We start from the raw sequence: 227,748 nt of genomic DNA on the forward strand, positions 1-227,748 counted from the left end.
GAACTAGTAGAGCTTGGGTGGGTTGCTTGCATGTCGTGGCTTTCGGACCGCTCTGTCAAGATGCGGACCGATCGGAGCGTGAGATGGTTGCCCATCAATTTGCAAGCAAATGAGCAAAAGTGGCGACGGTTCGACTTCTGCCGAGTCCGCAGCCACGACGGCGGTAGGACGGCTGCCAAGAAGCTTCGGGCCGTCGAGGAGACTGCGCTGGCGGCGAGCATCGTCGAGGTTGCGCAGCACATGAATGTTTCCCCAATCTGCTCACCGTTTGGCGGCGGCAGGTTCTGAGAGGCTTTTTTGGCCTAGGCCAGTATCCGGCAGGACGACAAGGTCCATTTGTCCAGTTTCTGTGGGCCGACCAGCTACCACAGGCGGAACTCTCCGGGACGGGCGGCACGTTCGCCGTCTGGGCTCGGATGCGGATCAAGGGGACGGTTGGCGCGGCGACGTTGATGACCGCGGTGGCGGCACCGGCCGATGGGCCGCCGCGCGAACCCGTTGCCGGCCAGCGTGCCGCTCCACAAACGCGGTTCCTGAAGTCTGCTCTCCAGTTCGTCCGATGACAAACTACGACTGGGCCGAAGTGCACGTACATCGCTGGACCGCGTGACATCAACCGGATCGCTACTTCCTCATTGCACCAGACCTGCACGGTCTACTCGTTGCCGCTCTCCCGAGGTATCTCGCCCGCTGTTGTCGCGTTTGTCGCTTTCGAGACTGAGCGATGTTTGGCCGTGCAGTGCTGTGCCTCGCTCGCAGTTAAGTCATTGAATAGAACGTGGAACGAGCTCTTTGGGGCTTCCTAGCGCAGTTGGCACGGCTCTTGAGTTCTTTCTTTGCGCGGCGGCAAGAGCGGGCGAGCGGTCCTAGTGATTGGTGCCACGAGATCATGACCGTCAGGTCATGCACGACAACCGAGGAGGTAAGTCATGGATCGTCTGGAATTTCTTCGGACGAAGATAGAGAAAAAGGAGCTTCCGACCTATGTCTATGGTTATCCTTCGAAGCGAGCCTATAGAGCTTTCCCGCAACCACTCCGCATAACTGATGTTGTTGAGCAGGCTAATCGCTCAAAACAAATCAACATCTACATCCATATTCCGTTCTGTCGCTACCGCTGCACCTATTGCACTCTCTTTCTTACAACGCGCAATAGAGCGGCGACTCAGGAGGCTTACGTCGGTCGATTGGTGGAGCACATCGCTCGGTATGGAGAATACCTTGGAGATCGAGAGGTTGTCAGTATCTATTTCGGCGGCGGCACTCCGACGCTGCTAACGCAGCATCAATTCGGCGCGCTCTTCGCCGTCCTCGACGTTGCATTTCCAAAACGAAACCGACGATGCGAGATTACGGTCGAGGCCGCGCCGGACTGTTTCGACAACAGCCTTCTGGATTGCCTGAAGACACTTGGCGTCAACAGAATGAGCATGGGCATCCAAAGCATGGTACCCGGCGAGCTTGCACACTCTGGTAGGCCATATTCGATCGAGATTGCAAATGCGGCAATTGAAGCCCTCATCGAGCGCTTTTCTCACGTCAATCTTGATCTGATCTACGGCCTGCGTGGTCAAACCCGTAACTCTTGGATCTTTTCGCTTGGCCGCGCGCTCGACTATGAGCCGCAGACAATTTCTCTCTATCCCGTTGTTGTTCGTCCGATGACGAACGTCGCTACCTCGAAAAGACTCAATCCTGAACTATTTTTCTCTGAAGCGGAAAAGTATGAAGTCTACGATCAGAATGTTGCTTTGATGGCGTCCAAGGGCTATCGCCAGGAATCCTTCATACGTTTCACCAGGATTACTGGCGACCATGCTTACCGGCAGGAGGTTTCGGACTTCGAAGGGACACCCCTACTAGGATTGGGAGCTGGTGCCAGAAGCTATCTCGGCCAATATCACTATAGCACGGATTATGCCGTAGACTGGAAGGTGGCTTCGCGCATCATCAACGCATTCTCGGATCGTCCTTTCGATCCTAAGGCAATAGCATCACACGGAATCAAGTTAATGCCGGACGATCTTGCGCGTCGTTACGTCCTGCTTGGCCTCACATTGTCAGTTTTAAGCAGAAAGAATTACGCTGCAATATTCGGACGAACACTGACAGACGATTTTGGTGAAGAACTCAAGGCGCTCGAATCTCTGCAACTCATCAATTTGGCGGATGGTGATGTTTGTCAGCTTACGCAAGAGGGGTTCAAATATTCGAGCATTTTAGCTCGGATGTTTTACTCTAACACGATGGTTACTCTTGAGGAGCAATGTCAGGTGGCGTGAGGTGCAGTATGGAAGAGTTGGCGAAGCATTCACCGCGTTGGTGGGATTCGGGCTACGCTGATCACAACGTTTCGTGTATGGGTGGTCCTAGCCCTGAAATCTTCGAGATCGCGCCAGCGCTCCGCGCGGAGAGCGTGATTGTCGAGCTTGGCTGCGGCGAAGGCCGCAACGCCCTCTACTTGGCCCAGTTTGGTCATCAGATCTTCGCGACCGACATATCTGAGGCCGCTATCTCCAAACTGAAGCGGCTCGCAAGCCATCTTGGCGTGAACATAACGAGCGGTGTGGCCGCTGTTGAAGATTTCCAGCCGCCTGCTTACCTCGATGTCTTTATAGCGCATTCAGTCTTGCATTTCACGGAACGAACCGTCTGGAAACCGCTCGTCACGGCCTTAATCGATCGGACGCAGCCTGGAGGATTTCATTGCTTCACCAACACGCTCGAGCGACCAGACCACCCTATCCCGAAGGAGGGTTTGGCAGCTGGTCACAAGAAGTCGTTCGCGCGTGGAGAGCTGGAGGCCATCTATGCAGAAGCCGGTTGGGAGATCTTACGGTCCGATTATTATATCAAATGGGATTCGCATCCTGGCATTCCAATCCATTCGCACTGCCTCGAGAAGGTTGTGGTTCGTAGGCCAATTGGAGCTGAAGATCTCCCGCCAATGAGAGCTGAGCCGATCAAGGCAGCCGGAATGATTCCTCCCAAACAGTTTGATACCTTGAAGCTAGGCACACCACGCGATGCCATAATTGAAATGTTCGGCTCGCCGCCAGCCAGCCATGGGGTGGCGACTACTCGGAAGACAGTCGGCGGTAACAATCAAGAGGCCATAGCCGACGGCTACATGCGCGAGGATATGATCTATGGCGATCACGGCCTTCAGTTCGTTGACGGAATGCTGACCGGAAAGTATCGATATTTCACGCCCCCGAAGCGCCTGAGCATTCGAGAGGCGTAGGACGAAAGTTATTATTAGGTCTCTTGGCAGCCAAGGTACGTCTTAGGTCTGCTCTTAGACAAGTTCCTCGCGGAGAGTATCGAATTGCCATCATTGCACCCCGCCGCCCACGCACAAGACTATCTAGGCCGCGACTAAAAATGTTCTCCGTCTTCGTGGCGAAGTGCCGGGGGCAGGGCAGACGCTCGCAGGAACTGCCTGGTGGCTCCAGCCCCGGTTAGGCGCGCTGCTTGCTTCGCTCAAGGGAGCGTTGCCGAATCTCCCCGGTAATGTAGGGGCGGACCCGGCGCGTCACATCGAGGCGTCGGAGCGTCGGAGCCGCCTCGCTCTACTTTCTGACGCCCATCAGTAGGAGACATATGAAAGTGCACGTCCGGGCAGCCGCGGCTGCGGTTGCGTTGGCCCACACGCTGGGCCGCGTTATCGGCCGCGTGCACGAATACGATCTCTAGGATCAGCGTGTCTGTACGAGGGGGTATAGTTAGCGGTTATGACTACGGCAGGCATTGCTACGTCACCGGTGCTTTACCGAACCTGTACCACCCCGGTGAACGTTCCGCATTTGATGCTCAAACCAAAGAGTCACGGAGTCTACGGCGGCTTCGATCACGATAGGTCATCCTACTTCTCAGAAAGTTACAGGCAGTGAAGCCCACGTCTAGTACTACACTGAAGACTTGTACTTCGCATACAGCGTCTGATCACGCATCCTGGGCGGGCGCGCCCTTACTCGACGCCGCAATCGCGGTGTGGCCCGGCGATTTGACAGAAACCCAAACGCGTATGTCGCGTCCGCCACAATATCGAACCACATTTTGGAACGCGCGGCTCCGCCGTCGTCAGCAGGATGAACCAACTTGTTTGAACATTTGAACCCGAATTCGCGATTGGCGCGGGGGTATGCTAGGGATCCCCTGTAACGCATCGGTTGCGGAAGCGCACCTATCGCCTTTGCAGAGAACACGGAACTGCGATTTCAATGCTCACAATCTTTTTCGCTGTCGTTTCCCTTCTTTATGCGACGGTTGGGCAGGCGGGTGGTACCGCATTTCTTGCCCTGATGACCTTTGCATCGTTTCCATCGACTCAGATGCGTCCGACAGCCTTGTTACTTAACATTGTTGCCGCCACGTATTCGACATGGCTGTTCAATCGCGGGGGTTGTATTGATTGGAAGAGGTTGAAGCCTTTTCTAACCGCCTCGGTGCCAACTACCCTGATTGGAGCATTCACAATCCTACCTCCGCATCTCTATGATGCTATCACCGCTGTTGTCCTTCTCTTCGCCGCTGCGATCTTGTTGATCGGGCGAGCGAAGGAATCTATCCCTCACGGTGCCACGCCGTTGTGGGGCGCAATCACAACAGGAGCCGGCATCGGCCTCGTCTCGGGGCTTACTGGCGTCGGGGGCGGCGTTTTCCTCGCCCCTATCCTCATCGCGATGCGGTGGGCTTCGCCCAAAGAGACGGCAGCTTTGTCTGCCCCTTTCATATGGGTAAACTCCGCAGTTGGCCTTATCGGCGCGATTTACGCCGGACAGTTGCCTTCACCGCAGACATGGCTATACGCCTTGGGGGCTGTCGCAGGGGCGATGATAGGAACCACGCTTGGTCTTCGTTGGCTGTCGGAGACGACAACGCGCTACGTACTTGCTGCTGTACTCGGCGCCGCGGGGATCCAGCTTATGGTGTTTGCAACAAGATAATACCATAAGTTGAAAAAGATGGCAGTATTTTGCTGTAATGGTTTCGTCGCGACGTGTCCGAACTGCCCCGCCTGTCCCTATGCGAGCTTCGGGTTTGCATTGGGATCAACTTGGCCATCTTGCGAAGGATTTGGCCGCGGGTGCGAGAATGAACTCGTCGCGCACGCCGCTCGTAAACGTAAACGGTCTAGCTTGAGAATGCGCTTGAGGTGCGCAGCATCTCGATCTTCTTGCGGAGCCGGCGCCGAGTGTGTCCTTCCCGCGACCTTGCGATCTGGCGGGCCATGTCGGATTACTTCAGCTCAGCGCGGAGGGACGCGCGAGCTGCTCTCCACATCGGTCGCCTTGTTCGGTTCGACGAGCTGCCTGAGGGTATGATACCTAGGGCCAATTGCCGCGCCAAATCGAAAGACGAAATCGAACATCGGCCAAGTGTCCTCGTTCTTCAGCTGTCGTGGGGAAGCAGAAACTGCCGTGTTTTGGATTGGCCAGCGGGACGAGCTTTGCAGCCGGTCTTCTCAGCCGCCATCTGTGCTTTGTCCATCAGGCGATTGGCATACGGGCTCTCTAGCTTTCATCATCAACAGCGTCGAACTCGATGTTCCTCCTTTCATTCGGGCATACATAGACAACAATTTCGACCGCGAGCGCACCCAGCCTTGTTCCGATTGAAAAACACTTCGGTCCGCTGCTGACGAAAATATCCGCCCGCGAAAGGCAGGATGCCTGGGACATGCTTGTTGGAAACGCTGCAAACGTTTCCATTCTCTACAGTACCCGGCAGCGTCAGAGCCTTTTTGATCCATGCCAGCACCCCCGTTGAAGGGCTTTCCCGCGAAACAAGTCGGCGAGGGCTTCATATCGGTGGCTAAGATCAGGAATATGCTGCTTCAGCTGCACTGCTGCGACATTGTCGAGGTACTCGGCGAAGGAATCCCTATATGGTTGCCGCGAAAATGGCGAGGGGTTTGCAGACGAACTCACGGAGCGCCGCTACGTCGTGATCGATGGGGTTGTTGTCTAATCGCTGCTGAGACGTCAAGTATATAATCTTGTTGAGGAGGCCGCCGGGTGCATGGTTGTCTTCGCGGTCGACATGAGCCGCCGCATGATAGAGCTTCGCGGGACGAGCCTTCAATGTGGACGACGCACTTTGCTGGGTCAGCGGTGCAACCCCATCAGCGGAATGGCTCGGCTCACGTCCCGGCAGGGACACCTAAGTGTTCAGGCTCTGAGCGCTATCGGGATTTATGCGGGGGCTCCGGCCTTCGGATTGAAGAGCTCGCCAGTCTTAAGCATCGTATGCATTATAACCGCCAGTTTGCGCGCCACAGCCACGGCAGCTCTTTTGAAGCCGGGTCTCTCCCGGAGCTGCAGACCCCACGTGCGGCAGAGTGCTGTCGGTTGAGCTGCGCGTCAAAATGACCGTCGCCGCTTCGTAGAGAAGCCCTCGCAAATGGCGATTGGCACGCCGGGATATATGACCGTCATAATCGACCTCTCCGGATTGGTAGCGGCGCGTCGTCAGGCCGATCCATGCGCCGACAGATCGGGATTTCTTAAAGTTGTCCGGCTCCTCAATGGCCGTGGCAAAGGCAGTTGCGGTGATCACACCGATGCCGGGAATGGACATAAGGATGCGGCAAGCCTGGCTCTGTCGCGCGTCGCGGACCAACCGGCGTCCGAGTTCGGCCGCGCGGATACGAATGCCACGCCAGGCTTCCAATAGCGGAAGCACAATCGATGCAAGTCCGTCTTGATCGGCAAGAAGGCTCCGGACGTTCTTCTCGAAGCTGCTTCCCTTTCCGGCTGGAACGACGAGACCGAAGGTTTTCATGACACCGCGGATCTGATTGGAAAGCTCGGTGGCGATTCGGACAAGCCGCGTGCGCGCCGCCACAAGCATGCGGGTCAGCATGCTGTCGAATCCCTTCACGCGGACCTCGCGAAAGAAACCGACTTCCGCCAGCTGCGCCAGACCATCGGCATGGTTCGCGTCCGTCTTGTTGGCCGCCATATCGAGCGCCGCTTTAGCATGGCGCGCATCGATGCAGATCGCCGGCAATCCTTCAGTGCCCAGAGAATGATAGAACCATACCGACAGCGGTCCGGTCTCGAACACCACTCGTTTCACGGCCGGCGCCCGCTTGCGGATGAGTTCGGCGCGGAAAAAAGGTGACGTCCCTCGTCAAGCACTTGATCGATAAGAAGATCGCGAAATAGAACGAGCCAGAGCGTGCGGCGAAACTGCATGATGGTGTGACGGGGGAGGCGGTCATGAAGGCCCTTGCCAAGACATGGACCTGGATCGGCCAGGCCTTCGTGCCCCTTGCGATCGGGTGGGCCGTATACGTCCGGGACGGCCTTGATCTCACCTTGAGGAAGGCGTTCTGATCTCGCGGGGATATTGGGGATTGCTCGTTACCCTGGCCGTTAGCACGGCTCTTTCGACTGTGGCCGCGCTCTACATACGGGCTGCGCGCCGTGCGCATGCGCCGACGGTCGTGCCGCCGAATACGACGTTGGAAGACACCGAACGCAACGCTTTCGTCTCCTGGATTACGGTAGCGGTGTTCGTGCTGTAAGTGGTCGCGAGCTTCGTGCTGTTCCTTGTTCGGTATCTGGACAGCAAGCTCCATACGGGGCGTCGCCGCTCGGACCGGGGTTCTGGCCGAGCCGTATCAAGCCGCACGAGCTGGGCTGCAACAGCGCGCCTTGCTACGCGCTGGCCCAGCGGCTTTATGGGACGAATCCCATTTCCGGCGTAAATGGCTACAAGCTCTATTTGACGGATGGTGTGCTTGTGGTCCTTGCAGCCGCGTTTTGCGTTGCCTTCATCTTTTTGATAGTGCAACTCGTGAAGGCGCCGCCGGCTCCGCCGCGATACGACCTGTAGACACAATCGAGCGAGGCAGATTAAGCAGATGGACTGCCGTGCCCGCAATTGTCGTTCCAAATGCAAAGGAGGATTGCAGCCCACGCAAACGCCATTCTGACAAAAGCAAATTCTGCAGCGATCTCAACGAGCAAAAAGCTGTGAATTGTCAGAATACGCGTTGAGTACGCAAAGGAAATTCGAAGACTTCGCGGCTGATGCAGCCGGGCCGGCTTAGGATCCGTGATCCGCTTGCTATGGTACTTTCAATGAACGCAGGCGCTGCATGGCGGCAGCTTTCACGGAAGTATGAATGGCCTCGGGAAAGCCCTTTGGCAATGCGCCCTCGATTTTGTCGAGAGCAGTTTCAGCAGTAGCAGCTACCAGTTCGATTGACTCCTGCACCAGCTTTTTCGGTACGCCCGCCGCTTCGCCTGTCTGCACGAAATGCCAGCCCTGCACGTCGGCAATTCTGTAATGGTTGTTTGTTCCTACCGACATTGCGAGCTTCATCTGCTTGCGCTGGATTTGACCCGTGTCGAGGCTGGGCTGTGCCGTGAGCACGTCGTAGAGCGGCGTCAGGCGATAGCGGCCGCCGGGCGCAAGGAAGATGCTGAAATTCTTCGCATGGCCGTCAGTTGCGCCAATCAGCCAGAAGAAAATTTGGGCCCTGAGCAGCGTCGCCTGATCGTCGGCGGGCGTGTCACTGCCTTTGAGCAGATCAAGAAGTTTCACCATTCCCGGGCCGCCGTCGCTTTGGTATTTGCGCGTCGGCGGGACCGACAGGGCCTGACAGCAATCTTCCTGCGGCAAGCGGAGCAGACGGCCATCCCTTGTCCATCTCCGGTCAAAGCGCTCGATTACCAGCGCTGTCGTCTTGCCGAAGATTGCGATGTCCGCCCTATTCACGGGCAGACCGAAAGCGTCGGCTAGCTTGAGGCAGTAATATTCATTCTCGATGCTGTTCGAAAGGTCGATGCCGTTCGGCAGCTCGCCGATCTGCGTCTTGAAAATATGGGTTGTCGGCGTGGTGCCATGCGGCTTGAACCAGTTGCCGTCATATTGCAGCAGCGCCGTCTTCTCCTGCGCTCCTGCCACCGAAATCCGGAAATCATCATCACGCGTGAGCCCGAGCGGAGCCTGGGCAAGCCCTTTGAGAAGCTTTTCGATCGCTTCGTCGTCGACGACGTCGCCGACTATAGTGTGACCATCGCCATCGCGATCATCATCATCGTCGTCGCCGACGAACTGCAAAGCGCCGACGCAATCCCTGCCGATGGCCGCGAGCAGGCTGTATGCGTCGGTCCCGGCGGCGCCGACCTTTTGCGCCACCCTTCGACGTAGCGCATCAGAGTCGGGGAGGAGGTTGTCAAAGACAGCCGTGACGGTTTCTCCGCGGAATGCGTCCTCGCGCAGCGGTAGCGAGAGCGAGACGGGCAGGGCATGCTCCCAGCCGAGCCAATCTACCTCGTAGCGGAATTCAATAGCGCCGCTTGCCGCCTTGCTGAGGCGGCCGGCAAGGCGGTTGTTGAGAAGCACACGCAGCGGCGCGTGGCGAGCGCGGCGCGCCATCAGAAGATATCCTCAATGTCTGCTGGGCTGGTCTTGCCGCGGGTCACAATCCTGAATTCAAGGTCGAGCGCGGCTAATACGGCGAGGATTGTCTCCAGCCTTGCCGCCGGATTGCCGGTCTCGATCAGGGAAATGGTCTCCTGCCGCACGCCCGTCCGTTCCGCGAGTTGCGTTTGGCTAAAATCATGCTTCTTACGGGCGCGGCGGATCAAATTGCCGATCTGCTGCGGTGTTCTTGCGAGATCGGTCATGGTTATTCTCCGGCTTTTATTATGTGCCAAGTCCGATAAAACCGCAATATCGGATTTAGCGCATACGAGCGTATTATGCGCCAGATCGCATAAAATGAAATTATCGGATCTGGCGCATAGCGCCACCTCCTCCTGGTGACGCGGCGCCCAACAGACGTCGAAGCCGCGGATCTCTAGCCCGATGATCGCGATGACCTTGTGCAGGGCTGCTAGTTCGCCGATCTGGGCTCGGCTGGTCAGCGTGTCCCGAAACTTGAACACCGCGTCGCCGACGATATCGCAGTCGCGGACGCTGGATCGAAGCCGTACGCGTTCATCGCCGGCCCGCCGAGAGGTTTAGGTAGTGCTCGATCTTGGAAGAGTCGCGAAAGCTCACCGACGACGGCTTGTTCCAAAAGCTTCGCTCGACGCCGATATCGCGGGTCTGCCACCGAGCTGGTGGGAGACCGATCCGGTGAAAAGATTTGATGATCCTGCCGCTAGATGTGGACTCTATCCTGCGCTACCGGAAAGACCTCGCGACCTCGACGGAATCGAACCGGCCGACATCGGCGATCTGGATGCCGCCGAAGAGAAAGCATCCTGGCGACGAGTGGAATCTTGGGGCGATCCGATTCCAAGTATGATCGCGCTGTTTGAGGAGCGCAACGTGCGCGTGATCGAGATCGACGGTCAAGACGGCTTCGCCCAAGAATAGAATGACCGGTTCGTTCCCGCCAACCTAAGAGCGCTACGCTCGTCGCTCCCCCATCGTCACCAGCCAGTTGCCGGCACCTCCTCGTCGGGATTGAGAATAATTGTGCCCGCTCGATCATAGGCGGCCCGATCACATTGCGATCGCACTCGCGGCGGTCCTCGACCGTCTCGTCCACAAAGCCTAGCGCGTCGAGCTTGCCGGCGAGTCCTTGCGCCGCAAGCACCCCGAAAGATCAGCCGCGTCCAAGGCCGAACCGTAAGGGGCTGTGGGTATGACGCTTGTCCTGGAGGACAAGCTTGGACACCGCTGTGCGTTCCCCACATAACCACAGCGCAGCAGCAATCAAACAGATCAGATCAATAGGACGATTGACGAAAGCCGGGCCAGCGCCAGGCTTAGGGGCGACATCATGTCGGAATCCCGGGGGCGCGATCATCTCGGTACGCAGGGGCGACTTCATCGGAATCCGCAACGCACCGAAATTTCCGTATCCGGAAGGCCGGAAATGCTTGGACAAAGGTGAGTCTGGCCCTTGCGTAGCACCTGCTCAGATCGTGGTTTATGGCCGGGCGCATCACGCTACGATCAATTATGACAACATAGTTAGCGGCAGTCCGGCTCAATAAGATTTCACTATAATCCATAGGGAAGACCAGAAATCGATGATGGACCATCCGTTGTCGACTTTGGCTACATGAGGTGTATGGATGAGAAAGGAGGCAGTGTTCAAATCTGTAGCGTGTGGTCCTCGATAGTTCGGCGAACGCCTCCCGACCAAATGTGTTCGGTCCTGCCGTTGTTCGGCCACGGTAGACGCATCACGGATGCTTGCCGTTCTAATGCGAGGCCGCGTCCAGATTGCTCTGAAGGGCATGCTTTACTCAACATTACCCAGATCGCATTGCGCGCCCCCTTGGTGATCCTCTAGCGCTGCATACCATGCATGACGCGTCGATAAGCGCCATCGAAGAAGCGCATCGGCCGCTTCCCAGTGCCGGGATGAAACTTCAGGAGCGCCCTCGTGTCAGTTGCCCTTCCCTCACCAACCCCGGCTCGCGCGTTCGAGAAGTCTGGCGACCGGAGGAAGATCTGCTCGCAAGTCCGAGGGATGTGACCTAGCGACATGGATACGCTGTTTATCGCCGTGTTCGAAATCCTGAGTTTCGGCGCTATCGTGGTGCTAGTCGTGCTAGGTCTCGGAATCATCGCCAGCATGATGGGCATCTTCAACTTCGCGCAGGGCGAGTTCGTTCTGCTCGGTGCCTACATCACCTATCTCGTGCACAGCATCGGCCTGCCGGTCGCGCTCGGCATGTTGGCCGCGCCCATTGCGGTGGGCGCGCTCGGGCTCGTGCTGGAAAGGATCGTGGTGCGACGGTTCTATACGACGCCGATCGTCGCCATGCTCAGCACCTACGCGCTCGGGCTGATCATTCGCGAGGTCGTGCGCGGCCTGACCGGCGGCCTCTATCTTTCGGTGCCGGAGCCGATCGGCGGCTCCATCACCATCGGCGCGCTGCATTTCGCGGCCTGGCGCTGCGTCATCGTCGTCATCACCGTGCTGGTGATGGCCACCAGCTACGCGCTGCTTGCCTTCACCTCGTTCGGTCTGCGAATCCGTGCCTCGCTGGAGAACCCGGCGCTAGCGCGCGCCTCGGGCATTTCCACCGGCCTGATCTACTGCGTCACCTTTGCGTTTGGAGCGGCGCTCGCGGGGCTTGCCGGTGCGTTGATCGTCCCGGTGTTCTCGCTGTTCGCCGATCTCGGTATCCGCTTTCTCATCCAGGGTTTCGTCGCCGTCATGGTCGGTGGCGTGGGATCCTTCGCCGGCCCGGTCGCTGGCGCCAGCGTCATCGGCACGCTCAGCGCCGCGCTGCCCTGGGTGATGGCGCCGGTGATCGCCGACGTTCTGGTTTTCGTGATCGCCATCATTTTCATCAAGTTCCGGCCGCAAGGCCTTGTTTCGGCGAGAGGAGTTTAAACGATGATCAGCGATAGAGAACAACTCAGCCGCCGCCGTTTTCTTGGCAAGTTCGCCTTTGCCTCCGCCGCCATTGCGGTGGGGCCGAGCAGCTGGGTGATCCGCCCCGACTGGGCCAACGCGGCGGAAGGCCCGATCAGGCTTGGTATTGCCACCGATCTTACGGGTTCACTCGGGTTTGCCGGCAATACCGATGCCAATGTCGCTCGCATGATCGTCAAGGAGATCAACGACACAGGCGGACTATTGGGGCGCCCGATCGAGCTTCTGATTGAGGATACTGCCTCCGATGAGTCCGTCGCCGTCGGCAATGTCCGCAAGCTGATCCAGCGAGACAAGGTCGACCTTGTGCTTGGGGGAATTTCAAGCTCGATGCGCAATGCCATCAAGGACGTCATCATCTCTCGTGGCAAGACGCTCTACATCTATCCGGAAGGCTACGAGGGCAAAGAGTGCACGAAATATCTGTTCTGTACCGGGCCTGTTCCGGCACAGAACTGCGACGCGTTCATTCCCTGGTTGATCAAAAACGGCGGCAAACGGTTCGCGCTGCCGGGCTCCAACTATGTCTGGCCGCAAACGATCAACGCCTATGCGCGCAAAGTGATCGAGAGCAACGGCGGCGAGGTGGTCTTCGAGGAGTACTACCCCCTCGATCAGATCGATTTCTCCTCCACGGTGAGCCGCATCATCTCCAACAAGGTGGACGTGGTGTTCAACACCATTGTTCCTCCGGGCGTCAGCCCATTCTTCAAGCAGCTCTATCAAGCGGGCTTCTCCAAGAACGGCGGACGGCTCGGCTGCGTCTACTATGATGAGAACAATCTCGAGATGAATCAGGCTCATGAGATCGAAGGTCTAGCGAGCAGCCTTGACTACTATAAGGCGGCTGACAGCCGAGGATCCGGGAAGCGCCAACATTCAGGCCGCTTACGACAAGCAATTCCCTGCCAAGTTCCGGTTCTCGGCCGGCAGCGCCGCCACCGGCACCTATCGAGGACTGAAGCTGTGGGAAGCCGCAGTCAAGGAGGCCGGCTCGACTGACCGCGACGCGGTAGCCGCCGCCCTCGATCATGCCAAGATCGAACAAGGTCCGGGCGGGCCAGCCGAGATGGTGCCCGGCAAGCGCCACTGCAAGATGAACATGTACATTGGCGTGGCCAAGGGCGGCCAATACGAGATCGTCGCGCGTAGCGCCGGCATGGTCGCCCCGAAGGAGTGCTGAATGTCGAATGTATCGTCGGCCAGCACCACAACATCTGTAGCGCCCTGCGTAATCGGAGCCTCGCAAGCTGTGTCTATCCAGGCGTCTGGAGCCGCCGGGCGGCTCCGGGTGTTGCCGCTTGTCGAAATAGTGGTGCTTATCATCGCCGCAGTCGCGCCACTGATGCTGAAGGACTACATCACAGTTTATGCGACCCGGGTACTTATTCTGTGCCTCTTCGCGTTGTCCTTCGACTTGGTGTGGGGCTATGCCGGGATCTTAAGCCTGGGTCAGTCGTTGTTCTTCGGCATGGCCGGCTATGGCGTGGCACTGCTTTCGAGGGATCTCAACGTTGCGTCGATCTTTGCAGTAATTCCACTCGGTACTCTGATCGGCTTCGTCGCTGCGTTGTTGCTGGCAGGCTTCCTTCTACTCGGCCGTAACGCCTCCAGCGTCGTTTTCGTGTCGCTTGGTACCATGACGGGAGCCTACGTGGCCGACCGGCTGGCGCGAGGTTCTTATTACCTTGGTGGCCAGAACGGAATCCCCTCGATCCAATCGATGAGCATCGGGTCGTATGAGCTGAACGAGGGACCGGGGTTTTACTACTTGGCGCTGGTCATTCTGGTTCTCGTTTACCTGTTGTCGCGCTTTCTATTACGCTCGCAGTTCGGTCTCGCGCTGGCCGGGTTGCGGGAGAACGAACAGCGTATCGCATTCTTCGGCTACAAAGTGCAGCACCTGAAGGCGATCATTTTCGCAATAAGCGGCGCGATCGCAGGCCTTGCCGGGAGCCTGTATGCGTTCCATGAGGGCTTCGTCTGGACCACCATGCTGGGTGTCGTGATGTCAACCCAAGTGGTGCTCTACGTCCTGTTCGGCGGCTCCGGGACATTGATTGGTGCCGTGATCGGAACCGCGATCGTCGAGGGCCTGAGCTTCTGGCTCTCCGACAACTATCGCGACATCTGGCCGATCATTCTGGGCGTCCTGCTGCTGCTCGTGATTCTATTTCGGCCGCTCGGCCTGATCAGCCTGGTGCTCGGCGAGCGGGAGCGTGTCGGTAGCTTCGGCCCGAGCCCGAAGGAAATACGTAATGCCGCTTCTTGAAGCCACCGGCATCTCCAAGGTCTTCGGCAAGTTCACCGCGCTAGACGAGGCTGCGCTCACCGTTGAAGAGAACGAGTTTCACGGCCTGATCGGGCCGAACGGCTCGGGCAAGAGCACCTTGATGAAGTGTCTGGCGGGTGCGGAAGTGCCGACGCAAGGCAAGGTCAGTTTCGCCAACACTGACATCACAGGGGTCACGCCGACAGAGCGCGCACGGGCGGGCATGAGCCTAAAATTCCAGATCACCTCGGTGCTGCCGACGCTCACCCTGTACGATAACATCCTGCTCGCGCTCCAGGCCCACTCCTCGCTGCTTGATCTGGTGTTCTCCCGCAGCCGGGGACGACTGCACGACCGGGTCATGGCCATGCTCGTCCAGTTCCGCCTCGCCGATCGCGCCTTTGATGCCGCAGCAGCGCTGTCGCACGGCCAGCAGCAATGGCTTGAGATTGCGATGGCGCTCGCTGGCCGGCCGCGCCTTCTGCTCCTGGACGAGCCGACCGGCGGCATGAGCCTTGAAGAGCGCCGTGTCACCGGCGAATTGCTGCAGCCGATCAAACAGCATTGCTCGCTCGTCATTGTCGAACATGACCTGGATTTCATCCGCGACATCTGCGACCGCCTCACAGTGCTCGATCAGGGTAAGGTCCTGGCCTCAGGTACGGTTGCGCAAATCCAGGCCAACAAGAACGTCCAGGAGATTTATCTGCGCCGTGCCTGAATTCCTCGACATCAAGCATCTCGACGCCGGTTATGGACGCAGTCAGGTCCTGTTTGGCCTCAACATGGCCATCCCTTCGCGCGGTGGTGTGGCCGTCCTCGGTCGCAACGGCGCGGGAAAGAGTACGCTCATGAAGGTCATCGTTGGCGAACTGCCGATCTGGAAGGGCGGGGTGCACTTCGCCGGCCGCGACATCGATAGCCGCCGGACTGAAGAGCGGGTTCGCGCCGGCATTGGGTACGTGCCGCAGGAGCATTCGGTGTTCGCGCGCCTTTCGGTGCGCGACAATCTGGCGGTCGGATTGCTTTCCAACCGCGAGGCCTCGGCCATGGATCGCGTCATGGAGATGTTTCCGAAACTCGGAGAGCGTCTGGATCAGCCGGCCGGAACGCTGTCCGGTGGCGAACGCAAGATGCTGGCGATCGGGCGCGCGATGCTGGGAAATCCAAAGCTCCTGCTGCTGGATGAACCGACCGAGGGCGTCTGGATCGGCGTTATCGAGGAGATCACCGAGCGTTTGAGCGAGCTTGCCAGGGAGATCGCCGTCATCATCGTCGAGCAACACCTCGATCTCGCAATGCGCGTAGCAGGCCACGCTTATGTACTCGATCGCGGCCGTATCGCACTGTCGGGCCCGTCGCGGGAGTTGCGCAACGACCCGCGGCTTTTGACGTATCTGGCGCCTTAGCGGCGGTACCCCCGTCTGTCGTTTCGTGGGCGGAAAACTGGCTTCATCGATTTCCTTACAATGACTGAGGGGAAGGACCATGTCTGAAGCGATTAGCCAATTTACCAATGCGTGCGAAGTCGTCGATGTGCATGAACATCACATGCCAGAAGTCGCACTTAGCCGCGACGTAAATCTGCTGAAACTGTTTCAACAGAGCTATGCGGCTTGGACAAGCTATGTCCTTCCATCCGCCCCCAAGGCGACCAGCAGTTTAACATCCGCCGCAACTGAGCCAACCACCTGGGAGGCCGTTGCGCCATTCCTGGAGAAGAGCGGCTCAAACGCATTCGTCCGCAATCTCGTTCGCGGAGTCTGTGACCTTTACGGCGTTGCTGAGACTGGAATCACGCGCGAAAACTGGGAGGCGGTAGACGCTTCGGTACGCTTACGCCACAAGAATGTGAATTGGCCCGGCGAAGTCATCGGGCGCGCCGGCATCAAGAGGATCGTAACTGATCCCTTTCTCGACCCATTGCTCGATCCGCGCCCGGTCCTCGGCGAGAGCTACGACGCGGTCCTGCGTATCAACGCATTCGCTCTGGGCTGGCACCCCGAAGCCCGCGACCACAATGGCAATTCCGGTCATGCGTTGCTCCGACGGCTCGGCATGGAGGTGAAGACTTTCGATGATTATTGTGCCGCGATCCGCGAGCTCGTAGCCGGATGCGGCCGGCGCAATCACATTGCGCTCAAGAACGCGCTCGCCTATGACCGGGATGTAAGCTTTGACGAACCGAACGAGGAGTTGGCCCGGCAGGCGTGGGGGCAAATCTCGCCGCCCCCGGCGGCGCGCAAGGCTTTCAGCGACTTTATGGTCGACCTGTTTTGCCAGCTGGCAGGCGAGGCGGACCTGCCGGTTCAGACTCACCTCGGAACCGCCATCTTAAGCGGCTCCCATCCCCTGCGGATTACCCCATTGATTGAGCGCCATCCTCGGACCCGCTTTCTGCTGATGCATTTGGCGTATCCCTGGAGCCGAGACCTGTTGGGAATGGCATTTGTGCATCGAAATGTTTGGCTCGATTTGTGCTGGTCTTTTCTGTTGAGCCCGTCCCATTTCAAGCTTGCACTGCACGAAGCTATTGAAGTCTTGCCCGATGAATCGCGAATGATGATCGGAGGAGATTGCCTGCACGTCGAGGAGACGTTCGCCGCGATTGAAAGCGCGCGCCGATTGGTTGGCGAGGTTCTAAACGAAAAAGTTGCGAGCGGTTATTCTCGAGCCCAAGACGCCGAACGCTTGGCGGCCAGGGTACTTGGCCAGAACGCGAGAGAGTTTTTTAGAATGTCTTGATGCGGGCAAGGACTGAAAGGTTTCGACCCTCTGAGTCTTTCCTCGAATTGCGGCCGCGTACGAGCAAGCGCCTGGTATTTGGCCTGGAGCAGCGGCGCCAGTACATCCCGCGCGATAGAAAGTTAGTCAGCCCCGCGCTGCGTCGTGTGGCAGAGCTCGGCCCTTCTGGGTGCTCCACGCCACCGCAGCGCTGGTCGAGCGTGATCAATTTGGTCCTCAATTGCGCAGGGCGCTGCATCACTAGGTGTTCGCTACAATCGGGCTGCCGTCGGTCGGTCGCCAACCACTGTACGAGGTCTGACTGACGATGCCGCCGCGGTGACGGCGCTCAGCTTGAGCCATGACGTCATGTCCGCCGCGCTTGCCGCAAGGCTTCCGAGCTGCGTGCTCTCGGAGAACCAGGCTCCGCCGCGGCAACATCCCGACCCCGATCTTACGACGTTACGCGAATTTACCCAGCCTTTGGTCGAAAATCCGCTCAGACGGAAAGGTGACGGATAGCTTCCTCTTACTGCGGCCCTGAAAGAGAAGGGCACGCGTTTTACAGGCCAACGAGCCCGAGGGAGGTTTAGTCGATGTTGAATGACAGCCGGCGCCGTTTTCTCGGCAATTTCGCCTTTGCCGCCGCAGCCATTGCTATCGGCCCGGGCAGCTGGGTGATCCGCTCGGACTGGGCCAACGCCGCGGAAGGTCCGATCAGGCTTGGCATCGCCACCGCTTACGGGCTCGCTCGGGTTTGCCGGCAACACCGATGCGAATGTCGCTCGTATGGTCGTCAAGGAGATCAATGATTCGGGCGGTCTATTGGGACGCCCGATCGAGCTCCTGATCGAGGACACTGCCTCCAACGAGTCCGTCGCAGTCGGCAACGTCCGCAAGTTGATTCAGCGAGACAAGGCCGACCTGGTGCTCGGCGGCATTGCAAGCTCGATGCGCAATGCCATCAAGGATGTCATTATATCTCGTGGCAAGACGCTCTACATCTATCCGCAGGCCTACGAGGGGAAGGAATGCGCGCCCTATCTATTCTGCACAGGGCCGGTGCCGGCACAGAATTGTGACGCGTTCATTCCCTGGTTGATCAAAAATGGCGGCAAACGGTTCGCGCTGCCGAGCTCTAACTATGTCTGGCCACAAACGATCAACGCCTATGCCCGCAAGGTGATCGAGAGCAACGGTGGCGAGGTGGTCTTCGAGGAGTACTATCCGCTCGACCAGATCGATTTCTCGTCCACGGTCAGCCGCATCATCTCCAACAAAGTGGACGTGGTATTCAACACCAATATCCCTCCAGGCGTCGGCTCGTTTTTCAAGCAGCTCTATGAAGCAGGCTTTTCCAAGAAAGGCAGACGGCTGGGCTGCGTCTACTACGACGAGAATATGCTCGAAATGAACCAAGCCTCCGAGATTGAAGGCCTCGCGAGCAGCCTTGATTACTATAAAGCGCTGACAGCCGAGGATCCGGTGAGTGCCAAGATCCAGGCGGCTTACGAGAAACAATTCCCTGGTAAGTTCCGGTTCTCGGCCGGCAGCGCCGCCACAGGCACTTATCGAGGACTGAAGCTGTGGGAAGTCGCAGTCAAGGAGGCCGGCTCGATTGACCGCGACCCGGTAGCCGCCGCCCTTGATCAGGCCAAGATCGAGCAAGGTCCGGGCGGGCCGGCCGAGATGGTCCCCGGCAAGCGCCACTGCAAGATCAATATGTACATTGGTGTGGCCAAAGGCGGTCAATACGAGATCGCAGAGCGCAGTGCCGGTCTGGTCGACCCGAAGGAGTGCTGAAGTCGTCCCGAAACCTGTGCAGGTCTCGGTAACACCGACGGCTGGAGATCGCAGGCACAGGCGGCGCGGCCGCGTGTCCTGCTCTTGGACGCCGCCACTTCTTGATGCTCTAGCGTCCGCGATACCTCGGTGAGCGCTTCTCGAAGAAGGCGTTCATGCCTTCCTGCTGGTCAGCCGTGTTGAACGCGCACCGAATTGCCTGCCGTTCGAATTCGAGGCCGGCGTCCAGGGTGGTCTGAAAGGCGGCGAGAACGGCTGCCTTGGCGAGTTCAGCCGAACGGGGCGGCTTCTGCGCGATAACATCGCTGATTTCGAGCGCGCGCGTTTGTGCCCGGCCGTTTTCGACAACTTCCGCGACGAGGCCGGCCTGCATCGCCATGCGGGCCGAAATCGATTGGCCGCTCAGGATCATCAGCATGGCGAGAGATTTGCCAGCCACGCGGGTCAGACGTTGCGTTGCGCCGTCGCCCGGCAATATCCCGATGTTGATCTCAGGCTGTGCAAACAGTGCCCCTTCGCCCGCAATCACGATATCGGCGAGCAGAGCCAACTCATGGCCACCACCGAAGCAGATCCCCTCAACTGCGGCAACAAGAGGCTTGGGGAAATTCGCGATGTCTCGCCAGGCAGAACGTCGCGCCGAATTGTCGATTGCCTCAAACCCACGCTCATGCATCTCCTTGATGTCCGCCCCGGCAGAGAAGAACGCATCGCTCCCGCAAAGGACGACGCAGCAGACATCCTCATCGACCGCCGCACCGCGCAAGGTCGCGCCAAGCTCCACGATCAGATCGTTACTCAAGGCGTTTCGTTTCGACGTCCTGTTCAACATCACAAGGCGCACATGGGGCCTCGGAGATGTCGAGAAAATGAGATCGGACTTCTCGGTCATTGCACGTGTCTCCTGACAGAATACAAGAAAATACGCCCTTACTATGAAATCGATTTCAAGGCAACAACACTCATCACGTGGGCAACCCGGCGATTTTCGGCCTGCAGCTCGTAGCTGCTCGTTCGAGTCGCAGTAGGTTGTCAGCGTTGATGGTTGATCTGACTCGATGTTTTGCATGCTTGACTCGGCAATTTAAAGCGCTTATTCGATTGAAATCGATTTCAGTTAGAGGGTGCATTCAATACCGTTTCGCCTTGAATAACCGAAAGCGGTGCTGACACAACCGCCGACGAGAGTGCGGGACGTGAGGAGTTTTTCGACGAAGCGACGGCGTTGTAACGGCGCGACGTCCAACAAGAACACAAGCGTCTTCAGGCGCGCAATTTGGCAACAGGAGGGAAGCGCCATGGAAATGGAGCGCTGGCTTGCGCGCGTTTTATGCGCGCCGCGTTTGGCTGCGTCTGAGGTGACGTCTGCTCTAGGGGGGACGCACAAGTCCGAAGTGCCGCCCGGCTGCTCTCATGTGACTAAGGCTGTGCAAGAGCCGGTCGTGCGGCTGCGCGACTTGCGAAATCGCGAACCGGGGCGGCCGATCGGCGGCATGCCGGGCATTCCTTCGCGCCTGCGCCTTCACCGTTACGAGGCAGGCTGCTCAAGGTCGCCGGTATCTTCGACCCTGCCGCACGCGACGCAGTAGAGCCAACAAGCGACCGCTCGTCCGCGCTCGACCTGCAACGTCAGTAACACCATCACCAGAGCCCGAGGACCCATGAACATTATTGCTCAACCAGCTGCCGTAGCCGTTCAGCGTGCCAACCAGGTTGCGAACAAACGGATGACCGCGGGCCTCGGAGGAGGCGTAGCGCTAGAGTGGTATGACTGGAACGTCTACGGCGTGATGGCGGCGTTTCTCTCGCCGCACTTCTTCCCTTCCGATGATCCCACGACCTCGCTGCTCGCAGGACTTGCCGTATACGGGGCGGGCTTTTGCGCGCGGCCAGTAGGAGCGGCTTTGCTCGGTCCAGTCGCAGATCGCGTCAGCCACAAGCGAGTGATGCTGATCTCGGTGACGGCGATGGCCGTTTGCTCGCTCCTGATCTCGGTATTGCCGACCTACAAGGACATCGGCGTCACGGCGGCTGTCGCGCTGCTTATCATGCGCCTCATTCAGGGGCTTGCCACCGGAGCTGAAGCGGGTGTTGCCAACGCCATCGCGATTGAACTGGCGCCGCCCGGAAAGGAGGGGCGTTTTCTGGGGCTGATCGGGGGTACGTTCATCCAGCTGGGCAACCTCGGATCCAGCCTGGTCGCTTTCCTGGTGAGTGCCTCGGTCGCTCCCGAAGCGATGCGCGAGTGGGCCTGGCGCCTGCCCTTTGCGGTCGGTGGGGTGCTGGGCCTGCTGGTCATCTATCTGCGCACGACAGTGCCGGAAACCTTGATCCATCGGGCTATGCATCGCCAGGATCAGTCCTCGCGCATTCAGGAAACCACGGGCGGTGTATGGAAGACGCTCTGGAGTGTGCGGCTATCCCTGCTTGCCGTCATCCTGGTAATCGGGTCGGTGCAGATCGCCAACTACGCGTGGAACACAGGCCTGCCTAACATGGCAAACACTGTGTTCAAGGAGAACAGCACCTCCGTGTACGGAATCATGACGCTCATGGTGTTGATCTGGATGCTGGCTGCTCCCCTTGTCGGCGCCTTCGCCGACAAGGTGCGACCCTCGCGCGCGTTCACGCTGCTGCGCCTCCTGCTTATCCCCTGCTTCTTCCTGACACTGCTTTATTCGGAGAAGAACATCTCCACCTTCTTCCTTGTCACGGTGTTCGGGGGCGCCATCGTGGGATTCAACATGGCCCTCTACAACTTCATCGCCACCACCTTGATGCCCCGTGCCGTGCGTACCACGGGGGTAGCTCTCGGCTACGCGCTCGGCGTTTCGCTGTTTGGCGGGACCTCACCGTATCTGCTGGTGTGGTTGCAACGCGAGCAAATGGCATGGATGTTTCCTGTCTACGGCTCGTTGATAGCGCTCTTGAGCGTGGTGGTCTACCACATCGCCAAAGGGCGCGGCCGCGTCTACATCGGTAATTGAACGCCTTCCGCTGCTTCTGTGCCGCCAGCGGATGCAGAGCAACAGACGCAATGCGTGGTTATTGGACGCAAGACGTTCCGACCGGCGAGTGGCGCCTGATGCCGCGCAGGAGCTAAGGGATTGGAGCGAGCGTCCTCGCGAGCCGTAGTTACGTGAGCAATAGTTCTCATCGCAGCCGAGGCCGCGTATGGGCCGACCACGGCCCCGACCTGGAGGCCATCAAATGAAAACGCCTGCATCGCCGCACTTCACGCCGGTGGATTTGAAGCGATATTTCAACGCCAGGCGCCGGAAGCTCGATGAGGGGTTCGGTTGGCGCGCGGGCGACACCGGCTGGATCGATTCGCTGCGAGGGCCACAGACCTATCGCGGCATGCCGTTTCTGTTCGGCTGCGAAGCCGGTCCGGATGTGCTGGCATTGCGGCCCGACGAGCCTCCTGCCGTGATCGCGCTGTCGCCCCTATTGGCGCGCTACGTGCTGTTCGTGCAGGTGGTCGCGGACCGTTCACCGGCAAGCCCCCCGGGGTTCGGCGAGATCGGGCCTGCGACACTGCCTGTGGAAGGCAATCCGCTGGGCGATCGGGTGTCGACATATGCGCTGCGATACGCCGACGGAAGCGAAGCCGACGTGCCGGTGCTGCGGCGGTTCGCGATCCAGCAGAACCACATCTCCTGGAGTGCAAGTGCCTTCGCGGCGCTGCAGCTACGGGGGCCGATCGTGCACGCAAGCACCAGCGAAGATTTCGCGTTCACTAGAGTGCCGGGCAAGAGTTTCTTCCTCGGCGAGGCCCGCACGGAATCGGGACGCATGGATCGACAAGGCGAAAATTTGTGGCTCTATGCGCTCCCAAATCCACATCCTGAGAAGGAGCTCACGGCGCTAAGCCTACGCGCGGAGCAAGAGGTTTCGCTCATATTTGCGGTGACCACGACAAGGCTAACCCAACATCCGCTGCGCCTCCAGGGCCGTCACAAGCTGAAGCTGCGGCTACCGCCCGGCGTGCTTCTGAACTAGCTTGGCGAACTGGACGTCGACGATCGGGGCGAACAGATCGGCATGGACCTTGGCACGATCATCTCCGCCCGCGCAGTGCTTAACTACGCGAGAGCGGACTGGCTCGGTGACGAGCCAGACGTGCAGCCTGTGCGCTCCCAGGATGAGGTTATCATCGAATACTCCGCGCATCCCGACGCAAAACTTTACCTGCGCTCCGACGACGGCCGCTTGCATGTCTCCGACCTTCGATCGCTGGAAGCTGCCGGGAACCTAGGAGGCACGTCGCTGGAGATGGCGCTCATTGCGCCCGCGGCGAGGCCCGTCAAGATCCGCATCGTCGAGAAGGGCAGCGGTGTGCGTGTCGCTGCGCGCCTGCATATCCATGGGTCCCACGGGGAGTATCTGCCGCCCAAGGGGCACCACCGCAAAGTCAATACCGGAAGGTTCGAGGACTTCGCTGGCGAGTTCGCGAACGGGCTCAACCAGTACGCCTATGTGGATGGCATTTGTGAGGCCGATCTGCCGATTGGGCCCGTCTACGTGGAGATCAGCAGGGGCCTCGAGGTGCGTCCCCTGCGCTGCATCGTCGAAGTCACTGCGAGCACGGAACACCTCACCTTCGAGCTAGACAAAGTGCTGCGCTGGCGCGAGCAAGGCTGGGTCAGCTCCGATACCCACGTCCATTTCCTGAGCCCGCAGACGGCCCTCCTGGAGGGTAAGGCAGAGGGTGTCAACGTCGTCAACCTGCTCGCGGCGCAATGGGGCGAGCTATTCACCAACGTTGGGGATTTCGACGGACGCACAACGATCGGAGCAAAGGACTTCGGCGGGGACGGAGAGTTCCTCGTTCGCGTCGGCACTGAGAACCGGATGCAGGTTCTGGGGCACATATCGCTGCTCGGCTACGAGGGCGAGATGATCAAACCGCTGTCGTGCGGCGGATCAAACGAAGCTGCGATCGGCGATCCTCTGGAAGCCACCATGGCCGATTGGGCGGCGCGCTGCCGAAAGCAAGAGGGACTGGTCGTCATGCCGCACGCGCCCAACCCGCAGGCCGAGCGGGCGGCCGACATCGTGCTTGGCCTCGTCGACGCCATCGAAATGATGTCGTTCAACCCGCGAACGGCGCAGATCAGCGCATTTGGTCTCGCCGACTGGTACCGCTACCTCAACATCGGTTACCATCTGCCACTGGTGGCAGGTTCCGACAAGATGGATGCCGCCTCCCTCCTTGGTGGCTTGCGCACCTATGTGCAGCTGGCCGCGCAGGATTTCACTTATCGCAACTGGATGGATGCCGTGCGCAGCGGCGACACGTTCATCACAGTCGGGCCCCTCGTTGACATGACGGTGGAAGGACAGCGCCCGGGGAACAAGATCGCGCTTCCTGCTTCTGGCGGCACCGTCAGTATCAATTGGCGGATCGAATCGGTCTGCGTCCCGCCGACACGGGTGGAGTTGATCCGCAATGGTATCGTCGTCGATGAAGTCCGATGTGGCGACTTATCGTGCAACGGACAGTACTCGCTGCGCATCGCGGAGTCCTGTTGGATCGCGATCCGTATTCGTGGCAGTATCGCCAAGCGTGAGGCCGACATTGCGGCCCACACCAGTGCCGTGTATGTCGAAGTCGGTGACAAACCTATCTTTGCCACCGCGGACGCAGTGTCGGTCCTGGCGCAAATCGAGGGATCGATTGCCTATATGGATACGCTCGCTCCCAAGAGCGACGAAGCGCGGCATTTAAGGCTGCGAGCTGCGCTGGAACTTGCACATCATCGCCTGCATCACAAGCTGCATGAACTTGGCGCCAGCCACGGGCATGCGCCGGTTCATTCCGTTCACGTTGAACGCGAGCATTGATGAAGGATAACTTGGGATGAAGAAGATCCTGCAGTCCATTTATGTTGCCCCGACGCTGCCAGCGCCGCTTGCGCGCACCAGGGCAATGGCATGTCCAGCCACGTCCACTAGCATGCGAGCGACCTCGCCGGCTTATTGCTGGTCGCGCCCCTCTCTCGGTTCAAGGAGCAGATCCTGACGCGGTGCGCTACGCGAAATTAGGCAATATGGGCTGGCGCTTCGCGGCTCGCTTTCGGATGGTGCATGCATGGCCGGCGCCATCACCAAGATCGCCGGCGGGATGGCGAGCGACTTGGTCGCAAGAGCGCAGACGATGCATCCTTCCCTGAACGCGCCGCACGACATACCACTCGCGTGCTCGGCATTCACATGCGTCCCGACGGCTCAATCGTCCAATCAAGCGAACTCAATCGGCAGACTGGCCAGGTCGTCCGCCCTTTCACTGACAAGGGATTTGGAGCCATGAGCTTATGGGGCAGGACCGGGGTGCTTGTCTACACGGCAATTGCGTTCAGCCAGCGTCCGCAAGAGAGCAGCGGGATGGAGCGACTGATTTGCGGAGCGGTGGCTTTCGCATATAATGCCGAATGCAAAAAGTCGCGTCTTCCCCGTCGCGCCGACGCATTTCACCGAATCCGGAGTTCTCAATCTTGAGGGGCTGCGGCGCGCGCTCGATTGCATAATCAATAGGGGACGACGGAATCTCAATTCTGACCAATTATTCCGAGGTAAGGACGTTCGCTAGCGCGCAGTGAGCGCGCGCGGATCGGCCTCGCTTCCAAGGCGGACGAGTTCGAGCAGCGACGGCGTGACCTTCGATCTCATGCTGAAGTATCGCCCAAACACCAGCAGGTCTTCGCGCACTGACCTCGAGGTCAGATCGTCGAACTCCGGGACTACGCCGATGCACATGCGTTCCAAGCGAGCAGGTGCCAGCACTGGCTTGCCGCCATGCGGAGAACCATGCACGAATCGTGCTCTTGCCCTTACCATGCGCAGGCCGAACCACTCTCCCGGCGCAATCGCGAGCAACATCCGGTCGAGAACGACCTTGTTGTCATGTGACTTCTTTACGCCGGCGAGGTGGATTGTTACGGATGGACATGCGCTCATCTTACTGAGACTTAGCGGCAATGACGCCGTCGGCCGGGCGATTGCTCAGGACGGTGTTTTCGTCCACAGCATGCCATCGCACCATACGTGCTCAACGCGTCCCCACTGGCAAGCCGCTGCCACATGCGGAAAGAATCCCCTGCCATGGTGATTGGCACTCGTATTGCAGAGCACCGGAATGCCCGTGAGCTTTTCGTATTCAACGAGAAGCTCCGCGACCTTGTGCTGAGAGGTCCTGCAAATGGTCTGCAATCGCGCAGATCCGTCGAGATGTAGAACAGCGGGGATCTTGTCGCGCCATTCTGCTCGTGTCTGGTGATCGAAAAGCATGTAAGGGTCCGGCGTCCCAGGGCTGAAAATCTCCGGCGCACGATCCTCGAGGCATATCGGTGCTACTGGCCGGAAGTGTTCGCGACGCTTGATGTCGTTGAGATGATCTTTCATTTGCTGCGATGTCGCGGCTGCGAGAATGCTTCTGCTACCTAATGCTCTAGGTCCGAGCTCCGCTCGGCCGGCAAGGAAAATCACAGGCTTGTTGCTGGCGAGAATGGCCGCAAGTTCACACATACTACACGGCGCGGCCTTCCAGTCGGGCGGCGATTCGCGACCCGGCATGGCTGGACCACTATAGACCGACCACTCCAGCGGTACGAATCCTTTGGATGCCGCCAGGGCGGAGCAAGCAGCGCCGATTGCGGAGCCACTGTCATTCGGAAAGGGCGGCACCCAGACAGCATCGAACAGGCCCGAAGCACGCAGTGCACTGTTCCATTTGATATTAAGACCGCAGCCTCCGACTACACACAAATTGCGCGTCGGAAAGCACGAATGTCGCTGCAAAGCGCTCGCGATTTCGCGGACGAGCAGACGCTCCAGGAAACTATGAAACGATGCAAGCACATCCTCCGGTGACTCGGAGTTCAACCGGAGTTCACTGGCATCGAAGAAGTCGTGCACGGGGCCAAGCGCGGCCTCCTCGGTGCAGCGACCGACCGGCTCCGTGAGGGCCGTAAAGCGTTCGTCGTAGAGCTCCTGAAAGGCCGCCATGATATTTTCATCAACGGACCCGAGCGCGATATAGGCCATCAACTTGCCGGCAACGCCGAGGTCCCAGTTAGTGCGGTTCGCCTGCTTATACGGTCCGAAGTGATGGCCTGCGGCGGCATAGGTATGCCCAATCATAGGGAATAGGCATTCGAGAAACCGAGCTGCGCGGCCTTCTACATAATAGAGGCGCGGGAATGTGGCGCCGTCCCATAGCAGGCAGAACGCAGGCTGTCCGGCTTGCGCGAACGGGCTGGTACAGTATGCAGAGGCCACGTGGCCTGTGACGTGCGGATAGCTTCTATAGGAGAAGTCCCTGCCGTTGAGCATCAGGCCAAAGCCGTCGCGCGAGCTCAAGAGACCTTTGGGATGGCGTTCAACATACGGCGCCCCTCTGAGAGTGATAGGCTCACCTCCACTGAGAACCTGGAGCCGCGACTCATCCTGGCCCCACCAGCCGTCGATGACGAACTGGTCAACATCCCCCACATCGAGACCGTGCTCCGCCAAGGCGACGACAATTGCATCGAGATTGTCGAGGGTTTGATATCGCGGATTGTTGTCTCGCTTCTCTTGCTCGACACAAAAGACAAGCCGTCCGTCCTCGACAAGAGCGATCGCTGCGTCGTGCGTCAGTTTGATACCGCAGATGCGCATAGTTCCTCTATTGTTCCTCTATTGATTTTAAGACAGAAACGGACCCCGAAAGCAGGTGAGCAAGCAGTCTTCGTTGACCGGCTCAACGTGGCACGGCCGGCGCTCGACCTCGATCAACGTTTCGCTCCGAATGTCTATGGCCGTGCCCAGGTCGAGATCGGATTACCAGATGCCGCACATCGCGCAGAGCATGATTTGGGCCACTGCGAATCAAAGAAATCTCTCGCGGCTTCCTGGCCGAATGTCGCGCTCGCAATCAGCTTGGCGGGTTCCTGACATCGGATACGTGTGGTTTCCGACGGAAGCATGCGTTACGTTCATCAACTGAGAAGTGCTCTCGAAGCTACCGCCGCGAAAAACAAGGATTCGCATCTGGACTGGTCATCCCGCTCGATGCGGAGCACTCGCAGTTCCGCGGGCGCACGCGCGACGGCGATGTCCGGGCCTATGTCAGCTTCCTGATGCAAGAGACCGACCTCAGGCTCGGGCTCTGTGACTGGGGCTATTGTGTCTACCGTGTCGAAACCGCTGCCTGCTTCGGCGACGAGAAAGGTCCGAACCCAGTGCTGAAGGACCGAAAGGACCTGTCTGTCCTGCGCCAACTTTGCCGGCACGGCTAAACATCGGCCGGTGTGGCAGGCGCGCCGCGACCGCAATGCTGATCTTCTCAAGCAGTTCGGCTTGGACCACGTCAGCCGGAAGCTCGCTGAGACGCGGATCACCGAATGCGACCGTATCCTGACAGAACTCAATAGCGACAAGGACACTCGAGATGGCGCGTAAAACCAGCGGGATACCGGCACTCGCGCCTCACGAAAAGCGTCTGCGCAACACGAAACGCAAGCTGCGGGAGGCATTGGAGCGACTGGTTAACGGGCTTCCCGCCCAACCGGATCTGCAAAAGCAGCCCTACCGCCTGACTGTTGCAACGCTCGCACGCGAAGCCCGCGTCGGACGCAACGCATCTACACCAACCATCGGCCGATGCTCGATGAGTTGCGCCGCGCCAACGATCACAAGATCGTCCCTGACAAGCTGGCAGCATGGGAAGACAAGCTCGCCCAGCAGCGATCGCTCATCCAGATTCTGCAGCTTGAAGAGCGGCGCCTCGTGACTGAAAACGCCGTCCTGCTGAAGCGCATCCTCGAAGCCGAGACGGAGGTCGAGCGGCAGAAGCGTCACAATGCACGCCTCATCGCCGAACGCGATCAAGTGGTGAGGCCCCTGCCTCTTACTCCAAAGCCAAAACGCTGAGTGCCAAAGAGGAGCCGGCGACCGAACCTGCGAAAATGGCCAACTATCGACCTTGCATCTGCCACGCAGGTTCAATGGCTCGAGTCCCTCGCAGAAACTGTGCCACGCTAGTCTGAGTTTTGCGTTCGACTTTGCGACAGGTATCGACTTCAGCCGATCGTCACACTGGCCCAAACGCGGGATTAACGCGACGTGTTGCTTTTGGGCGAGCCCATACAGACACTCAGAACATCCGACGAAGTCGAGGGCCGACCTCCTCGAACCCGTTCCGCAGATAGAAATCGAGAGTGCGCTTCCATTTTGGTTGCCCAGGCGCGCCAACCTCAAGTCGCTTCCATCCACGAGCATGGCTTTCCCGCGAGGCGACCTCAAGCAGATGAGGGGCAATCCCTTTGGAGCGCATGTCCGGTCGAACATACAGCTCCGAAATCACTCCGAACTTGCCTCCTGCATAGATCGCCGTGCATTCGTTCAGCACCATGATGCCGACCGGCTCGTCATCTGCACTTGCGATCACGGCGACCACGCCAGCGTCGGCAAGCACTGTCTCCGCACTTTTTCTGATGACGTCGGGCGTGGGTGCCTTCCCGCCAGAGAGTTCATCGAGAAGCGCGTGAATGAAACGGGCGACCGTCTCGGCATCCGTTGCGTTGGCGCGGCGAGTAGATATGGAGGGCATATTCTTTCTTAGTGGTCAAAATCCCGATTCATGCGGCCATCAGCGCAAGCACGACGCTCACTTTAGAAGTAATGTGGGCTGATGAACAGCGTTGTATATCGAGTATTGGCAGAAGAGCCGCAAAAATATTATGAGCACGCATGATTCCGGATGGCTTTGAGGTGCATTGCGTAGACACAGACAGAAAGCAAGCGGGTCGCTTCATAACGCACGCTGAAGCCGCCTTGCCGAAGTGAGATGAACATCGCAAGTCTGGAAAGAAACACGGGGACCAAAAAATACAGCTTGAAATGCCCGTGCGGCCAAAACGCTCAGGTTATCAATGCAGTCGAGCAAAAAGAGGACACTTGATGCCCTAACCCAACCGCTGTATCCTCTCGACAAATCAATGGCGTGAACAAGAACTCGATGCGCTGGCCCGACGGTAGCTTCTCGATTCAGGGCAGCCGCGGCTGAGCTCGGAGTAGCTCCGCGACAGGTGTTCGACTATCACGCGCGCGGAATGCTGACTGGCCATCAGTTAGCCAAGGGTCGGCGATGGCAGATCGAGCTCTCAGACGAACCCGCAATCTGGTACGACGTATCAATCTTCGAAGCACGATGCATCATGAAGTCACCGGCTCCATTCATCGAAGGACTGATTGGTGGTGTCGCTCGGAGCGTGCGCTGGAGAGATTGGTCAGCACACTGGTCTCCGCCCCGTCATGGGGTGGACGTTGGCATGATCATCGAGAATAGGATCGATAGATCGAGCGATTGAGGAGTTCTTGACGGCTCGCGTGAAATCGATTTCAGTTCACGCACGCCGCCGCTGCTGGGATCAATGGCGCGGGGCGCGCCTGCGACCCGCTGGGCGTGACCTCGGCGGCGCGGTCGATGACCGCATGACCAGCCGATACGGCAACAGGACACTTCTGGGGACTGGGCTTCCCGCGATCGCATTGATCAGATAATCGGCGGCTCCTCGGCCGATTTCAGCTGCCGGAACACTGACCGTCGTGAGCGGGGGGTCCATCTGTGCCGCCAGCTCCACATCGTCAAATCCTGTGATGGAAAGTGTCGCTGGCACGACTAACCCCATCTTGCGAGCCTCTGCCATTGCTCCGATGGCAAGCGTGTCGGTGGTGCAGATCACGGCCGTCGTATCGGGGTGATCGGTGAGGAGCTGACGCAGTGCGCTGCGACCTTGGGCAAGCGAGTAATCGGCCTTGATGATTTGGGTTGGCTTGAGCGGGAGGCCAGCATCGGAAAGCGCGCGCTGAATGCCCTCGAGCCTGGCCCGGGATCGGTCGTTGGACGCAGCAACAACGTTGGCGATCGTGCCGAAACGGAGGTGTCCAAGCCGCAGAAGATACTCAGTCATCTCGCGCGTGGCACTTTCATTATCGATTCCGATGGCGGGGATGCCGCCAGCTGCCTTGGAGACATAGGTCGTGATCACGGGTACGCTGGTCTGTTCGAGGAGGGACCTCAGTTCACGTCCATGTGAGCCTCCGACCAGTACAATTCCATCGATGCCGCGCTCAATGAGGCTCTGCAGTTCTTGCAATTCGCGGCGCTGGTCATACTGGGAATTGGCAATGAAGAGCGTGTAGCCGCTTTCGCTGAGGCGGTTCTGTAGCGCCTCAACCCCTTCAGCAAAGATGCCTAGTGCCAGCGTCGGAACAATGACTCCAACGGTGCGCATGCTTCCCGACTTCAGGGCCCTGGCCGCGCTGTCTCGCCTGTACGACAGGTCGGCGATGTAGCGCATCACCTTGTCTCGAAGCTCCGGCCGAACGATCTGGGGATGATTGAGGACGCGCGATACAGTGGCAGGGGACACATTTGCCTTTCGCGCGACATCCTCGATCTTGACGCGCGGTTGCTGGCGTCCTCTGGGCTCGATTGTCGGTTTTTTATCCATTGGGTCTGGTCGGTCAGTCAAAGGAGAGCACGTGTCCGATCTACCTTAAACCATTGAACAGCCGGCATTTTCAAGCTCCGTATGCGCTCGATCCGCTTTATCCAGTGGAACGCTGCTGCATTCGGTCACGCCCTGATTTGGCTGGCGCGTCCCATTTAACTTGACTGCGCAGGTTGCAACCCATAGTTATGAAATCGATTTCAAACGTGAAGTAGATCCGTTGCCGGAAAAACCGAAAGGCGAGGCCATGGCAGATCTTTTAAGCGGTGTCCGCGTCCTGAGCTTCAACCACTTCCTGATGGGTCCCGTGGCTGCGCAATTTCTCGCCGATCTCGGTGCGGACGTCATTGCCGTCGAGCCACCCGATGGCGCCTTTCAGAGAAAATGGGGTGGGGCCGACAAGTGGGTCGATGGGCAGTCCATGCTGCTGCTCACGGGGAATAGAAATAAACGCAGTCTCACGCTCGACCTCAAGAAACCCGAAGCCATTGAGATTGCCAGGAAGTTGATTGCGACCTCGGATGTCATGGCGGAAAACTTCCGCCCCGGCGTGCTCGACAAGCTTGGGCTCGGCTACGAGGAAGCCAAGAAGATCAATCCGCAAATCATCTATGCCGCGGCCTCGGGCTATGGTCCCGATGGACCCTACGTCTACCGTCCCGGTCAAGATCTGTTGGTGCAGGCAATGTCGGGACTTGCCACGATCACCGGGAGCCGCGAGCAGGGGCCCAGGGCCGTCGGTGTTTCGGCAGTCGATCATCATGGTGCTGCGCTCTTCGCGGCCGGTATTCTCGCGGCGCTTGTAAGGAAAACGCGAACGGGACAGGGGTGTCGCGTTGACGTTAGCCTATTATCGGCCGCGCTCGACCTGCAGATGGAATCCTTCACCTGTTACCTCAACGGTCAACGGCCAGACGATGTGCGTCAGCCGGGGCCAATCTCTGGTTGGTACTACGGGGCGCCCTACGGAATTTATCCGACGCGCGACGCTCATATTGCGATCTCGCTTGGATCTCTCAGCGCATTGTCGAAAACACTCGATCTTCCGGTCGATCAGCGCATTCCAGACAAGGAGGCCTATCGCCGGCGCGACGAGGCCTCGGCTGCGATCGCGGCCAATGTCGCAGAGCGCACGACGGCCGAATGCATCGCGCTGTTCGAGGCGGGAGGAATTTGGCACGCTGCAGTCAATGACTATGCTGATGTCGTGAGCGATCCGCAGGTCGTTCACAACAAAAATTTCCAGGTCGTCAACGGGGCGACAGGCGCGCCGATCACACTCGTGAGCCATCCCGTGCGCTATGACGGCAAGCTGCCGGAAGTCCGATTGCCGCCTCAGAAACTTGGGGCCCAGACCGAGGAAATCCTCAAAGAGCTTGGCTATGACGACAGGCAGCTGAAGGAGCTTTCCAAGACCGGAGCCGTCGGCGCCTTGAAGTCCGCTCGAGCCGCTTAATCATGTCATGTGCGGGGTTGCGGTGGGACAACTCAAGCGGCTCCGACAGTCCGGAATTGAGAAAAACAGCTGCGCGCAAAATGGATTCAACATCAAGGTGCTGGACAGACTGTTCCAACGTCGTGGGATTAGGCACGGCACGAACGCGCCGAGGCGATATCCCTCTGCATTCTCGTGCTCATGGGGCGGCCGGATTCATCAAACTGGTCCTAACGCGCTGAAGTCATCGGCCTGACCGAAGTGAAATCAATTGCACGTTGAATGGCTAACACTCGGAGTGAAGCCCCCGGATTTGGTCAAATGCGACAGAGGAGTATCGGATATGAGCAAGTCGCGATGGGTTCAAGCGATCGGCCAGATGCAGGCACGAATCGATCAGACGCTTTCCACGTTGAAAATGGAGTTTCCACATTGGGCGGACAGCTCGAGCGGCAAATGGACGACAACCCCGGACGGCGACTGGACCGGTGGCGCATGGCCTGGGATGTTGTGGCTGCTCGCGCGGCGATCTGGGGAGGCGAAGTACCTCGATGCAGCTCGGTTGTGGAGCCGCCGCTTGAAGCCGCGAGCACATCTGCAAACCGCGTTCAAGGGCTTTGGGTTCTACTATGGGGCCGCGCTTGGCGATCTCCTATGCAAAGACAAGGACGCAGCTCTCCTGGCGCTCGATGCCGCAACCTCACTCAAGGCGCAATTCGATTGTCGGCTCGGCCTCATTCCGCTCGGCAGCGATGCTGAAGAATCGGAAGACGTCGGTAATTCGTTCAGTAGCATTGATTCATTGCAGGCGGTGCCGCTTCTGTATTGGGCCGCCGTAAAGACCGGCGATTCCTCGTACGCCGGCATCGCCGCACGCCATACCACGCGCGTGCTCGACATTCATATGCGCTCCGATGGCTCGATCGTTCAGTCAAGTGAGCTCAATCCGGCGACCGGCAAGATCGTCCGCCGTTTCACGCATAAGGGGTTCAGCGACAGTAGCGTGTGGGGTAGGGCACAGGCTTGGGGTCTTGTCTATACGGCGATCGCGCTTGCTCATTGTCCGCATGAGAAGCGCTGGATGGAGCAACTGATGGCGGGAGCCGACTGGTGGCTTTCGCATGTGCCAGCCAGCATGGTTGCGTTCTGGGACTTCAATGATCCTGCCATACCAAGGACGGAGACCGACACGGCCGCAACCGCAATCGTATGCTCTGCACTGCTCAAGCTGGGGCAGCTCGCGCCGACGCCGGCACTGCGCACCAAGTATCGTGAGGCAGGCGAACGTACGGCAAAGGCACTGATCGAAAGCTATCTGACGCCCGCAGGTCCAAACGATGCGCGTCCGCCCGGGATGCTGGTCGGCGCCTGTTTCAATAAGCGTCCCGATGCGCGGCTTCAAGACTCGGCCAACAGGGCAGAGACGATCTTCGGATCCTACTATCTGTTCGAGTCATTGAGCATTCTTGATGGACTCATCGAGGCCGACAAGATCTGATCTGTCTCCATTTAGCTTAATGGATTCGTCTGATAGGCCAGACAAGAAGGGATTGCTCTGTCCGGGTCTCTTCCCCGTGCCGTTTCTCCTGCGACTTCCGCAAGAAGTGCCGCACGTCAGCTCTTTCAAGATCGAGGTGCCGTTCGCCGCGGCAAAGCTGCGCAGCCTAATCGAGCTTGGCAGCGAGGCGATCATGGGTTCATTTGATGGCGAGGAGCCCACTACCATGACGGGGGGACCTCGATGCCGGCGCGACTGGAACGATGTTGAGCGCACTGCTTCCGGATCTGATCCGCCCCGTGATTGATCGTCCCAAGCCCGGACGCAGGTGCGAAGTTGCCGACGCGTACGCCAAGAAATTGCCGCTGATCAACCTCGAAAACCTCCGATGTGGCCCTGGGGCACCACTGTTGCACTCCTCGGCGATTTTGGCTCTCTGCTGTATCCGTCAAGACTTGCTCCGAACTCTTGCCGTCACGTCCTCGGGGCGAACGCCCACCAGCCTCTCATAGAGCATTGGATCAGTCGCGCCCTCGGTATTGATTAGGAAGACGGACGCATCTGCGCCGAGCCCGATCTCCGCACGCAGCGCTGGGTCACCCGCTACCTTTGCCAATCCAGCGAGACCGACCGCGCCACTTTCGCCGGCGACGATCGCCGGATCACCATCAACGGGATACGCGAGGTTCTTCATCATTATAATTGCCTCATCGTCCTCAACGGTCATGAAGGCATCGGCAACGCGGGAGAGAATGCGCCAGGCGACCAGTGAAGGCTCGTAGCATTCGAGCATTGCCATGACAGTTGGTCTCTCGTGCGGCACCTTCACGACTTGGCCGGCCTTGGCACTCTCGAGAAGGCAGGCGGCTTTCGCCGGGTCCACCACAGTGAAGAACGGCCTGTCGCTACCGAACACGTGCGAAAAATGAGCGGCAACCGCCGCCGCGATCCCGCCGACGCCAGCCTGAACAAACACATGGGTTGGAGGCTTCGGTAGTGCGACAAGCGCTTCGCGAAGTAGTGCTGTGTAGCCCTGCATGACGAGGTGCGGGATGCGTTCGTAACCAGGCCAGGATGTGTCGGAGACCACGATCCAGCCCCGCTGGCTGGCGACGCTCGAAGCCGTCGCAACGGAATCATCGTAGTTGCCCTGAACACGCTCGATGCGCGCACCATAGCGGGCGATCGCTCGGCATCGCTCGTCACTGACACCTGCATGGACAAAGATGACGCAGTTTGCACCTATGAGTTCGGCCCCTTGTGCGACCGATCGGCCGTGGTTGCCGTCGGTAGCACAGGTCACCGTTATACCCCCGGCGACTGCGGCCACCTGCGGCGAGCGCCACTCAGAAACGTCGACTGGACGGCCCAATTGTTGCGACGCCAACTCCAGGACGAGCTGCACAACGGCATAGGCTCCCCCAAGTGCTTTGAAGCTACCAAGACCGAGTCGTTGTCCCTCGTCCTTGAGGTAAATGGATTGGACGCCCAGACGACGCGCAAGGGCAGGAAGCGAAACTAGCGGGGTCGGAGCCGCCCCCTCTCTATGCTGGAGGAAGCGCTCCACCGCTTGAGCGCCATTGGTGCCGAGAGCGTCGGCATCGGAAGGATCGAGCGGCAATCGATAGCTACTGAGAGTATTGCGGAGCAACATGACGTCATCTTCTGTTGACCAAGTTCATCCGACATAGATACCGCCCTCAATATGATCGCAGCGCTACAATTTCACCCGGATATCGCAGATTCCGCTCTCGCTCACCCTAGTAAATGAGGGTTTCGCGTCAGGAAACCTGCTACTAGGATCAGTCGGTGAAAGTGTTTCCGAGTTGCCAGATCGTTTTCCTTGAATGTGCCAGGTGCAGAAAAAGCTAATACTATGAGCGCGCTTACTAATCACGTATTTGCCAAGATGAATGGCATCGGCAACGAGATCGTCGTCGTCGACATACGTGATTCCCCGCTTATCATCACAGCAGATGATGCCCGAGCGGTGGCCTCTCCTGCGGGCGTTCCCTACGACCAACTCATGGTACTTCAGAAGCCGCGGCTCGAGGGCACCGAAGCCTTCATCCGCATCTACAATAATAATGGCTCCGAAGCCCGCGCCTGCGGCAACGGCATGCGCTGCGTGGTGCGCCGGATTTCTGAGAAGACCGGGCAGGCGGCGGCGACCTTCGAGACCGCTGCGGGGCTGCTCAATTGCTGGCAGGGCCCGGCGCCCGATCTCTACACCGTCGACATGGGCGCGCCCAAGTTCGGCTGGCAGGACATTCCGCTGGCGGAAGGATTTCGTGACACCCGCTAGATCGAATTGCAGATCGGGCCGATCGACAATCCGATCCTGCATTCACCATCAGTGGTGAGCATGGGCAACCCGCACGCAATCTTCTGGGTCGACGACGTCAACGCCTATGACCTCGAGCGTTTTGGTCCTCTGCTGGAAAATCACCCTATCTTCCCCGAGCGCGCCAACATCACGCTCGCCCATATCGTCGATCGCGAGCACATCACGATCCGCACCTGGGAACGCGGCGCGGGCCTGACCAGGCCTGCGGTTCGGCGGCCTGTGCCACGGCGGTCGCAGCGGGGCGGTGAAGCGCGCCGACCGCAAGGTCGAGATCACGCTGCCCGGCGGCAAGCTCGGTATCGAATGGCGCGAGCGCGACGACCACGTGCTGATGACGGGCACCGCGACCTTCGAATATGAGGGCACATTCGATCTCGCACTGTTCGCGCCCGCCGCGTAACGCTGGCGACAAGATCTCCCGTTTGAGTCCGCGTCTGCGCCAATAGATCAAATTGCAAAGTGTCTGTGGTTTCGATCAACCGCTTGTTACATCAAGGGGATCCGAAACCCAGCAGCTTCCGCGGGCCGGCCAGTCATCGCCGTATACGAGACCCGAAGTAGCATCAGTGTGCTCGGAGAATCTGGCCGAGGAATGACCTCAAACGATCGGTTTTCGGTTGGCTAAAGATTGTCTGCGGGCTGCCAGATTCGACGATTTGCCCTTGGTCCATGAAGACGACACGATCTGCCACATCCCGAGCGAAGCCCATTTCATGGGTGACACAGATCATTGTCATGCCGTCCTTTGCCAGCGACACCATGGTGTCGAGAACTTCCTTGACCATCTCGGGATCAAGTGCAGAGGTTGGCTCGTCGAACAGCATGATCTTTGGCTTCATACATAGGGCGCGAGCAATGGCCACGCGCTGCTGTTGTCCACCGGACAGTTGACCGGGAAATTTGTTGGCCTGATCTGGAATTCGGACGCGTTCCAGGTAAGCTCTCGCCTGAGCTTCGGCGTTTGCACGAGCGACACCGCGCACAAGCATAGGCGCGAGCGTGCAGTTTTCGAGGACGGTCAGATGCGGGAACAAATTGAAGCTTTGGAACACCATCCCGACTTCCCGACGAATGGCATCCAAATGAGCGACATCGTAGTCGACCTGTATGCCGTCCACGAAGATCTTGCCCTGTTGGTGTTCCTCGAGATTATTGATACAGCGGATGAGCGTGGACTTCCCCGAGCCTGAAGGCCCGCAGATCACGACGCGTTCGCCGGCTGCCACATCGAGGTCGACGTCGCGAAGCACGTGTAAGCTACCGTACCATTTGTTGATCTTCTGTATCGAAACGGCGATAGCCTTCGTTGCGGGATCGGTGTCGGCGATCACTGGCTGGATCACTTGAATTCCCTTTCGAGTCATCTGCTGTCTCTCGCAGGTGGAAGACGATGGAGGCGCCCCCGGATGATCAACGACTAGCGGATTCTATTCACGTTCAGGCCGATTTCCAGCCATTGGCTGTATCTCGACATCGCGAAGCAGAAGACAAAATAGATCAGGCCGGCAAAAATGTAGATTTCCACTCCAAACCCTTGCCAGGCTGGCTCGGCGACGGAGATCTGCGCCGAGTGCAGAAGGTCGTACAGGCCGATGATCAGGACCAGAGAGGTGTCCTTGAAGAAGCCGATAAAGTTGTTCACGAGCGGCGGAATGACGGTTCGCAAAGCCTGTGGAAGGACGATCCGTCTTGATGTCTGCCAATAGGAAAGGCCGAGCGCGTGTGCGGCCTCGTACTGTCCTTTTGGGAGCGCCTGCAATCCGCCGCGCACCACTTCCGCGAGATACGCGGCGAAGAACAGGATGATGGCGATCTGGGCGCGAAGAAGTTTATCGAGATTGACGCCCTCGGGCATCAACAGCGGAAATAATACGCTTGCCATGAACAGGAGGGTGATCAGGGGAACGCCGCGAATGACCTCGACATAGGCCACGCAGAGCCATTTGATGAACGGGAGGTCGGAGCGTCGGCCGAGCGCTACGAAGACCGACAACGGAAACGCGATCGCGACCCCGATAGTCGCAATGATGAGAGTGAGCGCTAGGCCGCCCCAGTTTACCTGAGACACGAATGTGAGCCCGAAAACGCCGCCCCACATGAGTAGTCCAATCAGGCAGAGCGTAGTCACCCACAGCGCTGCGAGTTCGATCCGCCAGAACCGTTTCATCGCAGACGCGACGAACAATCCAACGAAGAGGGCGATAACGATCGCGGGTCGCCATTGCTGCTCGAAGGGATATGTGCCGAACAGGATGAATCGGTATCTCTCTCCGACGACCGCCCAGCAAGCCCCACTTCCTGGCGCTCTACAGCTATCGGTTATGGGACCCTGTGGACCGGCTGGAACGCTCCAGACGGCGTTCACAAATGCCCATTGGAACAGCGAGATTCCGGTCTTCGCCATGATCGCCAGCAGTATCAATGTCGTGAGCGAGGAAAGCCAGGATTCGAAGAAGTTCTCCCGCACCCAGGTGAAGAATCCGCCGCCGATCAATTCAGGCCGTTCCCGCGCTTCGATCAGCGTCGGATTGACGATGTGTTCAACGGAGGCGACCATACTCAGCGCTCCACCAGTGCCACGCGGGCGTTGTAGACGTTCATCAAGAAACTGATCGAGAGGCTGATCGTCAGATAGACGGCCATGATGATGCCGACGAGCTCGATGGACTGACCTGTCTGGTTCATCGAGGTCGTCGCGACGGACACAATGTCCTGGTAGCCGATCGCAACGGCGAGGGAAGAGCCTTTGGTCACATTTAGATATTGGCTCGTCAGTGGAGGCACAATGACACGCAAGGCTTGCGGAAATACGATCCACGTCAAAATTGTCTTCGGATGGAGGCCGAGCGCGCGAGCCGCTTCGTGCTGCCCCCGACCGACGGATTCCAGGCCCGATCGGACGATTTCGGCAATGAATGCGGCGTTGTAAACGACGAGACCCACGAGAAGCGAGAAGAATTCGGGGGACACAGTGACGCCGCCGCGAATGTTGAAGCCCTTCGGCTGAGGCATGTCGATGTTTATCGATGCGCCTAGCGCGAATCCGACGACAAGCGGGATGAGGACCAGAAAGGTGGCGACGACTGGCCAAATCGGCCTTGCGCGTCCGTCCTCCAGTTGCTTGCGCGAGGCTCTCTTCGCGTACAATGTGGTGGCAACGATACCGAGGACAAAGGCGAGCAGTGTCCAACTATGCGCGGTTTGCCAATCGACGACAGGAAAGTTCAATCCACGATTCGACAGAAAAACGCCGGCGATGGGATTTAGAGCTTGTCGCACCGGCGGCAGCTTCTGAAGGATGGCGTACCAAAGGAAGAGCTGCAGCAGGAGTGGGACGTCCCGGAATAGATCGACGTAAATGGAAGCGAGCTTGGCGAGCAGCCAGTTCTTCGAAATACGCGCGACGCCGATTGCGCTGCCAAGAAGGGTCGCAAGAATGATGCTCCAGAACGCAACCCATAGCGTATTCAGCGTCCCGACGAGAAGCGCGCGGAAATAGCTGTCTGCTGGAGTGTAAGCGATCAAGTGCTCCGCAATAGGCAGGCCCGCTTCGCGAGTAAGGAAGCCGAAACCCGAAGAAATGTTGCGCGCTGAGAGGTTGTGGTGGAGATTGCCGGCGAACCAGAAGATGCCTCCGAGCAAGACAAGGGCTGTGAGCGCTTGCCATACGAACCGACGAACGCCGACGTTCGAAACGAGCGCACCCAATGTTGTCGCCCGACGATTGTGCGTTTGTGTGCCGTCGTTGAGTGCCGTCATTTTCGCTCTTGCCACGAACTTCGAGAAGTGGGTGGGGGAGGCGTCTCCGTGGAGACGTCGAGAGGCTGCCGGAAGGCGTCCCTCTCGTCGTCGCTCACGAGCCATCTATCAACGCATCGGAGGAGCGTATTGAATGCCACCATCCTTCACGAGGCGATTCACGCCACGCTGAATGCCTAAGACGGCAATGGTGCGGTCCCACAATTCTGCGGTATTGCCGACTGTCTTAACCACATTGACGGCCCATTGCGCATCCAGCCCGAGCGCCGCGCCGAGATCGCCGGTCTCGCCCATGAAGCGCTGAATTTGCGGATCGCGCGTCTTCCGGAAGGTGTCGATATTGGCTTTGGTGATGCCGTACTCCTCGGCCGTCAGCATGGCGATGTAGGTCCAGCGTACGGTGTCGAAGAAACGTTGGTCGCCTTTGCGAACGAAGGTTCCAAGCGGTTCCTTTGAAATGATGTCGGGAAGAAGAATGTATTCGTCGCCGGCAGGTCCCATCGAAAGCTTTAGAGAGCCGAGTTGCGAGGCATCGTTGGTATAGGCGTCGCATCGATTGCTCGCCAAAGCATCGCGGATCTGCTCAATTTTCTCGATCACGACCGGCTTAAGTCCAAGGTTGTGCGCGCGGAAGAAGTCGACCATGTTGGCCTCGCCGGTCGAGCCTTGGTTCACGCAAACGGTGGCGCCGTCGAGCTCCAGCGCGCTCTTTACGCCCAGGCTCTTCTTCACCATGAAGCCTTGGCCGTCATAGAAATAGACCGAGGCGACGTCGAGACCCAGGCTGGCTTCGCGCGTGAGCGTCCACGTGGTGAAGCGCGCCACCATGTCGACTTCGCCGGATTGGAGTGCAGGAAAGCGCGTCAAGCTGGTGAGGGAGGTGAAGCGAATCTTCTCCGGATCGCCAAAAATCGCGGCCGCGACGGAACGGCAGATGTCCGCATCCAGTCCTTGCATCACGCCTTTGCTATCCGGGAAGCTGAAGCCCGGTCGATCGCCTGCCACTCCGCAGACGAAATATCCGCGGACCTTAATGGCTCTGAGGGTGTCGGCCTTGTCTGAAGGAGAAGCGCTCTGACTGCTTTGGGCCCGGGCGTCAAACGCGGCGATTGTCACTGCTGCGGCCAGGGCCGCAGCGCCCAGCGCGACCGCCAGTCTGGAATGTGGCCGGCCTGAGCGAGCGTGAGCGTAACCTAAAGTCACCATGATGGATCCTTCCTGTTGAATTCGTTGTGTTCTTGTCTTGGGCAACGACTGAAGGCATCGCCGTTTCTTCCACGAGAGCTGGACGAGGAGCGGCTGGCGTCAGGCAGCCTCTGACCCGACCGGTTGCCCGTTTCGGATTGCGGCCTCTCCGAGATCCCAGAACAGGCCGGTCATGATCTGCATTCCTTCCTCGGCCACGCTGACGAGCATGTGCTCGTCCGGTGCGTGTTGGGAGCAGGAAGGGTAGGAGTGAGGAATCCAGAGGGTCGGCATGCCTATGATCTCGGCAAAGACCTCGTTCGGCAGCGATCCACCAAAGTTGGGCAACAGGGATGCCTCCCGCCCAAGCGTCGTTTCCATCGACGAGAGGGCGAATCGAACCCAGCCGTTGTCGAGGTTGGTCCGGGTTGCAAGGTAGAAGTCTTCTTTGATTTCCTCGATCTTCACGTCGGAAAACTCTCGCGCATCCAAATGGGCGCGCAGCGCGGGAAGAACCTTCTCCGGATCGACGCCAACGACATAGCGTAGCTGACAGGTTGCGTTAGCGGTCCCCGGCACGGCGTTGACGGGCGCGTCAGGACGGCCGCAGATAAAGGCCAGGACTTCGAAATTGCACCAGCCATAGACCTGTTCCGCGCCCGCCAACCCCGGCTCACCCCAGTTGTTATCGATCTCCGGGTCATCGGGGCCTGTTTCGGGGACAATCTTCTTCAGAGCCGCGTGAACCTCGGGCGGCATGCGGTCCGGAGTCCATTCCGGGATCGCGATGCGGCCGGCCGGATCGGTAATGGTGGCGATTGCATGGGCGAGCCTAATGCCGGGATTGACGAGCAGGCCACCCCAGTTTCCGGAGTGATATGCTCCTTCGCGGATCTCGCAGGTGAGCCGAAAGCCGATGCTGCCGCGACCGCCGAGAAACAGGGTTGGAGCACCTGCCGCCAAGCGGGGGCCGTCGGAAGCAATGAGACAGTCCGACCTGAGCAGATCGCGATGCTTTCGCGCGAGTTCGGCCAGCCCGAGCGAACCGGTCTCTTCGCCCATCTCGATGAGCACCTTGGTGTTGAACCCAAGCTGGCCACGTCTTTCCAGCACGATGCGCAAGGCGGCCAGGTTGATTGAATGCTGTCCCTTGTTATCCGCGGTGCCCCGGCCGTAGATGCGGCCACCGGCTTCATGCAGTTTCCAGGGATCGCGGCCATCCTTCCAATCGCCGCTCATGCCCCACAGAACGTCGCCGTGGCCGTAGATCAGGATGGTAGGGCGGCTTGGATCTTCGATTCGCTCGGCGAACATCGCGGGCAGCCGCTGCTCGACCGGGTTCTCGAGGAGTTGGCACGAAAAGCCTATCCGCTCTAGAAGCGGTCGCATCTCCGTGTTCAGGTAGCGAAGGTGATCGTCGCGGCTGTCCTCTCGAGGGCTTTCGCTGCGGATGGCAATGCGAGACGCCATCTCGGCCGTGAATCCACCATCGAGGACGTAGCTTCGCGCGGCGGCGATCGCATCTTTCCTCATGAGCAAACTCAGGCGGGCAGCGTCAGACATCAAAGCTCCGGAAAGTACAAATTGCCAACTGCGCGATCGCTCTTCTTGCGAAGCGGTGCGGTGCCTTAAGAATGGGCAAATTCGCCAATGATCAATATTGCGGCGTGGCCGAGTTGTGCGCTCGGATTCAAGCTGCCGAATGCAATCTTCCCTCGTTTTCTCGGCACCAGCCGAACGAATTGTGGTGGATCACTCGAAATAGCCCTGAGCGACATTTCGAGAGAGCGCCAGAAGCCGCGCGTCGCTCTGATCGGCCGAAGGGAAGCGGCGAGGGGGCCGACATGCGTGGGAGTTTCGCCGAAAAGATATTGCGCAAAAACTCAAAAAAGCTTTTAGCTTGAGCGGCTTACTGGATGATGGAGGCGTTGATGCCGAAGAAGCTCGGGGTGCACGACCTCGATCAATATGATCTAGCGATCCTCGAAATTCTTCAGCGTGACAACACGACGCCCCAACGCACTGTTGGAGACATGGTCAACCTCTCCGCTGCGGCTGTCCAACGCCGGATCAGTAGGCTTCAGAAGGGCGGCGTCATTGAAAGCAACGTCGCCATCCTTGATCCAGAAACTGTTGGACTACCGATCACGCTCCTCGTGGAAGTCCACATCGAAAACGAGCGTCTTGATCTGCTCGAGGCTGCTAAGAAGGCATTCATTGCAACGCCGGAAGTCCAACAATGCTACTACATTACTGGCGACACCGACTTTTTGTTGGTGATCACCATTGCTTCGATGCGAGATTACGAAGAGCTTACGAAGCGGTTGTTTTTCGAAAATCACAACGTTAAGCATTTCAAGACGATGGTGGTCATGGACCGCGTGAAGGTGTCGATGGGCCTGAAGTTGCCCACTGAGAAGACGACAAAGTAGGTTTCCGCTTCGATCAATCGTACAGCGCCATTGCGAGCACGCGCGCGACGTGAACGGCTTCCCGGGCGGTCCCGTCCGAGATCTGATGACGACAACTCGTGCCGTCCGCGACGATGAGATCCTCAGGATCTGCGTGGCGGATGGCGGGAGAAAGGGACAATTCGCCCATGGCCTTCGAGATGTCGATCGTGGCCGCTGCGTAACCGAATGCTCCAGACATGCCGCAACAACTGGACTCGATGGGCTTGACGTCGAGTCCCGGGACGGCTCGCAACGTCTTCTCCACCGCTCCCACCGCGTCGAACGCCTTCTGATGACAATGACCATGCAAATGTACGGTCCGCCTCTGCTGGTCACGGAAACGCAGGGTGGTCGCACCTGTGGCGAGGTCGTCGGCCAGCAATTCCTCGATCAGCCTTGCCGCCTTGGTCAATGGTGCAACTTCCTCCTTCGGCAGGAGCGCGGCAAACTCGTCGCGGAACGTCATCAGACATGAGGGTTCGAGCCCGACGATCCCCGCTCCCCTGGATACGAATGGCGCAAGTGCTGCTACCGTTCGCCTCGCTTCGACGCGGGCTTCCTCCACCAGTCCTGCCGCCAGGAAAGTGCGCCCGCAGCATAGCGGCCGATTGCTGTCCTGTGCGGTGACCTTGTGAAGCCGGTAGCCCCCGGCTTCTCGCGCTCGAAGTAGCGATTGAACGTGTCGCCAAACAGCACGACGTCGCGACCATCTCCCACGACATCGGTCGGATGGGCATTGGGGCGTATATCGCGCCAGGGAGCGCGCCAGACATGCAGCGTACGTCGCGCCGAAAAGCCCAGACAGCCGCGGCCGCAACCGCCTTCGCTACTGGACCGTATAGCTTCTACCTCATTCGCTTTCTGCTCGGAGTGTTCGAAGCGGAGTTCTTCCCCGGTGTGATCTGGTACATCTCGATTTGGTTTCCTGCCAGATATCGTACCAGCGTCCTCGCCATGTTCATGGCCGCGACGCCGCTGTCGTCACTTGTGGGTAGCCCCATATCCGCGGCGCTCCCGGGGATGGACGGTCTGTGGGGCCTCGGCGGCTGGCAGTGGAGGTTCCTGATCGAAGGGCTTCCGGCCTGCGTGCTTGGCATCTTCTGCCTCATAGTTCTCGCCGACACGCCGGACAAGGCGACCTGGCTCACGCCCCAGGAGCGTGAAGCGCTCGTCAATGAACTCGCCAACGAAAAATACGAGAAGCCCAAGAAAGATCTCTGGGCAGCGATGAAGGATATCCGCGTACTGATGCTGACGGCTATCACCTTCGCCTTCACGATCGGCTCGTACGGAATCGACATTTGGCTACCACTCATCCTGAAGAACTACGGCCTGACGAATATCGGGCGCTGCATATGCGTTCTAGGCGCGATGCCGATGGTCTTGATTGCCGGGCCAAAAGGGGGCATGAAAAGCTGCCAAGCCGGTCTTCAGGTCGTCGATGTTGTACGTGCGTTCAAGCCGCTGACCAAAATGTCGCGCCAAATCGTCAGTACTGCGACCATTCCTACGGTGAACCGGTAGTCTGTACATGACGAACGAAGCACGATCGATTCCTGCCGCAGAGATGCCGTCGGCACAACGCGAGAACCGCGGAAGGGCAAATTCTTCGTTTCTCGGCAACCGAAGCGATGCACTTGGTGATGGCGTTTCGTTCGGGCCAACCCTTCATGTTTGAGTCGTCTTTTCTGCCGGAGTGTCATCGAACGCAGCAAAGAATGTGCTGATGAGAAAATTCGAGATGATCAAAAATTCGAGATGATCAATACGAGTTCGACGATTCTGACGTCATGCGCGATGAAGCGCTAGTCCCATTTGAGATAGTGATGAAGATTGTTCGGATACTGTCTTTCCACCATACTGCCTACGCAGGACCTCAATTGTCTCACTTCGCAGAGCAACTGCGGATAGAGCCAGCGTTCTTTAACGGCCTTACCCGGCGAGCCTCCGTATCATCTTGGCGTCGCTCAGATATGCCAGAGCAGACGGTCTATGTGACGAAATCCGTCGAAAGAGAGCGCGCAAGCGCGGCATTCAAGCGTCAACACGGCAGCCGCCGCATTAATTGATCTCGCGATATCGCTACTGTGCGTGCCTCGCGAGCCGACAGCGCCGCTTCGAACATTCGCTCGTTAGGCAGTCATACTACTTTTCCTTGCACGTCAAAATATCCGAACATTTCGCCTCTCGATAGGGTTGGCAGCCAAAGTCTCTCATGATGATCGACTCCATATCTATAAAGAACGTCCGATCGTTCGCCGATGAGACGCTCTATTTAAACGCTTACACTTCCTTCGTAGGTCCAATGGGTGAGGTAAGTCAGCTTCTCATGCCTCGGCCGAAGCGATCCGTAGATCGCGCTGATGACCGCCTTCCCCCTGCGCTGAACAGCTTTACGCTGGGACGTTACTTACCGTTCGAAGTCAACAGAGAAATGGGTCCTCAGGAGTGCACCGATGCTCGATGACAATTTGGCTCGACTTCGTGCACACCGCAACAACGTACACCGCTGTCGACGACTGCTACGCAGAATGCTGTCAAACGTAGACCGCAATTTAATCGAGAGACGCCTCGCGGAGGAGCAGGCCGCTGTCCACTCTCTTGCTGCCAAAACCTTCCCGCTCGCATTTGCGTTCCCGAAAGATCCGACCGACTCTGGGAGTCCTCAAGGCAGCCAAGGTTGAGATCGAGCGTAGTTATGGCCCCCACGTTGAAGTCAGACCGCTTTGGTCAATGAGGCCATCGGTCAAGAAAACGGGTCTGTACGCAATTGGAGTGGCCGGACGCAGTTCCGGCTTCCTTCACCTCGAACGTGAGCTGTCATCAGTCGTCACCATTGGCACAGCATCGAGCGTTGGGAGAGTGAGTTCAGGGAGTCCGCTTCACATCACGTTGGACAGGCCGATCCTACCTTGATCTCAACACGACGCGTCAAATTGATGGGAAGGATTGAGCAGCGACAGAGTGAAGTGCGGCTTCAAGCGACACGTCGGGTGAAGCTATGCCATACCACTTGCCCGTTTGAGGTCTGGCGTTCAAGCCTGCTCGAAGGGCGCCGAGGCGAAGCCGCAACGGGGCTTGAGCAATAGTGCGTGGACAGGATCTTGCTTGAGGGAAGCCCCAGGCGGCGGCACGGCCATGCTCGGTCAAATAGCGCGGCCGCTTTTTGCCAGTTCGAGCCAGCGTCTCGAAAGGCGAACTAATACATTCCCCAACGCTCAGCCGAGCGGAGTGAGTTCGTCTGATCCGCCCGTGTTACCCGCGAACTGACTGCTCGGCTTCAAGGGAATCGCGCGTGAACAGACCAATGCCGGTTAATCGACTGATCGGAGTCCATGTAATTGACCTGCGGTGAGGGTTCCTCCGACAGTACAGTGGCGCAACTTTGTGTTTTTGCTCACGGTGTTCTCCAACGATAGCGTGCCGCGGCGCTAGTGTCGCAGGCGCAACACGCGATTCGGTCAAATCGCGATTCAGATCATCAAGCGAAGTGCTTCTGCATGCAGCCCGCGGGACCTGACATCAGGCCTGCCAAGCAATTTAAGAGGCGCTCGCCACGGACTGCTTCTGCGATCGATGGGCTGATATGTGTCAGCCTGCGCTCCGCAAGCGCGTCGAGGGGGCTTATTAGCGCAATCACTCGTGATGCCGGAGTTGCCGGCGGAGGGCGCAGATGATGGCGCGATGTTCGTGAAATGTGATCGCAATCCTTACTCCGACTTATACCTGCGTATAAGTGAGTATACTCGCGTATACGCGCGCGCTACTCGCAAAGGATGCTTCCTGCTTACCGTTGATGTTCGCCTGCGTCACCGCCCGCGCGCCAGATAGGATTTGTCTAGATTGATCAACGCATTGATTGCGGACAGCGCGGTGTTGGTATTTAGCCGCACGTCTTTTTGCTTACCTTCCAAACGCATGCGTCACCATCCCCGACGGGGCGACTGCCACTGAAAGAGAGTTTTAATCGAGAGTCTATACCACCTTTGCGTTGGGTTTCATCCGCAGTTGGGGGCTTCGATGTGGCGCAATCTAATATCAAGTCTCGCGTTGGCGTTGTCGATCCCGGCAGCAACCGTGGCTGCCAATGCGGACGCGTTGTCGATTCACTTCTGGGGTGCGCTGCTTGTCGGTGGACTAATGTTGGCACTTTCTTTCGCGACATCGACGCGGAAGAAAACCTTAGAGCCGACTTTTGATGATCTGATGGCTATCAATGCATTTGAGTCGATCAAGGATGGTATTGCAGTTTTCGACTCCGACAGGTGCGTCCTGAGCAACGATGCCGCAGCTCACATACTTGGGTTTTCCAATAGACAAGAAATGCGAGGGCTGGCACTTGCCTCGCTTTCGGTTGATCCGCAACCTAACGGCAAAAGTGTTGCGCAAATGTTCGCAGAGACCAATAAGGTCGTGATGCAATCAGGCCATGCCGCCATCGAGTGGTGGCTTCGCCGCAAGGATCAGACTCCCATTCCGGTCAGAGCAAGCCTTGTGGTTTCTAAGTTCGAAGGCCGTCCGATAGTCGTGTGTGGTTGGCAGGACATAACTGACCTGGTGCGTATGCGCGAGGAGCGATTGAGCTTAGCGAAGAACTTTGAAAACGACGTCTCGCGGGTTGTCGATGTTGTGGCGAGCTCCATGCGGCATATGAAAGCAGTCTCATTGGCAATTACGACTTCCACAGATGATGTCTGTCTTCGCGCTGAAGGCATGACCGGAATAGTGAAAAAGACGGACGAAAATTCGGCCGCCGTCTCGTCAGCTGCCCAAACATTCTCTGCATCAATCTCGGAAATCAGTAGGCAAGTGTCGACCGCGGCGAGCATTTCGCAAGCCGCACGAAATAAGACGGTGCACGCTGAAGCAACACTAAACGAGCTCGTTGCGTCGGTTACGAAGATCAGCAGTGTCGTCCAACTCATCGAGGGAATAGCATCACAAACCAATCTACTGGCGCTCAACGCGACGATTGAGGCGGCGAGAGCGGGCGAAGCGGGCAGAGGCTTTGCAGTAGTGGCTAGCGAAGTGAAGAACCTCGCTACTCAGGCAGCAAAGGCAACGAGTGAGGTTGACGCTCAGATTCTTGCTATTCAGGAAAGGACGGGGCTGGCCGCTGCGGCGATGGCTGATGCCGCTGAGATAATAGACAAGATGCGCGAGATCTCGAACAGCATATCGGCGGCGATAGAAGAGCAATCGATTGTTACGAATAACATTTCAAAAAGTATCACACACATCAGTTCTGATATGAGTGAGGCATCCCGAGATATTGACCGACTGAACGACGCATCGCGCGCCTCTGGCTCGTCAGCTGGTCAGGTCGTCGACAAGGTCCAAGAGTTGAGCGACAATATCGGTTCGTTGCAGGGGCAAGTCAGCAACTTTCTGATCAGGATGCGAGCGTAGTGCCGTCGCGCGAGCCAAGCGTTGAGTGCGGGCGCTCATCGCTTCTGCCGGCGCCGCGCTTGCGAAGGACTCTATCGCCGTAATCTTGTCGCATGCGTACGACCATCGTCGATCGCATCCGGAAGATCGCGCAGAGCCAGCGCGGCAATACCAACCCCATGGGAGTGGCTTCCGGATCACTGGAGATCATTCTCGCCGTTTCCAGGCGACTTTCGTTTGTTAGCGCCGACGACCTGATTAAGCAGGCGGGTGTCGCGTGGCAGGGAGTAGAGCCCGTGACCCAAAGTTCTCGTGTCGGTCAGGTCTATTAAAAATGCTTGCCGCGTGGTATCCGGCCTCTGTCGGATCTGTGAGGGCGCCGAACACAATGGCGCGAAGCAGTTTGATGCCATTGCGAGTTGAAGCTTGGCCTCACCTCACAATCTAGTCGCCCGTGAACAAGGCTTTAAGCGATTGAGAAAGAGTCTGTTTTCGGGGTTTGGAGGCGTTTAAGCTTGCAGGGATTTGGGGCTTGAGGCGTCCAAACCTTGCAAATTGGTTTTTGGATTTCCTTTTGCGACGGGCCATGATTCTGTTGCGCATCGGAGGGGACGATGCGGCCGAAGAAGCACAAGACGACGGGATCGAATGACCTGTTCCGGGCGCGACTGGACCAGATCATCAACATGAAGCACGAGCTGGTTCTGCTCGCCGGCAAGATCGATTGGGATTGGATCGACGGCGAGATCGCTCCGCTTTACAGCGAGAACGGCCGGCCCGGGATCGAGACCCGCTTCATGATCGGGCTCTTGCTGCTCAAGCACATTTACGGGCTGTCCGATGAGGGGGTGTGCGAGCGCTGGGTCCACGATCCGTATTTCCAGTTCTTCACCGGCGAAGAGTTCTTCCAGCACAGCTTCCCGCACGAGCGCTCGGACCTCAGCCGTTGGCGCAAGCGGCTCGGCGACAAGCTGGAGCTGCTGCTGGCCGAGAGCCTGCGGGTGGCGCACGCGGCCGGCGCGTTACGCGGCCAGGACCTCAAACGGGTCACGGTCGACACCACGGTGCAGCCGAAGGCCATCACCTTTCCGACCGATGCCAAGCTCTTGCATGCGGCCATCAGGGGGCTCAACCGCCTGGCGAGACAGCACGGCGTCAGGCTGCGGCAATCCTATTCTCGCGTGGCCAAGGCAGCCGCGATGATGGCGGGTCGCTACGCTCATGCCAAACAATTCGGGCGGCATCAGCGGCAGTTGCGTATCCTGCGCAGCCGGCTGGGCCGGATCATCCGCGACATCCGTCGCAAGATCGAGGACCAACCAACACTGGAAGAGGCGTTCGCACTCCCCCTTGGTCGAGCCAGCCAGATCCGCTCACAGCAGCAGCGCCAGCGCGGCTGGAAGCTCTATTCCTTTCATGCCCCGGAGGTGGAGTGCATCGGCAAGGGCAAGGCCGCCGCGCCCTATGAATTCGGTGTGAAGGCCTCCATCGTCACGAACAACCGCCGAGCCCCCGGTGGCCTGTTCGTGCTGCACGCCAGCGCGATGCCTGACAACCCCTACGACGGTCACACCTTGCGAGGCGTCATCGACCGCACCGAGACACTCACCGGCTGTCCGATCGAGCGGGCCTATGTCGACAAGGGGTACCGCGGCCACGACGCTCAAAATCCACGTCGCGTCTTCATCTCCGGCCAGAAGCGCGGCGTCTTCGGCGTCATCAAGCGCGAGCTGCGCCGCCGTTCCGCCATCGAGCCCATCATCGGACACATGAAGACCGAAGGTCATCTCAGCCGCTGCTACCTCAAAGGCCGCGCCGGCGACGCCGCCAACGTCATCCTCTCAGCCGTCGGCCACAACTTGCGCCGCATCCTCGCCTGGCTCAGAGAATTATTGCGCCTGTTCCTGGGATTGCTATGGCGAACGCTCACTTGCCAGGCCCAGCTCAATCCGGCTTGTTAACGGACGACAATCTATGGAGAGCCTCTGCGACAGCGGTGACGGTTTATGACGCGTTACGAAGCACATCCATTGGAGAGTCGCAGCTCGAAATTCAATACGCCAAGGTAACCTCTCGGCGTCCGGGCGTCACTTGCCATAAGTGTGCTGATCGGTGGCCAGGTTGAATTCTCTATCAAGAGGCCTCACGACGCTCTTTGCGGCGGTAAGACAATCTGCGGAAATCTTCATGAGAGCCAAGGCGTCGACCGGCAGGTCAGCCGACATCTATCATGTTCGGCATCGGGACTAACGTCGAGCATTACCCGGCGATCGACGTTCTGTATCCCACGACCAGCTTGAAGAATATGGGGACGGGATCGGGCGTGATGCGGTGATCACCGAGTGATCGCAGATTTACATCGACGTTCCATCGTTCTGGCGGTGTGGCTCAAGCCATCATTCTCAACAACTCGTCGCGATAATTCAAATAACACGCCACAAACTTCTCGACGCACAACGTCACCTCAATGAAATGCTGTTTCAGAACCTAAAGCAAATTTGTCGTTTGGCGAACGCACTACAGTACAGAAGGACGGCCAGAAACCAACCGGCCGTCGTACGATCGCGGCAACGGTGTCATGGCGTTGATACATGTCCAATCCGCTTTTGAGATCGGAGGTAGCAAAACCGCACCGCCGTCGTGCGAGTCTTCTTCAAATTTACCAGACGAACTTCGCGCCGTCCGGCAGTTCGCAGACGAAATCACCCTGGTTCACGACTTCGGTCGCCCCGGGCGCCAGCCTTGAGGCCCGCACCGTGAGCTTGCCTTCGCGGCTCAGGCTGTGGCGAATGTATTCCGTAACCGGGTGTCCCGAGCTGTCAACGGTTTGATGCGCATTGGCGAAGCTGATGCCGTGCTGAGGGCTCACCCTGAAGGCGTTGATAACCAACCCGCCCTGCACGGCCGGCCCGGGCTTGTCGCCATCAATTGTGGTACAGCGGCTGAGGTCGAGTATGAGCTTTACATTCTTGCCGGCCTGCAGGGCGCCGAGCACCTCGGCGTATTTCGGCGAGGGCTCATCGGCCTTGACGAACGTGCTCGCACTTGCAGCCAAAAGCAGGGACAACAGGAACGACAGTTGGCTGCCACTGAACTGCATATGCTCTTCTCCTTTAAAGGAATCACGCGCCGACAAGAAGCAATTTGCCTGATGTCGTAATTCGCAAGCAGCTTACGAAGACATCAGGCAAGATCGCTTTTGGACAACAACATGTGCCGCAACCGCACGCAATTGGTTGCGAGTGATAACCTTACGTCACAACCTCGTATGTGAGGTTTTCCGAAGTGGTGTCAGGATCGTATCAGTTTCGCAAGGACGAGCCGCAATAGCGCGTCGGTTAGCAGGGGGAGATGCCACCCCTCGGCATCGCCGGACAGGTGCGGAACTACGAGCGCATCAATCGGCCAAAAGCATAATCACCGGGGATCGGCAACGAGCGTTGTCGTCGACCAGAGTATGGGGCTGCCTGATCATGCGCCTCAACACGTCCATCGCGTCGCCACCATCATGCGGTCGCCGAGGAGGTCGGCGGAGAAGAACTGGCTCGACGTCGCGAGTGCAGTGGACCGAGGATGCCCGCTTCTGGTTCTACATAGGACACGAAGGCGTCCTGCGTTAACAGGTCGTGGGATTGGGATCCTGATCAACCTCTTCCGGATGCACAATGAAAATCCGGCAAGGGCACAAGCGGTAGCAGTCAGAATAATGAAATGAAGCTGCGGCCGACACAGGATGCACAACAATCCGCGCCCGCAAGCTAGATGCAACGGTTCGTCTCGGTTGTGCATCGGCCAGCGCCGCGAGCCGCTAGCCGTGCCGTGATCCGCTGACCGCAAGTTTGATCACAATAACTCCTCTGTTGGCGGCTCGAAGGACCAGGCGCTCCCCGAGGCCAGGATAACCCTCGCTGGTACGACGCCCAGTTCTTGCACGGTGGCATTCTTCGGCTTGGGTTGAAATAAATGCCGGCATCGGAGTAGCAACGACCGATGCCGTATTGTCGCGTCGTCGCCGCAAACTGGCGTGCGGCCTGTAAGCTCCCAAGTAGGATCTTGATCTTCTCATCCTCGGAGCAGCGTCGCGCCGGCCGGCGTGCACCACTTCAAGCTGTTGGACTTGGGCAGTCCGCTCATCACGTTCCATAGGGAAAACGCTCAAGACCGTGCCTCACTCGGCAAGGTGACCGACGCCGAACATCGCTTCCAATTCAGCCGCGCCGTCCGAGTGGTGCTTTCTGATCGGTGGGAGGAACTCGGATAAGCACTTGTCGATGCGTTCAGCGGCGAGCATGGCCGCAAACGGACGCCGCCGCCGGAGGTCGCGTGTTGTGCAACTCCCCACCAAGTCTAGGGGCTCGCGAGGTTGTGTGAAGAGCCTATATACCCGATTGCGATTTTAGCCGAAAGCTGGTGCGCACCGCAATTCGGACGATCGCCATGCAAGGGTTGGAACAGTTGCGCCGCTTTGAGCGCGCCAGGTGAAGAGGCGATCGAAGGAAAGCGCGATGGACTGCGTGCAAGGACTCTTCATTGGAATGGTTATCACGGGCGGCATACTCATATTCGCTGCGCTCGCGCTGTGAATGCTCGGCTGGCGAAATAGCAACGCCGCCTGCTTGAAATGATCGCAGGCGGCGTTACGCAGGCCTCGGGAGGGGCGTGGAAAATGCTGAGCCACCCGCACAGGGGAATTGGATAAGAAACCCAGCACGTGGCAAAAGCTCCATCTAACTTTATCCATTCACTCCCCCGGTACGGAGATGCTGATCTTCGTACGCGCATAAGTTTTGCGGGCGTACACTCAAAATGTGCCACTGGGGTCTCGATGCTGCGGCCGCCCGGCTTCACATCGCCTCCTGCCGATCGGGCGCTGAGAGTAGAGCGGGGCGGCACCGACGTCCGGATCGGGGGATGCGGCGCCGAGTCCGCCCCTACATCACCTGAGAGGGATAGGTGACGCGCCTTTGAGTATAGCAAACGAGCCGACGCTGCAGCTACTGCAACTATCTCATGTCAGGACGGCTCCCATGAGGCTTGAATCGTACGCAGGGTGAAGTTGTAGGCTGTGAGCCCTTGTGTGTTCTGTCTGAGTAGAGATGAAGGTTGTGCCCAGATGACGGCAACGATCGCAAGCAACGGATGAGATAGGGCAGACGCGGTGAGACATATCGCCTGGAATCGAACATCGATCAGCCATTTCAAAATCGATCCTGCCGCTGGTCCCACCCGCTCCACTCGAACAGCCCGCGGTCGCCGCAAAGGTCTATGGTACATCAGCCGACCTCCTTCTAGCTCGACAGGTGCTTCGGTCTCCTAGGATTGGATTGGTCCATGATCGTCGGTCAAAAAGGGGACACGGGCAGAAGTTCAGGCGATCTGCCTCCAACTCTTCAAAAATGAGATTGTGGCTCATCCCCGAACCGTTGTTTCGGGTCTGAGCGAAGTCTTGGGGCGAGCAAAGCCTTGGACCGAAGCGAAATTCAGCCTGGATTTGAGTCTGTACAAAGATCCGGCTGCGCCAGCTTCTCGCTCCTTGTACGGAGTCTGACAGCAGCGCACAAAGTGTGAGAACCAAACACGGCGCGCGATTGCGTTTGGCGAGCTATTGCGAAGCCAAATCACGCGCTTATGCTCGCGAGGTGCGCTGGCACGGCCGTTGCTCGTTCACACAGTAGGCCAATAGAGGCCAGTAGAAGGATCTGAACATGAGCAGCACGACAGGATCTTGGGCTTACGGAGAGAAAGCGCCGATGCCAAGCCAAGAACAGACCAAGTCAAAAGAAGCTCGTAGCTCTTCGACCAGCGGTGGTTTTGGGACCACGCCGCAGGATACGAAAGTCGCGACTAGAGCGGCCTAAACGTCTTTGAAGAAATCAGGCGCACTACTGCGGTCTAAGCAGGCCGAAACTGCAGTGCCACTGACCTCGCCTTGCCCCTTGACGGCAGGGCGAGGAAGCGCCTCTGTGTTGCATCTCGGGGGCCTGGTAACAGCATGCGGTTGCTCATTGCCTTCCTGGGAATGAATCGGGTGAGTAGCATTGACGGTCCTTTACGACAAATTTGAGCTCCCCAAAATTCAGGACCGAGTGGACTTTGCTGCCTTTATGTTGGGAGTAAACCACACCGATCTTTACAGGTACGAAAATGGCGGTCGACAAATCTTCGTTTTCAACTCTCTCGATTTGGTTCGGCGCTTTTTTGAAGACACCGATTGTTACGGCGCGAGCGAGCATCACTACAGAAACATTGTCGATGCATATGCGCCATCGGCGTCCCCGCTATTGAAGCTGAAAACAACCTCCTCTGGTCAAGCCAAACCATACGGCGCCATTTCAGCCGCGCTAACTCAAACCGCGGCGGGCTTTCAAGAACGTGTTACGCCCTACGTCGCAGGTCAACGCTCCGTCGAGATCTCACACGAGATTAAACGCTGGATGCTGATCCTAATGGCCAAACTGCTTTACGATTTCGATATCTCCCGCCATGCCGATGAATTCATCACGAGCGGAAAGTTTTTAGAAGAGTGGCTGGCGAATGTAGACCATGCCGATTCCTGGCCTGAGAAGACGAAAATGGACGGCGCACTTAAAGAGAGCAAGCAATTCTTTCAGCACATTGCGCGCGAAATCTCCAAAGTCAAATTGGATCGTTGCGACGATAAGCCCAAGATGCCTGAGGATCTGATCGCCTACACGATCATCCGTGCGCTGATAAACGCCTTTCATGCATCCGCAACGTCAATAGCCTGGACCTTAATGCTTGTTGCGGACAGAACTGTCCAAGAGGCGCTGTTCGACGAAGTGACGGCGGTCTCCCTGAGTTTGATTTCCGCAGTGTGAAATCCACTCCCAAGGTCCGAAGAGCCGTGATGGAAAGTTTGCGGCTTTATCCTCCCGCGTGGATGCAGGGCAGGCACGTACGGAAGGATCATCTCATCCGCGAGATAAATATTCCTCAAGGGAGTGCGGTGATGGTTTGTGCATATTCATTGCACCGCAATGGTAAATACTGGGATCGTCCGGACGCGTTCTTGCCGGACAGGTTAAGGAACGTTCAACCTATGACACAAGATGCTACGTGCCGTTCGGTGGAGGGCCCCACATCTGCCCGCGTCTGGATTGTCAACTCCTATTTTGCAATTGATGCTTGCTTACATGATCAGACGGTTCCGGTTCTCAGTGCAAGGGACGCGATGTAAATCTCGTGGGTTAGTCGGGCTGAGGTTACATCCAGGCCTCTGGCTTAAATTGGAATCCCGATAAGCACATCGGCTGAGAGATGTGTGGGGCGAGCGCGCCATGGGCCCTTGTTCGGCCCTCGGTCGCAAACACGCTCAACATCTTTTGTCGATCTCACTAATTGCAAGTGGCTGCGTGACCGGACGGCCATCGCAAAATGTGGCGATCGCCAAGATAGACTTGGACTTGGTATGAGCGGACTGCGGCTGAGGCGTTATGCGCTCGTACCGTCCGATTCCTCCAGCGCAATCTTCAAGTATTTGATCAACGCTGGCGTGGTAAACGGTTTGGCAAGAAGGCTGATCGCGCCCGCCTTGGTCGCGCGAGCGCGCACTGCATCATCAGGGAAGGCCGTGATGAATATGAAAGGTGTGTGATGGCCGAGGCCGCGCGTATATTCGAGAAGGTCAAGTCCGTTCATGCCCGGCATCTGGACGTCCGCGATCACGCAGGACGTATCGCGCAATTCTGCCGAGTTGAGGAATTCATCAGCGGAGACAAAGGTGTGGACGATGTATCCGTACGATGTCAGAAGGTTGTTTGTTGCGGTGCGAACGGATGGATCGTCGTCGATGATCGAGATGACGGAAGGCATTGACAAGTTGATGGCTCGCGATCGTGGAACTGCTTGCCGCGGTTGCGGCCGCAAGTTGTAAAGTGGGGGCGGGGCGCACGATTGAAAATTATACTTAGGTTTGTACGTCCCCTTTTGGACGGGAAATTCCGAGCGCTTCACTCATTTTTATGAGATCGGCCAGCGATTTCGCGCCCATTTTGCGCATGACCTGCCCGCGATAGATCTTGACGGTAATCTCGGCGAGGCCAAGCTCGCCCGCCACTTGCTTGTTCAACAGGCCGGATGTGACCAGTGCCAGAATATCGCGTTCGCGTTTCGTCAGACTTTGGAAGCGGGATCGCAACTCAGAAACCGTTTTCTCGAGGTCGCGCCGCTTGCGATCTCGTTCGATCGCAGCCTGGACCGCGTCGAGCAAGTCCTGCTCGCGTACCGGCTTGGTCAGGAAGTCGACCGCACCACTCTTCATGGCCTGGACGGTCATGGGAATATCGCCGTGACCTGTGATAAAGATGATGGGTGTGTGGATGTTAGCCTTGGCAAGATCGGACTGGAGCTCGAGGCCGCTCAATCCCGGCAGACGGATGTCGAGCACGAGGCAACTCGGCGCCTCGGGCGGGCCGGCTTGCAGAATCTCCACCGCTGAGCCGAAAGCCTCGACCTGAAGCCCTACCGATTCAAACAGATTTGTGAGAGCCTGCCGCATCGAAGCGTCGTCGTCGACGACCAAGACGATCGCTTCGTCAGAACCTGTGCGCGACCGCATCTCTTGCGAGAGCTCGCTCATGATGCATCCTCTGGATGCGGGCGCATGATGATCTGAAATGTCACGCCACATCTCCGGTTAGAAAGCGCAAGGAATCGCCTTGATGCTGTCCACAACTTGCCTGTGCGGCCGAATTCCCCAATGTTGTAATCTGATCGCAGAACTTCTCATTTTTCAACTATATGGGCGATTCGTTTGCGGCAAAAGGACGATGCAGGCCCCGACTGGCCCTCTGTTGTCGGCAGTCGCAGGTCTCGCTGCTCTGGCGTAAAACTGCACGAAGATGCGACCCACCAGCGGCTTGCAGGGCGCGAATTCCGCGGAACTCCGACCGGCACTCTGAAGCCAGCCGAGTTCCCGCTGCATCGTTGCTATTACAACATGCCGCTCATCGGCCCGCTGGCGAGGGCCGGGCGACTCAGGTTAAGCGGCCGTCATCGATCAGACCAACGCGCTGAAGGAATGAAATGGTCGCAGCCATTCCAAAACTTCCCTCTTCCGGTCTGCCTTCCTTCAAGGGCGCCAATCCATACAAGCAGGCCTTTGAGAGGGGCGTGAAGCTCATTGGGGCGACGTCCCACTATGTCACGGCGGACCTGGACGAGGGACCGATCATCGAACAAGACACGATTCGAGTTACGCATGCGCAAAGCCCAGAGGACTACGTTAGCCTGGGAAGGGACGTCGAAAGCCAGGTTCTCGCCCGCGCCGTCCACGCGCACATCCATCGCCGGGTGCTCGTCAATGACGATAAAACGGTCGTCTTTCCGGCCTCGCCGGGATCGTATGCAGCGGAGCGAATGGGCTAAAGGTCGGGTGTTGGGTACAGGATAACTTCGGGCGTGCCGCAGCGGGATCATCAAGGGGCCGGCACCGCGCGTCGTTCCATCGACACGATGCCGGCCTGCTCGCGGTTTCGGACCGGATCAGGCGGCGACCTGCTCGCGGGTCCTTGGTCCGAAAATGCCGATCACCAGCATAACGATCACCATCGCCGTCGTGATCGTCGCAAAGACGCCTGAAACGCCGGAATTGCGCAACACGAAGGCGACGATGAAGCCGGAGAACGCGCCGACCCGGCTTGCCGAATAGACGATGCCAGCGGTCTGTGAAGCCACCGCGGCGATCGCCCAACTCGAGCAGCGACAATGGTTTCGCCATTGCCCGCCAGGAAATTTAGATCTTCCGACCGGTGGACTCTTCCGCTTGCGCGCGTGCGGCGTACGCCCCAAGCCAGCGAGGCGGCAAATTGGATTCTCGCGTTCTTGCCGGATGCCTCCCGACAGAGGCGCGCAAGGTGCGGACCCGCTATCTTGCGTGAAATTTTCCTTCGTGGTTCGAGGGCAGAGGATAACAATGGTCGATTTTTCGCGATTGTTTGAAGGCCGGGCGAAAGCAAGGCTCCTACCGTGACTCGAAGAATCGAATGAACATGCTGTCGATCTCCTATTCGCCCTCAGACGACACTGTCCTCAACGCGCTGGTACTGAGCAGTACTGGGCTCTGACGTAAGAAGGCAGGAGCTTCAAGCCATTTGCGAGAAGAGTGTCGTGCCGCATACTTGCAGCCCAAAGTCCTGACGGTCGATGCCGGCTGTCGGCTTTGCGACATGCTGTCACGATTGCTTCAGCAAATCGCCTTCCAATTCAAGGCTTTCGCATTGGCATGAGTTTTGAACAAAAGGACTTGTTCAGGATAGAAGCTCAAGGATTCACAGTGGTGACCGACGATATCGGCAATCCGTATGCGTGGGACTTTGCTTCGGGATCTTCAACGCCGGTAACCGCAGGTGACGGAGCTAAATGCCAGATGCATCGCGTTGACACGGATCGTCCCCCCAATTGGCTTGGGCAAGTCCTGAAGTGAGGTCGCTTCGGCAACCAACGCGAATTCAGAGCAGGGAGGCTGCCCCTCCTCTCCGTGAAACACCGATTGTTGGGCCGGCAGAGCAAACCGGACAGCGTTATTTCTATGGACAAACGAGTCGAAAAAGCACCGCTAGCCTTCCAGCACAAACTGACGACACGGGGGGATTACCATCAGTTCGCGGTCGAACTCGCAGAAGTTGCGAAGCTCGCATGGCCGATGGTGCTGACGCAGCTTGGGCAGGTCGCGATGATGACGACCGACCTTGCCTTGATCGGTCGCATCGGACCTGATGCCCTCGCTGCGGCAGCGCTGGGTGCCGCGATCTATCTTATTGGCTTCACTCTCGGCGTTGGTTTGCTGGCGCCGATCGCGCCCCTGGCAGCCCAGGCGTTCGGGGCGCAGAACCTTGCCGCGGTAAGACGCACGCTGCGCATGGGACTGTGGGCGGCGCTGCTGCTATCGTTCCCCATCGTGGCGTTTGCGCTGCACGGAGAGCAAATCCTGCTCGCTTTCGGCCAGGCACCCGACGTGGCGCGGCTCGCGCAGCAATACCTGTTCGGACTAGCTTCGGGCGCGCTGCCGGCACTTTGGTTTCAGGGTTTCCGCAACTTCATGGCCGCGGTCCACCAACCGCAGCCGGTGTTGTGGATTACGCTTGGGGCCATTCCCGTCAACGCCCTTATGGCTTATCTCTTGATCTATGGGAAGATGGGCCTGCCACCTCTTGGATTATTCGGTGCCGGTCTCGCCAGCACCTTCGTGAACTTTACGATGTTCCTTGCCGTTTTGTGGTTCGCCACAATGCGCCGCCCATTCCGTGACTATCACGTGCTTGCGCATCTGTGTCATTTCGATCGCCCCTTTATGCGACGGTTGATCGTGACCGGGCTTCCGATCTCGCTTATTGTTTTGCTGGAATATGGATTGTTTTCGGCTGCGGGGCTATTGGCAGGCCTGGTCAGCATCAGCGCACTCACTGCCCATCAGATCGCATTTCAGATCGACTTGATGCTGTTTGTAGTTCCCTTAGGCATCAGCACGGCGGCGGCCGTGCGCGTTGGTCATGCAGTCGGCCGCGGTGACGGTCCCGGCGTCAAAAGGGCTGGGCTGATTGCTATACTGCTCGGCATTCTGGCGGCTGCGACGCTGACGGTCGCGGTCGTCGCGATGCGCTTTGAAATCGCCGGCCTGTTTCTGGACCAGACGACTGACGATGCGGGCGCGACCACGGAGCTAGTGGCAAATCTACTTTTGATCGGCGCGAGCTTCTTTATCAGTGATGCCGCGCAGCACATTGCGGCTGGCGGTCTGCGCGGACTGAAGGATACCCGCGTCCCGCTTCTGTTCGCCTGCATAGCCAATTGGCCGATCGGCTTCACCCTTAGCTACGTGCTTGGTTTGAAGATCGGGCTTGGTGCCATTGGTATCTGGATTGGCTTGTCAATTGGGACCACTGTCTACGCGGGCTTTCTCATTCTGCGTTTTCTGCTGCTGGCGAGCAGGTTTGCCCTTCAGAGGTGTCCGTCAATCTCGTAAGTTCCGTCAATCTCGTAAGTCAGGCTTATTGGCCAGCCAGAATTCCTGGGACCGTCAACGAGGTTAGCTCACGCTTTTACCAAGCGAGCCCGCTGGTTCGAAAGATGATGCTGGTGTTGGGTAGTCTCATCCATTTGGTCTAACGTCTTTCACGCGCATCGATCCTGTTCATTATCAAATTCGGCCGACCAATCAGGCAACGGCACATCGAAACAGCTTACGCCGCCCTTCCGCTAAGATCGTTTTGCTTCGATGGAGCGGGTTCTCGCTAACCGAGGGCTGTCGCCTCTCGGCTACCGGGCATTTGATCTCTCGCGGTCAATCCTCGCTTGAAGCGCTTTATTCCGGATCCGGTCGTCGGCCGCGCCCGAAGCTCAGCTGGCACTCCTGCGGGTGCTCTTATAATCCGTCTTGGGGCAGCAGTCGGTGACGCGTCCCGCCGAAAGGGCGCCATGCCGACGCCAGCGGCTACTCCTTTGGCACGCCCGCCCAGCATCGAGCGCCTTCACTTGCAAGACGCCTAAAGCTCTTGTTGCAGCTGCACCACTCACATGCGCCAGCTGCGGGCTGCCGCCGCAGCCCAATCAGATCTGCGTCTTGCTTGGCTGCGCTTCCTAGAGTGAGAGGGGAGATCCCTCCGCCGTGACGGGTTCATAGCCGCGAGAGAGGCTCGCCGGCGCCCGTTTCGCGGAGAAATGCGATGTCCACACGGCATCCTCGCATCGGGACCAGCCAGGAGCGGGCAGGCCTATATGATGAAATCACCGACAAGATCATCGCCGAGCTCGAAGCCGGCCGTGTGCCCTGGGTGCAGCCCTGGGGGACCGCGGCGGCAAAGGCGCCGCTGGTCATGCCGAACAACGCCGCGACCAAACGGCAATACAGCGGCATCAACGTCCTGATCCTTTGGGGCGCAGTCATCGAGCGTGGCTTCGTTGGTCAGAGCTGGCTCACATTCCGCCAGGCGCTATCGCTCGGCGGACATGTGCGCAAGGGCGAGCGCGGCACGACTGTCGTCTATGCGGACCGCTTCGTACCGAATGATGAGAAGCAACGAGCGGCAACGACCGGTGAGGAAGCGCTGGCAATCCCGTTCCTGAAGCGGTTCACGGTCTTCAATGCCGATCAGTGCGACGGCTTGTCTATGGAAATCGGGGCCGCTGCGCCTCCTCGGCCGCAAGGACTGATCGAGCCAACTGTCGAAGCCCTGATTAAGGCGACCGGCATTGACTTCCGCATTGGGGGCGAGCGCGCCTTCTATGTACCGGCAGAGGATTATGTGCAGGTGCCGCCGCCACAAGCTTACTTCGAACCGATCAATTGGCATCGAACAGCCTTGCACGAGTTAGCGCATGCCAGCGGCCATCCGTCGCGTCTCAACCGTGACTTGTCAGGAGGCTACGGTACCAAGAAGTACGCCTTCGAGGAACTCATCGCAGAGATATCCTCTGCGTTCAGTTGCGCTTCGCTTGGAATCGTGCCGACGGTGCGGCACACCGACTACATTGGTTCCTGGCTCGAAGTGCTGCGAGAGGACCATCGCGCGATTGTGCGAGCTGCATCGCAGGCGAGCAAGGTTGCGGACTATCTCCTTGGATTTTTGCCGGAAATGGTTCTCAACATGACGACCGGGAGAGCCGAGCAGGAGGAGGCGTGAAGTCTCCCAGTCGCCTCGAACAAGCTGGCATTCAAGTTGTCGCCGATCCTTGCGACCCCACCGTTCCTTCCGGCGATATGCTGCGCTCCGCGGTCTTGGAAGGAACCGCGGACGGGCAACGGGCCGCGGCGATCATGCGCGTCACGAGTTCGTGCTGGACCAACTGGTGGTCGATTGATCGCTGAGCGCGTTGCGCAACCTGATGCCGCGAGAGGCTTCATCCTGGGCGGCTTTCCACGCGGCCCAAGCGGAGAGGCTTGATGACGTGCTCGGTGAGCATGTGCTGAGCTGCGTGCTCGAGTTCAAAATCGATGAGAGGCGATTGCTGGACTTCTGGCGACGACTATGCCGCCAAGAGGCTGCTGTGAGCAATCGACGCCTAGCTGCAATTGAAGAACGCGATGACATCGCTTCGGCCTAGGCGGAATCGCGGAAGGATGAGATCGTCGGAGTGTCGCCGTAGCCGCTCCGGGAGCTTCCGCCAGTTAAAATTGAAAGCATGTGAATTGCGGCGCTCATGAACCCGATTGCTTCTTTGAGTGTGGAGCGAGCCTTCTGGAACTCAATCTTCTGCGGCACGTCGGACATCGCGTAGGAGACGAGTTGCTAGCCGGGCGAGTTTTAAGCGCGAGAGGGAGTTCGGGAGCTTGACGAGAAATATCGCCAAGCCGAGGTCAAGCGACAAATGAGAATCCTCCGCATGCCGGCCTTCCCAAATGCGGCTCATAATCGTCTCTCTGCAGGCCGGTATGAATCCGGGGGACGGGCCCAATTGGCTCTGGATCGCGGCACCATCGTGGAGCGATCTTTCGTCAATCGAAGTGCCCCTGTTGTGCCCCGGCTTTTCTGGGGCACACCTTTAGGGAATGAATGCGATAAGTCGTTGATAATAAAGATGGAATGGTGGGCGCACAAGGGATCGAACCTTGGACCTCTCCCGTGTGAAGGGAACGCTCTCCCGCTGAGCTATGCGCCCGGGACCATCATGCCGACGGCCGGACTTTCGGCCGGCCGGCACATCGGAGCCCGCGATTTAGAAGTGCGGGCCGAAGGTGTCAAGTTTGGAGGGGCCTTGGGGCCCGAAAACCTTCCGCGGATCGGCAATTCGCTGGCCAGACCGTGGTTTGGGCCGCTTATGCGCCCTGCTGGCGGGCGCGGGAGGCGTGGGCCTGGAGCGCGCGGATGCGCTCGGCCAGCGTTCCGCCGCCTTCGGGCAGGGTGACAGCGGCCGCGCCATTGCCGGCGGCGTCATTGGCCGGGCGGGGTGCCGGTTTCGGGGGCTGGCCGGCCTCGGCCGCGAGCAGGGCCTCGATCGGCGAGTTCGGGCCTTCGAGCTGCATCGCGAGCTTCGCCACCTCGGCGGCGATGTCGTTGATGCGTTCGCGCAGCAGCGCATTCTCCATGCGTTCGGTCGCCCAGGAGCTCTCCGCCTGCTGCTGGATCGCGTTGATGTCGCGCTGGAGCTTGGCGCGCTCGTCGCGCGCGGTGCGCAGCTGCTCCTCCAGCGCGGTCTTTTCCGCGCGGAGCGATTCGAACGCCGCCGACGATTTGCCGCCGCTTAAGCCGGCGATCTCGACGCGCAGCTCCTTGATGATGCGATCATTGCCCTCATTGGCCTGGCGGAGCTGGTTGTTCTCGTAGTCGCGCTCGGCGAGCAGCTTGCCCTGCGTGGCGAGGCGGCCTTCGAGATCGGCGACGCGGCCCGACAGCATCTCGGCCTCCTTGACCTGCACGATCAGCTGGCGATCGAGCTCGGTGACGCGCTGGCTCAGATTCTCGACACGGCCACGCGTGTCGCCGAGCTCGCGTGAGGCGGTCTCGGATTCGGTCCGCTCCTGCGTCAGCCGCGCCTGCGTGGCGGCAAATTCCTTCTCGGCGTCGCCGACGCGATTTTTCAGTTCCTCGATCTGCGCACGCACCACGACCAGTTCGACCTGACGGCTCTCCGCCATCATCGAGCGGTCGGACAGCTCGGAATTGATTTTTGCGAGCTCGCCCTGCTTGTCGGTCAGCGCGTTCTCGGCGGCGCGCAGGGCCTCGGTCTTGGCGTTGAATTCCTCTTCGGTGGCGCGGAGCTGCTCCTTCACCGCCTTCTCGCGTGCCTCCAACGCGAAAATCGTGGCGTTCTTCTCGCCGAGCTCGATCTTCATGCGGTTGATGGCGTCGCTCTTCTTGCCGAGTTCGGCGAGCTGGCTCGTGGTCTTGTTCTTGAGCTGGTCGACGCTCATCTCGAGCCGGCGCGCGGACATGGCGAATTCGGCGCGGAGCTGGTCCTTGTCGGCTTGGATCTCGGCCATCGAGAGGGGGGTGGCGGCCTCGAGTCGGCGCGTGGTCAGGCGGACCGCGCGGTTATGCACCAGCGGCACGATGGCAAGCCCGCACAGCATCGAGAGCAGGAAACCGATCGCAAGGTACATGATCGGTTCGACCATGGGCCAGAACTCCCAGAGCTAAGGAAAAATTTACCAAAGACAATGCATGGCGGGCCGGCAAAAAGCCAGCCCCGCCCTGTTGTTAACGTGAATCCGGAAATGGACTGGGGAAGACCGACCTAGAACGGGTTCCAGGTCGCGCGCGGGGTGAATTTCAAATAGCCGATATTGGCTCCCAGCCGTAGCCCGAGGCCCGAGCGGATCGGCACCAGCACGATGTTGTTGGCGGTGAGCGCCGTCATGCCGAAGCCGCCGATGATATAGGCCGAGCCGTCGATGCCGGCGAAGCGCTGATAGATCGCGTTGGTGGCGGGCAGGTTATAGACCAGCGTCATGGTGCGCGCGCCGTCGCCGCCCCAGTCGAAGCCGAGCGAGGGGCCCTGCCAATAGACGCGCAGGTCGCCGGCGTTCTTGGTGTAGAGCGTGCCTTCGCCGTAGCGCAGGCCGGCAACGAAGGCGCCGGACCCTTCCTCACCCAGGATATAGCCGTTGGGCAGGCCCCACTGGCTGACGGCCTTCTCGATGATCGAGGCGAGCCCGCGCGAGACGTTGCCGAAGAAGCGGTGGCCGGCGGTCACGAGTTCGTCCGGCCCATAGGTGCTGGGCGACGGGGTCCGCTGCGGCGGCGGCAAATTGGGCGGCGGCGCCTGCTGGGCGGAGGCCGGGACGATCCAGCCGACCAGCGCGGCAAGCGCGACCGCAGCAAGGCGTGATGCGAAAGTCATAAAAGAACCCCTGGTATCGAATCCCGCCGCTTCCTTAACCTGGCGCCAACAGGCACGGCTCTAGGTTGCGCCGGATGTCCCCTCGACTCGGATGTTATCCGCAGCAACTATGACGGCACAACGGCAGGAAGATAGCCCTTTGCGCCCCGGAATCGCCTTGATCCGCTTTCTGGTCTGCCTGCTGGCAGGCATTTGGATCGCCTGCGCAGGTTTGCCGGCCGAGGCTGCCACCACCGAGCGGATCGTCGTCAACCGCTTCAGCGGCGTGGCGATCGAGGGTTTCGACCCCGTCGCCTATTTCGTCGATGGCGCGGCCGCGCAGGGGACGGCCGAGTTCGAGGCGAACCTCTGGGGCGCGGTCTGGCGCTTCCGCAACGAGGGCAACCGGGCGTCGTTCCTGGCCCATCCCGAGATCTATGGACCGCAGTTCGGCGGGTACGATCCGGCCGACATCGCCCGCGGCGTGGCCGTCGCCGCCAACCCCCGCTTCTACGTGATTTCGGCGCAGCGGCTCTATCTGTTCAGCCGGGAGGCTAATCGCGATGCCTTCGCCGCCGACCCGGAGCGCTTCCTCTACGAGGTGCGCAAGCGCTGGCCGGCGCTCCAGGAACAGCTTAGTCAATAACAGCTTAGTCAATAACAGCTCAGTCAGTAGCAGCCTGCCGCCCGCGGATCGCCCCAGGCGATGAATTCCGGGATAATGAAGCCGGTGTCGCCGCGCTGGCCGAATCGGAGCTCGCCACCCTTGCCGTCGGTGACCTTGCCGCCGGCCGCCGTCACGACCGCGCAGCCCGCCCCGACATCCCATTCGCAAGTGGGTCCGAAGCGGGGATAGATGTCGGCGCTGCCCTCCGCGATCCGGCCGAATTTCACCGCTGAGCCGACCGTCTTCCTGACCGCATTGGGCCGGCCGTCGATGAACGCCTCGCTTCTGAGGTCGCCATGGGAACGGCTCACTGCCGCGATCCAAGGCTCGCCCTGCGTCGGCAGCGTGCGGGTGCGGACCGGTTCGGCAGCACCGATGCTCGTGCCGTCGAACCTGACGCGCTCGGCGCCGCGGCCGACGATGCCGCGCCAGAGCAGGCCGAGCGCGGGCGCGGCTACGATGCCCAGCAGCGGCACACCTTCGGTCACGAGGGCGAGGTTGACGGTGAACTCGTCGCGGCCGGCGACGAACTCCTTGGTGCCGTCCAGGGGGTCGATCAGGAAGAAGCTGTCGCGGAATGGCGGCGAGGCGAGCTGGGTCCGCTCTTCCGACAGCGTCGGCACGTCGCCCGCAAGCTGCGCCAGGCCGTCAGCGATGATGCGGTCGGCGGCGAGATCGGCCTCGGTGACCGGCGAGCCGTCCTGCTTGCCGTCGACCCGCATCGCTGCGCGATTGACCGCGAGGATCGCTTCGCCCGCCTTCACCACCAGCGCGGTGAGCGGCTCCATCAGGTGGGAGGCGGCCGGGCCGTCGATGATCCGCTTCACCTGCATGCCTCATTCATCGGCAATTCCATCCCTACTCGACTGATTCGCCGCGGCTTTATGGCCGCTTCGAACCGATCGCAAGCTAGCTGCCACGGGCTTGCGAATGTTAGAACCTGCGGCATTCGTCAAGCATGCGTGATTCGCCGCGTCCGCGCCGTGCAATTCCAGGAACCCTTTATGTCTGACGCTTCGTCACCCGGTACCGCTACCGCTCCAGACGCGCTCGAACTCGCCGCGCTCCTGTGTTCGCGGGTCTGCCACGATCTCATCAGCCCTGTCGGCGCCATCGTCAATGGGCTCGAAGTGCTCGACGACGATCCCAAGCCCGAGGATCGCGAGTTCGCGCTCGATTTGATCCGCAAGAGCGCGAAAACCGCCTCCGCCCGCCTCCAATTCTGTCGCCTGGCCTTCGGCGCGGCCGGCTCGTCCGGCGCGCAGATCGACCTCGGCGATGCCCAGACCATGGCGCGCGGTCACATCGAGGACGGCAAGTGCTCGATCACGTGGAATCTGCCGCGGCTCTTGCTGCCGAAGAATCGCGTCAAGCTGTTGCTCAATATGCTGGTTGTTTCCCAGCACACGATCCCGCGCGGCGGCATGCTGACGATCGACCCGATCGGCGAGGGCGAGACCATGAGCTTTCGCGTCACCGCGACCGGTCATAATGCGCGCCTGCCGCAGAACATCTCCGAGCTCCTGAGCGGGGAGCGCGGCCCGGCCGCGGATGCGCACGCGATCCAGCCTTATTATACGCGGCTGTTGGCAGAGGCTTGCGGGCTCACCGTGAGGCTCGCGCACGAAGGCGAAGCCATCACCGTTACCGCATCGTAAGCGCGTCGCCGCCCGCAAACGTTAATCTATCCTTTACGAGGCGCTTCGGCTTGTCCGGAGCGCCTTATCTCTTTGTTGGTTCCGTTCTTTTGCACATACTCAACCATTATTAAACGCTTTGCGGTGAAGCTGGCCCCATTCCGAAATGGCGCATCACAAGTCGTGCGCGCCCTCCCTGTATGAAGGCCTGTTTTCATGGATGATCTGTTGCGGGAGTTTTTGACGGAGACCAGCGAGAGCCTGGACACCGTCGACAATCAGCTGGTGAAGTTCGAGCAGGAGCCGAACAACGCCAAGATCCTGGATAACATCTTCCGCCTGGTCCACACCATCAAGGGCACTTGCGGCTTCCTCGGCCTGCCGCGGCTTGAAGCGCTGGCGCATGCCGGCGAGACGCTGATGGGCAAATTCCGCGACGGCATGCCGGTGACGGGGCAGGCCGTGACGGTGATCCTGTCCTCGATCGACCGCATCAAGGAGATCCTCGCCGGGCTGGAGGCGACCGAAGCCGAGCCCGAGGGCACTGACCGCGATCTCATCGACAAGCTGGAGGCGATGGTCGAGCAGGGCATGGCGGCAATGGCGGCTGGCAGCGCTGCTCCCGTTGCTGAAGCGCCGCCGCTGGTGCCGGAAGCCCCTGTTGCTGCTGCGCCTGCACCCGCCAAAGAGATGACGCAGGGCTCGCTGATCGACCAGACCCTGGAGCGGCCGTTGCGTCCGGGCGAAGTCTCGCTCGACGAGCTCGAGCGCGCCTTCCGCGAGACCGCGATCGAAGCGCCGGCCCCTGTCGTCAAGGCCGAGCCTGCGCCGGCTGCTGAAGCTCCGGCACCCGCCGCCAAGGAAGCTGCAAAGCCCGCCAAGGAGAAGGCCGCGCCGAAGAAGTCGATGGCTGACGAGGGTGCCGCCGAAGGCGACCGCATCGCCAACCAGTCGATCCGCGTCAACGTGGATACGCTGGAGCATCTGATGACCATGGTCTCCGAGCTGGTCCTGACCCGCAACCAGCTGCTGGAGATCTCCCGCCGCAACGAGGACACCGAGTTCAAGGTGCCGTTGCAGCGCCTGTCCAACGTCACCGCCGAGCTGCAGGAAGGCGTCATGAAGACGCGCATGCAGCCGATCGGCAATGCCTGGCAGAAGCTGCCCCGCATCGTCCGCGATCTGTCGAGCGAACTCGGCAAGCAGATCGAGCTGGAGATGCACGGCGCCGACACCGAGCTCGACCGCCAGGTGCTCGATTTGATCAAGGACCCGCTCACCCACATGGTGCGCAACTCCGCCGACCATGGCCTGGAGACCCCCGCCGAGCGGCTCGCGTCCGGCAAGGGCGAGCAGGGCACCATTCGCCTGTCCGCCTATCACGAGGGCGGCCACATCATCATCTGCATCGCCGACAACGGAAGAGGCCTCAACACCGAGAGGATCAAGGCCAAGGCGATCTCCTCCGGTCTCGTCACCGAGGCCGAGCTCGAGAAGATGAGCGAAGCCCAGATCCACAAGTTCATCTTCGCGCCCGGCTTCTCCACGGCAGCGGCCATCACCTCGGTCTCCGGCCGCGGCGTCGGCATGGACGTGGTGCGTACCAATATCGACCAGATCGGCGGCACCATCGACATCAAGAGCGTTGCCGGTGAAGGCTCCTCCGTCACCATCAAGATCCCGCTGACACTGGCCATCGTCTCGGCGCTGATCGTCGAGGCCGCCGGCGACCGCTTCGCGATCCCGCAGCTCTCGGTGGTCGAGCTGGTCCGAGCCCGCGCCAACTCAGAGCACCGCATCGAACGCATCAAGGACACCGCTGTCCTGCGCCTGCGCAACAAGCTGCTGCCGCTGATCCACCTCAAGAAGCTCTTGAAGATCGACGACGGCGCCGCCTCCGATCCCGAGAACGGCTTTATCGTGGTGACCCAGGTCGGCAGCCAGACCTTCGGCATCGTGGTCGACGGCGTGTTCCACACCGAAGAGATCGTCGTCAAGCCGATGTCGACAAAACTGCGTCACATCGACATGTTCTCCGGCAACACCATTCTGGGCGATGGCGCGGTCATCATGATCATCGATCCCAACGGCATTGCCAAGGCGCTCGGCGCCGCCGGCTCCTCGGCCCATGACATGGGCGACGAGAACGGCGCGCATCACATCGGAAGTGGCGAGCAGACCACCTCGCTCCTCGTCTTCCGCGCCGGCTCCAGCCAGCCCAAGGCGGTCCCGCTCGGGCTCGTCACCCGCCTGGAGGAGCTGCCGGCCGACAAGATCGAGTTCTCCAACGGCCGCTACATGGTGCAGTACCGCGAGCAGCTGATGCCGCTCGTCGCCATGGAGAGCGTCACCATTGCCAGCCAGGGCGCCCAGCCGATCCTGGTGTTCGCCGATGACGGCCGCTCCATGGGCCTCGTCGTCGACGAGATCATCGACATCGTCGAGGAACGGCTCAACATCGAGGTCGGCGGCTCCGCCTCCGGCATTCTCGGCTCGGCCGTGATCAAGGGCCAGGCCACCGAAGTGATCGACGTCGGCCACTTCCTGCCGATGGCGTTCGCCGACTGGTTCACCCGCAAGGAGATGAAGCCGTCGCAGCACTCGCAGTCGGTGCTGCTGGTCGACGACTCGGCCTTCTTCCGCAACATGCTGGCCCCGGTGCTGAAGGCGGCCGGCTACCGCGTCCGCACCGCGCCGACCGCGCAGGAGGGCCTGGCTGCGCTCCGCGCGCAGAGCTTCGACGTGGTCCTGACCGACATCGAGATGCCCGACATGAACGGGTTCGAGTTCGCCGAAGTGATCCGCTCCGACACCAATCTGGGCGCGATGCCGATCATCGGCCTGTCCGCGCTGGTGTCGCCGGCGGCGATCGAGCGCGGCCGTCAGGCCGGCTTCCACGATTATGTCGCCAAGTTCGACCGTCCCGGTCTGATCGCGGCGCTGAAGGAACAGACCGCGGGTGCCGCCGGCGCCTCCGAGCTGAGCCGGGCAGCGGCCTAAGAGCGGGATGGATCAGGAGATACGCAGATGAGCAACAAGACCCAGACCACCGAAGGCGCCATGGTCGAATACGTCACCGCGATGATCGGCGGCCAGCTGTTCGGCCTGCCGATCTCCCGGGTCCAGGACGTGTTCATGCCCGAGCGCGTCACCCGTGTTCCGCTGTCCTCGCGCGAGATCGCGGGGGTGCTGAACCTGCGCGGCCGCATCGTCACCGTGGTCGACATGCGCGCCCGGCTCGGCCTGCCCAAGCCCGAGGACGGCAAGACGGCGATGGCGGTCGGTGTCGACCTGCGCGGTGAATCCTACGGCCTCCTGATCGACCAGATCGGCGAGGTGCTGCGGCTTGCCGAGGACGGCAAGGAAGAGAACCCCGTCAACCTCGATCCCCGCATGGCCAAGCTCGCCGGCGGTGTCCACCGCCTCGACGGGCAGCTCATGGTCGTCCTCGACGTCGATCGCGTCCTCGAGCTCGCGCCCGAGATGATGGCGGCCTGATACGGCGGCATCGCCGCCGACGGACTCGCAATGGAAGTACCCCCACAAGGGGGTAGGAAGCAGAGGTTCACATGCGCACTTGTCTCGTCGTTGATGATTCCAGCGTCATCCGCAAGGTTGCGCGCCGGATCCTGGAGGGCCTCGACTTCCAGATTCTCGAAGCCGAGGACGGTGAGAAGGCACTGGAGGCCTGCAAGCGCGGCTTGCCCGATGCCGTGCTGCTCGACTGGAACATGCCCGTGATGGACGGTTACGAATTCCTTGGCCACCTCCGGCGGATGCCCGGCGGCGACCAGCCGAAGGTGGTGTTCTGCACCACCGAGAACGACGTTGCGCACATCGCCCGTGCGCTGCACGCCGGCGCCAACGAATACATCATGAAGCCCTTCGACAAGGACATCGTGACGGCGAAATTCCAGGAAGTCGGGCTTATCTGAGCGAACATCCGGAGGCTGAACGGATCCTTCGGCGATTGTTTCAACTGAACCGTTTCAGTCTGAGTTGGTGAGTAATGAGTGTTGCGTTCGCAGGTAATTCGACCACGGGTCCGTCGCGCGACGCCGGGCCGCTGCGGGTGATGGTCGTCGACGACTCCGTCGTCATACGCGGTCTGATCTCGCGCTGGATCGGTGCCGAGCATGACATGGAGGTCGCGGCCTCGCTGCGCACCGGGCTCGAGGCGGTCAACCAGCTCGAACGCATCAATCCCGACGTTGCCGTGCTCGACATCGAAATGCCCGAGCTCGACGGCATCTCGGCGCTGCCGCAACTGCTGGCGAAGAAGCGCGATCTCGTCATCATCATGGCCTCGACGCTGACCCGCCGTAACGCGGAGATCAGCTTCAAGGCGCTGTCGCTCGGTGCAGCGGACTACATTCCGAAGCCGGAGTCGACGCGCGAAGCGTCGGCCGCGGACATCTTTCATCACGACCTGATCCAGAAGATCCGTCACCTCGGCGCGCGGCTGCGCCGCAGGCCCGCAGTCGCGAGCCCGCCGCTGGCGCCCGCGACCCCGGCACCGGCCGCACGTGCACCGGCTGTCGTGCGGCCTGCCGCGCCCGCACCGGCCCTGCATGCGCCGTCGTCGGGGGCGCTGTCCACGCGCCCGTTCTCGGCCCACGCACCGAAGGTGCTGCTGATCGGCTCTTCGACCGGCGGTCCGCAGGCGCTGATGGCGCTCGTCACCGAGCTCGGACCGGTGATCGACCGCTTCCCGGTGCTGATCACCCAGCACATGCCGCCGACCTTCACCACCATTCTCGCCGAGCACCTGGCGCGCGCGAGCCGCAAGCCGGCGGCCGAGGCGGTCGACGGCGAGCCGGTGAAGCCGGGACGGATCTACCTCGCGCCCGGCGGCAAGCACATGCGTGTCGTGCGCAGCGGCGCGGACGCGGCGATCGCGCTCGACGACGGTCCCGCCGTCAATTTCTGCAAGCCCGCGGTCGATCCGCTCTTCACCTCCGCCATCGACATCTGGCACGGCAACATCCTCTCGGTGATCCTGACGGGTATGGGCTCGGACGGCATGCGCGGCGGCAAGGACATCGTCGCCGCCGGCGGCAACGTGATCGCGCAGGACGAAGCCTCCAGCGTGGTCTGGGGTATGCCGGGCGCGGCGGCCAATGCCGGCATCTGCGCGGCGATCCTGCCGCTCAACCAGATCGGTGCCAAGGTCAACCGCCTGTTCGCGGGAGACCGCTCGTGACGCCGGTCGACTACGAGTATCTGCGCAAGTTCCTGAAAGAGCGCTCCGGCCTCGATCTCTCCGCCGACAAGCAATATCTCGTCGAGAGCCGACTGCTGCCGCTTGCCCGCAAGGCGAGCTTGCCCGGCATTCCCGATCTCGTGCTGAAGATCAGGAACGGCGACGGCCGGCTTGCGACCGACGTGGTCGAGGCGATGACCACCAACGAGACCTTCTTCTACCGCGACAAGATCCCGTTCGATCATCTGCGCGAGACCATCCTGCCGGGCCTGCTCCAGGCGCGCGCGGCGCGCAGGTCGCTCCGCATCTGGTCGGCGGCCTCGTCGACCGGGCAGGAGCCCTATTCGATCGCGATGTGCGTGAAGGAGATGGGCGCGGTCTTCGCCGGCTGGCGCATCGAGATCGTCGCCACCGATCTGTCGCAGGAGGTGCTGGAGAAATCCAGGGCCGGCATCTACAGCCAGTTCGAGGTGCAGCGCGGCCTGCCGATCCAGCACCTGATGAAATACTTCACGCAGGTCGGCGAGCTCTGGCAGCTCAATGCCGATATTCGCGCGATGGTGCAGTTCCGCCAGCTCAATCTGTTGCAGGACTTCTCCCATCTCGGCACGTTCGACGTGATCTTCTGCCGCAACGTCCTGATCTATTTCGACCAGGACACCAAGGCCGTGATCTTCGAGCGCATGGCGAAGGGACTGGAAGCCGATGGCACGCTGCTGCTTGGCGCCGCCGAATCCGTCGTCGGCATCACCGACGCGTTCCGCCCGATCACCGAGCGCCGCGGTCTCTATCAGCTCAACCCCGCGCGCTCCGGCCGTCCGATGGGCGGATTGATGCCGCAGCCGCTGAAGGTCGCCGCGGCGAGGTGATTCTCTGTTTCTGTCATTCCGGGGCGGCGCGTCGGCGCCGAGCCCGGAATCCATAACCACAAGCAATCGTAACAGGCAGGCTGATAGATCAGGCCTCTTTCAACTGCCTGTGGTTATGGATTCCGGGCTCGCGACTACGTCGCGCCCCGGAATGACGAGCCTCTATAAAATCGCATGCGGCAGAAACCGCGAGCGGTTGCCCGTGATCGGGCTCTCGTCCTCGCGGATCGACAGGCCGCACGGCTCGTGATTCACCAGCCAGCTTCCCACCACCACGTAGAAGCCCGAGAAATTCGGCAGCGGCGACAGCGCCTGCCGCACGAAACCTTCTGCGCCGTAGGGGCCTGCCTGCTCGTCGAGCGGCATGCCGCCGGACACCAGCGTGACGTTGGCACCTTCGCGCGACAGCAGCGGCTTGCGGACGTAGGAGCTGCCGAGCTCGGCCGCCCGCGCGTCGTCCTCGAAGAAGGCCGGCAGCAGATTGGGATGGTTCGGAAACATCTCCCAGAGCAGCGGCAAAATGCCCTTGTTGGAGAGCACCGCCTTCCACGGCGGCTCGATCCAGCGCGTCGGTGCGCTCGTCAGCTTGGCGCCGAAAGCGTCGTGGAACATCCATTCCCAGGGATAGAGCTTGAAGGCGAGCGCGATGTCGCCGTCGTCGAGATCGACGAAGCCGCCAGGCTCGTCGCGCCAGCCGATCTCCTCGATGTCGAGCAGCCTGGTCGAAAGCCCCGCCTGGCGCGCGGTGTCCTCGAGATAAGCGAGCGTGCCGGCGTCTTCCTCGTTGCCGGTGGTGCCGGTGAGATGGACATGGCGGCTTGCGGCAATCTCCTTCCACGCCGCGATCAGCCGCTCGTGGATGGAGTTGAACTGGTCGGCGCGGGCCGGAATGATGCGGCGTTCGATCGCCTGTTCGAGCCAGGTCCATTGAAACACCGCGGCCTCGAAGATCGAGGTCGGCGTATCCGCGTTGTATTCGAGCAGCTTTGCAGGACCCTGGCCGTCGAACTTCAGATCGAGCCGGCCATAGAGGCTGCGGTCATCGCGCTCCCAGCTCTCGGCGATCAAGCTCCAGAACGCCTCCGGAATCTTCAGGCGTCGCAGATGGCGCTCGTCACCGATCACGCGGCCGGCAAGCTCCAGGCACATCGCGTCGATCTCGGCTGTCGGCGTCTCGACACCGCGCTCGATCTCGTCGAGCGTGAAGGCGTAATAGGCGCTCTCGTCCCAATAGCGTTCGCCGTCGATGGTGTGGAAGGCGAAGCCGCATTGTTCGGCGGTCTGCCGCCAGTCGTCGCGCTCGGGGCAGACGATGCGTCGCATGGATCAACCACCCCCCGAGAAGCCATGGCCGAACGAGCCGAAGCCGCCACGGCTCACGCTGCTGGAGCCTGAGTCCGAAGAGGTTCCCGATGAGGAATGGCTCGAGGAATCGCTGCTGAAGAAGCTCGATCGCGACGACCAACGCGAGCTGCTGCCGCCGCTGCCGCCCGATGAACTGCTGCTACTGCTGCACGTCGTGGTCGTCTGGCCCGGCACGGCTCCGGGCGAGGGCTCGCAGTGCTGCCGCGGCATCAGCGTGTAGGCGGTGGTGCCGACCGCGATCGTGCCCATCACCAGCAGCGCGACATGGCCGGAGCGCTTCACAGGCGGCCCCGATGGCGGCGCCACGGGCGCCGGCCGGCGCTTGCCGAACTCCTTTTTGGAGGGTTTGGCCATGTCAGTAGATCATGCAGGCGGCGTTCAACAGGCCCGCCGCGAGGGAGGACAGCCCGAGCCAGATCGCCGGCGCAAGCTCGCCTGCGGCAATCCGCGCCGACAGGTTCGGCACCGGGACCTTCACCAGAAAGAGCACGATGATCTGCACGATCAGCGCGATGATCGCCCAGATCAGACAGTCCAGCACATTTGCCGAATGCGCGATCGCGCTGACCAGTGGTGCCACGAAGCCGAGCAGGCTGAGGCCGAGTGCGATCGCGGCGGCCGGCTCGTTGTCGCGGATGAGCTGGAACTCGTTGTGCGGGGTGATGCGGGTGTAGACGAACAGATACGCCACGATCGCGATCAGGCCGGTGCAGAAATAGACCAGGAAGGCGGGCAGGCCGGCCAGTGATTGCAGGATCATCGTTCCCCCATCGTGCAGCGACCATTCGTCGGCGGGGGGAGGATAGCGGTTCAATGGCGCAAGGACGATGAGGCCGCGTTGGCGTCCCCAAAAAACAAAACCCCGCCATTTGCGGCGGGGTCCAGGCTGGGAGGAGCGAGCCCCGGGGGCTCGCGACGTAAACCCAGGATCAGGCGGGAATGCGCTCTTCGTGCTCGTGCGGCTCGCGCAGCACGTAGCCGCGGCCCCACACGGTCTCGATGAAGTTGCGGCCCTCGGAAGCGTTGGCCAGCTTCTTGCGGAGCTTGCAGATGAAGACGTCGATGATCTTCAGCTCCGGCTCGTCCATGCCGCCATAGAGGTGGTTGAGGAACATTTCCTTGGTGAGGGTCGTACCCTTGCGGAGCGAGAGGAGCTCCAGCATCTGGTATTCCTTGCCGGTCAGATGCACGCGCTGGCCGCCGACTTCCACCGTCTTGGTGTCGAGGTTGACGACGAGGTCGCCGGTCTGGATGACCGACTGGGCATGGCCCTTCGAGCGGCGCACGATCGCGTGGATGCGGGCCACCAGCTCGTCCTTGTGGAAGGGCTTGGTCATGTAGTCGTCGGCGCCGACGCCGAGACCCTTGACCTTGTCCTCGATGCCGGCGAGGCCGGAGAGGATCAGAATCGGTGTCTTGATCTTGGAGACCCGAAGCTGCTTGAGCACGTCGTAACCGGACATGTCGGGCAGGTTGAGGTCGAGAAGAATAATGTCGTAATCGTATAACTTACCGAGATCGACGCCTTCTTCCCCCAAATCGGTCGTGTAGACGTTGAAGCTCTCAGACTTCAGCATCAGCTCGATCGACTGCGCGACGGCGCTGTCATCTTCAATCAGCAAAACGCGCATGCCAGTTCCCCATAGTCGCCGCTCCTGGGCGTCAGGTCGGCCGCATTCGCGGCACTCAACAAAACGCCTTTGAACAACTGATTCGGATCCTGACAACAGATGGTTAACAAACTCTGATTCTGGAACGCAAGTCCCCCCGGTGCAATTTTTGTCGAATCGCCCTAAGGTCTTGCGCGCGAAGCAGCTTTCGTCACCCCGTACCGTTCAAGTTCCACTTTAAGAGACGGGTCTAACCGACTCCCGCGACTCAGCCTTCTTCTGAAGGGGAGCCACGCTCAGTCACAAAGACAGTGACGCAATGATTAACGATGCGGGTAAACACGAAGTTAAGCGCCGTTCAGAAATATGGCGAAACTTAAGGCTTTCGCCATGAAGCCCGGGATCGAAGGCGATCACCTTATGAAGGCCCTCTTATGAAGGCGCGCCCCTGATGAAGGCTCTTGCCGAACAGATCGGCGACATCGACGGCGTCAACATCTATGGCCGCGTGGTCGGCGTTCGCGGTCTGATGGTCGAAGTGGCCGGACCCATTCACGCGATGTCGGTCGGTGCGCGGCTCGTGATCGAGACCGGCGCGAACCGTTCCATTCCCTGCGAGGTGATCGGCTTCTCCGGCAACAATGCTGTCGTGATGCCGTTCGCCGGCCTGGACGGGGTGCGGCGCGGTTGCAAGGCCGTCATCGCCAATGCCGCCAATCAAGTGCGTCCGTCATCGGCCTGGCTCGGCCGCGTCGTCAACGCGCTGGGCGAACCGATCGACGGCAAGGGGCCGTTGCCGCAGGGCCCGGCGCCGATGCCCTACCGCAATTCGCCGCCGCCGGCGCATTCGCGCAAGCGCGTCGGCGCCCCGCTCGATCTCGGCGTGCGCGCGATGAACACGTTCCTCACCTGCTGCCGCGGCCAGCGCATGGGCATTTTCGCAGGATCCGGCGTCGGCAAATCGGTGCTGCTGTCGATGCTCGCGCGCAACGTCGATGCCGCGGTCAGCGTCATCGGGCTGATCGGCGAACGCGGCCGCGAGGTCCAGGAATTTTTGCAGGACGACCTCGGCGAGGAGGGCCTGGCGCGCTCCGTCGTGGTGGTCGCGACCTCGGACGAGCCCGCGCTGATGCGGCGCCAAGCCGCCTATCTGACGCTCGCTGTGGCCGAATATTTCCGCGACGAAGACAAGGACGTGCTCTGCCTGATGGACTCGGTGACGCGCTTTGCCATGGCCCAGCGCGAGATCGGCCTGTCCGCCGGCGAACCGCCGACCGCCAAGGGCTATACGCCGACCGTGTTCACCGAGCTGCCGAAGCTTCTGGAGCGCGCAGGGCCGGGCTTGGGCGAGGGCGCGATCACCGCGATCTTCACGGTGCTGGTCGACGGCGACGACCATAACGAGCCGATTGCGGATGCCGTCCGCGGCATCCTCGACGGCCATATCGTGATGCAGCGCTCGATCGCCGAGCGCGGCCGTTACCCCGCCATCAACATCCTCAAATCCGTCTCCCGCACCATGCCGAAATCGGCCGATCCGCAGTTCTGGCCGACCATCCAGCGGGCCCGCCAGGTGATGGCGACCTATGCCGACATGGAGGAATTGATCCGGCTCGGAGCCTACCGGGCCGGCTCCAGCGCCGAGGTCGACGAGGCGATCCGGCTGCACGAGCCGCTGGAGGCGTTCCTGCGCCAGCGCAAGGACGAAAATGCATCACTGGCGGACGGCTACCGCCAGTTGGCGCAAATCCTCGGTGATTTGGAAACGGAACGCTAACTTTGTCAGGTCATCATCCGCTCTCACAGAGTAGCAGAGCCGGTCTTGGCCCCAATCGGGCCTGTGGGGAGACCGGTGACGTCCCACGTGCAGCCAGGGGACTTCTGGGGAGTATGAGTCGATGAAGTCACGTGATACCCTCATCCGCCTGAAGAAATTTCAGGTCGACGAGAAGCGCCGCCGGGTCACCCAGATCGAGACCATGATCGCCGACTTCCAGCGGATGTCGACCGATCTTGAACGCGAGATCACGACCGAGCAGGAGCGTGCCGGGATCAACGATCCCTCGCACTTCGCTTATCCGACCTATGCCAAGGCCGCGATTCAGCGCCGCGAGAACCTGACCCGCTCGGCCGACGAACTGAAGGGCCAGCTCGACGAAGCCAAGGCCGCGCTGGCCGAAGCCTTCGAGGAACTGAAGAAGGTCGAGCTCCTCGACGAGCGTGACCAGGCCCGCGAGCGCGCCGAGGAAAATGCCCGCGAGCAGGCCGACCTCGACAGCATCGGCCTGATGCGCGCCCGCATCGGCGCCGTCGCCTGACGGCGCGGCCAGCGGTCCAACAGCCGAGAATTCGTCGAACCCGGGCCCGGAAGGTCCGGGTTTTGCGTTTGCTATCCACAGCGTGGCGCGCCGCCCCTTGGTGATGGGCTTTGCCGCGCGCTATGGTAGCGGAGTGCCAGGGCCTGCGTGGAACGCGACAGGCCGTGTGTGGGGGGCTGAATGCTGACGCCAGCAGAGCTGGTCGGGCTGATTGGGGAGGTCGCCAGGGGCGATCAGGCCGCGTTCGAGCGCCTCTACGTCGCCACGCGCGCGAAACTTTATGGCGTCGTGCTCCGTATCTTGCGCCGACAGGATCTCGCAGAGGAGGTCATTCAGGAGACCTACGTCAAGATCTGGAACGGCGCCGGCCAGTTCAATCCGGCCTTGTCGTCGCCGATCACATGGATGGCATCGATCGCGCGCAACCGCGCCATCGACATCGTGCGCAAGAAGACGGAAGTCTCCATCGAGGAAGAGCCGCAGGCGATGGAAGTCGCTGCCGACAGCCCCGATCCGCTGGCGCGGAGGGAGATGACCGAGGAGTTGAAGCGGCTCCTGGAATGCATCGGCCGGCTCGAGCCGGATCGTCAGAGGCTCGTGCTTCTCGCCTATTACAACGGCTGGAGCCGCGAGCAATTGGCGGAAAAATTCGCCGCGCCCGTCAACACGGTGAAGACGTGGCTCCGGCGCAGCATGTTGGATATCCGCGAGTGCCTCGGACTATGAGGGCTTGCATTGTGAGGGTGGTTCTGGACTGCAAGTGATGGCCTACACGGAGGACCATATCGCGCTCGCCGCGGAATATGCGCTCGGTACGCTCGACGCCGACGAACGCGCGCAGGTCGAGACCATGATGGCCGTGGACAAGGCGTTCGCCGATGTCGTGCAGGCCTGGGCTTACCGGCTCGGCGTCCTCAACCAGATGGTCGGCTCGGTCGAGCCGCGTCCGATCGTGTGGGAGAACATACGGTCCGAGCTTGCGCGGACGGACTTTGCGCAGGAGACGCCTGCGCCGGAAGCTTCGCCGCCGCCACCACCTGTGCCGGAGCTTTCTTCGCTCGACACCGCGCCGCCGGAGTTGCCGTCGGAGGATGTGAAGCCACCCGAGGCGCAGGCTCCCGAAGCCGAGCAGCCTGAAACGGCGCGGCCGGCGTCCGATGCGCTTCCCGACGTCGCGCCGATATTCATGCCGCAGGTTCATGCGCCCGATCCTGACGTCGCGCGCGCGCCGCCGGAGCCGGTCGCCGACAACAGCAACGTCATCCGGCTCGAGAGCCGCGTGAAGCGTTGGCGCACGATCGCCTCCGCCGCGGGCGCGCTTGCGGCTGCGCTGCTGGTGACGCTGTCGCTTCAGATCTTCCGGCCCGATGCGCTGCCGGGCAGCTTGCGTCCGGCGCCGCGCATCCAGACGGTGGAAGTGAAGACGCCGGCGCCGCTCACGGCTGCTGCGCAATATGTCGCGCTGCTGCAGGGCCAGGGCGGCGGTCCCGCCTTCATCCTCACCGTCGACGGTGCGACGCGGAATTTCACCGTGCGCAAGGTCGGCGCGACCCCGGAGGCCGGCAAGAGCTTCGAGCTCTGGCTGATCTCCGACAAGCTGCCGCGTCCGCGCTCGCTCGGCGTGATTGGCGCGGGCGATTTCACCGCGCGCCCGGTGCTCGGCTCCTTCGATCCCGAGGTCGTCAGCGGTGCGACCTACGCCGTCACCGTCGAGCAGGCCGGCGGCTCGCCCAACGGCCAGCCGACGTCGGCTCCGGTGTTTTCCGGCAAGCTGATCGAGACCGTGCCGCCGTCTCAGCCGCAGGCGCCCGTGAAGAAGTAGGTGTCGTGGCGCCGTAGCCCGGATGGAGCGCAGCGCAGTCCGGGCTACACGGCGCTCGACCGTCGCCAAGGTCCGTCCGGCCGTCGCAACCCGACAAGTCCCGCCGAATCCACCCCCGCTTTGAACCTCCCCGCAATCCGCGGCGTCAAATGCCCGGAATTTGCAGTCGGCGCCGCACATCATGGTGCCGGAGAGGGGCTAGAAGTCAGATGGATGCAGCTAAGACGCCGGGCATCTTCGTCCACCAATATGCGGGTCTTCCGCATGGTCCGGCCTTCGAACATTGGCGCGAGCGGGCCTTCGGTCCCTGCGGCCTCGATGTCGGGCCGAGCCATGGCGACAGCATCGATTGCCGGCTCCAGGTCAGCGTGGTCGACAATATCGCGTTGGCCATTCCCGAAGGTGCTTCCGCGCAATATTCGCGCAGGCAGAGCCATCTTGCCGACGGCAGTGACGATCTGGTCCTGATCGCCGCGCATGCGGGTCTCGTCCGCGTTGGGCAGAACGGCCACACCGTCGAGCTTGCGCCAGCGCAGATGGTGCTGGTCGACATGGGCGTCACCGGCACCGTCGGCCACACCCAGGAAGATCGCTTCACCAGCATCCGCATGCCGCGCCGCGCGCTGCTCGACATCAATCCGCGTGCCGAGGACAAGCTGTCGCAAGTGCTCTCCGATGGCGCGGTGGCCGAGACGATCTTCCGCTACCACGCACTCGCCGCCAATCACGCGCCGCATCTCGACGCCGTCGGCCAGCGCCTGACCGCGCAGCACGTGATCGATCTCGTCGGCCTGCTGCTCGGCACCGATGCGGAGCATGCAAGCCTTGCGCGCGGTCGCGGACATGCGGCGGCCCGTCTCGACCTCATGCGTGCCGACGTGATGGCCGCGCTCGGCCGCAACGATCTCTGTCTGTCCGAGATCGCGACGCGCTCAGGGCTCAGCCCGCGCCAGGCGCAACGCTTGTTCGAGCAGGCCGGCACGACCTTCACCGAATTCGTGTTGGAGCAGCGCCTGCTGCTGGCGCGCAAGCTGCTCGTCGATCCCCGCGCGAGGGCGCGCAAGATCAGCGACATCGCGCATTCCTCGGGCTTCTCCGACCTGTCCTATTTCAACCGCGCCTTCCGCAAGCGTTTCGGCGCGACGCCATCGGAGCTGCGCGAGGCCTGAGCCGCGATTTATGCAGCGGCGCGGCGCCGCCGCAGTTGGTCGATTAGGGCGAATGGGCTATATCTGCCTGCGCGGGCAGACCGCCGGAATTCTTGGATAAGGCAGTCAACGGACATGGCGCGTATCGTCGTGCTCGGCGCGGGGTTTGCGGGTCTGTGGGCGGCCATCGGCGCCGCGCGCAAGCGCGACGAGATCGGCGCGGCCGGCCGTGATGTCGAGATCCGAGTCGTCGATCGCAATCCCTATCACAACATCCGGGTGCGCAATTACGGGGCCGACCTCAGCGAGGTCGCACTGCCGTTGCCGCAGCTGCTCGATCCGATCGGCGTCACTCATGGCATTGGCGAGGTCGAAGCCATCGACCCGGCACGGCGCGAGATTTCTCTCGTTACGAGCGGCGGCGAGGAGACGCTGAGCTACGACCGCCTGGTGCTGGCGCTCGGCAGCGAAGTGATGCGCCCCGCCATCCCCGGCTTGGCCGAGCATGCTTTCGACGTCGATACCTATGCTGCCGCGCTCATCCTCGAAAATCATCTCGTCTCGCTCGGACACAGCGCGCCGTCGCCGGGGCGCTCGACGGTCGTGGTGGTCGGCGCCGGATTCACCGGCATCGAGGTCGCGGCCGAGATGCCCGACAGGCTGGCGCGCGCCGGCATCACCGGCAGCCGCCGCATCGTCCTGGTCGATCCCAACCCTGCGGTCGGCGCCACCATCGGCGCGCATGCGCGTCCCGTCATCGAGACGGCTTTGGCCTCGCTCGACGTCGAGACGCGGCTTGGCGTGCGCGTCGTATCCGTCGAGGCCGCCGGCATGCGCCTGAGCTCGGGCGAGTTCATCCCGGCGCAGACCGTGATCTGGTGCGCCGGGATGCGCGCGAGCCGGCTTGCCGAGAGCTTCGCGGGCGCACGCGATCGCCTCGGCCGCCTGCTGGTCGATCCTTTCATGCGGGTTGCCGATGTGCCGGGCGTGTTCGCCGCCGGCGATGTCGCCTCGAGCGTGGTCGACGGGCTGCATCCGACGGTGATGTCCTGCCAGTTCGCCCGTCCCATGGGCCGCTTCGCCGGTCACAACGTCGTGGCCGATCTCGCGGGCCTGCCGATGCTGCCGCTGCGCATCGACTGGTACGTGACCGTGCTCGACCTCGGCGGCTGGGGCGCGCTCTATACGGAAGGGTGGGATCGAGAGGTTCGCACCACTGGCGCGGCCGCAAAAGCGACCAAGCAGACCATCAACTGCAAGCGCATCTACCCGCCGCTCACCGGCCGCAAGGACGAGCTCTTCGCTGCCGCAGCGCCGACCGTGCAGGCGCCGCCGCCGACTTATGGGGCGCGGTAGAGTTTGATCGGGGCTGGTTGGAGGATCGCGGCTGTGCCAATTGCTCCGTCATTGCGAGCGTAGCGAAGCAATCCAGAATCTTTCCGCGGCGACAGTCTGGATTGCTTCGCTACGCTCGCAATGGCGAGGTACCCCAGACATGAGAAAGCGCCCGTGGGGGGCGGGCGCTTTCCGTAGTCGACTTGGGGTTGGGGTCGTCTACATATCCACGTGGCGACTTTGGGGGGCTGGTAAAGAGCCGCGTGAATTCACAAAACTCGTCAAATCTCCTTATCGAACGAGGGATGCGTTCGAGCTGGTGATAACAACCGGCTTTCCGGCCTTGATGACGCGGGCGGTCTGGGTCAGGCCTTCATCCGAACCCGTACGTGCCGCCGTGATGCCGAAGCCTGCCACCGCGATACCGGCGACGAGGGCTACGACCACGATTTTCAAGTGGGTCGAGCGATCAGCGCTGTAAATCGAGTGGTTCATGGAAGGCTCCTGCCGCCATCTACCCGAAGTAGTCGCTACCCTGTTGGGGGAGGTTCATGCTTCCGGTCCCCAACAACCTAGTATTGGGGGGATTCGTTCCCAAGAGGCCATCACAAGAGCGTGACAGGACGTGAAAGATCGCGATCAAAAGCGACCCCTCGATCGTTCGATTTTATAATTATTTCAAAGGTGTAATGTACTTGCGAGGCGCCTTGTTTGCATTTGGTCGACAAGGCGCCAGGAACTCAAAAACCATTTGCCTGTGGCCGAAAAACATACGGCTTCTTAAGGCAAATCAGATGCTTCCGACCGTTTTCAATCTCGCCCTGGGGTGGATTTCAGCCTGCGACAGCACCGTCGTCTGGGCGCGGAACCGCTCGACGAGGGAGCGTACGAAGGGACGAATTGCCGCAGACGTGACCAGCACCGGCGCCTCGCCTTCGCGCGCGGCGCGCTCGAAGGCCTCGCGCACGCCGGTCATGAATTCCGACAGCTTCGAGGGCTGCATCGCGAGGCTGCGTTCCTCGCCCTGGCCGATGATGGATTCGGCAAAGGCCTGCTCCCACCGCGCCGACAGCGCGATCAACGGCAGATAGCCGCTGTAGGAGGTGTTCTGGGCGCAGATCTGCCGCGCGAGACGGGCGCGGACGTGCTCGACCATGGTCGCGGGATTGCGCGAGAAGGCGAGCGAGTCGGCGATGCCTTCCAGGATGGTCGAGAGATCGCGGATCGAGATGCGCTCGGCGAGCAGCAGCTGCAACACGCGCTGGATGCCGGAGACCGTGACCTGGCCCGGCACGATGTCCTTGACCAGCTCGCTCTGCTCCTTCGGCAGCTCCTTGAGCAGCTTCTGCACCTCGCCGTAGGACAGCAGGTCCGACATGTTGGCCTTGAGCAGCTCGGTGAGGTGGGTCGAGAGCACGGTCGCGGCGTCGACGACGGTGTAGCCCTTGAGCGAGGCTTCTTCCTTGAGGCTGGCGTCGACCCAGGTCGCGGGCAGGCCGAAGGTCGGCTCGGTGGTGTGGATGCCGGGCACCTGGACCTGGCTGCCGCCGGGGTCCATGACCATGAACTGGTTCGGCCAGATCTTGCCGGTGCCGGCGTCGACCTCCTTGATCTTGATGATGTAGGTGTTGGCTTCGAGCTGGACGTTGTCGAGGATGCGCACGGCGGGCATCACGAAGCCTATCTCGATGGCGAGCGAACGGCGCAGCGCCTTGATCTGCTCGGTGAGGCGGTCGGTGCCATCGGGCCCGTTGACCAGCGGCAGCAGCGCGTAGCCGAGCTCGATCTTGAGGTCGTCGATCTTGAGCGCGGCCGAGATCGGCTCTTCGGCCGCAGCGGCGCCCGGCGCACCCGGCGTTCCCGCAGCAGGAGCGAGCTTGGCGGCTTCCTCGGCCTTGGCCGTCACCCGGTTGCGGTTGCGGGCGTGCCAGGCGAGCGCGCCGGCGCCGGCGCCGAGCGCCAGGAAGGGAATGGTCGGAATGCCCGGCAGGGCCGCCAGCACCAGCATGACCGCCGAGGACATCGCGAGCGCCTGCGGATAGCCGGAGAACTGCTTCATCAGCGCCTTGTCGGCGGCGCCGGACACGCCGGCCTTGGAGACGAGCAGGCCGGCCGCGGTCGAAACGATCAGCGCGGGCACCTGGGTGACGAGGCCGTCGCCGACGGTCAGCAGCGTGTAGCTGCGCCCGGCGTCGGCGAAGGAGAGGCCCTGCTGCGCGACACCGATGATCATGCCGCCGACGATGTTGATGAAGACGATCAAAAGGCCCGCGATGGCATCGCCGCGGACGAATTTGGAGGCACCGTCCATGGCGCCGAAGAAGCCGCTCTCGTCCTCCAGATCCTTGCGCCGCTGCTTGGCGACCTTCTCGTCGATCAGGCCGGCGGAGAGATCGGCGTCGATCGCCATCTGCTTGCCGGGCATGGCGTCGAGGTGGAAGCGCGCGGCGACTTCGGCGATACGGCCCGAACCCTTGGTGATGACGACGAAGTTGACGATGATCAGGATGGCGAAGACGATGATACCGATGACGAAATTGCCGCCCATCACGAAGCTGCCGAAGGCTTCGATGACGTGACCGGCGGCATCCGTGCCCTCATGCCCGTGCGACAGGATCAGGCGGGTCGAGGCCATGTTCAGCGACAGGCGCAGCATGGTCGAGATCAAGAGGACGGTCGGGAAGGCGGAGAATTCCAGCGGCGCCTGGATGAACAGCGACGTCATCAGGATCAGGATCGAGAGCGTGATCGAGATCGCCAGGAACAGGTCGAGCACGATCGCGGGCAGCGGCAGGATCAGCACCACCAGGATGGTGAGCACGCCGAGCGCCAGCGCGATATCGCCGCGCTTGAGGATGTTGCCGATCTCGGTGAGGGTCGGGAAGCCGGCGTTCGTGCTGCCTACGCCCTGTCCCGCGGTGACGTCGACCATGGTAGCTGCTCCCCCGCGCGACTGCCGTCCGCGCGCCCCAAATGTCTGCGCGGCGGCCGAAGGGCCGCCGTTTCGAAAGTGAGGCACCGCACTGGCGTCCACGGGGGACCTCCCGTTCTACGCGGCTGACGACACTCGACTTCACCCGGCAATTCTTGCCGGGTGTATGGTTAGCAAAGGGTTAACGGAGGGTGCGGCAGGAGGTCAGACCGGAGTGTTTCGGGGACCTGGCAGGGACGAAGTCGTCATGCCCGGGCTTGTCCTGCCTGCGCGGCCGAAGGCGTGGATGGCCGGGACGAGCCGGCCATGACGTTGTGGAAGCGTTTGTCACCAAAAGCGGCGACGGAGGAAGCAGCCCTACTTTGCCTTCTGCATCGTCGTCACCGTATACCCCGAAGCCGCCTCCTCGGCCTCGAAGATCACCTTGTCGCCGACCTTCACCTGCTTGAGCAAAGCGGGGTCCTTGACGCGATAGACCATGGTCATGGGTTCATCCATGCCGAGGCTTTTCGCCGGTCCGTGCTTGAGCGTGATCTTGCCAGCGCCTTCGTCGATCTTCTTGACCTCGCCGCTGATCGGGGCGCCCTGCGCGGCGCCGAAGGTCAGGCCGAGTGTCAGCGCGAGCGCTGTGGCGATGCGGGTGATCGGTTTCATGGGTCTCTCCATTGCTTTAATTCACGGTGACGTGGCCGACCATGCCGTAGTCGCGGTGGTCGGGAATCAGGCAGGAGAATTCGAACGTGCCGGCCTTGCTGAACTTCCAGAGGATCTCGGCCGTCTTGTTCGGTGCGAGCCTGACGCCGTTGGGGTCGTCGTGCTCCATATGCGGATGCTTCTTCATCTCTACGGCATGCGCGAGATTTTCCTTCGTGGTGGCGAGCAGGAATTCATGGTCCTCCTTGCCGACATTGCGCAGCACGAAACGAATCTGCTCGCCGCGTTTGACCTCGATCCTGGCGGGCGCGTAGTCCATCTCGTTCAGCAGGATCTCGATCGTGCGCGCGGGCTTTTTGGGATCGCCGGGCTCGCCGGCCGAAAAGGTCCCGTGCCCGTGCTGGTCGTGGGCAAACGCGGGCGCAGTTGAAAGCGCAGCCAGCGCAAGGCCGAGTTTGATCGTCTTCTTCATCTTGTTCTCCAGTTGGTGGTTCATCGAAACGCTCACATCTTCATGTTCTTCATCAGCGCGCCTTGCTGCCGCGCCGGCTCTGCGGACGGCGGCGTGACCTCGTAGGCGACGGTGCCTCGCGGGAATTGGTAGGGGCCGGGATCGCGGTAATCGTCGCGCGCGAGGTCCTCGCGGATCTTCATCACCGTGAACATGCCGCCCATCTCGATCGGCCCGAACTGACCGGTGCCGGTCATCATCGGCAGTGTGTTGTCGGGAGCGGGCATCTCCATGTTGCCCATCGCCATGCCGGTCGAGCCCATCGCCATGCTGTCAGGTGCGAGCTTGCCGACCGCCTTGGCGAGGTCCTTGCGCGACACGCCGATCAGGTTGCGCACCTCGTGCCCCATCGCGTTCATGGTGTGGTGCGACTTGTGGCAATGGAACGCCCAATCGCCGGGATTGTCGGCAAGCACGTCGAACACGCGCACCGCGCCGACCGGCACGTCGGTGGTTGTCTCCGGATATTGCGCGCTCTCCGGAATCCAGCCGCCATCGGTGCAGGTCACCGCAAAGCTGTGGCCGTGCAGATGAATCGGATGGTTGGTCATGCTGAGATTGCCGATGCGCACGCGCACCTTGTCGCCGAGCCTGACCGGCAAGGGATCGATGCCGGGAAACACCCGCGAATTCCAGGTCCACATGTTGAAGTCGGTCATCTCGTTGACCTGCGGCAGGTATGTGCCGGGATCGACGCGATAGGTGCTCATCACGAAGACGAAGTCGCGGTCGACCGGCCGGAAGCTTTGATCGCGCGGATGCACGACGACCATGCCCATCATGCCCATCGCCATCTGCACCATCTCGTCGGAATGCGGGTGGTACATGAAGGTCCCGCTCTTCTTCATCTCGAACTCGTAGACGAAGGTTTTTCCCGGCTGGATGTGCGGCTGCGTCAGTCCGCCGACACCGTCCATGCCGCTGGGAATGATCATGCCGTGCCAGTGCACGGTGGTGTATTCGGGCAGTCTGTTGGTGACGAAGACGCGGACCTTGTCGCCTTCGACCGCCTCGATGGTCGGACCCGGCGACTGGCCGTTATAGCCCCACAAATTCACCTTCATGCCCTCGGCGAATTCCCGCACCACGGGCTCGGCGACGAGGTGGAACTCCTTCCAATCGCCGTTCATGCGGAACGGCAGCGACCAGCCGTTCAGCGTGACCACGGGGCGGTAGTCGGGGCCGCTGATCGGATGCAGCGGCGGCTGCATCACGACCTTGTCCATGTGCGGCGCTTCCGGAATGGACGCGGCCTGCACACGGCCGCTGATGGCCGACGCGCTGGCGAGCGCAGCGGTGCCCAAAAATCCTCGGCGGGAATACATGTTGGCCTCCATCTCAGTGACCGCCATCGGCAGGCGCTGCCGCGGCGATGGTGGTTGAAGTGTCGCTGCCCGACGCAGGCGCGCCGCCGCCGTTGACGGCGGTCTGGAGGTCGGACTGGGCGAGGAAGAATTTTTGCTTGGCATCGATCGCGCCGCGCAGCGACGCCAGGCGCTGCCGCGCTTCGGTGAGCAGCGCGAAAATATCGACCTGCATGCTGGAGAAGCGCAGCTGCATCTCCTCCGTGATGATCTTGCGCAGTGGCAGGATCTCGCGCTGGTAGTGGCTGGCGATGTCGTAGCTGGAGCGATAGACACGATAAGCGTCGCGCGCCTCGGAGCGAACGTTCACGGCGCGCTCGGTCAGGCGGTTGAAGGCGAGATTGTAGGTCTCCGTCGCTTGCCGCACGCGCACCTCGCCGCCGTCGAAGATCGGGATCTGGAACAGCACGTCAAAACCGCGTTCGCGGAACGGCGGGCCCTCGGGATCCTGGGTGCGTCGGGAGATGCCGGCGAGGTCGAGCAGCGTGACGAAGCGCGTCGCCTCGGTGAGATTGAGCGACTTTGCCAGCGCCGTCAGCTCCAGCCGCGCGATCTGAAGATCGATACGATGGGCAACCGCATCGGCCTCGATCGAGGGCAGTGCCTGCGGCCGGCGCGGCAGCGGTGGCAGTTGATCGGGCAGACGGAAGTCGAGGCCGCCGTCCCACAGCCCCATCAGGCGCGCGAGCCTTTCGCGCGCGCTCGTTGCCGCCTGCCGGGCGGAAGCGAGGTCGGCCGTGGTCTCGGCGTAAAACACCTGCTCGCGGGCCTGATCGAGCTTGTTGATCGAGCCGGTCTCGCCGAGTTTGACCGCGAGCTGCGCCGTCGATTCCGCCGTCGCCTTCGCATCGGTGAGCAGCGCCACCATTTCGTTTCCGGCGACCACACGGACATAGGCGCGCCGGACATCGGCGGCTAGCCGCAGCGTCGCCAATGCCGCGCGCAATTGCGCCTGACGGAAGCGGTCGCGGGCGATGTCGGAGCGGAACGGCAGGGTGGCCAGCGCGAGGATGTCGCCGACCACCTGACGCTCTATCTCGCTCGCGCCATTGCCTGCGATGCGCGAGATCGAGAACACAGGATTGGGCGGCAGGCTCTGCTCGACCAACTCGGTCTCGGCCAGCGCCAGCTCGTTATAGGTCGCTTGCAGTCCCTTGTTGTTGAGCAGCGCGATCTGCACGGCCGTCTCGGTGGTCAGCGTGCGTGCCAGCAAGTGGCGGACGGTCGCGTTGACGGCCTCTGCGCCTTCGGCCGTTCTCACGAAGGCGACGTCCTTGTTGATGGTCTGGCTGGTGAGGTCCGAGACCGTCGTCATGCCTCCGTCCGGCGAGAATGCCATGCAGCCGGAGAGTCCCAGCGCAGTGAGCACCAGCAGGCCCCGCGCAAAATGATGCGTCATGGCGCGCCCCTACCGGTCTTGCTTCGGCTGCGGTGTGACGCTGTCGTTGCGCTCGCGCCATGGTGCCGGCGCCGCAGGTCGCCGGCTGGTGTAGGGCGCAATCGTCGAGCGATAGCCGACGCGCGCGACCTTCGCAGCCGGATCGGTAGGATCGGCGCCGGCCACGGGCACAGTTGCCGGCATGCAGCCGGACAATATCAACGCGGTTGCGGCCAGCAGCGGCCAATTGAATCGAACGTGTCGTCCACGCGCCGCGGATGCGGCGGCGAACTTCGCCCCGGAAAGCGTAAGCATGAGTCATCCCCTGATCTGTCGTAGAGACCACAGGTTCGCGCGCGCGGATGCGCGTGCGGCCCTGACGTCGTCGCGTCAGATCAGGCGATGGGAGGACGGTAGTGCCGAGGCGGCGCCGCGCTGTGCAGGCTGACCACGATCTCGGGCGCGCAGGCGGAAATCGGCTGCAGAGGCTTGGCGACGCCGGGCAAGTCGGCCGGCAGCGCGCTCACGCACATCATCGCGCAGCACGGGCCGGCCTTGCCGTCATGGTGATGTTGGGCGGGCGCATCCTGTGCGGCAGTCTGGTGCTGCCCGTGCATGCCTGCGTGGTCATGCGGCACATCGCCATGCATGTGGCCGGCCTGCATCTGGTGCTGCACCGGCACGGGATCGGCGAGGAGTGCGTCGTCGAGGCACGGCGCCGGGCCGTTGCCCCAGGCGAGGGCTGCTGCCGGCGCGAGCACGCAGAACAGATAGGCGAGGGCGATGATCCGCCCCACCCTGATCCGCATCGATCGCGTCAATCGCAACAGCATTCCGCCGATAGGCTCCTCGCGCGGCAATGTTGCACACGCAGATTGCAAACTAATGGCAAAGCTCGGCTTCGCCAAGCATCTTCTTACCGCAGTGCACCGCGCATGCCCAATATCGCGGCACGATGCTTGACCCCAAGGCGATCAGCGAACATGGTCCGGCCCGTGCACGCGCCAAATCTTCCAGGACAGAGACCGGCCTCATTCACCCCTGATTCGCGTCAGGCTTGGGTGCGGCTGTTGCTTGCGCTGCTGATCGGTTCGATCGGCGGCGTTGGCATGTGGGCGGTCGTCGTGGTGATTCCCGTCGTGCAGACCGAGTTCGCCGCCACGCGTGCTGCGGTGTCGCTGGCCTTTACACTGATGATGTTCGGCTTCGGCCTCGGCGGCGTGATCGCCGGCAAGATCACCGACAAGTTCGGCATCGTGCCGGCGATGGCGATCAGCATCGCTTTCATCGGCGTTGCCAATGTGCTGGCGGGGCTCTCGACCCAGCTCTGGCAGTTCGTCGCGGCCTATTTCCTGATCGGGCTGGGCACCTCGGCGACCTTCGCGCCGCTGATGGCGGAGGCCTCGCACTGGTTCGAGCGCTACCGCGGACTTGCCGTGACCATCGTCGCGAGCGGCAATTACGTCGCGGGCACGATGTGGCCGCCGCTCATCAGCGAGGGCATGCAGACGATCGGCTGGCGCTCCACGCACATCGGCATCGCCCTCGTTTGCGTGGTCTTGATGACGATCCTGGTGCTGGTCCTGCGCGCGCAAATGGGCGACGACAAGGTCCGCAATCACGCCAATGCGCGGCCGCCGCAGGTCGATCTCAAGCTTTCGACCAATACGCTGACGGTGCTGCTCTCGATCGCGAGCATCTCCTGCTGCGTCGCCATGGCGATGCCGCAGGTGCATATCGTCGCCTATTGCGGCGATCTCGGTTACGGCGTGGCGCGCGGCGCCGAGATGCTGTCGCTGATGATGGCCTGCGGCATCGTCAGCCGCATCGGCTCGGGCTACCTAGCCGACAAGATCGGCGGCATCCGCACGCTGCTGGTCGGATCGCTGGCGCAGGGCTTTGCGCTGGTGTTCTATCTGTTCTTCGACAGCCTGACCTCGCTTTATCTGATCTCCGCGATGTTCGGCCTGTTCCAGGGCGGCATCGTGCCGAGCTACGCCATCATCGTGCGCGAGGCGATGCCGGCGAGCGAGGCGGCAACCCGCGTCGGCATCGTGATCTTTGCCTCGGTGTTCGGCATGTCCTTCGGCGGCTGGGTGTCGGGCGTCATCTTCGACGCGACGGGCTCCTACGCTGCGGCGTTCGCGAACGGGGTGGCGTGGAATGCCCTGAATGTCGGCATCGTGCTGACGCTGCTGATCCGGTCGCGAATGAATGCGGTCAAGACGGGACCGGGTTTTGCGACCTAAACTTCCCGCCCCGGCTTCAGCAGCGAGCAGCCGGTGATCTTGTAGCTGCCGTCCGCTTGCTGCTCGAGCGTGTAGAGCGCCTCCCAGGCTTCGCCGTTGGCATCGACGATGTGAACGTGCTGGGAAACCCAGTTGCCTTCGCTCTTGGTCTCGCCAAACTCAAAGCTCTTGTGCCGGTAGACCGGCGCGTAGCCGTTTTGCACCATGGACATGAAGATATCAGGAGCGGGGAATATCTCTTTGATCGCAGGCGCGGCGTAGGAGTAGGCCGCTGCCGCATCGTCGTGGACGAAGGCTTGTTCCTGTGCGCGGATGACGCCCTGTGCCGCAGTGACGTCGGCGGCGCATGCTGGAGCGGCACCAAGGGTAATCATAAGGGCGACGAGCAAGGCGGCGATGCGCATGACAGGCTCCGCGTTGAAATCCCGGCGATGCTGATCCTAGCACGCCCTCTGGGAAATACGGCGCGCTATCGCTTCCGTTTCACCGCGGGCTTTGTGGGCTTGGCGGCACGCGCCTTGGCTTTGCCGACCGGCTGCACCCGCAGCCCGTCGACGAATACGTCGAGCATGCGCAGCACCGAGGATTGCCAGCCGGGCTGGTCGTGCATGTAACACATGCCGACGAGTGCCCTGAGCAGATCCTCCGGGCTGACATCGCCGCGCATCTGGCCGGCGGCGACCGCGCGGTCGAGCAGCGAGCCGATCGCCTTGGTCAGCCGGTCCATCGAGAACGCCGCGAGTTCCGATGAGCTCTGGAACGTCAGCGCCAGCGCGGCCGACATGCCCTTTTTTGTGGCAACGAATTCGACGTTGGAGCGCAGCCAGCGCCGCAGCGCGTCGACCGGGTCCTTGGCATTCTTCAATTGCTCGGCGAGCTCGCTGAGTTGCTCGACCTCGCGCCGGTACACCGCCTCGAACAAATCCTCGCGAGTTGGAAAATGCCGATAGAGCGTGCCGATGCCGACGCCGGCGCGTTTGGCGACAGCTTCCAGGCTTGCCTCAGGACCGCCAGCATTGAAGACGACCTTGGCCGCCTCAAGCACGCGCTCGCGATTGCGCACGGCGTCGGCGCGGGGCTTCCGAATCTGGTCGGTCTGGTCGTCCATGGCGGCAATGTAGATCACGAATTGGTTAGATTGAACCCTCGCAATGAACCCTTGCGAGGCTGCATCGCGTTGTCTGCCCATGGGCTTTTGACGAATTCCAAATATTTTTCGGCGGCTCTTGTTAAGCGGAGGGTGCCTCCGTATCTTCCTTGAGATGTTGGCCGGGTTCCGCCTGGCCAACGCATATCGACGGCGGCCACGGAGGTGGCGCGCTGGCCGATGACTCATGTCCATATCTGATCGGAGCCTTGTATGAACCACTCCATCAGCCTCACCGTGAACGGTGCGCGGCGCGACTTCGTCCTCGACGATCCGCGCGTCACGCTGCTCGATCTCCTGCGTGAGCGCCTCCATCTGACCGGAACCAAGAAGGGATGCGATCGCGGCCAGTGCGGCGCCTGCACCATTCTCGTCGACGGCAAGCGCATCAACTCCTGTCTTGCTCTCGCCATCAGCCATGACGGCGCCGACATCCTCACCATCGAAGGCGTGGCGCGTGGCGACCAGCTTCATCCCGTGCAGGCGGCCTTCATCGCCCATGACGGATTTCAGTGCGGCTTCTGCACGCCCGGCCAGATCATGAGCGCGATCGGCATGATGCAAGAGGCGCAGGCCGGCAACGATCCCGAGCGAATCCGCGAATGCATGAGCGGCAATCTCTGCCGCTGCGGCGCCTATACCGGCATCGTCGATGCCGTGCTGGAAGCCCAGGCCGGCATGGACGAATCCAATCAGAGGCGCTCCGCATGAAACCGTTCGATTATATCAGGCCGGCCACAGTGGCCGAGGCCGTTGCGGCGGCCGCTCAGCCGGGCGCTACCTATCTCGCCGCCGGCACCAATCTGCTCGATCTGATGAAGGGCGGCGTCAGCCGACCGGATCGGCTGGTCGATGTCACGCATCTCGATGGGCTCGACGGAATCGAGACTCTCGCCGACGGATCGTTGCGCATCGGCGCGCTCGTGAGCAACGCCGATCTCGCGCATGATGCAAACTTCGCGAAGTCCTACCCGGCTGTCGCCGAGGCGCTGCTGTCCGGTGCGTCCGCGCAACTGCGCAATGCCGCGACCGTCGGCGGCAATCTGCTGCAACGGACGCGTTGCGCCTATTTCTACGACACCGCCAGCCGCTGCAACAAGCGCGAGGCTGGCTCGGGCTGCGACGCGCGCGAGGGCGAGAACCGCACCCATGCCGTGCTCGGCTGGAGCGAAAGCTGTATCGCCACGCACCCGTCGGACTTCTGCGTACCCCTGCTTGCGCTCGATGCCGTCGTCGAGATCGAGGGCAGGGCCGGCCGCCGCGAGATCGCGCTCGACGCGCTGCATCGCCTGCCGGGCAATACGCCCGAGCGTGAATCGGCGCTCGAACCCGGCGACCTCATCGTCGCGGTGCGCCTGCCGTCGGCGGCGCGCGGCTTTGCCGCGCATGCGCGCTACCTCAAGGTTCGTGAGCGAACGTCTTACGCGTTCGCCGTGGTCTCGGCCGCGGCTGCGTTGCGGATCGAGAACGGCAAGATCGCGGAGGCGCGGCTGGCGCTCGGCGGCGTCGCCGCAAAGCCCTGGCGTGCCCGTGCCGCGGAAGACGTGCTCAAGGGCGTTACGCCCACGGCAGATGCTTTCCAGGAAGCCGCCTGGCGCGCGCTCACCGACGCAAAACCATCCGGCGACAACGCCTTCAAGATCGAGCTCGCACGCCGCATCGTCGTGCGCGCGCTGACCCTTGCCGCCGCCGGTACGCCCGCGCGCACCCCCGCGCTGCCGGCCTCTCCCTTTGCCTCGACGTCCGGAGCCATCCATGCCTGAGCTTAATCTATCCAGCTCTCCCGCCCATCTGCGCCACGGCTCTAATATCGGTCAACCCTTGACCCGGCGCGACGGCGTCCTCAAGGTCAAGGGACAGGCGACCTACGCCGCCGATAATCATCCGCCCGGCATGCTGTTCGCGGTGATGGCCGTCGCCAGCATCGCGCACGGCCGCGTGACATCGCTCGACGTTGCTGCCGCAAAACGCCATCCCGGCGTCGTCGACGTCATGACGCCGGACCACAAGCCGCAGCTCGCAATCGATCCGGAGATCAAGACCAATCCGTTCGTGTTCCGGATGGAAGTCCTGCAAAGCGACGAGGTCCGCTACGCCAACCAACCCATCGCCGTCGTGATCGCCGAGACGCTGGAGGCGGCGACGGAAGGCGCGGTGCTGCTGGCGCCGCGCTACGAGACGCTGCCCGCGCTGGTCGGTCTCGATGCCGGCGAGAGTTATGTGCCGCCGGTCGTCGGCGTCGGCAATCCCACCGAAAATCACCTCGGCGATGTCGAGGAGGGTCTTGCCGCGGCCGAGAAGCAGGTTGACGCGATTTACGAAACGCCGCCGCAATATCATAACGCGATGGAGCCGCATGCGATTGTGGCCGCATGGAATGGCGACAGTCTGCAGATCGACATGCCGACCCAGGGCTTGATGCTGTCGCTTGCGCGTGTTGCCGAATTGTTCGGCATCGCACATGACAAGATCCACATCCGCAGCCCGTTCCTCGGCGGCGGCTTTGGCTCGAAGGGGCTGATGGCTGGTCCGCCGGTCCTCGGCATCATGGCTGCAAAGCTGGTCGGCAAGCCGGTCAAGCTGGTGCTGCGGCGTGAGCAGATGTACGGCCCGGTCGGTCACCGCGCACCGACGCGCCAGCGGCTGCGCATTGGCACCGACGGTGAGGGGCGCCTGACCGCGCTCGATCATCACGCCAGAACCGTGTCGAGCACGTTTGACGATTTCTACGAGCCGGCCGCGGACGCCTCGCATACGCTCTATGCCAGCCCGTCAATCCGCACCTCGCATGACGCCGTGCGCGTGAACACCGGCACGCCGCTGTTCATGCGTGCGCCCGGCGAGGCGACCGGCTCGATCGCGCTCGAAAGCGCGATCGACGAGATGGCCTGGGCCTGCGGCATCGATCCGCTGGCTTTCCGCCTGAAGAACTACGCCGAGGTCGAGCCGATCACGGGGAAACCGTTCTCGTCGAAGGCGCTGCGTGCCTGCTACGAGCAGGGCGCGGCGCGCTTCGGCTGGGCGAAGCGTTCGCTCCAGCCGCGACAGATGCGCGACGATGCAGGTCTCCTCGTCGGCTGGGGCATGGGCACGGCGACCTTCCCGGCGCTGATGTTTCAGGCCGAAGCACGCGCGGTGCTCCGCCGCGACGGGACGGGCGCGATGGAGATCGGCGCGCATGACATGGGGCAGGGTGCCTGGACGGCACTCGCCCAGATCGCGGCCGATGAACTCGGGCTCGACATCGACCGTGTCGAGTTCAAGGCTGGTTCATCCGACCTGCCCGATGCCGGCATCGCCGGCGGTTCGGCGCACACCGCGACCGCGGGGGCTGCGATCCATAGCGCCGGTGCGGCCGTGGTCGCAAAGCTCGCCGATCTCGCGACCGGCGACGAGCGCTCGCCGCTGTTCGGCGCCGGCAATGCCGGCGTGATCGCGCGCGACGGCAGGCTGATCCGGCGTGACGACGAGAGCCGCGGCGAGAGCTATACCGAGATCCTCGCGCGCGCGGGCGTCGCCGAGGTCGAGGCGCGCGGTACGGGCGCGCCAAATCCTGCGGCGATGGAGGAGTATGCGATGCACGCCCACGGGGCGGTGTTCGCGGAGGTGAAGGTCGATCCCGAGCTCGGCCAGGTCCGCGTCACCCGCATGATCGGCGCCTTCGCGGCGGGGCGCATCGTCAATCCGCATCTGGTGAAGAGCCAGCTGTTCGGCGGCATGATCTGGGGCATGTCCTTCGCGCTGCATGAGGAAGCCATCACCGACCGCCGCAGCGGCCGGATCATGAATGCCAATCTCGGCGAGTACCATATCCCCGTGAATGCCGACGTGCCGCCGCTCGACGTGATCACGGTCGAGGAGCACGATCCGCATGTGAATGCGCTCGGCATCAAGGGTGTCGGAGAGATCGGCATCACCGGCAGCGCCGGCGCGGTCGCCAACGCGGTGTGGCATGCGACCGGCGTGCGTGTCCGCCGCTTTCCGATCAAGATCGAGGAGTTATTGACGCAGCGTTGAGACAAAAAGGCGGGACGGGATCTTCTCGTTCCGCCGCGTCCTGCTAATGCAGTTTCTTGCGGAGCGCCTTCAGCGCTTCTCGCTGCGTCTCGATGTAGTCGGCAATAGCCTTACGCAGCTCCTGCGAATGGAGCTTGTCGGTGTCGCGCTGCACTTCATCGAGCGCAGCCTCTGCATTGGCGAGCGTGATCTTCATCTGCGAGCCCAGTCATGAAGCGGCGCCGGAATGTCTCTCGGCTTGGGTTCGCAACATATAGAGGATCGGATCGCGGAGATTGAGATGCCTCAAGATCCGTAAGATACCGGTGGCTCCGTAAAATTCCGGATAACCTTGACGCGCATCAAAACGTCGGCGGCGTGCAGGCCGAGATCACTTCGCACGGCTTGCCGCCGACGCAGCGGAAGCGATGCGGACGACGGCTCTCGAAGTAGTAGGCATCGCCGGGATTGAGGATGCGGCGCTCGTCCTCGACGGTGACTTCGAGCTTCCCCGAGATCACGATGCCGCCTTCCTCGCCGTCATGGACGAGGTGAACGCGCCCGGTGTCGCTGCCGGGCTCGTAACGCTCTTTCAAAATCTGCAGGCTGCGGCCGAACAGATTGTCGCCGATCTGGCGATACGAGATCGGCTTCTTGCCGACCTCGGTCAGCTCTTCGGACCGGTAGAAGATCTTGCGCCGTGACTCCGGCTCCAGTGCGAAGAACTCGGCGAGCCCCATCGGGATGCCGTCGAGGATGCGCTTGAGCGCGCCGACCGACGGGTTCATCTGGTTGGATTCGATCAGCGAGATCGTCGAATTGGTGACCCCGGCGCGCTTGGCGAGCTCGCGCTGCGACAGCTTGTGGTGCGCCCGGATGAATCGCAGCCGTCCACCGATGTCGACGCTCATGCCCCTGGTCCCTGTTGCAGGTGTTGCGGATCGCGCAAATATGGACCGGTAGCCCCAGTGAAATCAATGGCTTGCGGGTCACCAGAAAAGGACTTGTTGCGCTTTGGAAGCCGTGCCTCTGCTATCCGGGTCAGCAAAGGAGCGTGGCCCGTGACCCTTCATCAGATTCCGAACACTATCAAGACCGACTCGTTCTGGATGCCGTTCACGGCCAACCGTCAGTTCAAGAAGGCGCCGCGCCTGTTCTCCTCGGCCGAGGGCATGCACTACACCACCGTCGACGGCCGCAAGGTGATCGACGGCTCCGCCGGCCTCTGGTGCGTCAATGCCGGCCACGGCCGCAAGCAGATCGCCGCCGCGGTGGAGCGCCAGCTGATGACGCTCGACTTCGCGCCGTCGTTCCAGATGGGCCATCCGCTGGCATTCGACTTCGCCGAGCGTCTCGCCGAGATCGCGCCGAAGGGCCTCGACCGCGTTTTCTTCACCAATTCCGGCTCCGAGTCGGTCGACACGGCGCTGAAGATCGCGCTCGCCTATCACCGCGCCAACGGCCAGGCGAGCCGCACCCGCCTGATCGGCCGCGAGCGCGGCTATCACGGCGTCGGCTTCGGCGGCATGTCGGTCGGCGGCATGGTCGCCAATCGCCGCGCCTTCGCGACCCACCTGCCGGGCGTCGACCACATCCGCCACACCCACGATCTCACCCGTAACGCCTTCGCCAAGGATCAGCCTGAGCATGGCGCCGAGCTCGCCGACGATCTCGAGCGTCTGGTCGGCCTGCACGGCGCCGAGACGATCGCGGCCGTCATCGTCGAGCCGGTGCCGGGCTCGACCGCGGTGCTGCCGCCGCCGAAGGGCTATCTCAAGCGTCTGCGCGAGATCTGCGACAAGCACGGCATTCTGCTTATCTTCGACGAGGTCATCACCGGCTTCGGCCGCCTCGGCACGCCGTTCGCCGCCGACTTCTTCGGCGTCACGCCGGACCTGATGACGACGGCCAAGGGCATCACCAATGGCACCATTCCCTGCGGCGCGGTGTTCGCGAGCCGCAAGGTTCACGACGGCCTGATGGTCGGCCCGGAGAACCAGATGGAGCTGTTCCACGGCTACACCTATTCGGCGCATCCGACGGCCTGTGCCGCCGGCATCGCGACGCTCGACATCTACAAGGACGAGGGCCTGCTCACGCGCGGTGCGTCGATCGCCGGGTACTGGGGCGATGCGCTGCATTCGCTGAAGGGCCTGCCGAACGTCGTCGACATCCGCAATTGCGGCCTGATGGGCGCGGTGGAGCTGTCGTCGCGTGACGGCACGGTCGGTGCGCGCGGCTACGACGTCATGGTCGATTGCTTCAATCGCGGTCTGTACTTCCGCATGAGCGGCGACTCCTTTGCGTTGTCGCCCCCGCTCATCGTCGAGAAGAGCCATATCGACGATATGGTCTCGATCCTCGGCGAGGCCATCAAGCGGGTGGCCTGATAATTGCTCTCGCCGTTGCGGAGTTTGTTCTTGCAGCGGCGAGCGTGATGCCGCGGGAGTTTGACGAAGCGTGAAAGTTCTGATCCTCGGCAGCGGTGTCATCGGTGTCACCTCTGCCTACTACCTTGCGCGTGCCGGTCATGAGGTGACGGTCGTCGACCGTCAGCCGGAGCCGGCGCTGGAGACCTCTTTCGCCAATGCGGGCGAGGTGTCGCCCGGCTATTCCTCGCCTTGGGCCGGCCCCGGGGTGCCGGTGAAGGCGATCAAATGGCTGCTGATGAAGCATGGCCCGCTGGTGATCCGGCCGAAGCTCGATCCTGTGATGTGGGTCTGGCTCTCCAAGATGCTGCGCAACTGCACCAGCGCGCGTTACGCGGTCAACAAGAGCCGGATGATCCCGATTGCGGAATACAGCCGCGATTGCCTGCGCGACCTGCGCCGCGACATCGGCATCCAGTATGACGAGCGCTCGCAGGGCACACTGCAGCTGTTCCGCCACCAGGCGCAACTCGATGGCACCGGTGAGGACATCGCCGTGCTCAAGCAGTATGGTGTTCCTTTCGAGGTGTTGAGCCGGGAGGGCTGCATCGCGGTCGAGCCGGCGCTCGCCGCCGTGAAGGAGAAGTTCGCCGGCGGGCTTCGCTTGCCACAGGACGAGACCGGCGACTGCCACATGTTCACGCAGGCGCTGGCCAAGCATGCCGAAGCGCTCGGTGTGCGCTTCATGTTCAACACCGGTATCGATCGCATCGTCACGGATGGCGCGCGCGTCAGTGGTGTCGTGACCAGTGTGGGCACGTTGCAGGCCGACGCCTACGTTCTCGCGCTCGGAAGCTGGTCGTCGCGGCTCGTTGCACCGCTCGGCATCTCATTGCCGGTCTATCCGGTGAAGGGCTATTCGATCACGGTGCCGATCAAGGACGCCGCCGGCGCGCCGGAATCGACCGTAATGGACGAGAGCTACAAGGTCGCGATCACCCGCCTTGGCAATCGCATCCGCGTCGGCGGCACTGCCGAGATCTCCGGCTATTCGAGCCAGCTCTACGACGCCCGCCGCGCCACGCTCGATCATTCGCTGACCGATCTGTTCCCGCGCGGCGGCGATCTCTCCAAGGCGACGTTCTGGAGCGGCTTGCGTCCGATGACGCCGGACGGCCCGCCGGTGATCGGCCCGACGCAATACGCCAATCTGCACCTCAACACCGGCCACGGTACGCTCGGCTGGACCATGTCCTGCGGCTCCGGCCGCGTGCTCGCCGACATGCTGTCGGGCAAGAAGCCGGAGGTCGATGTGAGTGCGCTGACGGTGGACCGGTACAAGTATCGGTTCGGGTAAAGTCTATCCACTCGTCACTGCGAGGAGCGTAGCGACGAAGCAATCCAGAATGTCTCCGCGGAAAGACTCTGGATTGCTTCGCATCGCTCGCAATGACGATGTTGAAGCGCCGCGGCTCTCCTTACTTTCGCTGTGCGCGGTGGAAGGTGAGCAGGGCTTACCCCGCTCCCGTTACGCAGTTCACCCACAGCACCACCGCCTTTGCATCCTGCGCCGGATTTGAAAACCGGTGCGGCCGGCGGCTGGCAAACCGAAAGCTGTCGCCCGTCTTCAGCGACCACGTCTCGTTGTCCACCGTTAGCATCATCTCGCCTTCGAGCACGAGGCCAGCCTCTTCGCCGTCATGGGTGTAAAGCTCGTCACCGGTGGAGCCGCCGGGCTCCAGATGCACCAGGAACAAATTGAGCCGGTTGTCGCTGCTGGCCGGACTCAGCAATTGCTTCGACACCCCGGTGCGCCAGAGTTTCAGTTCGGGACGTTGCAGCCCGCGCGTCACCACCTGGTCGGATGCGCCGTCGGTGTTCGGGCTCGCGCCAAACAACGCGGCGATGCCGACGCCGAGTACATCGGCGAGCGTTGCCAGCACGCGCAGGGAGGGCGAAGACAGGCCGCGCTCGATCTGGCTGAGGAAGCCGATCGACAGGTCCGTGCGTGCGGCCACTGTCTCCAGCGAGAATTGCCTGATACGCCGGAGATCCCGGATGCGGCGCCCGACCGCGACATCCATCGCGGGCTCGGCCGGCTTGGCCTTGACCGGCACCTTCCTGGCCTTCACCGTCCTCGCCGGCCTTGCGGCGGCCGGTTTGCGCATTCTTTTGCCACCGCTCACGTCAAACCGCTTCCTTCATGTGCATGAAAACCGCTTGCATCGCCCGCGAAAGTGTGACCAAATTTTCATATTGGTGAAAATAGGCCGAAACGGCTTGGCCCGCAACGTCTGATCACGACATGCGCGAGCGCCGACATCGGCCAAGCCCAAAGGGGGATGCGATGAAGCGTTTTGGTCTGGCCGCGGTCGCGGCGCTCGCGATTGCAGCGGTGATGCCGGCTTCGGCGCAGCAGGTGCTGAAGGTCGGCTCGACGCCGACAGGCATTCCTTTCACCTTCCTCGACACCAAGACCAACACGATCCAGGGCATCATGGTCGATCTCGTCACCGAGATCGGCAAGGACGCCGGCCTCAGCGTGCAGATCGAGCCGATGGCGTTCTCGGCGTTGATCCCGTCGCTGACATCGGGCAAGATCGACATGATTGCGGCGGCGATGTTCATCACCGCGCCGCGCAAGGAGGTCGTCGACTTCTCCGATCCGATCTACACCTACGGCGAGGGCCTGGTGGTCCCGAAGAGCGACACCAAGGCTTATGTCACGCAGGATGATCTGAAGGGCGAGACGGTCGGCGCCCAGGTCGGCACCGCCTTCGTCGATGCGCTGAAGAAGTCCGGCCTGTTCGCCGACGTCAAGGTCTACGACACCATCCCGGACATCCTGCGCGACGTGAACACCGGTCGCCTTAAGGCCGGCTACGCCGACTATCCGATCCTCGCCTACAATCTGAAGCAGGGCGGTTTCCCCGAGGTACGTCTGGTCGACGGCTACAAGCCCGTCACCGTCGGCTCGGTCGGCATCGGCGTCCGCAAGGGCGAGGCCGCGCTGCTCGGCAAGATCAACGCCTCGCTTGCGAAGCTGAAGGCCAACGGCACCATCGACAAGATCCTCGAAAAGTGGGGTCAGAAGGCGCAGGGTTGATCGACAGAGGCTGGTAAGGCTGACCGATGAAAGGCTTCTGGCACGACGCCGTCGAGTTCTTCCCGATCCTGATGAGCGGCGTCGCGCTGACGATCGTCGTCACCATCGGCTCGCTGCTGCTCTCGACGGTGCTGGGCCTGATCTGGGCGATGATGCGGGTCTCGGGCATCAAGGTCCTGTCGATGCTCAGCGCCAGCCTGATCAACGTGATCCGCGGCATCCCGATCATCGTGCTGTTGTTCTACCTCTATTTCGTGATGCCGGATCTCGGTGTCACGCTGTCGGCCTTGCAGGCCGCGATCCTCGGGCTCGGCATCGCCTATTCGGCCTACCAGGCCGAGAATTTCCGCGCGGGCATCGAGGCGATCGACAAGGGCCAGATCGAGGCGGCGCAGTCGATCGGCATGGGCTGGTGGCTGACCATGCGCCGCGTGGTGCTGCCGCAGGCGGTGCGCATCGTGCTGCCGCCCTACGGCAACGTCATGATCATGATGCTGAAGGACTCGTCGCAAGCCTCCACCATCACGGTCGCCGAGCTTGCCCTTCAGGGCAAGCTGATCGCGTCCTCGACCTTCAAGAACACCAACGTGTTCACCCTTGTGGCGCTGATGTACCTCACCATGAGCATCCCGCTGATCCTGCTGGTCCGTCACTTCGAGAAGCGGGCGGGCAAGAAATGATCGAGCTCACCGACGTCCACAAGAGCTTTGGCCAGAACGAGGTGCTCAAGGGCATCACCGCCTCCGTCCAGAAGGGTGAGGTGGTCTGCATCATTGGCCCCTCGGGCTCCGGCAAGTCGACGATCCTGCGCTGTATCAATGGGCTGGAAAGCTACGACCGCGGCGAGATCAACGTCGAGGGACTGAAGGTCGACCGCGATGCGCCCTCCATCGTGAAGGTGCGCACCCAGGTCTCGATGGTGTTCCAGCGCTTCAACCTGTTCCCGCATCGCACCGTGCTGGAGAACGTCGTCGAAGGCCCGCTGTTCGTAAAGAAGGAGCCGCGTGCGCAGGTGCTCGAGCGCGGCCGCGCGCTGCTCGGTCAGGTGGGCCTCGCCGAAAAGGCCGATGCGCATCCGCCGCAGCTCTCCGGCGGCCAGCAGCAGCGCGTCGCCATCGCGCGCGCACTCGCGATGCAGCCAAAGGCGATCCTGTTCGATGAGCCGACCTCGGCGCTCGATCCCGAACTGGTCGGTGACGTGCTCGGCGTGATGCGCAAGCTCGCCGATGACGGCATGACCATGGTCGTCGTCACCCACGAGATGGGCTTTGCCCGCGACGTCGCCGACCGCGTGCTCTTCATCGACGGCGGCGTCATCGTCGAGCAGGGGCCGGCCAAGGCGCTGCTCAACCAACCCCAGCATCCGCGCACGCAGGATTTCCTGCGCAGGGTGCTGCATCCGCTCTGATCGGTCCTCGTCATGACTACGCGCCTGCCTCTGCCGCCCTCGCTCTATGCCGACACCGCCGTCGCGCCGGTTGCCACGCCGCCGCTCGATGTCGACAAGACCGTCTCCGTTGCTATCGTCGGCGGCGGCTACACCGGCCTGTCCACGGCTTTGCATCTGGCGGAGCAGGGTGTCGAGGCGCTGGTGCTGGAGGCGCAGGAACCCGGCTGGGGCGCATCGGGCAACAATGGCGGTCACACCAATCCCGGCCTGAAGCATGACCCCGATCAGATCGAGGCCGATTTTGGCGCAGAGCTCGGCCGCCGCATGGTCGAATTCTCCTACGGCACGACCAATTTCACGCACGACCTGATCCGCCGCTACCAGATCCCCTGCGAAGCGCGGCAGAATGGCACGCTGCGCGCGGCCTACAACGAGGCCAGCGCCGCCGCGATCGAGAAGACGGCGGAGCAATGCATCCGCCGCGGCATGCCGGTGCAATATCTGAGCCGCGAGCAGTTGCGCGAGATGACCGGCACGGAGCGCTACATCGGCGCGATGCTGGACACGCGCGGTGGCGATCTGCATCCTCTCAGCTACGCCCGCGGCCTCGCGCGCGCCGCGATCTCCGCGGGCGCGAAGGTCCATGGCGAAACGCCGGCGCTGTCGCTCCGTCGCGACGGCGCGCGCTGGCGCATCGAGACGCCGCGCGCGGTGGTGCATGCCGACAAGGTCCTGCTCGCCACCAACGGCTTCACCGACGATCTCTGGCCGGCGCTTCGCCGTACCATCGTGCCGGTGTTCTCCTCGATCGCCGCCACCGCGCCGCTCTCCGACGCGGTTGCCCGTTCGATCATGCCGACACGGCCGGTGCTCTACGAGAGCGGCCACATCACGGTCTATTATCGCATCGATCAGCACAATCGCCTCTTGATGGGCGGCCGCGGCCCGATGCGCTGGATCAAGTCGCCCAACGACGTCGCCTATCTCATGCGTTATGCCGAGCGGCTATGGCCGCAGCTCAAGAGCGCCGCCTGGACGCATGGCTGGAACAGCCGGCTCGCCATCACCAAGGATCATTATCCCCATGTGCACGAGCCGGCGGAAAACATCCTGATCTCGCTCGGCTGCAACGGGCGCGGCGTCGCGCTCTCGACCGCGATGGGCGCGCAGCTCGCGCGCCGGCTGATCGGCGGTGCCAAGGCTGAGATCGACATGCCCGTCACCGGCATCAAGCCGATCCCGATGCACGCGTTCTGGCCCTTGGGGGTTACGACTGCCGTGATCGCGGGCCGGGTGCGGGACCGGCTGGGCGTTTGAAGAAGAAGGCGTCGCCCCGTCAGGAGCGACGCCTTGCATGACTTGCGGATAGGGCGTCAGCAGCGACCCTGTTTCCACTGGCCGGGCGGGCAGCCCATGCCGCGCCAGCCGACCTTGCGCCCGTGGTGCCATCCGGGAGGAGTGGCATGGCGATGTCCATGGTATCCGCCATGATGGCCGTGACCATGGCCATGACCATGTCCGTGGCCGCCCCTGGCGAATGCGGCGTTTGGCATGGTGAAGCCGGCCGCGATGATCAGTGTTGCGGCGAGCGCAAGTTTCTTCATCCGAAATTTCTCCTGTTAGGCACGCATCTGTCCGTTCGACGAACGAACATCGATCGCGGTGTCGCGCGCAAATGCGGAGGAGTCGTGACGCTTAGGATTCGGCGACAGCGTCGGCCCAGGGCTGGAAGATCTCGACCGCGCCGGAATTCGTATCGCCCTCGCGCATCACCACGCTGGGGCAGGCGAACTTCTGCGGCAGGGCCTGCACTTGCGTCTCTTCATAATCGAAGCGTGCAGCAAGTGTCTTGCGCACGTCCGCCGGCAGTCTGATGTCGCCGATTACGACCGCGCCTTCGCTGGCGTCGATGCGCGGTTGGTGGATGGCCCTGTCGAGGTCCATGCCGAAATCCATCGCAAAGGACACGAGCTGCATCACGGACGGCAGGATGCGGCGGCCGCCGGAGGCGCCGACCGCGAGACGCCTGCCGTCCTTCGTTTCGGCGATGACGGGTGTGTAGTTGCAGAGGCAGCGTTTCCCGGGAGCGAGCGAGTTGGTGGTGCCCGGCGTCGGGTCGAACCACATGATGCCGTTGTTCATGGCGATGCCGGTGTGCGGCGTCACGTATTTCGAGCCGAAGGATGAAAGCAGCGTCTGCGTGACCGCGGCGATGTTGCCGTGGCGGTCGACCACGGAGAAATGCGTCGTGCAGGCGGGCGCCAGATATTCGGCGCCGAGCGAGCGCTTGCCGTCGGCATCGCCCATGTCCTTGAGCCGCTCGCGGAAGGCCGCTTGCAAGGCGAGCGCATATTCGCTGTAGGTGGTCGCGTCGGGTGCGCTTCCCGGCTTCAGGCTCTGCTGCAACAGGCGCAGCGCATGCGCCATGGTCGGTCCGGCCGTGAGCTCCGGCGTCGCATACACCTTGCCGTCGCGATAGGGGATCGCCAGCGGCTCGCGCAGATGGGCGCGAAACGCGGCGAGATCCTCCACCGACAGCGAGCCACCGTCGGCCTTGATGTCGGATGCGATGCTTTTGGCGAGGTCGCCCTGGTAGAAATCGCGCGGACCGGCAGCGGCAAGGTGCGACAACGTTGCCTTCAACGTGGCCAGCGGCAGCCGCGTCTCGGACTTGATGCCCCACGGCGCGCTCGGCGGCAGGCCATCCTTCAGGAAGGTGGCCGCGCTCGCGGGATAGCGCCGTAGATCGGCTGCCGATGCCGCGATCGTCAGCGTGGTCCACCAATCGACCAGCAGGCCTTCGCCGGCGAGCGCGGCGGCCGGGGCGACCAGGTCCTTCCACGGCATTTTGGCGTAGCGGCGATGTGCCTCCTCCATGCCGGCGACGACGCCGGGCACGGCGACCGAGCCGGGGCCATGAATGTTGCGGTCGTCCTTCACCCGCGGCCACGGAAACAGATCGGAGGCCGCGCCTTCGCCGCTGAGCGGGTAGTCGGTGGTGCGCAGGCTCTGTGGCGCGCACATGCCGTAGTCGATCACCTCGGTGCGATTTTCCTTGGCGCGGTAGAGCACCATCGCGCCGCCGCCGCCGATGCCGCTGTTCCAGGGCTCCAGCACGTTCAGCGCAAAGGTGGTCGCGACGATCGCGTCCACGCAGTCGCCTCCTGCCGCCAGCACCTGCGCCCCCACTTCGGCCGCGCGCCGCGATTGCGAGGCGACGATGCCGCCCTTGGATTTGACGGCGGGTTTGCGGACGGTTTGGTTGAGGCTGAATTGATGAGGCATGATGTCGTGTTGATCTCTGGGATTCGGTTGTTCTGGCTTCGTTGCGCTGACGCGCAAGCTGCAGCATTGGCGGGGCGCGCGAAGGATGGCACATTGCCGCCAACGAGAAAATCCAAAGGGAGACGCGACATGGCAGGTGTGAAACAGGCGCGGGATGGCGCGCTTGGGATCTTGACGCTCGACGAGCCGGCAAGCCTGAACGCGATGACGCCGGACCTGCTCGGCGCGCTCGCTGCCGCCGTCGCGGAGATGACCGGGGATGAGGACGTCCGCGCCCTGGTCCTCACCGGCGCGGGACGCGGTTTTTGCTCAGGACAGAATTTGAAGGCGTTGGAAGCGCTGGGCGAGGACATCGCCGCCGGCGTGATGCGCTTCTACTGGCCGGCGTTCAAGGCGTTGCGCGAATGCCGCGTGCCTGTCGTGGTCGCCGTCAACGGCGTCGCGGCCGGCGGCGGCTTCAGCCTTGCGATGGCCGGCGACATGATTGTTGCGGCGCGGTCGGCGAGCTTCATCCAGGTGTTCAGCCGCATCGCCCTGGTGCCTGATCTCGGTTCGACCTGGCTGCTGCCGCGGCTGGTCGGCCGGCAGCGCGCGCTCGAGCTGATGTTGCTGAACGAGCCCCTGACGGCCGAACGCGCGCAGGAGATCGGCCTGGTGCGGCAGGTCGTCGACGACGCGAAGCTGATGGACGAGGCGCTGGCCCTGGCGCGCCGTCTGGCGGACGGTCCGACGCGCGCTTTGGTCGCAACGCGTGCGCTTGTCGAGGAGAGTGAGCATGCGGCTTACGAGGCGCAGTTCCGCCGCGAGATCGAGGTCCAGGCCACGATCCGCAAGAGCGCCGACGCCATCGAGGGCCGCACCGCCTTCGTCGAGAAGCGCAAGGCGAAGTTTACGGGGAAGTGAGGTGGGACACGCTTCCTCGTGCCGTCATGGCCGGGCATAGCCGTCCGAAGGACGGCGTCGCTTCGCTCGCCTATGTCCCGGCCATCCACGTCCTTCGTGGCCGCCAAAAACGTGGATGCCCGGGACGAGCCCGGGCATGACGATGGAGAAACCGTTAGCGGGAATTCCAGGAAGCCGCGCTCAGAGCCTGCGATCCAGCCGGCTGGCCTGATACTTGGCGTGCCATTTCGGGCCAGGCCCGCGCATGTAGTGAAGCTCGGGGCGGTAGGGGTTGCCTGCGATCCGCACCAGCTTCTGCCACTTGGTGGCGACGAAGTTGAGGGGCTGGCGGAGCAGGGTTAATGAAGCGAACAGCACGGCATCACCTCAATGCGGCTTGCCGAGCATGGCGGTGAAGGGAAGGTCGAAGATCTCCTCGCCGTCGGAGCCGCTGACATGGATCACCCAGTCGCGCCAGTCTTCGGCACCCGGGGTGTAGATCATCGAGTGCATGATCTGCGCCGCACGGTCACGCGCCTCGGTCAGGCTGGCCACCGCAGTGCCGCTGCGATCGATCAGCGTGCCTTCGGTGTTGGAGCAGTGAAAATAGACCTGGACCATATCCGTCTCCTGTCGGGAGCGATTGGGATGGCAAATCGATACCACCCGAGGCCTTCGCGAAACATTCGGGGCGAGCCCGGTAAGGGAATTTACGGAGATTGGTCGCTGCGAAGGCCCGAGCGGGTTTGATCACAGGGGGGTGATGATCAACTGGACGGCGTTCCCATGGCATGGAACAACTTTGGACCGAAAGTCCGGGGAATCGCCGTGAACCAGCTCACATTCTGGCATGAACGCCGAAGCCTGTTTGCGGCGATCGTCGCCGGAGCGCTGTTCGGTCTTGCCCCGGGAGCCTCCTCCGAACCGGTGAGGAAAAGCGGCTATGCGATCGGCACGGAAGCCTGCGGCAGCGGCGATCTCGCCTTTCCCAAAATCCAGATCGACATGAAGGCGGGATTTTGCGCCGGTCTCGTCGCCAGCGAAGAGGATCGGCTGAAATTTCCTCGCTCGATCATCCAGGTGCCGGGCCGTGACCTGTTCGTGGTGGCCGACATGGGGGGCTGGGGCCACACCGATGGACGGCTGCTGCTGCTCGATCCGCATGCGCCGCAGGGACAGCGGTTCAAGGAGCTGCTGACCGCAATCGAATATCCGTTTGGTCTCGTGATTGGCCCGGACAAGAAGCTGTACGCCTCGACCGCGGAGGCGATCTTCCGGTTCGATCCGCTCGCCAACAATCCCCGCAGCACGGTCGAGACCATCATCCGGCACATGCCCGGTCGCCGGATCACATTGCCTGACGGCACCAGGCTCGACGAGAGTGCACATCCGCTCAAGCAGTTCATCTTTGACAGGAACGGGCGGCTGTTCGTCAATGTCGGCTCGCACAGCGACGACTGCATGACGTCGGCGCCGATCACAAGGCCATGCGCAGCGGCCGAGGGCGCGTCCGCGATGGCCTCGATCTGGCTGTTCACACCGCCCGCAGGCGGCACCTTCCCGGCGTTGAAGCCGGCCGATCCCGACCCGCCGCACACCGTCTATGCGCGCGGCCTGCGCAATTCGATGGCGCTGGCGCTGCATCCGAATTTTCCCGATCCCGGCTACGCCTTCCTGCAAGGCGAGAACGGCCGCGACCTGCCCGACATCTTCAAGCCGAACGAGGAGATCAACGCGATCGAGCAGGGCAGGCATTATGGCTGGCCCTATTGCTTCGACCTGTCGACGCCGAGCCCAGAATTCAAGCTCGTCCTGCAATCCGGGGTCTACAAGTCGCTCTGCACGGCCAATGCGCTCTACAAGGCACCGTTCTCGCTGATGCCGCCGCACGGCGCGCCGCTCGCGATGCTCTATTATCACGGCGCGAAATTCCCCGAGCTGGAAGGCAAGCTGCTGGTCGGCCTGCACGGCTATCGCCCGACCGGCAGCCGCGTCCTCGTCTATGACGTCGACGACCATGGCTTCCCGAAGCCCGCCCCGGCGCCGGTGCGCTATCACGTCAGTTGCACGGCCGATCCAACCCACAGTTTTCAGACCGACGCCGGCAACGTCGCCGCCGCGCCGTTCGACGAGCTGATCGCAGGCTGGCACCGCGTCAACGGCGCGCGGCCGCAAGGAGCGCCTGTCGGCATGACGGTCGCGGAGGACGGCGCAATCTGGCTGGTCGAGGACAAGAACAAGACCGTGGTCCGCATCGACCGCGCCGCGGGTGACGCGCCGGTGCCGCTGCCTTGCGACATGCGCAGCCAGGCGATGATCGACCAGCTCGCGGCCTTCGTCGCCAGGGACGCGCAGAACAGTGTCCGGCTCACCACGTTGCGCCAGGGCCTCGTCGAGAAGCATTGCGTTGGCTGCCATTCGGATTTCGGCCTGAAGGCAGGGCAATCGGATGCGGAAAAGGACGCGACGGTGCTGCGCTTCATGCTGTCGCAGGACGGCTGGATCTATCCGGGTGATCCAGACTCCGGCAAGCTGCGCACGCGGCTGCGCGGTATCGGCGCCGAGAAGCTGATGCCGCCGGGCGGCGAAAGCCTGCCCAGGACCGAACCCGGTTACACGCGCCTGCTCGATACCGCGGACCTGCTGGTTGCGAAAATGGTTCCGGGCACGCGGATGCGGATCAAGTCCGGCCCGCCGCAGCGCAAGTTCTTTGGCAAGACCAACAAGGAATGCGGCGAAATACCGGCCGCCAAGGTCGTTGTCGTGACACAAAGGAGCGCTGTAGACAAACCCGGCTTCAGCCGATTCTTCCGGCCTGCCGATCCCTTTCTGAATGGCGAGTGCAGCGACGACGATGGCTATTACATCCGGCAGGAATTTCTGGTGCCTGTGCAGTAGCGTCCTTCTCGTCATCGCGGCATCGCCGGCCCATGCTGAAACAAAGCTGTTTGAAAGCGTGCAGGTGACGCCGCCGGGCGAATACACCTTCGGCATCGAAGGGCCCGCGGCCGATCTCGACGGCAATCTCTTCGTGGTCAACTTTGGCAAGCCCGGCACTATCGGCAAGCTGCCGGCGGGCGGTGCGGCTTCGGAGCAATTCACGGCACTGCCCGAGGGTAGCGTCGGCAACGCCATCCGCTTCGCGCGTGACGGCACCATGTTCATTGCCGACTACAAGAAGCACAACATCTTCGCGATCCCGAAGGGCGCGAGCGAGCCCTTCGTCTGGTTTCATTCCGACGAGATGAACCAACCCAACGACATCACGGTCGCGCGCGACGGCACGATCTATGCGAGCGATCCGAACTGGAAGGGCAGGGAAGGCCACATCTGGCGTATCGCCAAATCTGCGGACGGCACGGTGCAGGGGCAGGTGATGCCGGCGCCGCGCGCGATGGGCACCACCAACGGCATCGACCTCAGCCCTGACGGCAAGACGCTCTATGTCGGGGAATCCAGCAGCGGCCAGATCTGGTCCTACACCGTCAGCGGCAACGAGCTCACCGGCGCAAAACTCGTCAAAGCCTTTCAGCCCGACACCGTCGACGGCTTGCGCACTGACGTCAGCGGCCGCCTCTATGTCGCGCGCATCCTCAAGGGCACCATCGCGGTGATGAAGCCCAATGGTGCGGTCGAGCGGGAGATCGCGCTGAAGGGCAAGGAGCCGACCAATCTGGCCTTCGGCGGCAGCGACGGCAAGACCGTCTTCGTCACCCAGCGTCAGGGCGGCTTCGTCGAGTCCTTCCGCACCGACCAGCAGGGCCGCGAGCACTGCCTCCAGCGCGGGCGCTGCTAGAGCGTCACAGGCGGTCTGCCTCCGGCGCAGTGCAGCACCAAAGCGGCGGCATTCTTCTTGCTTGCATCTGGCCGCCGCAGGCATTTAGACATCTGTGGGCATCGTCAACGCGACCACGGAGTGTTTGAGTGAAAGCCGTCCATACCGAACTGCATCGCTGCCACGATCCGCAATTCTTCCTGGTTCGCGGTGTCGTCAAGCGTACCACGGAACAGCCCGAGCGCGCCGATCGCCTGCTGAAGGGGTTGAAGGACGGCAAGCATCAACTGGTCGAACCGACGACATTCGGGCAGGGGCCGCGTGCGCGGATTCACAGCCCGGAATATCTGTCGTTCCTCAGCGAAGCCTGGGACGCCTGGACCGCGCTCGGCGATTCCGGCCCGGAGATGATCGGCAACATCCATCCCGTGCGTCACGCCGCGACCTACCCCACCCACATCGTCGGCAAACTCGGCTGGCACACCGCCGATACCGCGGCGCCGATCGGTCCCGGCACCTGGGCCGCGGCCTGCGCCGCCACCGACGTTGCGGTTACGGCAGCGCAGATGGTGATGGACGGCGAGGATGCGACCTATGCGCTCTGCCGTCCGCCCGGCCACCACGCCTACCGCGACATGGCCGGCGGCTTCTGCTTCCTCAACAACAGCGCGATCGCCGCGGCGCATCTGCGGCTCAAGCATGAACGCGTCGTGATCCTGGACGTCGACGTCCATCACGGCAACGGCACGCAAGGAATCTTCTACGCACGCCCTGACGTCTACACGGTGTCGATCCACGCCGACCCCATCGCGTACTATCCTTATGTGTGGGGCTACGCGCACGAGCGCGGCGAAGGACCCGGCCTCGGCGCCAATCTCAACATCCCCCTGGCCATCGGCACCGGCGACGACGGCTACATCCAGGCGATGGACGTCGCGCGCAGGGCGATCGAATCCTTTGCCCCAGGCGCCCTCGTCATCGCACTCGGCCTCGACGCCTCCGAGCATGATCCGCTGAAGGGCCTCGCCGTCACCACGCCCGGCTTCCGCCGCATCGGCCAGGCCATCGCGAAGCTGGGCCTGCCGACCGTGTTCGTACAGGAGGGCGGCTATCTCTCGGATATTCTGGGCGCGAACCTGACCTCGGTGCTGGCCGGGTTTGAAGAGGCGCGGTGATCTTCATCTCTCACCGCGTAGGCCGTCATGCCCGGGCTTGTCCCGGGTATCCACGAGCTTTGCGCCGGGTAAGACGTGGATGGCCGGGACAAGCCCGGCCATGACGCCGTGGAAGCTTCAACGCCCATAATGCTAAAGCCATGAGCGACAACGCCTCCCTGCGGGAGAGGTGAACCTCAATCCCTGAACAAAATCTGCTCCAGCAGGTCGATCCGCCTGATCCGGATGGTGCTGCCGTCGATGGCGATGATGCGGCGGTTCTGGAAACGCTTCAGCATCATCGTCACCCATTGCCGGGTCGAGCCGACCATGGCGGCGATCTGGTCATGGGTGATCTTGCGGTTGATGATGATGGTGTCGCCGTCGGCCGTGCCGTGCAACTCCGACAAAGTGAGCAGGAACTGCGCCAGTCGCTCGATCACTGAGCGCGTGCCGAGGATCTGCGCCATCGAGGAGTAGCATTTGCCCTTGGCGATGAGGCCGTCGATCAGCGCCAGCGCGAAGCTAGGCATGCCGGTCAACAGCTTCACAAGCGCGGGGCCGGAGAGTGTCGTGATCTCGCAGGCCTCTATGGCGACGCCCGACCACATGTGAATGCCACCGCCGGATATCTCGGGGCCTCCGATGAAATGTCCCGGCGTCCAATAGGCGAGCGTGATCTCGCGTCCCGACGGCGCGGTGTAGTAGACCCGCACCTGTCCGCGGCGGATGATGAAGATGCCGTCGTGGCCATCGCCCTGGCTGAACACCATTTCGCCCTGCGGCACCGAGATGATGCGGCCGGCCGCGTGCACGCGCGCCTGCTCCGACGCGGACAAGCGGTCGAGGAAATGCGCGCCGGCATTCAGCCCGTCGATCGTCTCGCTCATGAACAGCGCCGAGCTTGCGGGCCTTGCACGTGTGCTGCGGATTCGCCGCGTCTTATTGTGGTCGGTCCAGTCGAACGGAACGCCTGCATGAGGCCGGTCGGCGAAAGCGGCAGGCTCGGTCGCGGCAGCTTCCTTGAGTATGGTCATCGCAATCCGTCAGCTCTCCAGGGGCTTGCGACTAGGTAAGTGCGGCGGTGGTGCGATGTCCATCTCTTTGCGATCGTTCCAAATCACTTAGCAAAGCTTGATGTGTGCGGCGACCGACCGCGAAACGATTCCTCTCTCCATGGCTTCGGCTTGAGAAAATCCTTTGCGTCGTTGCGCGACGGAATCATGACGCGAACGTCCTGCGACGGCGATGCAAGTAATTGCTTCAAGCGTTGCGCCGCGCCTTCGATAGTGCCGGCCAGCGTTGTTGCCGGCGCGCGCCCAGCCTCCCGAGGACAGTTCGATGATCGAATTCAGCTCTTTGAGACTCAGTGTGGCCATGGCCATCACCGTTGCGATGTTCGCGCCGGCCCAGGCGGAGACGATCCGTGTGGCAGTCGGGACGCAGGACACGACGATCAATTGCGCGACCGGCGGACTGCTCATTCGCGAGCTCAAGCTGCTTGAGAAATATCTGCCCCACGATGGCAAGTACAAGGATGTCACCTACGACATTCAGTGGAAGAATTTTACGAGCGGCGCGCCGCTCACCAACGAGATGGTCGCAGGCAAGCTCGATTTCGGCGCGATGGCTGACTTTCCGGGCTCGCTCAACGGCGTTGCGTTCCAGAAGGCGGGACGCCGCAGTCTCTTCATCAGCGTGCTGTCCGGCAGCACCAAGGGCAGCGGCAACGGCATCGTGGTGCCGTCGAGCTCGCCGGTGCAGTCGCTCGACGAGCTCAAAGGCAAGACCATCTCGGTTCCCTTCGCCTCGACCTCGCACGGCATGCTGCTCCGCGCGATCGAGGCCAAAGGCTGGAATCCCGAGACCGACGTCAACATCATCACGCAGGCGCCGGAGGTTGCTGGGCCGGCCTTGCAGGCCGGCAAGATCGAGGCGCATGCCGACTTCGTTCCGTTCGCCGAACTGTTTCCGTGGCGCGGCTTCGCGCGCAAGATCTTTGACGGCGCGCAGGCCAATGCCCCGACATTCCACGGCGGGCTGGTCGATGCCGATTATGCCGAGAAATATCCCGAGATCGTCGTCGCCTATCTGCGCGCAGCGCTGGAAGCGGATCGCCTGATCACGGAAGAACCGGAGAAGTACAGCGAGCTGATCGCGAAGGTGACCGGCATCGAGGCGGAGGTCGACTACCTCTTTCACGGGCCGCTCGGTCTTCAGACCCGCGATGTGACCTGGAAGCCGGAGTACCGCCAGGCGGTCGCAACCTCGATCAAGACGCTGAAGCTGCTCAAGCGTGCGGACAGCGATCTCGACATCAACCAGTTCGTCACCGACAAGTTCGTCCGTATCGCGACCGCGCAGGCGGGGCGCAATTACGACTCCGAACTGAAGAACTATGCGCAGCTTCCGCTTCGCGCCAAGGACGCCGCAACGGGCGCCGAGATCAGCGACTTCAGCCGCGTCGCGCAGATCTGGGTCAAAGACGAGGCCCATGTGCGTCATTACGCGTCGCCCGAGAACGCGCTGAAGGCGCTCGCCGGCCTCGAGAAGGATGGCAAGACCATCCGCGTCGTATATGCGCAGGATCGTGAAAGCGGCATCAAGCTGTTCGCAAACCAGGCCTGGTTCGTGCGGTCGTCCAAGGGCGAGCTGAGCGCGTTCCTGCTCAAGCAGGCGGCCGAGGGCTGGTCGAAGAAAAACGGTGGCGCGGTGCTCGACTTCGCGGCCGCGCGCGAGTCCCTCGTCGCGAGCCGGTGAGGCGATGGCCACCGCTATCAAGGCGCGGCCTGCGGGCACCCGCTGGATGGTCCGCGGCCTTTCGATCCTGGCCTGCATTGCCCTGTGGCAGGTCGCTTCGACAACGCATCTCAATCTGGGGATCGTGACCTTCCGCAACGTGCCGCCGCCGGTCGAGGTCGTTCAATCCGCGCTCGCCCTGTTTCGTTCGCCGAAACTGACGGCACACGTCACCAGCAGCGTCTGGCGCGTGTTCGCGGGGTACGGGGCGGCGGTGGTGATCGGCGTACTCCTCGGCTTCGCGATTGGCCGCTCGCGCGCCGCGAGAGACCTTTTGCTGCCGCCGCTGGAATTGCTGCGGCCGATTCCGGCCGTGGCGTGGATCCCGCTATCGATCTTGATGTTTCCGTCGTCGGAACTCTCGATGATCTACATCACCTTCATCGGCGCGTTGTTTCCGATCGTGCTGAACACGGTCCACGGTGTTGCGAATGTCGACCGCCGGCTGGTCGCCTCCGCCCGCAGCCTCGGCGCGGGGGAGTTGGCGATCCTGAGGGAAGTCGTGCTGCCGGACGCCGCGCCGAGCATCGTCACGGGGCTTGCGATCGGCATGGGCACCTCGTGGTTCTGCCTCGTCACCGCGGAGATGATCTCGGGCCAGTTCGGCATCGGCTATTACACCTGGGAAGCCTACACGCTCCAGAACTACGCCGACATCATCGTCGGCATGCTGATCATCGGCCTGCTCGGCATGGGTTCGAGCTGGCTGCTGACGACGGCCGGGCGGCTTCTGATGCCCTGGCGTAGCCCGAAGGTGGCGCGATGAACATCCGGGTCGCGGATATCGGCACGAAGAGCGTCGGTCGGATCGACTTCGCCGATGTCTCGATTTCACTCGGATCGGGCGGCGACGCATTCGAAGCGGTCAGCGGTCTCGATGTCGCGATTGCGCCGGGCGAGCTCGTCTGCATTCTCGGTCCCTCCGGCTGCGGCAAATCCACGCTGCTCGGCGCGCTGGCCGGGCATTTGCCGATCACAGCTGGCCGTCTCACGGTCGACGGCCAGCAGGTCCAGAGCCCGAGCCCGGACCGGGGTATGGTGTTTCAGCAGCACACGCTGTTTCCCTGGAAGCGGGTGCGTGACAATGTCGCCTTCGGCCCGAAGATGCGGGGCCTCGCGAGGAGGGAGCGCGACCGCGCCGCCGACGCGATCCTGAAGCTGGTCGGCCTTTCCGGCTTCGAGGCGTTCTATCCGGCGCAATTGTCGGGCGGTATGCAGCAGCGCGTGGAAATTGCGAGGGTCCTGATCAACCAGCCGCGGGTGCTGCTGATGGACGAGCCCTTCAGCGCGCTCGACGCGCAGACGCGCGGCATGATGCAGGAGGTCCTGCTCGACATCTGGAGCAAGATCCCGACCACCACGGTCTTCGTCACCCACGACCTCGACGAGGCATTGTTCCTCGCGGATCGCATCGTCGTGATGAGCGCAAGACCCGGCCGGGTGATCGAGGATGTCGTGCTGCCTTTCGCGCGGCCGCGCAGCCACGATCTCGTGACCGAACCCGAGTTCGTGCGCCTGAAGCGGCATGTCATGCAGCTTCTGCGACGGCCGGAGGGCAGCGAGCCGCTGGCGCGGCTCAGTCCGCTCGGCGTGACGTCCTAAAACATCCCGCTCGCCGCGAGTGCCTTGCAGACGTGCTGCATCTCAGCCTCGTCGGCGACCATGTCGAGCATGATCGTGGTCAGGCCCTTCGCCGCAAAATCCCTCAGCTTTGTGCCGATCTCGGCGTAGCTGCCGACGAGATAGGGGCAGTCGGCCTGGAAGGTCAGGTACGGCAGCAGCCAGTAGCTATTGTCCTGAAGCTCGCCGCTCTGTCCCTCATACAGCCGCCGCTTCCACACGGAATCGCTGTTTTCCACGGTGAGCGCGAGCAGCTCGCGATCATCGGGATTGTCGCGAAAGCGTGCCTTCGCGGCCTGTCGTGCGTCCTCACGGCCCTCGCGGGCGAAGATGCCAACGTTCATTCCTGATACATCGAGGCCGCGATCGAGATCGGGCGGCAGCATCTGCATCTTGATGCAGCCGGTCTCCTTCGCCACGCGCTGCGCCGCCTCCGACTGGCCCGCGACCAGGAATTCCGGCATCAGCTCCGCCGGCAGGCGTGGGCGAAGTTGCAGATTGCTCGCGCGGTAGAACCGGCCCTCGAAATTCACCGGGCGGGGACTTTCCAGCAATTGGCGCATCAGCGCGACGAATTCGCCGAGCCGGACGTAGCGGTCGGCATGCGACTGCTCGTCGCCCAGCCCCTGCAGGTCGCTGACCGCGGTCCCCGTGATCATGTTGAGATAGACCTTGCGGCCGTGGAGCTGCGCAAAGGACGAGACGAATTTTGCCGCCGTGAACGGGTGCATGTAGACCGGATTGACCGCGATCAGCGGCGAGCTTCGCGTGGTCTCACCCATGATGTGCTGGGCCATCGCCCAGGGCTCGACGAACACGTCGTTGCCTTCGAACAGCAGGATGCCTTCGAAGCCGTTGCGGTCGGCGAACTGTGCCACCCGCATCAGCTCGCCGACATATTTCTTGGGATCGCGGTTGCGCGAGATCGCGGGGAAGACGCGCAGCCGCGGGGGCGTCATTCAGCCGCTTCCTGGAACGGCCAGGAATTGCGGGTGATGGGAAGGCCGCCGTGCGCACGGGAGCCATCGGCGATCGCGAGGCGATGCGAGGGCGACGGCGAGCACAGCGAGAAGCGCCATGCATCCGGATCGTCGGCGATATCGGGCTTGAAGCTGATCTCGATGGCCTCCCGGGACACCTGCATCGCGAAAGCGTCGAGCGGCAGATTGAGCCCAAAACCCCTTGCCTTCAAATAGGCCTCCTTGAGCGTCCAATAGTCGAAGAAGCGCTCGATCGCGGCGGGCTCAGGGAGGCCCCGCAGCGTTTCGACCTCCTCCGGCGCAAAGAAGCGCAGCGCGGTGGACAGTGGCGCGACCCGCCGTGACACGGTTTCGACGTCGACGCCGACGGTCTCATGCCCGGACACGACGCAGGCAACGCAGCCATCGGCATGGGACAGGCTGAAATGCAGCGCGGTCGAGGTCGCGGGCGCCGCGACAAACGGCCGCCCGTAGCGACCGGCCCCGAAGGACCAATCGGTGGGCGCGACGTTCGGTGCGGCCTGCGACAGCGCCAGGCGCAGCATCGCGTGCGCGAAGATGTACTGCCGCCGATGCCGCTCGAACATGAAGCGATCGGCGCGGATCCGTTCGTCGACCGAGAGCAGGCGGCGGCACGCATCGACTGCGCCCGGAGCGTCAATGGTCTCGATCAGTCCGACAAACAGTTCAATTCTGTCGTCTGCCATCAATAGGGCCCATGGCGTCAGGCGGAGGCCAAGTCTCCGGCCCTGACGGAAGAATCAACTGAGCAAGAATCAACTGAGCGGACCGCTTCTAACGGTCCACCCGGGCAATTTCTTGTCGATTTGCAGGCCGGTTTACAGGCGCAAGCTTGTGCGAGACCCCAACTCGACGAGCGAGCGGCCCATATCCGGAAAGTGAAGCCTGAGGATTCGTGCGGCGTCCCGGCCGACGGTCCTTACTTCTTCTTCTTCTTGGCTTTCTTCGCTCCGCCCAGCATCGAAAGGCTGGCGTCGACATCCTTGAGCGCGGACTGGAGCTTCTTCTTCTCCGCGCCCAGCAGCTTTTGCAGGGCTTTGCGGTCCTTGTCGCTCAACGAGGTACCCTTGGTAAATTTGATGAAACCCATAACAAACTCCCCCGGTTGAAAATAATCGTCCAAATCAAATCGAGAGAATAATCTTGCGCGCTGGCGCCAAATAATCAAGATGCAACTTGGTCATTCACAGCTTTGGCGAGTGAACCTGTGTTCTCCCGTCCCGTACAGCCGATCATGCCGCCCTGCGAGCGAGCAATCGGTCGAGCGGCGTGTTGGGGTGGGCGACGGCCGCGTCCAGCAGCGCGACGAGATTCGCCATCCACTCACCGACCCTGCGGCCATCGAGCAGCTCGCCCTTGTAATTGCATGAGCCGGTGATTCCGGTGGGGCGCTCCTTGAGCATCAGCGACAGCCAGGTCTGGTCGATCGGCAGCACCGGCTGGCCTTCGCGCGCGACGTCGCCGATCGATTCGATCGTGACGTCAGCCAGATCGAGCGGCTGGCGCAGCGGATTTTGCAGGGTGAAATAGACCTGGAGCAGCGAGGCTGGATTGATCCCCTCCTGCTCCAGATGGTCGGCCAGGATGTTGAACGGCAGCTCCTGGCGCGCATGCGCGTCGAGCACGCTCTGGCGCACCCGGGCCAGGGCTTGCGCGAACGACAGCTCCGGCGTGATTCGGGTACGGACGATCACCGTGTTCTCGAACGGACCGACGACCCGGTCGGTATCCGGCTGGGCGCGATTGGCCATGGCGGTCGCGACCGAAATGTCGTTGCGGCCGGTCTGCGCCAGCAGCAGGGCCTTCAGGCCGGTGAGAAGGCACATGAACAGCGTGCTGTTATGCCGGCCGGCGAACGCCGTGAGCCGGCCGATCAGCTCGCGCTCGAGGCTGATGGGGTGATGCCCGGTGGACGCGCCGGGGCTTGCTTCACCGTCGAAGACGGGGGCCGCGCCGCGCAGATTCTCCGTCCAGTCGGCGGCCTGGCGGCGGGCGGCGTCGGTGCTGCACCACCAGCGCTGCCAGCGGGCGACGTCCGAAAAGGCGAGCGGCAGTTTCGGCAGCGGCACGGACGGACGTCCGGCCAGCGCGGCATAGCGGTTGGACAGCTCCTCGAACAGCACGCCGATCGACCAGCCGTCGGCAATGGCATGATGCAGCGTCAGCAGCAGCACATGATCGTCGGCATGGAGCCGCAACAGCCGCGCCCGCAACAGCGGCGGCCGCGCAGTGTCGAACGGGGCGTAGGTCTCCTGCTCGATCAGGAGATCGATCTTCCTGAGTTCGAGGGCTTTGCGCCACTTGTTGTCGTGGGGACGTCCGTCGCTGATGACCTCGATCGTGAGGGCCGGTCCGAGCTCGCCGGGTGTGGCGACGCGGCTGGCGGGCTCGTCGCCGCTCCGGCCGAACCCGGTCCGCAGCGATTCGTGGCGGCGCACGATGTCGCCGAACGCCTGCGCGAGGGTGGTCGGATCGAGCGGGCCCTGGAGGCGGAAGGCAAAGGGCAGGTTGAACAGCGGCAAGCCCGGCAGGTTCTGCTCGATCCGCATCATCTGGTCCTGTGCGATCGAGAGCGTTGGGAGCCCGCTTTCAGCAGGCCGCAGCACGCCTGTCGCCGGCTTGCGCGGCTTTGCTGCCACGGCCTCGTCAACCCGCCGGGCGAGTTCTTCGATCGTCGGAGCCTCAAAGATGGTCTTGATCGGCAGCGACACGCCGAGCGCACGGGCGACGCGCGCCATCGCCTGGCCCGCCAGCAGCGAATGGCCGCCGAGATCGAAGAAATTATCGATTACCCCGAGGCTCTCGACCTTCAGCAGGTCGACCCAGATGTCCGAGAGCACTTTTTCGGTGAAGTGCCGCGCCGGCACGGCGGCATCCGGTGCGGAGACGTCCTGCTGCGCGGGCGCCAGCAGCGCCGACCGGTCGATCTTGCCATGGGCATTGAGCGGCATCTGGTCCAGGAACAGGAATGCGGACGGGATGGCATGGCCCGGCAGCCGGCTCTTCAGGAAGTCGCGCAGCTCGCTGGCGCTGCTCTGGCTGCCGGCCCTTGCGACGATATGGGCGATCAGCCTGACATCGCCGCTCGCCTCACGGCGCGGCTCGACGATGCCGGCGCGCACCGCAGGATGGTCGGCAAGCGCGTTCTCGATCTCCTTGAGCTCGATACGGTAGCCCCGGACCTTGACCTGATGGTCGGCGCGGCCGAGGCATTCGATGGTGCCGTCGGCGCGGCGGCGTGCGAGGTCGCCGGTCCGGTACAGCCGCGCGCCTTCCTGGCGCGAGAACGGATCGGGCAGGAAACGCTGCCGGCTCTGCGCGGGATCGTTGATGTAGCCGCGGCCGACACCGGCGCCGCCGATGCAGAGCTCCCCGGTCACGCCGACCGGCAGCGGCTGGAGGTTTTGATCGAGCACATGCAGCTGGGTGTTGGGCAGCGGCGCGCCGACCGGGACGTTGCTCGTCGCCGCCGCCGGCGCTTTGGTCAGGCGATGCAGCGAGACGTCGTCGGAACATTCCGACGCGCCATAGGCGTTGATCAGCGGCACCTTCGGGCAGCGGGCGAACCAGGCGCGGCAGAGATCGACGGGCAGCGGCTCGCCGGTCGAGATCAGGAGCCGCAATCCCGCAAAGGCGCGCTGGACCTGCGCGTCGTCCATGCGGTCGAGGATCACGCGTAGCAGCGACGGGACGATCTCGAGCACGCTGATCCCTTCACGCTCGATCTCCCGCGCGAGCAGGATCGGGTCCTGCACGATTGCGTTGGCGCAGACATGGACGCGCGCGCCGACCATGGGACCGGCAAGGAACTGCCAGACCGAGATGACAAAGCTCTGCGGCGCGGTCTGGGCGATCACGTCCGTGGCCGTAAGGCCAAGCTCGGAAATGAGCGACGCCAGATGGTTCGACAGCCCGCGCTGCTCGATCATGACGCCCTTCGGCGCGCCGGAGGAGCCGGATGTGTAGATGAGATAGGCGAGGCTCGCGGCCGCGCGCCGCGCGGCGCGGGCAGGCCTGGTCGATCCGGGTGCGATCGCGTCCTCGAGCGCGGCGACATGGATGCGCTCGACCAGCGGTTCGAGCAGCGCCTCGACCATGGCCGACTGGGCGCGCCCTGTCAGCAGCATGCGGGCGCAGCTCGATCCGAGGATGGTCGCAAGCCGCGCCGGCGGCTGGTCGGGATCGAGATTGAGGAAGGCTGCGCCTATGCGCTGCGCGGCGATCATCGCGGCGAGCAGGTCGGGTCCGCGATCCGCAAGCAAGGCGACAACGCTCTCGGCGCCGACACCTTCGCGAGCGAGCCAGCGCGCCGCCGCCTGGCTACGGCGCGCCAGCTCGCGATAAGTCAGGGAGGTGCGGCCGTCGGAGATGGCGATCGCGTTCGGTGTCTTCTTCGCCTGGCGCTCGAGGCGTTCGCAAAGATTGCCGCGCGTGGTGAAATTGGCCACCACGCCCTGGCGTTTCGCCAGCAACTGCCGGCGTTCGGCCTCCGTCAGGAGCGGCAGGCGCGAGATGCGCTGCTCCGGATTGGCGATCACGGCCTTGAGCAGGGTCTTGAACTGAGCGGCCATGCCTTCGATGGTCGCCGCGTCGAACAGATCTGTGGCGTATTCGAAGAAGCCGGTGAAGCGGCCGTCGGCCTCGATCAGTTCGAGCGTGATGTCGAAACGCGCGACTTTCGGGTCGACCTCAAGCCGCCGCGTCGACAGGCCGGGGAAACGTGCCGCCTCGATCGAGGCGTTCTGGAGGATGAACATGATCCGGAACAGCGGATTGCCGTCGCTCCGGCGCGCGATCTGCAGCGCGCGCAGCACTTCCTCGATCGGAAGGTCCTGGTTGCGGTAGGCATCCAGCGTGACCTGTCGCACCCGCCGCAACATCTCGCCAAAGCCCGGATCGCCGCCGAAATCGTTGCGCAGGATCAGGGTGTTGGCGAACAGCCCGATCAGTCGCTCGCTCTCGATCTGGTTGCGATTGGCGATCAGCGATCCCGTCGCGACATCCTCGTGTCCGGTGCGGCGGAACAGCAGGCACTGGAAAGCCGCGAGCAGTGTCATGAAAGGCGTGACGCCCTGGTCCTGGCTCAGGGCTCTCAAATCCGCCGACAGTGCCTTGGAGAATTCGAGATAGTGACGGGCGCCGTGACCGCGCCAGACCTCCGGCCGTGGCCGGTCGGTCCGCAGCGGCAGCGTGGTGACGCCGTCGAGCTGGGTCCGCCAGTAATCGAGCTGCTCCTTCGCCGCCGGCGTCTGAGCCCAGCTCTGCTGCCATAGCGCAAAGTCACGATACTGAAAGGCGGGGGGCGGCTGTATCGCCGCGCTCGTCTTGCGCGCGGCGGCATAATGGGCGGCAAGCTCCTCCCAGAACAGCCGTTGCGACCAGCCGTCGGTGACGAGATGATGGACGTTGACCACCAGCGCGTGGCTGGATTTGTCGAACGACAGCAGAGTGACCTTCAGCGGCGGCTCGCGCGCCAGATCGAACGGATATTGCGCGAGCTCGAGCGCCTCGCGCCGGATGATTGCGGCCCGCTTGTCCGCCGCGCAGGGCTTGAGCTTGATCCGCTCGAATCGCGGAGGTGATTGCAGCACAAGCTGCGCCGGCTCGCCCTGGCGTTCGATGAAGACCGAGCGCAGCGCCTCGTGGCGCGCGCAGATCGAGGCGAGGCTCGCAGAAAGCGCGGCAACGTCGACCAGACCCTTGAGAACGGCGACTTCGACGACGTTGTAATTGTAGCGGGTCGGATCGAGTCGCGAGAGCACATACATCCGCTGCTGCTGGAACGACAGCGGCGCGTCGGCTGCCGCCGCCTGGCGCCATGCGGGCGCCATCGTCTCGCGATGGGTTGTGGCGGTCTCGATCCGGGCTGCAAGCGCCGAGACCGTGGCGCAATCGAAGATGTCCTCGAATGAGAAGTCGACATTGAAGCGTTCGCGCAAGCGCGAGCGCATCTGCGTCGCCGCGAGCGAGTCCGCGCCGAGCGCAAAGACATCCTGGTCGATGCCGACCTGCGGCAGCTCCAACAGACCGGCCCAGATCCCCGCGAGCTGGGTCTCCAGCGCGTTGCGCGGCAATTGCGCTTCGTCGCCATGCTCCACGGTTGCGATCAGATCGGCCAGCGCGTTGCGCTTGACCTTGCCGCTCGCGCCTTTCGGCAGTGCGGCCACGCCGCGGATCAGGCTCGGCACCTTGTAGGCCGCAAGACGTTTGCGCGCGAACTGCCGAAGCTGGTCCGGAGTTGCTTCGGAATTCGGGCGCAGCACCACGACGGCGGCGATGTTTTCGCCGAGCTTCTGGTGCGGGACGGCGAACACGCCGGCCTCCAGCACCGCCGGATGGCTCAGCAGGACCTCTTCGACCTCCAGGGGCGATATCTTCTGTCCGCCGCGGTTGATGACGTCCTTGATGCGGCCGACGATGAAGAGATAACCGTCGGCGTCGAGATAACCGAGGTCGCCGGTCCGAAACCAGCCGTTGCGGAAGGCGGCCCGTGTCGCCGCCTCGTCGTTATAATAGCCGCGGCTCATGTTCGGCCCGCGCAGCATGATCTCGCCATGCTCGCCGCTCGCAAGCGTGCGGCCCGCCCCGTCCATGATCGCGATCTCCGGGCCCGCAGCGCGGCCGACCGATCCGACCTTGCGCAGCTCGAACGGATTGGCCGCGATCTGCGAGGCCGCTTCCGTCATGCCGTAGGTCTCGAGCACGGGAACGCCGAACATCGCTTCCAGCCCGTTCAGGATCGCGGGCGCGAGCGAGGACGAGGCCGAGCGGATCACGCGCAGCGACGACGACCGGGCGCGGTCCGGGTCGACCTCGGCCGCCGTCAGCAGCGCGCGATGGATGGTCGGCACCGCCGTGTACCAGGTTGGTCGCAGCTCCCGCATCCAGCCGAAGAAGGACAATGCGTCGAAACCGTTGGTGCAGATCACGCTGGAGCCCGCGGCCAGCGCCGTCAGCAGGCCGGAGATCAGACCATGGGCGTGAAACAGCGGCAGGGCGTTGAGCAGGCGGTCGTGGGCTGCGAGCGACAGCACGCGGCCGGCATTGTATGCGGACAGGCACACATTGCGCTGCGTCAGCGGCACCATTTTCGGCCGCGCCGCCGTGCCCGACGTTAACAGGATGAAGGCGTCATCGTCGCCGCGCGAGGCGCCGCTCGTGCTGGCCGGCCCGACTGCCGGGCCGATGAACGCGCAGCCGCCGAGATCGTCGTTCGGCCCCGGCACGAAATCGATCACCGCGATATCGAGCGCCCTGGCAACGTCACGACTTGGTGAATTCAGGTCGGCCCGGGTGACGAGGGCGGTCAGCTTCAATTCGCTGAAATAGCGTTGCAGCTCGTCGGCCGTCAGATCGGGATTGACGGGGACGCAGGCGCCGGCCGAGGCGACCGCGATCAGCGCCAGCGCGCTGTCGGCGCCGCGCGGCAGCGCAACGGCAATCCGGTCGGCAGGGGCAATGCCGAGCCCCCGCAGGGTGCGGATCAGTTGCTGGATCAACTCACCCAGCTTGCCATAGGTGAGGGCCGGCCGGCCCGGCGCGAGGAGAGCCGGTGCCGCCGGCGTCTTGCGCGCATAAAAGTCGAGAAGGCCGCCGATATCGGCAAAGGTCCTGGTTTCGGCGCCTGCGCTGTCCGAATCCTCTCCCGCTACGGATGCAATATGGGACAATGCCATTCCCTTTTGATCTGATTGAGCTATTCTTCCCAAGACTTACGGAACGCGTCCAGTCTGAGGTGAAGTTCGGGCCCCAAAATCTGTGGTTGAGGGGCCTAAGCCCTTCGACGGAGTGAAGGTCGGGCAGAATCACCATGCTGGAGAATGAGCCTGTTACGGAGACTGAAGGCGGGTTGAAGCGCTGGCTCGAAGGCGTCGGTCTTGGACATTACACCGATCTCTTCGCGCAGCACCGCCTCGATCTCGATGTCATGGGGGACCTGACGGAATCCGACCTGGTGGAGCTCGGATTGCCGCTCGGCGATCGCAAGCGGCTTCAGCGCGCGATGTCGGCGCTATTCCAGGCTGAGACCGCCGAGAAGCCCGATGCGGCGGCGCGCCCGCAAGTCCGGACGGAAGTCGGCGCCGAACGGCGTCAGCTCACCACCATGTTCTGCGATATGGTGGATTCCACCTCGCTGTCGGTGCAGTTCGATCCGGAAGACGTACGCGACATGATCGCGAGCTTTCGCGAGACCTGTGTCCGGGTGGTGAAGCATTACGAAGGGTTTGCCGCGCGCTTCGTCGGCGACGGTATCCTTGTCTATTTCGGCTATCCGACCGCGCATGAGGACGATGCCGAGCGATCGGTGCGCGCCGGGCTCGAGATCGTGCGGGTGCTGTCGACTGCGCGCGCGATCGAGCCGCGCGGTGCGCTCAGCCACGCCCCCGCCGTCCGCATCGGAATCGCAACCGGTCTCGTCGTGGTCGGCGACCTCGTCGGGCAGGGCACCGAGGAGCGCGATTCCGCGGTCGGTGAAACCGTCAATCTCGCCGCGCGCCTGCAAGGTCTGGCGCCGCCCAACGGCGTCGTGATCTCGTCCTCGACCCAGTCGCTGCTGAAGGGCAAGTTCGACTACCGCAATCTCGGTGTCCATGCGCTGAAAGGCATCTCGGAGAAGACGCAGGCCTGGCACGTGGTGCGCGCCTCGCGGGCGGAGACCCGCTTCGCCGCAGCCATGGGCGGGCGGCTGACGCCGCTCGTCAACCGCGAGGAAGAGATCGCGCTGCTGATGGGACGCTGGCAGCAGGTCAAGGACGGCGACGGCCAGGTCGTGGTCAAGTTCGGCGAGCCCGGCATCGGCAAGTCGCGCATTATCCAGGAGATCTTCGACCGGATCGCGGGCGACCGCCATGGACACGTCTCGTTCCAGTGCTCGCCCTATTACACCTCCACGGCGTTCTATCCGTTCTCCGAGCAGCTCAAATTCTCGCTCGGCCTCGACCGCGAGGATCCGTCCGCGACGTCGCTGGCGGGTCTGGAGATCGCGATCGCCGCCGCCCATGGCGACATCGAGCAGGTCACGCCGCTGTTTGCCGCGCTGCTGTCGATCCCGACCGGAGACCGCTATCCGCCGCTCGACCTGTCGCCGCAGCAGCAGAAGGATGCGACCGTCGCGGCGCTGGTCAATCATTTCCTCGGCCTTGCGCGCGACATGCCGCTGGTGATCGCGCTTGAGGATCTGCACTGGATCGACCCGACCTCCCGCGAGGTGATCGACCTCCTCGTTGAACGCGTGCAGAACCAGCCGGTCCTTGTCATCATCACCGCGCGCTCCGAATTCCAGCCGAGCTGGAACGCGCATTCGCACATCACCACGCTGGTGCTGAACCGCCTGAGCCGGCAGCTGCGCACGACGCTGGTCGAGCGCGTCGCGGGCCGCGAGCTTCCCAAGGAGGTGGTCGAGGAGATCATCGTCAAGACCGACGGCGTGCCGCTGTTCCTGGAAGAGCTGACCAAGACCGTTCTCGAATCCAACCTCCTGACCGAGCGGCACGGGCGCTACGTGCTGTCGGGCCCATGGCGGCAGCTCGCGATCCCGGCGACCCTCACCGACTCGCTGATGGCGCGGCTGGACCGGATGGGGCCGTTCAAGCGCATCGCGCAGATCGGCGCCACCATCGGTCGCGAGTTCTCCTACGAGACCCTGCACGCGGTCGCCAACACGCCGGCGGAGCAGATCGAGGCCGCGCTCAATCATCTGGAGGAGGCCGGGTTGATCATGCGCCGCGGCCATCCGCCCGGCGCGCTCTACTCCTTCAAGCACGTGATGATCCAGAACGCCGCGCACGACAGCCTGCTGCACAGCGAGCGGCGCAAGCTGCATTCGCGGATCGCGCAGGTGCTCGCCGAGATGTATCCGGAGAAGACCGAGCGCGAGCCGGAACTGCTCGCCCATCACCTCACCGAATCCGGCCAGAGCGAGGGCGCCGCCAGCTTCTGGCTCAAGGCCGGCAAGCAGGCGGCCAAGAGCGGCGCCAATCTGGAGGCGATCGGGCATTTGCGCCGGGGCTTGAGCGTCGTGCAGGCCAATGCGCGCATGCAGGGCGCCGACGAGATGGAGCTGGAGCTGCGCATCGCGCTCGGCAACGCATTGATTGCCGCCAAGGGCTACGCCGTGCAGGAGGTCGAGGAGAACTACATCCGCGCGCTCGAGCTCGGTCAGCAACTCGACGACGACGAGAAGGCCTTCGCCGCCACGCGCGGGCTCTGGGTCTGCCATTTCATCCGTGCCGATCTCAGCCGCGCGCACGATCTCAGCGTCGAGCTGTTGAAGTTCGCCAAGCGCGAACGGCTGAACGAGCGCACGCAGCCGGCGCAGCAGACCGGCTATCTGATCGAGGCGCACCGCTCGATCGCGATGACGATGCTCTATCGCGGCCGTTTTGCCGCCTCCCAGCACCATCTGCACCGCTGCATCAATCTCTACAGTCCCGATCTGCACTCCGATCTGATGGAGCGGCACGGCACCGATCCCGGCGTCGTTTCGCTGTCCTATCTCGGCTATCTCCTCTGGTTCCTCGGCCGGCCCGACGCGGCGCGCCAGCACAGCGAGCAGGCGATCGCGAATGCCGAGAAGATCCGCCATCCCTTCACGCTCGCCTTCGCGCTCGTGTTCGGCGCCTATCTGTGCCAGCATTTGCGCGATGTCGAGGGCACGCGCGACCACGCCAACCGCGCCATGATCATCGCCACCGAGCACAATTTCCTGCACTGGAAGCAGCAGGCGGCGATCCTGCGCGGCTGGGCGCTGGCCCAGCTCGGCGAGGCCGACGAAGGTCTCAGCCAGATGCGCTTCGGCCTCGACGAATACGAGGCGATGGATTCCTGGCTCGCTGGCTGCTGGTTCCGCTGCCTGCTGGCGGAGGCCTATGCCAAGGTCGGGATGCGCGATGCCGCCTTGCGCGCGCTGGACGGCGCGCTCGCGACCGCGAGACGGACCGGCGATCACTCCTATCTCGCCGAGGTCTATCGCCTGCAGGGCGAGATCACGATGTCGGACGGTGATCCGGCATCGGTGCAGGAGGCCGAGGACCTGTTCACCCTGTCGCTGGAGACCGCGCGCAAGCAGGGCGCGCTGTCATGGGAGCTTCGGACCGCCGTCAGCCTTGCGCGCCTGTCGCACGAAGCCGGCAAGCGCGAGCACGCAAGCCTCCTGCTTTTGCCGATCGTCGGCAAGTTCAGTGAGGGCTTTTACACCCCGGACCTGAAGCAGGCGATGCAGCTCCTCAGCGAGCTCGGCGGAGACGTGCCCGTCCTTGAACAGGCCGATGCGATGAAATGAGCGATCTTGCCGCCGCGCGCGCGCGTTACGTCGAGTTGATTGCGAAGCGAGAGCGGATCTCCTCACCACGCCTGCTCGAAGCGCTCGCCGCCATCCCGCGCGAGGATTTTCTGGCCAAGGGACCCTGGCGCATCAAGAGCGAGGCGGCGCGCAGCTATCGCCTGACGCCGGATGCCGATCCCGTTCATCTCTACGACAATGTGCTGGTCGCGATCGATGCGCGCCGCAAGCTCGACACCGGGCTGCCGAGCCTGTGGGCGCACTTCATCGATCTGCTCGACGTCGGGGAGAAGGACCGCGTGGTCCAGATCGGCTGCGGTCTCGGCTATTTTTCGGCGGTGTTGTCGAAGATCGTGGGGCCCAAAGGCAGGGTGCATGCAATCGAATGCGACGGGCGGCTTGCGGCGCGTGCCGCGAATTACCTTCGCCCCTATCGCAATGTCGAGGTCGTGCATGGCGATGGACGCGAGGAGATCGGCGAGCCGGCCGACGTGATCATCGTGCATGCCGGCTTCCCGCACCCGCATCCGCTCTGGCTGCAGTCGCTCCGTCCGCGCGGCCGCCTCCTGGCGCCGCTGACGCAGCGCGACCGCGAGGGCGCTGCCCTCAAGATCACGCGCAAGGGCAGGGGGTTCGAGGCCGAGGCGGTGCAGCAGATCCGGATCTTCCCCGGCCGGGGGCGCGGTGTGACCGCGCTCGACGACCGCGTCGCCGACTGGTGGCAGCGCGCCGCCGCACTCGCGCCGCTGCGTTTTCGCGGCATCGAGCAGGGGCTGCCGTCGGATGGCTAATGCTTCGTTTCGTTTTACCTTGATTCCGTTTGTGAGTTTCCAGCATCTCGCGGTGCGGCTATGAGTGCGGCTTGATGGCCATTCGAGCGCGCTCCATGCATTCCGTTGCCCTGCTGACCGCCAGCTACGCCAAGGATATCGAACGCTTTTCGTTGCTCAGCGAGAGCATCGACACCTGGCTCTCGGGATACACGCGGCATTATGTTCTCGTTAACGATGAGGACGTGCCGCTGTTCGCGCGGTTCGCGTCCGACAAGCGCGTCATCGTTCCGGCCTCGAATTATCTGCCGAAATGGCTCTGGGCGCTGCCGCCGGCGCTTCAGTTCCTCAGCAAGCGCCGCGTCTGGCTGTCGCTGCTGTCGTCGCCGGTGCATGGTTGGCACATCCAGCAGATCCTGAAGATCGCAGGCGTCCTCAACGCGCCGGAGCAGCGCGTCTGCATCCTGGATTCGGACAATTTGTTCTTCCGCGAATTCGACGTCGGCCATTATGCCGGCGCTGAGAAGACGCCGCTGTTCGCCACCCCGAAGGACATTGGCGCTGACCACCCGTTGCACGGGCTGTGGCTGCGCACTGTCGATCAGCTTCTCGGTATCAAGGAGCGCTCGTTCCCGGCCGACGACTATGTCGGCAACGCGCTGGTCTGGGACCGGGACACCGCGCGCGCGATGACCGACGCCATCAAGGCGGCGACCGGATTGAACTGGGTCTTGGCGCTGTGCCGGAAGAAGAAGTTCTCGGAATATCTGATGTACGGCCATTTCGTCGCGAACTCGCCGGCGCATCTGGCCACCCATCGGGTCACCGAGGACAGCATCGCCGTCTCGCATTGGGATGATACGCCGCTCGACCGGCTGGCCATCGAAGCGATGATGCGCGCGGCCTCGCCCGAACAGGTCGCGCTCTGCATCCAGTCCTATTCGTCGACCTCGGTCGACGACATTCGTGACGTGTTCCGCCTCAGCTCGCGTGATCGCCGCGCTCCGAGCCTGTCTCCTGAAGATATCGGTGATGCGGTCGAATTCGAAGTGCCGACGAAGACGCGCTAAGGCCGCGTCTCAGGCGTCTCTCGTGAACTTGCTGATGACGTCCATGAACGGCTTCGGCTTGAACTCGCCGTCGAGCGGCAACGGGCGGTTCGGCTGCTTGTCCGCGCGGGCGAAGGTGCCGTTGATCCAGCTATAGCGATCCGAGAGGCCCCAGGTCAGGATCGAGCGCACCGGCCCGCTGGTCGAGATCGCGGTCAGGAGGTCGTCGACGCGCTTGGCGACGATGGCGTCGCGCTCTGCCGGGTTGCCCGTCAGTTTCTGGTCGTCGACATCGAGCTCGGTGACGAGCACATCGAGGCCCCATGAGCGCAGCTCGGTGACGAATTCGGCGAGCCCATGCGTGTCGATCTCGAGCTCGGCATGCAGATGCGATTGCAGGCCCACGGCGTGCAGCGGCACGCCCTGGTCGAGCAGGTCCATGATGAGGTTGCGGTACGCCGCGCGCTTGGCAATGAACGAGTCCTTCGCCGACTCGATGTCATATTCGTTGATCGCGAGCTTGACGAAGGGATCGGCTGCGGCCGCCGTGCGGAAGGCCAGCGGAATCCAGCGGTTGCCCAGATGCTGCGTCCAGAACGTGTCGCGCCGGTCGGTGACCTTCTTGGGATTGTCCGGGATCGGCTCGTTGACGACGTCCCACGACGTCAGCTTGTCCTTGTAGTAGGACACGACGGTGCCGATATGGTCGACATAGGCGCGCTCGACGCCCTTGGTGTCCTTGATCTGCTTGGTCCAGTCCGGAATGTCGTGATACCAGGCGAGCGCGTGGCCGCGCATCGTCAGATCGTTCTCCCGCGCGAAATCCAGGATCGCGTCGGCGCGCTCGAAGTTGAACGTGTGCGCGTTCGGCCGCAGCATCGGCCATTTCAGCTCGAGCACCGGCACCACCTGGGTGCAATAGGTGCTGATGGCTTCGCCGAGCCTGGGATCGGCTTGCAGGTCCCAGAGCGTCGCCGCAGCGCCAAAGCCCGGACGGCGCTGCGCGAGTTTCGATGCCGGCGCGGCGGACGCAGATGCTCCCGCCGCGAGTGCTGCGGCGCCGCCGAGGAGAAATGCGCGTCTGTCGAGCCTGGTCACGGTAGGACGTTCCTTTTGGAACCAACGCGCCATCGTACCAAGCGGCGCCCTGCGACGCCGGGGTTTCCTGTTGTTGGGTTAACCTTTGCGGATGTCCGGTAGGTCAACGTGCGTGGTGCTGCATCGCTGTTCCAGTCTGGATCAGGGTTTCGTGTCGTGATAGCCGGAACGGCTCCTGGGAAAGGGCAAATTTAACGCTAACGCGCGAAAGCGGCCTCTCAGCCTCATTCGCCGCCCGATCTGCAGACTTATGTGACACTCTTGAGAGATGCTGCGGCGCAGTTCGTTCGCCCCGCCAAGGTCATTGATTAACGGCCGTCACCATCGCAACACCGTTGCCGGTCCTGTGCTCGCATGCTGAACCGCCATTTCTCGATCTATCTCGTCGCCTACATCCTGCCCGCGGCCGTGGGCTTCTTCGCGGTCACGGCCTACACGCGGCTGCTGACGCCGGCCGAGTACGGCGTGTATGTCGTCGGCATCAGCCTTGCCGGCATATTGGGCGCGATCTTCTTCGCCTGGATCAAGCTGTCGGTGTCCCGCTATCAGGCGATGTCGGCGGAGGTGGATTTTCGCGGCACGGCGATGGTCGCCTTCGCGCTGACGGCCGCGGTGCTCTGCGCCACCACGCCGCTGGTCTTTCTGTTCCGCAGCGACCTCAGTGTCGAGCTGCTGCTCGCCAGCATGTTCGTCGCGATCATGGCCAATGCCGTCGATGTCGGCCAGGAATTCGAACGCGCCAAATTGCGCCCCTACAGGTTCGCGGCGATCTCGATCGTGCGCAGCGTGTCGAGCGTCGGCTTTGGCCTGCTCGGCATCTGGCTCGGCTGGGGCGGGTTGGGACTGCTCGCCGCGTTCGGCCTGGGCTCGCTCACCGGCATCATTCTCAATCTCGTCGGCGATCGCACGAAGATCGCACGCTTCGAGCGCAGCCAGTTCATGCAGCTGGCGCGCTACGGCCTGCCGCTGACGCTGGCCGGATTGTCCGTTGCGGTCTATTCGGCCTGCGACCGGCTCATCGTCGCTTATCTGCTCGGCAAGGACGCCGCCGGCATTTTCGGCGTCGCCGCCGATCTGCCGCGCCAGTTCATGGTCATGATCGCCTCCAGCGTCGCCGCGGCGACCGTGCCGCTGGTGTTCCGGTCGTTGTCGGAGAAAAACAGCGAGACGACGCGGGAGCGCCTGACCGAGAGCCTCGAATTGCTGCTCGTCGTCGTCGCGCCCGTTGCCGTCTGGCTCGCGCTCGTGGCCGACCAAGTCGCGGGCACGCTCGTCGGCGTCGATTTCCGCGCCGGCGTGTCGGCGCTGCTGCCGACGCTGGTGCTCGCGCGCTTCTTCGGCATCGCCAATCAATTCTATGTGCAGATCAGTTTCCAGCTCGCAGAGCGGCCGTTCATGCTGGCGGCGCAGTCGTTCCTCACGCTCGTTCTGAGCGTGGCACTGATGTTCGCGCTGGTCGCCGGCTACGGCCTTTACGGCGCGGCGCTCGCCACCCTCGCCACTGAAGCGCTCGGCTTCGTCGTCGCCGTCGCCCTGATGCACCGCGCCCATCCCGTGCCGTTCGATGTCAACCGCCTCGCCGGCGTTGCGGCTTCGGCTGCGGCGATGGCGGGCGCTATCCTCATTGCGCGGACGCAGGTCGGCGGTACCGGTATCGTGGCGTTGATGGTCGTCAGCTCCGCGGGCGGGGTTGCTTACGCCGCTGCGGCCTGGCTGCTCAACGTCGCGAACGTGCGGACGTTGTCGCTGCGCTTCCTGCGGACGTTCAATCGCAAGGCGCTGGGCGTATAGCGCCCCGCGTGGAGAGCGCGCTTCCCGGTGTTCGCTGATATCAGGCAGGAAGGTGACTTCGCACGCGCCTACTGAGATGGTAACGGTCCCGCGTGGTCTCAACTCGGTCGCAGGACCTGCAATATGACGACTGACAGCTTCACCATCCGCTCGATCGAGGCCTTCTGCTATCGCTATCCCTTGGCGACGCCGGTGGTGACGTCGTTCGGCAAGATGCTCAACCGTCCGGCCGTCTTCGTTCGCGCAGTCGACGAGGATGGTGTCGAGGGGTGGGGCGAAGCCTGGTCCAACTTTCCTGCACCGGGCGCCGAGCACCGTGCCCGGCTTGTCAACGAACTGCTCGCTCCGGGCCTTGTCGGGCGCAGGTTCGACAGTCCCGCCCAGGCTTTCGAGGTCCTGACGAAGGGTACCGAAGTGCTGGCGCTTCAATGCGGCGAGCCCGGTCCGTTCGCGCAGGCGATTTCGGGCATCGATCTCGCGCTGTGGGACCTCTCTGCGCGTCGGCAGCGCTTGCCGCTGTGGCGGCTTCTCGGTGGGCAGTCGCGCAGGATCAAGGTCTATGCCAGCGGTATCAATCCGGGCGGCGCCGCGCAGACGGCCGAAGCCGCGCTCGCGCGTGGCCATCGCGCGTTGAAGCTGAAGGTCGGCTTCGGTGCCGAGACCGATCTCGCCAATCTGGCCGCGCTGCGCGCGATCGTCGGTGCGGGCATGCTCGCAACCGATGCCAATCAGGGCTGGTCGGTTGATCAGGCGCTGGAGATGCTGCCGCGGTTGGCCGCGTTCGATCTGCGCTGGCTGGAGGAGCCCATCCGCGCCGACCGGCGGCGCGAGGAATGGCGCCGGCTGCGGGCGAGCGCGACGATGCCGATTGCCGCGGGCGAGAACATTTCGAGCGTCGAGGCATTCAAGGACGTCCTGGCCGAAGACGTGCTCGGCGTCGTTCAGCCCGACATCGCGAAATGGGGCGGGCTGAGCGCATGCGCCGGCCTCGCGCGCGACATTCTGAAGGCGGGCAAGACGTTCTGCCCGCATTATCTCGGCGGCGGCATCGGACTGCTCGCCTCGGCGCATCTGCTGGCGGGCATCGGCGGCGACGGCTGGCTCGAGGTCGACGCCAACGACAATCCGCTGCGCGACCGGTTCTGCGGTGCCGTTGCCAATGTCACTGATGGTACGATCGTCCTCGGCGAGGAACCGGGGCTCGGATTCACGCCCGACCTGTCGGGAATCGCGGACTATCGCAGCCTTTAGACGGCTGCGACACCTGCGTCGTCAGGCGAGTTTCCCCTTGCGTTCTATTCCTCGTCGCGGAAAGCTGCCGGCGGGCCTGGCAGCCGCCTTCACATTTCATAGCGATGGCCGGAGCCATGTCTCGCCGAGCTTGAAAATCAAAGTTCGTTCTGCTCATTAGAGATCTGCAATTGCGCTGCAACATGCGCAAAAAGCCCATCGACTAAAGTCGATAGCCAGCGAGGAAACGAAAAAATGCGCAAGCTCACTTTGGCCATTGCCGTGATCGCCCCGATGCTCGGTCATGCCGCGTCGGCTGAGGACACCCTCAAGATCGGCTACATCGATCCGCTCTCCGGCGGTGGCGCCAGCGTCGGCGAGGGTGGTCTGAAGACATTCCAGTATCTGGCCGACGAGCTCAACGCCAAGGGCGGCATTCTCGGCCACAAGATCGAGATCGTGCCGCTCGACAACAAGACCAATCCGCAAGAGAGCCTGGTGCAGGCCCAGAAGGCGATCGACGCCGGGGTCCACTACATCACGCAAGGCAACGGCTCGTCCGTCGGCGCGGCGCTGTCGGATTTCGTCACCAAGAACAACACGCGCAATCCCGGCAAGGAAGTGCTGTACTTCAACTACGCCGCCGTCGATCCGAGCCTGACCAACGAGAAGTGCAGCTACTGGCATTTCCGCTGGGATGCGAGCTCCGACATCAAGATGGAGGCGCTCACCAACTACATGAAGGACACCGCCTCGATCAAAAAGGTGTACCTGATCAACCAGGACTATTCGTTCGGTCAGTCCGTCCGCTCCGACGCGCGCAAGATGCTCGGCGCCAAGCGGCCCGACATCCAGATCGTCGGCGACGAGCTGCATCCGCTGCTGAAGGTCACCGATTTCTCGCCCTATATCGCCAAGATCAAGGCGTCCGGCGCCGACAGTGTCGTCACCGGCAACTGGGGCCAGGACTTCGCGCTGCTGCTCAAGGCTGCCGCTGACGCCGGCCTGAAGGTCAACTGGTACACCTATTATGCCGGCGGCGCCGGCGGCCCCACTGCCGTCAAGCAGACCGGTCTCGATCATCAGGTCTTCCAGATCACCGAAGGCTTTGCGAATTCCGGCAACAAGGCCGCGATGGATTACGAGAAGGCGTTCCGCGCCAAGGTCAATTTGTCGCTCTGGTACCCGCGTGCGGTCAACGAGATGCGCATGTTCAAGGCGGCTGCCGAGAAGGCCAACTCGATCGATCCCGTGAAGGTCGCGGCGGCGCTCGAGGACCTGAAGTTCGAGGTTCTGGACGGCGGCACCGGCATCATGCGCAAGGACGACCACCAGTTCCTTCAGCCGATCTACATTTCCTCCTTCGGCAAGCTGACCGAGAATGAGCCGTTCGACGAGGAAAACACCGGTTGGGGCTGGCACCTCGTCTCCAAGGTGGACACGCCGCAGGCCATGGTCTCCACGACCTGCAAGATGGCGCGGCCGTAATCACGACATCCGTCGTTTTCCCGCGGCCGACATCGGTCGCGGGAAGCGGTGGCTGGACTATTCTTGATTGGGCGATGTTCACCGGGGCCATCAGGCCCCGGACAGAGACGAGTGCGCTGTGCTTGAACTCATTGTCATTTCGACCCTGAACGGCGTGCTGTTCGGCATGCTGCTCTTCCTGCTGTCGAGCGGGCTGACCGTCATCTTCAGCATGATGGGCGTGCTCAACTTCGCCCATGCCAGCTTCTACATGCTCGGCGCCTTCTTCGGCTTCCAGCTCACCAAGTGGATCGGCTTCTGGCCGGCGCTGGTGCTGGCGCCGCTGCTTGTCGGCGCCATCGGCATGGCCGTGGAGCGCTACGGCCTGCGCAACACCCACAAGCACGGCCATGTCGCGGAATTGCTGCTGACCTTCGGTCTCGCTTTTGCGATCGAAGAGATCGTGTCGATGATCTGGGGCAAGAGCCCGGTCGACTATCGCGTGCCGTCGCTGCTCGACTTCCCGGCCTTCACGATCTTCTCGACCAACTATCCCGCCTACAAGATCTTCATGCTGGCCGTGTCGGTCGTGATCTTCGTGGCGCTGCTGGTCGTGCTCAAGCGCACCCGCGTCGGCCTGATCGTGCAGGCGGCGCTGACGCATCCGCACATGGTCGGGCATCTCGGCCACAATGTCGGGCGCGTGTTCATGGTGGTGTTCGGCGTCGGCAGCGCGCTCGCCGGCATTGCCGGCGTCATTGCCGGTCCGGCCCTGGTGACGCAGTCGGACATGGCCGCGGCACTCGGGCCGATCCTGTTCGTCGTCATCGTGTTCGGTGGCCTCGGCTCCTTGCCCGGCGCTTTCATCGCCTCGCTCGTCATCGGCCTGGTGCAGACTTTTGCGGTGGCGCTAAACGGCTCGCTGGCGAGTGCGTTCGGACCGCTCGATCCGTCGACGGGACCGTCGGTCCTCACCGACATCTGGAACGTCACGATCGCGCAGGTCGCGCCGATCGTTCCCTATATGCTGCTGGTGCTCATTCTGATCGTTCGCCCCATGGGCCTGATGGGGACGCGCGAGTCATGACCGCCAAACCGATTTCGACATCGAAGCCCGCTGGCGACGGCCTGCGCTTCTACGGCGTCTGGCTGATCGGCATCGCCGCGCTGATCGTCCTGCCGCTGATCTTCTCCTCGGGCGGCTCGCTGACGTCCTTCAGCCTGATCGGCATCGCGATCGTCTTCGCGCTCTCCTACAACATCCTGCTCGGCCAGACCGGCCTGCTGTCGTTCGGTCACGCCGTGCATTACGGCCTCGGCGGCTTCGCGGCCTGTCACACGATGAATGCGGTGGTGTCGCATGGCTGGCCGATCCCGCTGCCGTTCATTCCGCTGTTCGGCGGGATCGGTGGTCTCGTCTTCGCTGTCATCATCGGCTGGGTCATGACCAAGCGCGCCGGCACCGTGTTCGCGATGATCTCGCTCGGCATCGGCGAATTGGTGGCGTCGTCCTCGCTGATCCTGCGCTCGGTGTTCGGCGGTGAAGCCGGCATCACCACGGATCGCACGGCGTTGCCCAAGATGTTCGGCTGGTCGTTCGGGCCGCAGCTTCAGGTCTATTACCTCATCGCATTCTGGCTGGTGCTGTCGGCGATTGCGATGTACGCGCTGACGCGGACGCCGCTCGGGCGGATCAGCAACGCGGTTCGCGACAATCCCGAGCGCGTCCAGTTCATCGGCTACGATCCTCACGTCGTCCGCTATCTCGCCTTCTGCTTCGCCGGATTCTTCGCCGGCGTCGCAGGCGGGCTGGCCGCGATCAATTTCGAGATCGCGAACTCCGCCTATCTCGGCGCGATCCAGTCCGGCCTCGTGCTGTTCTCCACCTTCATCGGCGGCACGGCCTATTTCTTCGGGCCGATCCTCGGCGCGATCCTGGTGACCTATCTGCAGCTCGGTCTGACCAGCGTCACCAGCGTGTGGCAGCTCTATTTCGGCATTATCTTCATCGGCATCGTGATGTTCGCGCCGGGCGGCATCGCCGGCCTGTTGATGATGCACCGGCCGCTGGTTCGCGCCGGAACACTGTGGACGGTGATCCCGTCCTATCTCGTGGCTGTTGTGCCGACCCTGGCGCTCGCCTGCGGCGTCATCCTCACCATCGAGACGGTCGCGCGCTATTCCGGCGGTGAACCGATCAACCTGCTTGGCATTGCCTTCAATGCGAAATCCCCGGTGACGTGGATTGCCGCAGCAGTTCTCGTCGTCGGCGGTGCGTTCGTCGCGCGGCTGACCTGGCGGAGGATCGCGGACGCGTGGGACAGGGCTGCGACGGTCGCCCGTGACCGGGGGTATCTGGCATGAGCGGAGCGGTATCCGGAAAAAGCGCCGCCATCGAAGTCCGCGCCGTCGAAAAACGCTTCGGCAATGTCGGCATCATCCGCGACCTCAACCTCAGCGTCGCGAAAGGCGAGCGTCACGCCGTCATCGGTCCGAACGGCGCCGGAAAATCCACGACGTTCAATCTGATCAGCGGCCACATCAAGCCGACCTCGGGCGAGGTGAAGCTGAACGGCGATGTGATCTCAGGCCTGCGGCCGTTCGAGATCAACCGGCGCGGCCTGTCGCGCTCGTTCCAGGTCACCAACGTGTTCGCCCGCATGTCGGTCTGGGAGAACGTCCGCTGTGCCGTGCTGTGGGCGACGGGGCATCGCTACGCCTTCTGGAAGAACGTCGACAGCCTGCCGGAAGTGCGCGAGCGCACGGCCCAGATCCTGGACGACATCCATCTCACCCATCGGCGCGATGTTCCGGCTGGACTTCTGACCTACGCCGAGCAGCGCGAACTCGAGATCGGCATCACCATCGCGAGCGGGGCCACCGTCGTCATGCTGGACGAGCCGACCGCCGGCATGAGCCACGCCGAAACCGACCGCGCGGTGTCGCTGATCCGGCGGCTGACCGAGGGCAAGACCCTCGTCATCGTCGAGCACGACATGAGCGTCGTGTTCGGCCTTGCCGACCGCATCTCCGTGCTGGTCTACGGCCACATCATCGCATCGGGCACGCCGGAAGAGATCCGGCGCGATCCGAAGGTCAAGGAAGCCTATCTCGGCGAGGAAGCGCACTGATGCTCGAGGTCAGGGATCTCCACGCCTATTACGGCAAGAGCCACATCCTCCAGGGCGTCGACCTCGATGTCGCCGCGGGCGAGGTCGTGAGCCTGCTCGGCCGCAATGGCGTCGGCCGCTCCACCACGGTCAAGGCGATCATGGGCGAGGTCGCGCCGCAGGGCACGATCCGCTTCAAGGGCAAGGACATCGCCGGCCTGCCCAGCCACAAGATCGCGCGCCTCGGCCTCGGCTATGTCCCCGAACATCGCGATATCTTCCCGAGCCTGACGGTTCGCCAAAACCTCCTGCTCGGCGTCAAGGATACGCGCCGCCCCGGCAAATGGCGGCTCCAGGACATGCTCGACATGTTCCCCAATCTCGCCGCGCGCGCCGATACGGCCGCGGGCGTGCTGTCGGGCGGCGAAAAGCAGATGCTCACCACCTGCCGGACGCTGATGGGCGATCCGGACCTGATCATGATCGACGAGCCGACCGAAGGTCTCGCCCCGCTGATCGTGCAGCAGGTCGGCGATCTCATCGCCCGCATCGCGCAGGCCGGCGTCGCAATCCTGCTCGTCGAGCAGAAGCTCTCGATCGCGATGCGGATCTCGAAGCGCGTCTACATCATGGGCCACGGCCGCGTTGTGTTCGAGGGGACGCCGGACGAGCTCAAGGCCAATGCCGCCGTGCGCCAGGAATGGCTCGAGGTATGACGCATGGCTCGAAGTCTGACGCTCACATTGTCGTGTGACGCACGCGTAAAATAGAACGGCTGCAAGCTGCGCATACGCATCTGAATTCTTCGCTACATCTCCCGCTTCATAATCCTTGTATCGTCGCACTCGCCGGCATCGCAATCGATGCGGCCGATGATAACCAAGAAGAAAGTGGAGGGCGCCGGCGGCAGCCTGTGAGCTCGCGCGTCGATGCGTCTTGCCTGGGAAGGAGATGCCGAGCATGCCGGGAAGACAACTGGTCCGTGGAGTCGTTGCTCTGCTTGCGGCGCTGGGCGCCGCTTCGGCTGCGACGGCCGGAAACTACGACACCGGCGCGACCGACACGTCGATCAAGCTCGGGCAGACCATGCCCTACTCGGGACCGGCTTCCGCCTATTCCGCGATTGGCCGCGCCGAGATCGCCTATTTCAAGATGCTCAACGGCAAGGGCGGCATCAACGGCCGCAAGGTCGAGCTGCTCAGCATGGACGACGGTTATTCGCCGTCGAAGACGGTCGAACAGGTTCGCCGCCTCGCCGAGAGCGACGAGGTGCTGGCGATGTTCTCGATGCTCGGCACCGGTCCCAACATCGCCGCGCAGAAATACCTCAACGCCAAGAAGATCCCGCAGCTGTTCCCGTCGAGCGGCGCCAGCCGCTGGAACGATCCGCAGCATTTTCCCTGGACCACCGGTTCGCAGCCGACTTACCGGACCGAAGGCCGCATCTATGCGAAATGGATTCTTGCGAACAAGCCGAATGCCAAAATCGCCGTCATCACGCCGAACGAAGATCCCGGGCGCGACTATCTCGCCGGCTTCAAGGAAGGGTTAGGGGAGCACGTCAACCAGATCGTGTCCGAGGCCACCTACGAGACATCGGATCCGACCGTCGACTCCCAGATCGTCAAGTTCAAGGCGGCCGGCGCCGACGTCGTTTTCAACGAGTGCACGCCGAAATTCGCGGCGCAGGCCATCAAGAAAATCGCCGAGCTCGGCTGGAAGCCGCAGATCATCCTTCCCGCCGTTTCCAACTCCGTCGGCTCCGTGCTGGTGCCGGCCGGGCTCGACAATTCCGTCGGCATCGTCACCGGTGCTTTCCAGAAGGATCCCGGTGATCCGCGCTGGGAGAATGATTCCGGCATGAAGGCCTGGCGCGAGTGGATGAAGACGTACAATTCGGGTGCCGATCCGGCCGACGTCTTCAACGTCACCGGCTACACCATGGCGCAGATCATGGAGCTGGTGCTGCAGCGCGCCGGCAACGACCTCACCCGCGCCAATTTGATGAAGCAGACGCAATCGTTCAAGGACGTCGAGCTGCCGATGCTGCTGCCGGGCATCAAGCTCAACACCTCGGCCGAGCAGGTGACGCCGATCCGGCAGTTGCAGATGGCGCGCTTCAACGGCAAGTCCTGGGAGCTGTTCGGCGACGTGATCGGCGAATAGGATCGACGCAGTGTGACGGGCGGGCTGGCCAGGCCCGCCTGTCTTGTCCCACAGTTGCTTCCTCCAACGACAGTGAAACGACGATGACACCGACCGGCCCCCTCAGCGGTATCCGCGTTCTCGATCTGACGAGCGTGCTGTTCGGCCCCTACGCCGCGCAGATGCTCGGCGACTGGGGCGCCGATGTCATCAAGGTCGAGCCGCCTGCGGGCGATACCTGGCGCTACACCGGCGTGTTCCGGAACCGCGGCATGAGCGGCCAGTTCATGGCCGTCAACCGCAACAAGCGCAGCCTCGCGCTCGATCTGAAGCATCCGGACGGCAAGGCGGCGCTGGCGCGACTGATCCCGACGGTCGATGCGCTCGTCACCAATGTGCGCCCCGCCGCGATGGCGCGGCTCGGCTTCGGCTACGAGGCCTGCGCAAAACTCAATCCGCGGCTGATCTACGCCGCGGCGACCGGCTTCGGCCAGGACGGCCCGTGGGCAGCGCGCCCCGCATTCGACGAAATCATCCAGGCGGCTTCAGGCCTTGCGTCATCGATCGGATCGGACGAGGAGCCGGAATTCGTTCCGAGCCTGATCGGCGACAAGATCTGCGCGATGGCGATGGTCGGCGCGGTCTCTGCGGCTCTGTTCCGGCGCGAGCGCAGCGGGCAGGGCCAAATGGTCGAAGTCCCCATGCTGGAAACGATCGCCGGCTTCAACAGTATCGAGATGCTGGGCGGGCATGCGTTCGATCCGCCGATCGGCCCGACCGGCTACAAGCGGATGAAGAACCGGCGCCCGGTGCAGACCAAGGACGGCTGGCTGACGATGCTGCCTTACTCCGGAGACAATTGGTGCGCCTTCTTCGAGGCTGTCGGCCGCCCCGAGCTGATCGAGGAGCTCGGGGTGCGCGATCCCGTGCTTCGTTCCCAGAACATCGACAAGGTCTACGACCGCATGAGCGAGATCGGGCCGACCCGCACCACCGCGGAGTGGGAGGAGCTATTGCTGCGGCTGGACGTGCCGCACACCGCCTTCGCCCGGCTCACCGAGATTGGCGAGCAGCCGCATCTCGCCGCCGTCGCATTGTTTGCGGATATCGATCATCCGACCGAAGGCCGGATCCGGCAGGCACGGCCCGCGACGAAATTCTCGGAAAGCCCGGCCGGCATCCATCGCATGGCGCCGCGCCTCGGCGAGCATTCGCGCGAGGTGCTGCGCGAGGCGGGCTTGAGCGATGCGGAAATCCAGGCCGCGGTCGACAGCAAGACGGTCGGCGTTGCGTCTTGAGCCGGCCGGCGTTCGGGAACCGCATCTCTGTGATGACGGTCACATCCTGCTGTCTCGGGCGGGTCTAGCGTAGGTCTGTTCATCTTCGCCCCGGATACGGTCATGACCACCACCGACTTTGCTTTCGTTCTGCGCAAGCTGGGTCTCGCCGCCGCCCTCATCTGCGTCCTCCTGAGCCTTACCGTGTTCGCGGTCCTGCTAATCGTGGAGCACGAACCGGTCGGGCAGGCTGCCGCGCACGCTCTGGCGCTCATGGTGTATGCGCTGTTCGGCCTGTTCGGCGCTGCAATGACACGGCTGATCGGGCGCCGAACCCACTAACCGGACATTGTGCCGCAGCGATTCGTGACCAGCCTCGGGCCAGCCCCGGCCCCAGGCCACCTTCCGCCTGCGCGAGCCCTCGTATATGAGAGATTTGCCGCCGGACCGGTCCGAATATCGCCGGATACGGAACGCAAGGTGGCTGGGAATTCTTAATCCAAAGATCGCAATCTGACGTGATCGACGTAAGGCGCGGACTGGTACTGGACCGGGGAATGGCATGAAAGACCTGATGACGACGGCGCAATCCACCACGGCGATGCGGCGTTGGCGGCTTCCCGGACTTGCTGCGCTCGCAACGGCCGTTGCCCTGTCGGCGCTGACGGGAAGCGCCGAGGCGGCCAAGCAGGCCCGCCAGCCGGCTGAGGCGGTGGCGCCGCGCGAGGCCGGCGAGCCGATCATGGCGATCGTGTCGATCAAGAGCCAGCAGGTCACTTTCTACGATTCCGACGGCTGGATCCTGCGCGCGCCGGTGTCCACCGGCACCACGGGACGCGAGACGCCGGCCGGCGTCTTCGCCATCGTCGAGAAGGACAAGGACCACCGCTCGACCATGTATGACGATGCCTGGATGCCCAACATGCAGCGCATCACCTGGAACGGCATCGCGCTGCATGGCGGGCCGCTGCCGGGCTATGCCGCTTCGCACGGCTGCGTGCGGATGCCCTTCGGCTTTGCCGAGGGCCTGTTCGACAAGACCAACATCGGCATGCGCGTGATCATCTCGCCGAACGACGCGGCCCCGATCGATTTCACTCATCCCTCGCTGTTCGTGCCGAAGCGCGAGGCCATCGCGGCCGTGCCGAACCGGGCCGACAAGCTCTCCGCTGAAGCCGAGGAGGCGATCCAGGCTGCCGCCGAGGCCAAGAAGGCTGCGGCTGCGGCCGCGAAGGAGGCCGCGTCGCTTCCCGTGTCGCTGCGCAAGCTGGAACAGCAGAAGGCCAAGGCCGACGCCGAGCTCGCTTTCGCCGACAAGAAGATCGCGGCCGCCAAGACCGATCAGGCGCGGGCGCAGGCCGAGGAGCTGAAGCAGAAGCTTGCGACCAAGGCCGCCGACGCTGCGTCGGCGCTCGATGCCGCCAAAGCCGCCGCGCAGCCGAAGCGCGACGCCGTTGCCGCCACCAAGGAGGCCGCAAAGGTCGCGGCAGCCAGGAAGGCTGATGCCGTGACGGCTGCGACCGACGCCAAGCTCGCGCTCGAGCCGGTGTCCGTTTACATCAGCCGCGCGACGCAGAAGCTCTACGTGCGGCGGAACACGCACAAGCCGGCGCCGGATGGCGGCGGCGAAGTGTTCGACACCAGCATCGAGGTGCCCGTCACCATCCGCAATCCCGACCAGCCGCTCGGCACGCATATCTTCACTGCGATGGCGAGGACCGATACCGGCCTGCGCTGGAGCGTGGTCACGATCGAGGACGGCGACGACGCCAAGGACGCGCTCGACCGCATCACCATTCCGAAGGACGTCTGGGATCGCATCGGGCCGACGGCATTGCCGCGTTCGTCGATCATCATCTCCGACGAGCCGCTGAGCGCCGAGACCAACTACCGCACCGAGTTCGTCGCGGTGCTGAGCAATCATCCGCAGGGCGGCTTCATCACCCGCAAGCCGACCGCGCCGCCGCCGATGGAAATGGCAAGCGACGACGGCTGGGGCAATGGCGGCAACGGCTTCGGCTTCTTCTTCCAGCAGCCGAACCCGCAGCCCGTCAATCCGCGCCGCCGCGGCCAGTATCAGTATTATCAGCCGGCGCAGCCGATGCAGCGGGGCTTTTGGTAGGACGCGCCATCGCCTGAGCTGAAGATATCTGTCGTCGGCGACCGCAGCGGCGCCGACGACGGGCATCCCGGCTGTCTACTGTTGACCCGTCGACATGCCCTGCAACTGCCGAAGCGGATTGAGCGGGCCAAGCGGGATCAGCTCGAAGCTCATGAGATGAGCCTGGCCCAGGGGCAGCTTTTCGAGCATGTCATGAGCGGCCGCGATATCCGCGACGTTCAGGATGAACGCGACGCCGACACGATTTTGCAGCGAGTACCACTGGTCGATTTTGCCATCGAGATAGAGCTTCACCGTCTCTCGCACTTCCATCGGGAGGATGGCGCGTGCAGCGGCGACATTGGCGCCGGGGCTTACCGTGCCGATCGCGAGAATTCGGGTGGTCGGTGTCGGTGGCGTGGGTGACTGCGCGCGTCCGGGGACGGCGGAGGTCAGACACAGGGCGAATGCCAGGAGACCGGTAGCGAGTGTAAGCTTCATTTGAAATCCTCCATGTTACGAGGTTTACGCTCTTCATTTAGTCATGCTTCGCCGGCAGCGATTGCTGCTCGTTGCATCGCCGCCGTGGAACGGCGGCGATGCGGGCCGGTTCGGAAGGTTGGTGGGCGCGTCGCGTGTCGGTCTGACGCGCGGTCACTTGCCCTGGATGAGCATGCCCAGCGGCGCGAGCGGACCGACTTGCATCAGCTCGTAGGTGGCGAAGCCGTCGGTGACGAGCGGCAGTGCTTCCACGGTCGCCTTGGCCTGTTCGAGGGATTCGACGTTCATCAGGAAGACCACGCCTGGCTTGTCCTGGCGAAACCAGAACTGCTCGATTTTCCCGTCGAGATACAGCTTGAGCGTGGCTGGCACTTCCCTCGGCATGATCTGCTGCCGCTGCTCGGGTGTCGGTGCCTTGCCGATGTTACCGATGGCGATGACTTTCATGTGGGCTCCTTTGGGTTGCTGCTTGTCAGTGGACGGCATCGGATCAAGGACCTCCTGCAATGTTGGCAGAAACGCCATTTTTAGAGGCTTTTACGCCATCGCTTCCTTGAGCGCGCATCTGGAATAGCGTTGTTTGTTCAGATGATTGCCCTTATCTATCGATCGCTATGGAAGCCTTTGTTCCGGTTGCCGTTCCATCGCAAGCTAGGCTTGCTTCCGTTCGAAGGGTATTGTCGTAAACGACAACTTTGAGAGCGTTTCCGCCATGCGCATTCAATTGCTCGCGCTCGAGGGATTTTGGGACACCGGGCTGACCGTGACGCTCGATGCGTTCAAGATCGCCAACAATTTCGCAGCCGCTCAAACGGGCGGAGCGCCCCATTTCGATGTCTCAATTGTCGGCGTGCGGAAGAAGGTCCGATCCGGGCAGGGCTTTGCGATCCCCGTCAAATCGGTAACGTCCGATCTGAAGCCGGACTGGGTCATCGTGCCGGCGTTGAATACGAGCCGGCCGGAACAGCTGATTCCGGCGCTCGACCGGCGCGATGTCAGAGAGGCCGTGAAACAGCTCCAGTCCTGGTACGCCGAAGGCGCGCGCATCGCCGCGTCCTGCATCGGTACCTTCGTGCTGGCGGAGGCGGGGCTGCTCGATGGACGGGACGCGACCACCACGTGGTGGCTGTCACCCTTGTTTCGCCAACGCTACCCCAATGTTCGTCTCGATGAGACACGCATGCTGGTGACATCGGACCGCGTCGTCACGGCGGGCGCTGCGATGGGGCATCTCGATCTTGCGCTGTGGTTCATACGCCAGGCGAGCCCCGAGCTCGCGGCCGTCGTGTCGCGCTATCTGCTCGCCGACCTGCGCTCCCTGCAGGCGCCCTTCATCATTCCCAATCACCTCGCGCAGGCCGATCCGCTCATCCAGCGTTTCGAGCGCTGGGCGCGCGAACATCTCAAGCAAGGGTTTTCGCTGCAGGAGGCCGCCAGTGCGCTCGCGACGAGCGCACGCACCTTGCAGCGCCGGTGCGAGTCGGTGCTCGGTAAGTCTCCGCTCTCCTACTTTCAGGATCTGCGAGTCGAGCGCGCGCAGTCGCTGCTGCATGGCAGTGGTCTCGGCGTCGATGCGATCGCCGCCGAGGTCGGCTATGAGGACGGCGCGACGCTCCGGACGCTCTTGCGGGAACGGCTCGGACGCGGCGTGCGCGAGCTTCGCGCAAACCTGCGCTGAGGGTCCGCACCTACGGCCGCGCCTCGATCACGATCGCCTGAATCTTGCCTTCGACCGCTCCGGACCCATGGCGCGATCGGAGCGCCTCGGCGACGAGGTCGGTCGCAGCCTGAAGCTTGCTGGCATCCCTGGCCTCGATCTCGCTGCGCAGCGGCGTGCCCTGGCAGAGCGCGATCGCGACATACTCGGCTGACGGCGCGCGGCTGATTTCGGATCGCGTTTCGATCGATATGTCGCGGAAGCCCGCACGTTCGAGATCGGCTCTGATGACGGCCTTGTCGTGATAGCCGTGCGGCGTCCGGATCATGAAGCGGGGCGGGTCGTCGGGAAACATCTTGCCGAGCGCGATCGTCGCTTCATGCGAGAGCACATTGTCCTCGATGCGATCCCAGACATTGAACACGAACGTGCCGTCCGGCTTGAGGACGCGCTTCACTTCCCCGTAGGCCCCGACGCGGTCCGGAAAGAACATCGCGCCGAACTGGCAGCAGACCAGGTCGAACTCGGCGTCGCCGAAGGGCAGGGCCATTCCGTCCGCCTGGCGCCAGGTGATGCGATCGTCATCCCCCTGACGCTGCGCGGCGACCGCAAGCATCGGCTCGTTGAGGTCGGTCGCGACATAACGGACGCCGCGCGGCAACGCCGCCGCCACGGCGCGCGTCACGGCACCGGTGCCCGCTGCGATCTCGAGCAGCACCGAAGGAGAGCGGGCCGCGACGCGCCTTGCGATGTCCTCTGCATAAACGGAGAAGATCATCGGGACGAGATACTCGTCGTACAGCTTCGGGATCGAGCCGGCGAAAACCTTGTCAGTGTTGGACATGCTTGCCTCGCTGAAGGTTCGGACACGAGGTTCATGCTACCATGGATCGCGGTTTCACCGCAGCAGTAGCCTCTTCCGGGCGCAAGCCGGCGATCGGGTGCTAGGGTTTCGCTCCGCCGACCTCGCGGATCGCCCGCGTGCCGTCCCAGGTCAACGCCGCCTGCCGGACCTTCTCGAAGAACGGCCCCTTGGTGCCGCTGATGTCGGAGATTTCGATGATGGTTCCTGGGTGGGCCTGCGTGTCGAAATAGGCAAAGCGCCCCTTGTCGCCGCCGATCTGGCCCTCATGGCCGATCCGGTAGCCGAGACCGATCGCCTTGTCGTAGAGCGCCTGGTAGTCGTGGCTCCAGTAGGACATGTGCTGGAGGCCCTCATGGCCGGCGTCCAAAAACTCCTTGTACAGCGAAGGCGCGTCGTTGCGCTGCTGGATCAGCTCGATCTGGAGATCGCCGGAATTGGCGAGCGCAATGCTCATCTCGACCGCGGAGTCCTGGCCGCGATGGCGGAACCAGTCGGTCTTGACGCGGTCCATGTAGTACCAGGGGCCGACGCCCATGGTTTCGATCCAGTGCTTCATCGCGGCGTGAATGTCCCGCACCACATATCCGTTCTGGCGCACCGCGCCGAAGATGCGGCTCATGCCCGCGCTCCTGTTGTCATGTTGCTCACTTGACCTCGATCCCCGCATCCTTGGCAACCTGCTTCCAGGCCGCGATGTCGCGGGCGTTGATGTTGCGCTGCTCCTCGCCGGGCACGAATTGCGGCGTGATGCCGAGCCCGAGGAGCTTTTCCTTCACCTCGGCATCGCCGAGCGCTTCCTTCAGTGCCGCCGACAATTTCTGTGCGATCGGCGGAGCGAGGCCCGCGGGCGCATACATCGCCCAGGACAGGCTGCGGTCGAACGGCACGCCCTGCTCCTTGTAGGTCGCGACGTCAGGCAGGCTCGGCGAGCGCTCGCCGCAGGCGGCCAGCGCCTTGATCGAGCCGTCCTTCACCAGCGGCGTCGCGGTTGCCATGTCGAGCGTCGCCAGCGAGATGTGGCCGCCGAGCAGGTCGCCCGCGAGCTTGGCAATGCCGTTGAACGGCACGTGATCCATCTTGATGCCGGTCTGCTGCATCAGGATTTCCGCGCAGAATTGCCCGGTCGAGCCGACGCCCCAGCTTCCGTACTGGATCGGTTCTCCTTTCTTGGCGAGTGCAATCAGGCCCTTGATGTCATTGGCGGCAAAATCTCTGGTCGCCACCAGCATGATCGAGGAGGTCCCGATCCGCCCGATCGTCGTAAAATCCTTGATCGAATCGTAAGGCAATTTTGGATAGATCGCCGGCGCCAGCACATGCGTGGTCATGCCGCCGACGGTGATGGTGTAGCCGTCATTCGCTGATGTCGCGACCATCTGCGTGCCGAGCGTGCCGGCAGCGCCGGTGTGGTTCTCGATATAGATACTCTGTCCGAGCGTCTTGCCCATCTTGTCGGCGAGCAGCCGCCCGATCACGTCGCCACCGCCGCCGGCCGCGTAGGGCAGAAGCATCCTGATCTTGTGGGTGGGATAGGCCGCGGGATCCTCAGCCTTCGCCGGCAATGCCGCCGACAACAATGCGAGCAACGAGAGCGTGGCGGTGCACAGCATCATGATGTTTCCCCCGATTCCTCGAAACGAAATCTGTAGGCGTCGCCGTGCCGGATCACGTGCCCCGCGGTCGGCGCCGGAAAATGGCCGGTGAGCAGATAGCTCGGCGTATCCGCGAGCTCTTCCAGCAGCGCCATTCGTGTCGCCACTGCCGCGGCCGGATCGACATCGGCGGCATTGGACAGCCACGGTGCGGCGCACTGGATCGGATGATGGATGACGTCGCCCGACATCACCGCATGATCGTGGCCGCCGTTGAGATGGATCTGCATATTGCCGGCGGTGTGCCCCGGCGCCGGTGCGAAGCGCAGGGCGGCGTCGCGATCGCTAAACAGGCGATGGTCGGTCTCGACGAATTCGGCAAGGCCGGCCGCGACCACCGGCAGCACGGAGTCCTCGAACGAGCCATGGTTCACCGGGCTCTTCGGCGCAGCCTTGTGCGCGGCCTCGAAATGGCGGTACTCATCGCGGCCCATCAGATAGCGCGCGTTCGGGAAGGTCGGCACCCAGCGGCCGTCGATGAGGCGCGTGTTCCAGCCGACGTGATCGACATGCAGATGCGTGCACATCACGAAGTCGATCTCTTCAGGGGCGACGCCCAGCGCCTGCATGTTTTCGAGGTAGGGCTGGTTGAGGTCGTTCCACACCGGCACGCGCGGCCGCGGCTTGTGATTGCCGCAGCAGGTGTCGACGATGGCGGTCCAGCGCGGCGTGCGCACGAGATAGGAGTGGTGGCTGAGGATGAAGCGTCCGGTCTCCGGCTCGATATAGCGGTGATCGAGCCAGCTCCGGTTTTCCGCGATCACCTGATCGGTGACGTTCGCGAACAGCCAGGTCTTGTCGAAGGCGAGCGCGGGGATCTCGCTGACGAGATCGACCCGCATGCTGCCGACCTTGACCTGCCGCATTGGCTCAGTTCTTCAGGAGATCGCCGAACGGCACCCAGCGCGTGCCGTCGAAGCGGATGAGCTGAAGGCTCGTCATCGGCGTGTAATGCTCGGGCGAATTGTTCACCGCGGTGCCGTTGATCAGCATCGGCAGCTTTACGTCCTTGAGCGTCGTGGCCTGCTTCATCACATTGGCGCGGGTGAGGTCGTTGCCGGAGGCCTTCAACACCGTCACCAGCGTCTGCGCGATGGTGTAGCCGTAGACATTGAGCCAGTCGCTCTTGTTGGCGTCCGGCAGGTACTTGTCCATGAACGCCAGCCATTCCTTATAGCCGGCATCATCCTTGTTGGCCGGATCGGTCGCGTCCTTCAGATACTGGCTGGAGATGATTCCGGTGGAATTGTCCTTGCCGGCCGGCTCCAGCACGCCGCTGATCGAGGCGGAGACGTTGGAGATGATGGTGACAGGCTTCCAGCCGATCTCGCCGATCTTGCGGATCGCTTGCGCTGCGAATTTCGGCGTCGCTGCCACCAGCACCACGTCAGCGCCGGCGGTCTTCAGTTGCAGGATTTGCGTGTCCACGGTCGGCGCCGAGGTCTCGTAGGCCGCGCGCGCGACGATCGCCTCGCCACTGCCGAGCCCTTCCTCCAGCGCCTTCAGATAGTCCTTGCCGAGATCGTCGTTCTGGTAGAGCACGCCGATCTTCGCATTGGCGTGGCTCGCCTTGATATATTTGGCGTAGGCGATGGCCTCGTCGCGATAGGTCGGCTGCCAGCCGACGGTCCACGGAAAGTTCTTGGGATCGTCCCATTTCGCGGCGCCCGAGCCGAGGAAAAGCTGCGGCACCTTGCGGTCGTTGAGATATTTGTGCACGGCGCTGTTGGTCGGCGTGCCGACGCCGCCGAAAATCAGCAGCACCTCCTCGCTCTCGACCAGCCGCCGCGTCTGCTCCACCGTCTTCGGCGGGCTGTAGGCATCATCGGTAATGATCATCTGGATGCGCCGTCCGTTGACGCCGCCGTCGTCGTTCACCTTGCGGAAATAGGCTTCCGCCGATTTCGCGATCTGCGCGAAGGCCGAGACCGGTCCGCTCAGCGGGGCGGTGGTGCCGATCTTGATGGTCTTGTCGTCGGCGCCGGGATCGTATTTTGCGCTTTGGGCCTGAACGGCGCTTGCTGCGAGCAGCGGCAACAGGATGCAGGCCGCACGAAGGCGAAGGCGGGCAAAGCGCGCCATGACGTCGTCTCCCCAAAATTGCTCTCCGCCTCTCATTGGAGCGGAGTTGAAACGCGAGAACACGCCCGAAGCGGACTTGCGGGCCGCGACCGTTGCCGCCAGACTGACGAAACGAACGATCGTTCGTACGGTTGACTAGCGAACGATCGTTCGTTAGTCAAGCCGCATGGCTGTTCACACCACCAGCGCGGCGGAAGCGGCTGCGCCCACGACCCGCGAGCGCATCATCTCCGAAGCGCTCAATCTGTTTGCGCAGAGCGGCTATGGCGGCGCCTCGATGCGCGAGCTTGCACGGCGCGTCGGCATCCGCGAGAGCAGCCTCTACAATCACTTCCCCGGCAAGGCCGCGATCCTCGAAGCGATCGTGGCCGAGCATGGCCCCGCCAGTTCGGCGAGCCGATTGGAAGAGCAGCGCTACAAGCAGCTCGCGCGCCAGCCCGCTGCATTCTGCCGTCAGTTCGCGCTTGATCTCGTCGAGCAATGGTCCGACCCGCGTGAGCATCAGTTCCAGAAAGTCATCACCGCAGAGCGTAACCGCGTGCCCGGCATCCGCGCCAAATTCGCCGACCATTTTTACGCGCGCGAGCAGAGCATGATGACGGATTACTTTCGCGGCTTTGCGCTCGCCGGCCTCGTCTCGACACCGGATCCGCGCGAGACCGCGCGGCTGTTCGCCGCCGGCCTGATCTACATCCGCCTCGAGCATTACGTGATGGGCGCGGCACCCTCGTCGCGGTCGAAGGTGGTCGAGGCGATCGACCGCTATCTCGCTTTCTTCCTGTCGCTGATCGCGGCGGGCAACGACGAAGACAACAAGAAACGAAAACCCAAGGGAGAGACGCGTGGCAAGGCTGCCCCTGATTGATCCGGAGACCACGAGCGGCGACATCCGCGCCTCGTTCGATCGCATGCCGGTCAAGCTCAACATCTTTCGCATGATGGCCCATGCCGAGGCCAACATGATCCCGGCGATGCGGCTCGGCAATTCGATTCTGCACAAGCAGAAGCTCAGTGCGGTGAATCGCGAGCTGCTGATCCTGCAGGCCGCCCAGCTCGAAGGCGGCGCCTATGAATGGCGCCAGCACGTGCCGATCGCGCTCGGCGTCGGCTGCACGCAAGGACAGATTGATGCGGTGGAGCGCAGCGACTACGATGCTGCGGCGCTGAGCGAGCCCGAACGCGCCTTGCTGAAGTTCGGCCGGCAGGTCGTCGAGAACGTCCGCGTTCCCGAGGTGACCTTTGCTGCCGCTCGCCGCCACTTCAGCGACCAGGAGATCGTCGAATCCATCGTCGCGCTGGGCTTCTACATGATGATGGCGCGCCTCACCGAGGCCACCGAGACCGATCTCGATCCCGCGGCCGGCATGAAAGTCTATGACGGCGGCAAGAAGTAGGCGGATCGCATGTCTGAGAATTCCGAGACCAAGCCGGACCGTTACGTCCGTCCGCCGAGCGCTGAGTCATTGGGCGAAGCCCCGGGCAGGGGACGGCTGAAAGGGCGCCGCATCCTGATCGTCGGCGGCGGCCAGCGCGTGTTCGACGCCGCCACCGACCCGATCGGCAACGGCCGCGCCATGAGCATTTTGTGCGCGCGCGAGGGGGCGAAGGTCGCGGTGGCCGATCTCAACCGGACGTCCGCACAACAAACCGTCAAGCACATCACCGACGAAGGCGGCGAGGGCTTTGCCATCACTGCTGACGTCACGTCGGAGGCCGACGTCCAGCGCATGATCGAGGAAGCGCATCGCGCGATGGGCGGTCTCGACGGCATGGTGCTGAACATCGGTACCTTCGGCAAGGTCGGGCTCGATGCCGTCAGCCCCGAGGAGTGGAACAGGATCTACGACGTCAACGTTCGCGGTCCCATGCTCTGTTGCCGCGCGGCGATGTCGAAATTCGACAATGGCGGCGCCGTCGTCTTCATCTCCTCGATCGCCGCGCTGAAAGCCGGCTCGCAGATGGCGGTGTATGACTCTTCAAAAGCCGCGCTCGGTGGCCTGATGCGAAACATCGCCCATCTCGGCTCGCGCCGCGGCATCCGCGCCAACCTCGTCTATCCCGGCCTCGTCGACACCCCGAACGGCCGCGAGGCCGGCGCCGGCCGCCCCAGCCGCGGCAAGAGCCACGTCCCCTTCGGCCGCCAGGCCACCGCCTGGGAGATCGCCTTTGCAGTGCTGTTCTTCCTGTCGGATGAAAGCGTCTACGTCACCGCACAGACGCTTGCGGTCGATAGCGGCCTGAGCGGAATGTAAGACGCCAGCGCAATCCGGCGCCGCGGAATTCGATGCCCCGGCGAGCAGAGTCTCACTTCATTGCGGCGGGGACGCAATCGTCGGAGTTTGCGATGCGCTCATCTGTTCGAGTGTTTCCAGGAGGGCCTCGCAGGCCTTCTCGGCTTCGGCGAAGGTACTGAAGGGGGAGCCGCCAAGCTTGATTGCGGACTTGTTTTCTTCGACCGGTCGCCATGAGGCAACCAGGCCCGGCTTTCCATGAAGGCCGGGACCGGTGCGGCTTTCGTTGCTGATCACAAACGAAAATCCGCCGCTGCACGCCATCCAGATTTCAAGTTCATGCACCGGAGTCTCGACGCGCGTAAAGTGCAGGGTCATGTCTCTCTCCAGAGTTTGCTCCGCAGAAATGGGCCACGGGCGCAAGCCGTCAGTGCCTACCTGTGCGAATCCCGGGCAGCCGCAAGGTCCGAGGTCTCTGATCCCTCGGTTCGCCATGCCGTCAAATCGCCCGGGAGCAGAATGGGATCGCTCTCAACCCGCTTGTTGCGGCTGATCCCTAAGCCAATGAGCCCGCCCAATACCAACGCGGAGCCTGCAATGATCAACCAATACGGCAAGTCCAACACGGGCATTGCAATCCTCCCACTCAGAGGAGCGCGTTACGCAATTGCCTGGCCGAAGCGCGAACCGATTACCTTTAGCTAAGTGCCTGGATTATGCGACGCTCCAAGCTTCGTGCAAGGTACCCAAAAGGGGTAGATTTCTGACCTAAATCGCCGCCGGGCGGGGGCAGGTGGCAGGGGGCAGGGGGAAGGGCGGAAAGGGGAACCGAAGCGCGTCCGCCCTGCGCTCAGAGCTCGTCGAGCGCGGCCCATTGCGGCACGCGCGCAGCGAGCATGTCGAGCAGACGCTCGAATTCGTTGCGCCCGGTGCGCGTGAGGCAGGCCGGCATGGCGTGCTCGCGTAGGGTGATCTGCAACTCGGTGCCGCCGACCACGGAGAGCGGCTCCCGCCCCGGGGCGCCCATCTATCGCTCGGACAATAGTGCGCGGCCGAGCAGATGGTCCAGCGACACGCGCCCCGGTCCGTAAGCCATGATGGCGAGCGCCATCGCAGCCCAGGTGAGGTGAATCGGCCAGCCATCGGGCACGGTGAGCTCGACGATCAGGGTCATGAACAGGAGCCCAAGCCCGGCGAATCGCGTGCCGAGCCCCAGGATCAGCAGGATTGGAAACGTGATCTCGCCGCACCCGGACAGGAAGGCCATCACCGTCGGCGCCGGGAAGTGATAGGGCCCACCCGGCAGATGCAGCATGAACTCGTCGCTGAACAGCGTCACGGCTGTGTCGTTCAGCCTGAGGAAGCCGCCCCATTTGAGGATACCCGAGCGCCAGAACGGAACTGCAAGCGCCACGCGCAGCACGAGTTGAACAAGCGACGGGGCTGCAATGGTCTGCACCAGGTGATTGGCCTTGTCGACGAGCAGCCCGAGGGGTGGAAGGTTGGTGCTTGCGGGCATGCGTTGGTCCGTGATCATGATGCGTCTCCGGAAGCGAACGAGGTGAATGCGCCGGCCTCGACGAGGCCGGCGATGTTCGCCGCAAGGTCGAATTCAACTGACGCGTCGAGCGCCATCGTCGCGGCCGCGCCGAGTGGCTGGCCGGACAAGAGGCAAATGGCAAAGACGGCGCCGCCGGGAGGAAGGTGGCGCACCACGACGTCGTATGCGGGCCTGGCGATCAGGGCGTCCTCCGGCACGGAGGCGTCGATGCGCGAAGCCGGAGCGGCGTCGCGGTTGGCGGCGAAGATCGTCACGGCCGAATATTGCGATCGTGCGATCTGCGCCGCCGGGTGCGGCGTGAAAACGAGATCGCCGAGCCGGTCCGCCGCGATTGCGGACAAGCGTGACGGCGACAGCGGTGATGCATCCATGGCATGATAGGCATCGAGCCAGGCGCGCTCGATGCGCGCGACGTCGGCGAGCCACGGCATGTCCCGCGCATGCTCGTAAGCTGCGATGAAATCCGGGAAACCGCACCCGTAGTCGAACAGTAGTGGCGAGGTCGGCGGCCTGCTACGAATATGGAAGCGCGCCATGGCCCGGAAAAATTCGCTGCCGGTGATGCGCTGCACCGCCGGATAGATCGCGGCCAGTGCGTCGATCAGGCTGACCGTGACGTTGTTGCGGTAGACGTCATAGCGCCGGCCTGCCGGCTTGCCGTCCCGCCCTGCCACTGTCGAGGGCACCTCGCGCGCGGGATCGAGCAGCGCCTGAGCGAAGGCTGCGGCAAAGCGAAGGTCTGGTTCAGGCCGCACGACGATTCTCCGCCTTCGCAATCGGCTGGCAGCGATCGAGGATCGCTTGCGCAGCGGCGGCCTCGGCTTGCAGGATCGGCCATTGCGGGATCTTGCTGTCCCACTCGATCAGTGTCGGCACGGGGCCGCGTTGCGCGAGGATGATCTCGAACAGCTTCCACACGGCGTCTGCAACCGGGCCGTCGTGACTGTCGATGAGCAGGAGATTGCCGTCATCATCGGTCTGCTCGGCATGACCGGCGAGATGAATCTCCGCGACGTCGGCAAGGGGAAAATCGGCGAGATAGTCGAGCGCGGAGAAACCGTGATTTGTGGCGGACACAAAAACATTATTGATGTCGAGCAGCAGGCCGCAGCCGGTACGCGCCACGATGGCGCGAATGAAATCGGTCTCGCTCATCGAGGATTCGCGGAAAGCGACGTAGGTCGATGGATTTTCCAGCAGCAGCGGACGGCGGATCGCTTCCTGCACCTCGTCGATGTGATCGCAGACGCAGGCCAGCGTCGCTTCGGTATAGGGTAGCGGCAGCAGGTCGTTGAAGAAGCTGGTCTCGTGCGACGACCATGCCAGATGTTCGGAGACCAGCGCAGGTTGATAGCGGGCGACGAGGCTGCGGAAGCGCGCCAGATGCGCCTTGTCGAGCGGTTGGGGGCCGCCGATGGACATGCAGACGCCGTGCAGCGACAGTGGATGGTCGCGGCGGATCGCTTCGAGCGCGCGATGCGGCGGGCCGCCCGCGCCCATGTAGTTCTCGGCGTGGACTTCGAAGAACCCTCGGCGAGGTTCCGCCGCCTGGATTGCCGGGAAATGTTCTGGCTTGAAGCTCGTCCCGGCAACGCCGCCGACGGGAGCGGGAAAGCGAATCGGCACCGTCACGGGTCTGTCTTGCTTGATCGCCGTACTCATCGCGTTTCTCCGCTCATTTCGGTGACAACGTCCCGGCGTTAAACCGGCTTCAGCGAGCCCTTCTTGCCGCCCGGCAGATCGATGCTGGTGCAGGTGCCGCCCTGAACGAATTTCCAGGCGTTGCCCTGGAAGTCGACGGTCGAGGTGCCCTGGCAGGTCGTGCCCGGACCCGCGGCGCAATCGTTCTGGCCCTTTAGCGCGACGCCGAAGCATTTTTCCTTCTTGGCGGCAACGGCGGCATCGGCTTCGGCCTTGGTCAGCGGGGCGGCAGAGGCCAGCGTCGCAAGTGCAGTCGACATGGCGCCGGCGAGAGCGAGCGTGGTGATGGCGTGTTTGGCAGACATCGGAGTTTTCCTTTCGAGGTGCATCGCCTGGCAGGCGAAAGCGCATGGTCTCGTTCGATCGTTACGCAGGCTGCGTTACCGCCGGGCTGCTCACGAATCCGTGAGACCGATTGGCTCAGAAGCACGGTCGGTGCGCCTGAGCCGGGATTAGCGGGCGAGCACAGGCTTAAATCCAATGCCTTGGCGCTATCGAGACGTTAGCCGGAGAGCATTGGATGCAACGACCGGCGTCCGCCAACGGTAACGAACGGGTGCACGCGGCGTAGAGCTATCAAGCGGCCAGCCACAGGGCGGAAATTGTGATGAAGGTTTTTCCCGAGCAGCGGCTTCACGCGATCGTAAGGCTGACGGTCAGCATCCGCCTCGCGGTGTCCGCGTTGGTCCTGGCTGCGATCCTGCTGACGGCGGCCCTCTCCAGCCTGTTGTGGTGGCGCACGGCGGAGGCGACCAGCCGGCAGCTCGCCTCTACCATCAACGAGCAGATCGTGGCGGCGGTGCGCAAGGAGGTCGCAGCCATCGTCGACGAGGCGCGCGCCGCGCATACCGCGATCCGCACACTGTTCCTGCAAAATGTGCTCGATACCCGCGAGGCCGACAAGCGCGAGTTCGTTTTCCTGTCGCAGCTGCAGTCGCAGGCGACGATCTCCTGGGTTGCCTTCGGCTGGCCTGACGGCTCGTTCTTCGCGGCGCACAAGCTCGGCGACCGCCGACTGGAGATGATGGAGATCTCGTTGGCCGATCATCCCGGCCAGCGCCGCGTCGACGAATATGACGTGGTGCCCGGCGATATCGAATTCGCCAATCGCCGCTTCGAGCCGACCGATTTCCGCGTCGCCGATCAGGCCTGGTTCAAGGCCGAGCTCAGCGCGAACGATCCGCAATGGTTCAGGGTCATGGACCATCCGACCGGCGAGCGGCCCTCGATTGCCTTCGCGGGCCCGATCGACGTCTACCAGGAAAGGCAGGGCGTTCTGGCCGTCGTCATCGAATACACGCGGCTTGCGCGCTTCCTCTCGCAGCTCGAGGTCGGGCGCACGGGAACGGCGTTCATCGTCGATGACGGTGGCGAGCTCGTCGCAGCGCCGGACAAGGAGGCCGACGAGCTGCATCCGGCGCTTGGCGACACCACGCTGCTGCCGCTCGCGCGCGTGGCGCTCGAAAAAGCCGGCGAGGCCGGCCGCAAGGAGGCCTGGCGCAGCCGGCTCACGTCCGGCGGCGCGGCCTACGAGGTCGCGCTGACGCCGTTGCCGTTTCCCGGCTGGTCGCTCGCGACCGTGATCCCGGAGGCTGAGTTTCTCGGCCCGGTCGAGACGACGCTGCGACGCCTGATCCTCGGATTGGCCTTGGGCGCCGTGCTCGCCGCGCTGGCTTCGGCGATGCTGGCGCGCTCCGTCATCGCCGCGCCGCTGTCGCGCGTCGTCGGCGAGCTTCGCCATGTCGAGGCGTTTGCGCTGGAGCAGGTTCGCCGACATCCGTCGCGCCTCAAGGAGATCGCGAGCCTGTCGGGCGCCATCGCCGAGATGGCTTCCGGCCTCTCCGCATTTCGCAAGTTCATTCCGGCCGATCTGGTCCGTGCGCTGCTGCGCCAGGGCGTCGAGGCAAGGCCTGGCGGCAGCATCCAGGAGCTGAGCGTGATGTTCATCGACATCGCCGGCTTCACCGGACTGTCCGAGCGGCTCGGCGACCGCGTCGTGCCGCTGCTGTCGCGCTATCTCGACATTACCTCGGAAATCATCGTGGCCAATGGCGGCACCATCGACAAGTTCATCGGCGACGCCGTGATGGCGTTCTGGGGTGCGCCGCAGCCGCAGGAGGATCACGCCGCGCGGTGCTGCCGTGCCGCGCTCGCGTGCTGCAGGGCGATCGAGGCCTCCGGCCTCGCCGACGACCTCGGCCAGCCGCTCCAGATCCGGATCGGAATCAATTCCGGCCGCATGCTAGTCGGCAATATCGGTTCGGAGCTGCGGCTGAACTACACCGTGATCGGCGATGCCGTGAACGTCGCAAGCCGTCTCGAAGGCGCGAACAAATCCTATGGAACGCAAGTCCTGATCGGCGAGACCACCGAACGTCTGGCGCGTGGCGCCGTCGTCACGCGCGAGGTCGACAGCATCGCGGTCTACGGACGGGAGGAGGGGCTCTCCGTCCACGAGCTGATCGGGATTGTCGACGAAGATGCGAGCATGCCGGGCTGGATTGCGCGCTACGAACAGGGATTGGCCAATTATCGCGCGCGACGCTTTGCGGTGGCGCTCGCCGATTTCGAAGCGGTGCTTGCCGAGCGTGGCCATGACCGCCCGGCCGAACTTATGCGCGAGCGTTGCCGGCAGTTTGCGGCGGTGATGCCCGATGCGGCATGGCAACCGGTTGTGGCGCTGAGGACGAAATAGCGGCTCAATTTGCCGGGCAAATTTTGCCAGGGGCCACCATCGCGAACGGCCCGGGAGAGAAAGCCGATGTAAATCAATCCGGAATTGATGGCACATAAATTGCTCATCGTTCCACGCAATCTCGACCGCACGCAGGAATTCGCGCCGTGACCAACGTCAGCTACACCGTTCCGCCGAACTGGACCGCAGGCTCCGACAAGACAGGCGCGAGCAAGAACAAGAATCCGAACGATCCGAACATGCTGACGACGGGCGCCTATGGCAGCGCGTTCGAGCTGTTGCTCGACAATCGAGCCAACAGCGACGGCACTACCACGGAGACACTGACCTACAAGAGCTATAGCGGCAAGACCAACGGCAGCTTCTCCGCCACCGCCGAGACGGGGACGGGAGCCGATCTCGGCAGTGCCTACCAGGCGCTGCTCGCCACGCTTCAGGCCAATGGCGAGATGGACGACAAGACCGCCGCGCAGCTCGACGACGCCATGGGCCAGCTCGACACCCAATCCGGGAGCGGCGCCAAGGATGCCGAAGTGTCCGGCGGCGGCCTGCTGGTGCAGTCCGGCGGCCCGGTCTATTTCAACGGCATCTCGGCCTATCAGAACCAGTTCGTGGATTCGCTCGTCAACGAGCTGAGCACCAGGCTGAACCTCGACGCCAAGGCGTGACGGCAGTTCATCGCTGGTGAAACCGGTTGGCAAAGCCGGCCCAACCCGCGCATGATGCGCGGACGATCTCGGCCACATGCTTTCCCGGACAAATTCAAGACATGAAAACCACGCTGCTGAAGTCCGAAGACTACGCCCGCTCGCCCTGGAAGAACGGTGGCGGCATCTTCACCGATATCGCGGATGCCCATCGCGCCGACGCGCCGGCGAAGGATTGGGACAACCTGCTCTGGCGCTTTGCCTCCACACCGATCGTGGCGCCCGGTCCCTTCTCCTACATGCCCGGCATCGACCGCCTGCAAATGGTCGTCGGCGGACGCGGCCTGGTGCTGAAGTCGCCCACGCAGGATTTTGACGAGCGTGAACCTTTTACGACGGTGCGCTTCGCCGGCGAGATGGAGATCGTGACCGCGCTCGAGGCGGGGCCTGTCGAGGTCGTCAACCTGATGGCCCGGCGCGGTGCGGCGGAGATCGAGCTGCTGGCACTCAGGGAACCCGGCGAGCGGCCTTTGTCCGCCGGCACGCACCTCGTTTACGCGGTTTCCGGCGATTGCAGCATTCGTCTCAATAGCGAGGATATTGTCATCCCCGACGGCAGCACGCTGAAGGTCGAGCTGACCGAGGCGTCCAGATTGGGACTCGTCTCAGGGCTGGCGGTACTGGGATCGATTCAGCTCGTCGGCTAGATCGCAACCGCCCGGCGGATGCGCACAATCCATGCACATGGCTAGGTTGACGCCGCGGCGCCGGAACACGATATCTGCCCTGATCATGCGGACAGCCGCGCAAGCCACGATATGAACGGGCAGGATATGACCGCGCCAGACCAAAATCGCTCCACCACGCTATCCGACGGCGTCGTCGACTGGCTGACCAACGGCACGAGCGACGAGCGCTTCATCGACAACATCTTTGCCGAGATGTGCATCCGCCTCCAGCAGGCGGGCATTCCGCTCAAGCGGTCGACGATGCACGTCCGGATCCAGCATCCGCAATGGCTCGGCGCCGCCTTCATGTGGTTGGATGGCATGCGCGAGGCGAAGATCTCGCGGGTCGACTTCGACGTGCTCGAGCGGTCCGAGTTTATCGGCAGCCCTGTCAGCGAAATGCTGGACGGTGCGAGCGAACTCCGCGAGAACCTCGAAGGCGATGCGTCGCTCGGCCGTAGGCACGCGGTCTATGACGAGATGCGCGCGAAAGGTCTGACCGACTACGTCGCCTGGCCGCTCCACCACACACTCGGCAAGCGCCATCTCGTCACCTTCGCGACCGATCGCCCCGGCGGCTTCGACGACGCGCATCTCGTTGCGCTCAAGAACCTGCTGCCGGTGCTGGCGCTGGTCAGCGAGATCCGCATCAAGAACCGCCTGGCGCGAACGCTGCTCGAGACCTATGTCGGCTCCCATGCCGGCGAGCTCATCCTGGCCGGGGCCACGCGGCGCGGCACCGGCACGACGGTGCGTGCCGCGATCATGATCTGCGACCTCCGTGACTTCACGAAGATCTCCGACAACTGGCCGCGCGACGACGTCATCGATCTCCTCAACGACTATTTCGACGCGATGTCGGAGCCGATCGCGCGGCACGGCGGCGAAATCCTGAAGTTCATCGGCGACGGCCTGCTCGCCATTTTCCCGCTCAGCGAGCCCAGCGCCTGCGCAAATCTGCTGCGCGCCGTGACCGAAGCCCGGCAGGCCATGGCCGCGCTGAACGAACGGAACAACGGGACCGGCCGCGCGCCGCTGAATTACGGCATCGGCGTCCATGTCGGCGACGTCATGTACGGCAATATCGGATCGTCCAGCCGGCTCGACTTCACCGTCATCGGTCCCGCCGTCAACATGGCCTCCCGTCTCGAAGCCCTGACCAAGCAGCTGGGACGACCGGTGCTGCTCTCGCGCGCGTTCGCCGAGCTGGTCGAGCGGGAGTTCGAGCTCGAGCACGTCGGCAAATACGAGGTGCGCGGCTTCAGCGATCCGATCGAGCTGTTTGCGTTTCACGGCTGAGGCGGCATGCTCGCCGCAGCCGTCCGGTTGAAATCTCGCGCACGCAGGCTTGCCGATGACCCGCGCGCCGCCGATTGCGCAGCATGGCGGAGAAATCCAGATCCTCATCGGTAGCGCCAGCTTGCCATCGTCCCGCGCACCCCGGCATCTCCGAACGAAGGTCGCCATCGCCGCCCGTCATGGCCTCGACGCTCTGTGATTAACGGTGCATGCGTGCGTCGCTGTGACGTCGATCCAGTTCCGGAATCGGGCGATCGCGCAAACGCACAGTTGTCGGGGTGCGTCCCTGCGCGCGACGGAAGTCGTGCTTATGGGCAATATCGGACGCGTTGTTGAAAGATATGTTCGCGCAGGACGCCTAGGTTGGCTTTACTGGCGGCGTTGCGATTGGTGCCGCAAGATTTGGTCGAAGACAGTCGATACGGCTGCCTCGATGCAACAGAAAAGGTGATCGACACATCGGACGCGACCACAAGAGGAGACGACAATGCCAAACTGTTCCCAAGTTTCTGGAAGTCGAACCGCTCGCTGTGCCGCGTGCGACGGCAAGTTTGGCCTGGTCCGCTACTACTCTTGGCGAAAGCCCCTTTGCTCGAAGAAGTGCGTCGAACGTTTGGCGACGCGCCGGCAGGGTGAGCGCGACTGGTTCGGTCGATTTCCGTCGGTTGTCGACATGTTTTCAGAAAACCGCGCGAGGCGCCTATGACCATGCAGATGTCACGACGAGGAAAGGAATATCTCGAGACGGCGCAGAGCCTGCTGCGCGCGGCCCGGACCATGACGGACATCGTGGTCGCGAGCCGTCTCGAGATGCTGGCCAATGACTATCAGCGGCGCGCCGAAAAGGCATCAAGCGTCGATGCGGCGAGGTCATCGGCGCGTTCAGCCGGCACGCGATACGAATCGTACCCGTGATTGCGGGTTGCGCGGCGCACCGGTCGCCCAACCAGGGCGTCTGGTCAGTTTCCTCTCATGCCACCCCGTGGAGCCGATATGGGCGAAGTTGTTCGACTGGTCACAAGAGCCGAGCGCGAACGTGCGCGACTGATCCGCGAAGCACGCGCCATCTATGACGCCGTGTTTCCGCCGGCCGATCCCGAGGGCGAGCGGCCCGTCGAGCCGCGGTCGACCACCCGGGCGGCGACGCAGAGCCCGAGCACGTCGAAGGAGCTCTCGTGACATGATCAAGATCATCGCCGTGCTGTGCAGCCTCTCGTCGCCGACAGATTGCCACGAGCAGATCGTCACGACGTCGGATTTCTCTGACGTGACGATGCAGTCCTGTCTGATGGGAGCGCCGCAGCTTGCGGAATGGATGGCGCAGCATCCAGCCGAACGTCTCGCGGCGTGGCGCTGCTCGATCGGCAAGCAGGAGGCTCGCAGGGGAGCGTAGCGCGCGAGGAGCCCTGTTGCCAATGCAGGAATGTGCGAATACGTTGGTCCGAGGTCCGCCCAAACGTTCCTTCGACTGGCCGCGCGTTCATGCCAAAATTCCTTCGCATCGGGGTCCATCAGTCGAACGTATCGGGATACACGTCGAAGGCGTGGTGTGTCAGGCGCGTCGGCTCGGCGGTTTTCCTGAAGTGGGGCGGCGTCGAGGTCCAAGGCACCGGTGCCGGGCGCAAGGTCTATTGGACGCGGTCGCCGCAGGAGAAGACAGTTCGGTGCGGCACGGCGCAGCGTGCCCAGGATTACGCAAAGGCCGCGATCGCGCGGCGCCGCAGCCATCGCTATGAGCCGCTGGCCGGAGCTATCGCGCTCCGGCGCCGCTCCGCTGAGCGCGGCACCGATCTCAAGCGGGCGCTCGCCACCATCCTGATCGTCGATATCGTCGGCTCCACCGCCAAGGCCGCGAAGCTCGGCGATGCGCGCTGGACCAAGGTGATGGGCCATTATTACGCAGCCGTCCGCAAGGAGCTGAAGAGCTCGCGCGGAAAGGAAGTCGTGACGACGGGCGACGGCGTGCTGGCGACCTTCAAGGCGCCGGCTGCCGGGATCAGTTGCGCGACCGCGATCCAGAAGGCCGTGCGCACCCTGGGCCTCGAGATCAGGGTCGGCCTGCATGCGGGCGAGTACACGATCAGCGGCGGCGAAATGGTCGGTCTCGCCTTCCACATCGGCACCCGCGTCGCCGCGAAAGCGCGGGCCGGCGAAGTGTTGGTCTCAAGCGCGGTCAAGGATTTGCTGAAGGCACAATCGACGATCAGCTTCAGGGATCACGGCATGCACCAGCTCAAGGGCGTGCCGGAGCGGTGGAGGCTGTATCGGGTAGAGGCGTGAGGGGGCCCGCAAGTGCAGTTACAAGCTCGTCGCTCGCACCGTCGCGGCTGCGCCGCGCGGAAACCAGGCCCTCGAGCTCGACGCGAACGCGGTCGACGACGCTGGCCCAGTCGCCTCTCTTCGGTTGCCGGAACAGCCTCGTGGAGCGATACCACGGGCTGTCGTCTCGGTTGAGCAGCCAGCGCCAATCCGGGTTGAAAGGCAACATCGTCCAGACGGGAGCGCCCATCGCGCCGGCGAGGTGAACGACGCTGGTGTCGACCGAGATCACCAGATCGAGGCAGCAAACCAGCGCTGCCGTGTCGCCGAAATCCGTGAGCCGTTCCGTCAGGTCGACGATGTCAGGACGTTCGCCGAGGAAGGCCCGGTCCTGATCCCGAACGCCTTTTTGCAGGCTGACGAACTGGACGTCGCAATCCAGGAGGGGAGCAAGCGTGCGCAGTGCCATCGATCGATTGTGATCGTTGGTGTGATCCGGGTTCCCCGACCAGGCAAGACCGACGCGGAGGCGATTGCGGGGGCCAAGTTGGTCTTCAAGCCGGTCCTCCCACGCCTTCACGCACGCGGCCGGAGGCGCAGGAAGGTAGGCTTGCGCGAACGGGATCGTATCGAGCCGCGTCCCGAACGCCAGCGGCAGGCTTCCAAGCGGACAGTGCAGGTCGAACGACAGCGACGTCGCAGACGGGCGGCCGATACATTTTGCGACGCCGGGCACATCAGCCAGGAGCCGCTGGACCGGGGGCTGGACCTCCAGGATCACTTGAGCCCCGAGCGCGGCCACCATGGGCACATAGCGCGCGAACTGGATTGTATCGCCCAATCCCTCGTCGGAATAGAGCAAGATGGTCTTGCCTTCGATCGGTTGGTCGCCAAGCCAGAGGGACTGGGAAAAACCGCGATCGACTGGAAAGAGTCTCCAGCGCGCTTCGCGCCCGAGCCAGCCTCGCTCGAAGTCTCCGGTCAGCATCTGAAGCTGCGCAAGATTCCAGATCGTCCGCGCATCGTGCGGGTCGATCGCCAAGGATTTGTGAAAGGTCGCGAAAGCTTCATCCGGCAATTGCAGATTCAACAACACCACTGCCTTATTGGCGAGCGCTGCGGCAAAATCCGGACGAAGTTCGAGCGCGCGATCGATGCTCGCAAATGCCTGCTCCATTCGGCCCAATCTCGAATGAAGCAAGCCGAGGTTGCTGTGCGTCTCCGCCAGGCTGGAGTCCAGCGCAATGGACTTCTCGAAGTCGGCCTCCGCTTCCTCGAACCGCTTCACCTCCAGCAGGCAAACGCCGCGCATTTGATAGAGAGCCGCGGAATTTGGATTCAGTTTCTCGACTACGTTAAAGGCTTCCAGGGCTTCCGCGTACCGGCCGAGATCAAACAGCAGCATGCCGCAGTTGTTCGCCGCCTCCAGATATTGCGGATTCAGCTCCAGCGCCCGCTGGAAATGCAGCACAGCCTCGTCCGTGCGCCTGAGTTGCCAGAGCTGATTGCCGAGCTGATTCGAGAGCAGAGCGTCCTGTGTCTTGGGGGACGACGCTTTGCTCTGGTGTGACCGTGCTTCCGGCCGCCATGCGGAAACCAGGCCCTCGAGCTCGACGCGAACGCGGTCCACGACGCTGGCCCAGTCGCCTCTCTTCGGTTGCCGGAACAGCCTCATGGATTGATACCACGGGCTGTCTTCGCGGTTGAGCAGCCAGCGCCAATCCGGGTTGAAGGGCAACAACGTCCAGACCGGAGCGCCCAGCGCGCCGGCGAGGTGAACGACGCTGGTGTCGACCGAGATCACCAGGTCAAGGCAGCCAATCAATGCCGCCGTGTCGGTGAAATCCGTGATCTGATCCGTCAGGTCGACGATGTCGGGATGTTCTCCGAGGAAGGCCCGGTCCTGGTCGCGGGCGCCCTTTTGCAGGCTGACGAACTGGACGTCGCAATCCAGGAGAGGCGCAAGCGTGCGCAGCGCCATCGATCGATTGCGATCGTTGTTGTGATCCGGATTTCCCGACCAGACGAGACCGACGCGGAAGCGCTTGCGGGGGCCAAGCCGGTCTTCAAGCCGGTCTTCCCACGCCTTCACGCACGCCGCCGGAGGCGCAGGAAGGTAGGCTTGCGCGAACGGGATCGTATCGAGCCGCGTCCCGAACGCCAGCGGCAGGCTTCCAAGCGGACAGTGCAGGTCGAACGACAGCGACGTCGCAGACGATTGGCCGATACACGTCGCGACGCCGGGCACATCAGCCAGGAGCCGCTGAATCGGAGGCTGGACCCCCAGGATGACCCGAGCCCCGAGCGCGGCCACCATGGGGACATAGCGCGCGAACTGAATCGAGTCGCCCAGGCCCTCGTCGCAATACAGCAGGATGGTCTTGCCTGCGATCGGTTGGTTGCCAAGCCAGAGGGATTGGGGAAGACCGCGATCGAGCAAGCCGAAAGAAGGAATTCGCCAGCGCGCTTCGCGCCCGAGCCAGCCGCGCTCGAAGTCTCCGGTCAGAAGCTGAAGCGTCGCCAGATTGAAGGTCGCCGGCGCATGACTCGGATCGATCGCCAGGGACCTGTGAAAGGCCGCGAAGGCTTCATCCAGCGACAGCAGATTCAGCAGCACCAGCGCCTTGTTGGAAAGCGCCGCGGCAAAATCCGGTCGAAGTTCGAGCGCCCGATCGAAGCTCGCCAATGCCTGCGGGATGCGGCCATGCTTCCAGTGAAGCGAGCCGAGGTTGTTGTGCGTTTCCTCCTGGCTGGAGTCCAGCGCGATCGACTTCGCGTAGTCGGCCTCCGCTTCCTCGAGCCGGTTCAGCTCCCGGAGGCAGGCGCCGCGCTTCTGATACAGAGCTGCGGAATTCGGCTTCAGCGGCTCGGCGGCGTTGAAGGCCTCGAGAGCTTCCGCGTGCCGGCCGAGATCGAGCAGCAGGAGTGCGAGGTTCCAGATGGTTTCCGCATTGCCCGGGTCGACCGCCTGCGATTTGCGAAAGGCGGCGAGAGCCTCGTCCCGCAATTGCAGGCTCCACAACGCCCGCGCCTTTTCGTTGAGCGCTGCGGAGAAATTCGGACGAAGTTCGAGCGCGCGATCGATGCTCGCCAAGGCCCGCTCGAACCGGTAAAATCTCGCATGAAGCGTCCCAAGGTTCTTGTGCGTCTCCGGCTCGCCGGGGTTCAGCGCAATGGACCTCTCGAAGGCGGCCTGCGCTTCCTCGGGCCGGCCCAGGCGTTGCAGGCAAAGGCCGCGCGTCTGATGCAGAGCCGCGACGTCAGGATTGAACTTCGCGAACAGGTCGAAGCATTCCAGGGCCTCGGCATACCGGCCGAGATCGAACAGCAATTTGCCCTGTTTCGCGGCCTCCAGATGCTGCGGCAAAAGTCGAGGTGCGACCGTCTTGGATTGTTGCTTGGCCGCGGCCCGACGCTCTTGACGATTCATAAGCTGACCAGAAAGGGAACAGGAGACAGCGCAAAATTGCTGACTGATGCTCAGTCACGCGAAGGAGACGTCCATCGCACTTGCCTTCTCGTTCCGTCAGTTCGCGTTCAGCCGTGCCTGCGGGATCCACCGAGCGCGACCCTAGCGTCCCGTTGTGGCAGTTTCCGGTGCGAAGCTGGTGCGAAGCTGGCGCGGCGTGAACATTCCGTGCCTTCATTCATCAAGGCACGCGGGGCTTGGCCCGCTCGCGTCAGTCCGACGGTGGTGAAAGCCGTTCTCTAGGTCGTTGCCTGCTCGCCTTGCCCGAGCGCCGCGTAGCGCTCGCGCAGGTCGATGCGCCGTCGCGCCGTCGCAGCCTCTGCGATCGCGAGCGTCACCAGCAGGCTTCGCGCGCCGTCCTCGACCGGTTGCAGTGACGGCGTCACGCCCCGGACCACGTCGCGGAAATGATCGAGCTGCACGACATAAGGATCAATCGACGCCGCATGATTGGCCTGCGCCTGGATCGGCTTGTTCCAGTCCTGCGCGCCGCCTTCCTGCGTCCATTGATCGAGACTTGGAAATTCGATCGCGCCGCGGCGGCCCATCAGGCGGTAGCTGCTCTGGCCGCTGAACGGAAACTCCGGCGCCTCGCCGAGTCCCTGCTCCATCGTCCAGGGCGTCACCGCGCAGTCGCTGAGGAAGAACGTCCCGAGCGCGCCGTTCTCGAACTCGAGCAGCGCGGCGGCGGTATCCTCGACCGCGAAGCCGCGCTGCCGGTTCGCGGCGATGGCCTCCACGGCGACGATCTCGCCGACCGCAAAGCGCAGGAAGTCGATCTCGTGGATCAGATTGATCAGGATCGGCCCGCCACCGGTCTGCGATCGCCAGGGCGCGGCGTTGAAATAGTCGGCCGGCTTGTGCGTGGCCCAGATCGCCGAGATGCCGACGACATCGCCGATACGGCCCTCGCCAAGCAGCGCCTTGAGCGCCTTCACCTGCCTATGATGGCGGCGGTGATGCCCGACCAGCGACCGGATGCCGGCCTTGCGGACCTCCGCGATCAGGCCGGCGGCGGTCTCGAGCGTATCGGTGACCGGCTTTTCGATCAGGATATGGATGCCGGCCCGCGCGCAGGCGATGCCGTTCTCGGCGTGGAGCTGATTGGGCGATGCGATAATCACGGCCTCGGGCCGCGCCTCGTCGAGCAGCTTCCGGTAATCCGCGAAGATGCGTGCGCCGGGCTGCTCGGCTGCGACCTGCTCGGCGTTGACGTCGGCGATGCCGGCGAGCTCGTAGTCGCCATGCTCGGCCAGCTTGCGCAGATGCTTGCGCCCGATCAATCCCGCGCCGATCACGCCAATCCTGATTTTCGTCATCTCGTTCATTCCATTGGTTTAGGCCCAGGCGTGACAGTCGCGGCGTTTGGCGCCGCGGGCATTGCCTTCGAGCAGGCTCCTGGTCGCGTTGAACGCCGTGGCGATCCGCTCTCTCGCGTCGAGTGCCGGCAACGGCATCTCGACGCTGAGGGCGGTGTCGGCGGGCAGCGCCTCCAGCAGTGCGCCGAGCGGTAGAGCGCCGTCGCCGGGCGGTAGCCGTCCCGCGCGCGCCTCGGCGATGATGGCCGTGTCCGTTGCCGGCGTTTCGGCGACGGCATCGCAGAGTTGCGCGGCGCGAAGCCAATGGTCGGGAAGCGGGATCAGGTCGCCGGCCCGGCCGCCGGAGCGCGCCAGGTGCAACGCGTCGACAAGAATGGAGCCGTTCGTCTGCCCTGCGTCGCGCACGACCGCCGCGGCCTGCGCCAGGGTGCCGATCGCGCGCCAGCGCATGAATTCGAGGTCGACGCGCAAGCCGAAGGACGCGGCGAGTTGGCAGAGCTCGGCGAAACGCGCGGTGAGCCGGGATCGATCCGGATCGTCGCCCGAAGCGATGATCGCTGTGGCGCCGAGATCGGCGCCGGCTTCGAGACAGGCTGCGAGCGAGGAGATGTCGATGCCGGGCTTGAGCTGGATGAGCTCGACGTCGCTGACCCGCACGCCCTCGCCGTCAAGCACGCGCTTCAGCGCGCGGTGAGCCTCGGTGCCGACCTGCGTCGGATAGGCCGGCCCGTCGCTGGTTGCCGGGATGAAGCGTAGCGCGACCGCGGCAAACCCGGCCCGCGCCGCCTCGGCAACCAGCGCCGTGGGCGCAAGCTCCAATGCGGTGAGATGGGCGAGGCCGAGCGCGGTCATGGCCTGCTCCCCTGCACAGGCAATCGCGGCCGTCGGGAGTTGGCGCGGCGGTCGCAGATCAAGTGCATGCGTCTCCTTCCTCATAATTAATCTATAGGTTAATTAATAATTATCCAATGGGGTAATTGATGTCAAGTGCCATCGATTGCGCTATGGAGGGAGGGCGCGGCCGCGACCGGCCGCCGTGAAGGACCAAAGGGCCAGATGCCAGGTGTGAAGAAGCAGCCCGTCCGGGCGGCGAAGCCGGTGCCGATCAAGCGGCGCGACCGCGAGCGGACGCGGCAGGAGATCCTCGACATCGCCTTCGAGGAGTTCGCCGAGAACGGCTTGTCCGGCGGCAACACCGACGCCATCGCCGCCCGCGCCAACATCACCAAGCGGCTGATCTTCTACTATTTCAACTCCAAGGAAGAGCTGTTCACCGCGGTGCTGGAGATGGCCTATGCGGAGATGCGCGCCGCCGAGGAGGATCTGCATCTCGAGGCGCTGGAGCCGGAGGCTGCGATCCGCCGGCTTGCCGAATTCACCTTCGATTTCCACCAGGCCCATCCGCAATTCGTCCGCCTCGTCAGCATCGAGAACATCCATCGCGGACGGCACATGGCCATCAGCCGCAGGCTGAAGGAGATGACGCAGCCGAGCATCAGCCAGATTGCCAAGGTGCTGGAGCGCGGCGCGGCCTGCGGCGCGATCCGGCCCGGCATCGATCCGGTCGAGCTGCACATGACGCTGAATGCGCTGAGCTTCTTCGCGGTCGCCAACCGTCACACGTTCGAGGCGCAATTCGCCTTCGACATGTCCTCGCCAAAGGCGAGGGCGCAGCGCCGCACTGAGATCGCCGATTTGCTGTGGCGTTGTGTGCGGGGGGATTGAACGGCGGCGGCGTGAAGACCTCGCGCGGCCGGAGCGGGCAGAGCCGCCTGGCGCGCCTTCAAAGCTCACGTCCAATCAAGCGGTCCGCCGAAAATCGCCCGCCGCCCCGAAACGACATGTGCAGGGCAACGAGGCCCATCAGGAACGGGTACTCCATGCCGCGGTCGATCCAGGCCCATTTGGGATAATGGATCAGGCAGATCATCGCCATTTGCACGGCGACCATCGGCGCGACGAGGCGGGTGAACAGCCCCGCGGCGAGCATGATGGCCCCGATGGTTTCCAGCAGCATCACGAAATAGCCGAACGCCACCGGGGCCGGAAAATGCAATGAATTGGTAATGAAATTGATGGAGCTCGCGAACGGATTGGCCATGGCGCCGTGGGACTCGCCGAGCAGTTTCGGCAAGCCATGCGTGAACAGGATCAATCCGAAGGCAACGCGCAGAAACGCATAGGAAATGGGATTGGCGATCTCGTAGAAATTTCGCAAGCCAGGCAACAGCAGGGACGCGGGGCTGCGCCGTGGGGCCCCGCCCGTGATCGCATCGCTCATGGTCATGATCTCCAGACGATGCGGCTTCAGATGATGCCGCCATTGGCGCGCAGGATCTGGCCATTGATCCAGCCACCGTCGGGCCCGACCAGGAACGAGATCGCGCGCGCGATGTCGTCGGGTTCGCCGAGACGATGGAGAGGCGTGCGGTCGATGATCGGCGAGATGTCGTGCTGGTTGGCGTTGTGGAACAGCTCGGTGTTGACAGGGCCCGGCGCGATTGCGTTGACCGTGATCCGCCTCACGCCCAGCTCCTTCGAGAGGATGTGGGTGATCGCCTCGATACCGGCCTTGGTCGCGGCGTAAGCCGCATAGGTCGGCTGGTAAAGCCCGACCACGCTGGTCGAAAAATTGACGATCCGGCCGCCCTCGCGCAGCCGCTTTGCCGCTTCACGCAGCGCATAGAAGGTGCCGGTGAGGTTGATCGCGATGGTCTGGTCCCACACCTCGTCGGTGGTCTGGGCCAATGGGGCGACCTTCATGATCCCGGCATTGTTGACAAGCACGTCGACGCCGCCGAACGCCGTCTCGGCCGCGTCGAACAGCGCGCGCACGTCAGCCAGCTTGCTGATGTCGGCCTTGACCGCAATCGCCGCCCCGCCCGCAGCCTTGATCTTCGCCACCAGCGCCTCGGCCGGCGCAGCGCCGCTCGCATAGTTGACGACGACGGCGAGGCCGTCCCGCGCCAGCCGCTCGGCGACCGCCGCGCCGATGCCCTTCGAGCTGCCGGTGACGATGGCTGTGCGTGGGTGCTGGGTGGTCATGGTGGGGTCTCCCTGTTTGATGGGGGAGATAATAGGCGGACAGTTTGGTTGGATAATCTCTCCGGAATTGGCTTCACTGTTCGGCTGGAGCGAACAGTAGATGCAGTATCCGCCGCGTCACGGATCTTGCGGCGCGGCTGCGCCGGCGGTCCGTCGCCGTGCCGGCAGGAGAAGCCCCGCAATCGCGCCGGCCAACGACAGCATTGCGGCGAGGCGCATCGCCGCAGCAAATCCGCTCTCGAAATGCGCGGCCGAGTAGGCCCCGCCGTTGGCCGAGAAGCTCGCCACCAGCGCAGCGATGCCGAACATGCCGCCGAGGAAGCGGCCCATGTTGAAGACGCCGGACGCCTTGCCCATTTCGGCCACCGCGACCGAGCTCAGGATCGCGTTCTGCGCCGCCGGCATCGCCATCGAGACGCCGACGCCGGCCAGCACCAATGGCGCGACCAGGGCGGAGTAGGCAATCGCGGGGCTCACGATCTCCGCGATCCAGCCAAGGCCGACCGCCTGCATCAGCAATCCCGTCACCACCAGCGGCCGCTCGCCGAACCTGTTGACGACCGCGCCGGCGATCGGGGCGGTGACGAACAGCGTCGCGGTCCAGGGCAGCAGGCGAAGTCCGGCGCCGAAGGCGTCGAAGCCCAGCGTGGCCTGCAGGAACTGCGGCAGCAGGAACAAGACGCCATACATCGCGGCGTAGAACAGGACGCTTGCGGACATGCCGGCGGCGAGGGCGCGCGATGCAAACAGCCGCATCGGCACCATCGGCGCGGCCGCGCGCAATTCCCAGAGCACGAAGCCGGCGGTGAACACCAGGCCTGACATCAGCGTGCCCATGACCTCGGCGCTCGCCCACCCCACGGCGTTGCCGCGCAACAGGCTCCAGACCAGCGCGAGCGCCGCGAGGGCGACGAGCGACAGTCCGGGGATATCCAATGCGGCAGCCGGTCCGAAGCTTTCGCGCAAGCGTGCCAGCACGAGCCCGATCGCGATCAGGCCGATCGGCAGGTTGATCCAGAACACCCAGCGCCAGCCGAAATGTTCGGTGATGAAGCCGCCGATGGCGGGGCCTATGATCAGCGCGCATCCGGTGATGCTGCTGAAAATGCCGAGCGCGCGGGCGCGCTCCTCGCGACCGAACGTGCCGCTCAAGATCGCCATCGCCAGCGGCATCACCAGCGCGGCGCCGGCGCCCTGCAGCGCACGGGCGGCGATCAGCGCAGTGGCATTGCCGGCGAGCGCACAGGCCGCCGACGCAACGACAAACAGGGCGATCCCGGCTGCGAACATGCGGCGGCGACCGAAACGGTCGCCGAGTGCGGCGCCGGTCAGGAGCAGCACGGCAAAGGTCAGGTTGAAGGCGTTGACGGTCCATTGCAGCGTCTCGACCGGGCTGCCGAATTCGGCGCGGATGGTCGCGAATGCCGTCGTAATGATCATGGCGTCCAGCGCCATCATGAAGGATGCCAGCGCGGTGACGCCAAGCACCCAGTTCTTCTCCGCGCGATTGGTCGGGGTCTGCATCGCCCTCTCTCCGTGTGTCGAGCCACCCTGTCGCGGCGCGTACTGCGGGCTAGACGAGGCCGGAGGGGCAAACGATGCGCCCCGAAATAATTTTTCCCGGGCCGCATCCTTTTCCGGCCGCCAAACGTCCTTGGGGATGACGCGGCCATTGACGCGAGCTTGATCCGGAAAGCGGGGCACCGGTTGTCCGGGAAGGTAATGCCAAAATGGAAAGATGGCGCGCGATGAGCAAGCCAGGTCGCGACATGAGCAAGGAGCGAGCGATGAAAAGGACGTTGATCAGGTACAGGGCCAAGCCGGAACTGGCCGACAGGAACGCAGAGCTGGTTTCGGCCGTATTTGCCGAATTGAAGGCGGCCGGGCCGGACGGCGTGCGCTATCTGACGCTGCGGCTGGAGGACGACACCTTCATCCATCTGGTCGAGGCCGCGGCCGAGGACGGCTCGAGCCCGATCCCGAAACTGAGGGCGTTTCAGGCGTTCCAGGACGGCATCCGCGACCGCTGCGCCGAGCCGCCGCTGGTTCGTAATGTGAGGATCGTCGGCGACTATCGTATGCTGGACGAGTCCTGACCAGGCGAGGCGGAGGAGCAATGGCGCCAGAGCCACTGGCCACCATCGATATCGAGGCGCTGCTGGCGCGGTTGCGGCCGAAGCTGCATCGCTACTGCGCGCGCATGGTCGGCTCGGTCATCGACGGTGAGGACGTGCTGCAGGATGCGCTGATCAAGGCGATGGGAGCGCTGCAATCGGTCACGCCCGTCGTCAATACGGAGGGCTGGCTCTTCCGCATCGCGCACAACACCGCGCTGGATTTCCTGCGCCGCCGCAACCGGCAGGAGGCGCTGCATTCGGCTGAGGAGGTGGAGATGATTGCCGACCAGCTCGATGATGTGGAAAGCCGCCAGATCGCTGCGACCAGTCTGCGCACCTTCATGCGGCTGCCGGTGGCGCAGCGGTCCAGCGTGATCCTGATGGACGTGCTCGGCTGCTCGCTTGCCGAGGTCTGCGACATCATGGATTTCAGCCTGCCGGCGGTGAAGGCCGCGCTGCATCGTGGGCGCACGCAGCTGCGTGAGTTCGCCGGGGAGCCGGACGACGCGCCGCAGCCGGGCCTGTCGGAGGCCGACCGCACGCGGCTCAACGCCTATGTCGGCCATTTCAATGCCCGCGACTTCGACGCGATCCGCGCCATGATCGCCGATGACGTCAGGCTCGAGCTCGTCAACCGCACCAGGCTGAATGGCAAGGCTGAGGTGTCGCGCTATTTCGGCAATTATTCGAAGATCAGCGACTGGCACCTGGTGACCGGACAGGTCGAAGGACGTCCCGCGATCCTGGTGTTCGATCCGAATGAGCCGCGCGGGCGGCCGAAATATTTCATGCTGTTGAACTGGTCCGCCGACAAGCTCGCCACCATCAGGGATTTTCGTCACGCAGCCTACGTCATCGATGGTGCGGAGTGCGTGGTGGATGGAGGGTGAGTGGGTGAGTGTACGTAGTGACCCATCCGCCGCACCTGCGTGGCCGGCAGCGTAGTCTGCGCTTCAGTTTCAATGACCGCTGAGCGGGAAGGGGCATCGACCTGCCCGGTGGCCTCGCTGCTTGTTGGAGAGCCCCGCTGGTGCTATTGGTCTCCGCCACCTCTTCGCTTCCATTCAGTCCGGGCGGAACATCTATGGCGCACGTTGCTCGAGTGGATTTGCCGCAACGTTCGGTACTCAAGCCGCTCTACGCCAAGGCGGGCTTCGCTGACGCATTCGCGATCGATCTGCCGAGCAATGCGACGGGCGACGCCGAGCGCCTCGCCACTCATATGCTTATGGGGCAGCCGCGGTGGGTTGGCTGGCTAGTGGCTCTAAGGGACACCTTGGTTGCGGGGTTTGGTCTTAAGACATCGTCTGAGTTGCGCGATGACGTTGCGACCGACAGGATCGATTTCTTTCGGGTCTACGATCGGCGTCGTCATGAGATCATTCTTGGCGAGGACGATCGTCATCTCGACTTCCGCTTGTCCGTTTTGGTTGAAGAGTCCGCTTTGTGCCGCCGACTTGTCGCCACAACGGTCGTGACCTTCAATCATTTGGGAGGGCGGGCCTATATCGCGGGAATCGCACCCTTCCATCGCCTGATCGTAAAGTCGTCTTTGCGTCGAGCCGAGCGATCGGGCTGGCCACCGGAGCTGTGAGGTCGCGCGCCGCCGGCTGGACCAAATTCGGTACGTGCTTGGTCGGCGACAAGCCCGCCGCCATCAGGGATTTTCGTCACGCACTCTACGTTATCGATGGTGCGGAGTGCGTGGTGGAGCGGAGCACGGGCGTGCCGCCGCTGTGGCACATAACAGCGATTTAATCTCGCCGCCTGCGAAGCATTCGAGATCTGAAACGTTAGCTTACGAGAGTTCTCGCATCCAGCGAGCGCTACACAGGAGTTCCCTCATGCATCGTCATCTTGCCATCGCCGTCCTTGCGGCTGTTTCCACCCTGACCGTCGCGGCATCCTCTACCGCCGCGTCCGCAACCGAGGTGCAAGACAATTATTGCCTGCAGGGCCGCCAATCGGGCTACCCCGGCAATTGCGAGTTTTCCACCTATGAGCAGTGCCGCGCCACCGCGAGCGGCACCAACGAGAGCTGCGGTATCAACCCGATGCGGGCCTACACGCTGCAGCAGCAACGGCACGTGCTGCATCGCAGCCGGGATTGAGCGGCAAGCGATGAAGGGCGCCGGCGACGGCGCCCTTGTTCGATGTGACTGCTTCACCGAAGAAGCCGCAATGCGTCGGGACGCACGCGCGGCCCGTCGATGGCAAGCCATCGAGCGCTGCCGTCGTCATCTCCCCAAACCGCGAAAGACCTGATGCGGCCCTCGATCGCAAACATCGGGACGGCGGCAATCGCGGCGACCGGAGTATTCGAGTATCCTCGCGCTCGGAAAGGCGAGCGCGATCATGTCCAGGTTCCTGCAATGGTTCTTTCGGAATCGCGAAACCGGTGACATCACGATCGCCCAGGCCCCCAACCTCGTTCTCTGGGTCGTCATCGTGGCCGGTGTCCTGCGCTGGGTCTGGCAGACGCGGGGCACTGCCGCTATTGCCCTGGACATCGTGTTCAAGGGCGGCCTCATCGTTTGGGCCCTCGACGAGATTTTCCGCGGGGTGAACCCATGGCGGCGCAGTCTTGGCGGAGCCGTGCTGGCTTATGAGCTCACGACCTTTCTGTGATGGATCGCCCGGAATGCGTGCACGAAGCTTGATATTGCCGGCTGGAATGCCAGTGGCTTCCGCGCGAGCCTCACCGCACGCCTGTGCCCTTGCAGCGCTGGCACTTCACCACCTTGTCGCCCTTCTTGACCAAGCCTTTGCCCTCGCAATTCTTGCATTTCTGCTTCTTCTTGATGTTCGGGCCTTTTTCACTGACCATAAAATTCTCCTGCCGCGTGAGAGCGGCCAACGTTTCTTGTACAGTAGCTCAGCGAAACAGCCAGGCGGCGCCGGGTAAGTCCCTATGCCGGCTTCGGCACGACCAACACTGGAATGCTTCCGTGGACCAGGACCTCGGACGTCTGGCTGCCCAAAAACAGCTTCCTGAGGCCGCGACGCCCATGAGAGGCCATGACGATCAGGTCGCAGCCTCTCGACTCTGCTGTTTCAATGATCGCAGTCGCCGGGTGCGCATTCGGAACGTGCAGGAGTTCCGCAGGCGTGCCGATCTGCTCCGACATGGCGCGCGCTTCATCGAGCACCTTGCGCGCACGGGCTTTGCAGGCTGCGTCATAGCTGTCAACCTCCTCCTGCGTCGGAATCCATCCAGAGGCGTGTCCGCTCCCATAGTCGACCGGCAGCGCTTCCGTCACCGTGATGATCGTCAGCCTGGCGTGCAAGGCCTTCGCCAAGGCAATGCCATGCTCAACGCCTTTTCGCGCGAGGTCCGATCCGTCCGTGCTCAAGAGAATGTTGGCGTACATTCGATCAATCCCCTGCTCTTCGAACAAAGTGATGCCTGGGTAATATGGTCCTATACGCGCCGTGGGTCCATGCGCGTTTTCGGTCTCGCCGTCACAGCCTCGACAAGGCTCGCCTCGCACCGCGTGGACACGTCCGTTTCTCGGCCAACTAAACTTTTATTCAAGTTCGATGCAGGCAACCGAATCTGGCGTGGAGCTCTGTCTCGTGTCCGAGAAGATTGTACGCGCCTCGGAAACTACTTTGTGACTTGGGAATAAGCGCGCGACAACGCACGTCTATGAGTGGTGGATCGGATCTCTCGCGGGAGATCACCCAATCGAAAGGAACCACCACGATGACACCATTCAAAAATCCCATCGGGTCAGTCCTGTCCAAGGCCTTATTGACCGGACTGGTCGTCACCGCAATCTTCAGCACGCCGCTCCAGGCGCGTGAGCACCGCACCGGCGATCGGCACACCGAACAGAGCGTGGTCGCGAGCTCTCGCATCGAGGGCGAGCGATCGATCGCTGCGCCGGCCCACAACGCATTTGCGCCAGTGCCCTCGGATCAACCGGGTGGAGTTTGCGACCACGGGGATAACCCGATGATATGCTGAGCATCCGACCTCGCCGGCGTTCGCAAGGATTGGCGCGCGGCGCGAAGCTCAAAGTAGCTTAGCCATTTTCATCGCAACTTGCCGCACAGTTTAGCGCCATTTTCGACCGACTGAACGGCAGATTGCAGACCTGGCCGCCATGCGCGCCGAGGCGGATCAGGTTAATGGCGTGCACTGTCGGGCCGCGAAGGCAGAGAGGTCATTGCTTCCAGCTGCGCTGTTCGCGTCGCCAACATGGCGAGCAAGCTCTTGTGCAGCCGATCCCCGGGTTCGAAATTTTGCGCGAGCCCTCGGACGGTCTCGACAAATCGCATGCGATACGTCGCCGCTCTGTCGACGTCGCCGTACTTCGCGAAGATCTCGGCGGCCGTGCGGTACACCCGCCAGGAAGCAATCGGGAAGTCGGCACTGTCGACGATCTCCAGCGCGCGGGACAGCTGCAACCGAGCCTCCGCTGAATTGCCCATGGCAAGCGCAGTACGCGCGAGCAGTCCGTGGGCCTGGGCCAGGTGATTGAGATCCGGAGCCGTGGCCACATAGTCGTGGAGCTGGCGCGCACAGCTCTCAGCCTGCGTAAAGTCGTCAACCTGCAAGTAATATTCGCCGAGACAATGATACACCTGCGTCGCGGCAGTAAATTCGATGTCGATGCCTTCTTCATGCCTGCGGCGCTCAATGTCGTCAAATTGCCTGCGAGCTCCCGACGGGTCGTTCAGCCCGACATAGGCCTTGGCAAGGACGGCCCGCTTGTGGAAGTACGTCGACTGATCTCCGACCAGCAGACTATCGTCGACGCTTTCGCAGAGCTCGCGGGCTCCATCAAAGTCCATCGCTTCGACGTGCAACCACGCAAGCGTCAGCCGGCACAATGCGCTGCTGGGGCCGTTCGCGTTCCTGACGGCCAGTTCGAGGCCGGCCGTGATTTCACGCCGCAATTCGCGCCATTCGCCCAGATGAATAAGCGCGATTGATTCAAGAACGTTGAACAGAACAAAAGTGTAGACGTCGCCGGCCAGACGCGCCAACCGTTTGCCTTCCGTGCCGGCGCGGCGGCACTCCTGGTACCGCGACCTCCAGCAATCGACGATACCGGATATTCCATTGCGCCTGATCAGGATGCCATAATTCGTGGCATTCGCGCTCAGCTCGATCGCCCTGTCGCAGAGCGTGGCGTCCTGTTTGCGCCAGCCGTTGAGGAACAGGTTGACGCTCGCGCTGCTGCCCTGGACCAGAGCCTTGAATGTGTCGTCCGCCAGCGCCTGGCTTCGCGACAGCACATCTTCAGCGGCCTCAAGGCATGCGTGGCGATCCACGCGCAAGCAGAGGCTGCTCACCGCCGTGAGGCCGTTGAGCTGTTGCTTGATCTCGCCCGCTTGTTCGGCGCAGGCAATCATGTCTCGCAGATCGCGGATGGAGCCGGCGAGGTCGCCGCACGAACGAAGAGCCCAGCTTCGCTCCCGCAAAAGAGCGACGCGGGTTGAGAATTTGTCGGCAGCATCGAAACGATCGAGTATGCCAAGCGCGCGGGTAAGATAGCTTGCGGCCTCCGCATGGCCGAGGCGTTTCGTCGAGTTCTTTGCCGCTTCCCGGAGGTAACGCAACGCGCTCGGAAAGTCGCGACCCTGCTCGAAGTGAAGTGCGAGCGCGGGCGCTATTTCCGGGGTGCGGCCGGCATAGGCCTCCTCCAGCCTGTTGCCCAGGCGCTTGTGCGTCTGTGCGCGGCGCCCGGGCGGCAGATTCTGGTAGATGATGTTCTGATAGAGAATGTGACGGAAGGCGTAGGAGCCCGAATATGTGCCATCGGGCCACTCGGAAACCCCCGAACGCACCAGGATTTGATCCTTCCGGATCGACGCTTCGATGTCCCTTTCAACGTCGATCGCATCGTCGCACAGACCGGCCGCAACGAGGGCCGCAGAGAATTCTTCGCCGGCAACGCTGGCGACATCGAGCAGACGCCGCTCGTTGTCGGTGAGGCGATCGAGCTCGTGGCCGATCATGTTCACGAGGCTGTCCGGAATGCGGTCTTGCGCAAATACTGCCTGTGAGGACAGGCGCCATCCGTCGTCCATTTCGATGATCGACTCCTGGTCGATCAAGTGCTTGAGCAGCGTGGCAACAAACAGGGGATGTCCCAGCGTTCGCTCGAATACCGGCTTTGACAGGCTGGAGGCAAGTTCCTGGTCGTCGAAGCGCAATGCCAGGTAACGCTCGACCTCCGGACGCGACAACCGATCGAGGCGCAATTCGCTGCAATATCCATGAATCTCGAGATCCCGGTGCAGGCGAGGGATGGGATGCCCGCCGACGGAACTGTCGGCCGGACGATACGAGCAGAGGACCAGCACGCGCGCCTTGCCGTTCCCGCGCGCGAAGCGAGACAGTACGTCGAGTGTCGCGAAGTCGCTCCAGTGCAGATCTTCGAGAACAAGCACCCAGGGGCGGCCGGTGCTCAGCGCTTCCAGAAGATCGCAAAATTCGCGCAGCATCCGCTCGCGCGTCGCGCCGAACACTTCGTCCTGGAAGGCCGCGCGTTCCGATGCGTCGATGACGCCTGGCAATTGCAGGATCCAGGTGGGGGCGTGGGCGCGAACTGCCGAAATCAATTCCGGACCGTTTGCGAGATAACGGCTCACCAGCGCATCGATGAGTGGAAGAAAGACTTCGTCTGTTCCGAATCGTTCGGTGCAGCGCCCATAGAGCTGATCGAAGCCCTGTTCCGTCAGCTGCTCGAGCGCCTTGGCGATGAAGGCCGTCTTGCCGATCCCGGCTTCTCCGGTGACAAAAGCCATCTGCCGTTTGCCGGACAAGACGTGCCGCGTCATCTGGTCGATCGTCGCGAAGGAGGGGGTCCGGCCGACCACCAGGGTGGAGATTTCGGTTTTCAGAGGTACGACCGCGTTCTCGACCTCTTTGGCCGCTTCCCGCACCGTGCCGATAAAGCGGACGCCTTTGCGCGGCAAAGTCTTGATCAGCCGCTGCGCCTCGCCGGAATCGCCAATTCCGGTACGGGCCGCGTTGATGCGGGTGGTGAGCGCCGACTCCGAGACGATGCGCCCGCCCCAGATCGCACTGATCAGATCGTCCTTGGTCACCACCCGGGTGCGGTGGCGGATCAGATATTCGAGGACGTCAAAAACCTGAGGCTGCAACGGGATCGTACGTCCGTCGCGGCGCAATTCCCGCCGGTCGGTGTCGAGGACAAACTCGTCAAATTGATACAGCAAAACAATGCCTTTGGAGGTGCGGGCGAGGCGGATATTCAACCGGTACACCGGCCCGAAATCAAGCACGCCCGTCAGAATCAAGGAAACGATAAGAACAAATTAAGCTCGCCTTAAAGCGGGGCGCGGCGTCCCGCTCGATACTTCCGGCCGTATCCAGTCACTCACACAAGGTGTTTGTGTCATGCGCTTGGAAGAAAAGGCGCGGCGTCTCACCCGCGTGTTCTATGGGTTGTTGCTTCACAAGATGTTTCAGTCGATCGTGACATCCTCCGTACCATTGTTTGGCAACAGAGCTTCAACCAGAAGCGATGCGTTGTTTTCTGCGAGTTCGTTTGTCGCCTCCACGGGGGCTTCCCGAAAGGAAGGCTGGTTCGGGCGCCTCCTTCAAGCGCTGCACCATTCGCGACGGCTGCAGGCAGAGCGCAGCCTTCGACAGAATCGTCACCTGACCGACAATGGGTGGCCCCGGTTTGCCTCTCGGTCGGATTTTGGAGGGCGTGACAATGCCGGTCAGTGAAAAGTCGCCCGAACGCAAGCTTCGGATTTCGGCGCCGGGCGAGAATACGCTGCTCGTAACGATCGCCATCTGCGTTGTCATTTTTCACATCCTTGCAGCGACGATATTGACGTCGACCCGCCAGAGCGATGCCGGCGCACCGCCCGAGCCGCCCGGACTGTCGTCCGGGGACTGATCGCCAGCTCGCCATTCCAGGATTTGACAGACAAGAAGGGCTAGCTCATGGGCGACATGGCGTCGTTTTGCCTACTCAGCATCGCCGTGTTTTGCGGCGCTTTCGTCTCGGGCCTCGCGGGCTTTGCCTTTTCGGCGGTGGCCGGCGCGATTCTCCTTCACGTTCTCCCACCGCGGGAGGCGGTCCCGCTGATGATGGCCTGCAGCATCACCGTGCAAGCCGCGGGTCTTTGGGCGTTGAGAAAAAGCATCCGCTGGAAGCAGAGCTCGGGACTGGTCGTCGGCGGATTGCTTGGCGTTCCGATCGCCGTGTGGTTGCTGCAAGCTGCAGACGCCCGGATCTTCAGGGAGAGCTTTGGCCTCGCCGTCGCCTGCTACGCGGCCTACACGTTGTTCCGGCCGGCGCTTTCTCATCGCTTGCAGATGAATGCGGGACGTAACGCGTTGATCGGCTTCGGCGGAGGCTTTGTCGGCGGGTTGACGGCAATGCCGGGTGCAATACCGACCATATGGTGTGACATCCACGGCGTGCCGAAAACCGAACAGCGCGGAATGGTTCAACCCTTCATCGTCGCCATGCAGATATTCGCACTTGTTCTCATGCTGATCCGTGGAGATCTGTCGACAAGGGTCCTGGTTGACTTCGCCGTCGGCATCCCGGCGCTCGTTGCAGGAACGGCGCTCGGGATTTTTGTCTTTCGCTGCGTCAATGATGCGCTGTTCCGGCGAATTATTCTCAGCATCTTGCTGGTTTCGGGACTGTTGCTGGTATTGTAGATACGCCGGTCGCGCCTCCAGTTACAATGGCAGCCATTCGAGTCCGGCGCGCAGTAGCACTGTCGCCGTAATCCCTTAAGCGTGAGCCGAACCATTCGGTGGGCCGTGCTGCTGTCCCAGCCGAGGTAATCTTTCGCTTGCCGGAGGCTGCTGCCGGTCAGAACGCGTGACCTCGCGGGTGCAGCTATGTAGGGCGGGTTGTTGACGGCGTCCGCTTCCTCCAGGTGAGGCAATACCTAAAATTCGATCGATCTGATTAGGCCGGCCTTATGCCCGATCCAAGGCGGCGGGAATGATTTTACCGCGTGTTCAGGTCTGGGTGGTGTCATCGCCCATTCCTTTGAAATCCCGCTTTTGTCGTTCGATCATTTTCAAACTGCGAGCGCATCAATGGCTGCTATCACGTCATTCTTGGCCGAGTTGGACGAAGCAGTTGCGAGAGGAAATCCCGAGAGTTGTCTGCGGGCGCTCTGGCATGCGGCAGACATCCTGATCGCCGGCACTTATTCCGAGGAGCAGATCTGGACGTTCGGTGAGGTCATCGGTCGTCTCGCGCAGGAGATTGAAGCGAACGCGCGGGCGAAGCTCGCAGGAAAGCTCGCATGCAGCTCAAACGCGCCCTATGCGTTGACCCGGCAGATGGCGAGCGACGACTGCATCGATGTCGCATGGCCGGTTCTCAGTCAGTCGGAGCGCCTCGACACCGAGACGTTGATTGCGTGTGCCAAGAACAAGAGCCAGCAACATTTGCTTGCAATCTCCAAGCGACAAACGGTCCCGGAAGCGGTCACCGATGTCCTGGTGGTGCGGGGATCTCCCGAGGTCGCAACCTCGGTCGCATCGAATGCCGGGGCGAATCTCTCCAAATCCGGATTTCTGCATCTGGTGCGGCGGTCAGAAGGGGATTCGATCCTCGCCGAGTCGGTGGGACTGCGAAAGGACATTCCTCGACATCTCTTCCACCAGTTGATCGCCAAAGCCTCCGAAGAGGTGCGGCAAAAGCTGAAGAGGGAGCGTCCGGATATCGAAAATCAGGTCCATCGCGCCGTCGTTGATGTTACCGGGGCCATTCACGCCAGGTTTGGCCCGGCGTCGAAGGATTACTTCACGGCGAAACGCACGGTGGCAAAACTGCACGAGAGAGGCGAATTGACGGAAGACAAGGTCTTCGAACTTGCTCACTCTCTCAAGTTCAACGAGACCACCGTTGCCCTCTCGTTGCTCTGTGGGCTTCCAATAGACGTCGCGGAACGGGCATTGATCGAGAAGGATCGCGAGCCGGTGTTGATCCTGGCCAAGTCTCTCGATTTCTCATGGCCCACCACGATGGCGCTGCTGTTCCTGGGCGCGGCCAACTACCGGATAACCGCTGGCGAGCTGGATCAATTGAAGATCGATTTCCACCGGTTGAATGTCAAAGCGTGCCGGGAGGTCGTCACCATCTATCGGACGCGAAAGGAAGAGGTTTTCGGCGGCTCGTTTCAACAGCCTCGCCGCATGACCTAGGATCGCAATTGCGGTGACACTGCATTTGATTCATGAGCCTTCGAATCCGCGAAACGGCCGGAGTCATTGAGTGCACCGTCACCACGATCCCGACTTCAGACATGCGTGGACGGGGGTGCGGCTCACGCAACGGTGAGTGTGCCGATCCGCCGTTCGCGCAGCTGTGATTTTCCACGGCGTGTCTTTTCTCAAGCGCATACCTACGTAATCCCTGTCCAAAAAAGTTCTAGGGAAACGCTTTCAACAGAGCAGCCGATTCCAGCCAGCGCGAACGCTCCGCACGACAACAACAACCGTTCGGAGTACTATTATGATTGGATTCAGGACTTCCATTATTGCAGCGATGATATCGATTGGCGCGATAAGCTCTGCAAGTGCCCAGTGCCCGACGTGGGCGACTCAAAATCCAGCTTCGTTTCAGGCGCAATATCCAAACAGGGATATATTGAACGACTGCGAGTTGACGCCGGCAGGCAGAATGGGCCTTGAGCTCCCTGGCGGCGCGGCTCCCTGGTTTGGGCCCAACAGGGCTTATGGGGCAATGCCTGGCGTTGCTCAACACCACAGCTTTCAGCACCGATCGCGGTGAGTATCTGAAGATAAGCCCGGATGGTCAGATTCCGGCCCGTCGATCGCGGTATCGAGATGTTCAAGGCCGCCGCGATCATTCTTCACTCGGTTGATCAGTCGCGCCGGCTATTTTGTGGACAAGATCCTTAGGGGGCACACCCGGGAGATCTTCCCATCGAATTTCCAAGCAAGCTGTGGTTGGCAGTCGACCTCAAAACGGCAAAGGCTCTCGACATGGCTGTACCGCCAGGGCTCCTCGCCCGTACCGACGAAGTGATCGAGTGAGGACGGCTTACTTCTCCTGATGGCCCCAATGCGAAGTGCAGGCGAACTGCGAAGTGGTCCGTTTATCGGGGCGGACCGGAAGTGACCGGCCGACTTCCCAAGCGCCGTTTTTGACCCGTCGCGGACATTGCGTCGCACGGCTAGGGCGGGCTGCCAGCCCTTTTCTCGCTCGGCTCCCGGTTGAAAGATGCTAGGCTGTATGCCTCAGTCGGACGCTTCAAACGAGTAACTCAATGAGGCGGCGCGAGTTCATCACACTCGTCGGCGTTGCCGCGGTTATGGGCCCGAGCCCGGCGCGGGCGGAGCAGACGAGAAAGCTACCCATCATCGGATTCTTGGGCCCGGCCTGGTCGGCCCAGGATTTCGAGGATCGGTTGCGCGAACTCGGTTGGATCGCGGGGCGGACCGTTGCGATCGAGTATCGCTCTGCGGAGGGACATACCGAACGCTCCAACGAAATTGCGATCGAGTTCGTCCGGCTCAAGGTGAATGTCATCGTCACGGTGGGGGGATCTCCGACCCTTGCGGTAAAACGTGCGACATCGCTCATCCCAATTGTCTCCATTTCTGGCGACCCTGTTGGCAGCGACCTCGTCGCAAGTTTGGCCCGACCGGACGGCAATGCGACCGGCCTGGCGCTCAACCCCATCAGTCTGGCCGGCAAGCGCCTCGAGCTGTTGCGCGAGGTTGTCCCAGGTTTCCGCCGCTTGTCCGTTATGGTCAATGCCAATAGCCCCGGTTTCAAAAACAGGATGGATGAGGTGCAGGCGGCGGCCTCCACGCTCGGCCTCGAGGCGACGATATTGGAAATCCGGCGCGCAGAGGACGTTGCATCGGCTTTCGAGACCCTCAGGGACCGTGCGGACGCACTCTATGCCGTCGGCGTCCCACTCACCTTCGCCATTGCGACCCGAGCGCTGACCGCGCGAATTCCAACGATGTTTGAATACCGAGAGTTCGTCGATGAGGGCGGGCTGATGTCCTACGGCGTGGACGCAACCCACCTATGGCGGCTTGCTGCCACCTTTGTCGACAGGATTTTGCGCGGGGCGAAGCCCGCCGACTTGCCAGTCCAACAGCCGACCAAGTTCGACCTCGTCATCAATCTGAAGACCGCCACGGCACTCGGTCTGAAAGTACCGGAGTCATTCCTGTTACGCGCCGACGAGGTGGTTGAATGAGCGCGGTTGCCGGGCAGCCACCAAGGGACCGCCGCCCAGCTCGGCATGCCTCGTCCGCTTTCGGAGATGATGCGAGCCGCCTGACTCATTGAGTGCACGGTCACCGCAATCCCGGGAACCTCTCCAACGAGCAACTCCGCCGATCTTAGGGACGAACTATCTCACCTTGGATGGATCGCCGGCGGTCCGCATGAGGCGATCCGCCTTTACCAGCACGCGATCGTCAGCCGCCTGCGGCCGCAATGAGAAGCTGACTGCGACAAAAGCGACGCAGAGCACTATGCCCACCGCCATGGCGCGCTGAAAGGTTGGTCGATCAGCATTTTGAAATGAGGGGAGGCTGCTCCTCTTTGCCAGCTGTTCAAATCCAGCCTGGGAAAGCTTTTGCAATTGTTCGGCTTCGCGATGCTCGATGGAAAGCGCGCGGCAGTGTGCGGCCATCTCACGATAGTGTTCTCGTGATGAAAGATCGATCGCCGTCGCAGCGCGTTTTTCAAACGCTCGGGCTCGGTCGGCAAGCTCTTTTGCTTTTGACATCGGGCACCTCATCCAAAGGTGGTCCGCCGAACACCAATTCATAGGTCGGCCGGCGCGTCACTTCGGTTCAACGCTCGGACGGCCCCCTTTCCCGGCAGGGCTCGGCATCTGTCCCGTGCTCACCTTGTCCGCCGCACCCGGCGTTGGGACAGGGACTATGCCCCATCGTGCCGCAATAATTTCACAGTTTGAGGAACCAATACCGCTGCCCGCTGGGGGATCAGAGCATGGGGGAGCCATGACTGGCAGCGAGTGGAAGGAGCGCTGGCACGAGGTCGAGCGCTTTCGTTTGATGGCGCTTGAAACGACAGACCCGGTGGCGGCGACTCTGCTTCGCGATATCGTGTTGGACTTGGAAGCGGACCTGAATGAGCTGGTCGACGTAGAGGCGCAAGGGCTGCCATGGCTTGGCGCAGTGGCATGAGCGTAGGCCTCGTCGATCGATCCAGCTAGAGCATGATCCGGATCCGAAGGGCCGCGCTAGGTCAAAATGCGCGGCGGTTTTCCCTCGCGACAAACGCGGAACGCGTTTGCGCGGAGGTCATGCTCAAACAACAACCCAAAGCGCGATGACGATTCATCCTGATCTCATCGCGCTTTAGGCAACCGTCTCTGCTCGATCAGCAACCCGCCATAGCTCCGCGAAGCGGCTCGCGCCGCCAGACTGAGGAACGGCGAGGCCGCGCATTGCGGCGGTGTTCGGTCAGTGGCGCTGCCGAATACTCGCGCTAGGCGGGCCGCCGACCGTTTGTATCGGTTCACCGGCCGCGCGGTCCAGCGGCGGGTGTGGCCGAGCTAGTCCTATTGTGCCGGGAGGTGCGTCGTTGCTGGCCGTACGAGTATCGACGCGATCTGACGTGATTGTCGATCCAATGGCGATGGCCAGAACGATACCACATAGGACTAAGGCTGCTCGATTGGGGTCCATCGTTCGACCCTCCGCGAAACGGCCCCATAGCGCGGAGATAACGCCCAACTGACGATTTTGTTCTTGCGGTGGTCGGCGATAGGTGCAGTTCAATCGCTCGCAGCAGTTCGTCCGTCTTCGCTCTCACTTCGTTCAAGCTACGCCGGACACCACGCTTCGCCCTCACGTTCTCCGCTCGGCTGCGCCACGCGTAGCCCGCTGGGCGAAGCGTGGTGGGCCCGGCAGGACTCGAACCAGAAACCAGACCGTTATGAGCGGTGGGCCAACTGACCTCGCATAGGGCAGGGCTCGTCTTCAGTGGTTCGACCCAAGTGGCACTATTTGCGCGCGAAATGCGTCTCATTTTGTCGGTCGTTTCGAGCCAGGAGCTGCTCAAGCTCTCCGAAGCGCTTTCCGCCTCAGCAGTCGATGTCCCGTCAATCGTCGAGCTGACCAATCGCGGGGATCTGGCCAAGATCGCCGAGATCCATACGGCGCACCCCGCGCTTTTCATGATCGCAGCGGCCATCGGGTCAAAGGATATCTTCCTCACCTACAAGCCGTTTGCGCCGAAGTTGTAGGGTTGCACCGATGAACGCAAGATGAAGATTGGTGCGTAGTCCTCATTGTTGATTTTAGCCGGCAGCCGCTCGCCGCGATCGAGGCTCGCGTATTTCGCTTTCGGATCGCCGTGCAACAAGAGCGCCCACCCTCAAAAGAGGATGGGCGCGCGGTGACTTATGACATGATGACGTCCTACTTCTTCTCGGCGCTGGCTTCCTTAGCCGGGGGCGGCTTCATGCCGACGGTCAACTGGCGGATTTTTTAGAGCGCCGCCTTCACGGATGTTGATGGAACCCCAGAACACCGTGACCTTGGTGGCGTCACCGCTCTTAGGATCCTTGCCGAAGATGTCGGTCTCGCCGTTGGCAACGACCAGATCGTTGTTGACGACCGACATGTTGCCGACTCTGATCTCAATATGATCGGTGCCGTTCTTGAAGTTGTTTTCGTATACGGTCTTGAGATCGGAAAACACACCGCCCGGGTTGATCTGGACCCCATCCTTTGTATAGAGCGCAGCGACACAGGCCGCGTCTTTCTTGGCGACGCAGTCGGTGTAGGCGACGGCTATTTTTTCGGCCTCCTGCTTGACCTCATCGGCCAGTGCCGGTGCAGAGATGAAAGCGGAAGAACACAATGCCAAGAGCAATGAACGTCGCTTCATAACAACTTCCCCTCTGGTTGTGATGCACAATTGCATCGCGACGTCCTCCCAACGTAGGACGCTGCGTTGCATTTGTTCCGAGAGGCTTTTTTTGCCAGGCTGTAATACTACCGGTTTGCGAGTATACGCCATTTTGCACGGCTTGGCGCGCCAACCTTGACCATCGACGATGGGGGCAGTCCTCGAGAATGCTGCGAGTGCGGGTGGGAAAGACAGGCACGTTGACGCATGCCACAGGTGAAAGTGTCTTGCTCGACGCGCGCGGTGGCCTACTTGTTCATCATCCGGCGGACTTCCCATCGAGATCCCTGGCGTTCTTTCCCGCAACGGCCTGCTTCACCATCGTCATTACGTTCGGCCCGACGGCTCCTGGCGGACGCGTTCTGTGGCTCCATTACGATCGGCCGCAGCAGTCCGGCCTCGCCGCAGGCGGCGATACTCCGTCGCAACGGGTTTCGCTGATGCGGCTGAGCGCGATTGCGAGAAAAGGACCGGAGTTGCAAGCCATATGTCTGCTTATCGAGCGACAGGAGATCGCCGCACTTGACCCGGTGCGGACGTCTTACGCCGCCAGTTATTGGGCTTCAACATAGCGTATTATGCTCTGGTTCTGAACGTTAGCGACCAGTTCATCCGCGCGGGACAAAAGCCGACGAAGCAAGGGTGACGGATTTGCCCGATTGTATCCCAGGGCCAGATCGACCGTTGGAGCACTGCCCTCGAGCGCTCTAGCGACGACGTTTGGTGCCAGCATGTTCTGCGCATAGAGGGGTACAAGGCTAATTCCGCCCGTGGATGCCACGAGCGACATGGCCGATGATATGTTTTCGCCTTCGTACTTCGCCTTGAGAGCAATACCGACCCGAGATGCGTAGTTCTGTATGACCTCTTGCAAAACCGGAGAAGTTCTTGCGGAGCTGACATAGATCTCGCGGGCGAGATCTTGGGGGCCAATCTTCTTGCGCGATGCCAGACGATGTTCGGCCGGCAGCACGGCGATCAAGGGCTCCTTCGCCAGCATCTTGAAGACGACGCCCTCGTTGTCTTTCTCGGGACGAAGGAAAGCTATATCCAACTTTCCCCGCATCAATGCGAGCGCAAGCTCTGGTGAAGATTGCGTGCTGAGCGTGACTTCAACGTCGGGTGCTTCCTCGCGGAGGATGCGCAGAAGCTGGGGGAGCCACATAACCTCCAAGCCAACAAGGAATCCCATCGAGAGGACGGGCTTTTGCGGTTGCGCCGTCTGCCGGGCCCCCTCCGTTGCCGCCTCAACCTGCAGCAGCGCCAGCCGCGCGTGATCAAGAAACACTCTTCCGGCGGCGGTCAGCGTCACGCCGCGCGCCTGACGCTCCAATAGCTGAACGCCGACTTCGAATTCCAGATCGCGGATCTGTCGGCTGAGCGATGGCTGCGAGGTGTTCAGTCGCCGCTGAGCGGCCGTCAGCAGGCTGCCTTCTTCAGCCACGGCAACGAAATAGCGCAGATGCCGGAGTTCCATGCCCCCCTCGTATATCTTCCAAGCATAGCTCGAAGCCTACAAGGTCTTAGTCATCGGCAAAAGGGAGATTTACCGTCACGCAGTCTGCAACCCAAAAAAGGACAACGAACAATGTCGACTGCGAAGCCCAGCATCGTCTTCTGCCACGGCCTTTGGGCCGATGGCTCCTGCTTCGGCAAGGTGATCCCTGCGCTACAGGCCGATGGGCACGAAGTGATCGCGGTTCAATACGGCCTCAACAATTATGCCGACGACGTAGCCACTGTGAAGCGCACACTAGGACGGGTTGGCAGTCCTGCCATCCTCGTCGGCCACTCCTACGGCGGAGCGACGATCACAGGTGCGGGGACTGACGAGCGCGTGGCCGGATTGGTTTACATCGCTGCCGTCGTTCCCGATGTTCAGGAAACAGTGCAGAGCCAACTCGACAAGTATCCCACCGAAATCTTCTCCCAAATCGAGGTCGCGGGCGGCCGCGTCTGGATCAAGCCGGAAGGTGTCAAACACTTCGCGGGGGATCTTTCCGAACAGGAGCAAAAGCTTGTGTGGGCGACCCACTACCCGCCGGCTGCCGACCTGCTCGAGCAGCAAAGGCTCGATGAGGTCGCCTGGAGATCGAAGCCGAGCTGGTATATCCTGGCCCGGAAGGACCAGACCGTTCATCCTGATCTCCAGCGTTTCCTGGCTAAGCGCATGAACGCGACCACCGTCGAGGCCGACAGTAGCCACGTCACGATGCTTTCCCAGCCTGACCTCGTTGTCGAAGTCATCCGCAAGGCCTCAGCTGCCGTTCTAAAAGGATAATCGAACAGGATTCCTGGAAAGGGAGAAGCCGTCGCGGTGACAGCTTCTCACCCCCGTTCGTGACGCGAGCTTTCATCGACGCATTGCGAGAACGGTTGTCGCGGGCACCCATGCCGGATCGGCGAGGAAGCCGTAGCCGTTAACAGGCTCATCATGGCGAGGAAGCCGCCATCGCTTCTCGACGCGCTCGCAACATCGTCGGTCGCTGGCGACGGGCCATAGCTTGAAGTCGTCGTAAGCTCGACCCCACAATTGTTAGACTCTACATTTCGCTGTCCGGCCGGATCTGGTTACAGGCGTCCGCTGGAATTCCAGCAAGACTGCCTCAAACGCGATAATCTGGAAACAGCGGGATCCGGCAGATCCTCGCATACTGTGCACGTTCATTGCGGTCGTCGTGGTGACGCTTCGGGGAGCGGTTACGCACTTTGATCGACGGCCTTGCTTGAGTCGGGCTTCATGGCCGGTTCGTTGCAACTCCGTCTCGCGCGAAGGAGCGGAGAGAGGGGAATCGTCTCCCCGTTCGGCTTAGCCAGGAAAGTCCAGTCCGATGTTGACCCAAACCAAACGTTACGAATACTCCCCCATCATTGATCGCCCGGTGGTCCGCTTTCCGAACAATGCGCGTATCGCAGTGGTCGTGTATATCAATATCGAGCATTTTCCGGAGGACAGACCTGGGCCGGCAATCGTATCGCAGACCGCTCATTTCAAGCCGGATCCCCTGAATTACGGATGGCGAGACTACGGCCAACGCGTTGGCATCTGGCGCCTGATGGAGACCTTGGACAGGTACGGCTTGCCTGCAAGCGTCTGTCTTAACTCTGATGTTTGCCGCGAATATCCCAGAATCATCGAAGAAGGCTCCAAACGCAAATGGGAGTGGATGGGACACGGGCGAAACAACTCCGAGATTGTCAACGGCCTTTCGTTGCAGGACGAAGCCTCGCTGATTGACGAAACGCTTGCCGCCATAGTCAGAGCGACCGGCGAAAAGCCCAAGGGGTGGCTGAGCCCGTTTCTGACGGAGACTTACGCGACCCCTGATCTTCTTGCTGAGCGCGGCATAGAATATCTTTGCGATTATTCATGCGACGACCTGCCCTTTGAAATGAAGGTGGAGAAGGGCTCCCTTCTGTCGATGCCGTATTCTGTCGAATGCAACGATCTCCCTTCGCTGCTTACGTTTGGGTCCTCTCCGGAAGAATTCGGCAAGAACCTTCGCGATCAGTTCGACGTTCTTTACGAAGAGGGCGCTCGCGTTCCGAGGGTGCTGCCGATAGCCTTGCACACTTTCATCGTCGGCCAGCCGTTTCGCATGAAGCATCTCGCGGCGGCATTCGCCCATATCGTCCGCCGTGATGACGTGTGGCTTGCCACCGCAGGTGAAATCAACAAATGGTACCGACAAGCTCACAGGCGGAGTTGATCCGGGTTCATCATGGGAAGCCGGTCGCGACGACGCGGGAAGTGGTGCAAGATTACGGTGACAGTGCACTGAATTACAACGAGTGCGGCCGTTATCGCGCTGGGCGAGATGGTGCGGTTGACAGGGGACGACGATGCCAAGCGCGCGATGCCCGCGATGCCCGCGATGATGCGTGTCGAAGCGGAATAGGTCAATTGAGTGCGCTGTCACCGTAATCGAGATTTCGCGAGAGCGGCACGGCGGGCCTCCAGTCTTATTTTGCGCTTGCGAATACATCCGCTGCGTAGACGACCTTTCCACCCACGACCGTCAGCAGAGACGCCGTGGCGCCAATTTGCTCGACGGCGACGGACATGAAATCCCGGTCGAGAATCGCGAAGTCGGCGAGCTTGCCGTTTTCGAGCGTGCCGCGCCGCGTCTCGTCGAAGCAGAACCAGGCGCTTCCCACGGTGTAGAGGCGCAAGGCCTCTTCGCGGTTGGGTGTTTCGTCCGGGCCGCGCGTCGATAGTCCGCCGACGGTCTTGCCGTCGAGCATCCATTGCAGCGCCACGAACGGATTGTAGGATGCGACCCGATGCGCATCCGTGCCGGCCCCGACATGGACGCCCGTGCGCAACGCCGTGACGATGGGCGGCATCTGGCGCGCAGCTTCGCCGGCCTGCGCCACGATACGGTCGCCTCCGAGGTACATGGCGTCCTGCATCGTCCAGCCCACACCAAGGGCCTTCATCCGCGCCAGCGTTTCGGGCGAGGTGTTGTCGAGATGGGCGATGGACCACCGCAGCGGCGCGAGCGGCGTCTCCTTGTTGACCTCTTCATAGAGGTCGAGGAGCTGATGGACGGATTTGTCTTCCTGCCAATGGATGGTGACCGTCAGGCCTTGTTTTGCCGCCCAACGAATGATCTCGAGGAACTTGTCCTTCGCCGCCGCGTCGGGCGCGTTGTTGTTGTACATGGCGCCGGTGATCCGCTCGCCAATTCCGTTGAATCGCAGCATGTCGTCGCCGAACCCCATCGGCAGGAACGGCGTGAGAGTCTTGTACTCCTCGAACTCAGCGCCGACATTCTGGGCGAACAGGCTGTAGGCGACACGCACCGACAGTGATTTTTCACGCCAGAGCTTTTGCAAGGCGGCGTAGTGGCTGGGATAAATGCTGAAGCCGCCGGGATCCACGATCCCGGTAATTCCGAGACGATTGAGCTCCGTGAAGAACTGCCGGGTCCCGGCGACATTGTCCTCGAAATTCGGCCTCGGCAGGCGATCGAACAACGCGGAGATGCTGACAATGGAGCCGTTGAACCAGCCCGTGGTTTCGCCCGATGTGGCGCGTTCGGCCGTGATGCCGGCCGGCAACTGATCCGCGGACATCCCGAGAGCCTGTTGCGCCTTCGGCGTCATCAGCACCGCCGAATAGAACAGCTGGATGTAAGCCGGATTGTCGGGAACGACCGACATCACCTCGGCGAGCGTCGGCCGCCGCTTCTCTGCAAATTGCAATTCGCTCCAGCCGCCGGCCACGATGATCCAGGACGCCGGGCGCGCTTTGGCCGCCTGGCGCAAGCGTTCCATGGCTTCACGAATCGTCTTTGCGCCGATCCAGTTGACCTCGGTTGCGTAGGTGAGGCCGGCGCGCACGGCGTGAATATGGGAATCGATCAATCCCGGGATGACGGTGCGTCCGCCTGCGTCGACGCGGCGTGTCGCGGGCCCGATCAGGCCTTCCATGGCATCGTTGCCGCCAACTGCAACGATCTTGCCGTCGCGGACTGCGAGAGCCTGCGCGATCGTCGATGCGGGATCCAGCGTCACGATCTTTGCGTTCGTGACAATGAGGTCGGCCTTTTGTGCGTAAGCCGAAGTGGCCCAGCACGCGATCACCAAAATCGCCAGAAGCTTGCGCATGTTCAGTCCCGGAATGAGAGAGGCAGGAATGAGAGAGGCAGGAATGGCGCCACACATCCGCCGCTGGATGCGCTCGCGGGCATCGCGTGTCGCAACGGGGAGTGTCGCGATCTTGATCATGTCTCAAATAAAATCAGCCAGTCCACCGGAAAATCAGGTAATGGCCCTGGTCATTGATTTTACAGCCCGCCCTCGCCCGTTGGGCTTCGGCGCGGCAGCCTTCGCCCGCTTCGCTTTTGGCGTATGGCGCTGGCTCGCCTAGCCGAAGCTCGCGAAGCGAGCGAAGGCTGGTGGGCCCGGCAGGACTCGAACCTGCAACCAAACCGTTATGAGCGGGAGGATAACGGCTGGGTTCGTTGATTTTGCTATGCTTTCGTTTGATTTCGATCGCGTTCGTTGTGTTTCGGGCGGGTTGTTTCTGGGGCGAAACTGGTGCGCCATTGCGGCGCATGGGGCCCTTCGACGGACGCCGACCGGGTGGAGCGACGGGACTCCACCCGGTTGCCTTGCGATTAGCCGATCTTCACGCTCATGCCGCCATCGGTCATGACGACCGAGCCGACGATGAAACTCGCCCTGTCCGAGGCCAGGAAGGCCACGACCTCGGCGATCTCGTTCGCTTCGGCGGCGCGGCCGATTGGCGCTTTGCCGCCGTGATCGGCCAGGAAGCCCTGCCCATTCTCCATTTTGCCGGCCCAGATATTCGTCACCACATCGCCCGAGCCGACGGCGTTGACACGAATGCCGTGTTCGATGGCTTCGAGCGCCAGCGTTCGCGTCAGTTGCACCAATGCGCCCTTGGACGAGGTGTAGGCCGAGATCTGCGGAAAGGCGAAATAAGCGGCATAGGAGGCAATGTTGACGATCGCGCCGCTTTTGTTGGGGATCATCGCCTTCATGGCCTCGCGTGAATGCAGGAAGGCACCGGTGACATTCACCGACATGATCGCATTCCAATCCTCCAGCGTCATGTCGATCACGAGCTTGCTCATGATCCGCGCGGCGTTGTTCACGAGAATGTCGAGCTTGCCGAAATTTTCAAGGGCCAGCGCGACCGCCTTCCCGGCGGCATCCTCCCGTGAGACATCCGCTACGAGGGGCACGATGCCAGGCCTCTTCAGGCGCTCGACATCGGGATTGATGTCCTCAGCGATCACCTTGGCGCCGCGGGCGTGCAGCAATTCTGCAATAGAGCGGCCAATGCCGCTGGCGGCGCCGGTAACGATAGCGACCTTGCCTTCGACTTCGTTCATGGTCGTGGAAATGGCAGTCATCCTAGTCTCCTCAACTTGCGGTTCTTCGGCACGCTTGCGTAGCGACATGCGCTGCGGTGCCAACTGGTCGAAAGCTAGGAGATGAGCGCGCGAGAGATAATCCGTTCTGGACCGCACGGGTTGTTTAGGTTCAGATACATAAACGATTCAGTTCCCTTGGATTTCGAATGCGGGCGACCGGAAACACTGATCTTCGTGCTTTTGTGGCTGTCGCCGAGCAGGGGAACTTCTCTAAAGCTGCGCAACAGCTCGGTCTTTCCCCGTCTTCGCTCAGCCAGATCATCCGCACCTTCGAGGAGCGGTTGGGCGTTCGCCTGATCCACCGCACGACGCGTAGTGTCGCGTTGACAGAGGCCGGGGAGCGGCTGCTGCTTCGGATCAGACCGGCGCTTGCCGAACTCGATGCGGCGCTGTCCGATGTCGGGCATTTCCGGGATCGGCCTGCCGGGATGGTGCGAGTCCGCTGCCTGCGGCAAGCCTTCCGGACTTATGTTGCGCCGATTGTCGCCGCTTTCCACATCGCCTATCCCGACATCAAGCTCGATATCCTGGTTGACGACGCCGTTGTCGACCTGGTTGCCGGCGGCTTCGACGTTGGATTTACCCTGGGTGAGGTTCTGGAAAAGGATATGGTCGGTGTGAAACTTGGCAGCGACATGCGACAGATCGCCGTCGCATCGCCTGACTACATTGCCCGCCATGGCCGCCCCGAAACGCCGAAGGATCTGCATGCGCACAAATGCATACGTTGGCGTTGGCCGGGCCGGGTCACTCCCTACAATTGGGAGTTCTTCAAGGACGGTGCCTGGTTCGAGGTCGAGGTTGACGGTCCGCTCATCCTCAGCGAACAGACGATGACTATTGACGCGGCGGTCCAGGGGATGGGGATTGCCTTCTGGATCGAACAGGAGCTGAAGCCCCTGATTGAGCAGGGCAAGCTCGTCCCGCTTCTTGAGGATTATTCCGTCCCTTTTCCGGGATTTTACGTCTGCTATCCTCAGCAGCGCCAGATGGCTCCCGCTCTTCGAGCCTTTATTGATTTCGTCAAGGCCAACGCGGCTGAGCGCTGATGCCGGCTCGGTCGATTATGCGGCTGAGCTGAAAGACCCGTCCGGAATTCCCTGGATTATCCGATCGGCAGTGCCCGACTAGTTTCCCTTCAGCACCGACCGACAAGTCGGCGGCTCGCAGATGAAGGGAAATCCCATGGATCAGAAAGTCTGGCTCATAACTGGCATCGCGCGAGGGCTCGGCCTTGCGCTCGCCAAGGCAGTCCTCGCCAAGGGCGATCTGGTAATCGGCACCACGCGCCGCGGCGAACAGCCCGTGGGCCTCGCCGCGGAAAATCTCACCGTCCTGCCGTTGGAGATGACTGACCGCGATCAGATTGCGCGTACCGTTGCCGCTGCATTTGCCGGACATGGTCGGATCGATGTGATCGTCAACAATGCCGGATACGGCCTGCTCGGCTCGATCGAAGCCTCGACGCCGGATGAAGCGGATCATGTCTTCGCGGTAAATTTCTTCGCTCCTCTCGCTCTCATTCGTGCGGCACTGCCGTGGCTGCGCGAACAGCGGCGGGGGCACATCATCAACATCTCCTCGATCGCCGGGGTCGCACCGACGCCCGGAGCCGGGCTCTATGCCGCCACCAAATCAGCTCTGGAAGGCATGTCATATAGTCTGGCGCAAGAAGTCGCGCCGTTCGGCATCTGGGTGACCGTAGTGAACCCCGGATCGTTCCGGACCGAGTTCTTGTCGAACCGCTCCGTGCTTCGTTCATCACGCATCATCGACGACTACGCTGTCACAAGCGGGCGCGCCGTCGATGGGCTCCTGACCAAGGACGGGCAGCAACTCGGCGATCCCGATCGCGGCGCCATGGCGATCATGGAGGCTGTCTCGTCCGACGAGCCGCCGCTGAACCTTTTGCTCGGCAGCGATGCGCTTGATCGCGCCAGGGGACGTCTCGATCGCTTCGAAGAAGACCTCATTCGCTGGGAAAGCCTCACGCTCAGCACCGATTTCGCCGTCCAGACAGGAGCCAACCGATGACCAAAGTGACAAATATTGCCTTCATTCGGGCGAAGTCAGGCCAATCAGAGGAGTTGGGCCGACAGTTGCTCGCACTGGTCGTGCCGTCTCGTCAGGAGGCCGGCTGCATCAACTACGACCTCCATCGTTCCGATGCCGATCCGGACGTCTGGTGCGTCTACGAGAACTGGCACTCTGCCAACGACCTCGCGACGCACTTCGCGCTACCGCATATGCAGGCGTTCGTCGCGCTGGTGCCGACCCTCGTGGAAGGCGAGCTCGATCTGCGGCGCTTCTCCATGGTCTCACTGCCGGCGTCGCAAGACGCGTAACCATCCACAAGGAAGAACAGTCATGTCCAACATCAAAGGAAAAGTCATTGCCATCACCGGTGCCTCGAGCGGCATCGGCGAGTCGACGGCGAAGCTTCTCGCGGCCGAGGGCGCGCATGTGGTTCTCGGCGCCCGCCGGATAGATCGGCTCGAGGCGTTGGCTGAGATCATTGCCGCCGGCGGCGGCTCCGTTCGGGTGCGTGCGCTCGATGTCGTCAGCCGTCAGGATACACAGGCCTTCGTCGACTACACCAAGGATCAGTTCGGGCGCGTCGATGTCATGGTGAACAACGCCGGCGTCATGCCGCTCTCGCCGCTCGCCTCGCTCAAGGTCGACGAGTGGGACCGGATGATCGACATCAACATTCGCGGCGTCTTGCACGGTATCGCCGCGGTCTTGCCGGGGATGCAAGCCCAGGGTTTTGGACAAATCATCAACGTCTCGTCGATTGGCGGCCACCACGTGACGCCGACCGCGGCGGTCTATTGTGCGACCAAATTTGCAGTCCGGGCGATCTCGGATGGGCTGCGGCAGGAAACCGACAAGATCCGTGTGACGGTCGTGTGTCCGGGGGTCACCGAGTCGGAACTCGCCGAAAGCATTTCCGACGAAGCGGGCCGCAATGAGATGAAGACGTTTCGCAAGATCGCAATTCCCGCAGATGCCATCGCCCGCGCCGTTGCCTACGCCATCGAACAGCCCAATGACGTCGATGTCAGCGAGCTGGTTGTTCGTCCGACGGCTAGTCCCTTCTGATATCAGAAGCTTGAGCGATGACATCGCACCTCCATGGCGGACGCGTTGAACCTCCGAGTGAGAACTCGGAGGGAACGGCGTCTGGCGAGCACGGCAAGCCAAAAGTAAGTTTAATGGATTTACTGCTCTTAGCTACGCGGATCGTGTTTCCGCTGATCCTGGCCTTGTCAACGGCCGCCGCAGCAGGATGAGAGGACGGCGGCCCTAGCGCGGTAGAGAGCGAGGCGATTCTGATGCGGCGCGCCAAGGCGCGAGGGAATGAAACCCCAATACGTGATTGATTTCACTGGTGGGCCCGGCAGGACTCGAACCTGCAACCAGACCGTTATGAGCGGCCGGCTCTAACCATTGAGCTACAGGCCCCGCCGCGAGACGGCCGCGGGAATGCGCGGCCGGCAACGGTGCGCGGTTCGTTTACAGGGATGGAGGCGGGGGTGCAATGCTGGCTCCGGCGGATTGAGACGCTGGCGCGGCATCGCCTGTGATTTTTGAATACCCGAAATATGCGATGATGCCCTTATGCTCCTGTTTTGCCCGACGAGTCAAATCGCCCCGGCGGAGGCTCGTCGTTCGGCCTCCGTAACCCTTTGTAATCGCTAGTCTCCTCTACTGTGCATGGGGTTGTTTTCGACAATTTTGATGGGAGGGGGCCTTCCGGCCTCCCTCCGACGTCGTGCTGGCGAGCTGAAAGCTCGCGGCAGATCGCTGCCCTAGTCCACCGAAACCCCGGCGAACTCCACGACCTTCTTCCACTTCGCCGTCTCATCCTCGACCAGCTTGCCGAACTCGGCCGGTGTCATCGGCTTCGGGATGCCGCCGTTCTCGGTCAGCCGCGCGATGACCTTCGGGTCCTTCAGGGCTTCGCCGACGGCCTTGTTGAGGATCTCGATCACCTCGGGCGGCGTGCCCTTCGGCGCGGAGATGCCGTAGAAGCCGACCGCTTCGAAGCCCGGCACGGTCTCGGCGATCGCCGGCACGTCGGGCACGCTCGGCCAGCGCTGCGGCGAGGTCACGCCGATGGCGCGGACATTGCCGCCGCGCGACTGCTCGAGCGCGGAGGGAAGGTTGTCGAAGATCAGCTGCACCTTGTTGGAGATGATGTCGGGGAAGGCGATCGCGGAGCCGCGATAGGGCACGTGCACCATGTCGCACTTGGTCATCACCTTGAACAGCTCCGCCGACATGTGCACCGAGGTGCCGTTGCCGGACGAGGCAAAGGAGATCTTGCCGGGATTGGCCTTGCAGTAGTCGATGAACTCCTGGACCGTCTTCGCGGGAAACGCGTTCGAGACGACCAGCATGTTGGTGAGCTGCATGATGCTGGCGACCGGCACGGTGTCGCGCAGGAAATCGAACGGCAGCTTCTTGTAGAGCGAGGTCGAGATCGCGTTGTTGGGCGCGACGAAAAGCAGCGTGTAGCCGTCCGCGGGCGAATTGATCGCGGCGCCGGCCGCGATGTTGCCGCCGGAGCCGGCGCGGTTCTCGACGATGAATTGCTGGCCGAGGCGATCCGACAGCGCCTGCGCCATGATCCGCGCCACGATGTCGACCGGGCCGCCGGCGGCGAAGCCGATCATCCAGTGCACGGGGCGGTCGGGGTAGCCGGCGGCGGAGGCGGGAGGGGAGGCGTTGAAAAGACCTGAAAGAAGAACCAGCCCAAAAACAGTGTTACGCAAAATTCGCAACATGACGTCTCCCATTGTTCTATTGTCGTTGTGCCCATGCTTTCACAAAATCCGCCCGCTGCCTACATCGCCGCAAGTCGATGTTGACGCGGGGCGGCCGGGACTCATCATGAGATTCGCAATCACAATCCTTCTCGGCGCGACGCTGCTCGCAAATCCACTCGCAAGCCCCGCCGCTGCTCAAACCGGAGGCAACGCCATTCCGACCACGACACTCAGCCTGGGCACCGCGACGCCTGGCGGCGGCTTTCCGCTCTATGGCAACGCCTTCGCGGAGGTGATGAATGCGGCCGATCCGCAAATCACCATCGCACCCCGCAACACCAAGGGCAGCAACGAGAACATTCCGCTGCTGGAGAAGGGCGAACTCGATCTCGCGCTGGTCGCGGGCGAGCCGGCCTATGAGGCGTTTGCCGGCATCGGCCGCGCGCCTGTGCGGTTGAAGATCCTCACCGCGATCTATTCCAACCCCGGCATGTTCGTGGTGCGGGCGGACAGTCCGTACAAGACCATTCGCGATCTCGTCGGCCAGCCCGTCGCATTCGGCGCCAAAGGCTCGGGCCTGCCGATCCTGGCGCGCTATGTGCTGGATGGCCTCGGCCTGAAGCAGGACGAGGACTTCAAGGCGATCTATCTCGACCGTGCCGGCGATGGTCCCGCGATGGTCGAGGACGGCCGCGTTGCCGCGCTGTGGGGTGCCGGCATCGGCTGGCCCGGTTTCGCCGCGGTGGCATCGGGCGCGTCAGGCGCGCGCTTCATCGCGCCAACTGCCGAAGAGATCACGCGCATTCGCGCCAAGCATGCGTTCCTGAAGCCGCTGCTTGTGCCGGCCGGCTCCTATCCGAAGCAGGCCGAGTCGATCGCCTCGCTCGGCTCGTGGAGTTTCGTGCTCACGCGCGAGGATCTGCCCGATAACGTCGCCTATCGCCTCGCGAAGACGCTGCACGGCGTCGAGGCGACGTTCTGCAAGCAGCTCGCGCAGGCCTGCGAGACCACGGCGTCGAACACGGTCGCGGCAGCACCGAGGCCGGAGCTGATCCATCCGGGGGTGATGAAGTATTTTCGCGAGATCGGCGTGGTGAAATAGGACGGGACTGGATCGACAATCGTCATGCCCGGGCTTGTCCCGGGCATCCACGTTCTTGGCGCCGTAAGAAAGCTCGTGGATGGCCGGGACAAGCCCGGCCATGACGACGACCTCTCGCTACATCGTCACTTCTTCACCAGCGGACACGCCGGGTCCGGTGGGCCAAACGCCTTCTCGCCCGAGATGGTCGTGAGGATCTTGTAATAGTCCCACGGATATTTGCTCTCCTCCGGCGTCTTTACCTGCACCAGCCAGAGATCGTGCACCATCAGATTGTCCTCGCGCAGTTTGCCGTTGCGGGCGAAGAAATCCTCGATCGGCTTTTCCCGCATCTTCGCCGCGACCTTGAGCGGATCGTCGGTGCCGGTCTCCTTGATGGCGTTGAGATAGTGCATCACGCTCGAATAGACGCCGGCCTGCCACATCGACGGCATCTTGTTCATCTTGGCGAAATAGCGCTTCGACCAATCGCGGGTCTTGTCGTCCATGTCCCAGTAGAACGACGTCGTCAGCAACAGGCCCTGCGCGGCCTGCAGGCCGAGGCCGTGGATGTCGGTGATCAGCGCCAGCAGCGCCGCCATCTGCTGGCCGCCCTTGAACACGCCGAACTCCGAGCCGGTCTTGATCTCGTTCATGTTGTTCGGGGGACCAGCGGCAATGCCGATGATCTTGGCCTTGGAGGCTTGCGCCTGCAGCACGAAGGAGGAGAGGTCGGGGGTTGCTAAGGGCGGCCGCACCGAGCCCAGCACCTTGCCGCCATTGGCGGTGACGACGCTGGAGGCGTCGCGCTCCAGCGAATGGCCGAAGGCGTAGTCGTCGGTGATGAAGAACCAGCTGTCGCCGCCGCGCTTGACCACCGCATCCGCAGTGCCGACTGCGAGCGCGCGGGTGTCGAACACCCACTGGATCGCGTAGGGCGAGCAGAACTTGCCGTGGAAGTCTGCCGTGCCGGTCGAGTGGGTGATGAACAGCCGCTTCTTCTCGTTGGCGATGTTCTGCACCGCGAGCCCGACCGCGGAGACCGGCACGTCGACGATCAGGTCGACCTGGTCGACATCGAACCAGCGCCGCGCGATCGCGCCGCCGATATCGGCCTTGAGCTGGTGGTCGCCGATCACGATGCTGATCGGCTTGCCGAGCACGGTGCCGCCGAAATCGTCGATCGCCATCTGCGCCGCCGTCACCGAACCCTGGCCGGTCGGCGCGGAGGCGGGGCCGTTCATGTCAGTGAGCACGCCGATCTTGACGATGTTGTCGGAAACCTGCGCCAACGCCGCACCCGGCAGCAGCGCCGCCGCCAAGAACGTCGCTGCAAAGCCGGCCGCGACCGGCAGTCCAAATCTCGTTGGATTCACGCTTGTCCTCCCCTGATCCGGCTCGTTGGCCGGTGTTGCCCGGGTATGGCCCGGCTGAATTGGTTTCTTTTGCAACTATTTGGGGGCGGGCGTCAATGTCAGGCCGCGAAGCGGATCTGCCCCGCCGGCGAGGGATCGTAGCCGGTCAGCTCCTCGGCGCGCTGGCGCAGCCGCCTTTCGCTGAGGAACCGGATCAGGGCCTGCATCGGCGGGCGGAAATAGCTGCGTTGCCGCATTGCGAGATCAAAATTCTCCCAGACCAGCGGCACGAAATCGAGCCCGGCCGAGCGCGCCGCCGCACGCGTCGCGATTCCGCAATCGGCTTGTCCAGCGCGGACGATCTCGGCGAGATCCGGCCCGGTGAGGGCCGGCGTCTCGACCCGGCGCAGATCGCGCGTCGAGGCGCCGGCGCGCTTCAACAGCACGTCGAGCAGCATCTGCGCGCCTGTGCCCTGTTGTCGCATCGCCATCCTGACACCGAGCGCAAGCACGTCGGAGAGGCCGCGCAGCCGTTTCGGATTGCCCGGCGGCAGCACGAGACCCTGCTCGCGGCGCACGAATGCGACCAGCACCGCATCATGCAGGTCAGGAGCGTCACGCAGCGTCGTCGCACTGGCGTCGGAGGCAAGATTACCGTCGGCCTCCAGGCTGTGGAAGTGCACCGCCGCCGCCATCACCTCGTCGCGTTGCAAGCGCTCGAGCCCGCGCGCGCTGCCCTCGCTCATCGATCCCAGGCCCGAGCCGGACTCACGCAGGCTCCAGTCCAGAAGCTCGTCCTGGCTGCCGCCCACGACCGGCGGCGGCTCCGCAGTCAGCATGCCGGCCGGACGCGCCAGTCCCGACAGGACCCAGAGGTCGAGCTCGTGCCGCGGGAAGAGCCACTTCCCGGTCACCTTGGTGCAGGGAATCGCGCCGGTGGTGACGAGTTCGTAGAGCTTGCGTTCGCCGAGCCGAAGGTAGTCGGCGGCTTCGCTGGTCGTCAGGAATTCCATCCTGCATTCCTATGCAAATTCTTGCTTCTTTTTGGCGTTCGACGCAGGTGGAATTCTGCATTTCAATTTACGTCCGCCAGGACCATGCCCGATCATCTCGCTGCTTTGCAACACATCCTCACGCGCGATCTCTGCTTTGGTGAACGATCCTGAAGCGCCCACGTGGCGCGGGCCTTGCGGCCGTCGCGCTCGCAATTGCAATCGACGCACCGCGTGGGCCGCATTGCCGAAATGTCCCGAGTGGGGAGCGCAATGAGCAAACGCGTCACGAGTGTGGCGCAATCGATCATCATCATGATCGCGTCATAGCCAATGGGAACCCGATCATGGTCGTCCGCCGCCTGTCCGTTGCACTCGCGCTTCTCTGCGGCCTCGCCGCGGGCGTGGCGGCGTCATTTGCGGAGGACCGCGCGATCGTGCTGGCCTCGACCACGGCGACACAGGAGTCGGGCCTGCTCGATCATCTGCTGCCGATCTTCCGCGAGAAAACCGGCATCGAGGTGACGGTGATCGCGCGGCGTGCCGATGAAGTGCTCGACGGCGCGCGCAGGGGCGAAGTCGACGTCGTACTGATGCACGCACGGCCGCAGGAGGAGAAGTTCGTCGCCGACGGTTTTGGCGTGAAGCGTTTTGACGTGATGTACAACGACTATGTGCTGATCGGACCGAAGAGCGATCCCGCCGCCGTGAAAGGCAAGGACATAGCCACGGCGCTGAAGGCGATCGAGGCCAAGGGCGCGCCGTTCGTGACGCGCGGCGACCGGTCGGGCACCCATGCCGCGGAGCTCGCGCTCTGGATCGTCGCCGGCATCGATATCGCCGCTGCCAAGGGCGCATGGTATCGCGAAGTCAAGCAAGGCACGGACGCAGCCCTCGACGCGGCGCGCACGGCGAACGCCTATATGCTGTCCGACCGCGGCAGCTGGATCGCCTTCAAGGATCGCGGCGATCTCGACATCGTCGTCGAAGGCGACAAGCGGCTGCTCAATCAGTACGGCGCGATGCTGGTGAACCCGGAAAAGTTTCCGAACGTGAAGAAGGAGCTGGGGCAGACCTTCATCGACTGGCTGATCTCGCCGGAGGGGCAGGCGGCGATCGCCGGCTACAAGGTCGACGGACAGCAGCTGTTCTTCCCCAATGCGGCCAAGTCCGGCGGCTGACCTTCGCATCGCCAGCGGTTGCCAAACCGGGCGATGCATGGTCCATCATGAGGTATGACCCAGCGCCTGCCGCCATCGCTGACGCCGCTCGACACTGCGCTCGCCGCGTTGCTGCGAGGCGTCGATCCGATCGCGACGATCGAGTTGCCCCTGACGGAGGCCGCCGGCTGCATCGCGGCAGGGACGCCGCTGCTTGCGGCATCTCCGCCGCGCGACATCGCCGCTGCGGATGGCTGGGCGCTCTGCGCCAACGATATTGTCGGCGCGTCCGCCTATTCGCCGCTGCCTCTGACGACGGCGCCCGTTTGGGTCGATGCCGGCGACGGGATGCCGCCGGGATGCGATTGTGTGCTCGATGCCGACGCAGTCGAGGTGTCGGGTCCACTCGCCCAGGTGCTGGCGGAGGGCGTGCCCGGACAGGGCGTCAGGCGCGTCGGAAGCGACATCGCCGCTCGCACGCCTGCCGTGGCAGAAGGGCATTTGATCAATCCTGCCGCCCTGCTGCTCGCGCGCACCGCCGGTGTTGAAAAGCTGAGCCTACGGCGGCCGCGGCTGTGCATCGTCAACGTGCCGGGTGCAGCCGTGACGGCGCACATGATTGCGGAGATCGCGCGCGCAGCAGGGCTGCAGGTGCAAACGCGCGAAGCTGCTGCGCGAGATGCGGCATCGATCGCCGAAGCGATCGGCGATCTCGCCTGCGATCTCGTCGTGACGATCGGCGGCAGTGGCGCCGGCCGCCGGGATGCCGCCGTCAGTGCGCTGGCCCGGCATGGTGACGTGCTCGCCCACGGCCTCGCGCTTCAGCCCGGCCGCACCGCCGCGGTTGGGCGGCTCGGACAGGTTCCCGTCGTCGCCTTGCCCGGCTCGCCCGATCATGCGCTTGCCGCCTGGCTCGCGCTCGTGCTGCCGCTCGTCGATCGGCTGTCGGCGCGGCAGTTACGCCGACGCATGACCCTGCCGCTCGCGCGAAAAATCGCATCCAGTGTCGGCATTGCCGAAATCGCCCTGCTGGCCGAGGAACATCATGCGTGGCTCCCGCTTGCGGTGGGGGAATGGCCGCTTCAAGCCATTGCCCGGGCCGATGCGTGGCTGCTCGTTCCCGCCAGCCACGAGGGATTTGCGGCAGGGACGCCGGTCGATGCCTATCTGATGCGGGAATGATATGGGTTTGGCATGACGATGATCCCGCAATCGCAAGACCGCAGCGCGCTCGAACAGGAGCAGTTCCTCAAGATCCTCTCTCGTGAGGACGCGCTGGCGCGCTTTGAAGCTGCATTGTTCCCGCGTGCGGTCCCGAGCGAGGCGCGCCAGCTTGCCGATGCGCTCGGCGCGGCGCTTGCCGAAGACATCACGGCGCCGATCGACGTTCCGCCTTTCGACCGTTCCAATGTTGACGGCTTTGCCGTGCGCTCGGCCGATCTCGCCGCAGCCGGCGAAGGCGCGCCCGTTCGCCTTGCGCTGAACGGCGAGACCATTCACTGCGGCACCGCGCCGAAGCTGCAGGTGGCAACAGGAACCGCAACGCCGATCGCAACCGGCGGGCCGTTACCACGCGGCGCCGACGCCGTCGTCATGGTCGAGCATACCCAGCCCGCCGGGTCCGATGCGATCGACGTCCGGCGAGCCGTCTCGCCGGGACAGTTCGTGTCCTATGCAGGCTCCGACATCGCGCGCGGCGAGGCGCTGCTGCGCGCCGGCACGATCATCGGCTCGCGCGAGATCGGCATGCTGGCGGCCTGCGGCATCGCCGAGGTGACTGTCGCGCGCAAGCCGCGTGTTGCCGTGATCTCCACCGGTGACGAATTGGTTCAGCCCGGCGAGGCGCTCGCGCCGGCTGCGATCTACGACACCAACGGCGCCATCGTCGCCGCCGCGATCGACGAGAATGGCGGCGAGGCGGTGTTCCTGGGCGCCATTCCCGACGATGAGACAAAGCTCGAAGCCGCCATGCGCCGCGCGCTGGTGGACGCCGACATGCTGGTGCTCTCGGGCGGTACCTCGAAAGGCGCGGGCGACGTGTCCCATCGCATCATCGGCCGGCTCGGCCAGCCCGGCATCATCGCGCATGGCGTTGCGCTCAAGCCCGGCAAGCCGCTGTGCCTTGCGGTGTGCGACGGCAAGCCTGTGGTGATCCTGCCGGGCTTTCCGACCTCGGCGATGTTCACCTTCCACGACATGATCGTCCCGGTGCTGCGCAAAATGGCCGCGCTGCCGCCGCGCTCCGATGCCAAGGTAAGCGCGACCGTGCCGGTGCGCATCGCCTCCGAGCTCGGCCGCACCGAGTTCGTCATGGTCTCGCTGGTCGGCGGCAACGGCGGCCTGATCGCCTATCCCTCCGGCAAGGGGTCCGGTGCGATCACGTCGTTCGCGCAGGCAGACGGTTTTCTGCGCATCGACGCGCTCGCCGACCAGATGCCGGCCGGGGCCGACGCCGAGGTGACGCTGTTCACGCCGCATGTGCGGGTGCCCGATCTCGTCATCGTCGGCAGCCATTGCACCGGCCTCGATCTCGTCACGGCGCAACTCGCGCATGCTGGCCTCACCGTGCGCTCGATCTCGGTCGGCAGTCTCGGTGGACTTGCGGCGGCGAAGCGCGGCGAATGCGATCTCGCGCCGATCCATCTGTTCGACGACAAGAGCGAGACTTACAACACGCCATATCTCGTCGACGGTCTCGAGCTCGTGCCGGGCTGGAGGCGGATGCAGGGCATCGTGTTCCGGAAGGGCGACAAGCGTTTCGAGGGGCTCGGTGCGAAGGAGGCCGTCACCGCCGCGCTTGCTGACCGCGCCTGCATCATGGTCAACCGCAACCAGGGCGCCGGCACGCGCATCCTGATCGACCGGCTGCTCGGCGGTGCGCGCCCGGAAGGTTACTGGAACCAGCCGCGCTCGCACAATGCCGTGGCTGCGGCCGTCGCGCAGCACCGCGCCGACTGGGGCATGACGATTGCGCCGGTCGCCCATGCGGTCGGCCTCGGTTTCATTCCGCTCGCGGAAGAGCATTATGATTTCGCGCTGGTGACGGCGCGCAAGCAGCGCTCGGCGGTGCAGGCTTTTCTCGACGCACTCGGCTCGGACGAGGCGCGTACCGCGCTGGCGCGGGCGGGCTTCCGGCCTGCATAGATCGACGACGCGGCGTTCAAGCCGCGCGACAGGGTGGGGGAGCGATGGCAAGGCCGCTTTCGGTTGCGATCGTCGGTGCCGGCATGGGCGGGCTTGCAACGGCCTCGGCGCTTCGGCGCGTCGGTATCGATGTGATGGTCTACGAGCAGGCCTCCCAGTTCGCCCGCATCGGCGCCGGCATCCAGATCGGCTGCAACGCGATGAAGGTGTTGCGCGTGCTGGGGCTGGAGCCGCGGATGCGCGAGCACTCGTTCTATCCGCGCTCCTGGAACAACCGCGACTGGAAGAGCGGCGACATCAAGTTCGACATGATCTTTGGCGAGAGCGCGGAAGAGAAGTTCGGCGCGCCCTATCTGCTCGCCCATCGCGGCGATCTCCATGCGGCGCTGGCGAGCGTGGTGCCGAACGAATTTGTAAGGCTCAATCACAAGCTCGTCGGTCTCGACCAGACCGGCGATGGTGTCCGGCTGACCTTTGCCGATGGCACGAGTGCCATGGCCGATGCCGTGGTCGGCGCGGACGGCGTCCATTCGACGGTCCGCGATATCCTGTTCGACACCGCGCCGGCCAAATTCACCGGCCGCATCGCCTATCGCACCACCTATCCCGCCGCGCTGCTCGGCGCGGGGATCGACGACTGCACCAAATGGTGGGGCGAGGACCGCCATATCGTGATCTATTACGTCAAGCCTGATCGCAGCGAGGTCTATCTCGTCACCAGCCAGCCAGAGCCGGACTTTCGCATCGAGTCCTGGTCGGCGAAGGGCGACGTGCGCGATCTGCGCGAATCATTCGAAGGCTTTCATCCGCAGGTCACTCGGGTGCTCGCCGCCTGTCCCGACGTGCACAAATGGGCGATCATGGACCGCGACGCGCTGCAGCACTGGGCCGACGGCAAGGTGACGCTGCTCGGCGATGCCTGCCATCCGATGACGCCCTACATGGCGCAAGGCGCGGCGATGGCAATCGAGGACGCCGCCGTGCTGTCGCGCTGCCTCGACGGTGTAGGCCGCGACGGCGTCGCAGATGCGTTCCGCCGCTTCGAGGCGACGCGTAAAGAGCGCACGACGCGGGTGCAGGAGACCTCGCGCGCCAACATCTGGCTCAAGGAGAGGACCGATACGAGCTGGGTTTACGGCTACGACGCCTGGGAAGTGCCGCTGGCGGCTTGAACCGCCTGCTCGCGCTTGCGCCGGCGCTTCTTGTCAGGAGGCCGCATCCAGCGCGGCCAGCCGCTCGGCTTCGGCGATGTCCTCGACCGTGTTGGCGTTGAAGAACGGATCGAGCGGCTCGGCCGGCCACGTTACCGTCGCCAGCCGATAGCGCGCGGTCCAGCGGTCGATCTTGCGGAGGTCCTCGACGACCAGCGCGCGACGCAGCTCGTCGCGCAAGGCGACGCTCCACAAGCCGATCACCGGATGTGACTGATCGCCTGATGCGGCGACCGCAAGCTGGGCGCTCTCCCGCGTCCGCGCGTCATGCAGGCGGGCGACGAGATCGCGTGGCAGGAACGGGCAATCGCCTGCGGCGCTCAGCACCCATTCGATGTCAGGCCGGTTCGCCGCTGTCCAGTCGAGCGCGGCGAGAATGCCGGCGAGGGGCCCAGGGAAGCCGGGTACGTCATCGGCGACAACGGGCAGGCCGAACGCCGCGAAACGTGCGGGATCGCCGTTCGCATTGAGGATCAATCCGCTGCATTGCGGCGTCAATCGCGCGATCACGCGCTCGAGGATGGTGCGGCCGCCGATGGTCCGCATCGGCTTGTCGCCGCCGCCCATGCGCCGTGCGAGGCCGCCTGCGAGCAGCACGCCCTGCGTTGCCGGAAAGTCAGTCGTCACCACCTTCACCCTTGCGTTTGTGCTTCGCCGATTCCTCCTCGATGTAAGCAAGGTTCTGGTCGTAGACGATCCGCTCTTCGCCTGCGAGCGCGATGAAGCGCTTTCCGCGCGTGCGGCCGACCAGCGTCAGTCCGACCTGGCGAGCGAGATCGACGCCCCAGGCGGTGAAGCCGGAGCGCGACACCAGGATCGGGATGCCCATGCGCACGGTCTTGATCACCATTTCCGAGGTTAGGCGTCCCGTGGTGTAGAGGATCTTGTCGGAGGCATCGACGCCGTGGCGGTACATCCAGCCCGCGATCTTGTCGACGGCGTTGTGACGGCCGACGTCCTCGGTGTAGCAGAGCGGCTCGCCCTCCTTGCACAGTACGCAGCCATGGATCGCGCCGGCCTCCAGATAGAGCGAGGGCATGGTGTTGATGGTCTGCGTCATCTGGTAGAGCCAGGAAGTGCGGAGCTCCGCCTTCGGCAGCGCGACGCTCTCGACCGCCTCTAACAGGTCGCCGAACGCGGTGCCCTGCGCGCAGCCCGAGGTCTGGGTGCGCTTCTTCAGCTTGGCTTCGAAATTGGTGTGATGAGTGGTGCGCACCACGACCACCTGGAGGTCGTCGTCGTATTCGACCTCGGTGACCTCGTCATTATATTTCAGCATGTTCTGGTTGAGCAGATAGCCCAGCGCCAGATATTCCGGGTAGTCGCCGATCGTCATCATGGTGACGATCTCCTGCGCATTCAGGTAGAGCGTCAGCGGCCGTTCCATCGGCACCTTGATCTCGACCTTGGCGCCGGTCTGGTCGGTGCCGGTCACGCGCTCCGTCAGGCGCGGGTCGTCAGGGTTCGGCACGATCAGGGGCACCGGGGCTTTGTCGATCTTCATCATGGCCGCGACGTTAGCATGACATTCGGGTCAAGCCGATATAAGCATGACGGGGAATGGATGAAATGCCTCCGTTCGTCATTGCGAGCGCAGCGAAGCAATCCAGAATTATATCCGCGGTGGCAGTCTGGATTGCTCCGCTGCGCTCGCAATGACGGGGAGAGGTCAGGGGTTCCATCGGCTGACGACCCGTTGGCGGAGATCGAATGGTTATGAAAGTCATCGGCCTTGCGGGCTGGAGCGGTGCGGGCAAGACCACGCTGTTGACGCGGCTGATCCCGCATTTCAACGCGCAAGGCCTGCGCGTCTCCGTCATCAAGCATGCCCATCACCAGTTCGACGTCGACGTGCCCGGCAAGGATTCCTGGCGCCATCGCGAGGCCGGCGCGGCCGAGGTGCTGGTTGCGTCGTCGAACCGCTGGGCCCTGATGCATGAATTGCGCGGCGCGGCGGAGCCGCGGCTGCCGGAACTATTGAGCAAGCTGTCAGCCGTCGGTCTCGTCGTGGTCGAGGGCTTCAAGCGCGAGCCGCACCGCAAGATCGAGGTGCATCGGGCCGCCAACGACAAGCCGCTGCTGTTTCCCGATGATCCCGGGATTGTCGGGATTGCGACCGACATCGCCATTGAAACCCGCCTGCCGACCGTCCATCTCGATGATATCGAGGCTATCGCGGCCTTGCTGCTGCGTGCGGCGATGCCGGTCGAGGAAGCGGTGGCGAAAAGCGCCGCGATACGCTGACGAGGCACCATGGCGCAACTGTCGGACGATTGCTTTGCCTTCGGCGGACCGATGATGTCGGTCGACGAGGCTGTTGGCCTGATCACGACGCGCGTCAATGCGATTGCCGATCTCGAGACGGTGTCGCTGGTCGACGCCGACGGCCGCGTGCTGGCGCACGACATCGCGGCGCCCCTGCCGCTGCCGCCCTTCACCAATTCCGCCGTCGACGGTTACGCCGTGCGCAACGCGGACCTTCCGCAAGCAGAGGAACGAGCGGTCCCGCTCGACGGCCGTATCCAGGCCGGCGGCCGCGCGCACGACGCGATCAAGCCCGGCCACACCGCGCGCATTTTCACCGGCGCTCCGATGCCGCCGGACGCCGAGACCGTCTTCATGCAGGAAGATGTCCGCATCGATGACGCCGGCAAGATCGTGCTTCCGCCTGGGCTGAAGCCCGGCGCGAATGTCCGCCCAGCGGGCGAGGACATTCCCGAAGGCCACGTCGCGCTGCGCGCCGGCCAGCGGCTGCGGCCGCAGCATGTTGCACTCGCCGCGGCGTTCGGGCTGACGCGCCTCGACGTCATCAGGCGTATCCGCGTCGCGGTGTTCTCGACCGGTGATGAACTGGCTTCGCCCGGTGAGCCGCGCGCGGCGTCGCAGCTGTTCGATTCCAACCGCTTCATGCTGATGGCGATGCTGCGCCGGCTCGGCTGCGAGGTCAGCGATCTCGGCATTCTGCGCGATGAGCGCAGCTTGCTCGCGAACGGGTTGAAGCAGGTCGCCGGCGGGCACGACCTGATCCTCACCACCGGCGGTGTCTCGACCGGCGAGGAGGATCACGTCAAGGCGGCGGTCGAGAGCATCGGCTCGCTGGTGTTGTGGCGGATGGCGATCAAGCCCGGTCGGCCCGTCGCGATGGGCATCATCGATGGCACGCCGCTGATCGGGTTGCCCGGCAATCCCGTCGCGAGCTTCGTCACCTTCGTCCATGTGGTGCGGCCAACGGTGCTGGCGCTGGCCGGCAGCCTTCCCGAGCCACTCACGCCGATCCCATTGCGTGCGGCCTTCACTTACAAGAAGAAGGAAGGCCGCCGCGAATATGTTCGCGCCTCCTTCCGGCGCGGAGACGACGGCATGTTGGAAGCGGTCAAGTTCCCGCGTGAGGGCGCCGGGTTGCTGTCCTCGCTGGTCGAAACTGATGGCCTCATTGAACTCGGTGAGAGCGTCACGCGCGTCGAGCCGGGGCAGGGCGTAGGTTTCTTGTCCTATGCTGATCTGATCTAGGCGGCTGCGTTGACGCCATCGACTCGCCCCGCCATGTTGCGTCCATGACCAGAATGACGCTCGACCTTACCGGGTTGAAATGCCCGTTGCCCGCCTTGAAGACTCGCAAGGCGCTCAAGCCATTGCAGCCGGGCGATCAGCTCGAAGTACACTGTACCGACCCGCTGTCGGTGATTGACATTCCGAATCTGATCCGCGAGACCGGCGACAAGGTGGAGATCACCGAGCGCAACGACGCGCGCATCGTGTTTCTGATAGAAAAGACGAATGGTTCGATAGCGAACGCAAATGGTGCGCTGCGTTCTTGAGAGCGAGCGTTACCGCGCTGATACCGACCATTTGTCTATCGACATAGATCATGGCTTCTGCCCAAATTGACTTTCTCCGCGCAGACGCGGAGGTTGAGTCTTGTCTGTGATACGCGGGTCAACGGGCCGCAGACGAAGCTTGCACGTCGTATCGGGCATAGAGCCCCCGGCGTGGGGTTAACTTTTCGGACGCGCGTGACGATCCCGGCGCGCGTTGGATGATTGTGTGGAGCAGCAGGGACAATTGGCTGCATCACACCGGGCTGAGGAACGGGATCGTTGTGGCGGGCCGCTCAGAAGGGTGGCTTTAGGGGAGGAATGTATGGCTTCAATTGAGAGCGCTGGGACACTTTCGGGCGCCGGCGCAGGTTTTCTTGATCGTGAGCGGACCATCGCGACCGCCGGGTTCAATCGCTGGCTGGTGCCGCCAGCTGCGCTCTGCATCCATCTCTGTATCGGAATGGCCTACGGCTTCTCGGTGTTCTGGTTGCCGCTGTCGCGCGCGATCGGACTGACCGCGCCAAAGGCCTGCGGGGATATTTCGCTGCTCCAGGAGCTGTTCACGACCAGTTGCGACTGGAAGGTCGCCAGCATGGGGTGGATGTACACGCTGTTCTTCGTGCTGCTCGGCATTGCGGCTGCGGTCTGGGGCGGCTGGCTGGAACGCGTGGGTCCGCGCAAGGCGGGCTTCGTCTCGGCGCTTTGCTGGTGCGGCGGCCTCTTCCTCGGTGCGATCGGCGTCTACACCCATCAGCTCTGGCTGTTGTGGCTGGGTTCGGGCGTGATCGGCGGCATCGGTCTCGGCCTTGGCTATATCTCGCCGGTGTCGACGCTGGTGAAGTGGTTCCCGGACCGCCGCGGCATGGCGACCGGCATGGCCATCATGGGCTTCGGCGGCGGCGCCATGATCGGCGCGCCGCTGGCGAACCTCCTGATGAACTACTTCAAGACGCCGACCTCGGTCGGCGTCTGGGAGACCTTCGTCGCGATGGGCGTCATCTACTTCGTGTTCATGATGATCGGCGCGTTCCGCTATCGCCTGCCGCCGCCCGGCTGGCAGCCCGAGGGCTGGACCCCGCCGGTCAAAGCCAACGCGATGATCTCGAAGAACAACGTCCATCTCAACGACGCGCACAAGACGCCGCAGTTCTGGCTGATCTGGTGGGTGCTGTGCCTGAACGTGTCGGCCGGCATCGGCGTGATCGGCATGGCTTCGCCCATGCTGCAGGAGATCTTCGGCGGCAAACTGATCGGTCTGCCGGACGTCGGCTTCAATGCGCTCGACGCCGGGCAGAAGGCGCAGATCGCCGCGATCGCTGCGGGCTTCGCCGGATTGCTGTCGCTGTTCAACATCGGCGGCCGCTTCTTCTGGGCGTCGCTGTCGGACAAGATCGGGCGCAAGAACACCTACTACACCTTCTTCATCCTCGGCATCGTGCTCTACGCGCTGGCGCCGACCTTTGCGGCGATGGGCTCGAAGCTCCTGTTCGTGCTCGGCTTCGGCATCATCCTGTCGATGTATGGCGGCGGGTTCGCCACCGTGCCGGCGTATCTCGCAGACATGTTCGGGACCCAGTTCGTCGGCGCCATCCACGGCCGGCTGCTGACGGCGTGGTCGACCGCGGGCATCATCGGCCCCGTCGTGGTCAACTACATCCGCGAGTTCCAGCTCGCAGCAGGCGTGCCGCGCGACCAGCTCTACAACACCACCATGTACATTCTCTGTGCGATGCTGATCGCTGGCCTGATCTGCAACTACCTGATCAAGCCGGTCGATTCGAAGTGGCACATGAAGGAGGCCGATGTCGCCAAGTTGCAGGCGGCGAGCGCCAGTGCCGCCGCCGCGGGGCCGCACGGCTCCTATGGCATCGGATTTGGCGGGCTTGACGCCAAGGCGGCACTGTTCTGGGCCTTCGTCGGCGTGCCTCTGCTCTGGGGTGTCTGGAAGACGCTGGAGAGCGCGGTCAAGATCTTCTGATCGCCGTCGACACTGCCGCGGGATGCTGATCATCGGCGTCCCGCAGCGTCGCCTTTTAGACATCATCAGGAATGGGACTTAGGGGGATTGAAATGCTTCGCACCCGAATTTGCCTTGCGGCCGTGTTGCTGGTCGCTGGTCTTCATGCCGCATCCGCGCAGACCACGACGACACCGGCGGCGCCCGCTGCAACGACCGAAGCCAAGCCTGGCAAGATCAAGCTCACCATGCAGAAGCTGAAGGACATGAAGACGAAGTGGGCGGCCAACAAGCCGAAGCTCAAGGCCTGCCGGGCCGACGTGAAGTCCAAAGGCCTGACCGGCGATGACCGCTGGTTCTACATCGAAGAGTGCATGAACAAGACGTGAGGCCACGCCACAGATCGAGTCGATGAAGGGGCATGGAGCTGGGCGGCTGCATGCCCCTTAAATGCTTATCGGAGCGCATGAATTCTCTTGGCATCTGGTATGCCAAAGGCTAGGGTTGGACTTGTTCTAAAGAAGGTTTACGAGACTCATCGATGAGCCATGACGTGCACGAGGTCCGCTCGTTCGAACATCCGGGCGAGGGACGCAAGCGAGCCAAGGCCACGCCCAAGGGGCGGCAGGTCGATCCCACGGCGGGGCATGAGATCGAGCAATTGCTCGGCGACAAGCCGCGGCGCCGCGATCTCCTGATCGAATATCTGCACCTGATCCAGGACAAATATCACCAGATCTCGGCCGCGCATCTCGCGGCGCTGGCCGACGAGATGAAGCTCGCCTTTGCCGAGGTGTTCGAGACCGCGACCTTCTATGCGCATTTCGACGTGGTGAAGGAAGGCGAGCCTGATATCGCGCCGCTGACGATCCGCGTCTGCGATTCTCTCACTTGCGCGATGCTGGGCGGCGAGAAGCTGCTCGCCGATTTGCAGAGCACATCGGGTCCGGGCATCCGCGTCGTGCGCGCGCCCTGCGTCGGCCGCTGCGATACCGCGCCGGCGGCTGAGGTCGGTCACAACTTCGTCGATCACGCGACCGTGGCCAATGTGATGGCGGCGGCGAAGGCCGGCGATACCCACGCGCATCTGCCGAAATATGTCGATTACGACGCCTACGTCGCCGGCGGCGGCTACAAGCTGCTCAATCGCCTGCGCTCGGGAGAATTGCCGAAGGACGATCTGCTGAAGGCGCTCGACGACGCCTCGCTGCGCGGTCTCGGCGGCGCCGGCTTCCCCACGGGACGGAAATGGCGCGCGGTGCTGGGCGAACCCGGCCCGCGGCTGATGGCGATCAATGGAGACGAGGGCGAGCCTGGCACGTTCAAGGACCGCGTCTATCTCGAAAGCGATCCGCATCGCTTCATCGAAGGCATGCTGCTCGGCGCGCATGTCGTGCAGGCCTCCGACGTCTACATCTATCTGCGCGACGAATATCCGGCATCGCGCGAGATCCTCGAGCGCGAGATCGCAAAGCTTCCGCCGGGCGGTCCGACGCTGCACATGCGCCGCGGCGCCGGCGCCTATATCTGCGGCGAGGAATCCTCGCTGCTCGAAAGCATCGAGGGCAAGCGCGGATTGCCCCGGCACAAGCCGCCTTATCCGTTCCAGGTCGGCCTGTTCGGCCTGCCGACGCTGATCAACAACATCGAGACGCTGTGGTGGGTGCGCGACATCGTCGAGAAGGGCGCGGACTGGTGGAAGGGCAACGGCCGCTATGAGCGTCACGGCCTGCGCAGCTTCTCGGTCTCGGGCCGCGTCAAGAACCCTGGCATGAAGCTGGCACCCGCCGGCATCACCGTGCGCGAATTGATCGACGAATATTGCGGCGGCATGGCCGACGGGCACCAGTTCTATGCATACCTGCCGGGTGGCGCGTCGGGCGGCATCCTGCCGGCGTCCATGGACGACATCCCGCTCGATTTCGGCACGCTGGAGAAATACGGCTGCTTCATTGGCTCGGCCGCGATCGTGATCCTGTCGCAAAACGACAGTGTGCGCGCAGCCGCGCTGAACCTGATGAAGTTCTTCGAGGACGAGAGCTGCGGCCAGTGCACGCCGTGCCGTGTCGGAACCCAGAAGGCGGCGCAACTGATGCAGAAGCCGGTCTGGAACCGGGCGCTGCTGGAAGAATTGAGCCAGGCGATGCGCGATGCCTCGATCTGCGGGCTTGGACAGGCGGCATCGAATCCGCTCTCCACCGTGATCAAATATTTCCCTGACGAGTTCAAGGAAGCGGCCGAATGACCAAAATTACGTTCGAGCTCGACGGCAAGCAGGTCGAAGCCAAACCCGGCGAAACGATCTGGCAAGTTGCAAAACGCCAGGGCCGCGAGATTCCGCATCTGTGCTATTCGCCGGCGCCCGACTACCGCCCCGACGGCAATTGCCGCGCCTGCATGGTCGAGATCGAGGGCGAGCGCGTGCTCGCCGCCTCCTGCAAGCGCACCCCGTCGGTCGGCATGAAGGTGAAGACCGAGTCCGCGCGTGCGGTGTCCGCGCAAAAAATGGTGATGGAGCTGCTCGTCGCCGATCAGCCGGCGCGCGAAACCTCGCACGATCCGGATTCGAAGTTCTGGCACTGGGCCGAGACCACAGGCGTCACCGAGAGCCGCTTCCCCGCCGCCGAGCGCTGGGCGACCGACGCCAGCCATCCGGCGATGCGCGTGAACCTCGATGCCTGCATCCAGTGCGGCCTCTGCGTGCGCGCCTGCCGCGAGGTCCAGGTCAACGACGTCATCGGCATGGCGTATCGCAGCCATGGCTCGAAGATCGTGTTCGACTTCGACGATCCCATGGGGGAGTCCACCTGCGTCGCCTGCGGCGAGTGCGTGCAGGCCTGCCCGACCGGCGCGCTGATGCCGGCCGTCATGCTCGATGAGAAGCAGACCCGTGTCGTCTATGCCGACAAGAAGGTGGATTCGCTCTGCCCGTTCTGCGGCGTCGGCTGCCAGGTGACCTACGAGGTCAAGGACGAGAAGGTGATCTATGCGGAAGGCCGCGACGGCCCCGCCAATCACAACCGTCTCTGCGTCAAGGGCCGCTTCGGCTTCGACTACATCCACCATCCGCATCGTCTGACCAAGCCGCTGGTGCGGCTGCCGAATGCGAAGAAGGATTCCAACGACCAGGTCGACCCGGCCAATCCCTTCACGCATTTCCGCGAAGCGAGCTGGGAAGAAGCGCTCGACATCGCGGCCAAGGGCCTCGTCAATATCCGCGACGAGAAGGGCGTGAAGGCGCTGGCCGGCTTTGGCTCGGCCAAGGGCTCGAACGAAGAGGCCTATCTGTTCCAGAAACTGGTGCGCACCGGTTTCGGCTCGAACAATGTCGACCACTGCACGCGGCTCTGCCACGCCTCGTCGGTGGCGGCGCTGTTCGAAGGCCTGAGCTCGGGCGCGGTGTCGGCGCCGTTCTCGGCTGCGATGGATGCCGAAGTCATCATCGTGATCGGCGCCAATCCGACCGTGAACCATCCGGTCGCCGCGACCTTCATCAAGAACGCGGTCAAGCAGAATGGCGCAAAGCTGTTCGTGATGGATCCGCGCCGGCAGACGCTGTCGCGCCACGCGACCAAGCATCTGCAATTCAAGCCGGGCTCCGACGTCGCCATGCTGAACGCGATGATCAACACGATCATCACCGAAGGCCTGACCGACGACCAGTATATCGCCGGCTACACCGAGGGGTTTGAGGACCTCAAGGATAAGATCAAGGAATTCACGCCGGAGAAGATGGAGGCGATCTGCGGCATCCCGGCGCAAACGCTGCGCGAGGTTGCGCGCACCTATGCGCGGGCAAAATCGTCGATCATCTTCTGGGGCATGGGCATCAGCCAGCACGTCCACGGCACCGACAACGCGCGCTGCCTGATTGCGCTCGCGCTGATCACCGGTCAGGTCGGCCGCCCCGGCACCGGCCTGCATCCGCTGCGCGGCCAGAACAACGTGCAGGGCGCCTCCGACGCCGGCCTGATCCCGATGTTCCTGCCGGACTATCAGCCGGTCGGCCGCGACGACATGCGCGGCGCGTTCGAGAAGCTGTGGCAGCAGGACCTCGATCCCGTCCGCGGCCTGACCGTGGTCGAGATCATGAACGCGATCCATGCCGGCGAGATCACGGGCATGTATATCGAGGGCGAGAATCCCGCGATGTCCGATCCCGATCTCCAGCATGCGCGCCAGGCGCTCGCCATGCTCGATCATCTCGTCGTGCAGGATCTCTTCGTCACCGAGACCGCGTTCCATGCCGACGTCATCCTGCCGGCCTCGGCCTTTGCCGAAAAGGACGGCTCCTTCACCAACACCGATCGCCGCGTGCAGCTTGCGCGCCAGGTGATCAAGCCGCCGGGCGATGCGCGGCAGGACCTCTGGATCATCCAGGAGATCGGCAAGCGGATGGGCCTGCCCTGGAATTATTCCGGGCCCGGCGACGTCTACACCGAGATGGCGGAGTTGATGCCCTCGCTCAAGAACATCAGCTGGGAGCGGCTGGTGCGCGAAGGTGCTGTCACCTATCCGGCCGATGATCCGAACAAGCCCGGCAACGAGATCATCTTCACCACGGGCTTCCCGACTGCGAGCGGCCGCGGCAAGATCGTGCCGGCCAAGGTCATCCCGCCGGATGAGCTGCCCGACGCCGAATATCCGATGGTGCTGTCGACCGGCCGTGTGCTGGAGCACTGGCACACCGGCTCGATGACGCGCCGTGCCCAGGTGCTCGACCAGATCGAGCCGGAGGCGGTCGCGTTCATGTCGCCGAAGGACATGCGCAGGAAGAAGCTCGCGCCCGGCGATTTCATCCGGCTGGAGACTCGCCGCGGTGCGGTCGAGGTCAAGGTCCGCTCCGATCGCGACGTGCCGGAGAACATGGTGTTCATGCCGTTCTGCTACGCGGAGGCGGCGGCGAACCTGTTGACCAACCCGGCGCTTGATCCCTTCGGCAAGATCCCGGAGTTCAAGTTCTGCGCGGCCAGGGCCGAGCGCGCAGAGATGCGGGACGCGGCGGAGTAGGGCCCCGTCGTCATCGCGCGAGGCTTGCCACACAAACCGCTGTCATGCCCCGCCTAGTGCGCAATTGCGCACGGGGGCGGGGCATCCAGCACGCCGCGGTCCATCGATTTAATCACAACTGTCTCGGAGTACTGGATCGCCCGGTCAAGCCGGGCGATGACAGTGATTGTGGGGCGCCGGCTTGTCCTACACCGCTTCGCTCCTCGCGATGAGGGTGGTAAACATCGTGCATGTCCAAAGTCACCCCAGCCACGCGCGCGCTTGCAGCTGCCGGCGTTGCCTTCACCGTGCATACCTACGACTACGATCCTGACGCCGAGAGCATCGGGCTCCAGGCGGCGTCGGCCCTCGCTGAAGATCCGGCGCGCGTGCTGAAGACGCTGATGGCGCTGGTGGACGGCAAGCCGATCTGCGTCGTCGTCCCGTCCGACCAGGAAGTCTCCATGAAAAAGCTCGCCGCTGCCGCGAGCGGCAAGTCGGCGCAGATGATGAAGCCGCCGGAGGCCGAGCGCGTCACCGGCTACAAGGTCGGTGGCATCAGCCCGTTCGGGCAGCGCAAACCGGTGCGCACCGTGATCGAGCAGAGCGCGCTCGCACATGATCAGGTCTATCTCAACGGCGGCCAGCGCGGCTTGCAGGTTCGGCTGAAGCCGGGCGACGTGCGCGATGTCCTGAAGGCGGTCGTCGCGGATGTGATCGCGTGAGCGGCAGCGCTCTACTGCTTCTGCAGCAGCTTGAGCCGGCAGCGTAGTGCCTCGCGGATATGCGCCCTCGCAAGCTGCTCGGCCTTGTCGCCGTCGCGCGCGGCGATGGCGTCGATGATGGCCTGGTGCTCGCCGTGACTGGTCGATGGACGGCCTGTCACCGTGAAGGTGGTCGGGCCCAGCAGCGCGATCCAGTCCTGCAATTCGCGCGAGGCGTTGTCGAGATAGCGGTTGCGCGCTGCGCGGCAGATGGCTTCGTGGAACGCGCGGTTGAGCCGCGCCATCTCTGCAGCGTCTGACGCCGACGCCTCGACAAAGGCCTGCTCGATATCCCTGAGCGCGTGGACTTCGGGCGCTGAGGCGTGTTCGGCGGCCAGGCGCGCTGCAGCGCCTTCCATGATCTCGCGCATGGCGTAGAGCTCGAGCACCTCGGAAATGTCGAGGTCGCGCACGATCAGCCCGCGGCCGCCAGCGGGCTCGACGAAGCCGCGGGCCGCGAGACGGCCAAGCGCCTCACGGACCGGCGTGCGGCTGACCTTCAGCCGCTGCGCGACCTCTTCCTCGCGCAGTCGGTCGCCGGCGCGGTAGCTGCCGGCCTGAAGCGCCTCGCACAGCGAGCGGAACACGGCCTCGCCCAGCGCCACGCCGCCGCCGCGCGCGATCGATCCGTCCGTCTTTGCCGCGCGTTTGGCCATGTTCCCTCACGGCGCATCCTGCCCATGCAGAGATGCCACTTGCACGGTCGATGTATATCTTTGTATACAAAAGTACGCAATGACTGCCTGGGTTGATCGGGGCCATGGGCGGCAGAATGTCTCTAGCTTCGTCGCATCGGGTAGACGGGATGAGCAGCAAATACGACGTGCTGGTGATCGGCGGCGGCAATGCGGCGCTGTGCGCGGCGATCTCGGCGCGCCGCGGCGGTGCCTCGGTGCTCGTGCTGGAGGGCGCGCCAAAATTCTATCGCGGCGGCAACACCCGCCACACCCGCAACATGCGCTGCGCCCATGACGCCGCCACCGAAATCCTCACCGGCCCCTACACCGAGGAGGAGTTTTGGGAGGATCTGCTGCGCGTCACCGGCGGGCAAACCGATGAGGTGCTCGCCCGCCACATGATCCGCGAGTCCAAGGACATTTTGAACTGGATCGTGGAGCAGGGCGTGCGCTGGCAGCCCTCGCTCGGGGGAACGCTGAGTCTCGGCCGCACCAACTCCTTCTTCCTCGGCGGCGGCCGCGCGATGCTGAACGCGCTCTATCTCACCGCCGAGCGGCTCGGCGTCGATGTCGAGTACGACGCCGAGGTCACCGATCTCGTGATCGAGGACGGCATGTTCCTCGCCGCGCGCCTCAAGCGACCGATCAAGGGCGAGAGCGAGATCCGCGCGACCTCGCTGGTCGCCGCGGCCGGCGGGTTCGAGGCCAACATCGAATGGCTGAAGCAATATTGGGGCGAGGCCGCCGACAATTTCCTGATCCGAGGCACGCCCTTTAATCGCGGCTCGATCCTGAAGGTACTGCTCGACAAGGGCGTGCAGGAGGTCGGCGATCCCACCCAGTGCCACGCGGTCGCGATCGACGCTCGCGCGCCGAAATTCGACGGCGGCATCATCACGCGTCATGATTCGGTGGTGTTCGGCATCGTCGTCAACAAGCATTCGCAGCGCTTCTACGACGAGGGCGAGGATATCTGGCCGAAGCGTTACGCCATCTGGGGCCGGCTGGTCGCGGCACAGCCCGACCAGATCGCCTACATCATCTTCGATTCCACCGTCGTCACCAGCTTCATGCCGACGCTGTTCCCGCCGATCGCAGGGCAGACCGTCGCCGAGTTGGCCGGCAAGCTGGAGCTCGATCCGGCTGCGCTGGAGAAAACGATCACCGAATTCAACGCGGCCGTGCGCCCCGGCACCTTCGATCACACCATCCTGGACGATTGCGTGACTGAAGGCATCACGCCGCCGAAGACGCATTGGGCTCGCAAAATCGAGACGCCGCCTTATCTCGCCTATCCGGTGCGGCCCGGCATCACCTTCACCTATCTCGGCACGCGCGTGAATAAGGAGGCGCGGATGCTGATGGCTGACGGCAAGCCGTCCGCCAACATGTTCGCGGCCGGCGAGATCATGGCCGGCAACGTGCTCGGCAAGGGCTATGCGGCCGGCATGGGCATGACCATCGGCAGCGTGTTCGGGCGGATCGCGGGACGGGAAGCGGCGAAACATGCACGGAACTAGAATTCTGGACGAAGCCGACCGTCTGATGACGGTCTGCAATTCCTGCCGCTACTGCGAGGGATTGTGCGCGGTGTTTCCGGCCATGGAGATGCGGCGCGCCTTCTCCGACGGCGATCTCAACTATCTCGCAAACCTCTGCCATTCCTGCGGCGCCTGCTACGTCGATTGCCAGTTCTCGCCGCCGCACGAGTTCAACGTCAACGTTCCGAAGACGCTGGCCGTTGCGCGTGCCGAGTCCTACGCGGTCTATGCCTGGCCGCAGGCGTTGTCCGGTGCCTTCGCCCGCAACGGGCTCGTCATCAGCATCATTGCCGCGCTCAGCATGGCGGCTTTCATCCTCGGCTTCGCCGCTTTGAATGACCGCAGTGTATTGTTCGGCGTGCACACCGGCCCAGGCGCGTTCTACAAGCTGATGCCGCACAATGCGATGGCCGCGTTGTTCAGCGCCGCCTTCCTCTACGCGATCCTCGCGCTGGTCATGAGCGTGCGTGCCTTCTGGCGCGACATCGGCGCACCGATTGGCGGTCGCGCCGACGGCGGGTCAATCTTCCAGGCGATCCGCGATGCCGGCGAGCTGCGCTATCTCCACGGCGGCGGCGTCGGCTGCTACAACGAGGACGACAAGCCGACCGACCGGCGCAAGCTTTTTCATCACCTGACGTTCTACGGCTTCCTGCTGTGCTTCGCCGCGACGTCGGTGGCGACGCTCTATCACTACCTCTGGGGCCGCGAGGCGCCGTATCCATGGTGGGATCTGCCCGTGGTGCTGGGCACACTCGGCGGCATCGGTCTCATCGTCGGTCCGATCGGCCTGTTCGTCGCGAAAACGCGCCGTGATCCGGCGCTGCTCGACGAGAACCGCTATGGCATGGACGTCGGCTTCATCGCCATGCTGTTTCTGACGGGTTTCACCGGCATGGCGCTGCTTGTCCTGCGCGAGACCGCGGCCATGGGGCCGCTGCTGGCCCTGCATCTCGGCGCGGTGTTCGCGCTGTTCATCACCATGCCCTATGGCAAGTTCGTGCACGGCATCTATCGCTTCGTGGCGCTGGTGCGTTATGCGCAAGAGCGGCGCAGCGTGGCCGGCTCTTGAGGGGCTTGCGGGGCTGACGTATGTCTTCCTGGCTCGCGCACAGCGCGAATCGCTTGGGGAGCCCGGGCTCATGTATATGTTTCTGCCATTTTTGCTGGCGCTCGCGGGCTGCGCGAGTGTCTGGTGTTCGCGCGCGGGATTGAGCTATGCGCTCTGGAGCGCAACGA

Annotated in this window: 202 protein-coding genes, 2 tRNA genes and 8 pseudogenes (1 of these 212 only partly in view); 124 read left to right on the forward strand and 88 right to left on the reverse strand. The window is 62.8% G+C overall.

Annotation, left to right across the window (positions count from 1 at the left end; all coding sequences use genetic code 11):
• The first annotated feature begins 929 nt into the window (after positions 1-929).
• The 3 genes from ACKWRH_RS08120 to ACKWRH_RS08130 all read left to right on the forward strand — a co-directional run bounded on the left by ACKWRH_RS08120 (position 930) and on the right by ACKWRH_RS08130 (position 4,949).
• On the forward strand, positions 930-2,282 hold the full coding sequence (locus ACKWRH_RS08120) for a coproporphyrinogen-III oxidase family protein (RefSeq protein WP_445220067.1): 1,353 nt from the start codon (positions 930-932) through the stop codon (positions 2,280-2,282).
• A gap of 8 nt (positions 2,283-2,290) precedes the next feature.
• Positions 2,291-3,244: a class I SAM-dependent methyltransferase gene (locus tag ACKWRH_RS08125; protein WP_445220068.1), complete on the forward strand. Its 954-nt coding sequence runs from the start codon at positions 2,291-2,293 to the stop codon at positions 3,242-3,244.
• Between the two features lie 979 nt (positions 3,245-4,223).
• Positions 4,224-4,949, forward strand: a complete 726-nt coding sequence (locus ACKWRH_RS08130) for a sulfite exporter TauE/SafE family protein (protein ID WP_445220069.1) — start codon at positions 4,224-4,226, stop codon at positions 4,947-4,949.
• Positions 4,950-5,046: 97 nt separating this feature from the next.
• On the opposite strand, the pseudogene ACKWRH_RS08135 reads toward ACKWRH_RS08130, so the two are convergent.
• Both ACKWRH_RS08135 and ACKWRH_RS08140 read right to left on the reverse strand, forming a co-directional pair.
• Positions 5,047-5,238, reverse strand: a pseudogene (locus ACKWRH_RS08135) (IS5/IS1182 family transposase); the annotation flags it as partial.
• Between the two features lie 959 nt (positions 5,239-6,197).
• A pseudogene (locus ACKWRH_RS08140) lies at positions 6,198-7,107 on the reverse strand (IS110 family transposase); the annotation flags it as partial.
• 256 nt (positions 7,108-7,363) lie between these two features.
• Between ACKWRH_RS08140 and ACKWRH_RS08145 the strand changes: the two are divergent.
• Positions 7,364-7,534 carry a hypothetical protein gene (locus ACKWRH_RS08145; protein WP_445220070.1) on the forward strand — a complete coding sequence of 57 codons (171 nt, stop codon included), beginning with the start codon at positions 7,364-7,366 and terminating at the stop codon, positions 7,532-7,534.
• Between the two features lie 545 nt (positions 7,535-8,079).
• Here the strand turns inward: ACKWRH_RS08145 and ACKWRH_RS08150 are convergent.
• Both ACKWRH_RS08150 and ACKWRH_RS08155 read right to left on the reverse strand, forming a co-directional pair.
• Positions 8,080-9,396: a type II toxin-antitoxin system HipA family toxin gene (locus tag ACKWRH_RS08150; protein WP_445220071.1), complete on the reverse strand. Its 1,317-nt coding sequence runs from the start codon at positions 9,394-9,396 to the stop codon at positions 8,080-8,082.
• Complete coding sequence (locus ACKWRH_RS08155) at positions 9,396-9,908, reverse strand: helix-turn-helix domain-containing protein (RefSeq protein ID WP_445220072.1); 513 nt, start codon at positions 9,906-9,908, stop codon at positions 9,396-9,398. The genes ACKWRH_RS08150 and ACKWRH_RS08155 overlap by 1 nt, the downstream gene beginning before the upstream one ends.
• An 82-nt stretch (positions 9,909-9,990) precedes the next feature.
• On the opposite strand from ACKWRH_RS08155, the gene ACKWRH_RS08160 reads away from it, so the two are divergent.
• The 8 genes and pseudogenes from ACKWRH_RS08160 to ACKWRH_RS08195 all read left to right on the forward strand — a co-directional run bounded on the left by ACKWRH_RS08160 (position 9,991) and on the right by ACKWRH_RS08195 (position 19,166).
• A complete protein-coding gene (locus tag ACKWRH_RS08160; protein WP_445220073.1) occupies positions 9,991-10,344 on the forward strand; it encodes a hypothetical protein in 354 nt (117 codons plus the stop codon).
• Between the two features lie 1,123 nt (positions 10,345-11,467).
• Positions 11,468-12,325, forward strand: a complete 858-nt coding sequence (locus ACKWRH_RS08165) for a branched-chain amino acid ABC transporter permease (RefSeq protein WP_445220074.1) — start codon at positions 11,468-11,470, stop codon at positions 12,323-12,325.
• A 6-nt stretch (positions 12,326-12,331) separates the two neighbouring features.
• Positions 12,332-13,550, forward strand: a pseudogene (locus ACKWRH_RS08170) (ABC transporter substrate-binding protein).
• Positions 13,551-14,639: a branched-chain amino acid ABC transporter permease gene (locus ACKWRH_RS08175; RefSeq protein ID WP_445220075.1), complete on the forward strand. Its 1,089-nt coding sequence runs from the start codon at positions 13,551-13,553 to the stop codon at positions 14,637-14,639. It begins immediately after the preceding pseudogene.
• On the forward strand, positions 14,626-15,360 hold the full coding sequence (locus tag ACKWRH_RS08180) for an ABC transporter ATP-binding protein (RefSeq protein WP_445220076.1): 735 nt from the start codon (positions 14,626-14,628) through the stop codon (positions 15,358-15,360). The genes ACKWRH_RS08175 and ACKWRH_RS08180 overlap by 14 nt, the downstream gene beginning before the upstream one ends.
• The gene (locus ACKWRH_RS08185; protein WP_445220077.1) at positions 15,353-16,048 is read left to right on the forward strand and encodes an ABC transporter ATP-binding protein; all 696 of its coding nucleotides are present in this window, start codon (positions 15,353-15,355) and stop codon (positions 16,046-16,048) included. Before ACKWRH_RS08180 ends, ACKWRH_RS08185 begins: the two co-directional genes overlap by 8 nt.
• 79 nt (positions 16,049-16,127) lie before the next feature.
• Positions 16,128-17,384 (forward strand): amidohydrolase family protein, encoded by a 1,257-nt coding sequence (locus ACKWRH_RS08190; RefSeq protein ID WP_445220078.1) that lies wholly within the window; start codon positions 16,128-16,130, stop codon positions 17,382-17,384.
• Positions 17,385-17,959: 575 nt separating this feature from the next.
• Positions 17,960-19,166 (forward strand): annotated as a pseudogene (locus ACKWRH_RS08195) (substrate-binding protein).
• A gap of 109 nt (positions 19,167-19,275) precedes the next feature.
• Here ACKWRH_RS08195 and ACKWRH_RS08200 read toward each other — a convergent pair.
• A complete protein-coding gene (locus tag ACKWRH_RS08200; RefSeq protein WP_445220079.1) occupies positions 19,276-20,058 on the reverse strand; it encodes an enoyl-CoA hydratase-related protein in 783 nt (260 codons plus the stop codon).
• A 769-nt stretch (positions 20,059-20,827) separates the two neighbouring features.
• Between ACKWRH_RS08200 and ACKWRH_RS08205 the strand changes: the two genes are divergently transcribed.
• The 3 genes from ACKWRH_RS08205 (at position 20,828) to ACKWRH_RS08215 (ending at position 25,013) form a co-directional block, all read left to right on the forward strand.
• On the forward strand, positions 20,828-22,153 hold the full coding sequence (locus tag ACKWRH_RS08205) for an MFS transporter (protein ID WP_445220080.1): 1,326 nt from the start codon (positions 20,828-20,830) through the stop codon (positions 22,151-22,153).
• A 223-nt stretch (positions 22,154-22,376) separates the two neighbouring features.
• Positions 22,377-23,168 carry a hypothetical protein gene (locus ACKWRH_RS08210; protein WP_445220081.1) on the forward strand — a complete coding sequence of 264 codons (792 nt, stop codon included), beginning with the start codon at positions 22,377-22,379 and terminating at the stop codon, positions 23,166-23,168.
• A 42-nt stretch (positions 23,169-23,210) separates the two neighbouring features.
• A complete protein-coding gene (locus ACKWRH_RS08215; protein ID WP_445220082.1) occupies positions 23,211-25,013 on the forward strand; it encodes a CehA/McbA family metallohydrolase in 1,803 nt (600 codons plus the stop codon).
• A gap of 741 nt (positions 25,014-25,754) precedes the next feature.
• Here the strand turns inward: ACKWRH_RS08215 and ACKWRH_RS08220 are convergent.
• Both ACKWRH_RS08220 and nodU read right to left on the reverse strand, forming a co-directional pair.
• Positions 25,755-26,126 carry a hypothetical protein gene (locus tag ACKWRH_RS08220; RefSeq protein ID WP_445220083.1) on the reverse strand — a complete coding sequence of 124 codons (372 nt, stop codon included), beginning with the start codon at positions 26,124-26,126 and terminating at the stop codon, positions 25,755-25,757.
• A 45-nt stretch (positions 26,127-26,171) separates the two neighbouring features.
• A complete protein-coding gene (gene nodU, locus ACKWRH_RS08225; RefSeq protein WP_445220084.1) occupies positions 26,172-27,827 on the reverse strand; it encodes a nodulation protein NodU in 1,656 nt (551 codons plus the stop codon).
• A 984-nt stretch (positions 27,828-28,811) separates the two neighbouring features.
• Here nodU and ACKWRH_RS08230 point away from each other — a divergent pair.
• Positions 28,812-29,081: a hypothetical protein gene (locus ACKWRH_RS08230; protein ID WP_445220085.1), complete on the forward strand. Its 270-nt coding sequence runs from the start codon at positions 28,812-28,814 to the stop codon at positions 29,079-29,081.
• 223 nt (positions 29,082-29,304) lie between these two features.
• Here ACKWRH_RS08230 and ACKWRH_RS08235 read toward each other — a convergent pair whose 3' ends face one another.
• Both ACKWRH_RS08235 and ACKWRH_RS08240 read right to left on the reverse strand, forming a co-directional pair.
• Positions 29,305-29,760 (reverse strand): GNAT family N-acetyltransferase, encoded by a 456-nt coding sequence (locus ACKWRH_RS08235; RefSeq protein WP_445220086.1) that lies wholly within the window; start codon positions 29,758-29,760, stop codon positions 29,305-29,307.
• 820 nt (positions 29,761-30,580) lie between these two features.
• Complete coding sequence (locus tag ACKWRH_RS08240) at positions 30,581-31,666, reverse strand: LacI family DNA-binding transcriptional regulator (protein ID WP_445220087.1); 1,086 nt, start codon at positions 31,664-31,666, stop codon at positions 30,581-30,583.
• Between the two features lie 160 nt (positions 31,667-31,826).
• Between ACKWRH_RS08240 and ACKWRH_RS08245 the strand changes: the two genes are divergently transcribed.
• The 3 genes from ACKWRH_RS08245 to ACKWRH_RS08255 all read left to right on the forward strand — a co-directional run bounded on the left by ACKWRH_RS08245 (position 31,827) and on the right by ACKWRH_RS08255 (position 34,906).
• Positions 31,827-33,122, forward strand: coding sequence for a CaiB/BaiF CoA transferase family protein (locus tag ACKWRH_RS08245; protein ID WP_445220088.1), 1,296 nt, complete (start codon positions 31,827-31,829; stop codon positions 33,120-33,122).
• 322 nt (positions 33,123-33,444) lie between these two features.
• Positions 33,445-34,599 carry a hypothetical protein gene (locus tag ACKWRH_RS08250; RefSeq protein ID WP_445220089.1) on the forward strand — a complete coding sequence of 385 codons (1,155 nt, stop codon included), beginning with the start codon at positions 33,445-33,447 and terminating at the stop codon, positions 34,597-34,599.
• 76 nt (positions 34,600-34,675) lie between these two features.
• On the forward strand, positions 34,676-34,906 hold the full coding sequence (locus tag ACKWRH_RS08255; RefSeq protein WP_445220090.1) for a hypothetical protein: 231 nt from the start codon (positions 34,676-34,678) through the stop codon (positions 34,904-34,906).
• Between the two features lie 141 nt (positions 34,907-35,047).
• On the opposite strand, the gene ACKWRH_RS08260 is transcribed toward ACKWRH_RS08255, so the two are convergent.
• Positions 35,048-36,253 (reverse strand): diaminopropionate ammonia-lyase, encoded by a 1,206-nt coding sequence (locus ACKWRH_RS08260; RefSeq protein WP_445220091.1) that lies wholly within the window; start codon positions 36,251-36,253, stop codon positions 35,048-35,050.
• A gap of 222 nt (positions 36,254-36,475) precedes the next feature.
• Here ACKWRH_RS08260 and dapF point away from each other — a divergent pair.
• A pseudogene (gene dapF, locus ACKWRH_RS08265) lies at positions 36,476-37,346 on the forward strand (diaminopimelate epimerase).
• A 163-nt stretch (positions 37,347-37,509) separates the two neighbouring features.
• Here dapF and ACKWRH_RS08270 read toward each other — a convergent pair.
• The 5 genes from ACKWRH_RS08270 to ACKWRH_RS08290 form a co-directional block, all read right to left on the reverse strand.
• Entirely contained in the window at positions 37,510-38,310 is an 801-nt protein-coding gene (locus tag ACKWRH_RS08270; protein WP_445220092.1) for an amino acid ABC transporter ATP-binding protein, read from the reverse strand.
• Positions 38,311-38,363: 53 nt separating this feature from the next.
• Positions 38,364-39,503: an amino acid ABC transporter permease gene (locus tag ACKWRH_RS08275; RefSeq protein ID WP_445220093.1), complete on the reverse strand. Its 1,140-nt coding sequence runs from the start codon at positions 39,501-39,503 to the stop codon at positions 38,364-38,366.
• A 2-nt stretch (positions 39,504-39,505) separates the two neighbouring features.
• Positions 39,506-40,705, reverse strand: a complete 1,200-nt coding sequence (locus tag ACKWRH_RS08280) for an amino acid ABC transporter permease (RefSeq protein WP_445220094.1) — start codon at positions 40,703-40,705, stop codon at positions 39,506-39,508.
• 108 nt (positions 40,706-40,813) lie between these two features.
• Positions 40,814-41,911, reverse strand: coding sequence for an amino acid ABC transporter substrate-binding protein (locus ACKWRH_RS08285; protein ID WP_445220095.1), 1,098 nt, complete (start codon positions 41,909-41,911; stop codon positions 40,814-40,816).
• 99 nt (positions 41,912-42,010) lie between these two features.
• A complete protein-coding gene (locus ACKWRH_RS08290) occupies positions 42,011-43,453 on the reverse strand; it encodes a M20 family metallopeptidase (protein WP_445220096.1) in 1,443 nt (480 codons plus the stop codon).
• A gap of 71 nt (positions 43,454-43,524) precedes the next feature.
• Here ACKWRH_RS08290 and ACKWRH_RS08295 point away from each other — a divergent pair, with 71 nt between their 5' ends.
• Positions 43,525-43,794, forward strand: coding sequence for a hypothetical protein (locus ACKWRH_RS08295; RefSeq protein WP_445220097.1), 270 nt, complete (start codon positions 43,525-43,527; stop codon positions 43,792-43,794).
• A gap of 27 nt (positions 43,795-43,821) precedes the next feature.
• Positions 43,822-44,322, forward strand: a complete 501-nt coding sequence (locus tag ACKWRH_RS08300; RefSeq protein WP_445220098.1) for an Lrp/AsnC family transcriptional regulator — start codon at positions 43,822-43,824, stop codon at positions 44,320-44,322.
• A 13-nt stretch (positions 44,323-44,335) separates the two neighbouring features.
• Here ACKWRH_RS08300 and ACKWRH_RS08305 read toward each other — a convergent pair.
• Positions 44,336-45,156: pseudogene (locus ACKWRH_RS08305) on the reverse strand ((Fe-S)-binding protein); the annotation flags it as partial.
• Here ACKWRH_RS08305 and ACKWRH_RS08310 point away from each other — a divergent pair.
• From ACKWRH_RS08310 to ACKWRH_RS08325, 4 genes are all read left to right on the forward strand, one after another.
• Positions 45,115-45,867 carry an MFS transporter gene (locus ACKWRH_RS08310; RefSeq protein WP_445220099.1) on the forward strand — a complete coding sequence of 251 codons (753 nt, stop codon included), beginning with the start codon at positions 45,115-45,117 and terminating at the stop codon, positions 45,865-45,867. The pseudogene ACKWRH_RS08305 and the gene ACKWRH_RS08310 overlap by 42 nt on opposite strands.
• A 2,496-nt stretch (positions 45,868-48,363) precedes the next feature.
• Positions 48,364-49,752 carry a methyl-accepting chemotaxis protein gene (locus ACKWRH_RS08315; RefSeq protein WP_445220100.1) on the forward strand — a complete coding sequence of 463 codons (1,389 nt, stop codon included), beginning with the start codon at positions 48,364-48,366 and terminating at the stop codon, positions 49,750-49,752.
• Between the two features lie 92 nt (positions 49,753-49,844).
• Positions 49,845-50,063: a hypothetical protein gene (locus ACKWRH_RS08320; protein ID WP_445220101.1), complete on the forward strand. Its 219-nt coding sequence runs from the start codon at positions 49,845-49,847 to the stop codon at positions 50,061-50,063.
• Positions 50,064-50,345: 282 nt separating this feature from the next.
• Complete coding sequence (locus tag ACKWRH_RS08325) at positions 50,346-51,692, forward strand: IS5 family transposase (protein ID WP_445220102.1); 1,347 nt, start codon at positions 50,346-50,348, stop codon at positions 51,690-51,692.
• Between the two features lie 698 nt (positions 51,693-52,390).
• Here ACKWRH_RS08325 and ACKWRH_RS08330 read toward each other — a convergent pair.
• Positions 52,391-52,831, reverse strand: a complete 441-nt coding sequence (locus tag ACKWRH_RS08330; protein ID WP_445220103.1) for a VirK family protein — start codon at positions 52,829-52,831, stop codon at positions 52,391-52,393.
• A gap of 2,938 nt (positions 52,832-55,769) precedes the next feature.
• Here ACKWRH_RS08330 and ACKWRH_RS08335 point away from each other — a divergent pair.
• Both ACKWRH_RS08335 and ACKWRH_RS08340 read left to right on the forward strand, forming a co-directional pair.
• Positions 55,770-56,570: a hypothetical protein gene (locus ACKWRH_RS08335; protein ID WP_445220104.1), complete on the forward strand. Its 801-nt coding sequence runs from the start codon at positions 55,770-55,772 to the stop codon at positions 56,568-56,570.
• Between the two features lie 29 nt (positions 56,571-56,599).
• Positions 56,600-56,929 (forward strand): cytochrome P450, encoded by a 330-nt coding sequence (locus ACKWRH_RS08340; RefSeq protein ID WP_445220105.1) that lies wholly within the window; start codon positions 56,600-56,602, stop codon positions 56,927-56,929.
• Positions 56,930-57,183: 254 nt separating this feature from the next.
• Here ACKWRH_RS08340 and ACKWRH_RS08345 read toward each other — a convergent pair whose 3' ends face one another.
• Together ACKWRH_RS08345 and ACKWRH_RS08350 are read right to left on the reverse strand one after the other, a co-directional pair.
• Positions 57,184-57,570: a response regulator transcription factor gene (locus ACKWRH_RS08345; protein WP_445220106.1), complete on the reverse strand. Its 387-nt coding sequence runs from the start codon at positions 57,568-57,570 to the stop codon at positions 57,184-57,186.
• A gap of 88 nt (positions 57,571-57,658) precedes the next feature.
• On the reverse strand, positions 57,659-58,330 hold the full coding sequence (locus tag ACKWRH_RS08350; protein WP_445220107.1) for a response regulator transcription factor: 672 nt from the start codon (positions 58,328-58,330) through the stop codon (positions 57,659-57,661).
• 476 nt (positions 58,331-58,806) lie between these two features.
• Between ACKWRH_RS08350 and ACKWRH_RS08355 the strand changes: the two are divergent.
• Positions 58,807-59,118 (forward strand): annotated as a pseudogene (locus ACKWRH_RS08355) (formyltransferase family protein); the annotation flags it as partial.
• A 117-nt stretch (positions 59,119-59,235) separates the two neighbouring features.
• On the opposite strand, the gene ACKWRH_RS08360 reads toward ACKWRH_RS08355, so the two are convergent.
• The gene (locus tag ACKWRH_RS08360) at positions 59,236-59,427 is read right to left on the reverse strand and encodes a hypothetical protein (RefSeq protein WP_445220108.1); all 192 of its coding nucleotides are present in this window, start codon (positions 59,425-59,427) and stop codon (positions 59,236-59,238) included.
• Between the two features lie 853 nt (positions 59,428-60,280).
• Between ACKWRH_RS08360 and ACKWRH_RS08365 the strand changes: the two genes are divergently transcribed.
• Together ACKWRH_RS08365 and ACKWRH_RS08370 are read left to right on the forward strand one after the other, a co-directional pair.
• Positions 60,281-61,714, forward strand: coding sequence for an MATE family efflux transporter (locus tag ACKWRH_RS08365; protein WP_445220109.1), 1,434 nt, complete (start codon positions 60,281-60,283; stop codon positions 61,712-61,714).
• Positions 61,715-62,414: 700 nt separating this feature from the next.
• A complete protein-coding gene (locus ACKWRH_RS08370; protein WP_445220110.1) occupies positions 62,415-63,371 on the forward strand; it encodes an ArdC family protein in 957 nt (318 codons plus the stop codon).
• Positions 63,372-64,272: 901 nt separating this feature from the next.
• Here ACKWRH_RS08370 and ACKWRH_RS08375 read toward each other — a convergent pair.
• From ACKWRH_RS08375 to ACKWRH_RS08385, 3 genes are all read right to left on the reverse strand, one after another.
• A tRNA-Val gene (locus ACKWRH_RS08375) sits at positions 64,273-64,347 on the reverse strand.
• 157 nt (positions 64,348-64,504) lie between these two features.
• Positions 64,505-65,803: a hypothetical protein gene (locus ACKWRH_RS08380; RefSeq protein WP_445220111.1), complete on the reverse strand. Its 1,299-nt coding sequence runs from the start codon at positions 65,801-65,803 to the stop codon at positions 64,505-64,507.
• A gap of 119 nt (positions 65,804-65,922) precedes the next feature.
• The gene (locus tag ACKWRH_RS08385) at positions 65,923-66,528 is read right to left on the reverse strand and encodes a DUF1134 domain-containing protein (protein WP_014497701.1); all 606 of its coding nucleotides are present in this window, start codon (positions 66,526-66,528) and stop codon (positions 65,923-65,925) included.
• 139 nt (positions 66,529-66,667) lie between these two features.
• Here ACKWRH_RS08385 and ACKWRH_RS08390 point away from each other — a divergent pair, with 139 nt between their 5' ends.
• Positions 66,668-67,153, forward strand: a complete 486-nt coding sequence (locus tag ACKWRH_RS08390) for a YHS domain-containing (seleno)protein (protein WP_445222355.1) — start codon at positions 66,668-66,670, stop codon at positions 67,151-67,153.
• Between the two features lie 23 nt (positions 67,154-67,176).
• Here ACKWRH_RS08390 and ACKWRH_RS08395 read toward each other — a convergent pair whose 3' ends face one another.
• A complete protein-coding gene (locus tag ACKWRH_RS08395; RefSeq protein WP_354121247.1) occupies positions 67,177-68,007 on the reverse strand; it encodes a 3'(2'),5'-bisphosphate nucleotidase CysQ family protein in 831 nt (276 codons plus the stop codon).
• Between the two features lie 171 nt (positions 68,008-68,178).
• Here ACKWRH_RS08395 and chpT point away from each other — a divergent pair, with 171 nt between their 5' ends.
• From chpT to ACKWRH_RS08425, 6 genes are all read left to right on the forward strand, one after another.
• Positions 68,179-68,832 (forward strand): histidine phosphotransferase ChpT, encoded by a 654-nt coding sequence (gene chpT / locus ACKWRH_RS08400; RefSeq protein ID WP_445220112.1) that lies wholly within the window; start codon positions 68,179-68,181, stop codon positions 68,830-68,832.
• Between the two features lie 195 nt (positions 68,833-69,027).
• Positions 69,028-71,811, forward strand: a complete 2,784-nt coding sequence (locus ACKWRH_RS08405) for a hybrid sensor histidine kinase/response regulator (RefSeq protein ID WP_445219170.1) — start codon at positions 69,028-69,030, stop codon at positions 71,809-71,811.
• A 27-nt stretch (positions 71,812-71,838) separates the two neighbouring features.
• On the forward strand, positions 71,839-72,309 hold the full coding sequence (locus ACKWRH_RS08410; RefSeq protein WP_445220113.1) for a chemotaxis protein CheW: 471 nt from the start codon (positions 71,839-71,841) through the stop codon (positions 72,307-72,309).
• A 71-nt stretch (positions 72,310-72,380) separates the two neighbouring features.
• On the forward strand, positions 72,381-72,746 hold the full coding sequence (locus ACKWRH_RS08415; RefSeq protein ID WP_007600538.1) for a response regulator: 366 nt from the start codon (positions 72,381-72,383) through the stop codon (positions 72,744-72,746).
• Positions 72,747-72,820: 74 nt separating this feature from the next.
• A complete protein-coding gene (locus ACKWRH_RS08420) occupies positions 72,821-74,014 on the forward strand; it encodes a protein-glutamate methylesterase/protein-glutamine glutaminase (RefSeq protein ID WP_041955012.1) in 1,194 nt (397 codons plus the stop codon).
• Complete coding sequence (locus ACKWRH_RS08425; protein ID WP_445220114.1) at positions 74,011-74,883, forward strand: CheR family methyltransferase; 873 nt, start codon at positions 74,011-74,013, stop codon at positions 74,881-74,883. The genes ACKWRH_RS08420 and ACKWRH_RS08425 overlap by 4 nt, the downstream gene beginning before the upstream one ends.
• Positions 74,884-75,045: 162 nt before the next feature.
• On the opposite strand, the gene ACKWRH_RS08430 is transcribed toward ACKWRH_RS08425, so the two are convergent.
• From ACKWRH_RS08430 to ctrA, 4 genes are all read right to left on the reverse strand, one after another.
• Positions 75,046-76,206: a glutathionylspermidine synthase family protein gene (locus ACKWRH_RS08430; RefSeq protein WP_445220115.1), complete on the reverse strand. Its 1,161-nt coding sequence runs from the start codon at positions 76,204-76,206 to the stop codon at positions 75,046-75,048.
• A 3-nt stretch (positions 76,207-76,209) separates the two neighbouring features.
• The gene (locus ACKWRH_RS08435; protein WP_248881489.1) at positions 76,210-76,602 is read right to left on the reverse strand and encodes a hypothetical protein; all 393 of its coding nucleotides are present in this window, start codon (positions 76,600-76,602) and stop codon (positions 76,210-76,212) included.
• A 1-nt stretch (position 76,603) separates the two neighbouring features.
• On the reverse strand, positions 76,604-77,008 hold the full coding sequence (locus ACKWRH_RS08440; RefSeq protein ID WP_212486699.1) for a DUF350 domain-containing protein: 405 nt from the start codon (positions 77,006-77,008) through the stop codon (positions 76,604-76,606).
• A gap of 169 nt (positions 77,009-77,177) precedes the next feature.
• The gene (gene ctrA / locus ACKWRH_RS08445) at positions 77,178-77,879 is read right to left on the reverse strand and encodes a response regulator transcription factor CtrA (RefSeq protein ID WP_008138878.1); all 702 of its coding nucleotides are present in this window, start codon (positions 77,877-77,879) and stop codon (positions 77,178-77,180) included.
• Positions 77,880-78,309: 430 nt separating this feature from the next.
• On the opposite strand from ctrA, the gene fliI reads away from it, so the two are divergent.
• From fliI to ACKWRH_RS08475, 6 genes are all read left to right on the forward strand, one after another.
• On the forward strand, positions 78,310-79,635 hold the full coding sequence (gene fliI, locus ACKWRH_RS08450; protein ID WP_445220116.1) for a flagellar protein export ATPase FliI: 1,326 nt from the start codon (positions 78,310-78,312) through the stop codon (positions 79,633-79,635).
• Positions 79,636-79,756: 121 nt separating this feature from the next.
• Entirely contained in the window at positions 79,757-80,176 is a 420-nt protein-coding gene (gene fliJ / locus ACKWRH_RS08455; protein WP_008138882.1) for a flagellar export protein FliJ, read from the forward strand.
• 180 nt (positions 80,177-80,356) lie between these two features.
• The gene (locus ACKWRH_RS08460; RefSeq protein WP_041955015.1) at positions 80,357-80,902 is read left to right on the forward strand and encodes a sigma-70 family RNA polymerase sigma factor; all 546 of its coding nucleotides are present in this window, start codon (positions 80,357-80,359) and stop codon (positions 80,900-80,902) included.
• 37 nt (positions 80,903-80,939) lie between these two features.
• Positions 80,940-81,998, forward strand: coding sequence for an anti-sigma factor domain-containing protein (locus ACKWRH_RS08465; protein ID WP_445220117.1), 1,059 nt, complete (start codon positions 80,940-80,942; stop codon positions 81,996-81,998).
• 209 nt (positions 81,999-82,207) lie between these two features.
• On the forward strand, positions 82,208-83,167 hold the full coding sequence (locus tag ACKWRH_RS08470; RefSeq protein WP_445220118.1) for an AraC family transcriptional regulator: 960 nt from the start codon (positions 82,208-82,210) through the stop codon (positions 83,165-83,167).
• Positions 83,168-83,281: 114 nt separating this feature from the next.
• Positions 83,282-84,502, forward strand: coding sequence for an NAD(P)/FAD-dependent oxidoreductase (locus tag ACKWRH_RS08475; RefSeq protein ID WP_445220119.1), 1,221 nt, complete (start codon positions 83,282-83,284; stop codon positions 84,500-84,502).
• 270 nt (positions 84,503-84,772) lie between these two features.
• Here ACKWRH_RS08475 and ACKWRH_RS08480 read toward each other — a convergent pair whose 3' ends face one another.
• From ACKWRH_RS08480 to ACKWRH_RS08515, 8 genes are all read right to left on the reverse strand, one after another.
• Positions 84,773-84,976, reverse strand: a complete 204-nt coding sequence (locus ACKWRH_RS08480) for a hypothetical protein (RefSeq protein WP_014497685.1) — start codon at positions 84,974-84,976, stop codon at positions 84,773-84,775.
• A gap of 295 nt (positions 84,977-85,271) precedes the next feature.
• Complete coding sequence (gene flhA / locus ACKWRH_RS08485) at positions 85,272-87,413, reverse strand: flagellar biosynthesis protein FlhA (RefSeq protein ID WP_445220120.1); 2,142 nt, start codon at positions 87,411-87,413, stop codon at positions 85,272-85,274.
• 357 nt (positions 87,414-87,770) lie between these two features.
• Positions 87,771-88,067, reverse strand: coding sequence for a copper-binding protein (locus tag ACKWRH_RS08490; RefSeq protein WP_445220121.1), 297 nt, complete (start codon positions 88,065-88,067; stop codon positions 87,771-87,773).
• 16 nt (positions 88,068-88,083) lie between these two features.
• Positions 88,084-88,539: a cupredoxin domain-containing protein gene (locus ACKWRH_RS08495; RefSeq protein WP_445220122.1), complete on the reverse strand. Its 456-nt coding sequence runs from the start codon at positions 88,537-88,539 to the stop codon at positions 88,084-88,086.
• Positions 88,540-88,571: 32 nt separating this feature from the next.
• A complete protein-coding gene (locus tag ACKWRH_RS08500; RefSeq protein ID WP_445220123.1) occupies positions 88,572-89,903 on the reverse strand; it encodes a copper oxidase in 1,332 nt (443 codons plus the stop codon).
• Positions 89,904-89,916: 13 nt separating this feature from the next.
• The gene (locus ACKWRH_RS08505) at positions 89,917-91,341 is read right to left on the reverse strand and encodes a TolC family protein (RefSeq protein ID WP_445220124.1); all 1,425 of its coding nucleotides are present in this window, start codon (positions 91,339-91,341) and stop codon (positions 89,917-89,919) included.
• Positions 91,342-91,350: 9 nt separating this feature from the next.
• Positions 91,351-91,635 (reverse strand): hypothetical protein, encoded by a 285-nt coding sequence (locus tag ACKWRH_RS08510; protein ID WP_445220125.1) that lies wholly within the window; start codon positions 91,633-91,635, stop codon positions 91,351-91,353.
• A gap of 80 nt (positions 91,636-91,715) precedes the next feature.
• Positions 91,716-92,153: a hypothetical protein gene (locus tag ACKWRH_RS08515; protein WP_445220126.1), complete on the reverse strand. Its 438-nt coding sequence runs from the start codon at positions 92,151-92,153 to the stop codon at positions 91,716-91,718.
• A gap of 150 nt (positions 92,154-92,303) precedes the next feature.
• On the opposite strand from ACKWRH_RS08515, the gene ACKWRH_RS08520 reads away from it, so the two are divergent.
• Positions 92,304-93,569 (forward strand): MFS transporter, encoded by a 1,266-nt coding sequence (locus ACKWRH_RS08520; protein WP_445220127.1) that lies wholly within the window; start codon positions 92,304-92,306, stop codon positions 93,567-93,569.
• Here ACKWRH_RS08520 and ACKWRH_RS08525 read toward each other — a convergent pair.
• Positions 93,566-93,973: a DUF4864 domain-containing protein gene (locus tag ACKWRH_RS08525; protein WP_445220128.1), complete on the reverse strand. Its 408-nt coding sequence runs from the start codon at positions 93,971-93,973 to the stop codon at positions 93,566-93,568. The two genes, ACKWRH_RS08520 and ACKWRH_RS08525, sit on opposite strands and share 4 nt — an antisense overlap.
• A 65-nt stretch (positions 93,974-94,038) precedes the next feature.
• Positions 94,039-94,677 carry a TetR/AcrR family transcriptional regulator gene (locus tag ACKWRH_RS08530; RefSeq protein WP_445222356.1) on the reverse strand — a complete coding sequence of 213 codons (639 nt, stop codon included), beginning with the start codon at positions 94,675-94,677 and terminating at the stop codon, positions 94,039-94,041.
• 252 nt (positions 94,678-94,929) lie between these two features.
• Between ACKWRH_RS08530 and ACKWRH_RS08535 the strand changes: the two genes are divergently transcribed.
• From ACKWRH_RS08535 to ACKWRH_RS08545, 3 genes are read left to right on the forward strand one after another with little or no spacing between them, the layout of a single operon-like run.
• Positions 94,930-95,427 (forward strand): (2Fe-2S)-binding protein, encoded by a 498-nt coding sequence (locus ACKWRH_RS08535; protein ID WP_445220129.1) that lies wholly within the window; start codon positions 94,930-94,932, stop codon positions 95,425-95,427.
• A complete protein-coding gene (locus tag ACKWRH_RS08540; RefSeq protein WP_445220130.1) occupies positions 95,424-96,479 on the forward strand; it encodes an FAD binding domain-containing protein in 1,056 nt (351 codons plus the stop codon). The genes ACKWRH_RS08535 and ACKWRH_RS08540 overlap by 4 nt, the downstream gene beginning before the upstream one ends.
• Positions 96,472-98,733 carry a xanthine dehydrogenase family protein molybdopterin-binding subunit gene (locus ACKWRH_RS08545; RefSeq protein WP_445220131.1) on the forward strand — a complete coding sequence of 754 codons (2,262 nt, stop codon included), beginning with the start codon at positions 96,472-96,474 and terminating at the stop codon, positions 98,731-98,733. Before ACKWRH_RS08540 ends, ACKWRH_RS08545 begins: the two co-directional genes overlap by 8 nt.
• Positions 98,734-98,776: 43 nt before the next feature.
• On the opposite strand, the gene ACKWRH_RS08550 is transcribed toward ACKWRH_RS08545, so the two are convergent.
• Positions 98,777-98,929 carry a hypothetical protein gene (locus ACKWRH_RS08550; RefSeq protein WP_166082130.1) on the reverse strand — a complete coding sequence of 51 codons (153 nt, stop codon included), beginning with the start codon at positions 98,927-98,929 and terminating at the stop codon, positions 98,777-98,779.
• A 145-nt stretch (positions 98,930-99,074) separates the two neighbouring features.
• Complete coding sequence (locus ACKWRH_RS08555; RefSeq protein WP_015688264.1) at positions 99,075-99,623, reverse strand: cupin domain-containing protein; 549 nt, start codon at positions 99,621-99,623, stop codon at positions 99,075-99,077.
• A 150-nt stretch (positions 99,624-99,773) separates the two neighbouring features.
• Here ACKWRH_RS08555 and ACKWRH_RS08560 point away from each other — a divergent pair, with 150 nt between their 5' ends.
• Positions 99,774-101,102: an aspartate aminotransferase family protein gene (locus tag ACKWRH_RS08560; protein WP_445220132.1), complete on the forward strand. Its 1,329-nt coding sequence runs from the start codon at positions 99,774-99,776 to the stop codon at positions 101,100-101,102.
• A gap of 70 nt (positions 101,103-101,172) precedes the next feature.
• A complete protein-coding gene (locus ACKWRH_RS08565) occupies positions 101,173-102,438 on the forward strand; it encodes a D-amino acid dehydrogenase (protein WP_445220133.1) in 1,266 nt (421 codons plus the stop codon).
• Between the two features lie 157 nt (positions 102,439-102,595).
• Here the strand turns inward: ACKWRH_RS08565 and ACKWRH_RS08570 are convergent, their stop codons facing one another.
• The gene (locus ACKWRH_RS08570; RefSeq protein WP_445220134.1) at positions 102,596-103,249 is read right to left on the reverse strand and encodes a helix-turn-helix domain-containing protein; all 654 of its coding nucleotides are present in this window, start codon (positions 103,247-103,249) and stop codon (positions 102,596-102,598) included.
• On the opposite strand from ACKWRH_RS08570, the gene ACKWRH_RS08575 reads away from it, so the two are divergent.
• From ACKWRH_RS08575 to ACKWRH_RS08595, 5 genes are read left to right on the forward strand one after another with little or no spacing between them, the layout of a single operon-like run.
• Positions 103,140-103,379, forward strand: a complete 240-nt coding sequence (locus ACKWRH_RS08575; protein ID WP_445222649.1) for a hypothetical protein — start codon at positions 103,140-103,142, stop codon at positions 103,377-103,379. The genes ACKWRH_RS08570 and ACKWRH_RS08575 overlap by 110 nt on opposite strands.
• A 49-nt stretch (positions 103,380-103,428) precedes the next feature.
• The gene (locus tag ACKWRH_RS08580; RefSeq protein WP_445220135.1) at positions 103,429-104,187 is read left to right on the forward strand and encodes an ABC transporter substrate-binding protein; all 759 of its coding nucleotides are present in this window, start codon (positions 103,429-103,431) and stop codon (positions 104,185-104,187) included.
• A gap of 26 nt (positions 104,188-104,213) precedes the next feature.
• Complete coding sequence (locus ACKWRH_RS08585; RefSeq protein ID WP_014497665.1) at positions 104,214-104,867, forward strand: amino acid ABC transporter permease; 654 nt, start codon at positions 104,214-104,216, stop codon at positions 104,865-104,867.
• On the forward strand, positions 104,864-105,595 hold the full coding sequence (locus ACKWRH_RS08590; protein ID WP_445220136.1) for an amino acid ABC transporter ATP-binding protein: 732 nt from the start codon (positions 104,864-104,866) through the stop codon (positions 105,593-105,595). The genes ACKWRH_RS08585 and ACKWRH_RS08590 overlap by 4 nt, the downstream gene beginning before the upstream one ends.
• 12 nt (positions 105,596-105,607) lie before the next feature.
• Positions 105,608-106,894: an NAD(P)/FAD-dependent oxidoreductase gene (locus ACKWRH_RS08595; RefSeq protein ID WP_445220137.1), complete on the forward strand. Its 1,287-nt coding sequence runs from the start codon at positions 105,608-105,610 to the stop codon at positions 106,892-106,894.
• Between the two features lie 56 nt (positions 106,895-106,950).
• On the opposite strand, the gene ACKWRH_RS08600 is transcribed toward ACKWRH_RS08595, so the two are convergent.
• Entirely contained in the window at positions 106,951-107,181 is a 231-nt protein-coding gene (locus ACKWRH_RS08600; protein ID WP_445220138.1) for a hypothetical protein, read from the reverse strand.
• Between the two features lie 91 nt (positions 107,182-107,272).
• Entirely contained in the window at positions 107,273-108,862 is a 1,590-nt protein-coding gene (locus ACKWRH_RS08605; protein WP_445220139.1) for a gamma-glutamyltransferase family protein, read from the reverse strand.
• Between the two features lie 129 nt (positions 108,863-108,991).
• Here ACKWRH_RS08605 and ACKWRH_RS08610 point away from each other — a divergent pair, with 129 nt between their 5' ends.
• Complete coding sequence (locus tag ACKWRH_RS08610; protein ID WP_445220140.1) at positions 108,992-109,765, forward strand: enoyl-CoA hydratase-related protein; 774 nt, start codon at positions 108,992-108,994, stop codon at positions 109,763-109,765.
• Positions 109,766-109,945: 180 nt separating this feature from the next.
• Here ACKWRH_RS08610 and ACKWRH_RS08615 read toward each other — a convergent pair whose 3' ends face one another.
• Both ACKWRH_RS08615 and ACKWRH_RS08620 read right to left on the reverse strand, forming a co-directional pair.
• Positions 109,946-110,122, reverse strand: a complete 177-nt coding sequence (locus ACKWRH_RS08615; protein ID WP_445220141.1) for a hypothetical protein — start codon at positions 110,120-110,122, stop codon at positions 109,946-109,948.
• A gap of 9 nt (positions 110,123-110,131) precedes the next feature.
• A complete protein-coding gene (locus tag ACKWRH_RS08620; RefSeq protein ID WP_014497658.1) occupies positions 110,132-110,365 on the reverse strand; it encodes a DUF6894 family protein in 234 nt (77 codons plus the stop codon).
• A 207-nt stretch (positions 110,366-110,572) separates the two neighbouring features.
• Here ACKWRH_RS08620 and ACKWRH_RS08625 point away from each other — a divergent pair, with 207 nt between their 5' ends.
• From ACKWRH_RS08625 to ACKWRH_RS08635, 3 genes are all read left to right on the forward strand, one after another.
• Positions 110,573-112,642, forward strand: a complete 2,070-nt coding sequence (locus tag ACKWRH_RS08625) for a PQQ-dependent sugar dehydrogenase (RefSeq protein ID WP_445220142.1) — start codon at positions 110,573-110,575, stop codon at positions 112,640-112,642.
• A complete protein-coding gene (locus ACKWRH_RS08630; protein ID WP_445220143.1) occupies positions 112,599-113,540 on the forward strand; it encodes an SMP-30/gluconolactonase/LRE family protein in 942 nt (313 codons plus the stop codon). The genes ACKWRH_RS08625 and ACKWRH_RS08630 overlap by 44 nt, the downstream gene beginning before the upstream one ends.
• Before the next feature lie 128 nt (positions 113,541-113,668).
• Positions 113,669-114,694, forward strand: coding sequence for a histone deacetylase family protein (locus ACKWRH_RS08635; RefSeq protein WP_445220144.1), 1,026 nt, complete (start codon positions 113,669-113,671; stop codon positions 114,692-114,694).
• 176 nt (positions 114,695-114,870) lie between these two features.
• On the opposite strand, the gene ACKWRH_RS08640 is transcribed toward ACKWRH_RS08635, so the two are convergent.
• Both ACKWRH_RS08640 and ACKWRH_RS08645 read right to left on the reverse strand, forming a co-directional pair.
• Entirely contained in the window at positions 114,871-115,710 is an 840-nt protein-coding gene (locus ACKWRH_RS08640; RefSeq protein WP_445220145.1) for a Crp/Fnr family transcriptional regulator, read from the reverse strand.
• A gap of 87 nt (positions 115,711-115,797) precedes the next feature.
• Positions 115,798-116,052: a hypothetical protein gene (locus ACKWRH_RS08645; RefSeq protein ID WP_445220146.1), complete on the reverse strand. Its 255-nt coding sequence runs from the start codon at positions 116,050-116,052 to the stop codon at positions 115,798-115,800.
• Between ACKWRH_RS08645 and ACKWRH_RS08650 the strand changes: the two genes are divergently transcribed.
• The 3 genes from ACKWRH_RS08650 to ACKWRH_RS08660 are packed head-to-tail and all read left to right on the forward strand — an operon-like array spanning position 116,051 to position 119,074.
• On the forward strand, positions 116,051-117,433 hold the full coding sequence (locus tag ACKWRH_RS08650; protein WP_445220147.1) for an ABC transporter substrate-binding protein: 1,383 nt from the start codon (positions 116,051-116,053) through the stop codon (positions 117,431-117,433). The genes ACKWRH_RS08645 and ACKWRH_RS08650 overlap by 2 nt on opposite strands.
• 4 nt (positions 117,434-117,437) lie before the next feature.
• Complete coding sequence (locus ACKWRH_RS08655; RefSeq protein ID WP_445220148.1) at positions 117,438-118,238, forward strand: ABC transporter permease; 801 nt, start codon at positions 117,438-117,440, stop codon at positions 118,236-118,238.
• Positions 118,235-119,074 carry an ABC transporter ATP-binding protein gene (locus tag ACKWRH_RS08660; RefSeq protein WP_445220149.1) on the forward strand — a complete coding sequence of 280 codons (840 nt, stop codon included), beginning with the start codon at positions 118,235-118,237 and terminating at the stop codon, positions 119,072-119,074. Before ACKWRH_RS08655 ends, ACKWRH_RS08660 begins: the two co-directional genes overlap by 4 nt.
• Here ACKWRH_RS08660 and ACKWRH_RS08665 read toward each other — a convergent pair.
• The 4 genes from ACKWRH_RS08665 to ACKWRH_RS08680 form a co-directional block, all read right to left on the reverse strand.
• Positions 119,071-120,051 carry an LLM class flavin-dependent oxidoreductase gene (locus ACKWRH_RS08665; RefSeq protein ID WP_445220150.1) on the reverse strand — a complete coding sequence of 327 codons (981 nt, stop codon included), beginning with the start codon at positions 120,049-120,051 and terminating at the stop codon, positions 119,071-119,073. The two genes, ACKWRH_RS08660 and ACKWRH_RS08665, sit on opposite strands and share 4 nt — an antisense overlap.
• Positions 120,048-120,779: a 4'-phosphopantetheinyl transferase family protein gene (locus ACKWRH_RS08670; RefSeq protein ID WP_445220151.1), complete on the reverse strand. Its 732-nt coding sequence runs from the start codon at positions 120,777-120,779 to the stop codon at positions 120,048-120,050. Before ACKWRH_RS08670 ends, ACKWRH_RS08665 begins: the two co-directional genes overlap by 4 nt.
• A gap of 233 nt (positions 120,780-121,012) precedes the next feature.
• On the reverse strand, positions 121,013-121,183 hold the full coding sequence (locus tag ACKWRH_RS08675; RefSeq protein ID WP_014497648.1) for a hypothetical protein: 171 nt from the start codon (positions 121,181-121,183) through the stop codon (positions 121,013-121,015).
• A 142-nt stretch (positions 121,184-121,325) separates the two neighbouring features.
• Positions 121,326-127,769, reverse strand: a complete 6,444-nt coding sequence (locus ACKWRH_RS08680) for an amino acid adenylation domain-containing protein (RefSeq protein WP_445220152.1) — start codon at positions 127,767-127,769, stop codon at positions 121,326-121,328.
• Between the two features lie 134 nt (positions 127,770-127,903).
• Here ACKWRH_RS08680 and ACKWRH_RS08685 point away from each other — a divergent pair, with 134 nt between their 5' ends.
• The 3 genes from ACKWRH_RS08685 (at position 127,904) to ACKWRH_RS08695 (ending at position 133,214) form a co-directional block, all read left to right on the forward strand.
• Positions 127,904-131,374, forward strand: a complete 3,471-nt coding sequence (locus ACKWRH_RS08685) for an ATP-binding protein (protein ID WP_445220153.1) — start codon at positions 127,904-127,906, stop codon at positions 131,372-131,374.
• Entirely contained in the window at positions 131,371-132,165 is a 795-nt protein-coding gene (locus tag ACKWRH_RS08690) for a protein-L-isoaspartate O-methyltransferase family protein (RefSeq protein WP_445220154.1), read from the forward strand. Before ACKWRH_RS08685 ends, ACKWRH_RS08690 begins: the two co-directional genes overlap by 4 nt.
• 95 nt (positions 132,166-132,260) lie before the next feature.
• Positions 132,261-133,214, forward strand: coding sequence for a DUF6492 family protein (locus ACKWRH_RS08695; protein WP_445220155.1), 954 nt, complete (start codon positions 132,261-132,263; stop codon positions 133,212-133,214).
• Between the two features lie 9 nt (positions 133,215-133,223).
• On the opposite strand, the gene ACKWRH_RS08700 is transcribed toward ACKWRH_RS08695, so the two are convergent.
• Positions 133,224-134,291, reverse strand: a complete 1,068-nt coding sequence (locus ACKWRH_RS08700; protein ID WP_445220156.1) for an endo-1,4-beta-xylanase — start codon at positions 134,289-134,291, stop codon at positions 133,224-133,226.
• A gap of 354 nt (positions 134,292-134,645) precedes the next feature.
• Here ACKWRH_RS08700 and ACKWRH_RS08705 point away from each other — a divergent pair, with 354 nt between their 5' ends.
• The 11 genes from ACKWRH_RS08705 to ACKWRH_RS08755 all read left to right on the forward strand — a co-directional run bounded on the left by ACKWRH_RS08705 (position 134,646) and on the right by ACKWRH_RS08755 (position 147,433).
• Complete coding sequence (locus ACKWRH_RS08705; protein ID WP_445220157.1) at positions 134,646-136,082, forward strand: lipopolysaccharide biosynthesis protein; 1,437 nt, start codon at positions 134,646-134,648, stop codon at positions 136,080-136,082.
• A 123-nt stretch (positions 136,083-136,205) separates the two neighbouring features.
• Entirely contained in the window at positions 136,206-137,333 is a 1,128-nt protein-coding gene (locus ACKWRH_RS08710; RefSeq protein WP_445220158.1) for a mandelate racemase/muconate lactonizing enzyme family protein, read from the forward strand.
• Between the two features lie 234 nt (positions 137,334-137,567).
• Entirely contained in the window at positions 137,568-138,800 is a 1,233-nt protein-coding gene (locus ACKWRH_RS08715) for a branched-chain amino acid ABC transporter substrate-binding protein (protein ID WP_445220159.1), read from the forward strand.
• A gap of 118 nt (positions 138,801-138,918) precedes the next feature.
• The gene (locus ACKWRH_RS08720) at positions 138,919-139,866 is read left to right on the forward strand and encodes a branched-chain amino acid ABC transporter permease (protein ID WP_028158956.1); all 948 of its coding nucleotides are present in this window, start codon (positions 138,919-138,921) and stop codon (positions 139,864-139,866) included.
• Positions 139,863-141,143, forward strand: a complete 1,281-nt coding sequence (locus ACKWRH_RS08725) for a branched-chain amino acid ABC transporter permease (RefSeq protein ID WP_445220160.1) — start codon at positions 139,863-139,865, stop codon at positions 141,141-141,143. Before ACKWRH_RS08720 ends, ACKWRH_RS08725 begins: the two co-directional genes overlap by 4 nt.
• Entirely contained in the window at positions 141,140-141,910 is a 771-nt protein-coding gene (locus ACKWRH_RS08730) for an ABC transporter ATP-binding protein (RefSeq protein ID WP_445220161.1), read from the forward strand. The genes ACKWRH_RS08725 and ACKWRH_RS08730 overlap by 4 nt, the downstream gene beginning before the upstream one ends.
• Entirely contained in the window at positions 141,910-142,605 is a 696-nt protein-coding gene (locus tag ACKWRH_RS08735; RefSeq protein WP_282524516.1) for an ABC transporter ATP-binding protein, read from the forward strand. The genes ACKWRH_RS08730 and ACKWRH_RS08735 overlap by 1 nt, the downstream gene beginning before the upstream one ends.
• Positions 142,606-142,840: 235 nt before the next feature.
• Positions 142,841-144,055 carry an ABC transporter substrate-binding protein gene (locus ACKWRH_RS08740; protein ID WP_445220162.1) on the forward strand — a complete coding sequence of 405 codons (1,215 nt, stop codon included), beginning with the start codon at positions 142,841-142,843 and terminating at the stop codon, positions 144,053-144,055.
• An 83-nt stretch (positions 144,056-144,138) separates the two neighbouring features.
• Positions 144,139-145,332, forward strand: coding sequence for a CaiB/BaiF CoA transferase family protein (locus ACKWRH_RS08745; protein ID WP_445220163.1), 1,194 nt, complete (start codon positions 144,139-144,141; stop codon positions 145,330-145,332).
• Between the two features lie 102 nt (positions 145,333-145,434).
• Positions 145,435-145,653 carry a hypothetical protein gene (locus tag ACKWRH_RS08750; RefSeq protein ID WP_445220164.1) on the forward strand — a complete coding sequence of 73 codons (219 nt, stop codon included), beginning with the start codon at positions 145,435-145,437 and terminating at the stop codon, positions 145,651-145,653.
• Between the two features lie 220 nt (positions 145,654-145,873).
• Positions 145,874-147,433, forward strand: a complete 1,560-nt coding sequence (locus ACKWRH_RS08755) for a L,D-transpeptidase (protein ID WP_445220165.1) — start codon at positions 145,874-145,876, stop codon at positions 147,431-147,433.
• 75 nt (positions 147,434-147,508) lie between these two features.
• On the opposite strand, the gene ACKWRH_RS08760 is transcribed toward ACKWRH_RS08755, so the two are convergent.
• Together ACKWRH_RS08760 and ACKWRH_RS08765 are read right to left on the reverse strand one after the other, a co-directional pair.
• A complete protein-coding gene (locus ACKWRH_RS08760; RefSeq protein ID WP_445220166.1) occupies positions 147,509-147,913 on the reverse strand; it encodes a hypothetical protein in 405 nt (134 codons plus the stop codon).
• A 153-nt stretch (positions 147,914-148,066) separates the two neighbouring features.
• The gene (locus tag ACKWRH_RS08765; RefSeq protein ID WP_028158963.1) at positions 148,067-148,360 is read right to left on the reverse strand and encodes a hypothetical protein; all 294 of its coding nucleotides are present in this window, start codon (positions 148,358-148,360) and stop codon (positions 148,067-148,069) included.
• Between the two features lie 265 nt (positions 148,361-148,625).
• Here ACKWRH_RS08765 and ACKWRH_RS08770 point away from each other — a divergent pair, with 265 nt between their 5' ends.
• Entirely contained in the window at positions 148,626-149,591 is a 966-nt protein-coding gene (locus tag ACKWRH_RS08770; RefSeq protein ID WP_445220167.1) for a GlxA family transcriptional regulator, read from the forward strand.
• A 10-nt stretch (positions 149,592-149,601) separates the two neighbouring features.
• Here ACKWRH_RS08770 and ACKWRH_RS08775 read toward each other — a convergent pair whose 3' ends face one another.
• The 5 genes from ACKWRH_RS08775 to ACKWRH_RS08795 form a co-directional block, all read right to left on the reverse strand.
• Entirely contained in the window at positions 149,602-150,414 is an 813-nt protein-coding gene (locus ACKWRH_RS08775) for a class I SAM-dependent methyltransferase (protein WP_445220168.1), read from the reverse strand.
• A 100-nt stretch (positions 150,415-150,514) separates the two neighbouring features.
• The gene (locus ACKWRH_RS08780) at positions 150,515-151,054 is read right to left on the reverse strand and encodes a VOC family protein (RefSeq protein ID WP_445220169.1); all 540 of its coding nucleotides are present in this window, start codon (positions 151,052-151,054) and stop codon (positions 150,515-150,517) included.
• A gap of 25 nt (positions 151,055-151,079) precedes the next feature.
• Positions 151,080-152,048: a Bug family tripartite tricarboxylate transporter substrate binding protein gene (locus ACKWRH_RS08785; protein ID WP_445220170.1), complete on the reverse strand. Its 969-nt coding sequence runs from the start codon at positions 152,046-152,048 to the stop codon at positions 151,080-151,082.
• Complete coding sequence (locus tag ACKWRH_RS08790; protein WP_445220171.1) at positions 152,045-152,953, reverse strand: MBL fold metallo-hydrolase; 909 nt, start codon at positions 152,951-152,953, stop codon at positions 152,045-152,047. Before ACKWRH_RS08790 ends, ACKWRH_RS08785 begins: the two co-directional genes overlap by 4 nt.
• Positions 152,954-152,957: 4 nt before the next feature.
• Positions 152,958-154,169, reverse strand: coding sequence for an ABC transporter substrate-binding protein (locus ACKWRH_RS08795; RefSeq protein WP_445220172.1), 1,212 nt, complete (start codon positions 154,167-154,169; stop codon positions 152,958-152,960).
• Between the two features lie 166 nt (positions 154,170-154,335).
• On the opposite strand from ACKWRH_RS08795, the gene ACKWRH_RS08800 reads away from it, so the two are divergent.
• The 3 genes from ACKWRH_RS08800 to ACKWRH_RS08810 are packed head-to-tail and all read left to right on the forward strand — an operon-like array spanning position 154,336 to position 156,421.
• Positions 154,336-155,034 (forward strand): TetR/AcrR family transcriptional regulator, encoded by a 699-nt coding sequence (locus ACKWRH_RS08800; protein ID WP_445220173.1) that lies wholly within the window; start codon positions 154,336-154,338, stop codon positions 155,032-155,034.
• Entirely contained in the window at positions 155,012-155,563 is a 552-nt protein-coding gene (locus ACKWRH_RS08805; protein WP_445220174.1) for a carboxymuconolactone decarboxylase family protein, read from the forward strand. The genes ACKWRH_RS08800 and ACKWRH_RS08805 overlap by 23 nt, the downstream gene beginning before the upstream one ends.
• Before the next feature lie 9 nt (positions 155,564-155,572).
• Positions 155,573-156,421 carry an SDR family NAD(P)-dependent oxidoreductase gene (locus ACKWRH_RS08810; RefSeq protein WP_445220175.1) on the forward strand — a complete coding sequence of 283 codons (849 nt, stop codon included), beginning with the start codon at positions 155,573-155,575 and terminating at the stop codon, positions 156,419-156,421.
• Between the two features lie 57 nt (positions 156,422-156,478).
• Here the strand turns inward: ACKWRH_RS08810 and ACKWRH_RS08815 are convergent, their stop codons facing one another.
• The 6 genes from ACKWRH_RS08815 to ACKWRH_RS08840 all read right to left on the reverse strand — a co-directional run bounded on the left by ACKWRH_RS08815 (position 156,479) and on the right by ACKWRH_RS08840 (position 159,967).
• Complete coding sequence (locus ACKWRH_RS08815) at positions 156,479-156,778, reverse strand: hypothetical protein (RefSeq protein WP_445220176.1); 300 nt, start codon at positions 156,776-156,778, stop codon at positions 156,479-156,481.
• Between the two features lie 472 nt (positions 156,779-157,250).
• Positions 157,251-157,427, reverse strand: a complete 177-nt coding sequence (locus ACKWRH_RS08820) for a hypothetical protein (protein WP_445220177.1) — start codon at positions 157,425-157,427, stop codon at positions 157,251-157,253.
• The gene (locus ACKWRH_RS08825; RefSeq protein ID WP_445220178.1) at positions 157,428-157,937 is read right to left on the reverse strand and encodes a DoxX family protein; all 510 of its coding nucleotides are present in this window, start codon (positions 157,935-157,937) and stop codon (positions 157,428-157,430) included.
• The gene (locus tag ACKWRH_RS08830) at positions 157,934-158,716 is read right to left on the reverse strand and encodes an HvfC/BufC N-terminal domain-containing protein (RefSeq protein WP_445220179.1); all 783 of its coding nucleotides are present in this window, start codon (positions 158,714-158,716) and stop codon (positions 157,934-157,936) included. Before ACKWRH_RS08830 ends, ACKWRH_RS08825 begins: the two co-directional genes overlap by 4 nt.
• Positions 158,706-159,623 (reverse strand): MNIO family bufferin maturase, encoded by a 918-nt coding sequence (gene bufB / locus ACKWRH_RS08835; RefSeq protein WP_445220180.1) that lies wholly within the window; start codon positions 159,621-159,623, stop codon positions 158,706-158,708. The genes ACKWRH_RS08830 and bufB overlap by 11 nt, the downstream gene beginning before the upstream one ends.
• A 38-nt stretch (positions 159,624-159,661) precedes the next feature.
• Positions 159,662-159,967, reverse strand: a complete 306-nt coding sequence (locus ACKWRH_RS08840) for a BufA1 family periplasmic bufferin-type metallophore (RefSeq protein ID WP_445220181.1) — start codon at positions 159,965-159,967, stop codon at positions 159,662-159,664.
• 302 nt (positions 159,968-160,269) lie between these two features.
• Between ACKWRH_RS08840 and ACKWRH_RS08845 the strand changes: the two genes are divergently transcribed.
• The 9 genes from ACKWRH_RS08845 (at position 160,270) to ACKWRH_RS08885 (ending at position 167,311) form a co-directional block, all read left to right on the forward strand.
• A complete protein-coding gene (locus tag ACKWRH_RS08845; protein WP_445220182.1) occupies positions 160,270-162,357 on the forward strand; it encodes an adenylate/guanylate cyclase domain-containing protein in 2,088 nt (695 codons plus the stop codon).
• A gap of 146 nt (positions 162,358-162,503) precedes the next feature.
• Entirely contained in the window at positions 162,504-163,025 is a 522-nt protein-coding gene (locus ACKWRH_RS08850; protein WP_445220183.1) for a hypothetical protein, read from the forward strand.
• A 101-nt stretch (positions 163,026-163,126) separates the two neighbouring features.
• Entirely contained in the window at positions 163,127-163,711 is a 585-nt protein-coding gene (locus tag ACKWRH_RS08855) for a HutD/Ves family protein (protein WP_445220184.1), read from the forward strand.
• Between the two features lie 126 nt (positions 163,712-163,837).
• Positions 163,838-165,031: an adenylate/guanylate cyclase domain-containing protein gene (locus tag ACKWRH_RS08860; protein WP_445220185.1), complete on the forward strand. Its 1,194-nt coding sequence runs from the start codon at positions 163,838-163,840 to the stop codon at positions 165,029-165,031.
• Positions 165,032-165,394: 363 nt separating this feature from the next.
• Positions 165,395-165,667, forward strand: coding sequence for a hypothetical protein (locus ACKWRH_RS08865; protein ID WP_445220186.1), 273 nt, complete (start codon positions 165,395-165,397; stop codon positions 165,665-165,667).
• Positions 165,668-165,733: 66 nt separating this feature from the next.
• Positions 165,734-165,946, forward strand: a complete 213-nt coding sequence (locus ACKWRH_RS08870; protein WP_445220187.1) for a hypothetical protein — start codon at positions 165,734-165,736, stop codon at positions 165,944-165,946.
• Between the two features lie 78 nt (positions 165,947-166,024).
• Positions 166,025-166,210, forward strand: a complete 186-nt coding sequence (locus tag ACKWRH_RS08875; protein ID WP_445220188.1) for a hypothetical protein — start codon at positions 166,025-166,027, stop codon at positions 166,208-166,210.
• Position 166,211: 1 nt separating this feature from the next.
• Positions 166,212-166,424: a hypothetical protein gene (locus tag ACKWRH_RS08880; protein ID WP_445220189.1), complete on the forward strand. Its 213-nt coding sequence runs from the start codon at positions 166,212-166,214 to the stop codon at positions 166,422-166,424.
• An 89-nt stretch (positions 166,425-166,513) separates the two neighbouring features.
• On the forward strand, positions 166,514-167,311 hold the full coding sequence (locus tag ACKWRH_RS08885; protein WP_445220190.1) for an adenylate/guanylate cyclase domain-containing protein: 798 nt from the start codon (positions 166,514-166,516) through the stop codon (positions 167,309-167,311).
• Here ACKWRH_RS08885 and ACKWRH_RS08890 read toward each other — a convergent pair.
• From ACKWRH_RS08890 to ACKWRH_RS08905, 4 genes and pseudogenes are all read right to left on the reverse strand, one after another.
• Positions 167,265-169,976 (reverse strand): tetratricopeptide repeat protein, encoded by a 2,712-nt coding sequence (locus ACKWRH_RS08890; protein ID WP_445222357.1) that lies wholly within the window; start codon positions 169,974-169,976, stop codon positions 167,265-167,267. The genes ACKWRH_RS08885 and ACKWRH_RS08890 overlap by 47 nt on opposite strands.
• A 6-nt stretch (positions 169,977-169,982) precedes the next feature.
• Positions 169,983-170,720 (reverse strand): annotated as a pseudogene (locus tag ACKWRH_RS08895) (tetratricopeptide repeat protein); the annotation flags it as partial.
• Positions 170,721-170,998: 278 nt separating this feature from the next.
• Positions 170,999-172,078 (reverse strand): Gfo/Idh/MocA family protein, encoded by a 1,080-nt coding sequence (locus tag ACKWRH_RS08900; RefSeq protein WP_445220191.1) that lies wholly within the window; start codon positions 172,076-172,078, stop codon positions 170,999-171,001.
• Positions 172,079-172,096: 18 nt separating this feature from the next.
• Complete coding sequence (locus ACKWRH_RS08905) at positions 172,097-172,930, reverse strand: sugar phosphate isomerase/epimerase family protein (RefSeq protein WP_445220192.1); 834 nt, start codon at positions 172,928-172,930, stop codon at positions 172,097-172,099.
• A 204-nt stretch (positions 172,931-173,134) separates the two neighbouring features.
• Here ACKWRH_RS08905 and ACKWRH_RS08910 point away from each other — a divergent pair, with 204 nt between their 5' ends.
• A complete protein-coding gene (locus ACKWRH_RS08910; RefSeq protein ID WP_445220193.1) occupies positions 173,135-173,803 on the forward strand; it encodes a TetR family transcriptional regulator in 669 nt (222 codons plus the stop codon).
• Between the two features lie 58 nt (positions 173,804-173,861).
• Here the strand turns inward: ACKWRH_RS08910 and ACKWRH_RS08915 are convergent, their stop codons facing one another.
• The 3 genes from ACKWRH_RS08915 to ACKWRH_RS08925 form a co-directional block, all read right to left on the reverse strand.
• Positions 173,862-174,359 (reverse strand): DoxX family protein, encoded by a 498-nt coding sequence (locus ACKWRH_RS08915; RefSeq protein ID WP_445220194.1) that lies wholly within the window; start codon positions 174,357-174,359, stop codon positions 173,862-173,864.
• 26 nt (positions 174,360-174,385) lie between these two features.
• Positions 174,386-175,123, reverse strand: coding sequence for an SDR family oxidoreductase (locus ACKWRH_RS08920; protein WP_028158991.1), 738 nt, complete (start codon positions 175,121-175,123; stop codon positions 174,386-174,388).
• A 117-nt stretch (positions 175,124-175,240) separates the two neighbouring features.
• A complete protein-coding gene (locus ACKWRH_RS08925; RefSeq protein ID WP_445220195.1) occupies positions 175,241-176,647 on the reverse strand; it encodes a DHA2 family efflux MFS transporter permease subunit in 1,407 nt (468 codons plus the stop codon).
• 263 nt (positions 176,648-176,910) lie between these two features.
• Between ACKWRH_RS08925 and ACKWRH_RS08930 the strand changes: the two genes are divergently transcribed.
• The 5 genes from ACKWRH_RS08930 to ACKWRH_RS08950 all read left to right on the forward strand — a co-directional run bounded on the left by ACKWRH_RS08930 (position 176,911) and on the right by ACKWRH_RS08950 (position 179,868).
• A complete protein-coding gene (locus ACKWRH_RS08930) occupies positions 176,911-177,219 on the forward strand; it encodes a hypothetical protein (protein WP_445220196.1) in 309 nt (102 codons plus the stop codon).
• Positions 177,220-177,239: 20 nt separating this feature from the next.
• Positions 177,240-178,130, forward strand: coding sequence for a sigma-70 family RNA polymerase sigma factor (locus ACKWRH_RS08935; RefSeq protein ID WP_445220197.1), 891 nt, complete (start codon positions 177,240-177,242; stop codon positions 178,128-178,130).
• A 194-nt stretch (positions 178,131-178,324) separates the two neighbouring features.
• Positions 178,325-178,834, forward strand: coding sequence for a DUF2867 domain-containing protein (locus tag ACKWRH_RS08940; protein ID WP_445220198.1), 510 nt, complete (start codon positions 178,325-178,327; stop codon positions 178,832-178,834).
• 250 nt (positions 178,835-179,084) lie between these two features.
• Complete coding sequence (locus tag ACKWRH_RS08945; RefSeq protein WP_445220199.1) at positions 179,085-179,351, forward strand: DUF3551 domain-containing protein; 267 nt, start codon at positions 179,085-179,087, stop codon at positions 179,349-179,351.
• Positions 179,352-179,595: 244 nt separating this feature from the next.
• A complete protein-coding gene (locus ACKWRH_RS08950) occupies positions 179,596-179,868 on the forward strand; it encodes a hypothetical protein (protein ID WP_445220200.1) in 273 nt (90 codons plus the stop codon).
• Positions 179,869-179,938: 70 nt separating this feature from the next.
• On the opposite strand, the gene ACKWRH_RS08955 is transcribed toward ACKWRH_RS08950, so the two are convergent.
• The 4 genes from ACKWRH_RS08955 to ACKWRH_RS08970 form a co-directional block, all read right to left on the reverse strand.
• Positions 179,939-180,067 carry a hypothetical protein gene (locus ACKWRH_RS08955; protein WP_445220201.1) on the reverse strand — a complete coding sequence of 43 codons (129 nt, stop codon included), beginning with the start codon at positions 180,065-180,067 and terminating at the stop codon, positions 179,939-179,941.
• Between the two features lie 82 nt (positions 180,068-180,149).
• Positions 180,150-180,611 (reverse strand): universal stress protein, encoded by a 462-nt coding sequence (locus ACKWRH_RS08960; protein ID WP_445222358.1) that lies wholly within the window; start codon positions 180,609-180,611, stop codon positions 180,150-180,152.
• Between the two features lie 760 nt (positions 180,612-181,371).
• Positions 181,372-184,503, reverse strand: a complete 3,132-nt coding sequence (locus tag ACKWRH_RS08965; RefSeq protein ID WP_445220202.1) for an AAA family ATPase — start codon at positions 184,501-184,503, stop codon at positions 181,372-181,374.
• A 229-nt stretch (positions 184,504-184,732) separates the two neighbouring features.
• Positions 184,733-185,035 carry a hypothetical protein gene (locus tag ACKWRH_RS08970; RefSeq protein ID WP_445220203.1) on the reverse strand — a complete coding sequence of 101 codons (303 nt, stop codon included), beginning with the start codon at positions 185,033-185,035 and terminating at the stop codon, positions 184,733-184,735.
• Positions 185,036-185,176: 141 nt separating this feature from the next.
• Between ACKWRH_RS08970 and ACKWRH_RS08975 the strand changes: the two genes are divergently transcribed.
• From ACKWRH_RS08975 to ACKWRH_RS08985, 3 genes are all read left to right on the forward strand, one after another.
• The gene (locus tag ACKWRH_RS08975) at positions 185,177-185,905 is read left to right on the forward strand and encodes a sulfite exporter TauE/SafE family protein (protein ID WP_445220204.1); all 729 of its coding nucleotides are present in this window, start codon (positions 185,177-185,179) and stop codon (positions 185,903-185,905) included.
• Positions 185,906-186,295: 390 nt separating this feature from the next.
• A complete protein-coding gene (locus ACKWRH_RS08980; RefSeq protein ID WP_445220205.1) occupies positions 186,296-187,411 on the forward strand; it encodes a DUF2336 domain-containing protein in 1,116 nt (371 codons plus the stop codon).
• Between the two features lie 1,088 nt (positions 187,412-188,499).
• On the forward strand, positions 188,500-189,447 hold the full coding sequence (locus ACKWRH_RS08985) for an ABC transporter substrate-binding protein (protein ID WP_445220206.1): 948 nt from the start codon (positions 188,500-188,502) through the stop codon (positions 189,445-189,447).
• A gap of 156 nt (positions 189,448-189,603) precedes the next feature.
• On the opposite strand, the gene ACKWRH_RS08990 is transcribed toward ACKWRH_RS08985, so the two are convergent.
• The gene (locus ACKWRH_RS08990; protein ID WP_445220207.1) at positions 189,604-189,984 is read right to left on the reverse strand and encodes a hypothetical protein; all 381 of its coding nucleotides are present in this window, start codon (positions 189,982-189,984) and stop codon (positions 189,604-189,606) included.
• 238 nt (positions 189,985-190,222) lie between these two features.
• Here ACKWRH_RS08990 and ACKWRH_RS08995 point away from each other — a divergent pair, with 238 nt between their 5' ends.
• A complete protein-coding gene (locus tag ACKWRH_RS08995; RefSeq protein ID WP_445220208.1) occupies positions 190,223-190,408 on the forward strand; it encodes a hypothetical protein in 186 nt (61 codons plus the stop codon).
• Between the two features lie 761 nt (positions 190,409-191,169).
• Positions 191,170-191,472, forward strand: coding sequence for a hypothetical protein (locus tag ACKWRH_RS09000; RefSeq protein WP_445220209.1), 303 nt, complete (start codon positions 191,170-191,172; stop codon positions 191,470-191,472).
• A 200-nt stretch (positions 191,473-191,672) separates the two neighbouring features.
• On the opposite strand, the gene ACKWRH_RS09005 is transcribed toward ACKWRH_RS09000, so the two are convergent.
• Entirely contained in the window at positions 191,673-192,119 is a 447-nt protein-coding gene (locus ACKWRH_RS09005) for a nuclear transport factor 2 family protein (RefSeq protein WP_445220210.1), read from the reverse strand.
• A gap of 248 nt (positions 192,120-192,367) precedes the next feature.
• Here ACKWRH_RS09005 and ACKWRH_RS09010 point away from each other — a divergent pair, with 248 nt between their 5' ends.
• Positions 192,368-192,712 carry a hypothetical protein gene (locus ACKWRH_RS09010; RefSeq protein WP_445220211.1) on the forward strand — a complete coding sequence of 115 codons (345 nt, stop codon included), beginning with the start codon at positions 192,368-192,370 and terminating at the stop codon, positions 192,710-192,712.
• On the opposite strand, the gene ACKWRH_RS09015 is transcribed toward ACKWRH_RS09010, so the two are convergent.
• Complete coding sequence (locus ACKWRH_RS09015; protein ID WP_445220212.1) at positions 192,694-193,617, reverse strand: LysR substrate-binding domain-containing protein; 924 nt, start codon at positions 193,615-193,617, stop codon at positions 192,694-192,696. The two genes, ACKWRH_RS09010 and ACKWRH_RS09015, sit on opposite strands and share 19 nt — an antisense overlap.
• 111 nt (positions 193,618-193,728) lie before the next feature.
• Here ACKWRH_RS09015 and ACKWRH_RS09020 point away from each other — a divergent pair, with 111 nt between their 5' ends.
• Positions 193,729-194,421 (forward strand): alpha/beta fold hydrolase, encoded by a 693-nt coding sequence (locus ACKWRH_RS09020; RefSeq protein ID WP_445220213.1) that lies wholly within the window; start codon positions 193,729-193,731, stop codon positions 194,419-194,421.
• A 550-nt stretch (positions 194,422-194,971) separates the two neighbouring features.
• Positions 194,972-195,850 carry a polysaccharide deacetylase family protein gene (locus ACKWRH_RS09025; protein ID WP_445220214.1) on the forward strand — a complete coding sequence of 293 codons (879 nt, stop codon included), beginning with the start codon at positions 194,972-194,974 and terminating at the stop codon, positions 195,848-195,850.
• Between the two features lie 253 nt (positions 195,851-196,103).
• On the opposite strand, the gene ACKWRH_RS09030 is transcribed toward ACKWRH_RS09025, so the two are convergent.
• Positions 196,104-197,753 carry an amidohydrolase gene (locus tag ACKWRH_RS09030; RefSeq protein ID WP_445220215.1) on the reverse strand — a complete coding sequence of 550 codons (1,650 nt, stop codon included), beginning with the start codon at positions 197,751-197,753 and terminating at the stop codon, positions 196,104-196,106.
• A 43-nt stretch (positions 197,754-197,796) separates the two neighbouring features.
• Between ACKWRH_RS09030 and ACKWRH_RS09035 the strand changes: the two genes are divergently transcribed.
• A complete protein-coding gene (locus tag ACKWRH_RS09035; protein ID WP_445220216.1) occupies positions 197,797-198,015 on the forward strand; it encodes a hypothetical protein in 219 nt (72 codons plus the stop codon).
• Between the two features lie 250 nt (positions 198,016-198,265).
• Here ACKWRH_RS09035 and ACKWRH_RS09040 read toward each other — a convergent pair whose 3' ends face one another.
• Complete coding sequence (locus ACKWRH_RS09040; RefSeq protein WP_445220217.1) at positions 198,266-199,027, reverse strand: SDR family NAD(P)-dependent oxidoreductase; 762 nt, start codon at positions 199,025-199,027, stop codon at positions 198,266-198,268.
• 167 nt (positions 199,028-199,194) lie between these two features.
• On the opposite strand from ACKWRH_RS09040, the gene ACKWRH_RS09045 reads away from it, so the two are divergent.
• The 4 genes from ACKWRH_RS09045 (at position 199,195) to ACKWRH_RS09060 (ending at position 202,150) form a co-directional block, all read left to right on the forward strand.
• On the forward strand, positions 199,195-200,097 hold the full coding sequence (locus ACKWRH_RS09045) for a LysR family transcriptional regulator (RefSeq protein ID WP_445220218.1): 903 nt from the start codon (positions 199,195-199,197) through the stop codon (positions 200,095-200,097).
• A 136-nt stretch (positions 200,098-200,233) separates the two neighbouring features.
• A complete protein-coding gene (locus tag ACKWRH_RS09050) occupies positions 200,234-201,082 on the forward strand; it encodes an oxidoreductase (protein WP_445220219.1) in 849 nt (282 codons plus the stop codon).
• A complete protein-coding gene (locus tag ACKWRH_RS09055; protein WP_445220220.1) occupies positions 201,079-201,393 on the forward strand; it encodes a putative quinol monooxygenase in 315 nt (104 codons plus the stop codon). The genes ACKWRH_RS09050 and ACKWRH_RS09055 overlap by 4 nt, the downstream gene beginning before the upstream one ends.
• A gap of 22 nt (positions 201,394-201,415) precedes the next feature.
• Positions 201,416-202,150, forward strand: coding sequence for an SDR family oxidoreductase (locus ACKWRH_RS09060; protein ID WP_445220221.1), 735 nt, complete (start codon positions 201,416-201,418; stop codon positions 202,148-202,150).
• 287 nt (positions 202,151-202,437) lie between these two features.
• Here the strand turns inward: ACKWRH_RS09060 and ACKWRH_RS09065 are convergent.
• Both ACKWRH_RS09065 and ACKWRH_RS09070 read right to left on the reverse strand, forming a co-directional pair.
• Positions 202,438-202,513: transfer RNA gene (locus ACKWRH_RS09065), tRNA-Ile, on the reverse strand.
• Positions 202,514-202,860: 347 nt separating this feature from the next.
• Entirely contained in the window at positions 202,861-203,838 is a 978-nt protein-coding gene (locus tag ACKWRH_RS09070; RefSeq protein ID WP_445220222.1) for a Bug family tripartite tricarboxylate transporter substrate binding protein, read from the reverse strand.
• 106 nt (positions 203,839-203,944) lie between these two features.
• Here ACKWRH_RS09070 and ACKWRH_RS09075 point away from each other — a divergent pair, with 106 nt between their 5' ends.
• The gene (locus ACKWRH_RS09075) at positions 203,945-204,922 is read left to right on the forward strand and encodes a TAXI family TRAP transporter solute-binding subunit (RefSeq protein WP_445220223.1); all 978 of its coding nucleotides are present in this window, start codon (positions 203,945-203,947) and stop codon (positions 204,920-204,922) included.
• Between the two features lie 125 nt (positions 204,923-205,047).
• Here ACKWRH_RS09075 and ACKWRH_RS09080 read toward each other — a convergent pair whose 3' ends face one another.
• Complete coding sequence (locus ACKWRH_RS09080; RefSeq protein ID WP_445220224.1) at positions 205,048-206,277, reverse strand: ABC transporter substrate-binding protein; 1,230 nt, start codon at positions 206,275-206,277, stop codon at positions 205,048-205,050.
• A 98-nt stretch (positions 206,278-206,375) separates the two neighbouring features.
• A complete protein-coding gene (locus ACKWRH_RS09085; RefSeq protein ID WP_071916308.1) occupies positions 206,376-207,269 on the reverse strand; it encodes a helix-turn-helix transcriptional regulator in 894 nt (297 codons plus the stop codon).
• A 326-nt stretch (positions 207,270-207,595) separates the two neighbouring features.
• On the opposite strand from ACKWRH_RS09085, the gene ACKWRH_RS09090 reads away from it, so the two are divergent.
• Genes ACKWRH_RS09090 through ACKWRH_RS09105 form a run of 4 tightly spaced genes read left to right on the forward strand, consistent with a single transcriptional unit; the run spans position 207,596 to position 212,724 of the window.
• Positions 207,596-208,429, forward strand: coding sequence for a substrate-binding domain-containing protein (locus ACKWRH_RS09090; RefSeq protein ID WP_445220225.1), 834 nt, complete (start codon positions 207,596-207,598; stop codon positions 208,427-208,429).
• Positions 208,430-208,483: 54 nt separating this feature from the next.
• A complete protein-coding gene (locus ACKWRH_RS09095) occupies positions 208,484-209,590 on the forward strand; it encodes a molybdopterin-binding protein (protein ID WP_445220226.1) in 1,107 nt (368 codons plus the stop codon).
• A 12-nt stretch (positions 209,591-209,602) separates the two neighbouring features.
• Complete coding sequence (locus tag ACKWRH_RS09100) at positions 209,603-211,552, forward strand: molybdopterin biosynthesis protein (protein WP_445220227.1); 1,950 nt, start codon at positions 209,603-209,605, stop codon at positions 211,550-211,552.
• 44 nt (positions 211,553-211,596) lie between these two features.
• A complete protein-coding gene (locus ACKWRH_RS09105; RefSeq protein ID WP_445220228.1) occupies positions 211,597-212,724 on the forward strand; it encodes an FAD-dependent monooxygenase in 1,128 nt (375 codons plus the stop codon).
• 33 nt (positions 212,725-212,757) lie between these two features.
• Here ACKWRH_RS09105 and mobA read toward each other — a convergent pair whose 3' ends face one another.
• Positions 212,758-213,399: a molybdenum cofactor guanylyltransferase MobA gene (gene mobA, locus ACKWRH_RS09110; RefSeq protein ID WP_445220229.1), complete on the reverse strand. Its 642-nt coding sequence runs from the start codon at positions 213,397-213,399 to the stop codon at positions 212,758-212,760.
• Positions 213,380-214,270 (reverse strand): formate dehydrogenase accessory sulfurtransferase FdhD, encoded by an 891-nt coding sequence (gene fdhD / locus ACKWRH_RS09115; RefSeq protein ID WP_445220230.1) that lies wholly within the window; start codon positions 214,268-214,270, stop codon positions 213,380-213,382. The genes mobA and fdhD overlap by 20 nt, the downstream gene beginning before the upstream one ends.
• 209 nt (positions 214,271-214,479) lie before the next feature.
• On the opposite strand from fdhD, the gene mobB reads away from it, so the two are divergent.
• The 8 genes from mobB to ybaK all read left to right on the forward strand — a co-directional run bounded on the left by mobB (position 214,480) and on the right by ybaK (position 224,252).
• Positions 214,480-215,007, forward strand: a complete 528-nt coding sequence (gene mobB / locus ACKWRH_RS09120; RefSeq protein ID WP_445222359.1) for a molybdopterin-guanine dinucleotide biosynthesis protein B — start codon at positions 214,480-214,482, stop codon at positions 215,005-215,007.
• Positions 215,008-215,016: 9 nt separating this feature from the next.
• Positions 215,017-216,273 carry a molybdopterin molybdotransferase MoeA gene (locus tag ACKWRH_RS09125; protein ID WP_445220231.1) on the forward strand — a complete coding sequence of 419 codons (1,257 nt, stop codon included), beginning with the start codon at positions 215,017-215,019 and terminating at the stop codon, positions 216,271-216,273.
• 44 nt (positions 216,274-216,317) lie between these two features.
• Positions 216,318-216,581 carry a sulfurtransferase TusA family protein gene (locus tag ACKWRH_RS09130; RefSeq protein ID WP_445220232.1) on the forward strand — a complete coding sequence of 88 codons (264 nt, stop codon included), beginning with the start codon at positions 216,318-216,320 and terminating at the stop codon, positions 216,579-216,581.
• A 322-nt stretch (positions 216,582-216,903) separates the two neighbouring features.
• A complete protein-coding gene (locus ACKWRH_RS09135) occupies positions 216,904-218,559 on the forward strand; it encodes an OFA family MFS transporter (protein ID WP_445220233.1) in 1,656 nt (551 codons plus the stop codon).
• A 92-nt stretch (positions 218,560-218,651) separates the two neighbouring features.
• On the forward strand, positions 218,652-218,927 hold the full coding sequence (locus tag ACKWRH_RS09140; protein WP_445220234.1) for a hypothetical protein: 276 nt from the start codon (positions 218,652-218,654) through the stop codon (positions 218,925-218,927).
• Between the two features lie 152 nt (positions 218,928-219,079).
• Positions 219,080-220,783: an NADH-ubiquinone oxidoreductase-F iron-sulfur binding region domain-containing protein gene (locus tag ACKWRH_RS09145; protein WP_445220235.1), complete on the forward strand. Its 1,704-nt coding sequence runs from the start codon at positions 219,080-219,082 to the stop codon at positions 220,781-220,783.
• Entirely contained in the window at positions 220,780-223,548 is a 2,769-nt protein-coding gene (gene fdhF, locus ACKWRH_RS09150; protein ID WP_445220236.1) for a formate dehydrogenase subunit alpha, read from the forward strand. The genes ACKWRH_RS09145 and fdhF overlap by 4 nt, the downstream gene beginning before the upstream one ends.
• A 230-nt stretch (positions 223,549-223,778) precedes the next feature.
• The gene (gene ybaK / locus ACKWRH_RS09155; protein WP_445220237.1) at positions 223,779-224,252 is read left to right on the forward strand and encodes a Cys-tRNA(Pro) deacylase; all 474 of its coding nucleotides are present in this window, start codon (positions 223,779-223,781) and stop codon (positions 224,250-224,252) included.
• Between the two features lie 11 nt (positions 224,253-224,263).
• Here the strand turns inward: ybaK and ACKWRH_RS09160 are convergent, their stop codons facing one another.
• Positions 224,264-224,947 (reverse strand): GntR family transcriptional regulator, encoded by a 684-nt coding sequence (locus ACKWRH_RS09160; RefSeq protein ID WP_445220238.1) that lies wholly within the window; start codon positions 224,945-224,947, stop codon positions 224,264-224,266.
• A 149-nt stretch (positions 224,948-225,096) separates the two neighbouring features.
• Here ACKWRH_RS09160 and tcuA point away from each other — a divergent pair, with 149 nt between their 5' ends.
• The 3 genes from tcuA to ACKWRH_RS09175 form a co-directional block, all read left to right on the forward strand.
• On the forward strand, positions 225,097-226,488 hold the full coding sequence (gene tcuA, locus ACKWRH_RS09165; protein ID WP_445220239.1) for an FAD-dependent tricarballylate dehydrogenase TcuA: 1,392 nt from the start codon (positions 225,097-225,099) through the stop codon (positions 226,486-226,488).
• Positions 226,475-227,581 (forward strand): tricarballylate utilization 4Fe-4S protein TcuB, encoded by a 1,107-nt coding sequence (tcuB, locus tag ACKWRH_RS09170; RefSeq protein ID WP_445220240.1) that lies wholly within the window; start codon positions 226,475-226,477, stop codon positions 227,579-227,581. The genes tcuA and tcuB overlap by 14 nt, the downstream gene beginning before the upstream one ends.
• Before the next feature lie 70 nt (positions 227,582-227,651).
• A protein-coding gene (locus tag ACKWRH_RS09175; RefSeq protein ID WP_445220241.1) for a DUF5993 family protein crosses the window boundary here: on the forward strand, positions 227,652-227,748 show its 5' portion. Its footprint extends 62 nt past the window's final position; 97 of the gene's 159 nt are visible here — the first part of the coding sequence; its start codon is at positions 227,652-227,654; the stop codon falls past the right edge of the window.

The organism is Bradyrhizobium sp. Pa8 (assembly GCF_052588265.1).

Bases quoted from the DNA above. Each gene is read 5' to 3' on its own strand.
- ACKWRH_RS08120 (WP_445220067.1), top strand. From the start codon at position 930: ATGGATCGTCTGGAATTTCTTCGGACGAAGATAGAGAAAAAGGAGCTT.
- ACKWRH_RS08125 (WP_445220068.1), top strand. From the start codon at position 2,291: ATGGAAGAGTTGGCGAAGCATTCACCGCGTTGGTGGGATTCGGGCTAC.
- ACKWRH_RS08130 (WP_445220069.1), top strand. From the start codon at position 4,224: ATGCTCACAATCTTTTTCGCTGTCGTTTCCCTTCTTTATGCGACGGTT.
- ACKWRH_RS08150 (WP_445220071.1), bottom strand. From the start codon at position 9,396: ATGGCGCGCCGCGCTCGCCACGCGCCGCTGCGTGTGCTTCTCAACAAC.
- ACKWRH_RS08165 (WP_445220074.1), top strand. From the start codon at position 11,468: ATGGATACGCTGTTTATCGCCGTGTTCGAAATCCTGAGTTTCGGCGCT.
- ACKWRH_RS08175 (WP_445220075.1), top strand. From the start codon at position 13,551: ATGTCGAATGTATCGTCGGCCAGCACCACAACATCTGTAGCGCCCTGC.
- ACKWRH_RS08180 (WP_445220076.1), top strand. From the start codon at position 14,626: ATGCCGCTTCTTGAAGCCACCGGCATCTCCAAGGTCTTCGGCAAGTTC.
- ACKWRH_RS08190 (WP_445220078.1), top strand. From the start codon at position 16,128: ATGTCTGAAGCGATTAGCCAATTTACCAATGCGTGCGAAGTCGTCGAT.
- ACKWRH_RS08200 (WP_445220079.1), bottom strand. From the start codon at position 20,058: ATGACCGAGAAGTCCGATCTCATTTTCTCGACATCTCCGAGGCCCCAT.
- ACKWRH_RS08205 (WP_445220080.1), top strand. From the start codon at position 20,828: ATGAACATTATTGCTCAACCAGCTGCCGTAGCCGTTCAGCGTGCCAAC.
- ACKWRH_RS08210 (WP_445220081.1), top strand. From the start codon at position 22,377: ATGAAAACGCCTGCATCGCCGCACTTCACGCCGGTGGATTTGAAGCGA.
- ACKWRH_RS08215 (WP_445220082.1), top strand. From the start codon at position 23,211: ATGGACCTTGGCACGATCATCTCCGCCCGCGCAGTGCTTAACTACGCG.
- ACKWRH_RS08220 (WP_445220083.1), bottom strand. From the start codon at position 26,126: ATGAGCGCATGTCCATCCGTAACAATCCACCTCGCCGGCGTAAAGAAG.
- nodU (WP_445220084.1), bottom strand. From the start codon at position 27,827: ATGCGCATCTGCGGTATCAAACTGACGCACGACGCAGCGATCGCTCTT.
- ACKWRH_RS08230 (WP_445220085.1), top strand. From the start codon at position 28,812: ATGCTCGATGAGTTGCGCCGCGCCAACGATCACAAGATCGTCCCTGAC.
- ACKWRH_RS08235 (WP_445220086.1), bottom strand. From the start codon at position 29,760: ATGCCCTCCATATCTACTCGCCGCGCCAACGCAACGGATGCCGAGACG.
- ACKWRH_RS08240 (WP_445220087.1), bottom strand. From the start codon at position 31,666: ATGGATAAAAAACCGACAATCGAGCCCAGAGGACGCCAGCAACCGCGC.
- ACKWRH_RS08250 (WP_445220089.1), top strand. From the start codon at position 33,445: ATGAGCAAGTCGCGATGGGTTCAAGCGATCGGCCAGATGCAGGCACGA.
- ACKWRH_RS08260 (WP_445220091.1), bottom strand. From the start codon at position 36,253: ATGTTGCTCCGCAATACTCTCAGTAGCTATCGATTGCCGCTCGATCCT.
- ACKWRH_RS08270 (WP_445220092.1), bottom strand. From the start codon at position 38,310: ATGACTCGAAAGGGAATTCAAGTGATCCAGCCAGTGATCGCCGACACC.
- ACKWRH_RS08275 (WP_445220093.1), bottom strand. From the start codon at position 39,503: ATGGTCGCCTCCGTTGAACACATCGTCAATCCGACGCTGATCGAAGCG.
- ACKWRH_RS08280 (WP_445220094.1), bottom strand. From the start codon at position 40,705: ATGACGGCACTCAACGACGGCACACAAACGCACAATCGTCGGGCGACA.
- ACKWRH_RS08285 (WP_445220095.1), bottom strand. From the start codon at position 41,911: ATGGTGACTTTAGGTTACGCTCACGCTCGCTCAGGCCGGCCACATTCC.
- ACKWRH_RS08290 (WP_445220096.1), bottom strand. From the start codon at position 43,453: ATGTCTGACGCTGCCCGCCTGAGTTTGCTCATGAGGAAAGATGCGATC.
- ACKWRH_RS08295 (WP_445220097.1), top strand. From the start codon at position 43,525: ATGGGCAAATTCGCCAATGATCAATATTGCGGCGTGGCCGAGTTGTGC.
- ACKWRH_RS08300 (WP_445220098.1), top strand. From the start codon at position 43,822: ATGCCGAAGAAGCTCGGGGTGCACGACCTCGATCAATATGATCTAGCG.
- ACKWRH_RS08310 (WP_445220099.1), top strand. From the start codon at position 45,115: ATGCAGCGTACGTCGCGCCGAAAAGCCCAGACAGCCGCGGCCGCAACC.
- ACKWRH_RS08315 (WP_445220100.1), top strand. From the start codon at position 48,364: ATGTGGCGCAATCTAATATCAAGTCTCGCGTTGGCGTTGTCGATCCCG.
- ACKWRH_RS08320 (WP_445220101.1), top strand. From the start codon at position 49,845: ATGCGTACGACCATCGTCGATCGCATCCGGAAGATCGCGCAGAGCCAG.
- ACKWRH_RS08325 (WP_445220102.1), top strand. From the start codon at position 50,346: ATGCGGCCGAAGAAGCACAAGACGACGGGATCGAATGACCTGTTCCGG.
- ACKWRH_RS08330 (WP_445220103.1), bottom strand. From the start codon at position 52,831: ATGCAGTTCAGTGGCAGCCAACTGTCGTTCCTGTTGTCCCTGCTTTTG.
- ACKWRH_RS08340 (WP_445220105.1), top strand. From the start codon at position 56,600: ATGGAAAGTTTGCGGCTTTATCCTCCCGCGTGGATGCAGGGCAGGCAC.
- ACKWRH_RS08350 (WP_445220107.1), bottom strand. From the start codon at position 58,330: ATGAGCGAGCTCTCGCAAGAGATGCGGTCGCGCACAGGTTCTGACGAA.
- ACKWRH_RS08365 (WP_445220109.1), top strand. From the start codon at position 60,281: ATGGACAAACGAGTCGAAAAAGCACCGCTAGCCTTCCAGCACAAACTG.
- ACKWRH_RS08370 (WP_445220110.1), top strand. From the start codon at position 62,415: ATGTCCACACGGCATCCTCGCATCGGGACCAGCCAGGAGCGGGCAGGC.
- ACKWRH_RS08380 (WP_445220111.1), bottom strand. From the start codon at position 65,803: ATGGTCGAACCGATCATGTACCTTGCGATCGGTTTCCTGCTCTCGATG.
- ACKWRH_RS08385 (WP_014497701.1), bottom strand. From the start codon at position 66,528: ATGACTTTCGCATCACGCCTTGCTGCGGTCGCGCTTGCCGCGCTGGTC.
- ACKWRH_RS08395 (WP_354121247.1), bottom strand. From the start codon at position 68,007: ATGCAGGTGAAGCGGATCATCGACGGCCCGGCCGCCTCCCACCTGATG.
- chpT (WP_445220112.1), top strand. From the start codon at position 68,179: ATGTCTGACGCTTCGTCACCCGGTACCGCTACCGCTCCAGACGCGCTC.
- ACKWRH_RS08405 (WP_445219170.1), top strand. From the start codon at position 69,028: ATGGATGATCTGTTGCGGGAGTTTTTGACGGAGACCAGCGAGAGCCTG.
- ACKWRH_RS08410 (WP_445220113.1), top strand. From the start codon at position 71,839: ATGAGCAACAAGACCCAGACCACCGAAGGCGCCATGGTCGAATACGTC.
- ACKWRH_RS08415 (WP_007600538.1), top strand. From the start codon at position 72,381: ATGCGCACTTGTCTCGTCGTTGATGATTCCAGCGTCATCCGCAAGGTT.
- ACKWRH_RS08420 (WP_041955012.1), top strand. From the start codon at position 72,821: ATGAGTGTTGCGTTCGCAGGTAATTCGACCACGGGTCCGTCGCGCGAC.
- ACKWRH_RS08430 (WP_445220115.1), bottom strand. From the start codon at position 76,206: ATGCGACGCATCGTCTGCCCCGAGCGCGACGACTGGCGGCAGACCGCC.
- ACKWRH_RS08435 (WP_248881489.1), bottom strand. From the start codon at position 76,602: ATGGCCAAACCCTCCAAAAAGGAGTTCGGCAAGCGCCGGCCGGCGCCC.
- ACKWRH_RS08440 (WP_212486699.1), bottom strand. From the start codon at position 77,008: ATGATCCTGCAATCACTGGCCGGCCTGCCCGCCTTCCTGGTCTATTTC.
- ctrA (WP_008138878.1), bottom strand. From the start codon at position 77,879: ATGCGCGTTTTGCTGATTGAAGATGACAGCGCCGTCGCGCAGTCGATC.
- fliI (WP_445220116.1), top strand. From the start codon at position 78,310: ATGAAGGCTCTTGCCGAACAGATCGGCGACATCGACGGCGTCAACATC.
- fliJ (WP_008138882.1), top strand. From the start codon at position 79,757: ATGAAGTCACGTGATACCCTCATCCGCCTGAAGAAATTTCAGGTCGAC.
- ACKWRH_RS08460 (WP_041955015.1), top strand. From the start codon at position 80,357: ATGCTGACGCCAGCAGAGCTGGTCGGGCTGATTGGGGAGGTCGCCAGG.
- ACKWRH_RS08465 (WP_445220117.1), top strand. From the start codon at position 80,940: ATGGCCTACACGGAGGACCATATCGCGCTCGCCGCGGAATATGCGCTC.
- ACKWRH_RS08470 (WP_445220118.1), top strand. From the start codon at position 82,208: ATGGATGCAGCTAAGACGCCGGGCATCTTCGTCCACCAATATGCGGGT.
- ACKWRH_RS08475 (WP_445220119.1), top strand. From the start codon at position 83,282: ATGGCGCGTATCGTCGTGCTCGGCGCGGGGTTTGCGGGTCTGTGGGCG.
- ACKWRH_RS08480 (WP_014497685.1), bottom strand. From the start codon at position 84,976: ATGAACCACTCGATTTACAGCGCTGATCGCTCGACCCACTTGAAAATC.
- flhA (WP_445220120.1), bottom strand. From the start codon at position 87,413: ATGGTCGACGTCACCGCGGGACAGGGCGTAGGCAGCACGAACGCCGGC.
- ACKWRH_RS08490 (WP_445220121.1), bottom strand. From the start codon at position 88,067: ATGAAACCGATCACCCGCATCGCCACAGCGCTCGCGCTGACACTCGGC.
- ACKWRH_RS08495 (WP_445220122.1), bottom strand. From the start codon at position 88,539: ATGAAGAAGACGATCAAACTCGGCCTTGCGCTGGCTGCGCTTTCAACT.
- ACKWRH_RS08500 (WP_445220123.1), bottom strand. From the start codon at position 89,903: ATGTATTCCCGCCGAGGATTTTTGGGCACCGCTGCGCTCGCCAGCGCG.
- ACKWRH_RS08505 (WP_445220124.1), bottom strand. From the start codon at position 91,341: ATGACGCATCATTTTGCGCGGGGCCTGCTGGTGCTCACTGCGCTGGGA.
- ACKWRH_RS08510 (WP_445220125.1), bottom strand. From the start codon at position 91,635: ATGCTTACGCTTTCCGGGGCGAAGTTCGCCGCCGCATCCGCGGCGCGT.
- ACKWRH_RS08515 (WP_445220126.1), bottom strand. From the start codon at position 92,153: ATGCTGTTGCGATTGACGCGATCGATGCGGATCAGGGTGGGGCGGATC.
- ACKWRH_RS08520 (WP_445220127.1), top strand. From the start codon at position 92,304: ATGGTCCGGCCCGTGCACGCGCCAAATCTTCCAGGACAGAGACCGGCC.
- ACKWRH_RS08525 (WP_445220128.1), bottom strand. From the start codon at position 93,973: ATGCGCATCGCCGCCTTGCTCGTCGCCCTTATGATTACCCTTGGTGCC.
- ACKWRH_RS08530 (WP_445222356.1), bottom strand. From the start codon at position 94,677: ATGGACGACCAGACCGACCAGATTCGGAAGCCCCGCGCCGACGCCGTG.
- ACKWRH_RS08535 (WP_445220129.1), top strand. From the start codon at position 94,930: ATGAACCACTCCATCAGCCTCACCGTGAACGGTGCGCGGCGCGACTTC.
- ACKWRH_RS08540 (WP_445220130.1), top strand. From the start codon at position 95,424: ATGAAACCGTTCGATTATATCAGGCCGGCCACAGTGGCCGAGGCCGTT.
- ACKWRH_RS08545 (WP_445220131.1), top strand. From the start codon at position 96,472: ATGCCTGAGCTTAATCTATCCAGCTCTCCCGCCCATCTGCGCCACGGC.
- ACKWRH_RS08550 (WP_166082130.1), bottom strand. From the start codon at position 98,929: ATGAAGATCACGCTCGCCAATGCAGAGGCTGCGCTCGATGAAGTGCAG.
- ACKWRH_RS08555 (WP_015688264.1), bottom strand. From the start codon at position 99,623: ATGAGCGTCGACATCGGTGGACGGCTGCGATTCATCCGGGCGCACCAC.
- ACKWRH_RS08575 (WP_445222649.1), top strand. From the start codon at position 103,140: ATGCGGCGCCCGACCGCGACATCCATCGCGGGCTCGGCCGGCTTGGCC.
- ACKWRH_RS08570 (WP_445220134.1), bottom strand. From the start codon at position 103,249: ATGCGCAAACCGGCCGCCGCAAGGCCGGCGAGGACGGTGAAGGCCAGG.
- ACKWRH_RS08580 (WP_445220135.1), top strand. From the start codon at position 103,429: ATGAAGCGTTTTGGTCTGGCCGCGGTCGCGGCGCTCGCGATTGCAGCG.
- ACKWRH_RS08585 (WP_014497665.1), top strand. From the start codon at position 104,214: ATGAAAGGCTTCTGGCACGACGCCGTCGAGTTCTTCCCGATCCTGATG.
- ACKWRH_RS08590 (WP_445220136.1), top strand. From the start codon at position 104,864: ATGATCGAGCTCACCGACGTCCACAAGAGCTTTGGCCAGAACGAGGTG.
- ACKWRH_RS08595 (WP_445220137.1), top strand. From the start codon at position 105,608: ATGACTACGCGCCTGCCTCTGCCGCCCTCGCTCTATGCCGACACCGCC.
- ACKWRH_RS08600 (WP_445220138.1), bottom strand. From the start codon at position 107,181: ATGAAGAAACTTGCGCTCGCCGCAACACTGATCATCGCGGCCGGCTTC.
- ACKWRH_RS08605 (WP_445220139.1), bottom strand. From the start codon at position 108,862: ATGCCTCATCAATTCAGCCTCAACCAAACCGTCCGCAAACCCGCCGTC.
- ACKWRH_RS08610 (WP_445220140.1), top strand. From the start codon at position 108,992: ATGGCAGGTGTGAAACAGGCGCGGGATGGCGCGCTTGGGATCTTGACG.
- ACKWRH_RS08620 (WP_014497658.1), bottom strand. From the start codon at position 110,365: ATGGTCCAGGTCTATTTTCACTGCTCCAACACCGAAGGCACGCTGATC.
- ACKWRH_RS08630 (WP_445220143.1), top strand. From the start codon at position 112,599: ATGGCTATTACATCCGGCAGGAATTTCTGGTGCCTGTGCAGTAGCGTC.
- ACKWRH_RS08640 (WP_445220145.1), bottom strand. From the start codon at position 115,710: ATGACCATACTCAAGGAAGCTGCCGCGACCGAGCCTGCCGCTTTCGCC.
- ACKWRH_RS08650 (WP_445220147.1), top strand. From the start codon at position 116,051: ATGGCCATCACCGTTGCGATGTTCGCGCCGGCCCAGGCGGAGACGATC.
- ACKWRH_RS08645 (WP_445220146.1), bottom strand. From the start codon at position 116,052: ATGGCCACACTGAGTCTCAAAGAGCTGAATTCGATCATCGAACTGTCC.
- ACKWRH_RS08655 (WP_445220148.1), top strand. From the start codon at position 117,438: ATGGCCACCGCTATCAAGGCGCGGCCTGCGGGCACCCGCTGGATGGTC.
- ACKWRH_RS08660 (WP_445220149.1), top strand. From the start codon at position 118,235: ATGAACATCCGGGTCGCGGATATCGGCACGAAGAGCGTCGGTCGGATC.
- ACKWRH_RS08665 (WP_445220150.1), bottom strand. From the start codon at position 120,051: ATGACGCCCCCGCGGCTGCGCGTCTTCCCCGCGATCTCGCGCAACCGC.
- ACKWRH_RS08670 (WP_445220151.1), bottom strand. From the start codon at position 120,779: ATGGCAGACGACAGAATTGAACTGTTTGTCGGACTGATCGAGACCATT.
- ACKWRH_RS08675 (WP_014497648.1), bottom strand. From the start codon at position 121,183: ATGGGTTTCATCAAATTTACCAAGGGTACCTCGTTGAGCGACAAGGAC.
- ACKWRH_RS08680 (WP_445220152.1), bottom strand. From the start codon at position 127,769: ATGGCATTGTCCCATATTGCATCCGTAGCGGGAGAGGATTCGGACAGC.
- ACKWRH_RS08685 (WP_445220153.1), top strand. From the start codon at position 127,904: ATGCTGGAGAATGAGCCTGTTACGGAGACTGAAGGCGGGTTGAAGCGC.
- ACKWRH_RS08690 (WP_445220154.1), top strand. From the start codon at position 131,371: ATGAGCGATCTTGCCGCCGCGCGCGCGCGTTACGTCGAGTTGATTGCG.
- ACKWRH_RS08695 (WP_445220155.1), top strand. From the start codon at position 132,261: ATGCATTCCGTTGCCCTGCTGACCGCCAGCTACGCCAAGGATATCGAA.
- ACKWRH_RS08705 (WP_445220157.1), top strand. From the start codon at position 134,646: ATGCTGAACCGCCATTTCTCGATCTATCTCGTCGCCTACATCCTGCCC.
- ACKWRH_RS08710 (WP_445220158.1), top strand. From the start codon at position 136,206: ATGACGACTGACAGCTTCACCATCCGCTCGATCGAGGCCTTCTGCTAT.
- ACKWRH_RS08715 (WP_445220159.1), top strand. From the start codon at position 137,568: ATGCGCAAGCTCACTTTGGCCATTGCCGTGATCGCCCCGATGCTCGGT.
- ACKWRH_RS08725 (WP_445220160.1), top strand. From the start codon at position 139,863: ATGACCGCCAAACCGATTTCGACATCGAAGCCCGCTGGCGACGGCCTG.
- ACKWRH_RS08730 (WP_445220161.1), top strand. From the start codon at position 141,140: ATGAGCGGAGCGGTATCCGGAAAAAGCGCCGCCATCGAAGTCCGCGCC.
- ACKWRH_RS08735 (WP_282524516.1), top strand. From the start codon at position 141,910: ATGCTCGAGGTCAGGGATCTCCACGCCTATTACGGCAAGAGCCACATC.
- ACKWRH_RS08740 (WP_445220162.1), top strand. From the start codon at position 142,841: ATGCCGAGCATGCCGGGAAGACAACTGGTCCGTGGAGTCGTTGCTCTG.
- ACKWRH_RS08745 (WP_445220163.1), top strand. From the start codon at position 144,139: ATGACACCGACCGGCCCCCTCAGCGGTATCCGCGTTCTCGATCTGACG.
- ACKWRH_RS08750 (WP_445220164.1), top strand. From the start codon at position 145,435: ATGACCACCACCGACTTTGCTTTCGTTCTGCGCAAGCTGGGTCTCGCC.
- ACKWRH_RS08755 (WP_445220165.1), top strand. From the start codon at position 145,874: ATGAAAGACCTGATGACGACGGCGCAATCCACCACGGCGATGCGGCGT.
- ACKWRH_RS08760 (WP_445220166.1), bottom strand. From the start codon at position 147,913: ATGAAGCTTACACTCGCTACCGGTCTCCTGGCATTCGCCCTGTGTCTG.
- ACKWRH_RS08765 (WP_028158963.1), bottom strand. From the start codon at position 148,360: ATGAAAGTCATCGCCATCGGTAACATCGGCAAGGCACCGACACCCGAG.
- ACKWRH_RS08770 (WP_445220167.1), top strand. From the start codon at position 148,626: ATGCGCATTCAATTGCTCGCGCTCGAGGGATTTTGGGACACCGGGCTG.
- ACKWRH_RS08775 (WP_445220168.1), bottom strand. From the start codon at position 150,414: ATGTCCAACACTGACAAGGTTTTCGCCGGCTCGATCCCGAAGCTGTAC.
- ACKWRH_RS08780 (WP_445220169.1), bottom strand. From the start codon at position 151,054: ATGAGCCGCATCTTCGGCGCGGTGCGCCAGAACGGATATGTGGTGCGG.
- ACKWRH_RS08785 (WP_445220170.1), bottom strand. From the start codon at position 152,048: ATGATGCTGTGCACCGCCACGCTCTCGTTGCTCGCATTGTTGTCGGCG.
- ACKWRH_RS08790 (WP_445220171.1), bottom strand. From the start codon at position 152,953: ATGCGGCAGGTCAAGGTCGGCAGCATGCGGGTCGATCTCGTCAGCGAG.
- ACKWRH_RS08795 (WP_445220172.1), bottom strand. From the start codon at position 154,169: ATGGCGCGCTTTGCCCGCCTTCGCCTTCGTGCGGCCTGCATCCTGTTG.
- ACKWRH_RS08800 (WP_445220173.1), top strand. From the start codon at position 154,336: ATGGCTGTTCACACCACCAGCGCGGCGGAAGCGGCTGCGCCCACGACC.
- ACKWRH_RS08810 (WP_445220175.1), top strand. From the start codon at position 155,573: ATGTCTGAGAATTCCGAGACCAAGCCGGACCGTTACGTCCGTCCGCCG.
- ACKWRH_RS08815 (WP_445220176.1), bottom strand. From the start codon at position 156,778: ATGACCCTGCACTTTACGCGCGTCGAGACTCCGGTGCATGAACTTGAA.
- ACKWRH_RS08820 (WP_445220177.1), bottom strand. From the start codon at position 157,427: ATGGGCGCCCCGGGGCGGGAGCCGCTCTCCGTGGTCGGCGGCACCGAG.
- ACKWRH_RS08825 (WP_445220178.1), bottom strand. From the start codon at position 157,937: ATGATCACGGACCAACGCATGCCCGCAAGCACCAACCTTCCACCCCTC.
- bufB (WP_445220180.1), bottom strand. From the start codon at position 159,623: ATGAGTACGGCGATCAAGCAAGACAGACCCGTGACGGTGCCGATTCGC.
- ACKWRH_RS08840 (WP_445220181.1), bottom strand. From the start codon at position 159,967: ATGTCTGCCAAACACGCCATCACCACGCTCGCTCTCGCCGGCGCCATG.
- ACKWRH_RS08845 (WP_445220182.1), top strand. From the start codon at position 160,270: ATGAAGGTTTTTCCCGAGCAGCGGCTTCACGCGATCGTAAGGCTGACG.
- ACKWRH_RS08855 (WP_445220184.1), top strand. From the start codon at position 163,127: ATGAAAACCACGCTGCTGAAGTCCGAAGACTACGCCCGCTCGCCCTGG.
- ACKWRH_RS08860 (WP_445220185.1), top strand. From the start codon at position 163,838: ATGACCGCGCCAGACCAAAATCGCTCCACCACGCTATCCGACGGCGTC.
- ACKWRH_RS08870 (WP_445220187.1), top strand. From the start codon at position 165,734: ATGACCATGCAGATGTCACGACGAGGAAAGGAATATCTCGAGACGGCG.
- ACKWRH_RS08875 (WP_445220188.1), top strand. From the start codon at position 166,025: ATGGGCGAAGTTGTTCGACTGGTCACAAGAGCCGAGCGCGAACGTGCG.
- ACKWRH_RS08880 (WP_445220189.1), top strand. From the start codon at position 166,212: ATGATCAAGATCATCGCCGTGCTGTGCAGCCTCTCGTCGCCGACAGAT.
- ACKWRH_RS08885 (WP_445220190.1), top strand. From the start codon at position 166,514: ATGCCAAAATTCCTTCGCATCGGGGTCCATCAGTCGAACGTATCGGGA.
- ACKWRH_RS08900 (WP_445220191.1), bottom strand. From the start codon at position 172,078: ATGACGAAAATCAGGATTGGCGTGATCGGCGCGGGATTGATCGGGCGC.
- ACKWRH_RS08905 (WP_445220192.1), bottom strand. From the start codon at position 172,930: ATGACCGCGCTCGGCCTCGCCCATCTCACCGCATTGGAGCTTGCGCCC.
- ACKWRH_RS08910 (WP_445220193.1), top strand. From the start codon at position 173,135: ATGCCAGGTGTGAAGAAGCAGCCCGTCCGGGCGGCGAAGCCGGTGCCG.
- ACKWRH_RS08915 (WP_445220194.1), bottom strand. From the start codon at position 174,359: ATGAGCGATGCGATCACGGGCGGGGCCCCACGGCGCAGCCCCGCGTCC.
- ACKWRH_RS08920 (WP_028158991.1), bottom strand. From the start codon at position 175,123: ATGACCACCCAGCACCCACGCACAGCCATCGTCACCGGCAGCTCGAAG.
- ACKWRH_RS08925 (WP_445220195.1), bottom strand. From the start codon at position 176,647: ATGCAGACCCCGACCAATCGCGCGGAGAAGAACTGGGTGCTTGGCGTC.
- ACKWRH_RS08930 (WP_445220196.1), top strand. From the start codon at position 176,911: ATGAAAAGGACGTTGATCAGGTACAGGGCCAAGCCGGAACTGGCCGAC.
- ACKWRH_RS08935 (WP_445220197.1), top strand. From the start codon at position 177,240: ATGGCGCCAGAGCCACTGGCCACCATCGATATCGAGGCGCTGCTGGCG.
- ACKWRH_RS08940 (WP_445220198.1), top strand. From the start codon at position 178,325: ATGGCGCACGTTGCTCGAGTGGATTTGCCGCAACGTTCGGTACTCAAG.
- ACKWRH_RS08945 (WP_445220199.1), top strand. From the start codon at position 179,085: ATGCATCGTCATCTTGCCATCGCCGTCCTTGCGGCTGTTTCCACCCTG.
- ACKWRH_RS08950 (WP_445220200.1), top strand. From the start codon at position 179,596: ATGTCCAGGTTCCTGCAATGGTTCTTTCGGAATCGCGAAACCGGTGAC.
- ACKWRH_RS08955 (WP_445220201.1), bottom strand. From the start codon at position 180,067: ATGGTCAGTGAAAAAGGCCCGAACATCAAGAAGAAGCAGAAATGCAAG.
- ACKWRH_RS08960 (WP_445222358.1), bottom strand. From the start codon at position 180,611: ATGTACGCCAACATTCTCTTGAGCACGGACGGATCGGACCTCGCGCGA.
- ACKWRH_RS08970 (WP_445220203.1), bottom strand. From the start codon at position 185,035: ATGACAACGCAGATGGCGATCGTTACGAGCAGCGTATTCTCGCCCGGC.
- ACKWRH_RS08975 (WP_445220204.1), top strand. From the start codon at position 185,177: ATGGGCGACATGGCGTCGTTTTGCCTACTCAGCATCGCCGTGTTTTGC.
- ACKWRH_RS08980 (WP_445220205.1), top strand. From the start codon at position 186,296: ATGGCTGCTATCACGTCATTCTTGGCCGAGTTGGACGAAGCAGTTGCG.
- ACKWRH_RS08985 (WP_445220206.1), top strand. From the start codon at position 188,500: ATGAGGCGGCGCGAGTTCATCACACTCGTCGGCGTTGCCGCGGTTATG.
- ACKWRH_RS08990 (WP_445220207.1), bottom strand. From the start codon at position 189,984: ATGTCAAAAGCAAAAGAGCTTGCCGACCGAGCCCGAGCGTTTGAAAAA.
- ACKWRH_RS08995 (WP_445220208.1), top strand. From the start codon at position 190,223: ATGACTGGCAGCGAGTGGAAGGAGCGCTGGCACGAGGTCGAGCGCTTT.
- ACKWRH_RS09005 (WP_445220210.1), bottom strand. From the start codon at position 192,119: ATGAAGCGACGTTCATTGCTCTTGGCATTGTGTTCTTCCGCTTTCATC.
- ACKWRH_RS09015 (WP_445220212.1), bottom strand. From the start codon at position 193,617: ATGGAACTCCGGCATCTGCGCTATTTCGTTGCCGTGGCTGAAGAAGGC.
- ACKWRH_RS09020 (WP_445220213.1), top strand. From the start codon at position 193,729: ATGTCGACTGCGAAGCCCAGCATCGTCTTCTGCCACGGCCTTTGGGCC.
- ACKWRH_RS09025 (WP_445220214.1), top strand. From the start codon at position 194,972: ATGTTGACCCAAACCAAACGTTACGAATACTCCCCCATCATTGATCGC.
- ACKWRH_RS09030 (WP_445220215.1), bottom strand. From the start codon at position 197,753: ATGCGCAAGCTTCTGGCGATTTTGGTGATCGCGTGCTGGGCCACTTCG.
- ACKWRH_RS09035 (WP_445220216.1), top strand. From the start codon at position 197,797: ATGGCGCCACACATCCGCCGCTGGATGCGCTCGCGGGCATCGCGTGTC.
- ACKWRH_RS09040 (WP_445220217.1), bottom strand. From the start codon at position 199,027: ATGACTGCCATTTCCACGACCATGAACGAAGTCGAAGGCAAGGTCGCT.
- ACKWRH_RS09045 (WP_445220218.1), top strand. From the start codon at position 199,195: ATGCGGGCGACCGGAAACACTGATCTTCGTGCTTTTGTGGCTGTCGCC.
- ACKWRH_RS09050 (WP_445220219.1), top strand. From the start codon at position 200,234: ATGGATCAGAAAGTCTGGCTCATAACTGGCATCGCGCGAGGGCTCGGC.
- ACKWRH_RS09055 (WP_445220220.1), top strand. From the start codon at position 201,079: ATGACCAAAGTGACAAATATTGCCTTCATTCGGGCGAAGTCAGGCCAA.
- ACKWRH_RS09060 (WP_445220221.1), top strand. From the start codon at position 201,416: ATGTCCAACATCAAAGGAAAAGTCATTGCCATCACCGGTGCCTCGAGC.
- ACKWRH_RS09070 (WP_445220222.1), bottom strand. From the start codon at position 203,838: ATGTTGCGAATTTTGCGTAACACTGTTTTTGGGCTGGTTCTTCTTTCA.
- ACKWRH_RS09075 (WP_445220223.1), top strand. From the start codon at position 203,945: ATGAGATTCGCAATCACAATCCTTCTCGGCGCGACGCTGCTCGCAAAT.
- ACKWRH_RS09085 (WP_071916308.1), bottom strand. From the start codon at position 207,269: ATGGAATTCCTGACGACCAGCGAAGCCGCCGACTACCTTCGGCTCGGC.
- ACKWRH_RS09090 (WP_445220225.1), top strand. From the start codon at position 207,596: ATGGTCGTCCGCCGCCTGTCCGTTGCACTCGCGCTTCTCTGCGGCCTC.
- ACKWRH_RS09095 (WP_445220226.1), top strand. From the start codon at position 208,484: ATGACCCAGCGCCTGCCGCCATCGCTGACGCCGCTCGACACTGCGCTC.
- ACKWRH_RS09100 (WP_445220227.1), top strand. From the start codon at position 209,603: ATGACGATGATCCCGCAATCGCAAGACCGCAGCGCGCTCGAACAGGAG.
- ACKWRH_RS09105 (WP_445220228.1), top strand. From the start codon at position 211,597: ATGGCAAGGCCGCTTTCGGTTGCGATCGTCGGTGCCGGCATGGGCGGG.
- fdhD (WP_445220230.1), bottom strand. From the start codon at position 214,270: ATGATGAAGATCGACAAAGCCCCGGTGCCCCTGATCGTGCCGAACCCT.
- mobB (WP_445222359.1), top strand. From the start codon at position 214,480: ATGAAAGTCATCGGCCTTGCGGGCTGGAGCGGTGCGGGCAAGACCACG.
- ACKWRH_RS09125 (WP_445220231.1), top strand. From the start codon at position 215,017: ATGGCGCAACTGTCGGACGATTGCTTTGCCTTCGGCGGACCGATGATG.
- ACKWRH_RS09130 (WP_445220232.1), top strand. From the start codon at position 216,318: ATGACCAGAATGACGCTCGACCTTACCGGGTTGAAATGCCCGTTGCCC.
- ACKWRH_RS09135 (WP_445220233.1), top strand. From the start codon at position 216,904: ATGGCTTCAATTGAGAGCGCTGGGACACTTTCGGGCGCCGGCGCAGGT.
- ACKWRH_RS09140 (WP_445220234.1), top strand. From the start codon at position 218,652: ATGCTTCGCACCCGAATTTGCCTTGCGGCCGTGTTGCTGGTCGCTGGT.
- ACKWRH_RS09145 (WP_445220235.1), top strand. From the start codon at position 219,080: ATGAGCCATGACGTGCACGAGGTCCGCTCGTTCGAACATCCGGGCGAG.
- fdhF (WP_445220236.1), top strand. From the start codon at position 220,780: ATGACCAAAATTACGTTCGAGCTCGACGGCAAGCAGGTCGAAGCCAAA.
- ybaK (WP_445220237.1), top strand. From the start codon at position 223,779: ATGTCCAAAGTCACCCCAGCCACGCGCGCGCTTGCAGCTGCCGGCGTT.
- ACKWRH_RS09160 (WP_445220238.1), bottom strand. From the start codon at position 224,947: ATGGCCAAACGCGCGGCAAAGACGGACGGATCGATCGCGCGCGGCGGC.
- tcuA (WP_445220239.1), top strand. From the start codon at position 225,097: ATGAGCAGCAAATACGACGTGCTGGTGATCGGCGGCGGCAATGCGGCG.
- tcuB (WP_445220240.1), top strand. From the start codon at position 226,475: ATGCACGGAACTAGAATTCTGGACGAAGCCGACCGTCTGATGACGGTC.